At 70.0% G+C, this 229008-nt stretch carries 222 protein-coding genes and 1 tRNA gene (1 of these 223 only partly in view); 165 read left to right on the top strand and 58 right to left on the bottom strand.

Going from position 1 to position 229008, the window contains the following annotated elements; translation table 11 throughout:
• The 3 genes in view from AW271_RS17075 to AW271_RS17065 are tightly spaced (each overlapping or abutting the next) and all read left to right on the top strand, a layout consistent with a single transcriptional unit that may run on beyond the window.
• Nucleotides 1-65, top strand: the 3' portion of a protein-coding gene (locus tag AW271_RS17075) for an energy-coupling factor ABC transporter permease (RefSeq protein ID WP_062337888.1). It extends 934 nt beyond the left edge of the window; the window shows 65 of its 999 coding nt (coding positions 935-999); its start codon lies off the left edge, out of view; the stop codon is at nt 63-65.
• On the top strand, nt 62-799 hold the full coding sequence (cbiQ, locus tag AW271_RS17070) for a cobalt ECF transporter T component CbiQ (RefSeq protein ID WP_062337886.1): 738 nt from the start codon (nt 62-64) through the stop codon (nt 797-799). The genes AW271_RS17075 and cbiQ overlap by 4 nt, the downstream gene beginning before the upstream one ends.
• A complete protein-coding gene (locus AW271_RS17065; protein ID WP_062337884.1) occupies nt 796-1539 on the top strand; it encodes an energy-coupling factor ABC transporter ATP-binding protein in 744 nt (247 codons plus the stop codon). Before cbiQ ends, AW271_RS17065 begins: the two co-directional genes overlap by 4 nt.
• Here AW271_RS17065 and AW271_RS17060 read toward each other — a convergent pair.
• Nucleotides 1517-2515 carry a potassium channel family protein gene (locus AW271_RS17060; protein ID WP_062337882.1) on the bottom strand — a complete coding sequence of 333 codons (999 nt, stop codon included), beginning with the start codon at nt 2513-2515 and terminating at the stop codon, nt 1517-1519. The two genes, AW271_RS17065 and AW271_RS17060, sit on opposite strands and share 23 nt — an antisense overlap.
• 76 nt (nt 2516-2591) lie before the next feature.
• On the opposite strand from AW271_RS17060, the gene AW271_RS17055 reads away from it, so the two are divergent.
• The 5 genes from AW271_RS17055 to AW271_RS17035 are packed head-to-tail and all read left to right on the top strand — an operon-like array spanning nt 2592 to nt 5678.
• Nucleotides 2592-2936, top strand: a complete 345-nt coding sequence (locus AW271_RS17055) for an STAS domain-containing protein (RefSeq protein ID WP_030451563.1) — start codon at nt 2592-2594, stop codon at nt 2934-2936.
• Nucleotides 2937-2969: 33 nt separating this feature from the next.
• A complete protein-coding gene (locus AW271_RS17050) occupies nt 2970-3743 on the top strand; it encodes an SDR family NAD(P)-dependent oxidoreductase (protein WP_062337880.1) in 774 nt (257 codons plus the stop codon).
• Nucleotides 3744-3754: 11 nt separating this feature from the next.
• Nucleotides 3755-4519, top strand: coding sequence for a crotonase/enoyl-CoA hydratase family protein (locus tag AW271_RS17045; RefSeq protein WP_062337878.1), 765 nt, complete (start codon nt 3755-3757; stop codon nt 4517-4519).
• A 55-nt stretch (nt 4520-4574) separates the two neighbouring features.
• Nucleotides 4575-5207, top strand: coding sequence for a rhomboid family protein (locus AW271_RS17040; RefSeq protein ID WP_083976755.1), 633 nt, complete (start codon nt 4575-4577; stop codon nt 5205-5207).
• A gap of 60 nt (nt 5208-5267) precedes the next feature.
• A complete protein-coding gene (locus AW271_RS17035; RefSeq protein WP_062337876.1) occupies nt 5268-5678 on the top strand; it encodes a BlaI/MecI/CopY family transcriptional regulator in 411 nt (136 codons plus the stop codon).
• Nucleotides 5679-5683: 5 nt separating this feature from the next.
• Here the strand turns inward: AW271_RS17035 and AW271_RS17030 are convergent, their stop codons facing one another.
• Nucleotides 5684-6529, bottom strand: coding sequence for an SDR family NAD(P)-dependent oxidoreductase (locus AW271_RS17030; RefSeq protein WP_062337874.1), 846 nt, complete (start codon nt 6527-6529; stop codon nt 5684-5686).
• Between the two features lie 83 nt (nt 6530-6612).
• On the opposite strand from AW271_RS17030, the gene AW271_RS17025 reads away from it, so the two are divergent.
• Nucleotides 6613-7194, top strand: a complete 582-nt coding sequence (locus AW271_RS17025; protein WP_062337872.1) for a TetR/AcrR family transcriptional regulator — start codon at nt 6613-6615, stop codon at nt 7192-7194.
• Nucleotides 7195-7196: 2 nt separating this feature from the next.
• Here AW271_RS17025 and serC read toward each other — a convergent pair whose 3' ends face one another.
• Complete coding sequence (gene serC / locus AW271_RS17020) at nt 7197-8309, bottom strand: phosphoserine transaminase (RefSeq protein WP_062337870.1); 1113 nt, start codon at nt 8307-8309, stop codon at nt 7197-7199.
• 165 nt (nt 8310-8474) lie between these two features.
• Entirely contained in the window at nt 8475-9578 is a 1104-nt protein-coding gene (locus AW271_RS17015; RefSeq protein WP_062337868.1) for a citrate synthase 2, read from the bottom strand.
• Between the two features lie 171 nt (nt 9579-9749).
• Between AW271_RS17015 and pdxH the strand changes: the two genes are divergently transcribed.
• From pdxH to AW271_RS16990, 5 genes are all read left to right on the top strand, one after another.
• Nucleotides 9750-10388 carry a pyridoxamine 5'-phosphate oxidase gene (gene pdxH, locus AW271_RS17010; protein WP_062337866.1) on the top strand — a complete coding sequence of 213 codons (639 nt, stop codon included), beginning with the start codon at nt 9750-9752 and terminating at the stop codon, nt 10386-10388.
• Between the two features lie 201 nt (nt 10389-10589).
• A complete protein-coding gene (locus AW271_RS17005) occupies nt 10590-11828 on the top strand; it encodes an MFS transporter (protein ID WP_062337865.1) in 1239 nt (412 codons plus the stop codon).
• Between the two features lie 113 nt (nt 11829-11941).
• Complete coding sequence (locus tag AW271_RS17000) at nt 11942-12640, top strand: iron-dependent transcriptional repressor DtxR (protein ID WP_062337863.1); 699 nt, start codon at nt 11942-11944, stop codon at nt 12638-12640.
• A gap of 42 nt (nt 12641-12682) precedes the next feature.
• Entirely contained in the window at nt 12683-14956 is a 2274-nt protein-coding gene (locus tag AW271_RS16995) for an ATP-binding SpoIIE family protein phosphatase (RefSeq protein WP_062337861.1), read from the top strand.
• A 38-nt stretch (nt 14957-14994) separates the two neighbouring features.
• Nucleotides 14995-15729 carry an alpha/beta fold hydrolase gene (locus AW271_RS16990; RefSeq protein ID WP_062337859.1) on the top strand — a complete coding sequence of 245 codons (735 nt, stop codon included), beginning with the start codon at nt 14995-14997 and terminating at the stop codon, nt 15727-15729.
• Here AW271_RS16990 and AW271_RS16985 read toward each other — a convergent pair.
• From AW271_RS16985 to AW271_RS16975, 4 genes are read right to left on the bottom strand one after another with little or no spacing between them, the layout of a single operon-like run.
• Nucleotides 15704-16546, bottom strand: a complete 843-nt coding sequence (locus AW271_RS16985; protein WP_062337857.1) for a hypothetical protein — start codon at nt 16544-16546, stop codon at nt 15704-15706. The genes AW271_RS16990 and AW271_RS16985 overlap by 26 nt on opposite strands.
• A 1-nt stretch (nt 16547) precedes the next feature.
• Complete coding sequence (locus AW271_RS16980) at nt 16548-17462, bottom strand: hypothetical protein (RefSeq protein WP_062337855.1); 915 nt, start codon at nt 17460-17462, stop codon at nt 16548-16550.
• Nucleotides 17459-17623: a hypothetical protein gene (locus AW271_RS40735; RefSeq protein WP_169806356.1), complete on the bottom strand. Its 165-nt coding sequence runs from the start codon at nt 17621-17623 to the stop codon at nt 17459-17461. Before AW271_RS40735 ends, AW271_RS16980 begins: the two co-directional genes overlap by 4 nt.
• 39 nt (nt 17624-17662) lie before the next feature.
• A complete protein-coding gene (locus AW271_RS16975; RefSeq protein ID WP_062337853.1) occupies nt 17663-18808 on the bottom strand; it encodes an acyl-CoA dehydrogenase family protein in 1146 nt (381 codons plus the stop codon).
• A 156-nt stretch (nt 18809-18964) separates the two neighbouring features.
• On the opposite strand from AW271_RS16975, the gene AW271_RS16970 reads away from it, so the two are divergent.
• The 7 genes from AW271_RS16970 (at nt 18965) to AW271_RS16940 (ending at nt 27219) form a co-directional block, all read left to right on the top strand.
• Nucleotides 18965-20392, top strand: a complete 1428-nt coding sequence (locus AW271_RS16970; RefSeq protein WP_157554257.1) for a hypothetical protein — start codon at nt 18965-18967, stop codon at nt 20390-20392.
• Nucleotides 20392-21891 (top strand): class F sortase, encoded by a 1500-nt coding sequence (locus AW271_RS39750; protein ID WP_157554255.1) that lies wholly within the window; start codon nt 20392-20394, stop codon nt 21889-21891. Before AW271_RS16970 ends, AW271_RS39750 begins: the two co-directional genes overlap by 1 nt.
• Before the next feature lie 29 nt (nt 21892-21920).
• The gene (locus AW271_RS39745; RefSeq protein ID WP_062337846.1) at nt 21921-23045 is read left to right on the top strand and encodes a hypothetical protein; all 1125 of its coding nucleotides are present in this window, start codon (nt 21921-21923) and stop codon (nt 23043-23045) included.
• A gap of 208 nt (nt 23046-23253) precedes the next feature.
• On the top strand, nt 23254-24072 hold the full coding sequence (locus AW271_RS16955; RefSeq protein ID WP_062337845.1) for a hypothetical protein: 819 nt from the start codon (nt 23254-23256) through the stop codon (nt 24070-24072).
• 7 nt (nt 24073-24079) lie between these two features.
• Nucleotides 24080-24889, top strand: a complete 810-nt coding sequence (locus tag AW271_RS16950; RefSeq protein ID WP_245653079.1) for a class F sortase — start codon at nt 24080-24082, stop codon at nt 24887-24889.
• A gap of 22 nt (nt 24890-24911) precedes the next feature.
• Nucleotides 24912-26003, top strand: coding sequence for a hypothetical protein (locus tag AW271_RS16945; RefSeq protein WP_062337843.1), 1092 nt, complete (start codon nt 24912-24914; stop codon nt 26001-26003).
• Nucleotides 26004-26073: 70 nt separating this feature from the next.
• Nucleotides 26074-27219 carry an acetyl-CoA C-acetyltransferase gene (locus AW271_RS16940; protein ID WP_062338566.1) on the top strand — a complete coding sequence of 382 codons (1146 nt, stop codon included), beginning with the start codon at nt 26074-26076 and terminating at the stop codon, nt 27217-27219.
• On the opposite strand, the gene AW271_RS16935 is transcribed toward AW271_RS16940, so the two are convergent.
• Both AW271_RS16935 and AW271_RS16930 read right to left on the bottom strand, forming a co-directional pair.
• Complete coding sequence (locus AW271_RS16935) at nt 27216-27575, bottom strand: VOC family protein (protein WP_062337841.1); 360 nt, start codon at nt 27573-27575, stop codon at nt 27216-27218. The genes AW271_RS16940 and AW271_RS16935 overlap by 4 nt on opposite strands.
• Nucleotides 27572-28621 carry a LacI family DNA-binding transcriptional regulator gene (locus AW271_RS16930; protein ID WP_062337838.1) on the bottom strand — a complete coding sequence of 350 codons (1050 nt, stop codon included), beginning with the start codon at nt 28619-28621 and terminating at the stop codon, nt 27572-27574. Before AW271_RS16930 ends, AW271_RS16935 begins: the two co-directional genes overlap by 4 nt.
• Before the next feature lie 148 nt (nt 28622-28769).
• Here AW271_RS16930 and AW271_RS16925 point away from each other — a divergent pair, with 148 nt between their 5' ends.
• From AW271_RS16925 to AW271_RS16890, 8 genes are all read left to right on the top strand, one after another.
• A complete protein-coding gene (locus tag AW271_RS16925) occupies nt 28770-30056 on the top strand; it encodes an ABC transporter substrate-binding protein (protein WP_062337836.1) in 1287 nt (428 codons plus the stop codon).
• Entirely contained in the window at nt 30053-30991 is a 939-nt protein-coding gene (locus AW271_RS16920) for a carbohydrate ABC transporter permease (protein WP_062337834.1), read from the top strand. The genes AW271_RS16925 and AW271_RS16920 overlap by 4 nt, the downstream gene beginning before the upstream one ends.
• Entirely contained in the window at nt 30988-31752 is a 765-nt protein-coding gene (locus AW271_RS16915; protein ID WP_218008076.1) for a carbohydrate ABC transporter permease, read from the top strand. The genes AW271_RS16920 and AW271_RS16915 overlap by 4 nt, the downstream gene beginning before the upstream one ends.
• The gene (locus AW271_RS16910; RefSeq protein ID WP_062337831.1) at nt 31745-33577 is read left to right on the top strand and encodes a glycoside hydrolase family 127 protein; all 1833 of its coding nucleotides are present in this window, start codon (nt 31745-31747) and stop codon (nt 33575-33577) included. The genes AW271_RS16915 and AW271_RS16910 overlap by 8 nt, the downstream gene beginning before the upstream one ends.
• Complete coding sequence (locus tag AW271_RS16905; protein ID WP_218008075.1) at nt 33578-38311, top strand: discoidin domain-containing protein; 4734 nt, start codon at nt 33578-33580, stop codon at nt 38309-38311.
• A gap of 65 nt (nt 38312-38376) precedes the next feature.
• Nucleotides 38377-41436 carry a family 43 glycosylhydrolase gene (locus tag AW271_RS16900; protein WP_063818011.1) on the top strand — a complete coding sequence of 1020 codons (3060 nt, stop codon included), beginning with the start codon at nt 38377-38379 and terminating at the stop codon, nt 41434-41436.
• A 32-nt stretch (nt 41437-41468) separates the two neighbouring features.
• Nucleotides 41469-42089, top strand: a complete 621-nt coding sequence (locus AW271_RS16895; RefSeq protein WP_062337829.1) for a hypothetical protein — start codon at nt 41469-41471, stop codon at nt 42087-42089.
• A 52-nt stretch (nt 42090-42141) separates the two neighbouring features.
• Nucleotides 42142-43119, top strand: a complete 978-nt coding sequence (locus AW271_RS16890; RefSeq protein WP_062337828.1) for a WxL protein peptidoglycan domain-containing protein — start codon at nt 42142-42144, stop codon at nt 43117-43119.
• Here AW271_RS16890 and AW271_RS16885 read toward each other — a convergent pair.
• From AW271_RS16885 to AW271_RS16875, 3 genes are all read right to left on the bottom strand, one after another.
• Nucleotides 43116-44498: a sensor histidine kinase gene (locus AW271_RS16885; protein ID WP_063818022.1), complete on the bottom strand. Its 1383-nt coding sequence runs from the start codon at nt 44496-44498 to the stop codon at nt 43116-43118. The two genes, AW271_RS16890 and AW271_RS16885, sit on opposite strands and share 4 nt — an antisense overlap.
• Nucleotides 44499-44529: 31 nt before the next feature.
• Nucleotides 44530-45216, bottom strand: a complete 687-nt coding sequence (locus AW271_RS16880; protein WP_062337823.1) for a response regulator transcription factor — start codon at nt 45214-45216, stop codon at nt 44530-44532.
• A 128-nt stretch (nt 45217-45344) separates the two neighbouring features.
• On the bottom strand, nt 45345-46073 hold the full coding sequence (locus AW271_RS16875) for a class I SAM-dependent methyltransferase (RefSeq protein WP_062337820.1): 729 nt from the start codon (nt 46071-46073) through the stop codon (nt 45345-45347).
• Between the two features lie 128 nt (nt 46074-46201).
• Between AW271_RS16875 and AW271_RS43135 the strand changes: the two genes are divergently transcribed.
• Genes AW271_RS43135 through AW271_RS16855 form a run of 5 tightly spaced genes read left to right on the top strand, consistent with a single transcriptional unit; the run spans nt 46202 to nt 51822 of the window.
• Nucleotides 46202-46522 (top strand): helix-turn-helix domain-containing protein, encoded by a 321-nt coding sequence (locus tag AW271_RS43135; RefSeq protein WP_369408419.1) that lies wholly within the window; start codon nt 46202-46204, stop codon nt 46520-46522.
• Nucleotides 46523-46555: 33 nt separating this feature from the next.
• A complete protein-coding gene (locus tag AW271_RS16870; RefSeq protein WP_062337818.1) occupies nt 46556-48523 on the top strand; it encodes an ATP-binding protein in 1968 nt (655 codons plus the stop codon).
• 24 nt (nt 48524-48547) lie between these two features.
• Nucleotides 48548-50578: an ATP-binding protein gene (locus AW271_RS16865; RefSeq protein ID WP_169806355.1), complete on the top strand. Its 2031-nt coding sequence runs from the start codon at nt 48548-48550 to the stop codon at nt 50576-50578.
• Nucleotides 50565-51128: an RNA polymerase sigma factor gene (locus AW271_RS16860; RefSeq protein ID WP_062337814.1), complete on the top strand. Its 564-nt coding sequence runs from the start codon at nt 50565-50567 to the stop codon at nt 51126-51128. The genes AW271_RS16865 and AW271_RS16860 overlap by 14 nt, the downstream gene beginning before the upstream one ends.
• Complete coding sequence (locus AW271_RS16855; protein ID WP_062337812.1) at nt 51115-51822, top strand: hypothetical protein; 708 nt, start codon at nt 51115-51117, stop codon at nt 51820-51822. Before AW271_RS16860 ends, AW271_RS16855 begins: the two co-directional genes overlap by 14 nt.
• Nucleotides 51823-51835: 13 nt before the next feature.
• On the opposite strand, the gene AW271_RS16850 is transcribed toward AW271_RS16855, so the two are convergent.
• Entirely contained in the window at nt 51836-52861 is a 1026-nt protein-coding gene (locus tag AW271_RS16850; RefSeq protein WP_062338558.1) for an adenosine deaminase, read from the bottom strand.
• A 73-nt stretch (nt 52862-52934) separates the two neighbouring features.
• On the opposite strand from AW271_RS16850, the gene AW271_RS16845 reads away from it, so the two are divergent.
• From AW271_RS16845 to AW271_RS16830, 4 genes are read left to right on the top strand one after another with little or no spacing between them, the layout of a single operon-like run.
• Entirely contained in the window at nt 52935-53429 is a 495-nt protein-coding gene (locus AW271_RS16845) for a SigE family RNA polymerase sigma factor (protein WP_062337810.1), read from the top strand.
• The gene (locus AW271_RS16840) at nt 53426-54352 is read left to right on the top strand and encodes a PASTA domain-containing protein (protein ID WP_062337808.1); all 927 of its coding nucleotides are present in this window, start codon (nt 53426-53428) and stop codon (nt 54350-54352) included. The genes AW271_RS16845 and AW271_RS16840 overlap by 4 nt, the downstream gene beginning before the upstream one ends.
• Nucleotides 54353-54388: 36 nt before the next feature.
• On the top strand, nt 54389-54874 hold the full coding sequence (locus AW271_RS16835) for a SigE family RNA polymerase sigma factor (RefSeq protein WP_062337806.1): 486 nt from the start codon (nt 54389-54391) through the stop codon (nt 54872-54874).
• Nucleotides 54861-55439, top strand: coding sequence for a hypothetical protein (locus tag AW271_RS16830; RefSeq protein ID WP_062337804.1), 579 nt, complete (start codon nt 54861-54863; stop codon nt 55437-55439). Before AW271_RS16835 ends, AW271_RS16830 begins: the two co-directional genes overlap by 14 nt.
• Here AW271_RS16830 and AW271_RS16825 read toward each other — a convergent pair.
• Nucleotides 55436-56635 (bottom strand): pyridoxal phosphate-dependent aminotransferase, encoded by a 1200-nt coding sequence (locus AW271_RS16825; RefSeq protein WP_062337802.1) that lies wholly within the window; start codon nt 56633-56635, stop codon nt 55436-55438. The two genes, AW271_RS16830 and AW271_RS16825, sit on opposite strands and share 4 nt — an antisense overlap.
• Nucleotides 56636-56817: 182 nt before the next feature.
• Between AW271_RS16825 and AW271_RS16820 the strand changes: the two genes are divergently transcribed.
• From AW271_RS16820 to truA, 50 genes are all read left to right on the top strand, one after another.
• Nucleotides 56818-56890 (top strand) — tRNA-Trp (locus AW271_RS16820).
• Between the two features lie 72 nt (nt 56891-56962).
• Nucleotides 56963-57217, top strand: coding sequence for a preprotein translocase subunit SecE (gene secE, locus AW271_RS16815; protein WP_030451517.1), 255 nt, complete (start codon nt 56963-56965; stop codon nt 57215-57217).
• Nucleotides 57218-57261: 44 nt separating this feature from the next.
• Nucleotides 57262-58035: a transcription termination/antitermination protein NusG gene (nusG, locus tag AW271_RS16810; protein ID WP_062337800.1), complete on the top strand. Its 774-nt coding sequence runs from the start codon at nt 57262-57264 to the stop codon at nt 58033-58035.
• A gap of 180 nt (nt 58036-58215) precedes the next feature.
• A complete protein-coding gene (gene rplK / locus AW271_RS16805; RefSeq protein WP_030451515.1) occupies nt 58216-58647 on the top strand; it encodes a 50S ribosomal protein L11 in 432 nt (143 codons plus the stop codon).
• A gap of 183 nt (nt 58648-58830) precedes the next feature.
• A complete protein-coding gene (rplA, locus tag AW271_RS16800) occupies nt 58831-59544 on the top strand; it encodes a 50S ribosomal protein L1 (protein ID WP_062337798.1) in 714 nt (237 codons plus the stop codon).
• Between the two features lie 130 nt (nt 59545-59674).
• Nucleotides 59675-60496, top strand: coding sequence for an SCO4651 family lipoprotein (locus AW271_RS16795; RefSeq protein ID WP_062337796.1), 822 nt, complete (start codon nt 59675-59677; stop codon nt 60494-60496).
• A gap of 238 nt (nt 60497-60734) precedes the next feature.
• Nucleotides 60735-61259, top strand: a complete 525-nt coding sequence (rplJ, locus tag AW271_RS16790) for a 50S ribosomal protein L10 (RefSeq protein ID WP_062337793.1) — start codon at nt 60735-60737, stop codon at nt 61257-61259.
• An 81-nt stretch (nt 61260-61340) separates the two neighbouring features.
• Nucleotides 61341-61733 carry a 50S ribosomal protein L7/L12 gene (rplL, locus tag AW271_RS16785; RefSeq protein WP_062337791.1) on the top strand — a complete coding sequence of 131 codons (393 nt, stop codon included), beginning with the start codon at nt 61341-61343 and terminating at the stop codon, nt 61731-61733.
• 119 nt (nt 61734-61852) lie between these two features.
• Nucleotides 61853-62362, top strand: a complete 510-nt coding sequence (locus tag AW271_RS16780; RefSeq protein WP_062337789.1) for an Rv1363c family protein — start codon at nt 61853-61855, stop codon at nt 62360-62362.
• Nucleotides 62362-62868: an Rv1363c family protein gene (locus AW271_RS16775; RefSeq protein ID WP_062338556.1), complete on the top strand. Its 507-nt coding sequence runs from the start codon at nt 62362-62364 to the stop codon at nt 62866-62868. The genes AW271_RS16780 and AW271_RS16775 overlap by 1 nt, the downstream gene beginning before the upstream one ends.
• A 446-nt stretch (nt 62869-63314) precedes the next feature.
• Nucleotides 63315-66779 (top strand): DNA-directed RNA polymerase subunit beta, encoded by a 3465-nt coding sequence (gene rpoB, locus AW271_RS16770; RefSeq protein WP_062337787.1) that lies wholly within the window; start codon nt 63315-63317, stop codon nt 66777-66779.
• Nucleotides 66780-66793: 14 nt separating this feature from the next.
• Complete coding sequence (locus tag AW271_RS16765) at nt 66794-70669, top strand: DNA-directed RNA polymerase subunit beta' (RefSeq protein ID WP_062337785.1); 3876 nt, start codon at nt 66794-66796, stop codon at nt 70667-70669.
• A 430-nt stretch (nt 70670-71099) separates the two neighbouring features.
• Complete coding sequence (gene rpsL, locus AW271_RS16760) at nt 71100-71474, top strand: 30S ribosomal protein S12 (protein WP_030451506.1); 375 nt, start codon at nt 71100-71102, stop codon at nt 71472-71474.
• Complete coding sequence (gene rpsG / locus AW271_RS16755; protein WP_030451505.1) at nt 71474-71944, top strand: 30S ribosomal protein S7; 471 nt, start codon at nt 71474-71476, stop codon at nt 71942-71944. Before rpsL ends, rpsG begins: the two co-directional genes overlap by 1 nt.
• Nucleotides 71945-71983: 39 nt before the next feature.
• Nucleotides 71984-74077: an elongation factor G gene (gene fusA / locus AW271_RS16750; protein WP_218008074.1), complete on the top strand. Its 2094-nt coding sequence runs from the start codon at nt 71984-71986 to the stop codon at nt 74075-74077.
• Between the two features lie 91 nt (nt 74078-74168).
• Nucleotides 74169-75362, top strand: a complete 1194-nt coding sequence (gene tuf / locus AW271_RS16745) for an elongation factor Tu (RefSeq protein WP_062337783.1) — start codon at nt 74169-74171, stop codon at nt 75360-75362.
• A gap of 164 nt (nt 75363-75526) precedes the next feature.
• Nucleotides 75527-75835, top strand: a complete 309-nt coding sequence (gene rpsJ, locus AW271_RS16740) for a 30S ribosomal protein S10 (RefSeq protein WP_012887830.1) — start codon at nt 75527-75529, stop codon at nt 75833-75835.
• A gap of 14 nt (nt 75836-75849) precedes the next feature.
• Nucleotides 75850-76503 (top strand): 50S ribosomal protein L3, encoded by a 654-nt coding sequence (rplC, locus tag AW271_RS16735; protein WP_062337781.1) that lies wholly within the window; start codon nt 75850-75852, stop codon nt 76501-76503.
• Entirely contained in the window at nt 76500-77147 is a 648-nt protein-coding gene (gene rplD, locus AW271_RS16730; protein WP_062337779.1) for a 50S ribosomal protein L4, read from the top strand. The genes rplC and rplD overlap by 4 nt, the downstream gene beginning before the upstream one ends.
• On the top strand, nt 77147-77449 hold the full coding sequence (gene rplW, locus AW271_RS16725) for a 50S ribosomal protein L23 (protein ID WP_062337777.1): 303 nt from the start codon (nt 77147-77149) through the stop codon (nt 77447-77449). Before rplD ends, rplW begins: the two co-directional genes overlap by 1 nt.
• A gap of 184 nt (nt 77450-77633) precedes the next feature.
• Nucleotides 77634-78470 carry a 50S ribosomal protein L2 gene (gene rplB, locus AW271_RS16720; protein WP_030451499.1) on the top strand — a complete coding sequence of 279 codons (837 nt, stop codon included), beginning with the start codon at nt 77634-77636 and terminating at the stop codon, nt 78468-78470.
• An 11-nt stretch (nt 78471-78481) separates the two neighbouring features.
• Nucleotides 78482-78760 carry a 30S ribosomal protein S19 gene (rpsS, locus tag AW271_RS16715; RefSeq protein WP_012887835.1) on the top strand — a complete coding sequence of 93 codons (279 nt, stop codon included), beginning with the start codon at nt 78482-78484 and terminating at the stop codon, nt 78758-78760.
• Nucleotides 78761-78790: 30 nt separating this feature from the next.
• On the top strand, nt 78791-79144 hold the full coding sequence (rplV, locus tag AW271_RS16710; protein ID WP_030451497.1) for a 50S ribosomal protein L22: 354 nt from the start codon (nt 78791-78793) through the stop codon (nt 79142-79144).
• Nucleotides 79144-80001 carry a 30S ribosomal protein S3 gene (gene rpsC, locus AW271_RS16705; protein WP_062337776.1) on the top strand — a complete coding sequence of 286 codons (858 nt, stop codon included), beginning with the start codon at nt 79144-79146 and terminating at the stop codon, nt 79999-80001. Before rplV ends, rpsC begins: the two co-directional genes overlap by 1 nt.
• A 2-nt stretch (nt 80002-80003) precedes the next feature.
• A complete protein-coding gene (rplP, locus tag AW271_RS16700; RefSeq protein WP_030451495.1) occupies nt 80004-80423 on the top strand; it encodes a 50S ribosomal protein L16 in 420 nt (139 codons plus the stop codon).
• Complete coding sequence (gene rpmC, locus AW271_RS16695) at nt 80423-80659, top strand: 50S ribosomal protein L29 (protein ID WP_030451494.1); 237 nt, start codon at nt 80423-80425, stop codon at nt 80657-80659. Before rplP ends, rpmC begins: the two co-directional genes overlap by 1 nt.
• Nucleotides 80652-80945 (top strand): 30S ribosomal protein S17, encoded by a 294-nt coding sequence (gene rpsQ, locus AW271_RS16690; RefSeq protein ID WP_030451493.1) that lies wholly within the window; start codon nt 80652-80654, stop codon nt 80943-80945. Before rpmC ends, rpsQ begins: the two co-directional genes overlap by 8 nt.
• A 189-nt stretch (nt 80946-81134) precedes the next feature.
• The gene (gene rplN, locus AW271_RS16685) at nt 81135-81503 is read left to right on the top strand and encodes a 50S ribosomal protein L14 (RefSeq protein WP_030451492.1); all 369 of its coding nucleotides are present in this window, start codon (nt 81135-81137) and stop codon (nt 81501-81503) included.
• Between the two features lie 9 nt (nt 81504-81512).
• Entirely contained in the window at nt 81513-81776 is a 264-nt protein-coding gene (gene rplX, locus AW271_RS16680) for a 50S ribosomal protein L24 (RefSeq protein WP_202610623.1), read from the top strand.
• Entirely contained in the window at nt 81773-82342 is a 570-nt protein-coding gene (gene rplE / locus AW271_RS16675) for a 50S ribosomal protein L5 (RefSeq protein WP_030451490.1), read from the top strand. Before rplX ends, rplE begins: the two co-directional genes overlap by 4 nt.
• A gap of 5 nt (nt 82343-82347) precedes the next feature.
• Entirely contained in the window at nt 82348-82533 is a 186-nt protein-coding gene (locus tag AW271_RS16670; protein WP_030451489.1) for a type Z 30S ribosomal protein S14, read from the top strand.
• 69 nt (nt 82534-82602) lie between these two features.
• Nucleotides 82603-83001: a 30S ribosomal protein S8 gene (gene rpsH / locus AW271_RS16665; protein WP_030451488.1), complete on the top strand. Its 399-nt coding sequence runs from the start codon at nt 82603-82605 to the stop codon at nt 82999-83001.
• Between the two features lie 18 nt (nt 83002-83019).
• Nucleotides 83020-83562 (top strand): 50S ribosomal protein L6, encoded by a 543-nt coding sequence (gene rplF, locus AW271_RS16660; protein WP_062337775.1) that lies wholly within the window; start codon nt 83020-83022, stop codon nt 83560-83562.
• Nucleotides 83563-83564: 2 nt separating this feature from the next.
• A complete protein-coding gene (gene rplR / locus AW271_RS16655) occupies nt 83565-83942 on the top strand; it encodes a 50S ribosomal protein L18 (RefSeq protein WP_062337774.1) in 378 nt (125 codons plus the stop codon).
• 37 nt (nt 83943-83979) lie between these two features.
• Entirely contained in the window at nt 83980-84612 is a 633-nt protein-coding gene (rpsE, locus tag AW271_RS16650) for a 30S ribosomal protein S5 (RefSeq protein WP_030451485.1), read from the top strand.
• Between the two features lie 2 nt (nt 84613-84614).
• A complete protein-coding gene (gene rpmD, locus AW271_RS16645) occupies nt 84615-84797 on the top strand; it encodes a 50S ribosomal protein L30 (protein ID WP_030451484.1) in 183 nt (60 codons plus the stop codon).
• Between the two features lie 2 nt (nt 84798-84799).
• Nucleotides 84800-85255 carry a 50S ribosomal protein L15 gene (gene rplO / locus AW271_RS16640; protein WP_030451483.1) on the top strand — a complete coding sequence of 152 codons (456 nt, stop codon included), beginning with the start codon at nt 84800-84802 and terminating at the stop codon, nt 85253-85255.
• A 215-nt stretch (nt 85256-85470) separates the two neighbouring features.
• A complete protein-coding gene (gene secY / locus AW271_RS16635) occupies nt 85471-86787 on the top strand; it encodes a preprotein translocase subunit SecY (protein ID WP_062337772.1) in 1317 nt (438 codons plus the stop codon).
• The gene (locus AW271_RS16630) at nt 86787-87473 is read left to right on the top strand and encodes an adenylate kinase (protein ID WP_062337771.1); all 687 of its coding nucleotides are present in this window, start codon (nt 86787-86789) and stop codon (nt 87471-87473) included. The genes secY and AW271_RS16630 overlap by 1 nt, the downstream gene beginning before the upstream one ends.
• A gap of 125 nt (nt 87474-87598) precedes the next feature.
• The gene (gene map, locus AW271_RS16625) at nt 87599-88402 is read left to right on the top strand and encodes a type I methionyl aminopeptidase (RefSeq protein WP_062337769.1); all 804 of its coding nucleotides are present in this window, start codon (nt 87599-87601) and stop codon (nt 88400-88402) included.
• Between the two features lie 31 nt (nt 88403-88433).
• Nucleotides 88434-88877 (top strand): DUF1707 SHOCT-like domain-containing protein, encoded by a 444-nt coding sequence (locus tag AW271_RS16620; RefSeq protein ID WP_062337767.1) that lies wholly within the window; start codon nt 88434-88436, stop codon nt 88875-88877.
• Nucleotides 88878-89005: 128 nt separating this feature from the next.
• A complete protein-coding gene (locus AW271_RS16615) occupies nt 89006-89473 on the top strand; it encodes a hypothetical protein (protein WP_062337765.1) in 468 nt (155 codons plus the stop codon).
• Nucleotides 89474-89920: 447 nt separating this feature from the next.
• Nucleotides 89921-90142, top strand: coding sequence for a translation initiation factor IF-1 (gene infA, locus AW271_RS16610; protein ID WP_030451477.1), 222 nt, complete (start codon nt 89921-89923; stop codon nt 90140-90142).
• A gap of 15 nt (nt 90143-90157) precedes the next feature.
• The gene (gene rpmJ, locus AW271_RS16605) at nt 90158-90271 is read left to right on the top strand and encodes a 50S ribosomal protein L36 (RefSeq protein WP_003956441.1); all 114 of its coding nucleotides are present in this window, start codon (nt 90158-90160) and stop codon (nt 90269-90271) included.
• Nucleotides 90272-90484: 213 nt separating this feature from the next.
• Nucleotides 90485-90865 (top strand): 30S ribosomal protein S13, encoded by a 381-nt coding sequence (rpsM, locus tag AW271_RS16600; protein ID WP_030451476.1) that lies wholly within the window; start codon nt 90485-90487, stop codon nt 90863-90865.
• Between the two features lie 37 nt (nt 90866-90902).
• On the top strand, nt 90903-91307 hold the full coding sequence (gene rpsK / locus AW271_RS16595; RefSeq protein WP_020542285.1) for a 30S ribosomal protein S11: 405 nt from the start codon (nt 90903-90905) through the stop codon (nt 91305-91307).
• Between the two features lie 20 nt (nt 91308-91327).
• The gene (gene rpsD, locus AW271_RS16590) at nt 91328-91954 is read left to right on the top strand and encodes a 30S ribosomal protein S4 (protein ID WP_030451475.1); all 627 of its coding nucleotides are present in this window, start codon (nt 91328-91330) and stop codon (nt 91952-91954) included.
• A gap of 110 nt (nt 91955-92064) precedes the next feature.
• Nucleotides 92065-93081: a DNA-directed RNA polymerase subunit alpha gene (locus AW271_RS16585; RefSeq protein WP_030451474.1), complete on the top strand. Its 1017-nt coding sequence runs from the start codon at nt 92065-92067 to the stop codon at nt 93079-93081.
• 83 nt (nt 93082-93164) lie between these two features.
• Nucleotides 93165-93686, top strand: coding sequence for a 50S ribosomal protein L17 (rplQ, locus tag AW271_RS16580; protein WP_062337763.1), 522 nt, complete (start codon nt 93165-93167; stop codon nt 93684-93686).
• Nucleotides 93687-93758: 72 nt separating this feature from the next.
• Entirely contained in the window at nt 93759-94562 is an 804-nt protein-coding gene (truA, locus tag AW271_RS16575) for a tRNA pseudouridine(38-40) synthase TruA (RefSeq protein ID WP_062337761.1), read from the top strand.
• Here the strand turns inward: truA and AW271_RS16570 are convergent.
• From AW271_RS16570 to AW271_RS16560, 3 genes are all read right to left on the bottom strand, one after another.
• The gene (locus AW271_RS16570; RefSeq protein WP_062337759.1) at nt 94552-96789 is read right to left on the bottom strand and encodes a hypothetical protein; all 2238 of its coding nucleotides are present in this window, start codon (nt 96787-96789) and stop codon (nt 94552-94554) included. The genes truA and AW271_RS16570 overlap by 11 nt on opposite strands.
• Nucleotides 96790-96850: 61 nt before the next feature.
• Nucleotides 96851-97570, bottom strand: coding sequence for a hypothetical protein (locus AW271_RS16565; protein ID WP_062337757.1), 720 nt, complete (start codon nt 97568-97570; stop codon nt 96851-96853).
• Nucleotides 97571-97596: 26 nt separating this feature from the next.
• Nucleotides 97597-98181, bottom strand: a complete 585-nt coding sequence (locus AW271_RS16560) for a CAP domain-containing protein (protein ID WP_169806354.1) — start codon at nt 98179-98181, stop codon at nt 97597-97599.
• A 394-nt stretch (nt 98182-98575) separates the two neighbouring features.
• On the opposite strand from AW271_RS16560, the gene rplM reads away from it, so the two are divergent.
• The 3 genes from rplM to glmM are packed head-to-tail and all read left to right on the top strand — an operon-like array spanning nt 98576 to nt 100904.
• Entirely contained in the window at nt 98576-99019 is a 444-nt protein-coding gene (gene rplM, locus AW271_RS16555; protein WP_030451467.1) for a 50S ribosomal protein L13, read from the top strand.
• A 30-nt stretch (nt 99020-99049) separates the two neighbouring features.
• Complete coding sequence (rpsI, locus tag AW271_RS16550) at nt 99050-99571, top strand: 30S ribosomal protein S9 (RefSeq protein ID WP_062337753.1); 522 nt, start codon at nt 99050-99052, stop codon at nt 99569-99571.
• 1 nt (nt 99572) lies between these two features.
• Nucleotides 99573-100904: a phosphoglucosamine mutase gene (glmM, locus tag AW271_RS16545; RefSeq protein WP_062337751.1), complete on the top strand. Its 1332-nt coding sequence runs from the start codon at nt 99573-99575 to the stop codon at nt 100902-100904.
• 23 nt (nt 100905-100927) lie between these two features.
• On the opposite strand, the gene AW271_RS16540 is transcribed toward glmM, so the two are convergent.
• Together AW271_RS16540 and glmS are read right to left on the bottom strand one after the other, a co-directional pair.
• On the bottom strand, nt 100928-102334 hold the full coding sequence (locus AW271_RS16540; protein WP_062337749.1) for a PhoX family protein: 1407 nt from the start codon (nt 102332-102334) through the stop codon (nt 100928-100930).
• A gap of 41 nt (nt 102335-102375) precedes the next feature.
• Nucleotides 102376-104211 (bottom strand): glutamine--fructose-6-phosphate transaminase (isomerizing), encoded by a 1836-nt coding sequence (gene glmS / locus AW271_RS16535; RefSeq protein WP_062337747.1) that lies wholly within the window; start codon nt 104209-104211, stop codon nt 102376-102378.
• Between the two features lie 93 nt (nt 104212-104304).
• Here glmS and coaA point away from each other — a divergent pair, with 93 nt between their 5' ends.
• The 16 genes from coaA (at nt 104305) to tsaD (ending at nt 117698) form a co-directional block, all read left to right on the top strand.
• Nucleotides 104305-105228, top strand: coding sequence for a type I pantothenate kinase (coaA, locus tag AW271_RS16530; RefSeq protein ID WP_083976833.1), 924 nt, complete (start codon nt 104305-104307; stop codon nt 105226-105228).
• A gap of 16 nt (nt 105229-105244) precedes the next feature.
• A complete protein-coding gene (locus AW271_RS16525) occupies nt 105245-106201 on the top strand; it encodes a DUF389 domain-containing protein (protein WP_062337746.1) in 957 nt (318 codons plus the stop codon).
• 53 nt (nt 106202-106254) lie between these two features.
• Complete coding sequence (locus AW271_RS16520) at nt 106255-107145, top strand: ABC transporter ATP-binding protein (RefSeq protein WP_062337745.1); 891 nt, start codon at nt 106255-106257, stop codon at nt 107143-107145.
• On the top strand, nt 107142-108008 hold the full coding sequence (locus AW271_RS16515) for an ABC transporter permease (RefSeq protein WP_062337744.1): 867 nt from the start codon (nt 107142-107144) through the stop codon (nt 108006-108008). The genes AW271_RS16520 and AW271_RS16515 overlap by 4 nt, the downstream gene beginning before the upstream one ends.
• Nucleotides 108005-108913: an ABC transporter ATP-binding protein gene (locus tag AW271_RS16510; protein WP_062337743.1), complete on the top strand. Its 909-nt coding sequence runs from the start codon at nt 108005-108007 to the stop codon at nt 108911-108913. Before AW271_RS16515 ends, AW271_RS16510 begins: the two co-directional genes overlap by 4 nt.
• Nucleotides 108910-109626, top strand: coding sequence for an ABC transporter permease subunit (locus AW271_RS16505; protein WP_062337742.1), 717 nt, complete (start codon nt 108910-108912; stop codon nt 109624-109626). The genes AW271_RS16510 and AW271_RS16505 overlap by 4 nt, the downstream gene beginning before the upstream one ends.
• Nucleotides 109623-110081 carry a holo-ACP synthase gene (locus AW271_RS16500; protein WP_062337741.1) on the top strand — a complete coding sequence of 153 codons (459 nt, stop codon included), beginning with the start codon at nt 109623-109625 and terminating at the stop codon, nt 110079-110081. Before AW271_RS16505 ends, AW271_RS16500 begins: the two co-directional genes overlap by 4 nt.
• A 30-nt stretch (nt 110082-110111) precedes the next feature.
• Nucleotides 110112-111572: a bifunctional ADP-dependent NAD(P)H-hydrate dehydratase/NAD(P)H-hydrate epimerase gene (locus AW271_RS16495; RefSeq protein ID WP_062337740.1), complete on the top strand. Its 1461-nt coding sequence runs from the start codon at nt 110112-110114 to the stop codon at nt 111570-111572.
• Nucleotides 111569-112696, top strand: a complete 1128-nt coding sequence (alr, locus tag AW271_RS16490; protein WP_062337738.1) for an alanine racemase — start codon at nt 111569-111571, stop codon at nt 112694-112696. Before AW271_RS16495 ends, alr begins: the two co-directional genes overlap by 4 nt.
• Nucleotides 112693-113745, top strand: a complete 1053-nt coding sequence (locus AW271_RS16485) for an alpha/beta fold hydrolase (protein WP_062337736.1) — start codon at nt 112693-112695, stop codon at nt 113743-113745. The genes alr and AW271_RS16485 overlap by 4 nt, the downstream gene beginning before the upstream one ends.
• A gap of 26 nt (nt 113746-113771) precedes the next feature.
• Nucleotides 113772-114200, top strand: a complete 429-nt coding sequence (tsaE, locus tag AW271_RS16480) for a tRNA (adenosine(37)-N6)-threonylcarbamoyltransferase complex ATPase subunit type 1 TsaE (protein ID WP_083976831.1) — start codon at nt 113772-113774, stop codon at nt 114198-114200.
• 117 nt (nt 114201-114317) lie between these two features.
• On the top strand, nt 114318-114953 hold the full coding sequence (locus AW271_RS16475) for a hypothetical protein (protein ID WP_062337732.1): 636 nt from the start codon (nt 114318-114320) through the stop codon (nt 114951-114953).
• A gap of 4 nt (nt 114954-114957) precedes the next feature.
• Nucleotides 114958-115497, top strand: a complete 540-nt coding sequence (locus tag AW271_RS16470) for a class F sortase (protein WP_062337730.1) — start codon at nt 114958-114960, stop codon at nt 115495-115497.
• 32 nt (nt 115498-115529) lie between these two features.
• Nucleotides 115530-116231, top strand: a complete 702-nt coding sequence (gene tsaB, locus AW271_RS16465; protein WP_062337727.1) for a tRNA (adenosine(37)-N6)-threonylcarbamoyltransferase complex dimerization subunit type 1 TsaB — start codon at nt 115530-115532, stop codon at nt 116229-116231.
• 20 nt (nt 116232-116251) lie between these two features.
• Nucleotides 116252-116683 (top strand): ribosomal protein S18-alanine N-acetyltransferase, encoded by a 432-nt coding sequence (rimI, locus tag AW271_RS16460; RefSeq protein ID WP_083976827.1) that lies wholly within the window; start codon nt 116252-116254, stop codon nt 116681-116683.
• Entirely contained in the window at nt 116676-117698 is a 1023-nt protein-coding gene (gene tsaD, locus AW271_RS16455; RefSeq protein ID WP_062337723.1) for a tRNA (adenosine(37)-N6)-threonylcarbamoyltransferase complex transferase subunit TsaD, read from the top strand. The genes rimI and tsaD overlap by 8 nt, the downstream gene beginning before the upstream one ends.
• Before the next feature lie 120 nt (nt 117699-117818).
• On the opposite strand, the gene AW271_RS16450 is transcribed toward tsaD, so the two are convergent.
• The 3 genes from AW271_RS16450 to AW271_RS16440 form a co-directional block, all read right to left on the bottom strand.
• Nucleotides 117819-118994, bottom strand: a complete 1176-nt coding sequence (locus AW271_RS16450; protein ID WP_157554253.1) for a coiled-coil domain-containing protein — start codon at nt 118992-118994, stop codon at nt 117819-117821.
• Between the two features lie 181 nt (nt 118995-119175).
• Nucleotides 119176-120327, bottom strand: a complete 1152-nt coding sequence (locus AW271_RS16445; protein ID WP_062337719.1) for a class I SAM-dependent methyltransferase — start codon at nt 120325-120327, stop codon at nt 119176-119178.
• A gap of 34 nt (nt 120328-120361) precedes the next feature.
• Entirely contained in the window at nt 120362-121426 is a 1065-nt protein-coding gene (locus AW271_RS16440) for a ricin-type beta-trefoil lectin domain protein (protein WP_062337718.1), read from the bottom strand.
• A gap of 233 nt (nt 121427-121659) precedes the next feature.
• Between AW271_RS16440 and groES the strand changes: the two genes are divergently transcribed.
• The 4 genes from groES to AW271_RS39740 all read left to right on the top strand — a co-directional run bounded on the left by groES (nt 121660) and on the right by AW271_RS39740 (nt 124702).
• A complete protein-coding gene (groES, locus tag AW271_RS16435) occupies nt 121660-121971 on the top strand; it encodes a co-chaperone GroES (protein ID WP_062337716.1) in 312 nt (103 codons plus the stop codon).
• A 62-nt stretch (nt 121972-122033) separates the two neighbouring features.
• A complete protein-coding gene (groL, locus tag AW271_RS16430; RefSeq protein ID WP_062337714.1) occupies nt 122034-123656 on the top strand; it encodes a chaperonin GroEL in 1623 nt (540 codons plus the stop codon).
• Between the two features lie 243 nt (nt 123657-123899).
• Complete coding sequence (locus AW271_RS16425) at nt 123900-124544, top strand: sigma-70 family RNA polymerase sigma factor (protein ID WP_083976824.1); 645 nt, start codon at nt 123900-123902, stop codon at nt 124542-124544.
• The gene (locus AW271_RS39740; RefSeq protein WP_157554251.1) at nt 124541-124702 is read left to right on the top strand and encodes a hypothetical protein; all 162 of its coding nucleotides are present in this window, start codon (nt 124541-124543) and stop codon (nt 124700-124702) included. Before AW271_RS16425 ends, AW271_RS39740 begins: the two co-directional genes overlap by 4 nt.
• On the opposite strand, the gene AW271_RS16420 is transcribed toward AW271_RS39740, so the two are convergent.
• Together AW271_RS16420 and AW271_RS16415 are read right to left on the bottom strand one after the other, a co-directional pair.
• Entirely contained in the window at nt 124663-125040 is a 378-nt protein-coding gene (locus AW271_RS16420; protein ID WP_062337713.1) for a DUF5319 domain-containing protein, read from the bottom strand. The genes AW271_RS39740 and AW271_RS16420 overlap by 40 nt on opposite strands.
• 48 nt (nt 125041-125088) lie before the next feature.
• A complete protein-coding gene (locus AW271_RS16415) occupies nt 125089-126078 on the bottom strand; it encodes a helix-turn-helix transcriptional regulator (protein WP_062337710.1) in 990 nt (329 codons plus the stop codon).
• Nucleotides 126079-126598: 520 nt separating this feature from the next.
• On the opposite strand from AW271_RS16415, the gene guaB reads away from it, so the two are divergent.
• From guaB to AW271_RS16400, 3 genes are all read left to right on the top strand, one after another.
• Nucleotides 126599-128080: an IMP dehydrogenase gene (guaB, locus tag AW271_RS16410; RefSeq protein ID WP_062337708.1), complete on the top strand. Its 1482-nt coding sequence runs from the start codon at nt 126599-126601 to the stop codon at nt 128078-128080.
• 26 nt (nt 128081-128106) lie between these two features.
• Nucleotides 128107-129225 carry a GuaB3 family IMP dehydrogenase-related protein gene (locus AW271_RS16405; protein ID WP_174553099.1) on the top strand — a complete coding sequence of 373 codons (1119 nt, stop codon included), beginning with the start codon at nt 128107-128109 and terminating at the stop codon, nt 129223-129225.
• Nucleotides 129226-129425: 200 nt separating this feature from the next.
• A complete protein-coding gene (locus AW271_RS16400; RefSeq protein WP_062337704.1) occupies nt 129426-130418 on the top strand; it encodes a Fic family protein in 993 nt (330 codons plus the stop codon).
• A 33-nt stretch (nt 130419-130451) separates the two neighbouring features.
• Here AW271_RS16400 and nagA read toward each other — a convergent pair whose 3' ends face one another.
• The 3 genes from nagA to AW271_RS16385 are packed head-to-tail and all read right to left on the bottom strand — an operon-like array spanning nt 130452 to nt 133024.
• Entirely contained in the window at nt 130452-131573 is a 1122-nt protein-coding gene (gene nagA, locus AW271_RS16395; RefSeq protein ID WP_083976747.1) for an N-acetylglucosamine-6-phosphate deacetylase, read from the bottom strand.
• Nucleotides 131570-132433 (bottom strand): SIS domain-containing protein, encoded by an 864-nt coding sequence (locus AW271_RS16390; protein ID WP_062337702.1) that lies wholly within the window; start codon nt 132431-132433, stop codon nt 131570-131572. The genes nagA and AW271_RS16390 overlap by 4 nt, the downstream gene beginning before the upstream one ends.
• 27 nt (nt 132434-132460) lie before the next feature.
• On the bottom strand, nt 132461-133024 hold the full coding sequence (locus tag AW271_RS16385) for a dihydrofolate reductase family protein (RefSeq protein ID WP_062337700.1): 564 nt from the start codon (nt 133022-133024) through the stop codon (nt 132461-132463).
• A 131-nt stretch (nt 133025-133155) separates the two neighbouring features.
• Here AW271_RS16385 and AW271_RS16380 point away from each other — a divergent pair, with 131 nt between their 5' ends.
• Complete coding sequence (locus tag AW271_RS16380; RefSeq protein ID WP_062337698.1) at nt 133156-134565, top strand: WGR domain-containing protein; 1410 nt, start codon at nt 133156-133158, stop codon at nt 134563-134565.
• Here the strand turns inward: AW271_RS16380 and AW271_RS16375 are convergent.
• Entirely contained in the window at nt 134529-134981 is a 453-nt protein-coding gene (locus tag AW271_RS16375; RefSeq protein WP_062337697.1) for a DUF6194 family protein, read from the bottom strand. The genes AW271_RS16380 and AW271_RS16375 overlap by 37 nt on opposite strands.
• Nucleotides 134982-135038: 57 nt before the next feature.
• Here AW271_RS16375 and AW271_RS16370 point away from each other — a divergent pair, with 57 nt between their 5' ends.
• Complete coding sequence (locus AW271_RS16370; protein ID WP_062337695.1) at nt 135039-135794, top strand: MerR family transcriptional regulator; 756 nt, start codon at nt 135039-135041, stop codon at nt 135792-135794.
• Nucleotides 135795-135852: 58 nt separating this feature from the next.
• Nucleotides 135853-137595, top strand: coding sequence for a glycerol-3-phosphate dehydrogenase/oxidase (locus AW271_RS16365; protein ID WP_083976745.1), 1743 nt, complete (start codon nt 135853-135855; stop codon nt 137593-137595).
• On the opposite strand, the gene AW271_RS16360 is transcribed toward AW271_RS16365, so the two are convergent.
• Together AW271_RS16360 and AW271_RS16355 are read right to left on the bottom strand one after the other, a co-directional pair.
• Nucleotides 137592-139691, bottom strand: coding sequence for a beta-propeller domain-containing protein (locus tag AW271_RS16360; RefSeq protein ID WP_062338549.1), 2100 nt, complete (start codon nt 139689-139691; stop codon nt 137592-137594). The genes AW271_RS16365 and AW271_RS16360 overlap by 4 nt on opposite strands.
• 38 nt (nt 139692-139729) lie before the next feature.
• Complete coding sequence (locus AW271_RS16355) at nt 139730-141622, bottom strand: serine/threonine-protein kinase (protein WP_169806353.1); 1893 nt, start codon at nt 141620-141622, stop codon at nt 139730-139732.
• Nucleotides 141623-141720: 98 nt separating this feature from the next.
• Here AW271_RS16355 and AW271_RS16350 point away from each other — a divergent pair, with 98 nt between their 5' ends.
• Genes AW271_RS16350 through AW271_RS16340 form a run of 3 tightly spaced genes read left to right on the top strand, consistent with a single transcriptional unit; the run spans nt 141721 to nt 146131 of the window.
• Complete coding sequence (locus AW271_RS16350; RefSeq protein WP_062337689.1) at nt 141721-143277, top strand: succinic semialdehyde dehydrogenase; 1557 nt, start codon at nt 141721-141723, stop codon at nt 143275-143277.
• A 39-nt stretch (nt 143278-143316) separates the two neighbouring features.
• Entirely contained in the window at nt 143317-144864 is a 1548-nt protein-coding gene (gene guaA / locus AW271_RS16345; protein WP_062337687.1) for a glutamine-hydrolyzing GMP synthase, read from the top strand.
• 25 nt (nt 144865-144889) lie between these two features.
• Nucleotides 144890-146131, top strand: a complete 1242-nt coding sequence (locus AW271_RS16340; RefSeq protein WP_245653078.1) for an acyltransferase family protein — start codon at nt 144890-144892, stop codon at nt 146129-146131.
• Here the strand turns inward: AW271_RS16340 and AW271_RS16335 are convergent.
• The 3 genes from AW271_RS16335 to dprE1 form a co-directional block, all read right to left on the bottom strand.
• Nucleotides 146029-146829: a polysaccharide deacetylase family protein gene (locus tag AW271_RS16335; RefSeq protein ID WP_062337685.1), complete on the bottom strand. Its 801-nt coding sequence runs from the start codon at nt 146827-146829 to the stop codon at nt 146029-146031. The two genes, AW271_RS16340 and AW271_RS16335, sit on opposite strands and share 103 nt — an antisense overlap.
• A gap of 69 nt (nt 146830-146898) precedes the next feature.
• On the bottom strand, nt 146899-147633 hold the full coding sequence (gene dprE2, locus AW271_RS16330) for a decaprenylphospho-beta-D-erythro-pentofuranosid-2-ulose 2-reductase (RefSeq protein ID WP_062337683.1): 735 nt from the start codon (nt 147631-147633) through the stop codon (nt 146899-146901).
• Nucleotides 147630-148934, bottom strand: coding sequence for an FAD-binding protein (gene dprE1 / locus AW271_RS16325; RefSeq protein WP_062337682.1), 1305 nt, complete (start codon nt 148932-148934; stop codon nt 147630-147632). The genes dprE2 and dprE1 overlap by 4 nt, the downstream gene beginning before the upstream one ends.
• A gap of 195 nt (nt 148935-149129) precedes the next feature.
• Here dprE1 and AW271_RS16320 point away from each other — a divergent pair, with 195 nt between their 5' ends.
• The 3 genes from AW271_RS16320 to AW271_RS16310 are packed head-to-tail and all read left to right on the top strand — an operon-like array spanning nt 149130 to nt 154287.
• Nucleotides 149130-150077, top strand: a complete 948-nt coding sequence (locus tag AW271_RS16320; RefSeq protein WP_062337680.1) for a glycosyltransferase family 2 protein — start codon at nt 149130-149132, stop codon at nt 150075-150077.
• Entirely contained in the window at nt 150074-151366 is a 1293-nt protein-coding gene (locus AW271_RS40730) for a polysialyltransferase family glycosyltransferase (RefSeq protein WP_169806352.1), read from the top strand. Before AW271_RS16320 ends, AW271_RS40730 begins: the two co-directional genes overlap by 4 nt.
• The gene (locus AW271_RS16310) at nt 151363-154287 is read left to right on the top strand and encodes a bifunctional glycosyltransferase/CDP-glycerol:glycerophosphate glycerophosphotransferase (protein ID WP_062337677.1); all 2925 of its coding nucleotides are present in this window, start codon (nt 151363-151365) and stop codon (nt 154285-154287) included. The genes AW271_RS40730 and AW271_RS16310 overlap by 4 nt, the downstream gene beginning before the upstream one ends.
• Here AW271_RS16310 and AW271_RS16305 read toward each other — a convergent pair.
• Nucleotides 154265-155722, bottom strand: a complete 1458-nt coding sequence (locus AW271_RS16305; RefSeq protein ID WP_169806351.1) for a stealth family protein — start codon at nt 155720-155722, stop codon at nt 154265-154267. The two genes, AW271_RS16310 and AW271_RS16305, sit on opposite strands and share 23 nt — an antisense overlap.
• Nucleotides 155723-155951: 229 nt before the next feature.
• Between AW271_RS16305 and AW271_RS16300 the strand changes: the two genes are divergently transcribed.
• The 4 genes from AW271_RS16300 to AW271_RS16285 all read left to right on the top strand — a co-directional run bounded on the left by AW271_RS16300 (nt 155952) and on the right by AW271_RS16285 (nt 159289).
• Nucleotides 155952-156791: a CDP-alcohol phosphatidyltransferase family protein gene (locus AW271_RS16300; protein ID WP_062337673.1), complete on the top strand. Its 840-nt coding sequence runs from the start codon at nt 155952-155954 to the stop codon at nt 156789-156791.
• Entirely contained in the window at nt 156784-157785 is a 1002-nt protein-coding gene (locus tag AW271_RS16295) for a sulfotransferase family protein (protein ID WP_062337670.1), read from the top strand. The genes AW271_RS16300 and AW271_RS16295 overlap by 8 nt, the downstream gene beginning before the upstream one ends.
• A gap of 4 nt (nt 157786-157789) precedes the next feature.
• Complete coding sequence (locus tag AW271_RS16290) at nt 157790-158836, top strand: sulfotransferase family protein (protein ID WP_062337668.1); 1047 nt, start codon at nt 157790-157792, stop codon at nt 158834-158836.
• Between the two features lie 126 nt (nt 158837-158962).
• Nucleotides 158963-159289 carry a helix-turn-helix domain-containing protein gene (locus tag AW271_RS16285; RefSeq protein ID WP_062337666.1) on the top strand — a complete coding sequence of 109 codons (327 nt, stop codon included), beginning with the start codon at nt 158963-158965 and terminating at the stop codon, nt 159287-159289.
• Here AW271_RS16285 and AW271_RS16280 read toward each other — a convergent pair.
• The 5 genes from AW271_RS16280 to AW271_RS16260 all read right to left on the bottom strand — a co-directional run bounded on the left by AW271_RS16280 (nt 159286) and on the right by AW271_RS16260 (nt 165563).
• Nucleotides 159286-160344, bottom strand: a complete 1059-nt coding sequence (locus AW271_RS16280; RefSeq protein ID WP_062337664.1) for a glycosyltransferase — start codon at nt 160342-160344, stop codon at nt 159286-159288. The two genes, AW271_RS16285 and AW271_RS16280, sit on opposite strands and share 4 nt — an antisense overlap.
• On the bottom strand, nt 160341-163073 hold the full coding sequence (locus AW271_RS16275) for a CDP-glycerol:glycerophosphate glycerophosphotransferase (RefSeq protein WP_063818009.1): 2733 nt from the start codon (nt 163071-163073) through the stop codon (nt 160341-160343). The genes AW271_RS16280 and AW271_RS16275 overlap by 4 nt, the downstream gene beginning before the upstream one ends.
• A gap of 92 nt (nt 163074-163165) precedes the next feature.
• Nucleotides 163166-163780, bottom strand: a complete 615-nt coding sequence (locus AW271_RS16270) for an SRPBCC domain-containing protein (protein WP_062337662.1) — start codon at nt 163778-163780, stop codon at nt 163166-163168.
• A gap of 90 nt (nt 163781-163870) precedes the next feature.
• Entirely contained in the window at nt 163871-164083 is a 213-nt protein-coding gene (locus tag AW271_RS16265) for a hypothetical protein (protein WP_062337660.1), read from the bottom strand.
• Entirely contained in the window at nt 164073-165563 is a 1491-nt protein-coding gene (locus AW271_RS16260) for a PspC domain-containing protein (RefSeq protein ID WP_169806350.1), read from the bottom strand. Before AW271_RS16260 ends, AW271_RS16265 begins: the two co-directional genes overlap by 11 nt.
• A 116-nt stretch (nt 165564-165679) precedes the next feature.
• On the opposite strand from AW271_RS16260, the gene AW271_RS16255 reads away from it, so the two are divergent.
• Genes AW271_RS16255 through AW271_RS16235 form a run of 5 tightly spaced genes read left to right on the top strand, consistent with a single transcriptional unit; the run spans nt 165680 to nt 170522 of the window.
• Entirely contained in the window at nt 165680-166867 is a 1188-nt protein-coding gene (locus AW271_RS16255) for an ATP-binding protein (protein ID WP_062337657.1), read from the top strand.
• Entirely contained in the window at nt 166864-167502 is a 639-nt protein-coding gene (locus tag AW271_RS16250) for a response regulator (protein WP_030451408.1), read from the top strand. Before AW271_RS16255 ends, AW271_RS16250 begins: the two co-directional genes overlap by 4 nt.
• Before the next feature lie 27 nt (nt 167503-167529).
• Entirely contained in the window at nt 167530-168987 is a 1458-nt protein-coding gene (locus tag AW271_RS16245; protein ID WP_062337655.1) for a glutamate-cysteine ligase family protein, read from the top strand.
• Between the two features lie 51 nt (nt 168988-169038).
• Nucleotides 169039-169761 carry a neutral zinc metallopeptidase gene (locus AW271_RS16240; RefSeq protein ID WP_062337653.1) on the top strand — a complete coding sequence of 241 codons (723 nt, stop codon included), beginning with the start codon at nt 169039-169041 and terminating at the stop codon, nt 169759-169761.
• 17 nt (nt 169762-169778) lie between these two features.
• Nucleotides 169779-170522 (top strand): CPBP family intramembrane glutamic endopeptidase, encoded by a 744-nt coding sequence (locus AW271_RS16235; protein ID WP_245653076.1) that lies wholly within the window; start codon nt 169779-169781, stop codon nt 170520-170522.
• On the opposite strand, the gene AW271_RS16230 is transcribed toward AW271_RS16235, so the two are convergent.
• Nucleotides 170511-171230: a PIG-L deacetylase family protein gene (locus tag AW271_RS16230; RefSeq protein WP_062337649.1), complete on the bottom strand. Its 720-nt coding sequence runs from the start codon at nt 171228-171230 to the stop codon at nt 170511-170513. The genes AW271_RS16235 and AW271_RS16230 overlap by 12 nt on opposite strands.
• 74 nt (nt 171231-171304) lie before the next feature.
• Here AW271_RS16230 and pcrA point away from each other — a divergent pair, with 74 nt between their 5' ends.
• Nucleotides 171305-173491: a DNA helicase PcrA gene (gene pcrA / locus AW271_RS16225; protein WP_245653075.1), complete on the top strand. Its 2187-nt coding sequence runs from the start codon at nt 171305-171307 to the stop codon at nt 173489-173491.
• Between the two features lie 186 nt (nt 173492-173677).
• Complete coding sequence (locus AW271_RS16220; RefSeq protein ID WP_062337644.1) at nt 173678-174607, top strand: amidohydrolase family protein; 930 nt, start codon at nt 173678-173680, stop codon at nt 174605-174607.
• Between the two features lie 5 nt (nt 174608-174612).
• On the opposite strand, the gene AW271_RS16215 is transcribed toward AW271_RS16220, so the two are convergent.
• Complete coding sequence (locus AW271_RS16215) at nt 174613-175452, bottom strand: hypothetical protein (protein ID WP_062337642.1); 840 nt, start codon at nt 175450-175452, stop codon at nt 174613-174615.
• 186 nt (nt 175453-175638) lie between these two features.
• On the opposite strand from AW271_RS16215, the gene icmB reads away from it, so the two are divergent.
• The 4 genes from icmB to AW271_RS16195 all read left to right on the top strand — a co-directional run bounded on the left by icmB (nt 175639) and on the right by AW271_RS16195 (nt 179967).
• On the top strand, nt 175639-176040 hold the full coding sequence (icmB, locus tag AW271_RS16210; RefSeq protein WP_062337640.1) for a coenzyme B12-dependent isobutyryl CoA mutase small subunit: 402 nt from the start codon (nt 175639-175641) through the stop codon (nt 176038-176040).
• A gap of 214 nt (nt 176041-176254) precedes the next feature.
• Nucleotides 176255-177436 (top strand): ADP-forming succinate--CoA ligase subunit beta, encoded by a 1182-nt coding sequence (sucC, locus tag AW271_RS16205; protein WP_062337638.1) that lies wholly within the window; start codon nt 176255-176257, stop codon nt 177434-177436.
• Nucleotides 177436-178311 carry a succinate--CoA ligase subunit alpha gene (gene sucD / locus AW271_RS16200; RefSeq protein WP_062337636.1) on the top strand — a complete coding sequence of 292 codons (876 nt, stop codon included), beginning with the start codon at nt 177436-177438 and terminating at the stop codon, nt 178309-178311. Before sucC ends, sucD begins: the two co-directional genes overlap by 1 nt.
• Nucleotides 178312-178431: 120 nt before the next feature.
• Nucleotides 178432-179967 (top strand): cell division protein PerM, encoded by a 1536-nt coding sequence (locus AW271_RS16195; RefSeq protein ID WP_062337634.1) that lies wholly within the window; start codon nt 178432-178434, stop codon nt 179965-179967.
• Here the strand turns inward: AW271_RS16195 and AW271_RS16190 are convergent.
• Nucleotides 179964-181271 (bottom strand): hypothetical protein, encoded by a 1308-nt coding sequence (locus AW271_RS16190; RefSeq protein WP_157554245.1) that lies wholly within the window; start codon nt 181269-181271, stop codon nt 179964-179966. The genes AW271_RS16195 and AW271_RS16190 overlap by 4 nt on opposite strands.
• A 113-nt stretch (nt 181272-181384) precedes the next feature.
• Entirely contained in the window at nt 181385-181786 is a 402-nt protein-coding gene (locus AW271_RS16185; protein ID WP_063818007.1) for a hypothetical protein, read from the bottom strand.
• Between the two features lie 95 nt (nt 181787-181881).
• Between AW271_RS16185 and purN the strand changes: the two genes are divergently transcribed.
• The 3 genes from purN to AW271_RS16170 are packed head-to-tail and all read left to right on the top strand — an operon-like array spanning nt 181882 to nt 184923.
• On the top strand, nt 181882-182490 hold the full coding sequence (gene purN, locus AW271_RS16180; RefSeq protein ID WP_062337619.1) for a phosphoribosylglycinamide formyltransferase: 609 nt from the start codon (nt 181882-181884) through the stop codon (nt 182488-182490).
• A gap of 22 nt (nt 182491-182512) precedes the next feature.
• Complete coding sequence (gene purH, locus AW271_RS16175; RefSeq protein WP_062337617.1) at nt 182513-184054, top strand: bifunctional phosphoribosylaminoimidazolecarboxamide formyltransferase/IMP cyclohydrolase; 1542 nt, start codon at nt 182513-182515, stop codon at nt 184052-184054.
• 8 nt (nt 184055-184062) lie between these two features.
• The gene (locus AW271_RS16170; protein WP_062337616.1) at nt 184063-184923 is read left to right on the top strand and encodes a bifunctional methylenetetrahydrofolate dehydrogenase/methenyltetrahydrofolate cyclohydrolase; all 861 of its coding nucleotides are present in this window, start codon (nt 184063-184065) and stop codon (nt 184921-184923) included.
• Between the two features lie 56 nt (nt 184924-184979).
• Here AW271_RS16170 and AW271_RS16165 read toward each other — a convergent pair whose 3' ends face one another.
• Nucleotides 184980-185642 carry an FHA domain-containing protein gene (locus tag AW271_RS16165; protein WP_034383225.1) on the bottom strand — a complete coding sequence of 221 codons (663 nt, stop codon included), beginning with the start codon at nt 185640-185642 and terminating at the stop codon, nt 184980-184982.
• A 181-nt stretch (nt 185643-185823) separates the two neighbouring features.
• Here AW271_RS16165 and AW271_RS16160 point away from each other — a divergent pair, with 181 nt between their 5' ends.
• From AW271_RS16160 to AW271_RS16145, 4 genes are all read left to right on the top strand, one after another.
• The gene (locus AW271_RS16160; protein ID WP_062337614.1) at nt 185824-186945 is read left to right on the top strand and encodes a citrate/2-methylcitrate synthase; all 1122 of its coding nucleotides are present in this window, start codon (nt 185824-185826) and stop codon (nt 186943-186945) included.
• 56 nt (nt 186946-187001) lie between these two features.
• Nucleotides 187002-187316 carry a DUF3017 domain-containing protein gene (locus AW271_RS16155; protein WP_062337612.1) on the top strand — a complete coding sequence of 105 codons (315 nt, stop codon included), beginning with the start codon at nt 187002-187004 and terminating at the stop codon, nt 187314-187316.
• A gap of 49 nt (nt 187317-187365) precedes the next feature.
• Nucleotides 187366-188580, top strand: a complete 1215-nt coding sequence (locus AW271_RS16150) for an NADP-dependent isocitrate dehydrogenase (protein ID WP_062337609.1) — start codon at nt 187366-187368, stop codon at nt 188578-188580.
• 102 nt (nt 188581-188682) lie between these two features.
• Nucleotides 188683-190554: a serine/threonine-protein kinase gene (locus AW271_RS16145; protein ID WP_062337607.1), complete on the top strand. Its 1872-nt coding sequence runs from the start codon at nt 188683-188685 to the stop codon at nt 190552-190554.
• Here AW271_RS16145 and AW271_RS16140 read toward each other — a convergent pair.
• On the bottom strand, nt 190551-190922 hold the full coding sequence (locus tag AW271_RS16140; protein WP_062337605.1) for a hypothetical protein: 372 nt from the start codon (nt 190920-190922) through the stop codon (nt 190551-190553). The genes AW271_RS16145 and AW271_RS16140 overlap by 4 nt on opposite strands.
• A 60-nt stretch (nt 190923-190982) precedes the next feature.
• Here AW271_RS16140 and AW271_RS16135 point away from each other — a divergent pair, with 60 nt between their 5' ends.
• Complete coding sequence (locus tag AW271_RS16135; RefSeq protein WP_157554243.1) at nt 190983-191774, top strand: DUF11 domain-containing protein; 792 nt, start codon at nt 190983-190985, stop codon at nt 191772-191774.
• Here the strand turns inward: AW271_RS16135 and AW271_RS42865 are convergent.
• Together AW271_RS42865 and galE are read right to left on the bottom strand one after the other, a co-directional pair.
• Nucleotides 191749-191877, bottom strand: a complete 129-nt coding sequence (locus AW271_RS42865) for a hypothetical protein (RefSeq protein WP_275935762.1) — start codon at nt 191875-191877, stop codon at nt 191749-191751. The two genes, AW271_RS16135 and AW271_RS42865, sit on opposite strands and share 26 nt — an antisense overlap.
• A 42-nt stretch (nt 191878-191919) precedes the next feature.
• Complete coding sequence (gene galE, locus AW271_RS16130) at nt 191920-192858, bottom strand: UDP-glucose 4-epimerase GalE (RefSeq protein WP_062337600.1); 939 nt, start codon at nt 192856-192858, stop codon at nt 191920-191922.
• A gap of 111 nt (nt 192859-192969) precedes the next feature.
• On the opposite strand from galE, the gene AW271_RS16125 reads away from it, so the two are divergent.
• From AW271_RS16125 to AW271_RS16115, 3 genes are read left to right on the top strand one after another with little or no spacing between them, the layout of a single operon-like run.
• Nucleotides 192970-194259, top strand: coding sequence for a hemolysin family protein (locus tag AW271_RS16125; protein WP_062337598.1), 1290 nt, complete (start codon nt 192970-192972; stop codon nt 194257-194259).
• Between the two features lie 40 nt (nt 194260-194299).
• Nucleotides 194300-195307: a tryptophan--tRNA ligase gene (gene trpS, locus AW271_RS16120; protein WP_062337596.1), complete on the top strand. Its 1008-nt coding sequence runs from the start codon at nt 194300-194302 to the stop codon at nt 195305-195307.
• Between the two features lie 25 nt (nt 195308-195332).
• A complete protein-coding gene (locus AW271_RS16115; protein WP_245653074.1) occupies nt 195333-196277 on the top strand; it encodes a YihY/virulence factor BrkB family protein in 945 nt (314 codons plus the stop codon).
• Here the strand turns inward: AW271_RS16115 and AW271_RS16110 are convergent.
• Complete coding sequence (locus AW271_RS16110; RefSeq protein ID WP_062337594.1) at nt 196265-197365, bottom strand: D-alanyl-D-alanine carboxypeptidase family protein; 1101 nt, start codon at nt 197363-197365, stop codon at nt 196265-196267. The genes AW271_RS16115 and AW271_RS16110 overlap by 13 nt on opposite strands.
• A gap of 197 nt (nt 197366-197562) precedes the next feature.
• Between AW271_RS16110 and AW271_RS16105 the strand changes: the two genes are divergently transcribed.
• The 8 genes from AW271_RS16105 (at nt 197563) to AW271_RS16070 (ending at nt 206901) form a co-directional block, all read left to right on the top strand.
• A complete protein-coding gene (locus AW271_RS16105) occupies nt 197563-198735 on the top strand; it encodes a glutamate--cysteine ligase (protein WP_062338543.1) in 1173 nt (390 codons plus the stop codon).
• Complete coding sequence (locus AW271_RS16100; RefSeq protein ID WP_439648986.1) at nt 198710-199993, top strand: amidohydrolase; 1284 nt, start codon at nt 198710-198712, stop codon at nt 199991-199993. The genes AW271_RS16105 and AW271_RS16100 overlap by 26 nt, the downstream gene beginning before the upstream one ends.
• Nucleotides 199994-200149: 156 nt before the next feature.
• Entirely contained in the window at nt 200150-201220 is a 1071-nt protein-coding gene (locus AW271_RS16095; protein ID WP_218008072.1) for a BMP family lipoprotein, read from the top strand.
• Between the two features lie 72 nt (nt 201221-201292).
• Nucleotides 201293-202828 (top strand): ABC transporter ATP-binding protein, encoded by a 1536-nt coding sequence (locus AW271_RS16090; RefSeq protein ID WP_062338539.1) that lies wholly within the window; start codon nt 201293-201295, stop codon nt 202826-202828.
• Nucleotides 202825-203964: an ABC transporter permease gene (locus AW271_RS16085; RefSeq protein ID WP_062337590.1), complete on the top strand. Its 1140-nt coding sequence runs from the start codon at nt 202825-202827 to the stop codon at nt 203962-203964. Before AW271_RS16090 ends, AW271_RS16085 begins: the two co-directional genes overlap by 4 nt.
• Nucleotides 203961-205226, top strand: coding sequence for an ABC transporter permease (locus AW271_RS16080; protein WP_062337588.1), 1266 nt, complete (start codon nt 203961-203963; stop codon nt 205224-205226). Before AW271_RS16085 ends, AW271_RS16080 begins: the two co-directional genes overlap by 4 nt.
• On the top strand, nt 205223-205618 hold the full coding sequence (locus AW271_RS16075) for a cytidine deaminase (protein ID WP_062337586.1): 396 nt from the start codon (nt 205223-205225) through the stop codon (nt 205616-205618). The genes AW271_RS16080 and AW271_RS16075 overlap by 4 nt, the downstream gene beginning before the upstream one ends.
• Complete coding sequence (locus tag AW271_RS16070) at nt 205618-206901, top strand: thymidine phosphorylase (RefSeq protein ID WP_062337584.1); 1284 nt, start codon at nt 205618-205620, stop codon at nt 206899-206901. The genes AW271_RS16075 and AW271_RS16070 overlap by 1 nt, the downstream gene beginning before the upstream one ends.
• Nucleotides 206902-207065: 164 nt before the next feature.
• On the opposite strand, the gene AW271_RS38525 is transcribed toward AW271_RS16070, so the two are convergent.
• From AW271_RS38525 to AW271_RS39735, 3 genes are all read right to left on the bottom strand, one after another.
• Nucleotides 207066-207752, bottom strand: coding sequence for a DUF4240 domain-containing protein (locus AW271_RS38525; RefSeq protein WP_062337582.1), 687 nt, complete (start codon nt 207750-207752; stop codon nt 207066-207068).
• A 74-nt stretch (nt 207753-207826) separates the two neighbouring features.
• Nucleotides 207827-209596, bottom strand: a complete 1770-nt coding sequence (locus AW271_RS16060) for an MFS transporter (protein WP_169806349.1) — start codon at nt 209594-209596, stop codon at nt 207827-207829.
• A complete protein-coding gene (locus AW271_RS39735; RefSeq protein WP_062337577.1) occupies nt 209593-210237 on the bottom strand; it encodes a chorismate pyruvate-lyase family protein in 645 nt (214 codons plus the stop codon). The genes AW271_RS16060 and AW271_RS39735 overlap by 4 nt, the downstream gene beginning before the upstream one ends.
• A 392-nt stretch (nt 210238-210629) precedes the next feature.
• Between AW271_RS39735 and AW271_RS16050 the strand changes: the two genes are divergently transcribed.
• Genes AW271_RS16050 through AW271_RS39730 form a run of 3 tightly spaced genes read left to right on the top strand, consistent with a single transcriptional unit; the run spans nt 210630 to nt 214137 of the window.
• Nucleotides 210630-212660: an ATP-grasp domain-containing protein gene (locus tag AW271_RS16050; RefSeq protein ID WP_157554239.1), complete on the top strand. Its 2031-nt coding sequence runs from the start codon at nt 210630-210632 to the stop codon at nt 212658-212660.
• Nucleotides 212657-213877 (top strand): GNAT family N-acetyltransferase, encoded by a 1221-nt coding sequence (locus tag AW271_RS16045; RefSeq protein WP_062337574.1) that lies wholly within the window; start codon nt 212657-212659, stop codon nt 213875-213877. Before AW271_RS16050 ends, AW271_RS16045 begins: the two co-directional genes overlap by 4 nt.
• A gap of 8 nt (nt 213878-213885) precedes the next feature.
• Entirely contained in the window at nt 213886-214137 is a 252-nt protein-coding gene (locus AW271_RS39730; RefSeq protein ID WP_157554237.1) for a hypothetical protein, read from the top strand.
• On the opposite strand, the gene AW271_RS16040 is transcribed toward AW271_RS39730, so the two are convergent.
• Nucleotides 214070-217255 carry a helix-turn-helix domain-containing protein gene (locus tag AW271_RS16040; protein ID WP_062337572.1) on the bottom strand — a complete coding sequence of 1062 codons (3186 nt, stop codon included), beginning with the start codon at nt 217253-217255 and terminating at the stop codon, nt 214070-214072. The two genes, AW271_RS39730 and AW271_RS16040, sit on opposite strands and share 68 nt — an antisense overlap.
• Before the next feature lie 543 nt (nt 217256-217798).
• On the opposite strand from AW271_RS16040, the gene AW271_RS16035 reads away from it, so the two are divergent.
• Nucleotides 217799-218983, top strand: coding sequence for a hypothetical protein (locus tag AW271_RS16035; protein ID WP_157554235.1), 1185 nt, complete (start codon nt 217799-217801; stop codon nt 218981-218983).
• On the opposite strand, the gene AW271_RS16030 is transcribed toward AW271_RS16035, so the two are convergent.
• Together AW271_RS16030 and AW271_RS16025 are read right to left on the bottom strand one after the other, a co-directional pair.
• Complete coding sequence (locus tag AW271_RS16030) at nt 218910-219851, bottom strand: hypothetical protein (protein ID WP_157554233.1); 942 nt, start codon at nt 219849-219851, stop codon at nt 218910-218912. The two genes, AW271_RS16035 and AW271_RS16030, sit on opposite strands and share 74 nt — an antisense overlap.
• Before the next feature lie 427 nt (nt 219852-220278).
• Entirely contained in the window at nt 220279-220674 is a 396-nt protein-coding gene (locus AW271_RS16025; RefSeq protein ID WP_062337565.1) for a MarR family winged helix-turn-helix transcriptional regulator, read from the bottom strand.
• A gap of 107 nt (nt 220675-220781) precedes the next feature.
• On the opposite strand from AW271_RS16025, the gene AW271_RS16020 reads away from it, so the two are divergent.
• Genes AW271_RS16020 through AW271_RS16010 form a run of 3 tightly spaced genes read left to right on the top strand, consistent with a single transcriptional unit; the run spans nt 220782 to nt 223901 of the window.
• Nucleotides 220782-222194: an MFS transporter gene (locus tag AW271_RS16020; protein WP_245653073.1), complete on the top strand. Its 1413-nt coding sequence runs from the start codon at nt 220782-220784 to the stop codon at nt 222192-222194.
• A 37-nt stretch (nt 222195-222231) separates the two neighbouring features.
• Nucleotides 222232-223305, top strand: a complete 1074-nt coding sequence (locus AW271_RS16015) for an adenosine deaminase (RefSeq protein WP_062337562.1) — start codon at nt 222232-222234, stop codon at nt 223303-223305.
• Nucleotides 223302-223901 (top strand): PH domain-containing protein, encoded by a 600-nt coding sequence (locus AW271_RS16010; protein ID WP_157554231.1) that lies wholly within the window; start codon nt 223302-223304, stop codon nt 223899-223901. Before AW271_RS16015 ends, AW271_RS16010 begins: the two co-directional genes overlap by 4 nt.
• Before the next feature lie 4 nt (nt 223902-223905).
• Here the strand turns inward: AW271_RS16010 and AW271_RS16005 are convergent, their stop codons facing one another.
• The 3 genes from AW271_RS16005 to AW271_RS15995 are packed head-to-tail and all read right to left on the bottom strand — an operon-like array spanning nt 223906 to nt 226825.
• Nucleotides 223906-225540, bottom strand: a complete 1635-nt coding sequence (locus AW271_RS16005) for a phospho-sugar mutase (RefSeq protein ID WP_062337558.1) — start codon at nt 225538-225540, stop codon at nt 223906-223908.
• Between the two features lie 14 nt (nt 225541-225554).
• Nucleotides 225555-226355: a purine-nucleoside phosphorylase gene (locus tag AW271_RS16000; RefSeq protein ID WP_062337557.1), complete on the bottom strand. Its 801-nt coding sequence runs from the start codon at nt 226353-226355 to the stop codon at nt 225555-225557.
• Nucleotides 226356-226372: 17 nt separating this feature from the next.
• Nucleotides 226373-226825 carry a gamma-glutamylcyclotransferase family protein gene (locus tag AW271_RS15995; RefSeq protein ID WP_083976717.1) on the bottom strand — a complete coding sequence of 151 codons (453 nt, stop codon included), beginning with the start codon at nt 226823-226825 and terminating at the stop codon, nt 226373-226375.
• Nucleotides 226826-226921: 96 nt separating this feature from the next.
• Here AW271_RS15995 and AW271_RS15990 point away from each other — a divergent pair, with 96 nt between their 5' ends.
• The gene (locus tag AW271_RS15990) at nt 226922-228313 is read left to right on the top strand and encodes an NAD(P)H-quinone dehydrogenase (RefSeq protein WP_062337554.1); all 1392 of its coding nucleotides are present in this window, start codon (nt 226922-226924) and stop codon (nt 228311-228313) included.
• The last annotated feature ends 695 nt before the right edge of the window (nt 228314-229008 follow it).

Genomic DNA, 229008 nt, shown 5'->3' with positions numbered 1-229008 from the left:
TCGTGATCACCCTGCTGGTCGGCGGGGCCATCCTCTGGTCGGTCCGCCAGAAGACCGCGGCGTGAAGGGCCTCTACCGGCCGGGCGACTCGCCGATCCACCGGCTCGCGCCGCAGTGCAAGCTGCTCGCCGTCGTGCTCTTCGCCGTCGTGGTGGTGGCCACGCCGCGGGAGAGGTTCCCGGCCTTCCTCCTGTACGCCCTGAGCCTCGCGGTCGTCGTCCTGATCGCCCGGATCCCGCCGGGACACGTGCTCAAGCGCCTGGCGGTGGAACTGCCGTTCGTGCTGTTCGCCGTGGCCATCCCGTTCATCGGGATGGGGGAGCGGGTCGAGGTGCTGGGGGTGCCGCTCAGCGTCGCCGGGCTCTGGGCCAGCTGGAACATCCTGGCCAAGGCCACCCTGGGGGTGGCCGCCTCGATCCTGCTGGCCGCCACCACCGAGCCGCGCGCCCTGCTGCTGGGCGCGCAGCGCCTGCGGGTGCCCCAGCTGCTCATCCAGATCGCCACGTTCATGCTGCGCTACCTGGAGGTCATCCTCGACGAGATGCGCCGCATGCGGGTCGCCCGCGAGTCCCGGGGCTTCGCCGCTCGCGACTTCCGGCAGGCCCCCGTGCTGGCCAAGTCGGCGGGGGCGATGTTCATCCGGTCGTACGAACGCGGCGAGCGGGTGCACCTGGCCATGCTCAGCCGGGGGTACACGGGCGTCATGCCCACGCTGGCCGACGGCCGGGCGCCGAAGGCGCAGTGGGCCATGGCCGCCGTGCTGCCCGTGGTGGCCTCGGCCGTACTGTTCGTGTCATGACCCTCGACGTCCGCGACCTGGCCTACGCCTACCCCGACGGCACGCAGGCCCTCTTCGGGGTCACCCTCTCGATCGCCAGGGGCGAGCGGGTGGCCCTGCTGGGGCCCAACGGGGCCGGCAAGACCACGCTGGTCATGCACCTGAACGGGATCCTGACCGCCGGGCACGGCGAGGTGAGCGTGGCCGGGCTGCCGGTCCGCAAGGAGAACCTCAAGGAGGTGCGCAGGCGGGTCGGCCTGGTCTTCCAGGACCCCGACGACCAGCTCTTCATGCCCACCGTGCGCGAGGACGTCGCCTTCGGCCCGGCCAACATGGGCCTGCGCGGCGCCGAGCTGGAGAAGGCGGTCGTCACGGCTCTGGAGAAGGTCGGCATGGCCGAGGTGATCGACCGGCCGCCGCACCACCTGTCGTTCGGCCAGCGCCGCCGGGTCGCGGTGGCGACCGTGCTGGCCATGGACCCCGAGATCCTGGTCCTGGACGAACCCTCCTCAAACCTCGACCCGGCCAGCCGCCGCGAGCTCGCCGAGATCCTGCGCGGCCTCGACGTGACCGTCCTGATGGTCACCCACGACCTGCCCTACGCCCTGGAGCTCTGCGACCGCTCGGTGATCCTCAGCGGCGGCGTGATCGCGGCCGACGGGCCGACCCGCGACATCCTGGCCGACGGCGGCCTGCTCGCCGAGCACCGCTTGGAGCTGCCCTACGGCTTCGCCGTGCCTAGTCCTCCGGCACGTGGATGACGACCAGCCGGTCGGTGGCCTGCAGCGAGGGCACCTTCGCGTAGGGGATGACCCTGCCGTCGCGCACGACCGCCACGACCATGCCCTCGGCCTGGTCGCAGGTGCCGCCGACCTCGCCCGGCTTGACCGGGCGCTCGTAGAGGTCGAGGCCGGTGCCGTACATGAGGAAGTCGTCGATGATCGTGCTGACGGCGGGGCTCTGGGTGGCCACGCCGAGCATGCGCCCGGCCGCCTCCGACGAGGTGATCACGACGTCGGCGCCGCTGCTGCGCACGAGCGGGTCGTTCTCCGACTCCCTGACGGCCGCCACGATCGTGGCCTTCGGGTTGAGGCTGCGGGCGGTCAGCACGACCAGGGCGGTGGTGTCGTCGCGCTGGGTCGAGATGATCACCTCGCTGGCGGTCTCGATCCGGGCCCGCCGGAGCACGCTGCTGCGGGTGCCGTCGCCGACCACGCCGACGAAACCGTCCTCGTTGGCCTCGTGGACGACGCCGCCGTTGGGGTCGATCACCACGATCGAGTCGCGGGTGCGGTCGTTGTCGAGGAGGGTGCGCACGGCGGCCCGGCCCTTGGTGCCGTAGCCGACCACGACGGTGTGCCCGGTCAACTTGGACCTCCAGCGGTTGGTGAGGAAATCTTCCCTGGTCCGCCGGGTGAGCACTTCCAGTGTGGTCCCCACCAGGATGACCAGGAACACGATCCGGAGCGGGGTCACCAGCACGATGTTGATCAACCGCGCCAGATCGGAGGTCGGGGTGATGTCGCCGTATCCGGTCGTCGAGACGGTGACCGTGGCGTAGTAGAGCGCGTCGAGCAGGGACACCTTGCCGTCGTAGCTGTCCTTGTATCCGTCGAGGTCGGACGCGACCAGCAGAAACACGGCGCCGAGGGCGGCCAGGGCGTACCAGAGCCGGCGCAGGACGGCCCTCAGCGGGCTGACCTGTTCCTGGGGGAGCCGAATCCCGGCATCTGTCACAAGGCGATCTTACGGTTCAAGGACCTCACTCACGGTGATGCACCAGTAAAGTGGGCCTCGCGGAGGAGGTTCGACAATGAAACTGCGGCTTGCCCGGAGATCACTCTCCGGTGCCGTGGTGGTGGCCGTCGAGGGCGAGCTCGACTTGTTCACCGCCCCCTTCCTGCGCGACGAGGTGCGCGACGCGATCAAACAGGACGGCGCCGTGCTGGTGCTCGACCTCACGTCGCTCTCGTTCATGGACTCCAGCGGCCTCAGCGTGCTGATCGAGGCGTGGCGGCTGGCCACCAGCGAGGGCGGCGGCGTGACGCTCGCCGCGCCGCAGGCGCCCGTGGCGCGAATTCTGCGCACGACCGGGCTCGACCGGCGGATCAAGGTCTATCCCGACGTCGACACCGCGATTTTGGGCCACCCCGAGTAGAACTTCATTCGGTTCTTTGGTTATGGTCCGCGTATGGACCTGAGGAACTGTGTAGCGATCATCTCCGGCGGGGCGAGCGGGCTCGGTGAGGGCACCGCCCGTGAGCTGGCCGGAATCGGCGCGACCGTCGTCATCGCCGACCTCAACGAAGAGCGCGGCAAGGCCCTGGCCGACGAACTGGGCGGGCTGTTCGTCCGCACCGACGTCGCCGACGAGGCCTCCGTGCAGGCCGCCGTCGACGCCGCCGTCGCGGTGGGCAAGCCGCTGCGGGCGGTGGTCAACAGCGCCGGCATCGGATGGGCCTCCCGCACGGTCAACCGTGACGGCTCGCCGCACGACCTGGCGGCGTACCGGAAGGTGATCGACGTCAACCTGATCGGCACCTTCAACCTCATGCGCATCGGCGCCGCCGCGATGGCCAAGACCGAGCCCGCCGACGCCGACAACGCACGCGGCGTGGTGATCAACACCGCGTCGGTGGCGGGCATCGAGGGGCAGACCGGTCAGGTGGCCTACTCGGCGTCCAAGGGCGGCATCATCGGCATGACCCTCCCGGCGGCCCGCGACCTGGCCGCCATCGGGGTGCGGGTGCTGACGATCTGCCCCGGCATCATCGACACCCCGATCTACGGCTCCGGCCCCGAGTCCGAGGCGTTCAAGGCCCACCTGGCCGCGCCGGTGCCGTTCCCGAAGCGCATGGGCACCGCCGCCGAGTTCGCCCACCTGGTCCGCTCGCTGATCGAGAACGACTACATGAACGGCGAGGTCATCCGCTTCGACGGCGGCATCCGCTTCCAGCCCAAGTAAGGAGACTCGCCATGTCCGATGAAGTACTGGTCGAGGTCGACGGCAACGTGGCCGTCCTGACGATCAACCGGCCGAAGGCCAAGAACGCGGTCAACGGCGCGGTCGCCCAGGGCATCGCGGCGGCCGTCGACGAGCTCGACGCCCGCCCCGACGTGTCGGTCCTGGTCCTGGCCGGCGCGGGCGGCACCTTCTGCGCCGGCATGGACCTGAAGGGCTTCCTGACCGGCGACATGCCGTTCGTGCCCGACCGCGGGTTCGGCGGCCTGGCCGAGTCGCCGCCGAAGAAGCCGCTGATCGCGGCCGTCGAGGGCTACGCCCTGGCGGGCGGGTTCGAGCTGGCCCTGTCGTGCGACCTGATCGTGGCCGCCGAGTCGGCCAAGTTCGGGCTGCCCGAGCCCAAGCGCGGCCTGATCGCCGGCGCGGGCGGCGTGATGCGGCTGCCCCGCCGCATCCCCTACCACGTGGCCATGGAGATCGCCCTGACCGGCGACTTCTACCCGGCGCAGCGCCTCTACGAGCTGGGCCTGGTCAACCGGGTCGTGGCCGAGGGCGAGGCGGTCGCGGCGGCCAAGGAGCTGGCCGGGAAGATCGCCCAGAACGCGCCGCTGTCGCTCGCGGGCACCAAGAGGATCGTCGTCGAGTCGGTCGACTGGCCGCTCGACGAGATGTTCGCCCGCCAATCGGAGATCATGAACCCGATCTTCGGCTCCAAGGACGCCATGGAGGGCGCCGCCGCCTTCGCCGAGAAGAGGACGCCGGTATGGCGGGGTGAATGATCGACCGGCTGGGGGGAACTCCGCGTTCATGACGAGAACTGCGTACCGTTATGGCATGAGCGACGAGACTCCCCCCACGACCGCCCAGAAGGTGCATGGCCTGCTGGCCGGAGTCTTCGGCGCCGTGTTGCTGATGGTGCTGCTGGTGGGCCTGATGTGGGTGCTGGAGGTCGTCGACTACGTCGGCGACGGCTTCCTCGACGACTACGGCATCGAGGCGCACCAGCCCGAAGGGCTGGCCCACATCTTCACCGCGCCGTTCCTGCACGTCGGATTCCCCCACCTGATGGCCAACTCGTTGCCGCTGCTGATCCTGGGCTCGCTGGCGGCCATGCGCGGGTTCGGCCGGTTCCTCGGGGCCAGCCTGATCATCATCCTGGTCAGCGGCCTCGGGGTCTGGGTGGTGAGCGCGGCCGGCTCGACCACGCTGGGCGCCAGCGGCCTGGTCTTCGGCTACTTCGGCTACGTCGTGGCGCGCGGCCTGTTCGACTTCCGGCTGCTCGACATCGTCCTCGGCGTGATCGTCGCCGCGCTCTACTGGTCGATCCTGCTGGGCGTGCTGCCGGGCGAGACGGGCATCTCGTGGCAGGGCCACCTGTTCGGGTTGATCGGCGGCGTGTTGGCGGCGTGGGTGCTGCGGCGCAGGAAGCCGCCCGTTACGCGAGTCTCGACCGCGAGCATCGAATGAGCACGATCGCATCACTGTTCGCATGGCGCGACCTGCGAAGAGCCTGACAGAATCGATTTCGTGAACCTGGGGCCCCTGGAGCGCGCGATCATGGACGTTCTGTGGGACGCCAAGGAGTCGCTGCTCATCCGCGAAATACAGGCGCTGCTGAACCAGCGGGCCGAGAAACCGTGGGCGTACACGACCATCCAGACCGTCGCCGAGCGGCTGGTGCGAAAACGGCTGCTGTTCCGGACCGCCGAACGCAAGGCGTTCCGCTACGGCGCCACGAAGTCGCGTGAGGAACACCTGACCGAGCTGATGCTGACGGCCCTCGCGGAGAGCCCTGACCGCTCTCCGGTGCTGTCCAGGTTCGCGCAGAGTGTCGACCTCGACGACGCCCTGCGGCTGCTCGACGAACTGGCCCGGCGGGCCGGACGGGCTCCCGCGGAGCAGCCGCCCGGCTGGGTTCCGCCGCCCTCCCTCGACTAGGTGTACTAGGCCGCCAGCATCCGGCCGGTCACCTCCCAGAGCCGGTCGGCCAGTGCGGGGTCGGCCGCGTAGGCCGCCAATTCGGGCCCGACCGGCACCTCCCGGTCGTCGGCGAAGTAGCGCCCGGTCACGTCGACCGGGCCGGTGGCCACCAGCAGAGACGTCGAGGCGCCCTGCTGCGGCGTCTTCCAGCCCGGCGGCACGGCGAGGGTGTTCCCGTGTTCGTCCTTGGCGCCGACGAACGCCAGGGCGGCCTCGTCGAGGTGCCGCTGGAGATTGGTCATGATGCCGCCGGGGTGCACCGCGTTGACGGTGATCCCGTCGCCCTTCCACCGCTCGGCCGCTCCCACGGCGAACAGGATGTTGGCCGTCTTCGACTGGGCGTAGGCCTCCCAGGGGTCGTACGGCCGCCGCTCGAAGTGGATGTCGTCGAAGTGCACGGGCGACATCAGGTGGGCGGCCGAGGCGACCACGACGACCCGCGCGGCGCCGGCGGCGGCCAGGGCGTCGTGCAGGCCCAGGGTCAGCGCGGCGTGGCCGACGTGGTTGGTGGCGAACTGCAGCTCCCAGCCGTCGCCGGTGCGCGTCAGCTCCGGCAGCGCCATGATCCCGGCGTTGTCGACCAGGATGTCGAGCGGCCGGTCCCACTTCGCGGCGAACGCGCGGACCGTTGCGAGGTCGGCCAGGTCGAGCCGGGCCACCTCGACGCCGCCGCCCAGCTCGGCGGCGGCGCGCCGCCCGCTGTCCAGGTCGCGGACCGCGAGGGTCACGTCGATCCCGGCGGCGACCAGGCCGCGTGCGGTCTCGAACCCGATGCCGGAGGCCCCGCCGGTCACGATCGCAGACGTCATGGACGATCTCCTTCTGAGCAATAAATCCAACCGGATGGTTTATTTATAGCAAACCAAACAGTTGGTTTAGACTCAAGCACGTGATGGTCTACGACTCCGCCGCCACCCGTGCCCGTTTGCTCGACGCCGCCTACGACGAGTTCGTCGAACGCGGCCTCGCCGGGGCCCGCGTGGAGCGCATCGCCTCGGCCGCCTCGGCCAACAAGCAGGCCATCTACGCCTACTTCGGCTCGAAGGACGCGCTCTTCGACGCGGTCATCGACGCCCGCTACCGCGTGCTGGCCGACCTGATCCCGTTCACCCCCGGCGACCTGCCGGGATACGCCGGCCGGCTGTTCGACCGGTTCGCCGAGGACCCGGGCCTGCTGCGGCTGACCCAGTGGAAGACCCTGGAGAAGCCCGACGCCTCCGCGGCCGAACTGGCCGCCCACCTCGACAAGTCGGGGGAGCTCGCGGCCGCCCTCGGGGTCGACGCCGAACGCGGCATGGACGTCCTGATGATCGCGCTGGCCGTGGCCCAGGCGTGGAGCCTCACCCCGCCCGCGATCCGCGCCCTGGGCGGCCCCCACGACGAGGCGAGGCGGGAGCGCCACCGCGCGGCGGTCGTGGCGGCGGTCGACGGAATGACGAAGGCCGCGAGGGCGTCCTCGCGGCCTTCGGATTAGAACTAGAGACGCTCGACGACGTAGTCGACGCAGACCGTCAGGGCCTCGACGTCGGCCGGGTCGATCGCCGGGAACATCGCGATGCGCAGCTGGTTGCGGCCCAGCTTGCGGTAGGGCTCGGTGTCGACGATGCCGTTGGCGCGCAGGGTCGCGGCGACCTTGGCGGCGTCGACCGAGTCGTCGAAGTCGATCGTGCCGACGACGCTGGAGCGCTGCGCCGGGTCGGCCACGAACGGGCTCGTGTAGGACGTCTTCTCGGCCCACTGGTAGAGCCGGGCGGCCGAGTCGGCGGTGCGGGCGGTCGTCCAGGCGAGGCCGCCGTTGCCGTTCATCCAGTCGAGCTGGTCGGCCAGCAGGAACAGCGTCGCAACCGCGGGGGTGTTGTACGTCTGGTCCTTGGACGAGTTGTCGATCGCCACCGGCAGGCTGAAGAACTCCGGCACGAACCGGTCGGTCGCCGCGATCTCCTCGACCCGGGCCAGCGCGGCCGGGGAGAACAGGCCGATCCACAGGCCGCCGTCGGAGGCGAAGCTCTTCTGCGGCGCGAAGTAGTAGACGTCGGTCTGCGACACGTCGACCGGCAGGCCGCCCGCGCCCGAGGTGGCGTCGACCAGCACGAGCTGGCCGTCGGAGCCCACCCGCTCGATCGGCATCGCGACGCCGGTCGAGGTCTCGTTGTGGGTGAGCGCGTAGACGTCGACGCCCTCCTCGGCGACCGGCAGCGGGTGGGTGCCGGGGTCGGACTTGATCACCGACGGGTCGGCCAGCCACGGGGCCTTCTTGACGACGGCGCCGAACTTCGAGGAGAACTCACCGAAGTGCAGGTGCTGCGACTTCTCGCGGATCAGGCCGAAGGACGCGATGTCCCAGAACGCGGTGGTGCCGCCGTTGCCCAGGACGACCTGGTAGCCCTCCGGCAGGGAGAACAGCTCCGACAGGCCCGCGCGGACCCGGCCGACGAGGTTCTTGACCGGCTTCTGCCGGTGGGAGGTGCCCATGAGGCTCGCTCCGGAGGCCGCCAGGGCGGCCAGCTGCTCGGTGCGGACCTTGGAGGGCCCGCAGCCGAAGCGGCCGTCGGCGGGCTTGATGTCATTGGGGATCACGATGTCAGCCACGTGTCCCACATTAGTGAGGTCACGAAACGGTGTACGCGCCGGTCCAGCCTTTGAGATGGAAAATGAGACGCGAAACACCCTCTCCCGCCGGGGCTCCGGGCCTCCGGCAAAGAAACGAAAAGGCCCGCGTCCCGGAGCGGGACGCGAGCCTCACGAAAAGAAGGGTCAGACCGGGGTGATCCCGGAGGCGCCCGGCACCTCGTTGATCGAGCGGGAGGCCGGCCCGGTGTAGGTCGCGCTGGGGCGGACGAGCCTGCCCGTGCGCTTCTGCTCCAGGATGTGCGCCGCCCACCCGGCGGTGCGGGCGCAGGTGAACATCGAGGTGAACATCGAGGCGGGCACCTCGGCGAAGTCGAGGATCACCGCGGCCCAGTATTCGACGTTGGTGGCGAGCACCCGGTCGGGCTTGCGGGCGTGCAGCTCCTCGAGCGCGGCCGTCTCAAGTGCGGCCGCGACCTCGTAGCGGGGCGCGCCCAGCTCCTTGGCGGTCCGGCGGAGCACCCGCGCGCGCGGGTCTTCCGCCCGGTAGACACGGTGGCCGAAGCCCATCAGGCGCTGACCCGAGTCGAGCTCGTTCTGCACCCACTTGCGTGCGTCGCCGAGCTTCTCCACGCCTTCGATCATGTGCAGCACACGGGCCGGGGCGCCGCCGTGCAGCGGACCCGACATGGCGCCGACGGCGCCCGACAGCGAGGCGGCCACGTCGGCGCCCGTGGAGGCGATGACGCGGGCGGTGAACGTCGAGGCGTTCATGCCGTGCTCGGCGGCCGAGGTCCAGTAGGCGTCGATGGCCTTGACGTGCTTCGGATCGGGCTCACCGCGCCAACGGATCATGAACCGTTCGACGATGCTCTCGGCCTGGTCGACCTGTGCCTGCGGCACCATCGGCTTGCCGAGGCCGCGGGCCGACTGGGCCACGAACGACAGTGCGGTCACCGACGCGCGCGCGAGGTCGTCGCGGGCCTGCGTGTCGGAGATGTCGAGCAGCGGGCGGAAGCCGAGAGCCGGGGCCAGCATGGCCAGCGCGCTCTGGACGTCGACCCGGATGTCACCGCTGTGGACTGGAACGGGGTACGGCTCAGCCGGGGGCAGCCCCGGCAAAAACTCGTTGTCGACCAGCAGGCCCCACACGTTCCCAAAGGGGACGCGGCCCACGAGTTCTTCGATGTCGACGCCCCGATACCGCAGGGCGCCCCCTTCTTTGTCCGGTTCCGCGATCTCCGTCTCGAAAGCTACGACGCCTTCGAGCCCGGGTTTGAAGTCGGACATTCCCGGCCGCCTCCCTCTCTTGTGAAGTCCAAAGCCTTGATGTCGAGATACCGGCGGGTCAATTTAACCCCCAGGGTTGTGGCGGGTCGCCTCCGGTCCCTCCCAAACGCCGTCGTCCCTGGTTAGGGCTGGTGTGTCCGACGTCTGTCAAGCGCGCAAGAATACCGTTCCGTGGACAGCGCATCGCACCTCGCCGGGCTCCGGCGCAACTACCAGGGCGAACCTCTGCTCGACGTGGCCGACGATCCGATGACGCAGTTCGCCGTCTGGTTCGACGACGCGGTGAGCGCCGAAGTTCCGGAGCCCAATGCCATGGTGCTCGCCACGGCGTCGGCCGGGGGAAGACCCTCGGCGCGGACAGTTCTGCTGAAAGGCGCCGACGAGCAAGGTTTCACGTTCTTCACCAACTACGAGTCCCGCAAGGGCCGCGACCTGGCCGAGAACCCTCGTGCTGCCCTGGTGTTCCCGTGGCATGCCATGAGCCGCCAGGTTCGCGTGGAGGGCCGCGTCCGGCGCCTCTCCCGCGAGGACACCGCGGCCTATTTCCAGTCGCGTCCCTACGGCTCCCGCATCGGCGCGTGGGCCTCCCGGCAGTCGGCCGTCGTGCGCGACCGGGAGGACCTGGAAAACCGCTACAACGAACTCGCGGAGAGATGGCCGGAAGATCCTCCGGTACCCGATTTCTGGGGCGGTTTCGTGGTGATGCCGAGCGAGATCGAGTTCTGGCAGGGCCGGGGCGACCGCATGCACGACCGGCTGCGCTACCGCCGCACGGGCGACGGCTGGACGGTCGACCGCCTGGCGCCGTGAGGCGGGGTCGGTTCGGCTGGGGTGGGCCCCAGGCGGTCGGCGACGGCGGGGTTTCATCGGCCGGGTTGTCCACAGGGTGGGGGCGGCGGCGGTGAGACCGTCGGTCCCGGGCGGGAGGATCGGCCCGCCCTCGTGGGTGGGCTCGTCACGGGACGAACCCGGAAATAGGTGATATTTCTCCCATGAGTAGGGTGTCCCCCCGTGAGCAAGGTGAGGGCGGCACTCGGACGGCACTTCGCGGACACCCGGCCGGTGGCCATCCCCGCGTACCGCAGGCTCCTGGCCGGTCAGGCCGTCGGGTTCATCGGGTTCCAGCTCACCGGGGTCGCCGTCGCGGCCGAGATCTACTCGATCACCAAGTCGTCGTTCTGGGTCGGCATGATGGGGCCGGTCGCCCTCGTCCCGCTGGTCGTCTTCGGGCTGTGGGGCGGCGCGGTCGCCGACGCCATGGACCGGCGCAGACTGCTGCTGATCAGCTCCGTGTTCACCTGGGTGGCCACGATCGCGCTGCTGGTCAACGCGCTCACCGCCAAGAGCGTGTGGGTGATCATGGCGGCGGTGTTCGTGCAGTCGAGCGGCTTCGCGGTCAGCTCGCCCACCCGGCAGGCCATCGTGCCCAGGCTGGTGCCGACCGACCTGGTGCCGGCCGCCAACACGCTGAGCTTCCTGTTCTCCAGCCTCGGCTCGGTGCTCGGCCCGCTCCTCGGCGGCGTGATCCTGGCCACCACCGACTTCTCGGTCGCCTACGCCATCGACGCCGTCCTGTTCACCGCCACCCTGTACGCCTCCTACCGGCTCCCCGCCCTGGCCCCCCTCGGCGAGGTGACCGCGCCCGGCCCGAAGGCCGTGGTCGAGGGGCTGCGCTACATCATGACCAGCCCGATCGTCCTGATGAGCTTCGCCGTCGACATCGTGGCGATGGCCTTCGCCCTGCCGAGGGCGCTGTTCCCCCAGATGGCCGCCGAACGCTTCGACGGCTCGGAGTTCGCCTTCGGCGCGCTGTCGGCCTCGATCGCCCTCGGCTCGGTCATCGGCGGCGTCTTCTCCGGCTGGGTGGGGCGCGTACGCCGCCAGGGGGTGGCCCTCACCGTCGTGATCGCCCTGTGGGGCCTCAGCGTGGCCCTGGCGGGCCTGGCCGAGCCCCTGTGGCTGTGCGTGGCCCTGCTGGCCGTCGGTGGGTTCGCCGACCTGGTCTCGGCGGTCTGGCGGCAGACCATCCTGCAGACGTACGCGCCGGACGAGATGCGCGGACGTCTCCAGGGCGTGTTCTTCGTCGTGGTGGCCGGCGGGCCGCGCCTCGGTGACCTGAGGGCGGGAGCCACCGCCTCGGCGTTCGGGCTGGTCCCGGCCTGGGTCGGGGGCGGTCTGCTGTGCGCGGTGAGCGTGTTCGCCGTGGGGCTGTCGGTGAAGTCGTTCCGCCACTACCGGGTCGGTTCCTAGCGTGGAAGCTTTTCGGTCGTCCGGCTGTTGCCCAAGGTGCTGTTCTGGACCAGTAAGGTCGGCGGGAACGCGCTTGCGGGTCGTAGCATCGAACAGGACCGGGAGGATGACCGTTGACCGCACACGGCCTGATCGACACCACGGAGATGTATCTCCGCACGATCTTCGAGCTCGAAGAGGAAGGGATCGTCCCGCTGCGCGCCCGGATCGCCGAGAGGCTGCAGCAGAGCGGTCCCACCGTGAGCCAGACCGTCGCCCGCATGGAGCGCGACGGGCTCGTCAAGGTGGAGGGCGACCGCCACCTGACCCTGAGCGAGGCGGGGCGCAAGCAGGCGATCCGCGTCATGCGCAAGCACCGTCTCGCCGAGTGCCTGCTTACCCAGGTGATCGGCATGCCCTGGGAAGACGTCCACGTCGAGGCGTGCCGCTGGGAACACGTCATGTCGGAACAGGTCGAGGTGCGCCTGGTGGCCCTCCTCGGCAACCCGACCGTCTGCCCCCATGGGAACCCCATCCCGGGGCTCGAAGAACTGGGCGCGTCCGGTTTGACGGAAATTGAGCAGGTCTCGCCTATGGCCGACGTCGCGGGGCCCAGAGATATACCCGTTGTCGTGCGCCGAATTAGCGAACAAGTGCAAAGCGATCCCGCTGTGATGCTTAAACTCAAGCAAGTTGGGATACAACCCGGACGCGAGGTGACGCTCGCGGCGAGCGACGACGGTGTGCGGGTGACTGGTGACGAACAGGCTGACAACAACCTCGCGGAGCTTCCGCGCGATGTCGCAGCACACGTTTTCGTCTCCAAGCGCTGATCCCCACGGGTCCAGCTCTGTTCTCCTAGGAGTGGTCGTCGGATGAAGCGTTGGGGGGACCTGTCGCAGGACACGACCGACCACCTCTCCGCGGGCGCGGTGCTCGACCAGGCGGAGTTGGCCGTCGTCGTCACCGACAGGTTCAGCAACGTCCTTTACTGGAACCCCTTCGCCGAGCAGCTGTTCGGCCGGCCGGGCTATGCCCACGGGCGTGATGACACGATCTCCATCAGCATCATGGAGCGTGACCACCCGCTGGGCGTCGAGCTCGCCAAACACGTGCTCAAGGGCAACGTGTGGGAGGGCACCTTCGACGTCGTACGCCACGACGGCACGCTGATCTACGTGCGGGCCCAGGCGGTGCCCATGCGGCACACCTCGGGCTCGGTCACCGGCATCGTGATCACCGCGCGCGAGGCGATGAAGAGCAACGAGCGGGAGAAAGACCGCTTCGGCCTGCTCGAGCGCATCGGCGAGCGGCTGGCCGGCTCGCTCTACGTCGAGGAGACCCTCAACCGGGTCGCAGAGATGCTCGTCCCGCAGTTCGCCGACCACTGCTTCATCGAGCTGATGGAGGGCGAGCGGCTGGTCCGCAAGGTCTCCACCCACGTCGGCGGCTGGCAGCCCCCGGCCGACACCTGGAAGCCCGTCGGCGCCGAGATCCGCTATCCCATCGGCCACTACGCCGACAGCGCGATGCGCCGCCAGGAGACCATCCTGGTCGAAGACTTCTCCCAGGTCAGCTACCCCTCCATCAGCGAGGGCGCGGCCCGGGTCGACGGCGAGGTCGGGGTCACCTCGGCGATCGTGGCGCCGCTGTGCGCCCGCGGCGAGTCCCTCGGGCTGATGTACCTGACGATGTCCAACCTGACCGACCGGCGCTCGCCCCACTACGACGCCTTCGACCGCGACTTCGTGGGGGCCATCGCCACCCGGGTCGCCATCGCCGTCGACAACGCCCTCCTGTTCGAGGAGGAGCGCCACACCGCCGAGTCGTTCCAGAAGCACCTGCTGCCGCGCGAGCTGCCCAAGCTCGACGGGCTCGAGATCGCCGTCCGCTACCTGCCGGCCGCCCCGCTGTCGAGCCACGGCCAGGGCATCCAGACCCAGGTCGGCGGCGACTGGTACGACGTGATCCCGCTCTCGGCCGGCCGGGTCGGCATCGTGATCGGCGACGTCGAGGGCCGCGGCGCCAAGGCCGCCGCCGTGATGGGCCAGCTCCGCGCCGCCCTGCGGGCCTTCGCGCAGGACGACAAGCCTCCGGCCGACATCCTGGCCCGCCTCGACGAGTGGACCCGCATACTGGCCTCTCCGGAGGAAGACGACTTCGGCGCCGACGTCACCAGCCCGCCGATCGTCACCTGCCAGTACATGGTCTACGACGCCTGGTCGCGCGAGTTGTCGTTCGCCAACGCCGGCCACTCGCCGCCCCTGCTGATCGTCGACGGCTCGGTCACCGAGCTCGACATCGGCGACGTCGGCAAGCCGCTGGGCGTACGGGCCACCGGCGTCCACGCCGACCTGGTCTACAAGGAGGAGACGCGGGTGCTGCCCCCGGGCGCCACCCTGCTGCTCTACACCGACGGCCTGGTCGACCGGCGCCCCCACCGCGAGTCGGGCACCCCGTCGCGCGACCTCGAAGAGGCCGTGCGGGTGCTCTGCGACGAGATCTCCAAGATCACCGACGAGCCGGTCGAGCGCATCGCCGACGCCGCGACCAGCGCGGTGCCCGGTGAGATCGACGACGACATGGCGATCCTGGTCGTCCGGTCGGGCGGCGGCGAGCTGGAGTTCGAGGAGTCCGACTACCCCGCCCAGCCGATCATGGTCGGTGAGGCGCGGCGCATGGCCCGCAACGCCTTCGAGCGCTGGAACATCCCCGAGGAGAAGGGCGAGCTGGCCTGCCTGCTCGTCTCCGAGGTGGTCACCAACGTCGTGCTGCACGCCGCGTCGGCCAGCGCGCCGCGCCGCGAGCTCGTGCTCGACGGGCCGCCGCTGCCGTTCGACGAGTCATGGGATTTCCCGGAGCTCGAAGTCGACCTCGATCTCGACCTCGGCCGCGAGGGCATCGCCGCCCTCAACGCCGCGGCCGACCCCGAGAAGAAGTTCACGCTCCGGCTGCGCCGCGGCGGGGAGTCGATCTGGGTCGAGGTGTTCGACCAGGATCTCCGGCTGCCCCGCATCCGCAGCGCCGGGGAGAACGACGAAGGCGGGCGAGGGCTTTACCTGGTCGACCAGCTGGCCCGGCGCTGGGGTTCCCGGCCCACCCCCGACGGGAAGGCCGTCTGGTTCGAGATTCCGGTCGGCGGTCGCTGAGCTGGCTTTCCCATGGTTTCGGTGTTTGACTCGAAGCCATGGAGCTGGTCTACCGCCGCACCGGAGCCGGCCCGCCCCTCGTGCTGATGCACGGGATCGGGCACCACTGGCAAGCCTGGCAGCCGGTCATCGGCCTGCTCGCGCGGCACCACGACGTGATCGCCGTCGACCTGCCCGGGTTCGGCGCCTCCCCGCCCCTGCCGCCGGGCACGATCTCCACCGCCGAGTCGCTGGCCTACGCCGTCGAGGCCTTCTGGCACGACCTCGGCATCGAGGAACCCCACGTCGCGGGCAACTCCCTCGGCGGCTACCTCGCCCTCGACATGGCCTCGCGCGGGGTCTGCCGTACGGCCACCGCGATCTCCCCGGCCGGATTCTGGTCACGGACCGAGCTGCTCTGGCTCCGCAGTGTGCTCAAGACGATGCGGATGGGGCCGATCACCCGGAAGGGCCTGGGCCTGGTCGTCGCCCATCCCGAACGGGTGTCCGACGAGGTGCTGCACGCCGGGTGGCTGGCACTCAAGGAGGCCCCCGGCTTCTTCGAGACGCTCGACGCGTTCTACTGGATGCCGCCGCCCGCGCCGCCGAAGGCGCCGGTCACGATCGCCTGGGGCGAGAAAGACCGGTTGTTGCCCAAACGGCAGGCGGTCAGGGCCGGGAGGTGGGCGCAGAAGCGGGTGCACCTGCTGTCCGACTGCGGGCACGTGCCGATGACCGACGACCCCGAGCTGGTGGCGCAGATGCTGCTCATGGGAGCACGCGCAGCGAACTGACGACCGTGGTGATGTCGGGCCACAGGCGTTTGTGGGTCTCCGGGATGGTGATCCAGAGGACCGACGGGCGGTCGGCCCCGGTCTCCACCGCGACGGCGACGGCCAGCTCCAGCTCCGCCTTGCGCCCCAGCTCGCTGGGCGGCATGCGCATCTCGCGGGCCACCAGCCAGCCGCGGGGCACCCGCTGCGAGGCGATGTCCTTGCCCTTGGTGCCGCGCGGGAAGTTGTTCTCCTGCTTGTAGTCGAGCATCGCGACGGCCGCGTCGTAGGGGCTGTCGCCTCCGTCGACGTCGCTCCACAGGCGCTGGGCGTCGATGTCGGCGAACCACTCGCTGTCGAGGTCGGGGCCGTACTCCTCGGTGACGAAGGTCTGGCGGGTGGAGTAGCGGCCCTCGGAGAACAGGCCCTCCGGCTGGCCCTTGGCGGGGTTCCAGGGTTTGCCGAGCTCGGCGTAGCGGAGGCGGGCCTTGCGGTCGCGGACCTCGCCGATCACCGGGGACGGGGTGCCGGAGTACTTCTTGAGGCGGACGACGGCGCCTTCGGGGATGCGGTCGACCGCCAGGGCGGGCGAGGGCGACGGGGTCGGCTTCGGGGTCGGCGTGGGGGTGGTCGCCTCTGGCGTGGGGGTGGCCATGGCGACCGGGGTCGGCGGCGTGACCGGGTCGGGGTCGGGCAGCGCGGACCGGGTCTCGCCCGAGTTCGCGGCCAGCGAGATGCCGGCGATCACCTGGGTGACCAGGAGAGCGCCGCCGAGCAGGTTGGCCCACACCGGAACGCGGACGTAGAGGCGGCGGGCCCTGGGGGAGACCATCGGCATGTCAGCCCGCCTTCGGCAGCAGGACCAGGCCCGCCTTGCGGGCGTCGCGCACGCTCTGGCGCAGCGCGGCCTCGACCCGGGCGGCCTTCTCGGTCAACGCGTCGATCTCCTCGGTGGCCAGGCGGTCGCGGACGGTCCGGGCCAGCAGCTCGGTGTAGGCGTCGCCGTCGTCGGCCAGGTCCTGCAGGGTCTGCCACTCCTGGTAGGCGTCGTCGGCGGCCATCACCCGCAGGGCGTAGTCCTCCAGCGCCTCGATGCGCTCGGTCAGCGAGTCGGTGGCGACCTTCATGGCGTTCTGGTGGGTGGCGAGCATCTCGCTGATGCGGTCGGTGACCTTGCCCTTGCGGGCGGCCCGCTGTTCGCGGCGCAGCCGGGTCATCTCGGCGAGGGTCTCGGCGATCTCCCACTCCTGGCGGGGGAGGGTGACGGTGTTGGCGATGTCGTCGAGCAGGCCGGCCCGGTTGACGCTCGATTCGAGCACGGCGGCGACCGCCTTCTGGGTGCGCTCCAGCAACTCGGCGTCGCGGAGGTGCAGGTCGGCGATGTAGCGGCCCTGGTGTTCGCGGGCCAGCTTGGCGACGGGCGATTCGCCGGACAGGGCGAGTAATACGAGGAATGCCACCGCCTCGACCGCGAGGCTCATGGCGAAGGCGGGGGCGAAGCCGTAAAAGAACCAGATCATCAGCTGGACGACCTGGAGAGTCGCGCCGAGAGGGAACCACCACCGGCCGTGGAGGCGGCCGATCACGACGGGCAGGAACCCCCACAACGAAGCCGACAGCAGCGCCTTCCAGGCGTCGGCGCCGATCCGGCCGCCCCAGCGGGGGCGGCCGGGCACCGGGTGCAGGTATTCGGGCGAGGCGGCCATGAGCGCCCTGTCGGCGGGGGGCAGGGCCGGATCGAACGCGGGTTTCATCGGATGGTCTGGCCCCAGATCAAGAGCATGGCGATGATGAAGACGATCATGACGCCGCCGTAGGCGACGGCGCCCAGCCGGAAGAACCGGCGCACCTTGTTCAGCAGCCAGGCCGCCAGGAACGCCAGGAAGACCAGCAGGATCAGCCCGGTGATTTCCATGGGGCCAGTATGAAGCTTTACCGCCGCTTTTGGATCGGTTCAGAACCCGAATGATCTGCCGATGATCTCCTTCATGATCTCGGTGGTGCCGCCGTAGATGGTCTGGACGCGGGCGTCGAGCCACGCCTTGGCCACCGGGTACTCGGTCATGTAGCCGTAGCCGCCGTGCAGCTGCAGGCAGCGGTCGATGACCTTGTTCTGCAGTTCGGTGGTCCACCACTTGGCCTTGGCGGCGTCGACCGGGGTCAGGGTGCCGGCGTTGAGGGCGGTCACGCAGGTGTCGACGTAGAGGCGGGCGATCTCGACCTCGGTGGTCAGCTCCGCGAGCACGAACCGGGTGTTCTGGAAGCTGCCCAGGTTCCGGCCGAACGCCTGGCGGTCGCGGCAGTAGTCGATCGTGGTGGCCAGCACGGCCTCGGCGGCGGCGACCGCGACCACCGCGATCGACAGGCGCTCCTGCGGCAGGTTGCCCATCAGCTGGAAGAAGCCCTGGCCGTCGTCGGGCCCGAGACGGTTGGCGGCCGGGACGCGGACGTTCTCGAAGAACAACTCGGCGGTGTCCTGCGCCTTGAGGCCGACCTTGTCGAGGTTGCGGCCCCGCTGGAAACCGGGCATGCCGCGCTCGACCACGAACAGGGTGGTGCCGCGCGCCCCCGCCGCCGGGTCGGTCTTGGCCACCACGACCACCAGGTCGGAGTTGATGCCGTTGGTGATGAAGGTCTTCTGGCCGTTCAGGACGTAGTCGTCGCCGTCCTTCTCGGCGGTGGTCCGGATGCCCTGGAGGTCGCTGCCGGCCCCCGGCTCGGTCATCGCGATGGCGGTGATCAGCTCGCCGCTCACGAAGCCCGGCAACCAGCGGGCCTTCTGCTCGTCATTGGTCAGGTCGACGAAGTAGGGGGCCATCACGTCGTTGTGCAGGCCGAAGCCCAGGCCGCTGGCGCCCGCCCGGATGATCTCCTCGATGACGACGACGTTGAACCGGAAGTCGGTGATCCCGATGCCGCCGTGTTCCTCGGGGACCGACATGGCGAACATGCCCAGGTCGCCGGCCTTCTTCCAGATCTCGCGGGGGACGATGCCGTCCTTCTCCCACTGCGCGTGGTTCGGGATGACTTCGCGACTCATGAAATCGCGCACGGTCTCACGGAAGAGCTCGTGCTCCTCCTCGAAGAGGGTTCGCTCCATGACAAGCAGAATACGATTCTGTTACCCCTCGGAACATGCTGGGGAGCGCATCACAAGTGCGCCACGTTCCCACCAATCCTCTTCCTTAACCCCATAAGATCTACCTTCGGTTTGGTATGCCGCGATATCGGAGTGTGGGCAATGCGGTGGGAACGGATGCGTCGGCGGTGGGCCGCCCTGGGAGCGGTGGGTATTGCCACTGCTGGCGCACTGATCGTCTTCCCCGGCACCAGCCAGGGTTCGGCAGAAGGTCCCTACTACTTCAAGTGCGTCGGCCCGCTGGCCGACGGGCAGACGATCGCGGCGTCGATCTCTCTGTCGTCCAAGGAACTGACGGTCGGTCAGCAGCTGGTCATCAACTGGCAGCTCGGTGACGCGCAGCGCAGCGTGAAGGTCCCCGACCCGTTGAACCCCAACCACGACAAGGGTGGTCACCTGGCGGTCACCGCCCGGGTGACGGCCCACGGCGTGTGGACCGGCCAGGGTGCGATCGACTCGACCGGCACCCGCCTGGTCCCGGCCGACGACCTGCGCACGGGCAAGCCGTTGTCGCTGGGGCTGGTCTCGCCGGGTCTGGCGACCGCCGAGCGGGCGGGCTCCGGGTCGATCGAGGTCGGGCCGATCATCCTCGACCTCGCCGACGTCGAGTCGACGTGGAACAACGACTTCACCCCGGTCGGCGACTTCTCGTACTGGTACGGCCCGGGCTGGAACAAGATCCCCGACCCGAACGCCTACTTCGGCAAGACCCACTACGAGCAGGACCTCCGCGAGGCCAAGGACGAGGGCGACGAGGCGACCTTCACCTTCGTCGGCACCGGCGTCGACCTCTTCGGCGACAAGAAGAACGACATGAGCGAGTTCACGCTCGTCACCGACCAGGGCAACCCGCCCGACGAGGCCTCCGAGCGCTACAACGCCTACTGGCAGGTGGCCGGCGAGCGCCGCGTGCTGGAGAAGTTCACCGCGGCCACCGACCTGCCCTACGGCAAGTACACCGTGAAGATCAAGAACCAGACCCAGGACAAGTTCGCCCGCGTGGACGCCTGGAAGGTGTACGCCAACACGGCCGACAACCTGAACGCCTCGCCCTACCGCACGGTCTGCAGCCCCGAGCCGAAGTTCCCGCTCATCCCGCTGACGGTCACCGAGGGCGGCAGCACGACGCAGTCCCCGTCGCCCGACCCCTCCGGCGACCCGTCGCAGACCCCCTCCGGGAACCCGTCGGTCACGCCGTCGACCACCCCGTCGACGACCCCCTCGACCCCGCCGACCGGCTCGCCGACGCCCACCGGCAACCAGAGCCGGCCGCCGGCGCCGCAGGAGAACTTCACGCCGCTGGTGTCGGTGATCGTGCAGGGCACCCCGACCCCCACGGCGACCACGACCGTGACCCTGACCTCGACCCCGACCGTGGCGCAGGTGGCGATCACGCCGCTGGGCGGCGCGCAGACCGGTGAGGCGCCCGAACGGTCGAACCCCGGCGCCGCGGTGCTGGTGGCCGGAGCGTTGCTGCTGATGGGCGGCATGCTGAGCGGATTCAAGCTGCTGCGCAGGCGCGCGGCCCACGCCGGGGAGCGGTGATGACGGACAAGCGCAACCCCTATCCGACGCCCGACCCCGAGCCGGAGGAGGAGCAGCCGAAGCCGGCCTCTCCCGGGGCGATCGTGCAGCACCCCTACGACCGGCTGCTCAAGGCGACCGGGCACAAGCTGGTGAAGGGCGACAGCGGCGACAAGCCGGCCATGCCCATCAACCCCACGGCCGACGAGGCCGCCGACGCGACGGACACCGCGGACACCGCGGACACCACGGCGATTCCGGCGGCTTCCGCAGGTGACGCGCCCGGCGCGGTCGCGCCGGGTGGTGTGGTCATGGTCCCGAGCGGGTCCGTGCCGCCGGGCATGGTGCCCGTCGTGATGGTGCCGGTGAACCAGGTCCCGGGTGCTCCCGTCGCGGGTGTTCCGGGCGTGCCCGGTGCTCAGGTGCCCGGTGCTCAGGTTCCGGGGGCCGCCGTTCCCGGCGCGGGTGTTCCCGCTGCGGGTGTCCAGGGCGCGGTGCCCGGGGCGCAGGCCGGTGCGGCGGGCGTTCCCGGTGCTCAGGTTCCCGGTGCTCAGGTTCCCGGTGCTCAGGTTCCCGGTGCTCAGGTTCCGGGTGCGGGTGTTCCGGTGGGGGCGGTTCCGGTTGCCGGTACGCCGGCCGGGCAGGTCGTGCCCGTCATCCAGGTCCCGGCGCAGGCGCCGCCGCCCGGTGGCATGTCCAAGCGCACCCTCACGGCGCTGCTGGTCGGCGGCTCCTTCAGCGGCATCGCGGCGATCATGGCCGGGCTGCTGATGGTGCTCTCGCCGACGGCGCCGATCGAGGAACCGGCCGACGAGGTCAACATCCAGGCTGCCGGCAACTCCTACGTCATCCCGCCGACCGTGGGCCCCGGCGGCCCCGGGGTGCCGCTGACCGCGGCCGACCCGACCGCGCCGCCGCCGCAGCCGGCCACCCAGCCGGTCGCCCCGCTGACCCTGTCGCCGCAGGTCGTGGCGCAGGCGAACGGGGTGGGGCTCAACGTCGAGGTGCCGAAGCCGGCCGAGAAGGCGAGTCCCGGGCCGAAGGTGACCGCGCCCAAGTCGTCGAAGCCGCTGAAGATCAGCATTCCGGCCGTCGGCGTGAACCGGGCCAAGATCGGCACGGTGGGCGTGACCAAGAAGGGCGAGATCGCGACCCCGTCGATGGCCAAGCCCAAGGAGACCGCCTGGTACAAGTTCGGGCCCGCCCCCGGCGACCAGGGTCCGGCCGTCATCCTCGGGCACGTCAACACCCGCTCGGGCGCGGCCGTGTTCAGCCGGCTGCGGGACATCAAGCGCGGCAACAAGATCAGCATCCTGCGCGCTGACGGTAAACTGGCGGTCTTCACCGTCGACGGCGTCGAGCAGGTCAGCAAGAAGGCCTTCCCGACCAAGCGTGTCTACGGGAACACCATCACTTCGAGCCTTCGGTTGATCACGTGTGGTGGTGCCTACAATGCGAAGACCCATCACTACACCGACAACATCGTCGTCTACGCGACCCTGACCGAGGTCCGCGGGTAGACGGCGTTATCCGGGGGCAAGCGATGAGGATGCTGAAGACTCGCGCCCGTTTCGCCGTGCGCGGAGCGGGCGCCGGGGCCGCCGCCGCCCTGCTGTTACTCGGCCTCCCCGCGCTGGCCGGGAACAGCGACGGCACGACGACCTACTCCTGCGTCAAGGGCGCCGAGACGTCGTCGACGCCCTACCAGGTGCGGGTGATTTTAGGCGGGCCCGACCAGCCGACCCCGAGCGCGCCCGTGTCGGTGCTGTGGAGCCTGCTCCCCGCGACGCCGACGGCCAGCGGCGGGCCCGTCCTGAGCCTGCCGACCCCGCTGGCCGTGGGCGACCAGGTCGCCGCCTTCGGCGTGCTGCGGGCCACCGGCCCGGCCATCGACGGCTCGACCCCCACCCCGACCCCCACTCCCAGCCAGACCCCGAGCACGACGCCCAGCGGCTCGGGCAGCCAGACCCCCAGCCAGACGCCCAGCACCACCCCCAGTTCGACGCCGAGCCAGACGCCGAGCCGGACGCCCAGCACGACCCCCAGCCAGACCGCGAGCCGGACCCCCAGCACCACTCCCAGCCAGGACCCCGACGAGTCCGGCGACGACCCGGTGTACGCCGGTGCGACCGCCAACGCCACGGTGACGGTGGCCACCCCGGTCACGCAGGGCGCCACCGTGTGGCCGATCCCGCCGCTCGTCGGCGTCGTCACCCCCGAGGCGACCGGGGTGTTCGAGGTGTCCGCCCGTGAGTTCACGGTGCGGGTCAAGCCCTCGGGGGCCTCGACCGAGAGCGTGCTCTACAACTGCTCCCTGCCCGACACCGCCACCCCGGTCGCGTTGAAGATCACCGTGGTGGCGTCGCCGACTCCGACGTCGTCCACGACCCCCAGCTCGACCCCGACCCCCACGCCGACCGGCAGCGGCACGCCGACCCCCAGGGGCACGGTGACCGCCACCGCCACGGTGACCGCGCCCACGCCCGTCGACCGCTCCACCCGGACCGCGACGGCGACCGTCACGGCTCAGGTCGAGACCCCCGACGGAGGCGTCGCGACCGGTGGGGGAGGCTCTCTCGGGCCCGACGGGCGGGTGCTCGTGCTGGCCGGAGGCACCGTCACGCTGGCCGCGATGGTGGGAGGGCTGATGCTCAGGAGACGTGTGGTTTCTTGACGAAATCTTGACTGATTGTCGTCAGAGTGGGGGTTATCCCTGCCTTCTCCCAGGCTTTGTCCCTAGGATCTCCCCATCCGCCATGAAACGGTCATCGAATCTGAAACGGAGAGAGTCAGTGCTGAAGTGCAAGGCACGGCGACGCATCGCTACCAAGGCCGCCGCCGCCGGTGTGGTCAGTGCTGGTCTTCTTCTTGGTCTCGGTCCCATGCTCAGCAGCGCCACCGCCGACACGAAGACGGTGACCTACAGCTGCGCCGCCTCGCTCGGCGGCGCCGCGATCGGAACCGGCGTCGACTATGACGTGATCGTCAACCTGACCGCCGCGACGGCCGCGACCATCGGAACCGGATTCCCGGCGACCGTGGCGTTGAGCGGCGACGACCGACCGGCCGCCCCGGTCGCGATCCCGACGACGGTGCAGATCCAGGTGATCACCGAGATCGAGGTCAAGGGCAACGGCGGCGCGGCCGCGGTCGCCGCGACGGTGACCCCGACGGCCACGCTGATCCCGACGGCGGAGATCTCCTCGGGTGCGACGCTCCCGCCGCTGCCGACCACCACGGCCACCATCACCCCCTCGACCGGTACGACCCAGCTCACCCTCACGGCGAAGAACTTCACCATCCGCCTGGTGGGCACCGGCAACACCGAACTCGGCAAGTACGTCTGCAGCCTCCCCGCGGCGGGTGGGGCCGTCACCCCGACCCCGGCCAGCGCGACCCTGAGCGTCACGACGGCCGGCACCAGCCAGACCCCGACGCCGACTCCCACTCCCACGCCGACCCCCACGCCGTCCACGTCGAACACTCCGACGCCCCGGGCCACCCGGACGGTGACCGAGACGGCCACGGCTCCCGCGCCCGACGACCAGGTCGAGACGCCCGACGGCGGCGTGGCCACCGGCGGCGGCGGCATGCTCGGCCCCGACGGCCGGGTGTTCGTGCTGACCGGCTCGGCGATCGTGCTGGCGGCCGGCATCGGCGGACTGATGCTGCGTTCCCGGCGACGGCCGCAGCAGGGATGAGGCGCCGGTGACCGGCTATTACCCGCAGGATCCGAATCAGCCGCAGGGCTACGTCTACTACCAGCAGGTGCCGGCGCCGCAGCCGGAGCCTGAGGGGAAGAACGGCACTCAGCTCGTCCGGTTGGTGCTGATCATCGCCGCGGTGGCCGGTCTCCTGACGGTCGGGCTCGGTCTGGTGTTCATCCTGGGCAACCCGGAGGAGTACAACGAGCCCGATCGGGTCAATCTCAAGGTCGCCGGCGGCATGCTGCCCGAGGTGGGCCGCGGCGGGGGTCCCGAGCTGCCGCAGGCCGTGCCCGAGGCACCGGCCCCGCTGCCCCCGCTGACGCCGGTCGCCCCCATGAGCCAGCCGTCGTCGCCGAAGCGCCTGATCGTCAAGCGGCTGAACATCGACGCGCCGGTGCGCTCGGTAGGCCTCGACAAGACCGGCGCGATCGAGCCGCCGCCGCTGGCCAACACCAACCTCGTCGGCTGGTACCGGAACGGGCCGACCCCGGGCTCGGCCGGTCCGGCCACGCTGGTGGGTCACCGGGACACCGCGACCGCGCCGGCGGTGTTCAACCGGTTGGACGAGCTGAAGTACGGCGACACCATCGAAGTGGTCCGGCAGGACGGGACCGTCGCGATCTACACCGTCGGCGGCATCGAGCAGGCCGACAAGACGACGTTCCCGACCGAGCGGGTCTACGGCGACAGCGACATGGCCGAGCTCAGATTGATCACATGTGCCGGAACATTCAACCGCACCACCCGTCACTACGTGGACAATGTCATCGTTTACGCGACGATGACAGGGACCGGCCTAGCCTCGTCCTGACTTCTACGTAAGTGAGGGGCACATGGGTCTTCTCTCCAATCTGCTGCTGCCCGGCCGTCTCCGCACCGGCCCCACGGTCGTGGTGCCGGCCAAGACCAAGCCCGAGGCGATCCTGGAGATCGTCCGGCTGGCCGACCCGCAGGCGGAACTCGACGGCGCCGACGTGCTGGCCGCCGCGACCCGCATCCACGACGGCGTCGAGCTCACTCCCGACCTGCAGAAGAAGCTCGGCCTCGACGGCGAGGAGAAGCTCTGGGCCCACCGCGTGGTGGCCGAGCGCCCGCTGCCGGTCGACTATTACGACAAGCTGCTGGCGGCGGGCCTGGCCTACCGCCTGGGCGGCTACTGCCTGTGCGAGGGCTCGGCCGACGACCCGGCCGAGGACGTCGAGCTGGAGTACGTGGTCTACCTCCCGGCCGTCGAGGAGTCGGACCTGACCCCGGCCCTGGAGAAGATCCTCGGCACCGAGGAGGACGCCGCAGAGGTCCCCGAAGGCGACACTCTTGACGACACCTCCGCGAACGCCGCAGAAGCCCCCGAAGGCGACACTCTCTCCGAGGCCCCCTCGAACGCCGCAGACGCCGCCGACGGCGCGGACAGCGCCATCGAGGGCGCTTCCCCGGAAGCCGCCGCGACCGAGCCGGAGGGCGCCGTCACGGAAGCCGGAGATGAATCCAGCGCCGTCAAGGCCGACGCCGGAGACGAGACCGATGACGCCTCCAAGGCCGCTTCCGTGGACGATGCCGGTGACTCCGCCGATGCCGATGCCGATGCCGATGACGACGCCGGCGAAGTAGACCAGGACCAGGCCGCCCCCGCCGCGGCGCGCACATCGCGCTGGTCCTCCGACGGCGTCTACGAGGCCGCGGGTTTCCGCGTCTCGGTGACGCCCGTGCACCGGTTCCCCGCCGCCGTCGCCGGGCTCATGCCCTACGCCACCGAGGTCGTCAGGATCGCCGTCAGCGCCACCGACGAGCTCGACGGTGACGCGCGGATGCTCGAACCCGGCAACGTCGCCCTGGCCCTCGGGACCGCCCTTGACGGTCCCGTGGTCGACCATTGGGGATTCCAGGTCTTCGAACCGGCCGATCTGCTGCCGCCCAGGAGCGTCTAGGAAGCGACTGTTGTAGCCTCCGAAGTAACGACCGAATGTTGCTCGGTTTCGTGAACAGGTGGAGGCCATCGTGGCAGAGGCGTACATCGTCGGTGCGGTTCGTACTCCCGTCGGCAGGAAGAAGGGCGGGTTGTCGGCCGTCCATCCGGTCGACCTGGCCGCGTATCCGCTGAAGGAGCTCGTCGACCGGACGGGGGTCGACCCGTCCGCCGTCGACGACGTGATCATGGGCTGCGTCATGCAGTTCGGGCCGCAGTCCATGGACATCGCGCGGAACGCGTGGCTGAGCGCGGGCCTGCCCGAGAGCGTGGCGGGCGTCACGATCGACCGGCAGTGCGGGTCGTCGCAGCAGTCGATCCACTTCGCCGCCCAGGGCGTCATGTCGGGTACGCAGGACCTGGTGGTGGCGGCCGGGGTCGAGTCGATGTCGATCGTCCCGATGGGCTCCAGCATCACGGCGGCCCTGGAGAAGGGCATGCCGTTCCCGTTCGGCGAGAAGTGGGTCGAGCGCTACGGCATGCAGGAGATCTCCCAGTTCCGGGGCGCCGAGCTGATGGCCGAGAAGTGGGGCTTCTCCCGCGAGGACATGGACCGCTACGCCTACGAGAGCCACCAGCGCGCCGCCAAGGCCGTCGCGAACGGCTACTTCCGCGACCAGATCGTCCCGGTCAACGGCGTCGAGGACGACGAGGGCCCCCGCCCCGACACGACGCTGGAGAAGATGGGCTCGCTGAAGCTGCTGCGCGAGGGCGGCCGGATCACGGCCGCGACCTCCTCGCAGATCTCCGACGGCGCCGGCGCGATCCTGGTGGCCTCGGAGCAGGCCGTACGCGACCACAACCTGACCCCCAGGGCCCGGATCGTCACCCTGGCGCTCACCGGCGACGACCCGGTCTACATGCTGACCGCGCCGATCCCGGCGACGAAGAAGGCGCTGAAGCGGGCCGGGCTGAGCATCGGCGACATCGACGTGGTCGAGATCAACGAGGCGTTCGCGCCGGTCCCGATGGCGTGGACGAAGGAGCTCGGCGCCGACCCCGACAAGACCAACCCGAACGGCGGCGCGATCGCGCTGGGTCACCCGCTGGGCGGCACCGGCGCGATCCTGATGGCCAAGCTGCTGCACGAGCTGGAGCGCACCGGCGGCCGCTACGGCCTGCAGACGATGTGCGAGGGCGGCGGTCAGGCCAACGTGACGATCATCGAGCGGCTCTAGCGCTCGGGGCAGACGTCGATCAGGTGCCCTTCCGGGTCGGCGATCACCGTCCAGTGGTCGCCGCCCGGCTGGAACTCGGGCTTGGTGGCGCCCAGCGCGAGATACTCCTCCACCGCCTTGGCGACGTCGGGCACCCGGACGTCGAAGTGGAACTGCTTGCCCGGCCCCGGCCACGCGGCCGCGGTGCGCTCGGGGACCTGCTGGAAGTAGAGGGTCGTGGTGCCGTCGCCGATGGCGCTGTACTCGTCCTGGGAGTGCTGGACCTCGAAACCGAGGATGGTGGCGTAGAACTCGGCGAGGGTCTTCGGTTCGGCGCAGTCGATGTTCACTGCGATCAGTTTCGCGATCGTGGTCATGCGCCAGATCCTCCTCGCGATACCTGCCAGGGCGTGTCAGGAATTCCGGGCGCGGTCGAATCGCGGATGACCAGCCGGGTCGGCATGCTGTGCACGCCCGGCGTGGCCCTGCCGTCGATGGCGGCGAACAGGTGCTGGGCGGCCGTGTGGCCGAGGCGCTCCAGGTCGGGGTCGATCGTGGTGAGGGTGGGCCGGGTCTCCTCCGACAGCACCTCCCAGTTGTCGTAGCCGACGACCGCGATGTCGTCGGGCACCCGCCGGCCGCGTTCCCTGGCGGCCTCGATGAAGCCGGCGGCGATCTGGTCGTTGCCGCAGAACACCGCGTCGATCGCGGGGTCGTTCAGCAGCAGCATGTCGGCCGCGAGCCGGCCCCAGCGTTGTGACCACGCGCCGTAGAGGGTCTCGCCGGCCTGTGCCAGGCCGGCCTCCTCCAACGTCTCCTGTACGCCCTCCGCCCGGTCGGTGGCCGCCTTGTAGGTGACGGGCCCGGTGATGTGGGCGATGCGGGTGCGCCCGGTCGCGATCAGGTGGCGGACGGCCAGCCGCGCGCCGCCTTCGTCGTCGGGCACGAACGACACGTCGGCGGGATCGTCGGAGGGCGCGTAGGCGTACACGACCGGAACCGGCACGTCCTTGGTGATGGACGGGCGGGGGTTGGTGCTCTCGCCGACGACGATGAGGCCGTCGACGCGGCGGGACAGCAGGGTGCGGATGTAGTGCTGCTCGCGGATGGCGTCGCCCCGGGCGTCGCAGAGGAGCACCGCCATCTCCCCGGCTCCGAAAGCGTTTTCCGCACCAAGGAGGACCGGGATGCCGAACCGGCCGACCATGTCGCTGGTGAGCAGCCCGACGGTGCGCGTCTGCCCGCTGAGCAGGCCCTGAGCCAGCAGATTGGGCTGGAAGCTGAGCTGGGCCGCCGCGTCGAGAACCAGTTGCCTGGTGGTGGCCCTGACGTCGTCGCGGCCGTTGAGCGCCTTGGACGCCGTGGCGACGGAGACGCCCGCCAGGGCGGCCACGTCGGTTATGGTCGCACGTCTCGTCGTCACTCCCGAAAACCCTTTCGCCTGACACTTGCTGGTCAAACGGCATCATACCCGGCAAACCGTTGACAGTGATGCAGGTTTCTTCTACGTTACGAAAACCTTTTAGGTGATTTCGGTCGTTCGTTCGGGGGGTATCGGAAGGAGCAGGGCCATGAGGTCACGTGTGCTGGTCAGCGCTGCCGTGGTCGCGTTGGTGTCGTTGGTGTCGGCGTGCGGCGGTTCGGGTGGTGGCGAACAGCAGCAGGCCGCCGGGCAGTCCGCCGCCCCCGACGCGGGCGTCGAGGTGACGATGTGGACGCGGGCGGCCACCCAGGCCCAGAGCGAGCGGTTGGTCCAGGCCTACAACGCGAGCCACAAGAACCAGGTGAAACTGACCGTCATCCCGACGGACAACTACCAGCCGAGGGTCGCCGCGGCGGCCGGCGCGGGCCAGTTACCCGACATCTTCGCCTCCGACGTGGTGTTCGTGCCCAACTACACCTCGCAGGGCCTGTTCATGGACATCACCGACCGGGTCGCGGCGCTGCCGTTCAAGGACAGCCTGGCCCCCTCGCACATGAAGCTCGGCACCATGGAGGGGAAGAACTACACCCTCCCGCACACGCTCGACCTGTCGGTCTGGTTCTGGAACAAGGACCTCTACGAGAAGGCCGGGCTCGACCCGGAGAAGGGCCCGACCTCCCTCAAGGAGTTCGCCGAGCAGGCCACCGCCGTCGACGAAAAGCTCGGCAAGGACGGCAAGGTCAGCGGCACCTTCTTCGGCGGCAACTGTGGCGGCTGCTACGTCTTCACCTTCTGGCCCTCGGTGTGGGCCGCCGGCGGCCAGACGCTCAACCCGGAGGGCACCGAGTCCCTCAACGACAAGTCGCCGATGACCGACGTGTTCGCGATCTACCGCGGCCTGTTCGAGAAGGGCGTCACCGGCGCGACCACCAAGGAGGAGCAGGGCCCGACCTGGACCGGCTTCTTCCCCAAGGGTGAGATCGGCGTCATGCCGATGCCGTCGACGACGCTCGGCTCGATGCCGGCCGACATGAAGATCGGCGTCGCGCCCATCGCCGGCCCCGACGGCGGCGAGTCGACCTTCGTGGGCGGCGACTCCGTCGGCATCTCGTCCACCAGCAAGAACGCCGACGCCGCGTGGGACTTCCTGTCCTGGTCGGTCTCGGACGAGGCCCAGGTCGAGGTCATGGCCAAGAACAAGGACGTGCTCGCCCGGGTCGACCTGGCCAACAACAAGTACTCCGCCGAGGACCCCCGGGTGGTCCTGATCAACTCGCTGGTCGGCAAGGGCCAGACCCCGATGGCGCTGAAGTTCGGCGAGAGCTTCAACGACCCGCAGGGGCCCTTCCTCCGCCTCGCCCGTGAGGCGATCTTCGGCGACGCCGCCAAGGTGACCGAGCTCAACGCTGCGATCAACGCCTCCCTGCAGTCATGACGACCCTGACACGTCCCCGTGGGCGTGCGGCGCGCGGCGGTTCCTCCGCCGCCGCTGCGCCGCCGCCCTGGTGGCGCCGTCAAGGAGCACAGGGCTGGTTGTACGCCGGCCCGACCGCCCTCATCGTGGTCGTGCTCTTCCTGGCGCCGCTCGTCCTCGTCGGCTGGATGTCACTGAACCGGTGGCCCCTGCTGGGCGAGGCCAAGCTCAACGTCCCGGCCAACTACACCAAGATCGCCGACAACCCGCTCTTCGCCGACGCCGTGTGGTTCACGCTCAAGTACACCGTGATCATCACGGTCGTGCTCTCGCTGTTCGCGCTGGGCCTGGCTCTGCTCGTCCAGGAGCGCAGGCCCGGCGTGGGGTTCTTCCGCACCGCGTTCTTCCTGCCCGGGGCGGTCGGCTTCGCGGCGGCGGCGCTGCTCTTCTACGGCATGCTCAACAGCGACTTCGGCCCGATCGACCCGATCCTGCGGACCCTGGGGATCATCGACGAACCGGTGAGCTGGATCGGCACGCCGAACATGGCGCTGTTCTCCACGATCACGCTCGTGCTCTGGCGCTTCGCCGGGTTCAACATGCTCATCCTGCTCACCGGCCTGCAGGCCATCCCGGTCGCGGTGTACGAAGCGGCCAGGACCGACGGCGCGAGCCGCTGGGTGATCTTCCGCCGGATCACGCTGCCGCTGCTGCGCCCCACGATCGCGCTGATGCTGATCATGAGCATCACCGGCTCGCTGCTGGCCTTCGACCAGTTCTTCATCTTCACCAACGGCGGCCCGGACAACAGCACCGTCTCGATGGTCATGGTCATCTATCGCGACGCCTTCCTCCGGTTCGACCTCGGCGGCGCGGCCGCCCTGTCGGTCGTGCTGCTCATCGCCCTCGTCGCGCTCAACGCCCTGCAGATGCGGGTGCTCAGGAGGCCGGAGTGAGGTACTACACCACCATGTCGGCCCTGGCCGTGCTGTTCCTGTTCCCCCTGGTGTGGAGCGGGTGGGCGTCCATGGAGGAGCCGGGCAACTACGTCGAGATGGCCCGGTTCGGCGAAGGGCTCGGCACCTACCTGAGCAACAGCGTGCTGGTCTCGGTGATGACCGTCGCGGGCACCCTGGTCGTCTCGGCGCTCGGCGGCTACGCCTTCGCCCGGTTCGCCTTCCCCGGCAAGAACCTGCTGTTCCTGGCCACCCTGGCGATCCTGATGGTGCCGTACGCGACCGTGCTGATCCCGCTGTACGTGCTGCTCGGCTACATCGGGCTGCAGAACTCCCTGGTCGGCGTGGCCCTGGTGTTCGTCATGTTCCAGTTGCCGTTCGCGCTGTTCATGATGCGCAACGCCTTCGAGGCGCTGCCGAAGGAACTGGAGGAGGCGGCGCTGGTCGACGGCTGCACCACCTTCCGGGCGTTCGTCCGCATCCTGCTCCGGGCGGTGCGGCCGGCCATGGTCACCGTCGGGCTGTTCGCGTTCCTGGCGTCCTGGAACGACTTCTTCGCCCCGCTGATCCTGCTCAACGACGGCGCCAGCTTCACGCTGCCGGTCGCGGTGGTCAGCATGACGCAGAACACGTTCGGCGCCATCGACTACGGCATGTTGCAGGCCGGCGTCATGGTCATGGCGATCCCCTGTCTGCTGCTCTTCCTCGTCCTCCAGCGCCACTACGTGCGCGGATTCATGTCAGGAGCTCTGCGTGGCTAGTCCTGTGCTGCCCTCCTCCGGCGTGCTGTCCCCCCTCGGCCTGGACGCCGTGCGCCTCGCGCCCGGCTTCTGGGGCGACCGGGTCGTGCTGAACCGCGAGGTCACCATGGCCCACTGCCAGGAATGGATGGAGAAGGAGGGCTGGATCGCCAACTTCCGGGGCGAGTTGCCACGTCGCGGCCGGGAGTTCAGCGACTCGGAGATCTACAAGCTGCTGGAGGGCCTGGCCTGGGCCGACCACCCGGCGCTGCCGGAACTGGCCGGGATCGTGGCCCGCGCCCAGGAGGCCGACGGCTACCTCAACACCCGCTGGAGGCACGCCCGCTACACCGACTTCGAGTGGGGCCACGAGCTCTACTGCTACGGCCACCTCATCCAGGCCGGGGTCGCCCGCCTGCGCACGCACGGCGAGGACGAACTCACCCAGGTCGTGCGCCGGGTCGCCGACCACGTGTGCGACCGGTTCATGGAGACCACCGAGACCTGCGGGCACCCGGTGGTCGAGATGGCCCTGGTCGAGCTCTTTCGGGCGACCGGTGTGGAACGTTACCTGGAGATGGCCCGCCGGTTCGTCGACCGCCGGGGGCTGCCCGCGCTGGCCGACATCGAGTTCGGCCGGAGCTACTTCCAGGACGACGTCCCGGTCCGGCGGGCCAGGGTGTTCCACGGCCACGCCGTGCGGGCGCTCTACCTGGCCTCCGGGGTCGTCGACGTCGCGGTCGAGACCGGCGACCTCGACCTGCTGAAGACCGTCGAGGCGCAGTGGGAGTCGACGATCGCCCGGCGCACCTACCTCACCGGCGGGATGGGCTCGCGCCACTTCGGCGAGTCGTTCGGGGAGGACTTCGAGCTGCCGTCCGACCGGGCCTACTCGGAGACCTGCGCGGGCGTCGCCTCGTTCATGCTCGCCCACCGGCTGCTGCTGGCCACCGGCGACGTGCGCTACGCCGACCTGGCCGAACGCACGCTCTACAACGTGCTGGCCACCTCGCCGGCGCTCGACGGCAAGTCGTTCTTCTACGCCAACCCCCTCCAGGTCCGGGTGCCGGCCGAGCCGCTCGACGGGATCAACCTGGCGGCCGAGGGCGGGCTGCGCTCGCCGTGGTTCACGGTGTCCTGCTGCCCGAGCAACATCGCCCGGACGTTCGCCTCGTTGCCCGCCTACGTCGCGGCGGCCGACGGGGCGGGCGTGCGCGTCCACCACCACACGCCCGCGGAGATCCGGCACGACGGGCTCGTGCTCAACGTGGAAACCGACTACCCGTGGTCGGGCCGGGTCGCCGTCACGGTGGCCGAGGGCGGGACCGGGCCGATCTCCTTACGGGTGCCCGCGTGGGCCGAAGGCGCGACCCTCTCCTACGGCGAGACGCGGCGGGCGGTCCCGCCCGGCTACGCCGTCGCCGAGGTCGACGGCGGGTGGCGTCCGGGCGACGTCATCACCCTCGACCTGCCCGTCGTCTCCCGATGGACGGTGCCGGACGCCCGGATCGACGCGCTCAGGGGCAGCGTCGCGATCGAGCGCGGCCCGCTGGTCTACTGCGCCGAATCGGCGGGGGACGTCCCTCCGCTGGCCGAGGTCGTGGTCCGGCCCGACGCGGCCGTGGAGCACGTGGTCGACGGCGCCGTCGAACTGGACGTCAAAGCGGCGCTCATCTCAGGGGCGCCGACCGGCTGGCCGTACACGGCCGAGAAGGAAACCCCGGACGAGGAGCCGATCACCCTGCGGCTGGTGGCCTACCACCGCTGGGGCAACCACGGGCCCGCGACCATGCGGGTCTGGCTTCCCGTCGACACCGCCCGATCCCGGTACCTGGAGGAAGTCTAAATGAGCACCAGACGCACAGGCAGGGCGCCCACGTGGCTCGCCCTGGCTGCGCTCACTGTGGCGGGCCTGGTCAGCCTGCCTCCCGCCGCCTATGCCGCGTCGCCGATTCTCCCCGGAAACGAAGGCGACGTCGGCGTCTACACCAACGGCCAGAACCACGCGATGGAGATCGGCGACCCGGTCTACGCCAACGTCGGCGACGTCGCCAACCAGGTGAAGCCCGGCGTCCCGTTCACCGCGTCGAGCATGCACCAGTCGATCTTCGACAAGGACCTCGCCGCGGGCGGGACCGACTACTACCTCGACCGCGTCCTGGGCGTGAAGGGTCCCCTCGGGGCGGCCGTGCTGATGACCCGGGGCCGCTCGCTCTACATGCGCGGCGCGAGCAACGCCAACTTCACCACCATGGGCTTCGCCGGCAGCGCGTTCGTCGGCGGCCCGAACAGCCTCGGCAACTTCTACACGGTCACCGTGCCCGGCCAGACCGTGACCGAGGTCAACGCCAACCGGTTCAACGCGCCCTCCCACGCCAAGAGCCAGTACACGGTCGGCAGCACCGGCGTCACCGCCGATCTGACGAAGTTCATCACGTACGAGAACGTCGCGGTCACCGCGATCACCTTCAACAACCCCGGCGAGTCGGCGGCCACGTTCACCGTCCGCGCGGCCTCCCCGCTCGCGACCCAGGCGGGCGGCGGCAACGCCGAACTGACCGGCACGCGGACCATCATGAGTGGTTCGAACAACGGCACCATCGACTCCCCGTGGAACCAGATCAGGGTCAACCTGACCGGAAACGGGTTCACCCGGACCGGCGCCAACCTCGACCGTGAGGTCACCGTCCCGGCGGGCGGCTCCATCTCGCTGTCGGTCGTCGGCGCGGTCACGCAGGACTCGCTGCCGCAGGCGACGACCGAATACAACGCCTACGCCCAGAAGAGCCCGGCCGAAGCGGTCAAGGACGGCATCACCGCCTTCAACCGCCAGTGGGCCAAGGACGTGCCCTACATCGACGTGCCCGACCCGGCGCTCGAAAAGGCCATCGTCTACCGCTGGTGGGGCGAGCGCTACAACAGCCTCGACGCCAACGCGACCGGCTACGTCTACCAGTACCCCACGACGATCGAGGGCGTGAACCTCTACCAGAACGCCGTGGCCCTGACGCAGCCGATGCACCTGCAGGACACCAAGTGGCTGCGGACGCCCTACCTGCCCTATGGCCAGATCCTCAACATCGGTGAGCTCTCGGGCTCCTCGGCGTTCCTGGACAGCCCGGGTCACACCAGCTGGAACAACCACTACTCGCAGTACATCGGCACCGCGGGCCTGGAGGCCTACGGGGTGCACGGTGGCGGCAAGGAGATCGCCCAGAAGTTCGCCCACTACTTCGAGGGCGACGGCAAGGGCCAGCTCGAGCACTACGACGGCAACAACGACAAGCTGATCGCGTACGACACCAACTACATGCCGGGCAACGACTCCGACGCCATCTCCTTCGGGTTCCCGAAGAGCGGCGGCGGCGCGCCGGGCGCCCGGACCATCGAGCGTCCGGAGTCGGCGTACGTGTGGGGCGCCTTCGACGCCGCCCGGCAGCTCTACACGATCGCCGGCGCCGACCAGGCCAAGGTCGACGAGATGTCGACCAACGCCGACGCCATCAAGAACGCGATCCTGACCAAGTTGTGGAGCCCGGACATGAAGATGTTCCTGGCCGCCACCTCACACGGCGCCACCAGCGCCGCCAGCTCCAACGGGACCGCCAACCCGCTGCCGGCCGCCTCGCGCGGGCTGATCCCGGCCAAGGAGTCGAACCTCTACGACGTCTACTCCGAGAACCTGATCCCCTTCGACCAGGCCTCCAAGTACGTCGACGGCTACCGCTTCCTGACCTACGGCGACAACTTCCCGATCTTCCCGTTCTACACCGCCAACCAGTACGACAAGACGGCCTACGGCGTCGGCGGCTCGAACAACTTCTCCAACATCAACTTCACCGTGCAGTACCGCGCGGTGCGGTCGGCCCTGCGGCACTACGACCCGGCGGGCAAGTACATCACCCCGGCCTACGCCAAGCGCCTGCTCGACTGGATGGCGTGGAGCATCTACCCGGCCGGTGACATGCGGGCGCCGAACCAGTCGGAGTACTACTCCAACTGGAACCCGACCACCAAGACGTACAACCGCAACAACCCGAACCACGTGATGCTCGGGAACATGAACTACATCTTCGTCGAGGACATGGGCGGCATCCAGCCGCGCACCGACGACAAGATCGAGCTGTGGCCGATCAACCTGGGCTACGAGCACTTCATGGTCAACAACCTGAAGTACCACGGCCAGGACGTCACCCTCGTCTGGGACCCCGACGGCACCGCCTACGGCCTGGGCTCGGGCTACAGCCTGTTCCTCAACGGTGAGCGCAAGTTCGCCGTCGACAAGCTGGGCCAGGTGACCTACGACCCCAAGACCAACACGGTCACCCCCGGGGCCGGCGTCACCGTCACCTTCACGGCCACCGAGGGCGACGACTTCCCGTCGTCGCTGAACACCCCCATCGAGGACGAGCGCGTCGTCTCCTACCTCAAGACGGCCGGCATCGACCTCACCGAGGACTCGCCGAACCTGGCGAAGGGCGCGAGCCTGACCTCGTCGTACACCCAGCAGGGCGCGCGCCCGGCTTCGTGGCGGCAGTTCCACACGCCCGGTTACAGCTCCACCCAGATGAACTACACCCCCGGCGCCATCAAGGAGCTGGAGCGTCCCGTGGCGCTGGCGGCCGTCAACGACGGGGTGACCGCCAACGAGCCCTACTGGGGCAACTACGGCACCACCGACAAGAACGGCTACGTCGAGCTGAACCTGGGCTCGGCCAAGTCGTTCGACAACGTCAAGGCGTTCTTCGTCAGCGACCGCCAGGCCGGCGGCTACCACGAGCCCGCCCGCTGGTGGGTCCAGGTGCCCGACGGCAACGGCGGCTGGAAGGAGGTGCCGGGTCAGTTCAAGAACCCGGCCGTCTCCACCGCGAAGTTCAACGAGGCGCTGTTCGACTCGGTGACCACCGACAAGGTGCGCATCGCCTTCACCAACAACCCGAGCTACTACACCGCGATCGCCGAGATCCAGGTCTTCGACTCCGGCCGTGAGGTCCCGGACGTCACCAACCAGGCCCCGTCCGTCACCGCCACCCGGGACGCCTCGCAGGACGGCAACCTGTCGACCCGGATCGTCGGCACCGCCTCCGACGACGGCGTGCCCTACGACAACGAGCTCGCCTACGGCTGGGAGACCGTCTCGGCGCCGGCCGGCGCGGGCGTCATCTTCACCGACTCCAAGGCGCTGGCCACCCGCGTGACCGGCACCGTCGAGGGCGACTACGTCTTCCGGTTCTTCGCCGACGACGGCGCGAAGCGCACGACCACGACCGTCGCGGTGACCCTCGCCAAGAAGGCCGTCAGCGCCGAGTTCGGCTCCACGGCCACGATCTCCTCCAGCGGCTCCGCGTCGTGGGAGAACCAGAGCCGCGTCAACGAGGCCACCACGCCGAGCAGCTCCAACCCGGGCTCCGGCAACGGCTGGGGCAACTGGGGCCAGCCGCGCAACGGCACCTCCGTCGCCAACGAGGCCTACCTCCAGTACACCTGGACGGCGCCGGTCCGGCTCTCCTCGACCGACATCTACTGGTACGACGACAACGGCGGCACCCGCCGCCCGACGGCCACCACGTACGCCATCGAGACCTCCAACGACGGCACCACCTGGACGCCCGTCACCCTCACCGGAGGCTCCACGTACGCGGCCGGCCTGAACACCAACGCCTACAACAAGTTCAACTTCACCCCGGTCAGCACGAGCCGCATCCGCATCCGGATCTGGGGCCTGATGACCGGCGGCGCCGGCACCGGCGTGCTGCGCTGGCGCGCCAACGGCGAGACCATCGACTCGGTGGCCTCCCCGGTGCTCATCCGGACCGGCGTCGGCATGATCCCGACCCTGCCCGCGACGCTGGACGCCAAGTACACGAGCGGCGACCCCGCCCAGGTGGCCTTCAACTGGCAGCCCATCACCGCCGACATGGTCGCCGAGACCAACGTCGACCCGTTCGTGGTGTACGGCACCAACGACGCCTACGGCCTGATCGCCGAGGCGCGGGTCTACGTGCGTCCCGAGATGTCGGAGGGCGGCATCTCGATCCAGGGCGCCGAGTCGTTCGAGCAGCACGTCGACGTCGGTGAGCAGCCGGTCCTGCCCACCAAGGTCTCGGTGTCCTACAACGACGGCTCGCGCGACAACCAGGCCATCGGCGTGAACTGGCGGTACAACCCCGCGGTGGTGAACACCGACGGGACGTACACCATCATCGGCGACCTGGTCCTGCCGTCCTACGTCAGCCAGGCGGGCACCACCCAGACCACGCTGAAGCTGGTCGTCGGTGAGGGCGGTCCGCAGTTCGCGACCACCGCCACGCCGAAGACCCAGTGCACGGGCACGAACGCCTACGTCTCGCTCAACGTCCGCAACGACGGCGATGGGCCGCTCACGATCGAGCTCATCACGCCGTACGGATCGAAGACCGTGGCCAACGTGGCGCCGGGCAAGAACGCCTTCCAGTCGTTCAACACCCGCGCCAAGTCGATCCCGGCAGGCACCGCGACCGTGAAGGTCACCGGAACCGTGGGTGGCCAGTCGGTCACCGAGACGGCGACGGTGCCCTACAGCGCGCACAACTGCGGCTAGCACCCCCCGGTGGCGGCGCTCCCCACGGGGCGCCGCCACTCGTGCCGACGGTAAGGAAGAGCACCTTGAAGATCGCCATAAGGGCGGCGGCCGCCGCCTCACTCGTGGCCGCCTGCCTGGTCGGGCTCCCCGGCCCGGCCCATGCCGCCGACTCGTACACCTTCACCAGCACCGTCAACCCGATCCTGAAGGACGGCAGCTACTACTCCGCCGACCCGGCCCCCCTGGTCGTCGACGACCAGCTGTTCATCTACACCGGCCACGACCAGGCCGGGCCCACCACCAACGACTTCATCATGAACGAGTGGGGCGCGTTCGCGACCTCCGACGTGGAGTCGGGCCAGTGGACCCACCACCCCTCGCTGATGCGCCCAGAAGCGGTGTTCTCCTGGGCCACCCCCGGCCGCGCCTACGCGGGCCAGGTCGTCAAGGGCCTCGACGGCCGTTACTACTGGTACGTCCCGATCAACGAGCGCGACAGCCCGGCCTCCGACAAGTTCGCCATCGGGGTCGCCGTCTCGGCCTCGCCGACCGGCCCGTGGACCGACCACGTGGGCGGGCCGCTGGTCTCCCAGCGGGTGCCCACGGCCAACACCATCCACAACATCGACCCGACGATCCTGGTCGACGGTCAGCGGGTCTTCCTCTGGTGGGGATCGTTCAGCAACCTGAGAATGCTGGAACTCGCCGCCGACATGAAGACCCCCGTCACCACCCAGCGCACCGTCACCGGCCTGACCGGCTTCTTCGAGGCGGCCTGGGCGTTCAAGCGGGGCAGCACCTACTACATGGCGTACGCCGGCAACAACGCCGGCCCGACCTCGCAGTGCACCCCGGCGAACTACCACGCCTGCATCGCCTACGCGACCGCCACGGCCCCCGAGGGCCCCTGGACCTACCGGGGCACCATGCTCCGGCCGGTCTCCTCGACCACCAGCCACCCGGGCATCCTGGAGTTCGACGGCAAGTGGTACATCGCCTACCACACGGCCGACGCCGTCGGCGGCAACCACTTCCGCCGGTCGGTCGCCATCGACCCGGTCGAGTGGGACGACACCCAGAACCCGCCGCGCATGAAGCTCGTCACACCGACGCCGGTCAAGGGACGCGACCTCACCCCGCGCGCGAACATCGCGCAGGAGGCGAAGGCCGCGGTCTCCAACGAGCCCGTCCCCACCCAGTACTGGATCAAGTCGCTCAACGACGAGATCGTGCGGCCCAACCCGCTGCCGCCGGACATGTGGGGCACCTGGACCGGCAGCAACCCGCCGCAGCAGTGGGCCCAGTACACCTGGGACCAGCCGATGCGGATCTCCGGTTCGCAGATCGACTTCTGGAACGACTCGGCGCAGGGCACCGGCGTGGGCGTCGCGGCCCCCGCCAGCTGGAAGATCCAGTACTGGAACCTCGCCACCGGCCAGTGGGCCGACCTGCCCGGCGCGAGCGGCTACCCGACCGGCACGCAGGGCTTCCAGAACACCAACTTCGACCCCGTCACGACCACGCAGGTGCGGGCGACCTTCAACGCCTCCACCAACGGCAGCACCTACTCGGCCGTGGCGGTGGAGGAGTGGAAGATCCTGGCCGCCCAGCCCGCTGACGTCACCCCGCCCGCCATCAGGGTCGAGGTCGGCGAGCGCGACCTGCCCGGCACCGTCCCGGTCGTCTTCGGCGGCGAGACGTTGCGGATCCCGGTCTTCTGGGACGCCGTGACCGCCGGACAGGTCGCCGCGCCCGGCACGTTCCCGGTCGGTGGGACCGTGCTCGGGTACGCGGCGGGACGGGTGACCGCCCAGGTCACCGTCCTGTCGCCGGAGGGCACCGAAGGCGACGTGACCAAGCCCGCGCTGACGCTCACCCCGAGCGGCAGCGCCGGGAACAACGGCTGGTGGCGGTCGCCGGTCAGGGTCAGGGTCGACGGCGTCGACGACAGCGGCGGCCGGATGACCATCGAGACCAGGGTCGGCGACGCGGCTCCCGTCGTGACCACCGACACCCGCGTGGCCGACGCCACCGTGACCGGCGAGGGCGAGCACACCGTCACCGCCAAGGCGACCGACCGCGCGGGCAACGTCTCCGACCCGGCCTCGCTGGCGGTGAAGATCGACTCGGTCGCACCGGTCTCCGTCGCGACCCTGAACGCCAACCGGACGGTCAAGGTCCTGGCGGCCGACGTCACCTCGGGCGTCGCGGCCATCGAGTACGCGATCGGCACCGGCCCGTGGACCCCGCTCGCCGGGGGCGTCGTCTCGGTGCCCGACGCGGCCAAGTACACGGTGTCGTACCGGTCGGCCGACCGGGCGGGCAACGTCGAAACGGCCAAGACGATCGTCGTCCCGGCCGACCTGTCGGCGCCGCTCAACGGCAACGTCGCCCCGATCGCGACGCCGACCGCGTCGTACACGGCGGGCTGGAACGCGGTCACCGCCCTGAACGACAACGCCGACCCGGCCAGCCCGAGCCAGGCGCAGCTCTGGGGCACCTGGTCGGGCACCCGCCCGGCCACCCAGTGGACGCAGTACGAATGGTCCCGCCCGGTCAGGATCGTCAGCTCGGAGCTGAAGTTCTGGCGCGACTCCAACCAGGGCACCGGCGAGGGCGTCGCCCAGCCCGACGGCTGGCTGCTCCAGTACTGGGACGAGGCCGCCTCGGAATGGAAGGACGTGCCGAACCCGTCCGGCTACGGCACCAGCACGACCGCGTTCAACTCCGTCTCCTTCACCCCCGTCACCACCTCCCGCGTGCGGGCCACGATCCGGGCCAACGGCAACGGCGCCACCTACTCCGCGGTCGCGATCACGGAGTGGCGGGTCTTCGCCCAGGAACCGGCTCCCGAGGAGCCCGCCGAGCTCGCCGTGAGCGTCACGGTCACCCCGCGCTGCCTGGCCGGCAAGGCGTACGTCGCCGTGCAGGCGCGCAACGACCACGACGCCGCGGTGGACCTCACCGTCGCGACCGCCTTCGGCACGAAGTCGTTCACCGGCGTCGCGCCGGGCGCCAACGCCTACCAGTCCTTCACCACCCGCGTGGCCTCGATCGCGGCCGGCTCGGTCACCGTCACCGCCACCGACGGGGAGACGACCTCCGCACACGCGGAGGACTACACCGCTCTCTCCTGCACCTGAAGTTCCAGCAACCCCCCAAAGTGGAGCAACACATGAAGATCCAGCACAAATGGCTGCTCGCGGCCGCCGTCGCCATGACCACCGCCGTCGCCTTCCCCGGCTCGGCCGCGGCCGACCCCGGTGACAGCACCGACGTCGCGGTGACCGTCGAGATCGCCCCGATCGAGGAGCCGGGCGTCCTGGCCATGTCCATCGCCGCCAACTCGGTCGCCCTGGCCGAGGAGGGCTCGACCCTGGAGGAGCGCCAGTTCACCGGCACCCTCCCGACCGTGACGGTCACCGACACCCGTACCGGCGACGAGATCCCCGAAGGCGCGGCGTGGGCCGTGCTCGGCAACGCGTCCGACTTCACCGGCGACGCCGGTCAGGCGGCCATCAGCGCCGGGCACCTCGGCTGGAAGCCGAACCTGATCGACGGCGGCGAGACCGGCCTGGTCGCCGAGGGCGAGGAGGTCGTGACCGTCCTCGACGAGCCGACCCAGCCGGGCAACAACGTCGGCCTGGTCGACCAGGAGCTGCTCGTCTCGACCTTCGACTCCGGCGAGGTCACCGAGGGCGCCTACACCGTCAACGCCGACCTGTTCCTGAAGACCCCGGCCGACGTCGCCGCCGGTTCCTACAGCTCCACCCTGACCCTGTCCCTGTTCGAGTAAGTCCCCTGGACGGGGGGCCGCCCGGCCCCCCGTCCCATCCGAGGAGGCCGCCATGACCCGATTCCTCGCCGTCCTCGTGGCGGTGCTGTTCACCGTGCCGCTCACGCCCGCCGCCGCCCACGCCGAACCCGCGACGCTGACCTGGTCGGTCCAGCCCGCGTCCGCGGCCGGCCCCGACGGTCGCCGCTGGATCGAGCTGTCCCTCGACCCCGGCCAGACCGTGACCGAGCACCTGGCGGTGCGCAACTTCAGCGACGGCGAGGCGGTCTTCGCCCTCAAGGCAGCCGACGGCTACCTGACCGACAAGGGCCGCTTCAACATGCTCCAGTCCGACCAGACCTCGAAGGACGGCGGCACCTGGATCGACGTCCAGGACGAGGTCAAGGTGGGGGCCAACGCGACCGCGGTGGTGCCGTTCACCGTCACCGTGCCGAAGGACGCCGCCCCCGGCGACCACCCCGCCGGCATCGCCGCCACCGTCACCAGCGCCAGCGGGACCGTCGCCGTGGAGAGCCGGGTGGGCTTCCGCGTCATGATGCGCGCCACGGGCACGATCAGGGCCGAAGTGGGCGTCACCGGCCTGTCGGCCGCCTACGAGCAGCCGTGGAACCCCTTCTCGGCCGGCACCGTCACGGTGAAGTACACCGCGACCAACAAGGGCAACGTCGCGGCGAGCGGCGCGGGCGCGGTGGCGGTCAGCGACCTGACCGGGCTGGCCGGCCGCGACGGCCGGGCCGACGTGGCGGAGATCTTCCCCGGCGACAGCCGGACCGTGGAGACCAGGATCGGCGGCGTCTGGGCCCTCGGCCCGATGTCCGCGAACGTCACCGTGACCCCCTCGGTCGAGGGCGGCGTCCCGATGAGCGCCGACGTGACCCTCTGGACGGTCCCGTGGCCGCAGCTGGCCCTGATCGCGCTGGTCGTGGCCCTCTTCTTCGCCTACCGGGCGATCACCCGGCGCCGCCGCAGGCATCTGGAGGACCTGCTGGCCCGCGCCCGCGACGAGGGCCGCGCCGAGGCCCGGGGTTAGACCTCGCTCAGCACGACCGCCCGCGCGGTGGGCAGCGCCACGTGCACGGTCGTCCCGTTCCCCGGGGCCGAGGTGATCCAGCAGCGCCCGCCGTGCGCGTCGGTGATGGCCTTCACGATGGCCAGGCCGAGGCCCGCGCCGCCGGTGGCGCGTTCCGAGGAGCCCTGGGTGAACCGGTCGAAGGCGCGGGCGACCTGCTCCGGCGGCATCCCCGGGCCCTGGTCGGTGATCTCCAGGAGCACCCGGGCGTCGTCCTGCGCCAGGTGGATCAGCGCGGGGGTGCCTTCGGGGGTGTGGGCGCGTACGTTGGCCAGCAGGTTCACCATGATCTGCCGGATCCTGGCCTCGTCGACCACCGCGACCAGCGAGTCGGGGGCGTTCACGACGATGGGGGAGCCGGGGTTCAGCGCGCCCGCGTCGGCGGCGGCCTCCCTGACCACCTCCGCCAGGTCGGTGGCGGCCAGGCTGAGGGTGGCGCCCTTGTCGAGGCGGGCCAGCTCCAGCATCTCGGTGACCAGGTTGCCCATGCGGGTGGCCTCGTCCTCGATGCGGCCCATGATCTTGGGCAGCTCCTCGGGCGGGATCGCGCCCGCGCGGTAGAGCTCGGCGTAGCCGCGCACCGTCGACAGCGGGGTGCGCAGCTCGTGGGAGGCGTCGGCGGCGAACCGGCGCACCCGCTCCTCGCTGGTCCACCGGTCGCGGAACGCCCCGGAGATGCGGTCGAGCATCAGGTTGATGGCGCTGCCGAGCCGGCCGACCTCGGTGGCGCCCTCGGGCATCCGGGCCGACAGGTCGCCGCCCTGGGCGATGCGCAGGGCCGTGCGCGACATGCGGTCGAGCGGCGACAGGCCCGACACGATCAGCAGCCGCCCGCCCAGCGCCAGCAGCGCGATCAGCAGCCCGCCGGTGACGAGCTCGGCCAGCAGCAGGTGGCGGACCGGGTCGCCGACGGCGTCGAGCGGCACCGCCACGACCACGATGCTGGTTCCGGTACGGTCCTTGGCCGCGCTCGCGAGCAGGTCGTCGCCCAGCTGGAAGGTGCGCCCGGCGGCGGCGTGCCCGCCGAGCCGGTCGGCGCCGAGGTCGGCGAGCATGCCCGGCACCTTCGCCGACTGCGGGAAGTCGCCGTTGACCAGCGCGGGCCTGCCGGTTTCGAGGTTGACCTGCGCGACCGCGAACGGCGAGCCGGCCAGCGCCTGGGTGACCGACTCGACGGCGTCGACCCGACGGGTGGCGGTGGCGGTGGCGGCCAGCAGCTGGCTCTCCAGCCGGCTCGTGAGGTGCTGTTCGAGCACCACCGCGCTCGTGACCGACAAGACGACCAGCAGGATCGTGCTCACCACGAGCAGCCCGGCCAGCAGCCGGGAGCGGAGCGACATCGTCAACGCCATTTCGTCTGGCCCCGATTCGTCAGGGCCGCAGAGCGTATCCCACGCCACGTTGCGTGTGGATCAGGGGTGGTCCGAGCGGGTCCAGCTTCCGCCGCAGATAGGAGATGTACGTCTCCAGCACCTGCGACGAACCGCCGTACCCCCAGACCTGGTCGAGCAGCTGCCGTTTGGTCAGCACCAGCCCGGGATGTTCCATCAGGAAGGCGAGCAGCCGGAACTCGGTCGGCGACAACTCCACCCTGACCCCGCCGCGGCGCACCTCCCACCGGGCCTCGTCGAGTTCGAGGTCGGCCACCCGCAGCACGTCGCGGCTGGGACGCTCCGCGACGTCGGGCACGGTCGTCCGGCGCAGCACCGCCCGCACGCGCGCGACCAGCGCCTCCACCGAGAACGGTTTGGTGACGTAGTCGTCGCCCCCCATGGTGAGCCCGCGCACGGTGTCGGAGACGGTGTCGCGCGCGGTCAGGAAGATGACGGGCGTGGTCGCGCCCTCGGCCCTGACCCGGCGGCAGATCTCGAACCCGTCGATGTCGGGGAGCATCACGTCGAGCACGATGAGGTCGGGCCTGCGGTCGGCGAACTCGCGCAGCGCGTCGCGCCCGTTGGCCACGGCCCTGACGGTGAACCCGTGGAAGCGGAGGGCCACCTCGATGATGTCGCGGATGTTCGGGTCGTCTTCGACGACGAGGATCCTGGTCTCACTCATGGCGAGCTCAAGTATGGTGCTTTTCTCCCACCAAAAGCCCCATATCGGTCACATAGTGGCGTCTCATGCGCCACACCTTCTCCTCCGTGCCTGTGGCGCCCGGAGGAGAAGGGTGGGAAAAGCCTGAGTTATTTGACGGTCGCGACGCAGAACACGGTCTGGCCGAACGGCGGCGTGACGAACCGCTCGATGAACCGGGTGGCCGGCACGACCGTCCGGTCGTAGATCTTGACCAGGCGCGGGTCGGGGTAGCCGACGCCGCCGCGGCGCACGGCCGCCCACCAGGCGATGCCGCCCAGGAAGTTGATCGGCTTCAGCGTGTGAACACCCAGCCCCGCCGCCTTCACCGTGGCGCCGAGCGTCTTGGGGGTGTAGCGGGTGACGTGGCCGACCTTCTTGTCGAAGTCGCCGTAGAGCTGCATGTAGCCGGGCACCCAGATGATGATCTTCCCGCCGGGCTGGGTGACGCGGGCCAGCGACCGCAGCGCCTCGACGTCCTCCTCGATGTGCTCCAGCACGTTCATCAGCACGACCGTGTCGACCTTGTCCTCAAGCGGGATGTCGGTCGGCAGCCCGAACTGCAGCACGCCCACGTCGGGGTTGTCGGCGAACCGCTTCTCCAGCTGCTCGACGCAGTAGGGGTCGAAGTCGCTCGTCACGAGACGGTCGAGACGGGGCAGGAACTGCTCGGCGAAGTGACCGAGACCGGAACCGATCTCCAGCATCGACCGGCCGACGTGCGGGGCAACCATGTCGAACTCGTATTGCCGGTAGTTGCGCGCCTCGTCGCCGCCCAGATGGTTCTCCAGGGCTTCGTCTCCGGCCGCGGGTTGTACTACACGGTCGTACCCAGACATGGCTCCTCATTCAATGAAGCTAGTGGCGGTTCGAGCGAGTCTAGTGCCCAGGAGAATGACGCCGATGCTCTTCTGCGGCTCTGATATCGCACGTCCCCCGTTCCGGCTACGCGGGTAATCTCGCCGCCGTGCGGCTTCGATACGGCTTCCGCCCGCACCCGACCCCAGGTCAGCGTGATGCGCCGGCGAGGGCGTTCGGGTGTGCTCGCACCGTCTTCGACGACGGGCTGCGCGCCCGTGAGGAGGCCCGCGCCGAAGGACGGTACTTCGTATCCTTCGTCGTCCTCTCCACTGATCTGATCCGCGAGAACCAAGCGGTCGCGGTGGAGGACCTGGCGGTGACAGGCTGTGGAGCGCAGGTCAGACCGGTACTCGTACCGGCGCGGCGTCCTATAGCAGGAACCCGTCGAGACTCGTCCATGCGGGTGGCGGGAATTCGGTCCCTCTAGGGCCGGAGGAAGGCAAAGAGTTACGATTCGTCAATGCGTGCCGAGGTGACCAGTTTCATCGGCCGGGAGCCGGAGATCACCGAGATCGCGCGCCTGCTCGAGGTCTCCCGCCTGGTGACGCTCACCGGTGTGGGCGGCGTCGGCAAGTCCCGGCTCGCGGGCCGGGTCGCGGCCGTGGCGCAGGCCGGTTTCCCCGACGGCGTGTTCGTCGCCGACCTCGCCAAAGTGGGCGAGCCCGATCTGCTCAGCCACGCCGTCGCCGACGCGATGCGGCTGACCGACCGCACCACCCGGCCGGCCGACGAGGTGCTGACCGCCCATCTGGCCGAGCGGCGGGCGCTGCTGGTGCTCGACGGCGCCGACCGGCTCGTCGACGCCTGCGCCAAGCTGGCCGAGCTGCTGCTGCGCGGCGCTCCCGGGTTGCGGGTGCTGGTCACCAGCAGGCAGCCGCTCGACGTGGCCGGAGAACACCTGTTCGCGGTGGCGCCGATGAACCGTACAGAGGCGCTGGAACTGCTGTCCGACCGGGCCGGGCGGGTGGTTGGCGACGACGCCGGGCTCTGCGACCGGCTCGACGGCATTCCGCTGGCGATCGAGCTGGCCGCCGTGCGGCTGGCCGAGTTCCCGGTCGAGGAACTGGTGCGCCGGCTCGACGACCGGTTCCGGCTGCTCGACGGGCTGCGCGCCGCGATCGGGCTGAGCCACGAGTTGTGCTCCCCGGCCGAGCGGCTGCTGTGGGCGCGCCTGTCGGTGTTCGCCGGGTCGTTCGGGCTGGCCGCCGCCGAGGAGGTGTGCGCCGACCGCACGCTGCCCGCCCACGCCCTGCTCGGCCTGATCAGCAGTCTGGTCGACCGGTCGATCGTGGTCCGCGCCGGCGGGCAGTACCGGCTGCTCGACACCGTGCGCGACTACGGCGAGGAATGGCTGCACCGGCTCGGCCCCGACGAGACCGACCGGTTGCGCCGCAAGCACAAGAACCACTACCTGCGGCTGGCCCGGCGTGGCGAGTCGCAGTGGTTCGGGCCCGGCCAGCAGAAGATCTACGCCCGCACCAACGCCGAGCACGGCAACTTCCGGGCCGCCCTGGAGTTCTGCGTCTCCACCCCCGGCGAGGAGCGCGACGGCCTCGACCTGGCCGCCACCCTCTGGTTCTACTGGGTCTGCTGCGGCCATCTCGGCGAGGGCCGCCACTGGCTGGAGCAGGTGCTCGACTCCGACCCCTCGCCCACGCCCGAGCGGGCCAAGGCGTTGTGGGTGGCCGGCTATGTAGCGATCATGATGGGCGACACCGCCAGGGCCACCACCCTGCTGGCCGAGTGCCGCGAGCGCGGTGACGACCGGTCGCGGGCCCGCGCGGTGCAGCGGCTGGGCGCGCTGGCGATGCTCGCCGACGAGCTCGACCGGGCGATCCCGCTGCTGCTGCACGCCCTGGCCGAGTACGAGGACATGGGGCTGCTCGACACCCACGTGCTGATGGGCAAGATCGAGCTGGCCATGGCCCAGGCGTTCACCGGGCGGCTCGAACCGGCCGGGGTGATCTGCCGCGACGTGCGGCGGTTGTGCGAAGACCACGGCGAGCGGTGGGTGCTCGCCTACGTTTGCTACGTCGAGGCCCATCTCGCGTGGGGGTCGGGCGACCACGCCGGGGCCGAGCGGCTGGTGCGCGAGTCGCTGACGTACAGCAGGATCTTCAACGATCTGATCGGCACGGTGCTCGACGTCGAACTGCTCGCGCTGGTGCTCGTGGGCACCGGCGACGCCGCCGGCGGCGCGCTCCTGCAGGGCGCGGCGGCGGTCGTCTGGGAGTCGGTCGGCTCTCCTCTGTACGGCTCCCGCCACTTCACCGCCGCCCACGACGAATGCGCCAGAAGAGCGGTGCTCGAACTGGGCGAAGAGGCATATCAGACCGAGCTGGCACGCGGCCGGAGGATGGGACTCGACCGGGCGTTAGAAATTTCCACCCGAGGTAGAGAATTATCCACCACCGCCCCGCAAACGTGATTGCGCCGTGAAACCCTGACGGCCGTGAACCTTCCGGCGGAAACCAGTACCTTCGTCGGGCGAGACGCGGAGTTGTCCGAGGTCGGCCGACTGATCACCGAGTCGTCCGTGGTGACGCTCACCGGTCCGGGCGGCGTGGGGAAGACGCGTCTGGCATTCCGTGCGGCGGCACACCACGCCGGGGTTCACCTGGAGCCGGTCCGGGTGGCCGAATTGGCCGCCGAGCGCAACGGCGATCTGCTCGCCCACGCGGTCTCCGCTGCGCTCGGCCTTCCGGAACAGTCGGTCCGTCCCCAGGGCGAGGTGCTGGCCGCGCACCTCGCCGACAGCCGCCTGCTGATCGTGCTCGACACGGTCGAACATCTCGTCGGGCCCGCCCGCGCCCTGGTCGGCCAGGTGCTGGCGAAGGCGCCCGGCGTCCGGTTCCTGGTGACCAGCCGCCAGCCGCTCGGTCATCCGGCCGAGCGTGTCTTCCGGGTGCGCCCGCTCGTCGAGACCGACGCGCTGCGCCTGTTCGCCGAACGTGCCGCGGCCGTCGTCCCCGGCTTCACCTCCACCGAGGAGGTCGCCGACCTCTGCCACCGGATGGAGGGCCTGCCGCTGGCCATCGAACTGGCCGCCCGGCGGTTGCGCTCGATGACCCCCAAGGAACTGGCCGACCGGCTCGACGACCGGTTCGCGCTGCTGTCGGGCCACCGGGGCCGCACCGGCCGGCACGCCGCGCTGCGGACGTCGGTCGGCTGGAGCCACGAACTGTGCACTCCCGAGGAGAGATTGTTGTGGGCCCGGTTGTCGGTGTTCGCCGGGTCGTTCGAGACCGAGGCGGCCCAGTACGTCTGCGGCGACGACCGGCTGCCCAACGTGCCCGGCACCCTGGCGAAACTGGCCGACAAGTCGGTCGTGTGCGTCGTCGGCGAACGGTTCCACATGCTCGAGACGGTCCGCGTCTACGGCCGCGAGTGGCTGCGCGAACTCGGCGAGGAGGAGCACCTGATGCTCCGCCACCGCGACCACTACGTCGCGCTGGCCCGCCGCGCCGAGGCCGACTGGTGCGGCCCCAACCAGGCGGCGTGGTCAGACTGGGCGCGCGGCGAGATGCCGAACCTGCGCCTGGCCCTCGACCGGAGCATCGCCAGCCCGATCGGCCTCGACCTGGTGGGCCGCCTGTGGTTCGTCTGGTACTGCCTCGGCCACGCCCGCGAGGGCCGCCACTACCTCGACCGGGCGTTGGAACGTAACACCGCGGGCAGCCCCCAGCGCACCCGCGCCCTGTGGGCCGCCGCCTTCGTCGCCTTCGCCCTGGGCGACCACGACCAGATGGCCATCCGCCTCACCCAGGCCCGCGAGGCCGCCCTCGCCCAGGACGACCCGGCCGCCATCGGCCACGCCTGCACCGGCGCCGCGAGCCTGGCCCTGTTCCAGGGCGACTTCGACGCCGTACGCCTGCTCGCCGAGGAGGCCATCGACCACCTCGACCGCGTCGGCGGCCGCTACGTCGCCCGCCTGTCGGCCCTGGCGCTGCTCGCGCTGGCCCTGATCGGCCGGGGCGACCCCGACGAGGCGGTGATCGTCCTGGAGGGTCAGCGGGCCGCGTGCGAGGCGCTCGGCGAGGAGTGGTCCCGCTCGATGGGCGACCAGATCAGGGCCGCCGCCGAACTCGGCCGGGGCGACGCCGTCACCGCCGACCGCTACGCCCGCGCCTCCCTGCGCACGATCTGGCGCCTGGGCGACGTGATGGGCGGCGCGATGGCGGTCGAACGCCTGGCCGCCTGCGCCGTCGCGATGGGCGACGCCGTGCGCGCGGCCCGGCTGCTGGGCGTGGGGGAGCGGTTGTGGGCCGAATTCGGGCCGACCCACTTCGCCCCGCCCGGCTTCGTCGAGTCGCGCGGCCGCACCGACCGGCGCACCCGCCGCGTCCTCGGCGAACACGATTTCCTGGAGGCGTACGCCGAGGGCCGCCGCATGTCCCTCGACGGCGGCGTCGGATACGCCCTGGGCGGTCTTCCCAATTCCGGAGCGATGCGGTGGAATCATCCCGCCGATGAATGCCGATGACCCTCCCCCTCTGACCGACGACGAAGCGGTCGGCCGTTCGCTCGCCGGTGACCTGACCGCCTACGAGGCGCTGGTCACCCGCTACACCGCGATCGCCCACCGCACGGCGTTCCTGCTCGGCGCGGGCGACGAGGCCGAGGACGTGGTCCAGGAGGCGTTCGTCAAGGCCTATCGTCATCTGAGGTCGTTCCGGCGCGACTCGGCCTTCCGGCCGTGGTTGCTGCGCATCGTGGCCAACGAGACCCACAACGCGACCCGCTCGCGCGGCCGCCGGGCCGACCTGTCGGTCCGGCTCGAAGCGGTGCGCGACGGCGGCGGCCCGGAAGATCCGCAGGACACGGCGGTGGCGGGCGACCGGTCGGCCCGGCTGCTCGCGGCGGTCCGGGCCCTGCCTGATCGGGAACGCGAAGCGGTGGTCTGCCGGTATTTCCTGCAGTTGTCCGAAGCGGAGACGGCGGAGGTCCTCGACTGCCCGATCGGGTCGGTGAAGAGCCGCACCCACCGGGGCCTGCGACGCCTGAGGGAGGAGGTGGACCGTGAACTCCTCTGACGACCCCTTCGAGGCCGAACTCCGTGCCCTGGGCGAGTCCCTCCACGTGCCGCCGCCGCCCGAGGCGATGGCCGACCGGGTGCTGACCGCCCTGCGGGAACCCGCGCCCAAGCGCCGTCTCACTGCCAAACGGCTGGTCGCCGCCGTGGCCGCCGTCTTGGTCGTGCTGGTCGCCGCCACCCCGCAGGGCCGCGCGGCGGTCGCCGGGGTGTTGCGGTTCGCCGGGGTGGAGATCGAGGTCGGCGGCTCCGCGCCGCTGCCCTCGGGTTCCCCCTCCCCGCTGCCCTCCGAGACGAGCGCCGCGCTGGCCGACGCCCGTGCGGCGGTGGCGTTCCCGCTGGTCGTCCCGGCCGCGCTCGGCGAACCCGACGAGGTCACGGTGGCCGACGGGGGTCAGGTCGTCAGCATGTACTGGGACGGCGTGCGCCTCGACCAGTACGACGGCACCCTGCGTGAGGTCTGGCACAAGGAACTCGGCGAACCCTTCCCTCAGCAGACCTGGCTGGGCACGACGTCGGGCGTCTGGATCCCGCAGCAGCACGGCATCGAGTACCTGCCCGGCACCGGCGGGCCGCCGGTCTCGCTCCGGCTGGCCGGTCCGACCCTGATCTGGCAGCTCGGCCGCGTCGGTCTCAGGCTGGAGGGCGTCCCGACCCTGCAGGAGGCTGGCCGAATCGCCGAGTCGGTCCGCTGACCTGGTGCGGTCCTCAGCCCGCGAGGGGCGTCGCCAGCCAGGCGTCGATGTCGGCGATGATCTCCTTGCGGACCGGCTCGGGGGCCGTCGACGACCTGATCGACTGGCGGGCCAGCTCCGCCAGCTCGGCGTCGGAGAAGCCGTACACATCCCTGGCCAGCTCGTACTGCGGCAGCAGCCGGGCCCCGAACAGCAGCGGGTCGTCGGCGCCCAGCGCGATCGGCACCCCGGCCTCGAAAAGCCTTCTGAGCGGTACGTCCTCCGGACCCCGCGCCACCCCCAGGCCCACGTTCGACAACGGGCAGACCTCGCAGGTGATCTGCCGGTCGGCCAGCCGCTCCATCAGCCGGGGGCTCTCCGCCGCCCGTACGCCGTGACCGACCCGGTCGGCCCCCAGGTCGTCGACGCACTCGGCGACCGAGGCCGCGCCCAGCAGTTCGCCGCCGTGGGGCACCGCCAGCAGCCCGGCCCGCTTCGCGATCCGGAACGCCGCGTCGAAGTCGCGGGCCCGGCCGCGCCGCTCGTCGTTGGACAACCCGAACCCGACGACGCCCTTGTCGGCGTACTGCGCGGCCAGCCGGGCGAGGGTGCGGGCGTCGAGCGGATGGCGGGTGCGGTTGGCCGCCACGATCACCGCGACCCCGACCCCCGTCGCCGCAGACGCCAACCGGGCCGCGTCGAGCGCCAGCTCCAGCGTCTCGGTCAGGCCGCCGAACCTCGAGGCGTAGCCCGACGGGTCGACCTGGATCTCCAGCCACCGCGACCCCTCGCGGGCTTCGTCCTCGGCCGCCTCGCGGACCAGCCGGTAGACGTCGGCGGGCCGCCGCAGCACCGACCGGGCGATGTCGTAGAGCCGCTGGAACCGGAACCAGCCGCGTTCGTCGGTGGCGTGCAGTTGCGGCGGCCAGTCCTGCACCAGCGCGTCGGGCAGGTGGACCCCCTGCTCGCGGGCGAGCTCGATGAGGGTTGAATGGCGCATCGAGCCGGTGAAGTGCAGGTGGAGATGTGCCTTGGGGAGTCTGTCGAGTGGGCGCCGCATCTCCATATCCTGCCGCAACGGCACTCAACCCTTCACCCGCTTCGCGCGTTGTGGACGAGCGAAAGGGGAGCCCATGACCGATGAAGACGAAGCGGCCTTCGACGAGTTCGTGGCCGCGCGCAGCACGGCGCTGCTCCGCACCGCGATCCTCGTCTGCGGGGCCAGCGCCCACGACGCCGAGGATCTGGTCCAGGGCGCGCTCGAAAAGGTCTACCGCCACTGGTCCCGCATCCGGGCCGACAACCCGGAGGCCTACGCCAGGAAAGTGGTGGTCAACAGCGCCATCACCCGCTCGCGTCGCCGGCGCGTGATCCAGGAGATCACCTTCGCCGCGCCGCCCGACACCCCCGTCGAGGGTCCCGACCTCGGTCTTCGCGAAGCGATGCTGACCGAGCTGCGCAAACTGCCGGCCCGCATGCGGGCCGTCCTGGTGCTGCGCTACTGGGAGGACCAGTCGGAGGCCGAGACGGCCGTCCTGCTGGGGTGTTCGGTCGGCACGGTGAAGAGCCAGGCGGCGCGGGGGCTCGCCAGGATCCGTGAAGCGATGGTTGAAGGAGTGCCCGCATGAACGTCGAGGAAGCACTGAAAGAGGCGATGCGCGCCAAGGTCGGCGAGGTCTACGCCCCGCCGTCGATGGGCAGCGCCGTCCGGCGCCGCCGGCGCCGTTCGCTCGTCCGGTTCCGTACGGCCGGAGCCGTCCTGGTGACCGCCGCCGTCGCGGTCACCGTGCCCGTCGTGCTGACGAACACCACCCCGCAGGCCGGACCGGCGGCCGGCGCCTCGGCGCCCGCCATCGCGGTGCCCGGCATCGTGGTGCCCGACGTGGTCGGCATGAACGCCAAGCAGGCGTATCTGCTGCTGGAGCAGGCCGGCCTGACCCCGATGCTCATGACGCCGGGAGAGAACGACAAGGGCCTGGTGGCGGGCGAGAAGGTGATCCAGACCAACCCGGAGGCCGGCGCCGTCGCCGACCCGAAGGCGCTCGTCCAGATCAAGACCCCGTGGGTGCCCGGCCCGACCGCCTCCCCCGAGTCCGAGCCCCAGGACGGCAAGCCCGTCAACCCGAACCTGGGCGACCTCGGCGACGGCCTGACCTGGATGGGCATCCACGTCGGCTACCTCCCCGAGGGCGTCAAGTGGGGCGGCGACTCCTACGTCGGCGGCTTCGGCCCGAAGTCCGCCACCGTGCCCTACGTCACCGCGGGCCTGGAGGAGGGCATGTACTCCATCCAGGTGATCGTCGGCGTCGACAAGAGCCTGCTGCGCCGCGACGGCGAGCAGGTCGCCCCCGGCACCTGGGTCTCCAACTACGGCGAGGGTGGCGAGAAGCTCGACTTCGGCGCCGGCTCGACCCTGACCGCCAGCCGCGACCTGCCCGGCGACCAGGTGGTCCAGGTCCTGTTCAGCCCCGACTACAGCGCCTCGCTCGGCGAGGAGCGCGCCCGCACCGAGATCGCCAAGGTGATCGAGCACATCCGCCTGGAGAAGTAGGGCAACCTCCCCGCCCGGTCAGGCGTATGTGAGGGCATGACGGGATTCGCGGACTTCGTCGCCGCCCGGGGCACCGCCCTGCTGCGGACGGCGTACCTCACCTGCGGGTCCGTCCACGAGGCCGAAGACGTGCTGCAGGCCGCACTGGAGAAGGCCTGCCGCAACTGGTCCCGGATCGACGATCGCGATCCGGAGCCCTACGTGCGGCGCATCATCGTCAACACCGTCATCAGCCGGGCCAGACGCCGGGCGATCCTGCGGATCATCCCCACGGGATCGCCCCCCGACCGTCCGGCCCCCGCCGACGACGTGGTGCTGCGCCACGTGCTCATGGACGGCCTGCGCGCCCTGCCGCCCCGCCAGCGCGCGGTGATCGTGCTGCGCTACTGGGAGGACCTGACCGAGAGCCAGACCGCCGAGATCCTCGGCTGTTCCACCGGCACGGTGAAGAGCCAGACGGCCAAGGCCATGGCCCGCCTGCGCACCCTGCTGGGTGAGGAGGTGAGCAGTGCTGGAACATGACCTCAAGGCGGCCATGACCGCCGAGACGGCCGATCTGATGATCGCTCCCGACCTGGCCGAACGCGTCGAACAACGGGCCCGCCGCACCAGATGGCGAACCCGCCTCGCCGCGCTCCTGGCCACGGTGCTGGCCGCCGCCGGCTGGTGGCTCGTGCCCCAGGTGGCGGGCATGGGCGCCGTGCCGGCCGACCAGATCATCGACGGCGTGCAGGTCACCCACCTGCCGCCCGGACTGATCAGAGCGCCGGACGAACCCCCGGACGAGGACGACTTCCCGGGTGTGTCCGCCCTCTGGTCCACCGGTGGAGGGAAACCGTTCGTGGACGGCGGCGACGGAATCTCGGTCTCCGTCTACCGGAGCGCCGACATCGAGAACACCCCGGCCTCGCTGGACGAGTTCGGCGCGGGAGAGCCCCGGGAGATCGCCGGGAAATGGGGCCGCCACGGCATGATGATGGGCATCGAGGTCTTCTACTGGGTGCCCCGTCCCGGCATGATCGTCATGGTCATGGCGGTCGGCTCCGAACTGGAGCCGGTCGTCGAGGGGATCGTGGTCCCCGGCTAGCGGGCCTCGCCGAAGAGCTTGCCCAGCCGGGTGACCCCTTCGGCGAGGTCGTCGTCGCCCAGGGCGTAGGAGAGCCGGAAGTAGCCCGGCGTGCCGAACGCCTCGCCCGGCACCACCGCGACCTCGGCCTCCTCCAGCACCAGCTCGGCCAGCTCGACCGACGACGCCGCCCGGCGGCCCCGGATCTCCTTGCCGATCAGCTCCTTGACCGACGGGTAGACGTAGAAGGCCCCGAACGGCTCGGGGCAGACCACGCCCGGGATCTCGTTCAGCATCCGGACGATCGTCTGCCTCCGCCGGTCGAAGGCGATCCGCATCTCGGCCACCGCCGACAGGTCGCCCGAGACGGCCGCCAGCGCCGCCGCCTGGGCCACGTTCGACACGTTCGACGTCGAGTGGGACTGCAGGTTGGTGGCCGCCTTCACCACGTCGGAGGGCCCGATGAGCCAGCCGACCCGCCAGCCCGTCATCGCGTACGTCTTGGCCACGCCGTTGAGCACCACGACCTTGTCGGCCAGCTCGGGGACGGCGGTCGCGATGCTGGTGAACTTCGCGGAGCCGTACACGAGATGCTCGTAGATCTCGTCGGTGACGACCCACAGGTCGTGCTCGACCGCCCAGCGGCCGATCGCCTCGACCTGTTCGGGGGAGTAGACCGCCCCGGTCGGGTTCGACGGCGACACGAACAGCAGCGCCTTGGTCCGCTCGGTCCGGGCCGCCTCCAGCTGCTCCACCGACGCCAGGTAGCCGCTGCCCTCGTCGGTGACCACGTCGACCTGGACGCCCCCGGCCAGCTTGATCGCCTCGGGGTAGGTGGTCCAGTAGGGCGCCACGACCAGCACCTCGTCACCGGGGTCGAGCAGGGTCGCGAAGACCGCGTAGACGGCGTGCTTGCCGCCGTTGGTGACCAGCACCCGGCCCGCGTCGACCTCGAAACCGGAGTCGCGCAGCGTCTTGGCCGCGATGGCCTGCTTCAGCTCCGGCAGGCCGCCCGGCGGCGTGTACTTGTGGAACCGGTCTTCCGCGCAGGCCGCCACGGCCGCCTCGACGATGTAGCCGGGCGTCGGGAAGTCGGGCTCGCCGGCGCCGAAGCCGATCACGGGCCGGCCGGCGGCCTTCATCGCCTTCGCCCGGGCGTCGACGGCGAGGGTGGCTGACTCGGAGATGGCCGCGACACGCGCGGAGATTCGGCTCATGCGCACATGTTTTCAGACCGGTATCCGGCCGCCCCGCCATTTCCACGATGCGGACGGTACCGTTGACCTGCGCGGCCGTACTGGTTCGACGAAGTGACCGATCCTGCGTACACTTCCACGTCTAGTGGCCCACAACGGCGGGAACGGAAGCCTCCGTTCTCCTGTAGTGTGGTGCACGGCTTAGGGCACTAGCGCAATTGGTAGCGCACCGGTCTCCAAAACCGGCGGTTGGGGGTTCGAGTCCCTCGTGCCCTGCGGAGTGCGGTCCGCGCACTAAGGGCGTATGAGCCGCCGGTTGCGATGGACACGACGGATCAGGTGAGGACTGTGGCGATCGACACGCGCGGCGAGGCCGCGGCTCAGCCGGAAAAGCCGAGTGGCGAGAAGAAGGCCAAGCGCACCACCCCTGCCCTTTTCTATCGGCAGGCAGTAGCGGAGCTCCGCAAGGTCATCTGGCCGACGCGCAAAGAGCTGATCAACTACACCATCGTGGTCCTCGTTTTCTGCCTGATCATGGTCGGAATCGTGTCCGCACTAGACTTCCTTTTGACGCAGGGTGTGCTGGCGGTCTTCGGTTCCTGACCCGCCCAGCACAGTAAAACCCGACGGAAAGAGGAATAGCCATCGTGTCCGAGTCACCGCAGCAGGCCGACGACTCCCGCGACGAGTGGGACGACGAGGCCGTTGAAGAGGTCGACGAGGCCGCTGACGACGCTGCGGAAGCCGACGAGGCCACCGAGGCTGAGGCTTCCGACGTCGCCGACTCCGAGGTCGACGAGAACGTCGACGAAGACGGCGACATCCTCCCCGACGTCGACCCCGTCGAGGAGTTCAAGCGCCAGCTCCGCGGTCAGCTCGGCGAGTGGTATGTGATCCACTCCTACGCCGGCTACGAGAACCGCGTGAAGCAGAACATCGAGAGCCGCACCGGCAGCCTCAACATGGAGGACTACATCTTCCAGGTCGAGGTGCCGACCCACACGGTGACCGAGTTCAAGGGCGGCAAGAAGACCCCGATCAAGGAGCGCGTGCTGCCGGGCTACGTCCTGGTCCGCATGGAGCTCACCGACGAGTCGTGGGCCGCGGTCCGCAACACCCCGGGCGTCACCGGGTTCGTCGGCCTGTCGAACAAGCCCAGCCCGCTGAACCTCGACGAGGTCGCCAAGCTGCTGGCTCCCGAGCCGACCGAAGAGGTCAAGAAGGCCGCCACCAAGTCGGCCGCCTCGACCGTCGAGTTCGAGATCGGCGAGTCGGTCACCGTCATGGACGGCCCGTTCGCCACGCTCCCGGCCTCGGTGAGCGAGATCAGCCCCGAGTCGCAGAAGCTCAAGGTGCTGGTGTCGATCTTCGGTCGCGAGACCCCCGTTGAGCTGTCGTTCAACCAGGTCTCGAAGATCTGAGGCGGTCCCTTACAATTAGACGTTCGGCTAGAGCCGCTCCTTCGCGAAGGGCGGCTCGCCGACATGTTCCCCCTCCGATCTGCCGGGGGAACGCAAAGCGAGACGCGGACGGCCGAAGGCCGGCCGTGGCTCGCGTCATGAATCTGCCTCAAAGTTAAGAAACAGGACCCGGAGAGAGTCATGCCTCCCAAGAAGAAGATCGCGGCGTTGGTGAAGGTCCAGCTTCCCGCTGGCCAGGCCACCCCCGCCCCGCCGGTCGGTACCGCCCTCGGTCCCCACGGCGTCAACATCATGGAGTTCGTCAAGCAGTACAACGCTGCGACGGAGTCCCAGCGGGGCAACATCATCCCCGTCGAGATCACCATCTTCGAAGACCGCACCTTCCAGTTCGTCACCAAGACGCCTCCGGCGCCCGAACTGATCAAGAAGGCCCTCGGTCTGAAGAGCGGCTCGAACAACCCGCTGAAGACCAAGGTCGGCCAGCTCTCCAAGGAGCAGCTGCGCGCCATCGCCGAGCAGAAGATGCCCGACCTGAACGCCAACGACATCGAGATGGCCGAGCGCATCATCGCCGGCACCGCCCGTTCGATGGGCATCACGATCGCCGAGTAGTCCCCGCGAGGGAGCGCCGGTTTCTGGACTGAGGAGCGCAGGGGAGCGTAGCGACCCGGAGCGACGAGGGAAGAAGCCGGATCAAAAGCGACCGAGCCGCCGTGCCGAAGGCACGGCAAATCAACCACAGTGGAAGGGTCGAGCGCGGCCCGTACCACGAACTCCCTCTCAGGAGAGATCGCAGTGAAGCGCAGCAAGAGCTGGAAGAACGCGGCCGCTCAGGTCGACCGCGACGCCCTGCTGGCCCCCCTCGAAGGGGTCCGCCTGGCGAAGAAGACCGCGTCCACGAAGTTCGACGCCACCGTCGAGGTCGCCCTGCGTCTGGGTGTCGACCCGCGCAAGGCCGACCAGATGGTCCGCGGCACCGTCAACCTCCCGCACGGCACCGGTAAGACCGCCCGGGTCCTGGTCTTCGCGACCGGTGACCGTGCCGAGGAGGCGCGCGCCGCGGGCGCCGACATCGTCGGCGCCGACGAGCTGATCGACGAGGTCGCCAAGGGCCGCCTCGACTTCGACGCCGTCGTGGCCACCCCCGACCTCATGGGCAAGGTCGGCCGCCTGGGCCGCGTGCTCGGTCCGCGTGGCCTCATGCCCAACCCGAAGACCGGCACCGTCACGCCGGCCGTCGGCAAGGCCGTCACCGACATCAAGGGCGGCAAGATCGAGTTCCGCGTGGACCGTCACGCGAACCTCCACTTCATCATCGGCAAGGCGTCCTTCGACGAGCGTCAGCTCCTCGAGAACTACGCCGCCGCCCTCGACGAGGTGCTGCGTCTCAAGCCGTCGGCCGCCAAGGGCCGCTACCTCAAGAAGGTCACCTTCGCGACGTCGATGGGCCCCGGCATCCCGGTCGACCCCAACGTCACCCGCGGGATGACCACCGAGATCGACGCCTAAAGATTCGCGCCTACACGACCCCCGTCCGGGTACCGGACGGGGGTTGTGTCTTTTCTGTGCGAATCCTGAGGACAGGACCGCGCTCCAGAACGGCCCAACGTAGGCTCGGGCCGACGAAGGGATTGACAAGATGCGCAGATTCTTAGTGGCCGCCGGGGTCGTCGCCGCCCTGGCGGTGGCCGGTTGCGGGACCACGACTGCCCAGCCGCTGGGGGACGTCAAGCTCTCCGCCGCCGAGGCCATCCAGCAGACGGCGCAGAAGGCCGACTCGATCGACTCCTACAGCGCCGACATCGTGCTCGACTTCGCCGACCCCAAGGGTCAGAAGGGCACCGTCCAGGGCAGCATGCTGTTCCAGCAGAAGCCCACCCTCGCCTCCGACGTGACCCTCAGCCAGGTGTCCTTCGGCGGTCAGACCGTGCCCGGCGGGCTGCGCGTGGTGCTGGCCGACGAGGTCGCCTACGTGAAGATGGACCTGCTGAAGACCCTGATCGGCACCGACAAGCCGTGGGTGAAGATCGACCTGAAGCAGCTCGGCGACGCCCAGGCCGCGGGCCAGTTCCTCGACCAGGCCCAGCAGATCGACCTGAAGACCAGCGTCACCCTGCTGACCGCGTCCAAGGACGTCAAGGCCGTCGGCACCGAGTCGGTCAACGGCGTCGACACGACCCACTACGCCGGCACCTTCCCGGTCGAGGCGGCCGTGCTGCTGCTGCCGAAGGAGACGCAGGAGCGGGTCAAGGGCCAGCTCTCCCAGCTGAAGAACGTGAAGTTCGACGCCTGGATCGACGGTGAGGGCCTGCCCCGCAAGATCGGCATCAATGGCGCCGAGCAGGGCGCCAGCTTCTCCGCCACCCTGCTGTTCAAGTCGTTCAACGAGCAGCTCAGCATCGCCGCGCCGCCCGCCGACCAGGTCGGCGACCTGCCCAAGAACATGCCCGTGGGCGGCTGATTTGGTGTTGCGGGCTTGACACCGTACTCTGGTCCTGCCAAAGACCGCCGGTTGTCTCCGGGTGCCTATCCCGGTGACCGAAGGTCCCACGTTTGTGGGCGACCCGCGCAGGTGTGACTGAGAGCCTCTGCCAAGCCTTTCTGGAGCTTGCTGAGAGCCCCGTGCGCCCTGCGCCCGGGGCTCGTCCGTTTTCTTGGGGCCTTCATCCCTTCCGGCGGCGACATCTGGAAGGAGGCCCATGGCGAAGACGGAGAAGGCCGGCGCGGTCGACGAACTCAAGGCTGAGTTCGATGGCAGCAGCGCCGCCGTTCTGACCGAATACCGCGGGCTCACCGTCGCTCAGCTCAAGCAGCTGCGCGTCTCTCTCGGTGGGCATGCGAAGTTCGCCGTGGCGAAGAACACGCTGGCCAAGATCGCGGCGAACAACGCCGGGATCACGGCCCTCGACGACCTGCTCTACGGCCCGACCGCGATCGCGTTCGTCAAGGGCGACGTGGTGGAGGCCGCCAAGGGTCTGCGTGAGTTCGCCAAGGCCAACCCCCTTCTGGTGATCAAGGGCGGTGTCGTCGACGGCAAGTCGATGACCCCCGCCGAGATCTCCAAGCTCGCTGACCTCGAGTCCCGTGAGGTTCTCCTCGCGAAGCTGGCCGGCGCCATGAAGGCCAAGCAGTCGACGGCTGCCGCCACCTTCGCCGCGCTGCCCACGCAGATGGCTCGTCTGGCCGAGGCTCTGCGCGCGAAGCGCGAGGAGTCCGGAGAGTAAGCAGGTCCGCGCGAGCGGGGGGAAGCGCAAACCGCGGTCCCTTTTCACGTTATTCAGCACGATCCTTATGGAGGAACCATCATGGCGAAGCTCAGCACCGACGAGCTGCTCGACGCTTTCAAGGAGATGACCCTCCTTGAGCTGTCCGACTTCGTGAAGCTGTTCGAGGAGACCTTCGACGTCAAGGCCGCCGCCCCGGTCGCGGCCGTGGCCGTCGCCGGCCCCGGCGGCGCCGCTCCGGCCGAAGAGGCCGAGGAGCAGGACGAGTTCGACGTCATCCTCGAGGCTGCCGGCGACAAGAAGATCCAGGTCATCAAGGAGATCCGCGCGCTCACCAGCCTGGGCCTGAAGGAGGCCAAGGACCTGGTCGACGGCGCTCCGAAGCCGGTCTTCGACGGCAAGGTCAACAAGGAGCAGGCGGAGAAGGCCAAGGCTGCCCTCGAGGGCGCCGGCGCCAAGGTCACCGTCAAGTAGTCTGCACAACCCGCGAAGCGGTCCGCTCCAGGTGCCTGGGCGGGCCGCTTTCGGCATTTCCGCAACCGAGTTGATCCGTTAGAGCCGCCGGTGCGGTAAGCCCACATAGAATCCGCCCCGTGGCCAGGATCCGCCGTGAGGCACCCCGTCGCCTCAACCTGGCCCTGCTGGCCGCCGTCCTCGTGCTGGGGGCCGCCGCCGGGTGGGTCTGGACGCTCAGAGCCGACGCCCTGGCCCGCCAGGCCGACGAGGCCGCCGCCGTGTCGGCCGCCTCCACCCACGCCGTCAGCCTGATGTCGCTCGACCACCGCACCTTCGACACCGCCTTCCGGGGTGTGTTGTCGACCTCGACGGGGGAGACCCGGGCCCGCTACGAACGCGAGCAGGCCGCGGCCCGCGCGACGGTGATGAAGGAGAAGGTGCTCCAGACGGGGGTGCTCCGGGGCGCCGGGCTGGTGTCGATGAACCCCGAGGGGAACCGCGCCCAGGTGCTCGTGGTCGCCGACGTCCTCGTCGACTTCACCGGGCGCGAGAAGGACGAGCCCGAGGACCGCTACTACCGCTGGCGCATGGATCTGGCGAAGGAGAACGGCCGCTGGCTGGTCGCCGACGCGGAGCTGGTGCCGTGATGGCCGTCGTGCAGCGCGCGCTGCGGCTGACCACCCTGCTCGTCGTGCTGGCCGTGGCGGCGCTGGGCGGGCTCGGCTGGTTGTATCTGGACCTGAAACGCACCCAGGACACCTCGGCCGCGGCCGCGGAGGCCGCGCAGGCCGCGCGGGCGTACGCCGCCGACATGCTCTCCTACGACCACCGCACCATCGAGGCCGATCTGGCGCGGGCCCGCAGCCACGCCACCGGCCCGCTGGCCGAGCACTACGCCAACCTGGCGGGCACCTTCATCCCGCAGGTGCGCCGGCAGTCGAAGGTCCAGCAGGCCACCGTGGCCGCCGTGGCGGTCGAGGAGGCCACCCCGGAGCGGGTCAAAGTGCTGGTTTTCCTGAACACCTCGACAAGCCAGACAGGGGGGCCGGCGAGGCTCGTACAGAACAGAGCGCGCCTGGTCATGGTGGTTACGGACGGTCGCTGGCTCGTGTCGGGGCTCTCGACGTTGATCGGCAACACGCCCATCCGCTGAGCCGCGAGACCCAATTGTTAGTCACGTTTGGGTTTTGCTTTGAGTGGCCTAGGGAATGTCCAGGGCGTTGGAAGGTCGATCAACGGTCATCGTTGGGGCTTCCGTGTGACAGAGCGTTAGCGGACTCGGGTCCAGGGTATCGACTGGGCTCGGCGGGTTGTCGATAGGGCTTCGCAACCGGCGGTCGTCTCACGGAAGGGAAAAACCCAGCGTGCTGGCCATTGGTTAGCCGAAATGTCGTCTCTCGGGCTTGACGTTTGAGCCCAGACGGGTGATGCTGCCAGCAACGTGGAGCGCAGAGCGAGAGCGGAGTGGACAGGTGTATGCCCATCGGCTACACTGCCCCTTTGCGCTGCCCTTTGACGACCGTTTCTCTGAGTAACCTCGCTTTCCTTGGTCGTCTGGCGTGCGTGTAGTCAGTCCGCGAGCCCTCGGAAGGACATCTGTTGGCAGCCTCGCGCAACGCCTCCGCCGTACCCGCCGGTCCCCGCACCGTGTCGTTCGCACGTATCCAGGAGCCTCTGGAAGTTCCTGATCTACTAGCTCTGCAGACCGAGTCCTTCGACTGGTTGCTCGGCAACGAGAAGTGGAAGGCCCGGGTCGAGGCGGCCCGCCAGGCGGGCCGCCGCGATGTGCCGGCCCAGTCGGGTCTCGAGGAGATCTTCGAGGAGATCAGTCCCATCGAGGACTTCTCCGGCACCATGTCCCTCTCGTTCCGCGATCACCGGTTCGAGCCGCCCAAGTACTCGGTCGACGAGTGCAAGGACAAGGACATGACCTACTCCGCCCCGATGTTCGTCACGGCGGAGTTCATCAACAACACCACCGGTGAGATCAAGAGCCAGACCGTGTTCATGGGCGACTTCCCGCTCATGACCTCGAAGGGCACCTTCATCATCAACGGCACCGAGCGTGTCGTGGTGTCCCAGCTGGTCCGTTCGCCCGGTGTCTACTTCGAGCGCACCGTCGACAAGACGTCCGACAAGGACCTCTACGGCGCCAAGGTCATCCCCTCCCGGGGCGCCTGGCTCGAGTTCGAGATCGACAAGCGCGACAGCGTCGGCGTCCGCATCGACCGCAAGCGCAAGCAGGCCGTCACGGTCCTGCTCAAGGCGCTCGGCTGGACGACCGACCAGATCCTGGAGCGCTTCGGCCAGTACGAGTCGATGCGCGCCACCCTGGAGAAGGACCACACCTCCGGCCAGGACGACGCGCTGCTCGACATCTACCGCAAGCTGCGCCCGGGCGAGCCCCCGACCAAGGAGTCCGCGCAGGCGCTGCTCGAGAACCTCTACTTCAACCCCAAGCGGTACGACCTCGCGAAGGTCGGCCGTTACAAGATCAATAAGAAGCTCGGCTGCGACTCCGAGATCACGCAGGGCACCCTCACCGAAGACGACGTCGTCGCCGCCATCGAGTACATCGTCCGGCTCCACGCCGGCGAGGAGTCGATGGGCGAGAACGGCTCGGTCATCGTCGAGATCGACGACATCGACCACTTCGGCAACCGCCGCCTGCGCACCGTCGGCGAGCTGATCCAGAACCAGGTCCGCCTGGGCCTGGCCCGCATGGAGCGCGTCGTGCGCGAGCGCATGACGACCCAGGACGTCGAGGCGATCACGCCGCAGACCCTGATCAACATCCGCCCGGTCGTGGCGTCGATCAAGGAGTTCTTCGGCACCTCGCAGCTGTCGCAGTTCATGGACCAGACCAACCCCCTCGCGGGCCTGACCCACAAGCGCCGTCTGTCGGCGCTCGGTCCCGGTGGTCTGTCGCGTGAGCGGGCCGGCTTCGAGGTCCGTGACGTGCACCCGTCCCACTACGGCCGCATGTGCCCGATCGAGACGCCCGAAGGCCCGAACATCGGCCTGATCGGCTCGCTCGCGTCGTTCGGCCGGATCAACTCCTTCGGGTTCGTCGAGACGCCCTACCGCAAGGTCGTCGACGGCAAGGTCTCCGACCAGGTCGACTACCTGACGGCAGACGTCGAGGACCGCCACGTCGTGGCCCAGGCCAACACGCGCCTGAACACCGACGGCAGCTTCGCCGAAGACCGCGTGCTCGCCCGCCGCAAGGGCGGCGAGTTCGAGGCCGTGCACCCGTCCGAGGTCGACTACATGGACGTCTCGCCGCGCCAGATGGTGTCGGTCGCGACCGCCATGATCCCCTTCCTCGAGCACGACGACGCCAACCGCGCGCTCATGGGTTCGAACATGCAGCGCCAGTCGGTGCCCCTGCTCAAGAGCGAGGCTCCGCTCGTCGGCACCGGCATGGAATACCGTGCGGCGACCGACGCCGGCGACGTCATCAGCGCCGAGAAGGCCGGTGTCGTCGAGGAGGTCTCGGCCGACTACGTCACCGTGATGAACGACGACGGCACCCGCACCACCTACCGGGTCGCCAAGTTCAAGCGGTCCAACCAGGGCACCTGCTTCAACCAGAAGCCCATCGTCGCCGAGGGCGACCGGGTGGAGTCGGGTCAGGTCATCGCCGACGGCCCCTGCACCGACACCGGTGAGATGGCGCTCGGGAAGAACCTGCTCGTGGCGTTCATGCCGTGGGAGGGCCACAACTACGAGGACGCGATCATCCTGTCGCAGCGCCTCGTGCAGGACGACGTCCTGTCCTCGATCCACATCGAGGAGCACGAGGTCGACGCCCGCGACACCAAGCTCGGCCCGGAGGAGATCACTCGGGACATCCCGAACGTCTCCGAGGAGGTCCTGGCCGACCTCGACGAGCGGGGCATCATCCGGATCGGCGCCGAAGTGGTCACGGGTGACATCCTCGTCGGAAAGGTCACCCCCAAGGGTGAGACCGAGCTGACCCCCGAGGAGCGCCTGCTCCGCGCGATCTTCGGTGAGAAGGCGCGCGAGGTCCGCGACACCTCGCTGAAGGTTCCCCACGGCGAGTCGGGCAAGGTCATCGGCGTCCGCGTGTTCAGCCGCGAGGAGGGCGACGAGCTTCCCCCCGGCGTCAACGAGCTGGTCCGCGTCTACGTGGCCCAGAAGCGTAAGATCACCGACGGCGACAAGCTGGCCGGCCGCCACGGCAACAAGGGCGTCATCTCCAAGATCCTTCCGGTCGAGGACATGCCGTTCCTGGAAGACGGCACCCCGGTCGACATCGTCCTCAACCCGCTGGGCGTGCCCGGCCGAATGAACGTCGGCCAGGTGCTGGAGACACACCTCGGGTGGATCGCCGCCAGAGGCTGGGACGTCTCCGGCATCGAGGAGGCGTGGGCCGAGCGGCTGCGCGAGAAGGAAATGGGCGAGATCAAGCCCTGGACCAAGGTCGCGACGCCGGTGTTCGACGGCGCCCACGAGGAGGAGATCGTCGGCCTCCTCAACAGCACCCTGAAGAACCGTGACGGTTCGCGGATGGTCCAGGAGAACGGCAAGGCCCGCCTCTTCGACGGCCGCTCCGGCGAGCCGTTCCCGCACCCGATCTCGGTCGGCTACATCTACATCCTGAAGCTGCTCCACCTGGTCGACGACAAGATCCACGCTCGGTCGACCGGCCCCTACTCCATGATCACGCAGCAGCCGCTGGGTGGTAAGGCGCAGTTCGGTGGCCAGCGCTTCGGCGAGATGGAGGTGTGGGCGCTGGAGGCGTACGGCGCCGCCTACGCCCTCCAGGAACTGCTGACCATCAAGTCCGACGACGTCCTCGGCCGAGTCAAGGTCTACGAGGCCATCGTCAAGGGCGAGAACATCCCCGAGCCCGGCATCCCCGAGTCCTTCAAGGTCCTCATCAAGGAAATGCAGTCGCTGTGCCTGAACGTCGAGGTGCTCTCCAGCGACGGCATGTCCATCGAGATGCGGGACACCGACGAGGACGTCTTCCGCGCGGCGGAGGAGCTCGGTATCGATCTGTCCCGGCGCGAGCCGAGCAGCGTGGAAGAAGTCTGAGGGGGAGATAGCACATGCTGGACGTCAACTTCTTCGACGAGCTCCGAATCGGCCTCGCGACCGCGGACGACATCCGTCAGTGGTCTCACGGTGAGGTCAAGAAGCCGGAGACGATCAACTACCGGACCCTCAAGCCCGAAAAGGACGGACTCTTCTGCGAGAAGATCTTCGGTCCGACCCGGGACTGGGAGTGCTACTGCGGCAAGTACAAGCGCGTGCGCTTCAAGGGCATCATCTGTGAGCGCTGCGGCGTCGAGGTGACCCGTGCCAAGGTGCGTCGTGAGCGGATGGGCCACATCGAGCTGGCCGCCCCGGTCACCCACATCTGGTACTTCAAGGGTGTTCCCTCGCGTCTGGGCTACCTGCTCGACCTCGCCCCGAAGGACCTGGAGAAGGTCATCTACTTCGCGGCGTACATGATCACGCATGTCGACACCGAGATGCGCGACCGCGACCTGTCCTCCCTCGAGGCCAAGATCTCGGTCGAGCGTCAGCACGTCGAGCAGCGCCGTGACGCCGACATCGAGGCCCGGCAGAAGAAGCTCGAAGCCGACCTGGCCGAGCTCGAGGCCGCCGGCGCCAAGGGCGACCAGCGCCGCAAGGTGCGCGAGGGCGCCGACCGCGAGATGCGTCAGCTCCGTGACCGGGCGCAGCGTGAGCTCGACCGGCTTGAGGAGGTCTGGAGCCGCTTCAAGAACCTCAAGGTCCAGGACCTCGAGGGCGACGAGCTGCTCTACCGCGAGATGCGCGACCGGTTCGGCCGCTACTTCCGCGGCGGCATGGGCGCACAGGCGATCCAGGAGCGGCTGCAGAGCTTCGACCTCGACCAGGAGGCGGAGAACCTCCGCGAGACGATCCGCAGCGGCAAGGGCCAGAAGAAGGCCCGCGCCCTCAAGCGGCTCAAGGTCGTGGCGGCGTTCCTGAACACCCGCAACTCGCCCGCGGGCATGGTGCTCGACTGCATCCCGGTGATCCCGCCGGACCTACGGCCGATGGTCCAGCTCGACGGTGGCCGCTTCGCCACCTCCGACCTGAACGACCTCTACCGGCGAGTGATCAACCGGAACAACCGCCTCAAGCGGCTTCTCGACCTCGGCGCGCCCGAGATCATCGTCAACAACGAGAAGCGCATGCTCCAGGAGGCCGTCGACGCGCTGTTCGACAACGGCCGCCGCGGCCGCCCGGTCACGGGCCCCGGCAACCGTCCCCTGAAGTCCCTCAGCGACATGCTGAAGGGCAAGCAGGGCCGGTTCCGTCAGAACCTGCTGGGCAAGCGAGTCGACTACTCCGGCCGTTCGGTCATCGTCGTCGGCCCGCAGCTGAAGCTGCACCAGTGCGGTCTGCCCAAGCAGATGGCGCTGGAGCTGTTCAAGCCGTTCGTGATGAAGCGCCTGGTCGACCTGAACCACGCGCAGAACATCAAGAGCGCCAAGCGCATGGTCGAGCGGGCCCGCCCGGTCGTGTGGGACGTGCTCGAAGAGGTCATCACCGAGCACCCGGTGCTGCTGAACCGCGCGCCGACCCTGCACCGCCTGGGCATCCAGGCCTTCGAGCCGCAGCTGGTCGAGGGCAAGGCCATCCAGATCCACCCGCTCGTCTGCACGGCGTTCAACGCCGACTTCGACGGCGACCAGATGGCCGTGCACCTGCCGCTGTCGGCCGAGGCCCAGGCCGAGGCGCGCATCCTGATGTTGTCGACCAACAACATCCTGAAGCCCGCCGACGGCAAGCCCGTGACGATGCCCACCCAGGACATGGTCATCGGCCTCTACTCGCTCACCACCCAGGCCGACGAGGCCGAGGGTGAGGGCCGGGTGTTCGCGTCGGTCTCCGAGGCCCTCATGGCCTTCGACCGCCACGAGCTCAACCTGCAGGCCAAGATCCAGGTCCGGCTCAAGGACGTCGCCCCGCCGCGCGGCTGGGAGGCGCCCGAGGGCTGGGAGGTCGGCGACCCGCTGCGCCTGGAGACCACGCTCGGCCGCTGCCTGTTCAACAACACGCTGCCCGCGAACTACCCGTTCGTGAACTACCAGGTCGGCAAGAAGCAGCTGTCCGCGATCGTGAACGAGCTGGCCGAGACCTACCCCAAGGTCGAGGTCGCCAACGCGCTCGACGCGCTCAAGGACGCCGGCTTCTACTGGGCCACCCGCGCCGGTGTGACCATCTCGATCGACGACGTCATCGCGCCCCCGAACAAGGGCACGATCATGGAGTCGTACGAGAAGCAGGCCGACAAGGTCCAGCGCGAGTACGACCGCGGTCTGATCACCGACGAGGAGCGCCGTCAGGAGCTCATCGAGATCTGGACCAAGGCCACGAGCGACGTGACCCAGGACATGCAGGACGCCTTCGGCAAGACCAACCCCATCTGGATGATGGTCCAGTCGGGCGCCCGAGGAAACCTCATGCAGGTCCGTCAGATCGCCGGCATCCGCGGCCTGGTGTCCAACACCAAGGGTGAGACGATCCCGCGTCCGATCAAGTCCTCCTTCCGCGAGGGCCTGTCGGTGCTGGAGTACTTCATCTCCACCCACGGTCAGCGGAAGGGTCTGGCCGACACCGCGCTGCGTACCGCCGACTCGGGTTACCTGACCCGTCGTCTGGTCGACGTCGCGCAGGACGTCATCGTGCGCGAGATCGACTGCGGCACCGACCGCGCGGTCCCGCTGCACACCGGTGAGCGCGACTCGACCGGCACGCTGGTCAAGGCGGAGAACGCCGAGTCCAACATCCACGGCCGCATCCTGGCCGAGGACGTCGAGGTCGACGGCAAGCTCATCGCCGCGGTCGGCACCGACATCAACGACATCACCGTCACCGCGCTGGTCGAGGCCGGCATCGAGACGGTCCGCACCCGCAGCACGCTGGTGTGCGAGGCCAAGATCGGTGTCTGCGCGACCTGCTACGGCCGGTCGCTGGCCACCGGCAAGCTCGTCGACGTCGGCGAGGCGGTCGGCATCATCGCCGCCCAGTCGATCGGTGAGCCCGGCACCCAGCTGACGATGCGGACCTTCCACACCGGTGGTGTGGCGGGCGCCGACATCACCCACGGTCTGCCGCGTGTCCAGGAGCTCTTCGAGGCCCGCATCCCCAAGGGTGTGGCCCCGATCTCCGAGGTCACCGGCCGGGTCCGGATCGACGAGACCGACAAGACCCGCAAGATCGTCATCACCCCCGACGACGGCAGCGACGAGATCGCCTACCCGGTCTCGATGCGGTCGCGGCTGCAGGTCTCCGAGGGGCAGCACATCGACGTGGGCCACCAGCTCATCGCCGGTGCCCGCAACCCCAACGAGGTGCTGCGCATCCTCGGCCCGCGTCAGGTCCAGCTGCACCTCGTCGAAGAGGTCCAGCAGGTCTACCGCTCGCAGGGTGTGTCGATCCACGACAAGCACATCGAGGTCATCGTCCGGCAGATGCTCAAGCGCGTGAACGTGCTGGAGTCGGGCGACACCGAGATGCTGCCCGGTGAGCTGGTCGAGCGTCCGCGGTTCGAGCGCATCAACCGTGAGTGCGTCGCCGAGGGCGGGCAGCCGGCCTCCGGCCGTCCGGTCCTGATGGGCATCACCAAGGCCTCGCTCGCCACCGAGTCGTGGTTGTCGGCGGCGTCCTTCCAGGAGACCACCCGGGTCCTGACCGACGCGGCGATCCACGCCAAGTCGGACAGCCTGCTCGGCCTCAAGGAGAACGTCATCATCGGTAAGCTCATCCCGGCCGGTACGGGCATGCCCCAGTACCGCAACATCCGGGTCGAGCCGACCGAGGAGGCCAAGGCCGCGATGTACACGGTCGGCGGCTACGACGGCTCCGCGGCCGACTACACCTTCGGTTCGGGCAGCGGCGAGGCCGTCCCGCTGGAGGAGTACGACTTCGGCCAGTACGGTCGCTAGTCACCCAAGGTTCATCACCCGGAAGCCCGGCCTCGGCCGGGCTTCCGGCTTTTTCACGTGTATTCGCGCGGTATAGTTGACACGGACTCAATCACGGCCTGCGTTCGAAGGCGGGCCGAGGGACTCAAGGTACGAATCCCGACGACCCGTACTCGCGATCGTTTTGACGTGTCGCTACCGGCTGGGTAGTCTTCTCTTTCGTGCCCATGGGTTCATGGGCCCAACACGCGTGCGCGCAGCTTGCCAGCGAAGCGCGCCGTGTGCCCCTGGTTCCCGATTTCCAGGTCCGGGGTGTTGCGCCACCAGTGCGCGACACGCCCGACCGCGTGGGTCGGCGGAGAGGGAAAACCAGCAGGTCATGACACCGGCAGTACCTGCGAATACGCATGTTCACGATTCACCGGCCAAGGCACGAAACGGAGTTGTCGTAGTGCCCACGATTCAGCAGTTGGTCCGAAAGGGCCGGCAGGACAAGGTCTCCAAGACCAAGACTCCTGCGCTCAAGGGCAGCCCTCAGCGACGCGGCGTCTGCACCCGCGTCTACACCACCACCCCGAAGAAGCCGAACTCGGCGCTTCGTAAGGTCGCGCGTGTTCGCCTGACCAACGGCATCGAGGTCACCGCATACATCCCCGGCGTCGGCCACAACCTCCAGGAGCACAGCATCGTGCTGGTTCGTGGTGGTCGTGTGAAGGACCTCCCCGGCGTTCGCTACAAGATCATCCGCGGCTCGCTCGACACCCAGGGCGTCCGCAACCGCAAGCAGGCTCGTTCCCGCTACGGCGCCAAGAAGGAGAAGAAGTAATGCCTCGCAAGGGTTCTCCTGGCCGCCGCCAGCTCATGGCCGACCCGGTGTACAACTCGCCGCTGGTCACCGCCCTGATCAACAAGGTTCTCCTCGACGGCAAGCGCTCGATCGCCCAGTCGATCGTGTACGGCGCCCTCGAGGGCTGCAAGGACAAGACCGGCAACGACCCGGTCGTCACGCTGAAGCGCGCCCTGGACAACGTGAAGCCGACCCTCGAGGTCCGCAGCCGCCGTGTCGGTGGCGCGACCTACCAGGTCCCGGTCGAGGTCCGCGCCGCGCGCAGCACCACGCTGGCCCTCCGCTGGCTGGTGCAGTACTCGCGTGCACGCCGCGAGAAGACCATGACCGAGCGCCTCATGAACGAGCTCCTCGACGCCAGCAACGGCCTCGGGGCGAGCGTGAAGAAGCGCGAGGACACCCACAAGATGGCCGAGTCCAACAAGGCCTTCGCCCACTACCGCTGGTAGTCGGCGGATTTTCGACGAGACGACGAGGACGCGAGAGAAGTGGCGACCACGCTTGACCTGGCCAAGGTCCGCAACATCGGGATCATGGCCCACATCGACGCGGGCAAGACCACCACGACCGAACGCATCCTGTTCTACACCGGTATCAACTACAAGATCGGTGAAGTCCACGAGGGCGCTGCCACGATGGACTGGATGGAGCAGGAGCAGGAGCGCGGCATCACGATCACGTCCGCCGCGACGACCTGTGAGTGGATCGGCCACACCATCAACATCATCGACACGCCCGGCCACGTCGACTTCACCATCGAGGTGGAGCGCTCGCTGCGCGTCCTCGACGGTGCCGTCGCGGTGTTCGACGGTGTCGCCGGGGTGGAGCCGCAGTCGGAGACGGTGTGGCGTCAGGCCGACCGCTACGACGTCCCGCGCATCTGCTTCGTCAACAAGATGGACCGCGTCGGCGCGGAGTTCCACCGCTGCGTCGACATGATGATCAGCCGGCTGGGCGCGACCCCCGCTGTCATCCAGCTTCCCTGGGGCGTCGAGGCCGACTTCAAGGGCGTCATCGACCTGGTGAAGATGAAGGGCCTGATCTGGTCCGCCGAGGCCGCCAAGGGCGAGATGTACGACACCGTCGACATCCCCGCCGACCACGCCGAGATCGCCCGTGAGTGGCGCGACAAGCTGGTCGAGACCGTGGCCGAGAACGACGACGAGCTGATGGAGCTCTTCCTCGAGGGCGTCGAGCCCACCGAGGAGCAGCTGGTCGCGGCCATCCGCCGCGCCACGCTGACGAGCTCGATCAACCCGGTCCTGTGTGGCACCGCGTTCAAGAACAAGGGCGTGCAGCCCCTGCTCGACGCGATCGTCGCCTACCTCCCCGCGCCGACCGACATCCCGGCCTTCAAGGGCCACGCGGTCAACGACGAGGAGAAGGTCATCGAGCGTCGCCCCGACGTCACCGAGCCGTTCTCCGCCCTGGCCTTCAAGATCATGAGCGACCCCCACCTGGGCAAGCTCACCTACATCCGCCTCTACTCCGGCACCCTTGAATCCGGCACGACCGTGATCAACTCGGTGAAGGGGAAGAAGGAGCGGATCGGCAAGATCTACCAGATGCACGCCAACAAGCGTGAGGAGCGGCCGTCCGCGGTCGCCGGTCAGATCGTCGCCGTCATGGGACTGAAGGACACCACCACCGGTGACACCCTGTCCGACATCCAGAACCAGGTCGTCCTCGAGTCGATGACGTTCCCGGCGCCGGTCATCAGCGTCGCGATCGAGCCCAAGACCAAGGGCGACCAGGAGAAGCTCGGCACCGCGATCCAGCGTCTGGCGGAGGAGGACCCGTCCTTCCAGGTCCGCCGCGACGAGGAGACCGGCCAGACCGTCATCCACGGCATGGGCGAGCTTCACCTCGAAATCCTGGTCGACCGCATGCGCCGCGAGTTCAAGGTCGAGGCGAACGTCGGTCGTCCCCAGGTCGCGTACCGCGAGACGATCCGCCGCAAGGTGGAGAAGATCGACTACACGCACAAGAAGCAGACCGGTGGTTCCGGCCAGTTCGCCAAGGTCCTCATCGACCTTGAGCCGCTGGGCGAGGGCAACGACGGTTACGAGTTCGAGAACAAGGTCACCGGTGGCCGCATCCCGCGGGAGTACATCCCGTCGGTCGACGCGGGCGCCCAGCAGGCCGCCGAGTTCGGCGTGCTGGCCGGTTACCCGATGGTGGGCGTCAAGGTCACCCTGCAGGACGGCGCGTACCATGAGGTCGACTCGTCCGAAATGGCCTTCAAGATGGCCGGCTCGATGGTCTTCAAGGAGGCCGCGCGCAGGGCCGACCCCGTTCTCCTCGAACCGATGATGGCCGTCGAGGTCACCACTCCCGAGGACTACATGGGTGACGTCATCGGCGACCTCAACGGTCGTCGCGGGCAGATCCAGGCCATGGACGAGCGGGCCGGCGCCCGTGTCGTCAAGGCCCTTGTTCCGCTCTCCGAGATGTTCGGCTACGTGGGCGACCTCCGTAGCAAGACGCAGGGGCGCGCGAGCTACAGCATGCAGTTCGACTCCTACGCGGAAGTGCCCCCGGGCATCGCCAAGGAGATCGTCGCGAAGGTCCGCGGCGAGTAACACCTCGCCAGCGTCCGGCCGCCACGTCAGTGACGGCCGGACGGGACCGGGCGATTGAAGTCAAGTCAGAAATCTCTAAGGAGACAGAGCAGTGGCCAAGGCCAAGTTCGAGCGGAACAAGCCGCACGTGAACATCGGCACCATTGGGCACATCGACCACGGCAAGACGACTCTGACCGCGGCGATCACCAAGGTGCTTCACGACCGTTTCCCGCAGATCAACGAGGCGACCCCGTTCGACAAGATCGACAAGGCGCCCGAGGAGAAGGCCCGCGGGATCACCATCTCGATCGCCCACGTCGAGTACCAGACGGAGAAGCGCCACTACGCGCACGTCGACTGCCCTGGTCACGCCGACTACGTCAAGAACATGATCACCGGTGCGGCGCAGATGGACGGCGCCATCCTGGTGGTCGCCGCGACTGACGGCCCCATGCCGCAGACGAAGGAGCACGTCCTCCTGGCCCGCCAGGTCGGCGTCCCCTACATCGTCGTCGCCCTGAACAAGGCCGACATGGTGGACGACGAGGAGATCCTGGAGCTCGTCGAGCTCGAGGTTCGCGAGCTCCTCTCGGCTCAGGAGTTCCCCGGTGACGACCTGCCCGTCGTCCGCGTCTCGGCGCTCAAGGCGCTCGAGGGCGACGAGAAGTGGGGCGACTCGATCATCGAGCTCATGACCGCCGTCGACGAGAACGTGCCGGAGCCCACCCGCGCGATCGACAAGCCGTTCCTGATGCCGATCGAGGACGTCTTCTCGATCACCGGTCGCGGTACGGTCGTCACCGGCCGTATCGAGCGTGGTGTCGTCAAGGTCAACGAGACCGTCGACATCATCGGCATCAAGGAGAAGAGCACCACGACCACCGTCACCGGTGTCGAGATGTTCCGCAAGCTCCTCGACGAGGGCCAGGCCGGTGACAACGTCGGTCTGCTCCTCCGCGGCATCAAGCGCGAGGACGTCGAGCGCGGCCAGTGCATCATCAAGCCGGGCACGACCACCCCGCACACCGAGTTCGAGGCCCAGGTCTACATCCTGAGCAAGGACGAGGGCGGCCGCCACACGCCGTTCTTCAACAACTACCGTCCGCAGTTCTACTTCCGTACGACTGACGTGACCGGTGTTGTGAACCTGCCCGAGGGCACTGAGATGGTCATGCCCGGTGACAACACCGAGATGAACGTCCAGCTGATCCAGCCCATCGCCATGGAGGACGGCCTCAAGTTCGCCATCCGTGAGGGTGGCCGTACGGTCGGCGCCGGCAACGTGGTCAAGATCATCAAGTAGTACCCGATGGCCGGGTCCCTGCGGACCCGGCCATCACATTGCTCCACCCGCCGTGATCCCGCAGCCGCTTCGGGGCTCCGAAGTGACTGCCGGATCACGGACACATAGCGGCAACCTGCCGCACGTTACTTGTTCAGACGACAGCGAAGGACACCGAGGCCATTATGGCGGGACAGAAGATCCGCATTCGGCTCAAGGCCTATGACCACGAGGTCATCGACAGCTCGGCCAAGAAGATCGTCGAGACGGTGACGCGTACGGGCGCCAAGGTCGCGGGCCCGGTGCCCCTGCCGACCGAGAAGAACGTGTACTGCGTGATCCGTTCGCCGCACAAGTACAAGGACAGCCGCGAGCACTTTGAGATGCGTACGCACAAGCGGCTGATTGACATCATCGACCCGACGCCCAAGACCGTCGACTCGCTCATGCGTCTCGACCTGCCTGCCGGCGTCGACATCTCGATCAAGCTCTGAGGGAACGCACTGACATGGCTAACCAGATCAAGGGCGTCCTGGGCAAGAAGCTCGGCATGACCCAGGTCTTCGACGACGGCAACCGGATCGTTCCGGTCACCGTCGTGGAGGCCGGTCCGTGCGTGGTGACCCGGGTCCGCACTCCCGAGCGCGACGGCTACTCGGCCATCCAGCTCGGCTTCGGTCAGATCGACCCGCGCAAGGTGAACAAGCCGCTGGGCGACTACCTGCGCAAGCACGACATCACCCCGCGCCGCTACTTCGTCGAGGTCCGCACCGACGACGCCTCCGAGTACACGCTCGGCCAGGAAGTCACCGCCGGCACCTTCGAGGCCGGCCAGTTCGTGGACGTCACGGGCAAGAGCAAGGGCAAGGGCTTCGCGGGTGTCATGAAGCGTCACGGCTTCAAGGGCCTGGGCGCCTCGCACGGCACCCAGCGCAAGCACCGTTCGCCCGGCTCCATCGGTGGCTGCGCCACCCCGGGCCGCGTCTTCAAGGGCCTGCGCATGGCCGGTCGGATGGGCAACGTCCGCACCACCATCCAGAGCCTGAAGGTGCACGCCGTCGACGCCGAGAAGGGCCTCATCCTGATCAAGGGTGCGATCCCCGGCGCCAACGGCAGCCTGGTCCTCATCCGCACCGCTGCCAAGAAGGGGGCTGCCAAGTGAGCACCATTGACGTCCTCGACGCGAGCGGCGCCAAGACCGGCGACTCGGTCGACCTGCCCGAGAGCATCTTCGGCGCCAAGGTCAACGTGCCGCTGATCCACCAGGTCGTCGTGGCCCAGCTGGCGGCTCGCCGCCAGGGCACCCACGCCACCAAGACCCGCGGCGAGGTGTCCGGCGGCGGCAAGAAGCCGTACCGCCAGAAGGGCACCGGCCGGGCTCGTCAGGGTTCGACCCGCGCGCCGCAGTTCACCGGCGGTGGCACCGTCCACGGTCCGCAGCCGCGCTCGTACGTGCAGCGCACGCCCAAGAAGATGAAGGCCGCGGCCCTGCGCCAGGCCCTGTCCGACCGGGCCGGCGGCAACCTCGTGCACGTCGTGAGCTCCCTGGTCAGCGGCGAGACGCCGAAGACCAAGGCCGCTCTCGAGGCGCTCCGTAAGATCACCGGCTCGCGCAGCGTGCTCGTGGTCGTCACCGAGCACGACGAGCTGACCTGGCTGAGCCTGCGCAACGCCCCGGAGGTCCACCTCCTGGACGCCGGCCAGCTGAACACGTACGACGTGCTCTGCAGCGACGCCGTCGTCTTCACCAAGGAGGCCTACGACCAGGTCGTGGCCCGCCTGGAGAGCGGTAAGGAAGACGCCTGATGGACAAGATCACCGACCCGCGCGACATCATCATCAAGCCGATCGTCTCTGAGAAGAGCTACGGCCTGATCGACGAGCACAACAAGTACACGTTCCTGGTCAAGCAGGGTGTGAACAAGACGCAGGTGAAGATCGCCATCGAGCAGATCTTCGGTGTGAAGGTCACCGGCGTCAACACCATCAACCGCCAGGGCAAGCGCAAGCGGACCCGCTTCGGCTACGGCCAGCGTCCCGGTACCAAGCGAGCGATCGTGAGCTTGGCCGAGGGCGAGCGCATCGACATCTTCGGCCAGATCGGCTGATAGGGGCTTCACCGCGATCGTTGCGGTAGGCCAAAGACGAGTAGGTGGTTTGGCCGCGTCCGCGTCTGGACTGAGGAGCGCAGGGGAGCGTAGCGACCCGGAGCGACGAGGGAAGACGTGGACTGTAGGCGGCCAAACCCGCCGCGCCGTAGGCGCGGCAATTAGACAGGGATGAACGAAAAAGATGGGCATCCGTAAATACAAGCCGACGACCCCGGGTCGCCGCGGCGCGAGCGTCTCGGACTTCTCCGAGATCACGCGCAGCACGCCCGAGAAGTCGCTGCTTGCCCCCCTGCACAGCAAGGGCGGCCGTAACGTCCACGGGCGGGTCACCGCCCGGCACCAGGGTGGCGGCCACAAGCGGGCGTACCGGATCATCGACTTCCGACGCCACGACAAGGACGGGATCCCGGCCAAGGTCGCTCACATCGAGTACGACCCGAACCGCACCTCCCGCATCGCTCTGCTGCACTACGCCGACGGCGAGAAGCGCTACATCCTCGCGCCGACCGGCATCAAGCAGGGGGACCGCATCGAGAACGGCCCCGGCGCCGACATCAAGCCGGGCAACTGCCTGCCGCTCCGCAACATCCCGACCGGTACCTTCATCCACGCGGTGGAGCTCCGTCCGGGTGGTGGCGCCAAGCTCGGCCGCAGCGCCGGCGCGCAGATCCAGCTCCTCGCCAAGGAGGGCATGTACGCCACGCTGCGTATGCCGTCCGGTGAGATGCGCCAGGTCGACATCCGCTGCCGGGCGTCGATCGGCCAGGTCGGCAACGCCGAGCAGGCCAACATCAACTGGGGCAAGGCCGGCCGTATGCGGTGGAAGGGCAAGCGCCCGACCGTCCGTGGTGTCGCCATGAACCCGGTCGACCACCCGCACGGCGGTGGTGAGGGCAAGACCTCCGGTGGTCGCCACCCGGTGAACCCGAAGGGCAAGCCCGAGGGCCGCACCCGCCAGGCCAACAAGGCCAGCGACCGCCTGATCATCCGGCGTCGGAGCAAGAGGAAGAAGCGGTAGGAGCAGCCGAAATGCCACGTAGCCTTAAGAAGGGTCCCTTCGTGGACGACCACCTTCAGAAGAAGGTCGACGTCCAGAACGAGAAGGGCACCAAGAACGTCATCAAGACGTGGTCGCGGCGCTCCATGATCGTGCCCGACATGCTCGGCCACACGATCGCCGTCCACGACGGCCGCAAGCACGTCCCGGTGTTCGTCACCGAGTCGATGATCGGCCACAAGCTCGGCGAGTTCGCGCCCACGCGGACCTTCCGCAGCCACGTCAAGGAAGACCGCCGCAGCCGGCGGTAAGCGTCCTTCGAAAAGCAATAGGAGACAGCGATGGAAGCCAGGGCACAGGCGCGGTACGCGCGCCACACGCCCCGGAAGGCCCGCCGCGTGGTGGACCTCATTCGCGGCCTGGGCGCTTCGGAGGCGCAGGCCGTGCTGCAGTTCGCGCCGCAGGCGGCGAGCGAGACCGTTTACAAGGTCCTCTCGTCCGCGATCGCGAACGCGGAGCACAACTTCAAGCTCGACCGCGAGACGCTGGTCGTGAGCCGCGCGTGGGTCGACGAGGGCCCGACGCTCAAGCGGTTCCGCCCCCGCGCTCAGGGTCGCGCCTATCGGATCAACAAGCGGACCAGCCACATCACCGTGATCGTGGAGTCCCGCGAGCCGAAGGGGAGGGCCCGCTAGTGGGTCAGAAGGTTAACCCGCACGGGTTCCGCCTCGGCATCACGACCGACTTCAAGAGCCGGTGGTACGCCGACAAGCTCTACAAGTCGTACGTCGCCGAGGACGTGGCGATCCGCCGCATGCTGCAGAAGGGCATGGAGCGGGCCGGCATTTCCAAGGTCGAGATCGAGCGCACGACCGACCGCGTCCAGGTCGACATCCACACCGCCCGGCCGGGCATCGTCATCGGCCGTCGTGGTGCGGAGGCCGACCGCATCCGCGGCGACCTGGAGAAGCTGACCAAGAAGCAGGTTCAGCTCAACATCCTCGAGGTGAAGAACCCCGAGATCGACGCGCAGCTCGTCGCGCAGGGCGTGGCCGAGCAGCTCTCCAGCCGTGTCTCGTTCCGTCGTGCCATGCGCAAGGCGATGCAGTCGGCGATGAAGAGCGGCGCCAAGGGCATCCGGGTCGCGTGCTCGGGTCGTCTGGGCGGCGCGGAGATGTCGCGCTCGGAGTTCTACCGCGAGGGCCGCGTGCCCCTGCACACGCTCCGCGCCGACATCGACTACGGCTTCTACGAGGCCAAGACGACCTTCGGCCGCATCGGCGTGAAGGTCTGGATCTACAAGGGCGAGGCCCCGACCAGCCGCGCCGAGCGTGAGGCCGCCGCTGCCGGCGCCCGCGCCGGTGGCCAGCGTCGGGACAACGACCGTCGTGGTGGCGGCGGCGCCGAGCGTCCCCGTCGCGGTGGCGGCGACCGTCCGCGCCGTGGTGGCGCCGGTGCCGGTCGTGGCGACCGCGCCCCCCGTAACGAGGCGGCCGCCCAGGCCGCCCCCGAGACCGGCCCGGCGGAGCAGCCGGGTGCTGAAGGGAGCTGACCATGCTGATCCCGCGCAGGGTCAAGCACCGCAAGCAGCACCGGCCTGACCGCAGCGGCGCCGCCAAGGGCGGCACGCGGGTCGTGTTCGGCGAGTTCGGCATTCAGGCGCTTGAGCACTCCTACGTGACCAACCGCCAGATCGAGTCGGCTCGTATCGCCATGACCCGGCACATCCGCCGTGGCGGCAAGGTGTGGATCAACATCTACCCCGACCGTCCCCTCACCAAGAAGCCCGCGGAAACGCGAATGGGTTCCGGTAAGGGTTCGCCCGAGTGGTGGATCGCCAACGTCAAGCCCGGTCGCGTCATGTTCGAGCTGTCGGGTGTCGCCGAGCCCATCGCCCGTGAGGCGATGCGCCGCGCGATGCACAAGCTGCCCATGAAGTGCCGGTTCGTCAAGCGTGAAGTGGGTGAGGCGTGATGGCTAAGGGCCTGACCGCCGGTGAGCTGCGCGTGGAGGACGGGGAGGTGCTCGTCCAGAAGCTCAAGGAGGCCAAGGAGGAGCTGTTCAACCTCCGCTTCCAGGCTGCGACCGGTCAGTTGGAGAGCCACGGACGGCTGCGCGCCGTCCGCCGCGAGATCGCCCGTATCTACACCGTGATGCGCGAGCGCGAGCTTGGAATCGTCACGGTCGAGAAGGAGCCGAGCGATGGCTGAAACAACTGAGAACGTCGAGACCACCGAGAAGACCGCGCGGAACTACCGCAAGACCCGTGAGGGCCTGGTCGTCAGCGACAAGATGGACAAGACCGTCGTCGTCGCCGTCGAGGACCGCGTGAAGCACCCGCTGTACGGCAAGGTCATCCGCCGTACGACCAAGTACAAGGCCCACGACGAGGAGAACACCGCCGGCGTCGGCGACCGCGTTCTCCTCATGGAGACCCGGCCGCTGTCGGCGACGAAGCGCTGGCGCGTGGTCGAGATCCTCGAGCGGGCCAAGTAACATAACGCGATCGCGCCTCGTGGGGGCCGTGCTTCGGCCCGGCCCCCATGACGGTGTCCAAGGAGCCTCTCGTGTACGGGAGGTTCGCCCGCGGCGGCGGTTCGTCTGGCGCCGAGGGACAAGACATGTAGGTTCGGCCAGGCTCAGGGCCCGCCCTGAGAACCGGCACGACACATCAGGAGTTCAGCTGTGATTCAGCAGGAGTCGCGACTCAAGGTCGCCGACAACACGGGTGCCAAGGAGATCCTCTGCATCCGCGTTCTCGGTGGCTCTGGGCGTCGCTACGCCGGGATCGGCGACATCATCGTCGCCACCGTCAAGGACGCGATCCCCGGCGGCGGTGTGAAGAAGGGTGACGTCGTCAAGGCCGTCATCGTCCGCACCGTCAAGGAGCGCCGCCGTCAGGACGGGTCGTACATCAAGTTCGACGAGAACGCCGCGGTCATCATCAAGGACAGCGGCGACCCCCGGGGCACGCGTATTTTCGGCCCGGTCGGCCGCGAGCTGCGTGACAAGAAGTTCATGCGCATCATCTCGCTGGCGCCGGAGGTGCTCTAAATGGGGAAGCTGCACGTGAAGAAGGGTGACCTGGTTCAGGTCATCGCGGGCAAGGACAAGGGCGCCAAGGGCCGGGTCATCGCCGCGCTGCCGACCGAGGATCGTGTGATCGTCGCCGGCGTGAACATGATCAAGAAGCACTCGAAGGAGACCAACCAGGGTCCCCGCGGCGCCAAGGAAGGCGGCGTCACCACCCTGGAGGCCCCCATCCACGTGAGCAACGTCAAGAAGCTCAAGGATGACGAGAAGCCGAAGGACGAGGACGCCAAGTGACTGCCCAGACCGCTGAGCGGGTGACCCCCCGTCTCAAGCAGAAGTACCGCGAGGAGATCGCGGCCCAGCTGCGCGAGCAGTTCGGCATCGAGAACGTCATGCTGACCCCCGGTCTCACCAAGATCAAGGTGAACATGGGCGTCGGCGAGGCCGCTCGCGACTCCAAGCTGATCGAGGGCGCGGTTCGCGACCTCACCGCCATCACCGGCCAGAAGCCGGCCGTCGTCCGCGCCCGCAAGTCCATCGCGCAGTTCAAGCTGCGTGAGGGCATGCCGATCGGCGCGCACGTCACGCTGCGCGGCGACCGCATGTGGGAGTTCCTCGACCGCCTGCTGTCGCTGGCCCTGCCGCGTATCCGCGACTTCCGCGGTCTGTCGCCCAAGCAGTTCGACGGGCACGGGAACTACACCTTCGGTCTCACCGAGCAGGTCATGTTCCACGAGATCGACCAGGACAAGGTCGACCGGCAGCGCGGTATGGACATCACGGTCGTCACGACCGCCCGCACAGACGACGAGGGCCGCGCGCTGCTGAAGCTGCTCGGGTTCCCGTTCAAGGAGGCCTGATCCACATGGCGAAGACGTCACTGAAGGTCAAGGCGGCCCGCAAGCAGAAGTTCGAGGTCCGGGCGTACACTCGGTGTTCGCGCTGCGGCCGTCCGCGCGCCGTCTACCGCAAGTTCGGCCTGTGCCGCGTGTGCTTCCGTGAGATGGCGCACCGGGGCGAGCTGCCCGGCATCACCAAGTCCAGCTGGTAATTCCAGAGCATCACTACGCCGTAGGTCCCCTTCATTCTTGGGAAACCGCGGCGAGGAGGGCCATCGATCATGACGATGACCGACCCGATCGCAGACATGCTGACGCGTCTGCGTAACGCGAACTCGGCGTATCACGACACCGTGACCATGCCGTACTCGAAGATCAAGGCGCACATCGCCGAGATCCTCCAGCAGGAGGGTTACATCCAGTCCTGGAGCGTCGAAGACGCCAAGGTTGGCAAGAACCTCGTGGTGGAGCTGAAGTTCGGCCCGAGCCGTGAGCGTTCGCTCGCCGGCATCCGCCGGGTTTCCAAGCCCGGTCTGCGGGTTTACGCCAAGAAGGACAACCTGCCCCGAGTCCTGGGCGGGCTGGGCGTCGCGATCATCTCGACGTCCGGCGGCCTGATGACCGACAAGCAGGCCGGCAAGCGCGGAGTGGGCGGGGAAGTCCTCGCCTACGTCTGGTAAGAGGGGAGGAACCACAGCATGTCGCGAATCGGACGGCTGCCCATCCCTGTACCGAGCGGTGTCGACATCACGATCGACGGCCGGAGTGTCCAGGTCAAGGGCCCGAAGGGCACGCTTTCTCACACCGTCGCCGAGCCCATCGAGGTTTCGCGCGGTGACGACGGCCAGCTGGCCGTCACCCGTCCCAACGACGAGAACAAGGTCCGTGCGCTGCACGGCCTGTCCCGCACCCTGATCGCCAACATGGTGACCGGTGTGACCGCGGGTTACTCGAAGACGTTGGAGATCGTCGGCGTCGGCTACCGCGTTCAGGCCAAGGGCCCGACGCAGCTCGAGTTCTCGCTCGGGTTCAGCCACCCGGTGATCGTCGACGCGCCGGAGGGCATCTCCTTCCGCGTCGAGAAGCCGACCCTGTTCCACGTGGACGGGATCGACAAGCAGAAGGTCGGCGAGGTCTCGGCCAACATCCGCAAGCTGCGCAAGCCCGACCCGTACAAGGGCAAGGGCGTGCGCTACCAGGGCGAAGTCGTCCGCAAGAAGGTCGGAAAGGCTGGTAAGTAGTAATGGCTGCGAAGTACGGCAAGCACAGCGCCGCTCGCGCCATTTCGCGAGCCCGCCGCCACCGCCGCGTGCGGAAGAACGTCGTGGGCACGGTCGAGCGTCCGCGTCTGGTCGTCAACCGGTCCGCGCGGCACCTGTTCGTGCAGATCGTCGACGACGGCAAGGGTCACACGATCGTGAGCGCGTCCACCATGGACTCCTCGCTGCGTTCCCTCGAGGCCGACAAGACCGAGAAGGCGAAGAAGGTCGGCGAGCTTCTCGCTCAGCGGGCCAAGGACGCCGGGATCACTTCGGTCGTCTTCGACCGCGGTGGCAACCGCTACGCGGGTCGCATCGCGGCCCTGGCGGACAGCGCCCGTGAAGGCGGGTTGAGTTTCTGATGACCCGTCCTATGAGCAATGAGAAGAGGAACCACTGATGGCTGGAGCTCCGCGTCGGGGTGCCGGCGGCGGTGGCGAGCGGCGGGAACGTCGTGACGATCGCCGCGGTGGCGCCCAGGAGAAGGGCGTCTCGTACATCGAGCGCGTCGTGAAGATCAACCGCGTGGCCAAGGTCGTCAAGGGTGGTCGGCGCTTCAGCTTCACCGCGCTGGTCATCGTCGGCGACGGCAACGGCCTCGTCGGGGTCGGCTACGGCAAGGCCAAGGAGGTGCCCGCGGCGATCGCCAAGGGTGTCGAAGAGGCCAAGAAGCACTTCTTCAAGGTGCCGCGCATCCAGGGCACCATCCCGCACACCGTGCAGGGCGAGGACGCCGCCGGCGTCGTCCTCCTGCGTCCGGCCTCGCCCGGTACCGGTGTCATCGCGGGTGGCCCGGTGCGCGCGGTCCTGGAGTGCGCCGGGATCCACGACGTGCTGTCCAAGTCGCTCGGCTCGGACAACCCGATCAACATCGTGCACGCCACCGTGGCGGCTCTGAAGGGCCTCTCGCGCCCCGAGGAGATCGCCGCCCGTCGTGGTCTGCCGATCGAGGACGTCGCCCCCAAGGCGATGCTCAAGGCGCGCGCCGAGGGTCTCGCCGAGGCTGCGGCCGCTGCGAAGGCGGGGAGCTGACCATGGCCCGCCTGAAGATCACGCAGACCCGGTCCAAGATCGGCGGCAAGCAGAACCAGCGTGACTCGCTGCGTTCGCTTGGCCTGAAGCGAATCGGCGACGTCGTCGTGAAGGAGGACCGTCCCGAGATCCGCGGGATGGTCGCCGTCGTGACGCACCTCGTCGAGGTTGAAGAGGTCGACTAGTCATGACTGAGAACGCACCGCTGAAGATTCATGACCTGCGTCCCGCCCCGGGTGCCAACAAGGCCAAGGTCCGCAAGGGCCGTGGCGAGGGCTCCAAGGGCAAGACGTCCGGTCGTGGTACGAAGGGTTCCCACTCGCGTACCACCGTGCCTCTCGGCTTCGAAGGTGGCCAGGTTCCGCTCCAGCGGCGGCTGCCGAAGCTGAAGGGCTTCTCCAACTCCCTGTTCAAGACGACCTACCAGGTCGTCAACCTTGACAAGCTGGGCGAGGTCTTCTCCTCCGGTGGCGACGTGACCGTCGCCGACCTGGTGGCGAACGGTCTGGTCCGGAAGAACGAACTGGTCAAGGTTCTCGGAACCGGCGAGATCTCCGTGGCGTTGAACGTGCAGGCGCACGCCTTCTCCGCCAGCGCCAAGGAGAAGATCGCCGCAGCCGGCGGCTCCACCACGGAGCTGTAGGCCGCACGCATCACGAGGCGCGGGGGCTCGTTATGAGCCTCCGCGCCCGTAGTGCGTTAGAGTTCGCTGGACAGTGAGCCGAGTCTCCCTGTCAAACTGCTCGTTTGTTATATGTAAGACCCTTTGTTTTGGTAAGACCCGCAAGAAGACCTGCCGATGGACGACCCCCGCACCATCGCTCACCGTTACCGCGTCTCTGGCGCGCAGGAGGGACCGTGCTAACCGCTCTTACCCGGGCATTCCGGACGCCGGACCTGCGCAAGAAGCTGCTTTTCACCCTGGGTATCATTGTGATCTTCCGCCTGGGCTCGGTGCTGCCGACGCCCGGTGTGAACACGGAGAACGCCCGCAAGGCCCTGGAAGCAGCTCAATCTAGCGAGCTCAGCAGCATCTACGGGATGGTCCAGCTCTTCAGTGGCGGCGCGTTGCTGAAGCTTTCAGTGTTCGCGCTGGGCATCATGCCCTACATCACGGCCAGCATCATCCTGCAGCTGCTGACTGTCGTGATCCCCCGCCTCGAAGCCCTCAAGAAGGAGGGCCAGGCGGGCACTGCGAAGATCACACAGTACACCCGGTATCTCACCATCGGCCTGGCGGTTCTCCAGTCGACGGCGTTCGTCGCGCTGGCCCGGTCCGGACAGTTGTTCGGCACCTCCGCCAACGATCTCCCGATCCTGCTCAACGACGACATCTTCACCGTCGTCGTGATGGTCATCACGATGACCGCGGGTACGGCCGTCATCATGTGGCTCGGTGAGCTCATCACCGACCGCGGCGTCGGCAACGGCATGTCGATCCTGATCTTCACTCAGATCATCGCGGTCTTCCCGTCGGAACTGATGAACATCTTCCGGCAGAAGGGCGCCTTCACCTTCACGATCGTCATGATCGTCGGCATCTTCATGATCGCCGCGGTCGTCTTCGTGGAGCAGGCCCAGCGCCGCATCCCGGTGCAGTACGCCAAGCGCATGGTCGGCCGCCGGATGTACGGCGGCACCTCGACCTACATCCCGCTGAAGGTCAACCAGGCCGGCATCATCCCGGTCATCTTCGCCTCCTCGCTGCTCTACCTGCCTCAGCTGCTGGTGACGCTGTTCGCCAACAGCCAGGAGAGCAACGCCGTGGTCGAGTGGATCGCGCAGAACTTCGGTTCCGGCGACACCCCGATCTACATGGCGACCTTCTTCCTCCTGATCGTGTTCTTCACGTACTTCTACGTGTCCATCACCTTCAACCCCGTTGAAGTCGCCGACAACATGAAGAAGTACGGTGGGTTCATTCCGGGCATCCGTCCGGGCCGGCCGACCGCCGAGTACCTGAACTACGTGCTCACCCGGTTGACCGCGCCGGGGTCGCTGTATCTGGGCCTGATCTCCATGGTTCCGATCTTCGCCCTCACGCTGGCCGGCGCGACCCAGAACTTCCCGTTCGGAGGAACGAGCATTCTGATCATGGTGGGTGTCGGTCTCGACACGGTGAAGCAGATCGAGAGCCAGCTGCAGCAGCGTAACTACGAGGGCTTCCTGAGATAGTGCGTCTCGTCCTGGTCGGGCCCCCCGGAGCGGGCAAGGGGACGCAGGCCCAGTTCATCGCATCACATCTGTCGATCCCGAAAATCTCGACAGGTGACATTTTCCGCGCCAACGTGTCGGGTGGCACGGAGCTCGGAAAGCTGGCCAAGACCTACATGGACCGCGGGGACCTGGTTCCCGACGAGGTCACGATCGCGATGGTCCGCGGTCGCCTCGCGGAAGACGACGCGCAGGACGGTTTCCTGCTCGACGGGTTCCCGCGGAACGTGGCGCAGGCCGAGGTCCTCAAGAAGATGCTGGCTGACCTGGGCTCCGGGCTCGACCTGGTGCTGGAACTCGTGGTCGACGACGACGAGGTGGTCCGCCGCCTCGCCGGACGTCGCACCTGCCGCTCGTGTGGCAAGGTCTGGCACGTCGACTTCGACCCGCCCAAGAAGGACGGCGTCTGCGACGCCTGCGGCGGCGAGTTGTTCCAGCGTGACGACGACCGTGAGGAGACCATCAGGCACCGCCTGGAGGTCTACCAGGAGCAGACGTCGCCGCTGATCAACTTCTACGCCGACGAGGGCATCCTGCGGGGCGTCGACGCGACCGGCCCGGTCGAAGAGGTCACCGGCCGCGCGATGGGCGAACTGCGCAAGTTCACCCGCGAGCACGTCGAAGGCGAAGACGACGACAAGAGCTAGACCATAAGACCCACCCGGAACGCCACCTCACGGAATAAGTGGGGTGGCGTTCCGCATGTAGTAGACAATGTATTGAATCGGGCATATGCCCCTGAAAGATGATCCACCCAAGGGGTGCCTACGGGATGTTTCGGAAGAACAAGCACGGGATCCAGATCAAGTCGCCCGAGCAGATCACCAAGATGCGCGCGGCCGGTCTCGTCGTCGGGCGCACGCTCGACCTGCTGAAGCGCTCCGTCGAGCCGGGCCTGACGCCGCTCGACCTCGACGCCATCGCCGAGAAGGCGATCAGGGACGAGGGCGCGATCCCGTCGTTCAAGGGCTACCAGGGCTTCCCGGCGACGATCTGCGCGTCGGTGAACCAGGAGGTCGTCCACGGCATCCCCACCGACACCCGGCCGCTGCGCGAGGGCGACATCATCTCGATCGACTGCGGGGCCATCCTCGACGGCTGGCACGGCGACTCGGCCGTCACCGTCCCGGTGGGGGAGGTCGACCCGAAGCTGCTGGAGCTGATCCGGGTCACCGAGGAGTCGATGTGGGCCGGCATCCGGGCCCTGAAGGTCGGCGCCCACCTGTCGGACATCGGGCACCAGGTCGAGCGCTACGTGCGCTCCCAGGGCCGCTACGGCATCCCCCAGGAGTACGGCGGCCACGGCATCGGCACCGAGATGCACATGGACCCGTGGGTGGCCAACCACGGCAAGCCCGGCCGCGGCCCGAAGCTGGAGGCCGGCATGTGCCTGGCGATCGAGCCGATGGTCAACCTCGGCACCGACCAGACCCGCGTGCTGGCCGACGACTGGACGGTCGTCACCCAGGACGGCAAGGCGTCGGCGCATTTCGAGCACAGCGTGGCGGTCACCCCGGAAGGCCCGCTCGTTCTGACGGCTCTCGACGGCGGCAAAGAACGGCTCACCACTACATAATTGGTGAAAAGACGCATTGGGAGGTTCGGCCATGGCATTCAGTCCGGAGATGCGCGCCTCCGACGCCGACCGCGAGAAGGTCGCGGCCGCGCTTCGGGAGCACATGGTCGTCGGCCGCCTGAACGCCGAGGAGTTCAACGAGCGGCTGGAGGCGGCCTACGCCGCCAAGACGTTCGGGGAGCTGCGGGTGCTCACGCGCGACCTGCCGGACATCGACCTGAAGAACCTCCCCGCGCGTCCCGAGCCGATGAAGCCGCAGGCCAAGCCGGTGTCGGAGAACCTGAAGGGGGCCTGGGCGGGCTGGGCCTTCGTCTCCCTGGTCAACTGGGGCGTGTGGATCGTCATCGCGATGACGAGCGGGGAGCTGGTCTATCCCTGGCCGTTGTGGGTGATGGGGCCGTGGGGGATCGGCCTGCTGATCGCCACCCTCGCGCAAAGTCAGAACAACGATAAAAAGCGCGAATTGGGCTCCTGAATGTGCCGTTGTGCACGCTCGGCATTGAGTGTGCATTCGTCCACAGAACTGCAGGTCGCGTCTTCCTAATGTGAGCGGTGTCCGGAGATGAGCAGCATCCCCGGAAGGTCTCACTGGAGGACAGACAAATGCGCAAGCTCCCCCGCGTTCTCGCCGGCACCGCCCTCGCCGCCGGTCTCATGGCCGGCGCCATGGCCGCCCCGGCGACCGCCGGCGCCACCGCGTCGACGGGCTCCGCCGCGGCCGCCTCGTCCAAGCACTTCTTCGGCCCCTACTTCTCGCACTGGGGCGACAAGTTCGAGAAGAGCCACCGGTCCTACTTCAAGGGCTACTGGACCAAGACCGGCAACCAGTACTGGTTCTACGGCGACCTGTTCGACACCGACCGCGACCGCCAGTGGTCGTACGTCTGGTACCGGTACACCGACCGCTTCGGCAAGAGCCACACGAAGTTCTTCAAGAACCGCTCGTTCGGCCACGGCGACTTCGACAAGTTCTTCGGCTTCAAGAAGGGCTTCGTGAAGGACGTGGACTTCCGGGTCTGCGAGGGCACCAGCCGGTTCGACGACTGCGGTGGCTGGAACGACGCCTTCTAAGTCGTGCGGCAGCTGAAAAGGGGCCCGTCCTGACAAGGACGGGCCCTGACCACGTTATATCCACTCTTTGCCGTACGGGCTCGTTGACCGGGTTGCCACCGGGTAGGTGATCTTTGTCGGCCGGGTGGGAGTCCCTCGGCCACCGGGCGTCCCGGCTGAGCGGGCCGCCCGGGCGCGAAGCCACCGGGCCCACCCGATCCGGCATGTCGGCGGTGCCGGACGGGTGGGCCCGGTTTTGCGCTATCCTGGAATGCGGTTGTGTACGAGGGCCCGTTCTGTGTGATCGTTTCGCGTTCCGCACCGGGTTGCCGTACACTCCTTTGTCGGTTCACTATGACCTTTTGCGTGGCGGCCTTGCCGCCGCCGCTCTCTGAACGCCTGAAGGTCGCGGCTGATTAGTGTTCCGAAGCCTCAGACGACCGAGCATCAGTGAAACGTGAGGATCTTTTGGCCAAGAAAGACGGCGCCATCGAGATCGAGGGCACTGTGGTCGAGTCGCTCCCGAACGCCATGTTCCGGGTGCAGCTTGACAACGGCCATAAGGTCCTGGCCCACATCAGCGGCAGGATGCGCATGCACTACATCCGCATCCTTCCGGACGACCGGGTCGTCGTGGAGCTGAGCCCCTACGACCTCACCCGCGGTCGGATCGTCTACCGGTACAAGTAGGAACGATTAAGGACTATGAAGGTCAAGCCGAGCGTCAAGAAGATCTGTGACAAGTGCAAGGTGATCCGCCGGCACGGTCGAGTCATGGTGATCTGCGACAACCTGCGCCACAAGCAGCGCCAGGGCTAGTCGCCGCCGGCCCCTGCTGAGTCCGTCCACGGTGACGGACTCGACGCATGTGCGGGGCCGGACCTGTAATCGCGCGCCACACTCGCGAAGGCGCCCCTTTTCCGGGGTGAACCACGCGGGAGACCCCCGGTCGGAGGCCGGGGCCCTCACCCCGGGCATTGGGGAGGGGCGTGGGGCGCAGGACCTCCGCGAAACGAAGGAGAATGCCCGACCATGGCTCGCCTGGTTGGCGTCGACCTCCCCCGCGACAAGCGGCTGGAGATCGCTCTCACCTACATTTACGGCATCGGCCGTACCCGCGCGCTCGAGATCCTCGAGGCCACCGGCGTCTCCGGTGACCTGCGGGTGCACCAGCTCAGCGACACCGAGCTCGTGCCCATGCGTGACTACATCGAGGCCAACTTCAAGATCGAGGGTGACCTCCGCCGCGAAGTTCAGGCCGACATTCGTCGCAAGATCGAAATTGGCTGCTACCAGGGCATCCGGCACCGCAAGGGCCTGCCCGTCCACGGTCAGCGGACGCAGACGAACGCGCGTACCCGCAAGGGCAAGAAGAAGACCGTGGCCGGCAAGAAGAAGCCCGGCAAGAAGTAGTCCTTAGCTGCAGCCCATTTCAGGAGATAGCGCTTAAATGCCGCCGAAGAGCCGCCAGGGCGCACCGAAGAAGGTGCGCCGCAAGGAAAAGAAGAACGTCGCTCACGGGCACGCCCACATCAAGAGCACGTTCAACAACACGATCGTCTCGATCACCGACCCGAACGGGAACGTGATCTCCTGGGCCAGCGCCGGCCACGTCGGGTTCAAGGGCTCCCGTAAGTCCACCCCGTTCGCCGCCCAGATGGCCGCCGAGAACGCCGCGCGCCGCGCCATGGAGCACGGCATGCGCAAGGTCGACGTCTTCGTCAAGGGCCCCGGTTCCGGCCGGGAGACCGCGATCCGTTCGCTGCAGGCGACCGGGCTCGAGGTCGGGTCCATCCAGGACGTGACGCCGGTCCCGCACAACGGTTGCCGTCCGCCGAAGCGCCGCCGCGTCTGACGTCCAGGAGATAAGAAAAAATGGCTCGTTACACGGGTGCGGACTGCAAGCTCTGCCGCCGCGAGAAGACCAAGCTCTTCCTCAAGGGCAAGAAGTGTGAGTCCGCGAAGTGCCCCATCGAGATCCGTCCTTACCCCCCGGGTGAGCACGGTCGCGGTCGGCCGAAGGAGTCTGAGTACCAGCTCCAGCTTCGTGAGAAGCAGAAGACCCGCCGCATCTACGGCATCCTCGAGAAGCAGTTCCGGAACTACTACGAGGAAGCCAACCGCAAGTCCGGCAAGACCGGCGAGAACCTCCTCCAGATCCTGGAGAGCCGTCTCGACAACGTGGTCTACCGCGCCGGTTTCGCGGAGTCGCGCGACGCCGCCCGCCAGCAGGTCCGCCACGGTCACGTGACCGTGAACGGCAAGAAGGTGGACATCCCGTCCTACCGCGTCCGCGAGCACGACATCGTGGAGATCCGCGAGAAGTCGCGCAACCTCATGCCCTACGAGGTGGCCCGCGCCACCGCCGGTGACAAGACCGTCCCGGCGTGGCTGGGTGTCGCCCCCGAGGCTATGCGGGTGCTCGTCCACCAGCTCCCGGTCCGCCAGCAGATCGACACGCTGGTCCAGGAGCAGCTCATCGTCGAGCTCTACTCCAAGTAAGTAGTGCTCCTTGATGCCGCATGGTCCGGTTTGACCGGATCGTGCGGCATCATGGTTGTTGTCGAGTGGCGTCAAATAGCGGGCGCCGCCGTCTGTGAAGGGAATCACGCATGCTCATCGCACAGCGTCCCAGTCTCGTCGAGGAGTCCCTCGAGGAGCACCGGTCCAAGTTCGTCATCGAGCCGCTGGAGCCGGGCTTCGGTTACACCATCGGCAACTCCGTGCGGCGCACGCTGCTGTCGTCCATTCCGGGCGCGGCCGTGACCTCCATCCGCATCGAGGGTGTGCTCCACGAGTTCTCGACCGTTCCTGGGGTCAAGGAAGACGTCACCGACATCATCCTGAACCTGAAGAACCTGGTCGTCTCCTCCGAGCACGACGAGCCGGTGGTCATGTACCTGCGCAAGCAGGGCCCCGGTGAGGTCACCGCCGCCGACATCGCGCCCCCGGCCGGTGTCGAGGTGCACAACCCCGACCTCCACATCGCCACGCTGAACGGCAAGGCGAAGCTGGAGATGGAGCTGACCGTCGAGCGCGGTCGCGGCTACGTCTCCGCCGCCCAGAACAAGCAGCCCGGCCAGGAGATCGGCCGCATTCCGATCGACTCGATCTACTCGCCGGTGCTCAAGGTCACCTACAAGGTCGAGGCGACGCGTGTCGAGCAGCGCACCGACTTCGACCGGCTGATCCTCGACGTCGAGACCAAGCCGTGCATGAAGCCCCGCGACGCGGTGGCCTCGGCCGGCAAGACCCTCGTCGAGCTCTTCGGCCTGGCCCGTGAGCTCAACGTCGAGGCCGAGGGCATCGACATCGGCCCGTCGCCGACCGACGCCGCCCTGGCGGCCGACCTGGCGCTGCCGATCGAGGAGCTCAACCTCACGGTCCGGTCGTACAACTGCCTCAAGCGCGAGGGCATCCACACCGTGGGCGAGCTCGTCGCGCGTTCGGAGCAGGACCTGCTGGACATCCGCAACTTCGGCGCCAAGTCGATCGAAGAGGTCAAGCAGAAGCTGCACGAGATGGGTCTCGCGCTCAAGGACAGCCCGCCCGGATTCGACCCGTCCGCTGTCGCCGGTGGCGGCTACGACGACGAGGACGGCGGCTTCATCGAGACCGAGCAGTACTGAGTTTTCCCAGATAGAACGATCATCCGATCGGCCCGACCCCGGTACCTGATACGGCCGGGGCGGGTTATCCAAAGGAGCATGTCATGCCCAAGCCCGCCAAGGGTGCACGTCTCGGTGGTTCCGCGGCGCACGAGAAGCTGATCCTGTCGAACCTGGCGACGCAGCTGTTCCAGCACGGCAAGATCAAGACCACTGAGGCCAAGGCCAAGCGCCTGCGCCCGGTGGCCGAGCGCCTGATCACCAAGGCGAAGAAGGGCGACATCCACAACCGTCGCCAGGTGCTGACCGTCGTTCGCGACAAGAGCGTCGTCCACCACCTCTTCACCGAGATCGCGGTGACCTTCGCCGAGCGTCCGGGTGGCTACACCCGGATCACCAAGATCGGCCAGCGTAAGGGTGACGCCGCTCCCATGGCCGTCATCGAGCTCGTCACCGAGCCGCTGAACGCCGTCACCACGACCCGTCAGGCCCCCGAGCCCGCCGCCGCCCCGGCGCCGGAGCCCAAGGCTGCGGAGCTCGATGAGGTCGAGGAGACCAAGGCGGAGGCGTCCGCCGACGAGGCCGAGGTCACCGAGACCGAGGCCAAGAAGGACGACGAGGCCTGATCCTTCAGGGTTCGCGGGTCCGGTGTCCCCAGGGCACCGGACCTGTTTCTTTTTCACCGAAAGGGTGTGCCGATGCGGCTGCGGCTCGATCTGGGCTATGACGGGACCGACTTCTCGGGATGGGCCAAGCAGCCCGGCAGGCGTACCGTCCAGGGAGAGCTGGAAGCCGCGCTGGGCCGCATCCTGCGGCTGCCCGAGCCACCGTCCCTGACCGTGGCGGGCCGCACCGACGCGGGTGTGCACGCGCGGGGTCAGGTCGCCCACGTCGACCTGGCCGACGACGTCGAGGAACCGGCCATGCTGCTGCGGCGGCTCGCCGGGGTGCTGCCGCCCGATGTGCGGGTGAACCGCGTCAGCGTCGCCCCGCCCGGCTTCGACGCCCGCTTCTCCGCGCTCTCCCGCCGGTACGGCTACCGCGTGAGCGACAACGCCGGGGGAGTCGACCCGCTGCGGCGCAAGGACGTGCTCTGGTACAACCGGCGCCTCGACGTCGGGCTGCTCAACGCCGGCTCGGCGGCCCTGCTGGGCGAACACGACTTCGCGGCCTTCTGCAAGAAGCGCGAGGGCGCGACGACGATCCGCGAACTCCAGCGGTTGTCGTGGGAGCAGGGCGAGACGTTCCTGACGGCGACGGTGGTCGCCGACGCCTTCTGCCACTCGATGGTCAGGGCGCTGGTGGGCTCGCTGCTGATGGTCGGCGACGGACGCCAGCCCGTCGAGTGGCCGGGCGAGGTGCTCCGCCGCGCGGTGCGCGACTCGGGCGTGCACGTCGCGCCGGCGGTCGGGCTGACCCTGGAGGAGGTGCGCTATCCGGCCGACGCCGAGCTGGCGGGCCGCGCGGAGATGACCCGCCGGGTGCGCACGCTCAGCTCGTGACGCGCTTTTCGATGATCTCGGCCGTCTGGTCGCGGAAGGCGCCGCTGACCGGGCCGAGGTCCTTCTCCTTCTCGGCCGGGGTGTGCCCGTCGGCGTAGGTGGCGTAGCTGAAGACGATGTAGCGGCCCCAGACCATGCCCGCCGCGTAGCCCCCGCTGATGGCCACCCGGTCGGCCCCCGAGTCGGGATCGCCGTTGAGGCCGCGGAACCACAGGTTGCTGCCGAGGTTCTTGGTCTGGTCGACGGCCAGGGCGGCGTCCTTGGTGGGCAGCACGGCGATGCCGGTGGTGACGGCGTACTGCTTCTTGCCGTCGACGTAGGTCGCGCGGAGCACCCGGCGGCAGTCGTTCTCCGACAACGACTGGGCGAACGCGCCGGCGGCGGCCGAGGCGCAGTCGTCGGTGATGTTGACCTTGACGCGCTTGAAGGTGCGGCCGTTCACGCTGATCTTCGCGTCGGGGAACGCCTCGGTGAGGGTCAGCTTGCGGGGGTCGGTCGTCTCCGAGTCGAGCATCGCCGCCTCGACCGTCGGGGCGGGGTCGGCCTCGCCGCCGGGCGCGGCGGGGGCGTCGGTCACCGGGGGAGCCGCGACCTCCTCGGACGGGCTCTCCTCACCGGAGTAGGCCAGATAGGCCGACGCGCCGATGGCCGCGATCACCACGAGCGCGCCGCCGGCCATCAGGACCTTCTTGGCGCCGCCGCCCTTCTTCTTGGCGGGCGCCTCGGTGATCGGGGCGGCCTCGGCCGGGCGGTAGCCCTTGGGCAGCGGCGGATGGACGATCCCCTCGGTGACCGGCGCGGCGCCCAGGCTCTCGAACCCTCGCCCGGGTGACGCCGGGGCGGCCGGCGGCACGGGGGGAGTGAACAGGTTCTCCTGCGTCTGGTCGGGCGTGGGGTCGACCTTCTGCAACGGCATCTCCGGGTCGGTGGGGACGTCGGCGGCGGTCCCGTTCACCGCGCCGAACGCTTGCTGGGTCTCCTGGGCGGCCGGGTCGAACGCCTGGAAGGCCGGTTGCTCCTCGCGGGGGATCGTCGTCTCGGCGGGCTCCTCGTCGGGGATCGCGGCCGAGGGCCACGGGGTGCCGGTGTCGCTGGCCCACTGCTGCGCGGGCGGCCACGGCGTCGCCTCCGGACGGTCGCCCGGGACGGTGGCCACCCCCGTGTCGGGTTCGACCGGCGCCTCGGCGGCGTGGGCGGCCGCGGGCCAGTGGCGCGGGTAGACGGGCGGGTCGTCGTGGGACTCGACCGGCGCGCCGGACGCGGCCGGCTCCTCGCCGGGCAGGCGCGGCGGCCAGACGGCGATGTCGCCCGGCTCGCCGGGGCGCTCGCTCTCGCCGGCGGGCCACTCGGGAAGCGGGGGGAGGCCGGAGGTGGTGGCGTCGGCGACCGGGGGCTCCTCGACGGGGGCCGGCGGCTCCGCGGTGGGCGCGGCGGGCCAGCCGGGCCACTCCTGCGCCGGCGCGGGCGGCCACGACCCGGCCTTGCCGTGGTCGCGGGTCTCCTCGGTCTCGGGATCGTAGGCCGCGTCGGGCGTGTAGACGGGCGGCGGCCAGGCGTTCCGCGTGTCCTGGGTGTCGATGTCGGCTTCGGGCACGGGCGCCCAGGCTGCGCCGGTGTCGCGGGTGTCGTCTTCCTGCGGCGGCGGCCAGGCGGCCCGGGTCCGGGAGTCGAGCGTGTCCTCGGTTCCCGGATCGTAGACGGGGGCGGGCCAGGCGGGCGGGGGGTCAGAGGGCGTCTCGGGCTCGGCGGCGCTCGGGATCGGCCACGGGGACCTCGGGTCGCGGGTCTCCTCGGTCTGCGGGTCGTAGGCCGGAGGAGGCCACGCGGACTCGGGGGCGGGCGTCGCCTTCGGGAAGCCGAAGTGGCCCGTCGGGGGAGCCTCGGGGGTGTGCTCGGTCACCGGCGCGGGCGGCTGCCACGAGCGAGACGTCGGCCAGGTCGAGCCGGGGTCGCCGGGGCGGTCGGCGTCTTCGGGGGCGAACCAGCCGCCGGACTCGGCGGGCTCGCGGGCGGGCGCCGGCGGCCACGTCGGGGGCTCGGCGGGCCGGGCCTCGGGCGCGGGCGGCCACTCCGGCTGGGCAGGGCGGGCCGTCGGTACGGCGAACCAGCCGTTGCCGGAGCCCTCTCCGGGCTGCGGGTAGTTCTCGTCACGAGCCGACTGCCCGAAACTGGGCGGGGGCACCTTGCCCTCGTGGTCGTGCTCGGAGGCGGAATCCTGGCCACGCATACCCGGAAGCGTATCGGCGCACGCGAGATCGTCGTGCCGCTATGGGCGTTTCCGCATCGGGCTAGCCGGGCCGCCCCCGCACTGACCTGGTGTCGAGCGCGGGGAACACGGTGGCGTCGGTGATGTCGACGGCTGCCTGGTATAGCTGCTTGAGCTCGGCTTTCTTCGGTTCGTGGCCGTCTTTGAACTGGAACCAGAGCAGAATCGCATAATGCCCCTGGGTCCAGCCGCCGGCGTAGGCCTCGCCGTCGCCGAGCTCCTTGGTGTGGTCGTCGTCGCCGGCGAGGGGCTTCAGGTAGTCCTTGCGCTCCTTGCCCGCCCCGGCCCCGGCGACGGTCTTGGCGGCCTTGCTGGTCTTCAGGTTGGCGACGCCGACGGTGCCGATCACGGTGCCCTTGGCGTCGTGGAAGCTGGCGCGGGCGAGCTGGTTGCAGCCGGCCGCCTTCAGGGCCTTCTGCAGCTTCTCTCCGGTGACCGCGTCTTTGCAGTCTTTCTTCTCCATCTCGCGGACGGTCATCTTGTACGACCGGCCCTTGATCTTGAAGCGGCTGCGCCCGAAGATCTCGTTCAGGGTGAGCGGCTCGGGGTCGGTCTCGCGCGAGGCGGCGTAGCCGAACGCGCCTCCGGGGGCGACCGGGAGGCTGGGCTTGGGCGCGGCCGACGTGTCGGCGGCGGGCGGGGCGGCGCCCTCGGAGCAGCCGGTGACCAGGACGGCGACCAGGGTGGCGACCAGACCGGCGGGGACGGCGCCGGCGAACCGGCGTCTGGCGGGGGAACCCATGACCTCGAGATTAACCGCAGACCGGGTCAGGAATACCCGAAGTCCTGCGTCCACCACGGCCCGCCGGGCTCGAGGGTGACGCCGACGCCGGTCACGGTCAGCTGGCAGTTGAGGATGTTGCGCCGGTGGGAGGGGCTGTTCAGCCAGCTCTTCACCGCGTCGGCGGCGCTCCGGTAGCCCTTGGCGATGTTCTCGGCGCCGCCCAGCCGATATCCGGCGCGGGTCATGCGGTCCCAGGGGCTCGCGCCGTCGGGCGACTCGTGGACGAACTTCCCGGTCGCCGCCATCTCGGCCGAGTGCTGCCGGGCCGAGGCCACCAGCCGGTGGTCGATCCGCAATTTGGGGCAGCCCGCCTTGGCGCGGGCCTCGTTGACGAAGAAGACCACGTTCTCCTCGAGTTCGGCCACGTGGCTGCTGACCCGGGGCCGCCCGGTGTCGGCCGGGCCGCCGGTGGAGGAGGCCACCGACTCCTCGCCGCCCACGGGCGCGACCGGGACCAGCCCGGGACGGTGCCGGGGCGGCGGCGAGGGGGTCGCCTTGGCGGCCGGCTGGTTGTCGCGCAGGTAGACCTCACTGGAGCCGTTGCCCAGCACGGTGATGCGGCCGATCACGATGCCGAGGACCAGGACCGCCAGGACGCATGCCAGAACGCCCAGCAGCGTCCCGCGTCGGGCGCTTGGCTGGGAATGCCGGTTGTGAGGGTTCTGCCACATACCGCAGCCAAATATAGGGATCCGAGAGCCTGTTGAAAATGAGAATGGAGAGACCGGATGGGTCCCGGACCCGCAGATCAGGGCAGCGGAGTAAGCGCTCCGTTTTGGACCGTTGCGTTTTGCTCAAGTCGGCGGCTGCGGGTATGATGGTGGATCGTTGTGTGTGCTTCAGTCCTTCGCTGACTGAACACGGCGCGTCCGGCGTCATCTCCCGTATGTGTGGAGACGGATGGTTGTGCGTCGTGGGCCCGCGCGACCTCCGACTGTTCACCATCCGACAGAAGGCACTGCCGTGAGCACGTTCACCCCGAAGCCCAACGACGTCGAACGTCAGTGGTACGTCATCGACGCCACCGACGTCGTGCTCGGCCGGCTGGCCAGCCACGTCGCGGTCCTGCTCCGTGGCAAGCACAAGCCGATCTTCGCGAACCACGTCGACACCGGCGACTTCGTGATCATCGTCAACGCCGACAAGATCGCTCTGTCCGGCAACAAGCTGGAGCAGAAGAAGGCCTACCGCCACTCCGGTTACCCGGGCGGTCTGCGTTCGGTCACCTATGGCGAGCTGATGGAGAAGCGTCCCGACCGGGCCGTCGAGAAGGCCGTCAAGGGCATGCTGCCCAAGAACGCCCTCGGCCGGAAGATGGCCAAGAAGCTCAAGGTCTACGCAGGTCCGGAGCACCCGCACCAGGCGCAGAGCCCGGTGCCCTTCGAGATCACTCAGATCGCCCAGTAACGCCGAGCCAGGAAAGTTAAGAGGAGAACCGTGGCTGAGACCACCGGTACCGAGACGCTCGTCGAGGGCGACGTCGAGGACTTCGCGGGCGAGGAATTCCCGTCCGAGTACACCACCGAGTCGGCTCCCGCCGCCGACGCCCCCGTGCGCAAGCCCGTCACCACGGGCAACTCGTACGGCACCGGCCGCCGCAAGGAGGCCGTCGCCCGTGTCCGCATCGTTCCGGGCACCGGCAAGTGGACCATCAACGGTCGTAGCATCGACGTCTACTTCCCGAACAAGGTCCACCAGCAGATCGTCAACGAGCCCTTCGTGGTGCTCGGCGCCGAGGAGCAGTTCGACGTCATCGCCCGCATCGACGGCGGCGGCGTGACCGGCCAGGCCGGCGCCCTGCGCATGGGCCTGTCCCGCGCGCTGGCGATCCTCGACGCGGAGACCAACCGGCCGCCGCTGAAGAAGGCCGGCTTCCTCACCCGTGACGCCCGCGCCACGGAGCGGAAGAAGTACGGCCTCAAGAAGGCCCGTAAGGCTCCGCAGTACAGCAAGCGTTAAGTTGGGCCGCCTCTTCGGCACCGACGGGGTACGTGGGGTCGCGGGTCGCGACCTCACCGCCGAGCTGGCCATGGACCTGTCCGTGGCCGCCGCGCACGTCCTGCGCGATGCCGGGAGGAGCCGCCCGCTCGCCGTCGTAGGCCGGGACCCGCGCGCTTCGGGGGAGTTCCTCGAAGCCGCTGTGGTCGCCGGCCTCGCGTCGTCCGGCATGGACGTGCTCCGTCTCGGCGTGCTGCCCACCCCGGCGGTGGCCTATCTGACCCCTGAGCTGGGAGCCGACCTCGGTGTCATGCTCTCGGCCTCGCACAACCCGGCGCCCGACAACGGCATCAAGTTCCTCAACCGCCACGGCTTCAAGCTGCCCGACGCGGTGGAGAACGAGATCGAACGGCGTCTCGGGGAGAAATGGGAACGTCCCGTCGGCGCGGCCGTGGGCCGGGTCCGGGAGGCGTACGGCGAGACCGAACGCTATGTCTCCCACGTCCTGAGTTCCCTCCCACACCGTCTCGACGGTCTGCGGGTCGTCGTCGACTGCGCCCACGGCGCCGCCCACATGGTGGCACCCGAGGCGCTGCTGCGCGCCGGGGCCGAGGTCGAGACGATCGGCACCGCCCCCGACGGCCTCAACATCAACGACGGCGTGGGCTCCACCCACCTGGGCCCGCTGCGTGAGGCGGTGCTGGCGCGCGGGGCCGACGTGGGCATCGCCTACGACGGCGACGCCGACCGCTGCCTCGCGGTGACCGCCGACGGCGCCGAGATCGACGGCGACCAGATCATGGCGATCCTCGCCATGCAGATGCGCGCCGAAGGCCGCCTGGCCAAGGACACGGTCGTCGCCACGGTGATGTCGAACCTGGGCTTCAAGCTGGCCATGCGCGAGGCGGGGGTGACGGTCGTCGAGACGGCCGTCGGCGACCGCTACGTGCTGGAGCGCATGCGCCAGGACGGCTTCACCTTCGGCGGCGAGCAGTCGGGGCACGTCATCATGCTCGACCACGCCACCACCGGCGACGGCCTGCTGACCTCGCTCCACCTGCTCGCCGCGGTGGCCGGGTCGGGCAAGCCGCTGGCCGAGCTGGCCTCGGTGATGACGAAGCTGCCGCAGGTCCTCGTCAACGTGAAGAACGTCGACAAGAACCGCGCGGGCGACGCCGGCCTGCTGGCGGCGGTCGCGCAGGCCGAGCTGGAACTCGGCGACACCGGCCGGGTGCTGATCCGGCCGAGCGGAACCGAGCCGATGATCCGCGTCATGGTCGAGGCGGCGTCCCACGACCAGGCGACGGAGATGGCCGATCGGCTGGCCGAGGTCGTCCGAGTCACCTGCGGATGAACTCGAGGGCGGTTTCTGCGTTGTCAGAAGCCGCCCTTCTGCCATGGTCCCCAGATGGCGAACGACAGGCCCTGTGACGACTGGACGTTGACGTACAGGGTGTGACCGCCCGGCCCGAACGAGGCCCCGGCGAACTCCGCGCCCCCGTCGGTGCTGATCAGCCGGGAGAAGTCGAAGATCTGGCCGCGCCGGGTGAGGCCGCGCAGGTAGTTGCCGCCCTCGCCGTCCTCGCACAGGACCAGCGTGCCGTGCCTGCTGGTGGTGATGTTGTCGGGCAGGTCGAGCGCCAGCGACGAGGGCGACTCGTAGATCAGGCGCAGCCGGCCCGAGCGGGTGTCGTAGGCGAAGACCTGGCCCCGGCCCTTGCCGAACCCCGACGGGGGCGTCTCGCCGGGTGCGGTCGCGCCGCCCTGGGTGGAGACGAAGTAGACCGTGTGGTCGTCGTACACGGCGCCTTCGAGGCGGGAGAACAGCGCCGCACCCTGCTCGCGGCCCTGGTTGCCGACGTACTGGATGGCCTGGTCGTTGGTGGGTTTCGTGGTGAAGGTCGGATCGGGGTCGTCGATGTCGACCCAGATGGTCTCCCAGGTCGAGCCGGGCGTGAGACCTGCCGACAGGTCGGCGCGCGGGCGGCGCTTCACGGCGAGCATCTGGAGCCGGCCGCCGTCGAGGATCCGGCCGGCCCGGACCGGGTGCCGCGGCGGCAGGTAGCGGTAGAAGCCCGAGGGGAAGCCGAAGTTGTCCTCGGTCAGGTAGATCGCGCCGCTGTGGGGGTCGCAGGCGGCCGACTCGTGGGCGAACCGGCCCGCCTTCCTGATGGGGGTACGCGACGCGGCCCGCTTCAGCGGCACCTCGAAGATGTAGCCGTGCCGCTGCTTCAGCAGCGTGTTGTCGGCGCCGGTGAAGTCGTTGCCGACGTCGGGCCCGTTGACGGTCTCCTCGCAGGTCACCCAGGCGCCCCACGGCATCGGGCCGCCGGAGCAGTTCATCTGGGTGCCGTTGAGCGACACGCCCGAGCTGACGACCTCGCCGAACCTGGTGACGGTGAGCGTGGCGCACCCGCCGCCGGCCGCCGGGTCGTAGGCGGCGGCGACGTCGCCGAAGGCCCCCACCGGGCCGTTGACCTCGTGGTTGCGCACCAGGACCGCGGTGCCGCGCGGCCCCGCGAAGGCGGCCATGCCGTCGTGGCGGCCGGGCGTGACGCCGCCCTGGGTGAAGTCGCTGCCCGCCGGGTTGAACGACCGGTAGGCGAACCCCTTCGGCAGTTCGAGGCGGACCACGCCGTCGCGCAGGTCGGCGACGGGGGCCAGCGGGCCGTAGTCGGCTCCGTGGACGCGGGCGGGGCGGGCGCCGGCCGCGGCGACTCCGGCGAAGGGGCCGCCTAAGAGGGCGATCCCGGCGCTGCCGGCGATGAACGAACGTCGATCCATGAGGGTCTCCCTGGTCACTCGTCGTTCATGTCACATTAATCTCATTCCACCGTCACGGACTTGGCGAGATTGCGGGGCTGGTCGACGTCCAGGCCCTTGGCGCTGGCCAGTTCGCAGGCGAAGACCTGCAGCGGGACCGTCGTGACCAGCGGCTGGAGCAGCGTCGGCACGGCCGGGACGCGGATCAGGGCGTCGGCGTAGGGTTCGACGGCGGTGTCGCCGTCCTCGCAGACGACGACGGTCATCGCGCCGCGGGCGCGGATCTCCTGGATGTTGGAGACGATCTTGCCGTGCAGGGTCGGCTCGCCTTTCGGCGACGGGACCACCACGACGACCGGCAGGCCCTGCTCGATCAGGGCGATCGGGCCGTGCTTCAGCTCCCCGGCGGCGAAGCCCTCGGCGTGCATGTACGCCAGCTCCTTGAGCTTCAGCGCGCCCTCCATGGCCACCGGGTAGCCGACGTGGCGTCCCAGGAACAGGACGCAACGCTGGTTCTTGAGGGTGCGGGCGAGTTCGCGTACCGGCTCGACGGTGGTCAGCACCGCCTCGACGTCGGCGGGGGCCTTCGCGAGGCGCGCGAGGATGCCGGCGATCTCTTCGTCGGGGAGGGTGCGGCGGCGCTGCGCCAGGTAGAGGGCCATCAGGTAGCAGGCGACGAGCTGGGTCAGGAACGCCTTCGTCGAGGCGACCGCGATCTCCGGCCCGGCGTGGGTGTAGATCACCGCGTCGGCTTCGCGCGGGATGGTCGAGCCGTTGACGTTGCAGATCGCCAGCACGGCCGAGCCCTGTTCGCGGGCGTGCCGCAGCGCCATCAGGGTGTCCATCGTCTCGCCCGACTGGGAGATCACCACGATCAGGGTGCCCGACGAGAGGATGGGGTCGCGGTAGCGGAACTCGCTGGCCAGCTCGACCTCGCAGGGCAACCCGGCCCAGCGTTCGACGGCGTGCTTGGCGATCAGCCCGGCGTGGTAGCTGGTGCCGCAGGCCACGATGATCATCTTGTCGACCGTGCCGAGCGGGAGCCGGACCTCGTCGAGCCGCAGCCGCCCCTGCTCGTCGACCCGGCCCAGCAGCGTGTCGGCGACCGCGCGGGGCTGTTCGGCGATCTCCTTGAGCATGAAGTGGTCGTGGCCGCCCTTCTCGGCGGCGGTCGCGTCCCAGTCGACGACGAACTCGCGGCAGGAGACCGGGATGCCGTCGAAGTCGGTGATCGTCACGTCGTGGGCGCGCAGCTCGACGACCTGGTCCTGGCCCAGTTCGATGGCGCGGCGGGTGTGCGCGATGAAGGCGGACACGTCGGAGCCCAGGAAGTTCTCGCCGACGCCCCGGCCGACGACCAGCGGCGAGTTGCGGCGGGCCCCCACGACCAGGTCGGGCTCGGCGGTGTCCACCGCGAGCAGGGTGAACGCGCCCTCCAGCCGCCGGCAGACGCGCCGCATCGCCTCGGCCAGGCCCGCGCCGGTGGCCCGTTCGTCCTCGATGAGGTGGGCGACGACCTCCGTGTCGGTGTCGGAGGCCAGGATGTGGCCCTTCTCGGCCAGGCCGGCCCGCAGGGCGGCGAAGTTCTCGATGATCCCGTTGTGGATGACCGCGACCTGGGCGGGACAGTCGGTGTGCGGGTGGGCGTTCTGGTCGGTCGGGGCCCCGTGGGTGGCCCAGCGGGTGTGGCCGATGCCGACGGTGGCCTCGACGAGCGGGGTCTCGGCCAGCGCGGCGCGGAGGTTGGCGAGCTTCCCGGCCCTCTTCTGTACGCTCAGCTTCCCGTTGACCAGGGCGATGCCCGCCGAATCGTAGCCCCGGTACTCCAGCCGGGCCAGGCCGTCGACGACGACGTCGATGGCGAGACGGGAACCTACGTATCCGACAATCCCGCACATAGTTCGCCCCCAATCACGTATGGGACAGAACATTCCATTTCACCAGTCCTGGAAACTCCACCGGCGGTCAAGATCGGGGTAGGGTTGGGCGTCGTGGCGGATCGGGACGCGTACGTCGAGCTGAGCCGGGCCCAGTGGGGTGAGCTGCGGCGCAATACGCCGATGACGCTCACCGAGGCCGAGCTCGAAGAGCTCAGGGGGGTCGACGACCCCATCGATCTCGCCGAAGTGACCGATATCTACCTGCCGCTGACCCGGCTTCTGAACCTCCACTTCACCGGCGCCCGGCAGCGCGGGGCCGCCGTCAGCACCTTCCTCGGCGACGACGCCGCGCCGCCGCCCTACATCCTGGGCATCGCCGGCAGCGTCGCGGTCGGCAAGTCGACGACGGCGCGTCTGCTGCACACCCTGCTGGCCCGCTGGCCCGAGCACCCGCGCGTCGATCTGATCACCACCGACAGCTTCCTCCACCCCAACGCGGTCCTCGCCGAGCGCGACATCATGCACCGCAAGGGTTTCCCCGAGAGCTACGACCGGCGGGCCCTGGTGAAGTTCGTGGCCGACGTGAAGCGCGGCCGGCCCGAGGTGCACGCGCCGGTCTACTCCCACCTCGAATACGACGTCGTGCCCGGGGCGCGGCAGGTGGTGAAGCGGCCCGACATCCTGATCGTCGAGGGCCTGAACGTCCTGCAGCCCGCGCCGCCGACGGCGCTGGCGGTGAACGACTACTTCGACTTCTCGATCTACGTGGACGCCCGGGTGGAGGACATCCGCGGCTGGTACGTCGACCGGTTCCACAAACTCCGGCGGACCGCGTTCGCCGACCCCAAGTCGTATTTCAAGCACATCGCCGAGCTTTCCGAGGACGAGGCGACCGTGTTCGCGCGGAACGTGTGGCGCGACATCAACGAGCGCAACCTGGTGGAGAACATCGCCCCGACGCGGGGGCGGGCGGGGCTCATCCTGCAGAAGGGGCCCGACCACTCGATCAGGCGGATCCGGCTGCGCCGCGTCTGAGGCCATAATCGGTCGGGTGCTGCACATCCGGGTGATCAGTCCTCTATCGGCCACCGACGCCGTCGTGGGGTGTCTGCGTGAGGCGACAGGGGTCACCAACCTGGTGGTCTTCTCCGGGGTGGCGCGGTCTCCCGAGGGTGATCTCGTCGAGTTCGACGTCGCCCGCGAGGCCGCCAACGGGGTCATCGAGAGCCTGCGCGGGCTCGGCATCGAGACCAGCGGGTCGATCGCGGTCGAGAAGATCGACCTGGCCATCTCCGAGGCTGCCGACCGGGCCCGCGAGGAGGCGCCCGGTGAGGGCGACGACGCGGTGGTCTGGGAGGAGCTCGCCGCACGGGTGGCCGACGACAGCCGCATGACCTGGGCGTTCATCGTCTTCCTCACGATCGCCACCCAGCTCGCCGCCATCGGGGTGCTGCTCAACTCGCCGATCCTGATCGTCGGGGCGATGGTGCTCGGGCCCGAGTTCGGGCCGATCGCGGCCGTCTGCTTCGGGCTGCTACAGCGGGAACCCCGGCTCATCGGGGGCGCGGTCCGCAACCTGGTCATCGGGTTCGCCGCGGCCATCGTGGTCACCCTGGCCTGCGCGCTGGTGGCCCGGGGGCTCGGCTGGATCGAACCGGCCATGATCGCCGAGGGCAACACCGAAGAGGTCAACTTCATCGTCAAGCCCGACCGGTGGTCGTTCATCGTCGCCCTGCTGGCCGGGGTCGCGGGGGTGTTGTCGGTCACGGCCGGGAAGTCGTCGTCGCTGGTCGGGGTGTTCATCTCGGTCACGACCGTGCCGGCCGCCGGGTACGCCGCCGTCGCGGTCGCCCTCGGCGATTGGGCCGAGGTCGGCCACGCGGCGCTGCAGCTCGGGGTGAACATCCTCGGCATGGTCATCGCGGGCACGCTCACCCTGCTGGCCCAGCGGCTCCTCTGGGGGAAGTACGGCGAACGCGTCGGCCCGCGACCACGGTCTGACCGATGACTCGTTCTTATGGGCGACGACCCGTCGACAGGTGAAGGAGTACTGTCCCGATCATGACCATCCTCGCCACCGAGGCGCTCACCAAGCGATATCCCCGGGTCACCGCGCTCGACGGGCTCACCGTCTCCGTCGGCGCCGGGGTGACCGGGCTGGTGGGCGCCAACGGCGCGGGCAAGTCCACACTGATCAAGATCCTTCTCGGGCTGGTCCCGGCGAGCGAGGGCTCGGCCCGGGTGCTCGGCCTCGACCCGGCCACGCAGGGGCAGGAGATCAGGCGCTCCGTCGGCTACATGCCGGAGCACGACTGCCTGCCGCCCGACCAGTCCGCCACCGAGTTCGTCGTCCACATGGCCCGGATGTCCGGCCTGCCGCGCACCACCGCCCGTGAACGGGCCGCCGACACGCTGCGCCACGTCGGCCTCCAGGAGGAGCGCTACCGGCCGATCGGGGGCTACTCGACCGGCATGAAGCAGCGGGTCAAGCTGGCCCAGGCGCTCGTCCACGACCCCAAGGTGATCTTCCTCGACGAGCCGACCAACGGCCTCGACCCGCAGGGCCGCGACGAGATGTTGCGGCTGGTCCACCGGATCGGCACCGAGTTCGGCATCAGCGTCCTGGTCTGCTCCCACCTGTTGGGCGAGCTCGAACGCATCTGCGACCACGTGATCGTCATCGACGCCGGGCGGCTGCTGCGCTCCTCGGCGATCGGCGAGCTCACCCAGGCGTCCCAGGTGATCTCGGTGGAGGTCGAGGAGGGGCTGGAGAAGCTGGCCGCCCGGCTGACCGAGACGGGCGAGACCGTCGCCGTCGAGGGCCGCGCCCTGACGGTGCAGGTGCGCGCCGACGAGACCTACGACCTGCTCAGAGACGCGGTCGTCGACCTCGACCTCAACCTGGTCCGCCTGGAGCAGCGCCACGCCCGCATTGAGGATGTGTTCCGATGAGCCAGCCCACCGGCGTCATCCACGACATCGGTTACCGCCACTACGACGGGCCCCGGCTCGGGCGGGGCGGCGCGGCCGTCGCGCTGTGGGTCTACAGCCTGCGCGGCACCTTCGGGCTCGGCCGCACGTTCAAGTCGAAGATCATGCCGTTCCTGCTGTTCGGGGCCATGATGTTGCCGGCCGTGGTGTCGATCGCGATCATGGCGCTGCTGAAGCAGGCGCCGTTGAGTTACACCGACTACGCGGTCTTCATGCAGGCGGTCATCGCGATCTTCCTGGCCGCGCAGGCGCCCGTGCTCGTGGCGCCCGACCTGCGCCACCGGGTGATCCCGCTCTACCTGTCGCGGCCCGTCACGATCATCGACTACATCGGGGCCAAGCTCGCGGCGATGATCGCGGCGCTGCTGATCCTGATGGTCGTGCCGCTCACCCTGCAGTTCGTCGGCGAGATGCTGATCGACCTGCCGATGCCGCTGCACACCCACGAATACCTGGCCGGGCTCGCCGGTTCGCTGATCAACGCGGTGCTGCTGGCCTCGATCGGGCTGACGCTGGCGTCGTTCACGCCGCGCCGGGGACTGGGGGTGGCGTCGGTGATCGCGTTCTACATGTTCACGCTGGCCGCCTCCACGGTGCTCTTCGGGGTGTTCACGAGCGAGGGTCACACCGAGGCCGCCGGCTGGGGCTTCATGCTCAATCCGTTCTTCCTGGTCAACGCCGTACAGGTCAATCTGTTCGGGACCCCGTCGACCAGCGGCGAGCCCGTCCCGGGCGGGGCCGGCCCGGCGCTGGTCGTCGTCGCGGTGGTGCTCCTGGCGCTGGCCGCCCTCTACGCCCGTTACCGGAAGGCGCTGGCCGCATGAGCGTGATCGAGATCCGGCAGGTCAGCCGCTGGTACGGCAACGTCGTCGCCGTCAACGACGTGACGATGACGATCGGTCCCGGCGTGACCGGCCTGCTCGGCCCCAACGGCGCCGGGAAGTCGACCCTGCTCCACCTGATGGCGGGCTTCCTGCAGCCCTCCGGCGGCACGGCGACCCTCGACGCCAAGCCGATCTGGAAGAATCACGACGTCTACCGCACGATCGGCCTGGTGCCCGAGAAGGAGGGCGTCTACGGCTTCCTCACCGGGTGGCAGTTCGTGCAGTCGGCCGCCCGCCTCCACGGCCTCGGCGACGACGCCGCCGAACGGGCCATCGCCCAGGTCGACATGGCCGCCGCGAAGGACCGGCGGATCGAGACCTACTCCAAGGGCATGCGGCAGCGCATCAAGGTGGCCGGGGCGCTCGTCCACGAACCCTCGGTGCTGCTGCTCGACGAGCCGTTCAACGGCATGGACCCGCGCCAGCGGCTCCACCTGATGGACCTGGTCCGCGACCTCGGCGCGGCCGGCAAGACCATCGTGTTCAGCTCCCACATCCTCGAAGAGGTCGAACGGGTCGCCCAGCAGATCGAGGTCATGGTCGCCGGGCGGCACGCCGCCTCCGGCGACTACCGGGAGATCCGGCGGCGGATGACCGACCGGCCCCACCTGTTCCGGGTGCGCTCCTCCGACGACCGGCGGCTGGCGGCCGCGCTGATCGCCGACACGGCGTCGGGCGGGGTGTCGTTCACGCCGCAGGGCCTGGAGGTCCGCACCGTCGACTTCCGGCGCTTCACCCACCAGCTCCCGAGGCTCGCGCGCGACCTGGGCGTGCGCCTGTGGCAGGTGTCCCCGACCGACGAAGACCTGGAAAGCGTCTTCTCCTACCTGAGCGGCCGATCATGAACACCGTCGTCGCGTCCATCACCTACCGCGCCATGCTGGGCCGCAAGCGGGTCTGGCTGCTGGCCCTGCTGCCCATCGCGCTGATCGGGTTCGCCCTGCTGTTCCGCTTCATCGGCGGCGGCGACGAGAGCGTCGCCGTGGATCTCATGAAGATCTTCGCGATCGGCACCGTGCTGCCCCTGCTGGGGCTCATCGCCGGGACCGGGGTGATCGCGCCGGAGATCGAGGACGGCACGATCATGCACCTGATGTCCAAGCCGATCTCCCGCCCGGTGATCGCGTTCACCAAGTTCGTCGTCGCGGCCTCGCTGATGGTGGCCTTCTCGGTGATCCCGACCTACGTGGCGGCCTACATCCTGATCGGCACCGAATCGGGCATCGCCAGCGGGTTCGCGCTGGGCGCCCTGTTCGCCGGCATCGCCTACGCCGCCGTGTTCCTGCTGCTCGGCGTCGTCTCCCGGCACGCCGTCACCATCGGCGTGATCTACGCGCTGGTGTGGGAAGGGCTCATCGGCGGGTATGTGCCCGGAGCCCGGCGTTTCTCCATCCAGCAGTGGGCCCAGTCGATCGCCGACCAGGTGACGACCTCGGCCTTCCTGAAGTCGGAGGTGGCGCTGAGCTTCGCCGTCCCGGCCATGATCATCGTCGTGGCAGGATCGGTGGTGTGGGCCGGTCAACGGCTGCGGGTGCTCTCACTCACGGGGGACGAGTGATCGTCGGTATCGGGGTCGATCTGGTGGACGTCGCGCGCTTCGCGGCCACGCTGGAACGCCGGCCCGCCCTGCGCGAACGCCTCTTCACCGAGGTCGAACTCCAGGGCCGCTCGGTCTCCACCGGGCTGGTCTCCGGCCCGTCCGGCGCCATGTGCACCGGCCACGCCGGAGACGAACTCTGCGGCGAGACCTTCGCCGACGCGGGCCGCGAGGTCCCGGTGGCCTCCCTGGCGGCCCGCTTCGCCGCCAAGGAGGCCGTGGCCAAGTCGCTGGGCGGCCCGCCGGGCCTGGCCCACCGCGAGGCCGAGGTCGTCGTCGGCGACCACGGCCGCCCGATGCTGACGGTCAGCGGCCGGGCCGAGGAGATCGCGGCCGATCTCGGGGTCCGCCGCTGGCACCTGTCCCTGAGCCACGACGGCGGCTTCGCGGTCGCCTACGTGATCGCCGAAGGCTGATCACCTAGGCCTCGGGATAGCGTCGTCACCATGTGGACCGCTTTCACCAGTGATCAGGTCAGGCAGGCCGAGCACACGCTGATGGCCCTGGTGCCCGACGGCGAGCTCATGCAACGGGCGGCCGCCGGGCTGGCCGCCGTCTGCGCACGCCTGCTGCCGGGCGTCTACGGCTCCCGGGTCGTCCTGCTCGTCGGGGGCGGGGACAACGGCGGCGACACCCTCTACGCCGGGGCGCGGCTGGCCGCCCGGGGGGCCCGGGTCGAGGCGGTGCTCGCGGGCAGCAGTGCCCACGAGGGCGGGCTCGCCGCGCTCAGGAGGGCCGGCGGCCGGGTGATCGAGGCCGGCGAGATCGGCGGGCCCGACCTGATCCTCGACGGGCTGCTCGGCATCGGCGGCAAGGGCGGCCTGCGGGAGCCCTACGCCACGCTCGCCCGGATCGCCGCCGAATCGGGGGCCCTGGTGGTGGCGGTCGACGTACCGAGCGGGGTCGACTCCGGCACCGGCGAGGTCGCGGGAGAGGCCGTGAAGGCCCAGGTCACCGTCACGTTCGGGGCCCGGAAGGCCGGTTTGCTCGTCGACCCGGGGGCCGAGCGGGCCGGCATCGTCGAGCTGGTCGACATCGGCCTGACCGGCCACCTGCCCGAGCCGGAGCTCACCGCCCTGACCGCCGCCGACGTCGCGGCGATGTTGCCGGTGCCGGGGATCGAGTCGGACAAGTACCGCCGGGGCGTCGTCGGGGTGCTGGCCGGGAGCGACCGGTTCGCGGGGGCGGCCGTGCTGGCCGTGGGCGGGGCCGTCAGGTCGGGGGCGGGCATGGTCCGGTTCGCCGGGCCGGGCGACGCCGTCCACCAGGTCAGGGCCCGGTGGCCCGAGGCCGTCACGACCCTGCTGGAGGAGAACCCCGTCGAGGAGGTCGGGCGGGTGCAGGCGTGGGTGCTCGGCCCCGGCATGGGCACCGACGAGCGCGCCCGGCGGATCGCCGCCGAGGTGCTCGGCACCGACCTGCCGGTGATCGTGGACGCCGACGCGCTCACCATCGTCTCGAAGGACCCCAAGCTGCTGCACCGCCAGGCCCCCACACTGATCACCCCGCACGCCGGTGAGCTGGGCAGACTCCTGGGCGTCGACCCCGCCGACGTCGAGGCCCGGCGGATCGAGCACGTCCGCAGGGCGGTCGAGGAGCTCCGGGTGACGGTGCTGCTCAAGGGGTCGTCCACGGTGGTGGCCGAACAGGGCCGCCCGGTCAGGGTGAACACGACCGGCACCTCCTGGCTGGCCACGGCGGGCACCGGCGACGTGCTCTCGGGCATCTCCGGGACGCTGCTGGCCGCCGGTCTGCCCCCCTACGACGCCGGAAGCGTGGCGGCTTTCCTGCACGGCCTGGCCGCCCGGAAGGCCGCCGAGGGCGCGCCTATCGCCGCACTCGATGTGGCCATCTCGTTGCCGGATGTGATCCGGCACCTCCGGACGGCTGCAAATATGGAGGCATGAGCAGCAGCTTCGTCACTCCTGCCGAGGCCAGGGTCGATCTGTCGGCCATCCGCCACAACGCCGCCCTCCTCAAAGAGGCCGCCGGCGGGGCCGAGATGATGGCGGCCGTCAAGGCCGACGCCTACGGCCACGGCCTGGTGCCGTGCGCGAAGGCGGCCCTTGAGGGCGGGGCGTCCGGGCTGGGGGTCGCCACTGTGCGCGAGGCCGTCGCGCTCAGAGACGCGGGCATCACCGCGCCGGTGCTGGCCTGGCTGATCCCGCCGGGGGAGCCGCTCGACGAGGCCGTGGCCAAGGGCGTCGACCTCTCGGCCGGGGCGCCGTGGCTGATCGACGAGATCGCGGCCGCCGCGCGGCGTACCGGGCGAACGGTGAACGTCCACCTCAAGGTCGACACCGGCATCTCCCGGGGCGGGGCGACCGCCGAGGCGTGGCCCGACCTGGTCGACGCCGCGCTGAAGGCCCAGGCCGAGGGCGTGATCGTGGTCGACGGGGTCTGGTCGCACTTCGCCTGCGCCGACATCCCCGGCCACCCGTCCATCGACAAACAACTGGCCGCCTTCGACGAGGCGGCCGAGAGCCTGCCCGGCGTGCGGCGCCACATCGCCAACTCGGCGGCCATCGTCACGCTGCCGCGGGCCCGCTACGACCTGGTCAGGCCCGGCATCGCCCTCTACGGGCTGAGCCCGATCCCCGAGCTGGGCGACTTCGGCCTGCGGCCCGCCATGACGCTCACCGCCCGTCTCGCCCTCGTCAAGAGGGTCCCGAAGGGCACGGGCGTCTCCTACGGCCACCTCTACATCACCGACAGGGACACGACGCTTGGCCTGGTTCCGCTCGGGTACGCGGACGGAATCATGCGAAACGCCACCAACCGTGCCGAAGTCCTCGTCAACGACCAACGTTTCACCATCGCCGGACGCGTCTGCATGGATCAGTTCAGCCTCGACCTGGGCGACCACCCCGTCACCGAAGGGGACGAAGTTGTCCTTTTCGGCCCAGGCGATAGAAATGAACCCACATGTCAGGAATGGGCTGATTCCCTCGGCACGATCACTCATGAGATCGTGACCAGGATCGGCACCCGGGTGCCACGTGTGCACGTGCGGCAAGGAGATCGGGAATGACAGTACGGCGCACAGCCGGCATCGCGGGGATCGTGGTCGGCGCGGCCTCCGCGGGGGTGGCGGTGGCCGCCCTGGCCAAGCGCTACGCCGTGGGCCGCATCCGGTTGCGGCCCGACCTGGAGGCCAGCGAACCCTTCGGCGAACTCCACGGCACCACCGCCCAGGTCGTCACCTCCGACAACCTCACCCTCGCCGCCGAGGTCGACGGCCCGCCCGACGCCCCCCTGACCATCGTGCTCTGCCACGGCTACTGCCTGACCTCCGACTCCTGGCACTACCAGTGGCGGCTGCTGCGCGAGAAGTACCGCGTGGTCGTCTGGGACCAGCGCTGCCACGGCCGGTCCGAGCGGGCCCTCGACGTCGACCAGTCGATCGACCGGCTGGGCGAAGACCTCGCCCAGGTGATCGACGACCTGGTGCCGGGGCCGTGCGTGCTGGTCGGCCACTCGATGGGCGGCATGACGATCATGGCGCTGGCCGACCGGCGGCCCGAGTTGTTCGGCGACAAGATCAAGGGGGTCGCGCTCATCTCGACCTCCGCGGGCAAGCTGGCCGAGCTCAGCCTCGGCATGCCCGCCCTGGTGGCGAAACTGGTCCACAAGGCCACGCCCACCGCCGTCGCCGTGATGAAGAAGAAGGCGGCGCTGGTCGACCGGGGGCGGCAGGCCGGGAACGACATCTCGTTCCTGCTGCTGCGCCACCTCGGGTTCGGCGACTCCGGCCGGGTCAGCCCGACCCTGGTCGACTTCGCCGAGTCGATGATCCGGGCCACGCCCGCCGACGTGATCGCCGGTTTCTACCCGGCGCTCATGTCTCATGACAAGCTGAAGGCGCTCGACGTGCTGAACAAGGTGCCCACGTCGATCATCGTCGGCGACCGCGACTGGCTGACCCCGCCCGAGCACAGCAGGGCGATCGCGGCGGCCGTGCCGACGGCGACGCTGACCATGGTGACCGACAGTTCCCACCTGGTGCAGCTCGAGTGTCCGGGAATCGTGAACGATGCCCTGATCGACCTGATCGAACGGGCGGAACAGGGGGACAGGTGAAGGAGCCTGCGGCCACGGCCGAGGACATGCGCGCACTCGGCGTGAAGATCGCCGGGCTGCTGCGGGCGGGCGATCTGGTCGTGCTGACCGGCCCGCTGGGAGCCGGGAAGACGACTCTCACCCAGGGGATAGGCGAGGGCCTGAAGGTACGCGGCCCGATCACCTCCCCGACCTTCGTGATCGCCCGGGTGCATCCGTCGTTGTCCGGGGGCCCGGCCCTCGTCCACGCCGACGCCTACCGCCTGGGCGGCACGCTGGAGGTCGACGACCTCGACCTCGACGCCTCGCTCGCCGACTCGGTCACCGTGGTCGAGTGGGGCGAGGGCCTCGTCGAGGGTCTGTCGGACGAACGGCTCGAGATCGTGATTGACCGGGACGACACCGACGAGAGTAGGTATGTCCTGCTTCGGGGTGTTGGAAGTCGTTGGTCCCAAATTCCCGCAGGATCGATCTAGTACGGTCCCGCTTGGAGCCTTCCACACCGCCGCCGATTCGTTAGAAAATGAAGATCTTTACTAATGGATTGGCCTAGATTTTCTGGGTAATGGTCGGCGGTGGGAGGGGTGGGGCCGATGAACGCGTTATCGAAGGCCGCGTTGGCCGGGGTGGTGCTGCTCGGAGTCGCCGGCTGCTCGGCGGAGGCGGGCATCGTCCCGGAGGCGTCCATCACAGTGACGCCGCCGGTGCCGACGGTCACCGCGAGCATCCCGCCCCGTCAGGAGGTGCGGGTCACGCTCAACCCCGACGAGATCCAGGGTGGGCAGTCCCGGAACATCCGGATCACCGCCTACTGCCCGCCCGCGCAGCCGGGCACCAGCTACCAGGCCAGCGCCCACTCCGACGCGTTCACCGGCATCGTGAGCCTGCTGGCCCCCGCGGCCGAGACGCCTCCGCCGTCCCCGGCCCCCGCGCCCCGGCTGACCGGCGTGGCCGTGCTCAGGGCCGGCGCGAAGGCCGGCGGCTACCGCGTCGAGGTGCGCTGCTCGGCCACCAACGACATCGGCAACGCCCGCCTGCAGGTGCTCCGCAGCGGCACCACCGCCGACGAGACCCGCTTCCCGACCAAGGCGCCCGGCGCGGGCGGCGGCGGCACGGCCGCCGGCGGTCCCTCCGACGAGTCGGGCATCCCGGTCACGCCGTTCGCCGTCGGGCTGCTGGCCGCGGCCGGCCTCGGCATCGCGGTCGCCCGCAGGCGCGCCCGGGGCTGACGCCTTGGCCGTCTCCACCCGGATGGTCGTCGCGGCGATCGTCTCGGGGTTCGTCCTGTTCGCGATGACCAAGCCCGACACGGCCGAGGTCGAGGGCGCGCGCAGCAGCGCCGTGCCCGAACGCATCGACATCCCCGTGCTGCAGATGAAGGCGCCGCTGATCAAGCTCGGCCTCACCGGGAACGGGGAGGTCGAGCTGCCGCCGTACGAGAAGCCGAAGATCGCCGGGTGGTACGAGGGCAGCTCCGTCCCCGGCGACAAGGGCGCGGCCGTGATCATCGGCCACGTCGACACCAAGACCGCGCCCGCCGTCTTCTACCGGCTTAGGGAGCTGAAGAAGGGCGCGGCCGTCAAGGTCGTCAGGTCAGACGGGAAGACCGTCGCCTACAAGGTCGACGCGATCGAGCAGATCCCCAAGGAGTCGTTCCCCGCCGAGAAGGTCTACCTGGGCGAGGGCCTGCGCCTGATCACCTGCGGGGGCCAGTTCGACTGGGACGCCCACGAGTACAAGGACAACGTCATCGTGTACGCTTCCCGCGCCTGAGCACACGCCCTGTAGGGCTAGGCTTGCTTTTTGTGCTGGTCCTGGCCTTCGACACGGCGACCCCTGCCGTGACCGCCGCGGTGCACGACGGAACACGCGTGCTGGCGGAATCCACCACCATCGACGCCCGGCGCCACGGGGAATTGCTCGCGCCGGCGATCGAGACCGTCCTGCGTGAGGCGGGCGTGACCGTCCACGACGTCACCGCCGTCGTCGCCGGAGCGGGCCCCGGGCCCTACACCGGGCTGCGGGTCGGCCTGATCACGGCGCGGGCGTTGTCGACGACGCTCGGGGTGCCCGCCTACGGCATCTGCACCCTCGACGCCATCGCCTACGCCGCCGGCGTGCCCGGCCCGTTCACGGTGATCACCGACGCGCGGCGCAAGGAGCTCTTCTGGGCGACCTACGCCGACGGAGTCACCCGTCTCGACGGTCCCCGGGTCGACAAGCCCGCCGACGTGCCCGCGCACGGCACGGTCGTGGGCGCCCGGCTCTACCTCGACGGCGTGACCGGTCCCGAACACCCGTCGGCCGGGGCGCTGGCCGCGCTGGCCGCCGTCGAGCTGGGGCGGTTGTCGCCCGAGGAGGCCGCCGCGGCGGCCAAGCTGCCCGAGGGGCGCATCGACTCGGTCGAGGCCGCCCAGAACCGGGCGATCCTCGGCCCGCCCGTGCCGATCTACCTGCGACGGCCCGACGCGCAGATCCCGGGGGCGCCCAAGAGGGTGACGGCGTGAGCGTGGTGACGCTGCGCGGCATGGGCGTCGACGACCTGCCGGCCGTCATGGCGCTCGAACGCGCCACCTTCCCCTCCGACGCGTGGAGCGAGCGCATGATGCTCGGCGAGCTCGCCGACCAGCCCCGCACCCGCCACTACATCGTGGCCGAGCGCGACGGCCTGATCGTCGGTTACGCCGGCCTGGCCGTGGCGGGCGACCAGGGCGACGTGCAGACCATCGCCGTCCTGGCCGAGCACCGGCGGGCCGGGGTCGGCGCCCTGATGCTCAACGCCCTGCTCGACGAGGCCGGCCGCCGGGGGGCCTCGGCGGTCTTCCTCGAGGTCCGCGCCGACAACGCGCCCGCCCAGGCCATGTACGAACGGTTCGGCTTCCACCAGCTCGGCCTCCGGCGGGGCTACTACGACGACGGAACCGACGCGATCACGATGGTGAGGAAACTCGATGGCTGACGAGCCGATCGTCCTGGGGATCGAGACGTCCTGCGATGAGACGGGCGTCGGCATCGTGCGGGGCCACACCCTGCTGGCCGACACGATCGCCTCCAGCATGGACGAACACGCCCGCTTCGGCGGGGTCGTGCCCGAGGTGGCCTCCCGCGCCCACCTCGACGCGATGGCCCCCACGGTCGACAGCGCCCTGGCCAAGGCCGGGCTGAAGTTCTCCGACATCGACGCCATCGCCGTGACGGCGGGCCCCGGCCTGGCCGGCGCGCTGCTGGTCGGCGTCGCCGCCGCCAAGGCCTACTCGGTCGGCCTCGGTGTGCCCCTCTACGGGGTCAACCATCTCGCCGCCCACGTGGCCGTCGACCAGCTCGAACACGGGCCGCTGCCCGAGCCGTGCATGGCCCTGCTGGTCTCCGGCGGCCACTCGTCGCTGCTGCTGGTGCCCGACGTGACCCGCGAGGTGATCTCGCTCGGGTCGACCGTCGACGACGCCGCCGGCGAGGCGTTCGACAAGGTCGCCCGGGTGCTGGGCCTGCCGTTCCCGGGCGGCCCCCACATCGACCGGGCCGCCCGCGAGGGGCGCGGCGACGCGATCCCGTTCCCGCGCGGCAAGGTCGACGACGGAACGCTCGACTTCTCGTTCTCCGGCCTGAAGACCGCCGTGGCCCGCTACGTGGAGAAGCAGGGCGACTCCGTGTCGGTGCCCGACGTGTCGGCCTCGTTCCAGGAGGCCGTGGTCGACGTGCTGACCCGCAAGGCGCTCCAGGCGTGCCGCGCCCATGGCGTGGAAGACCTGCTGATCGGCGGCGGCGTGGCGGCCAACTCGCGGTTGCGGGCGCTGGCGCAGGAGCGGTGCGACGCGGCCGGGGTCCGGCTGCGGGTGCCCCGGCCGGGTCTGTGCACCGACAACGGGGCGATGGTCGCGGCGCTGGGGTCCAACCTGGTGGCGGCCGGGGCGACGCCCTCGCTGCTCGACATCCCGGCCGACTCGTCGATGCCGATCACGACCGTGAGCGTCTGAACCTGAGGCGATAAGCCGAAATTTCGGGCACGAAGTGCCCGATCTTCTGCCGTCGGGATACTCGGATGTAAGAAGGGCCGGGCCATCTTCGCGGCCCGGCCCTTCTGCGTGTGCGGAGGTTCAGTCCTTGGAGCCCCTGGTGGGCCGCAGGAGGGCCTCAGCCAGCGCCAGCATCGTTTCCTCCAGCGCCCCCAGCCTCCGGGTCAGGTCGGTGTGGGCGGGCTCCACCGTGGTCGACAGGGCCTCGCGGACCGCGTCGCGGTCGGGGCGGGTCTCGACCAGGGGGCCGATCTCGCCGACGAGGCGGTGCAGTTCGCCGATCTCCAGGGTCGCAGGGAGCTGGCCGAGCCGCTGGTTGATCGACTCGACGCGGTCGTCGACGCCGTCGAACCGCTCGCCGAGCTGCTCTTCCAGGGCCTCGACCTTGGAGGCCAGGCGGCTCTCCGAGTCGCCCACGCAGGCGCCCAGGCGCTCGTCGAGGGCGCTGACGGCGCGGTCGGTGCCGTCGAGCTTCTCGCCGTTCTCGGTGAGCTTGGCCTCGACGCCCGTGACGCGGGTGTCGATGTCGGCCAGGCACTCGTCGGCCGTCTCGATGCGGGCGTCGATGCGGTCGAGGCGGGCGGTCACGCCGGCGACCTGGCCCTCCAGGGCGTGGACCTGGGCCTTGGCGCCCGACTGGGCCTCGCTGATGGCGCTCAGGCGGGCGTTGCTGGCCGACTGCTGGCCCTCGACGCCGGAGATGCGGGTGGCGATCTGGTCGAGGGTCGCGGTCAGCCGGGTGACCACCGTGTCGAGGCCCGTGGTGAGGGACTCGGTGAAGTCGAGCTCCAGCCGGTCGAGGCGCTCGGTGAGGTCGGTGACGGCCTTGTCGATGCGGCTGAAGCGGGCGGCGGCCGCCTCCATGTTCGTGTGCATCTGGGTGAGGCGGTCGGTGATCGAGGCCAGCCGGGTGAGGGACTCGTCGACGTTCTCGCCCATGGTGCCGACGTCGGCCCACAGGCTGGGGAGTTCGCCGATGGGGGTGACCTTCTCGCCGACGACGTCGACGTGGTCACGGACCATCTCGATGTGCTGGGCGAGGCTTTCCGCCCAGGCGGGCGGGCGGCCCGTCAGGTCGTCGAGACGGCCGCCGACCGCCTCCATGGTCGCGCTGATGCCCCCGAGCTCGCGCTCGCGGACCTCGCGGAGCAGCCATTCCATGCCCTCCATGCGCTGGCGGATCTCGTCGAGCACCGCCCCTTGGGTGCGCTGCTCGTAGACATGGTCCTGGGCCGCGCGGGCCAGCAGCTCGCGCATCCGGTCGGACACTGCGGCCTGACCGCCCGCTTGAAGGAGGGTGTGGTTTTCCACCGAGGAGCTCCGGATCAAGAGGAAGACGTGAACACGTAATGTCACCGAACGATAACCCTCGGCGCGGCCACTTTCCCGGGGACAGGGAAACATCGGGGTTCCCGATGGATTGCCCGAACTGGCGGCTTTACCTGCCCATTTCCGTGGCCAGCACGGCCACCGGACGGGTGCCGAGACGGGTCAGCAGCACCACCATGGATCCCTCTCCCGACAGTCGCAGATCGTGACGGAGCCTCTCGACGTCGACCGCCGATCCTCTTTTCTTGATCGTGACGACGCCCACGTTCCGCTCCCGCAGAGCGGACCTGAGCCTCTTCAGGGAGAAGGGCATGACCTCCTCGACCAGGTAGCCCGCCGCCCACGGGGTGGCCACGGGGGAGTCGGCGGTCAGGTAGGCGATCTGGGGGTCGATCAGGCGGCCGCCGACGATCTCGGCGACCTCGCCGACCACGTGGGCGCGGACCGCCGCGCCGTCGGGCTCGTAGAGGTAGTGGCCGATGGGGGCGACGTCGGCTTCGACGCCGCGCGCCGTCATGGTCTCGCCGGACGGCAGCAGCGTCGCCCTGCGCCCCTCGGCGCCCGACCAGAGGACCGCCTCCTTCACCTCGCCCCGGAACGAGACCCACTCGGCCTCCATGCCGGGCGGGATGTACTCGTAGGGGATGCCGGGGGCGACCTTGAGGCAGGCCCGGCGCGCCTTCGCGACGAGTTCGAGGATCACGTCCCAGTTCGGCGAGTAGGCGGCGGGGTCGAAGACGCGGCCCTTGGTGGTCCGGCGGGCGGGGTCGGCGAACAGCGCGTCGTAGGCCGACGGGTCGAGGGTGGTCGCGTCGGCCAGGCGGACGGTCGCCCGTACACCCAGAGCCCGGGCGTTCGCCGTCGCCACGGCGACCGTCAGGGGGTCGAGGTCGACCGCGTCGACCTCGCAGCCGGCGCGGGCCTGGGCGATCAGGTCGCCGCCGATGCCGCAGCAGGCGTCGGCGACCGACAACCCGGCCAGCCGCTTCGCGCGGTGTGCGGCCACCTCGGGGCGGGTGGCCTGTTCGAGGCCGTTCGGGGTGAAATACATCACGTCGGCGTCGGGGCCGAACTTCGCCGCCGCCCTGCGGCGCAGGCCCGCCTGGGTGAGCGCGGCGGCGGCCAGGTCGGCGTCGAAGCGCCTGCGCAGCGTGGTCACCGCCGCGATCTGGGTCGCGCCCGAGGCCAGCACCGCGCACGCCTCGTCGAGAGCCGTCTGGCCGTCGGGCGTGAGCAGGCGGGCGAAGCTCTCCGGATCCACACCGAGACGCTAGCGCCCGCCGCTCACTGGTCGGCTACCGCGTGGTCCAGCGCTGGGCCGTGGAGCCGTTGCAGTCGCGCAGCTCCACCAGGGCGCCGTTGGCGGTGCCGGTGGCGTGGAGGCACTTGCCGGAGCCCGTGCCCGTGATCGAGCCGTTGGCGTTGTGGGTGAAGCGCTGGGCGGCGGTGCCGTTGCAGGCCCAGATCTGGATCTTGGTGCCGTTGGCGGTGCCGTTGCCGTTCACGTCGAGGCAGCGGGTGCCGTTGTAGACGCGGTATTCACCGGCCGCCGTGCGGGTCCAGCGCTGGTTGGCCTGCGTGTGGCAGTCCCACACGTGGATCTGGGCGCCCTGGGCCTGGGAGACGCCGCTGACGTCGAGGCAGCGGTTCGACGCGGTGTTCACCAGGTTGACCGCGGCGGGGGTGAGGCTGCCCGGGACCGACTGGAGGGCGGTCATCCAGCGGGCGGCCATCTTGTCGTAGCCGGTCTGGTTGGGGTGGAGGCCGTCGGCCAGGTCGGCGGTGGTGAACCCGGTGTTCATGTCGACGAGGTGGGTCATCGAGCCCTTCTGGGCCACGATCCCGGGGATCGCGGCGTTGAAGGTCTGGATCCGGGCGTTGAAGGCGGGATCGGCGGACGGCGTGATCCGTGCGACGAACAGCTCGACCTGGGGCGCGGTGGCCCGGATCTTGTCGATCAGGGCCGACAACCGCGCGGGCGCCGTGGAGACCTGGAACTGCTGGCCCATGTCGTTGGTGCCGATGTGCAGCAGGATCGTGCGGGGGGTGTACGCCTGCAGCCAGCCCACGATCTGGGCGTCGATCTGGTCGATCCGCCAGCCCGAGTGGCCTTCGTGGTCGTGGTCGCCCAGGCTCGCCGGGCCGTTGAACCCCGAGCCGACGAAGTCGGCCGTGTGGCCTGCCTGGACCAGTCGCTGCCATAGGTTGATCCGGTAGCCTCCGGGCACGTTGAACCCGTCGGTGATGCTGTCGCCCAGCGGCATGATCCGCACGCCGCCGTTCGACTCCGCGGCGGCGGGTGCGGTCAGGAGACCCGCCGTGAGCAGGAGGCCCATGAGGGCCGTCGACCATCTGCGCATTGCCCATCCCTTCGATTGGTGGCACAAGCGAGGGCGTGATCAATGAACGACTCCGGCCGCCGGGTGTCAACACTCGATCGTGTTGACGTGCCCGGGGAAGGTGCATACTGTGTCGTGTTGGCACTCGCCTAGTGAGAGTGCCAATGCGACGCAGATAGGTCTGACACCCGCGACGGCAGGCCGCTGGTCGCCTCTTCAGCTCATTCATCGCAATCTGAAGGGGAGGTCCGATCGTGACGACCGCCACCAAGGTTCCCGTTAAGCCGCTCGGCGACCGCATCGTGGTCCAGCCGCTTGAGGCCGAGCAGACCACCGCCTCCGGCCTGGTCATCCCGGACACCGCGAAGGAGAAGCCCCAGGAGGGCAAGGTCCTCGCGGTGGGCCCCGGCAACTGGGACGAGTCCGGCAGCAAGCGGGTTCCGCTCGACGTCAGTGAGGGCGACGTCGTCCTCTACAGCAAGTACGGCGGCACCGAGGTCAAGTACGGCGGCGAGGAGTACCTCGTGCTCTCCGCCCGTGACGTGCTCGCCATCATCGAGAAGTAAGCCGTGAGAAGACCCCGGGCGCGACGAGCGCCCGGGGTCTTCGACGCTGAGAGGACTGGTAAATGCCCAAGACCCTGTCGTTCGACGAGGACGCCCGCCGCGCTCTTGAGCGTGGCGTGAACGCCCTCGCCGACGCGGTCAAGGTGACCCTCGGCCCGCGTGGCCGCAACGTGGTCATCGACAAGAAGTTCGGCGCGCCGACGATCACCAACGACGGCGTGACCATCGCTCGCGAGGTCGAGCTCGACAAGCCGTACGAGAACCTGGGCGCCCAGCTCGCCAAGGAAGTCGCCACCAAGACCAACGACGTCGCGGGCGACGGCACCACCACGGCGACCGTGCTGGCTCAGGCCATGGTCCGCGAGGGCCTGCGCAACGTGGCCGCCGGCGCCCAGCCGCTGTCGCTCAAGCGCGGCATCGACCTGGCCGCCAAGGCGATCAGCGAGAAGCTGCTGTCCTCCGCGCGTCACGTCGAGGACAAGAAGGAGATCGCCCACGTCGCGACGATCTCCGCGCAGGACGCCAAGATCGGCGAGCTGATCGCCGAGGCGTTCGACAAGGTCGGCAAGGACGGTGTCATCACCGTCGAGGAGAGCAACGCGCTCGGCCTGGAGCTCGAGTTCACCGAGGGCCTCCAGTTCGACAAGGGCTACCTGTCGGCCTACATGGTCACCGACCAGGAGCGCATGGAGGCCGTCCTCGACGACCCCTACATCCTCCTGACCCAGGGCAAGATCGCCTCCCTGGCCGACTTCCTCCCGCTGCTGGAGAAGGTCGCCCAGACGAAGAAGGCCCTGTTCGTGATCGCCGAAGACGTCGAGGGCGAAGCCCTGGCCGTCCTGGTCACCAACAAGATCCGCGGCACCTTCACCTCGGTCGCCGTCAAGGCCCCCGGCTTCGGCGACCGCCGCAAGGCCATGCTGCAGGACATCGCGATCCTGACCGGCGCGCAGGTCGTCTCCGAGGAGATCGGCCTCAAGCTGGAGCACGTCGGCCTCGAGGTGCTCGGCACGGCCCGCCGCGTCGTCATCACCAAGGACGCCACGACGATCGTCGACGGCGCCGGTGAGGGCTCGGCCATCGCCGACCGCGTCAAGGAGATCAAGCTCGCCATCGAGCAGTCCGACTCCGACTGGGACCGCGAGAAGCTCCAGGAGCGCCTCGCGAAGCTGTCGGGCGGCGTGTGCGTGCTCAAGGTCGGCGCGGCCACCGAGGTCGAGCTGAAGGAGAAGAAGCACCGCCTGGAGGACGCGATCTCGGCCACCCGCGCCGCGATCGAAGAGGGCATCGTCTCCGGCGGCGGCTCGGCGCTGGTCCACGTGGCCGCCGAGCTCGACAACCTCGGCCTGTCGGGCGACGAGGCGACCGGTGTCGCCGTCGTCCGCAAGGCGCTGGTCGAGCCGGCTCGCTGGATCGCCGAGAACGCCGGCCTCGAGGGCTACGTCGTGACCTCCAAGGTCACCGAGCTCCCCGTGGGCCACGGCCTCAACGCCGCCACCGGCGAGTACGGCGACCTGGTCGCCCAGGGCGTCATCGACCCGGTCAAGGTCACCCGGTCGGCCGTGCAGAACGCCGCGTCCATCGCCGGCATGCTGCTGACCACCGAGGCGCTCGTCGTCGACAAGCCCGAGGAGGAGGCCCCCGCCGCCGCCGGCGCGGGTCACGGCCACGGGCACGGTCACTAATAACGGTTGCCGTTCTACGGCCCTCACCCCATTCCCGGGGTGGGGGCCGTAGTTCTATATAGAAGCCGAAGTCCAATGGGTCTGAGCTGTCAGAACATCTGACAGAAATACAGCAATTTCCACATATTAGTGAAATGTCCAAAACCGTCGAGTGTTCGTGCGATTACTTGCGGTTATCGCCGCCCCAATGTGACCAATCCGTATCCGTTCACCATGACGACAGTTCTCTGTGTGGCGGGCATCATGCCTAACGTGACCGAGGGATGCGTCGCCGACGCCGCAACTGGGGTAAGGCTTGCGATTGGGTCCAGAGTCGACGTGAGGCCGGAGGAGTCCGACCTCAGGGAGCTGACCAGTCTGGCCGTGACAGGGGACCGCACCGCCATCGAGAGGCTGCTGACGCAGCTGCGGCCGATGGTCGTGCGCTATTGCCGAGCCAGGCTTGGCCGGGTTTCTGGGCATTATCACAACGCCGACGACGTGGCCCAGGAGGTCTGCATCGCGGTGCTGTCGGCGCTCCCGCGTTATCGGGACATGGGCCGCCCGTTCGCGTCGTTCGTCTTCGGCATCGCCTCTCACAAGGTGGCCGACTCGCTGCGCAGTTCGGTGCGTTCGGCCGTGCCGACCCAGGATCTCCCCGACGGGCCCGACGAGGGTCCCGGGCCCGAGGAGACCGTCGTGCGCTACATCGAGGCCGAACACGCCCGCGCGTTGTTGTCGCGGCTGCCGGAGAACCAGCGCGAGCTGCTGATCCTGCGGGTGGTCTCGGGGTTGTCGGCGGAGGAGACGGGCAACGTCCTGGGCATGTCACCGGGCGCGGTCAGAGTGGCCCAGCATCGTGCTCTTGCCCGGCTCCGTCAGATGGCGGAGCTAGAGTCGATTGCGTGACAATCGACGTTGACGCCGTGCTCGACGCGTTGGCCCGGCGCGAGGCGGTGCGGTCAGCCGATCCGGCGATCTTGGTGTTGAAGACCCTGATCGCCGATGTTGACAGCATTCAGGAAGCTCAGCGGCTCTCTTCGGTGTCGATGACGCCGTCGACGTAGCCTCGGGCGTACTCCCAGCTGACGTAGTCGGCGGGGTCGGGTTGGAAGGCGGGCTCGTGGACTTGGGGTCGGCCGTTGTCGATCATCTGGCGTAGGTTGCCCCGGAGCAGGTCCCAGTCGAAGTAGTGCTGTTCGCCACATTCCGGGCAGTCGAGCACCAGACCGAGCACCCCTTGCGGTTCGAGCAGGGAGCGGAACACCTCCACGTCGGCGAGGTCGGTCAGGGCCTCGTCGCGCTCGGCCATCGTGAGCGGCTCGGGGTCGTCGAGCTCGCCCAGCTCCACGGCGGGGTCGTTGGGGTCGTCCGCGAACGGGTCGCGGGGGACGTCTTCCAGCACGTAACCACCATATGACTCCCATCGCCCCCGGTGTGCTCAAAGGCCGGGTCAGGACAACCAGCCCCGCCGGGCGGCCTCCACCCCCGCCTGGAAGCGGGTCTGCGCGCCGAGCTCCGCCATGGCGTCGGCGAAGCGGGCCCGGACGGTCCGGACCGACAACCCCAGCCGCCGGGCGATGGTGTCGTCGGAGATCCCCTGGGACGCCAGCCTGAGCACCTGAACGGCGCCCGGCGAGTGGCGGACCGGCACCGCCCGCCGCCACATCTCGTCGAACAGCGCCCGCAGCGCGCCCACCACGATCGGGGCCCTGACCAGGTAACAGTTGTATGCGCTGCCGGGTAACGACACCCCCCAGTCGGCCGGCAGCCCGGCGGCGTCGTGGCCGAGCGCGAAGAACCAGCTGGGCACCCGGTCGAGGGCCCGGATGCCCGCCCCGGCGGCGGCCAGCCGGTCGAGCGAGTCGCGCATCCCGGGGATCGCGAGGGCGGACGCGGGGACCACCGCGCGGGCGGAAAGGAGATCGCTTTTGAGCGCCTCGATCCACGTGTCGGCATATTTGCGGATGAAATCCGTCAAACTGCGTTCATCCGGGATCGCGGTCACGAGATCCGACGGCGGTGATTGGAGCGCCAGCCCGATGACGCTCTCGTAGAGTTCGTCGGCGCCGTTCACCAGTTCCACCGGGAACCGGCGGTCCTGATAATCGCGCCCGGCGTCGTAGGTCAGGGTCAGCCCGCCCACCGAGGCCAGCACCTCGTCGATCTGGCGGCTCTCCTCGGCCAGGCGGTCGAGGCGGGCGGCGATCAGGCGGCCGATCGCGGCGGCGGGGTGACGGGCCAGGTATTCGCCGGCCTGCTCGTCGACCGCGCCCAGCCGGACCAGGCCGGCCAGCCGGGCGGCCACGTCGTCGGCGGGCTCGTCGGCGGCCTCGGCGATCTCGGGGAGGGTGGCCCGGTGCAGGCGCAGGACGGTTTCGTACACCGCCGTCTGGGCCCTGGTGAGGCCCAGGCGTTCCAAAGGGTCGGCAGAGGTGGTCATTGGTCGGTCCAGTTTCAGGTCGTGGTCGCGCCCAGATGTCTGCTCCCTCGCCCGGAGCCGCCCCGGCTGGGCCACCGAGCGACTTCGCGAGAATAACGCGCTATTGCGTTTCGGGCGGAGAAAACCGCGAGAGGTGCAGCTTCGTGTAGTTGCAGGTTCGGACATTGTGTCGAGACCCTGGGTGACGCACTCTTGACCCTGCGTCGGCACGGGTGGGACGCCGTGACCGACCGGGCGCGGAGGGGGGCTCGGCGGTCACCGTGGGGGTCCCATCAACCGGCGCGTCAGGGGGGTCCGTCCTACGACGGTCCCCCCTTTCCCGTTTCTCTTTTCTCCGTTACGGCTCCGCCGGGCCGGCCCCGACCCCCGCCTCCGGCCCGCCCCGCATCCGGCGCCGACCGGCCGCGTCCGCACCGGCGCCCGACGAGGGCGCGTGGCGGTCGCCTCTTTGCGCGAGCCCTAGACTGGCCCAGAGGCCTGACGAGGTCTTCTTTGCCGCACGAGGGGGTTCGCGGACACCATGGCCAGATTCACCGAACAAGGGCTCACGTACGACGACGTACTGCTGGTGCCCGCATTTTCGGACATGCAGCCGGGTGACGCCGACACCACGACCCGGCTCACCCGCACGATCACGCTGCGCATCCCGCTGATCAGCGCGGCGATGGACACGGTCACCGAGGCGCGCATGGCGGTGGCGATGGCCCGCCAGGGCGGCGTCGGCATCCTCCACCGCAACCTGTCGATCGACGACCAGGCCCGCCAGGTCGACCTCGTCAAGCGGTCCGAGGCCGGCATGGTCACCAACCCGGTCACCTGCTCGCCCGACGACACCCTGGCCGACGTCGAGGCGCTCTGCGCCACCTACCGCATCTCCGGCGCCCCGGTCACCGACGCCGAGGGCGTGCTGGTCGGCATCGTCACCAACCGCGACATGCGCTACGAGACCGACCACTCCCAGCGCGTCAGCGACGTCATGACCAAGATGCCGCTGGTCACCGCGCCGGTCGGGGTCTCCCGCGAGGAGGCCTTCCGGCTGCTGCGCACCCACAAGGTAGAGAAGCTGCCGCTCGTCGACGACCGCGGCCGCCTCCAGGGCCTGATCACGGTCAAAGACTTCACCAAGAGCGAGCAATATCCGCTGGCCACCAAGGACGCCGACGGCCGCCTCATGGTGGGCGCCGCCATCGGCGTCGCCGGCGACGCCGAGGAACGGGCCCGCGCCCTCCTCGACGCCGGCGTCGACGTGATCGTGGTCGACACCGCCCATGGTCACTCCAAGGGCGTCTGCGACATGATCGCCAAGATCAAGGCCAACACCGCGGTCCAGGTCATCGGCGGCAACATCGCCACCCGCGCGGGCGCCCAGGCGCTCATCGACGCGGGCGTCGACGCCGTCAAGGTCGGCGTCGGGCCCGGCTCCATCTGCACCACCCGCGTGGTCGCCGGCGTCGGCGCCCCGCAGGTCACCGCCATCCACGAGGCGTCGCTCGCGGCCGGTCCCGCCGGGGTGCCGGTGATCGGCGACGGCGGCCTCCAGTACAGCGGCGACATCGCCAAGGCCATCGCGGCCGGCGCCGACGCGGTCATGCTCGGCTCCCTGCTCGCGGGCTGCGAGGAGTCGCCCGGCGAGCTGATCTTCATCAACGGCAAGCAGTTCAAGTCCTACCGGGGCATGGGCTCGCTGGGCGCCGTCCGCAACCGCGAGCGCGGGGGCGTGTCCTTCTCCAAGGACCGCTACGCCCAGGACGCCGTCTCCGGCGACGACAAGTACATCCCCGAGGGCATCGAGGGCCAGGTTCCCTACCGAGGTCCGGTCGCCGCCGTCGCCCACCAGTTGGTCGGAGGGGTCAGACAGGGTATGTGGTACACCGGCTCCCGCACCATCGCGGAGCTGCGTGAGAACGGCGAACTGATGCCGATCACCGCCGCCGGGCTGAAGGAGAGCCACCCCCACGACATCCAGATGACGGTGGAGGCTCCGAACTACCACCGTCGCTGACCTCTATCGACCAACAGGAAACACACATGACTCAGGTGGAGATCGGGCGCGGTAAGACCGGGCGGCGCGCCTACGCCCTCGACGAGATCGGCATCGTTCCCTCGCGGCGCACCCGCGATCCCGAGGAGGTGTCGATCTCCTGGCAGATCGACGCCTACCGCTTCGACCTGCCGGTCGTGGTCAGCCCGATGGACAGCGTGGTCTCACCCCGCACGGCGATCGAGATCGGCCGGCTCGGCGGCCTCGGCGTCCTCGACCTCGAAGGTCTCTGGACCCGCTACGACGACCCGCAGCCGCTGCTCGACGAGGTGGCCGAGCTCGGCACCGCCGCGGCGACCCGCCGGCTCCAGGAGATCTACACCGCGCCGATCCAAGACGAGCTGATCGGCCGCCGCATCGAGGAGATCCGCGCGGCCGGGGTGACCACGGCGGTGCGGTTGTCGCCGCAGCGCACGGTCCAGCACCACAAGGCCGTCATCGACGCGGGCGTCGACATCTTCGTGATCCGCGGCACCACCGTCTCGGCCGAGCACGTCTCGGGCCGGGCCGAGCCGCTGAACCTGAAGCAGTTCATCTACGAACTCGACGTCCCGGTGATCGTCGGCGGCTGCGCCACCTACACGGCGGCCCTCCACCTGATGCGGACCGGCGCGGCGGGCGTCCTGGTCGGCTTCGGCGGCGGCGCGTCCCACACGACCCGCAACGTGCTGGGCGTCGTGGTCCCGATGGCGACCGCGATCTCCGACGTGGCGGCGGCCCGCCGCGACTACATGGACGAATCGGGCGGCCGCTACGTCCACGTCATCGCCGACGGCGGCATGGGCGGCTCGGGCGACATCGCCAAGGCCATCGCCTGCGGCGCCGACGCGGTCATGGTCGGCTCCCCGCTGGCCCGCGCGGCCGAGGCCCCCGGCCGGGGCTTCCACTGGGGCTCCGAGGCCCACCACCCCGACCTGCCTCGCGGCCGCCGAGTGGAGTTCGGCACCATCGGCACCCTGGCCGAGATCCTCCACGGCCCGTCGTCGGTGGCCGACGGCTCGATGAACCTGATGGGCGCCCTGAAGCGCACGATGGCGACCTCGGGCTACAGCGACATCAAGGAGTTCCAGCGCGTCGAGGTCGTGGTGGCCCCGCCGACACCGTAGGACGTCGACCCGCGCGCGCCACGGGGCGCGCGCGGGTCATTCTCCGTTGTGTTCTCAAGCGGATACGCCAACGAAGTTGATTAGTACAATTGAGTGCTCGACAGGTGTATCAACTTTGTGACTCCTGAGGCGGCGGAGGCCTGGTGGCAAGCAGAGGGCGTCCCAGCAGAGCGACGGTCTATGAGCGGTTGGACCGTGCCATGGTCGAACTGAACCAACGGCTCGGCGGGCTGCCCAACCCGGTTGAGGCTCGTGACATCTGGGATGACATCTGGCATCTGGAAGCCCATCACTCCACTGCGCTTGAAGGCAACACCCTCGTTCTGCGCGAGGTCCAGGTGCTGCTCGACCAGGGCCGTGCCGTGGGAGCCAAGCCGCTGAAGGAGTACAACGAGGTCAAGGGTTACGGCGACGCCGCCCGGTGGGTTTACGGCCAGGCGCTCGAACCCGACGCTTGGCACGACGGGCGCCTCATCACTCTCCACGAGCTGCGCCACATCCACGCCATGGCGATGACCCCTGTCTGGGATGTGGCTCCTCATCCGGAGGCGACCGACCGTGAGGGGCCGGGAAACTTCCGGGAACACGATCTTCACCCGTTCAAGGAGGGCATGACCCCGCCGTCATGGCCCCTCGTTCCCGCCATGATCGGTGAGTGGGTCGAGGGTGTCTGCGCGGTCACCGAGAAGCTCGAGAACCGCGAAGACCTGGGACATCCCATTCCCGAAGAGCTGGCGCGAATCCACAATGACTTCGAGCGCGTCCACCCGTTCATCGACGGCAACGGCCGAACGGGTCGCCTTGTCCTGAATCTCTTACTCGTACGTCTCGGCTACCCGCCGATCATCGTGCTGAAGAAGCAGCGCGACGTGTATCTGAGCGCCATGCGGCGAGCAGACGACGGCGACTACGGTTCGCTCGGTGAACTGATCGCCAGAGCCATGGAAGAGAACCTCAACAGGTTCATCCTTCCGAACGTCGCCGGGCCGGCCAGATTGGTTCCCCTGGCGGCATTGGCTGACGACGAGTTCACCGTGAACGCTCTCCGGCAGGCGGCGCAGCGTGGGCGCTTGGCGGCGGTTCAGGGCTCCGATGGAACCTGGCGGGCCAACCGCAAAGCCATCGAGGCCTACCGCAAGTCGAAGAACAAGCGCCGGAGAGGCGAGGGACGAAGTAGGACCAGTGATCTTTAGGTCCTGCCTTCCTCCGCTCGCGCCACCGATTCTCTAGATCCACTCGCCGTGGCGCATCACCCGGTGGACCTGCAGGTCGTCGTCCAGGACGACCAAATCGGCGCGTTTGCCCACCGCGATCGAGCCGACCTCCTCGTCCAGGCCCAGGGCCTTGGCCGGGTTCAGGGAGGTGACCTCGGTCGCCTGGGGCAGGGTCAGGCCGTTCAGCTGGACGCCCCTTCTGAAGGCCTTGTCCATGGTCAGGGTGCTGCCGGCGATCGAGCCGCCGCCTTCCAGGCGGGCTTCGCCGCCCCGCACCTCCACGCGCATCGGGCCGAGGTCGTAGTCGCCGTCGGGCATGCCGGCGGCGTCCATCGCGTCGGTGATGAAGGCGACGCCGCCCTTCGCGGAGCGGAGGGCCAGGTCGATGACGGCCTCGTGCAGGTGGAAGCCGTCGTTGATCAGCTCCACGGTCACCCGCTCGTCGGCCAGGGCCGCGGTGATCGGGCCGGGGTCGCGGTGGCCCAGCGGGCGCATGGCGTTGAACAGGTGGGTGGCCACCGTGGCGCCCGCGTCGATGGCGGCCTGCGCCTCGTCGTAGGTCGCGTCGGTGTGGCCGATCGCGGCGATCACGCCGTTGGCGACGCAGGCCGCGATGGCGTCGAGGGCGTTCGGGAGTTCCGGGGCGACGGTGAACATGCGGGCGTGGCCGTGGGCCGCCTTGATCAGGTCGAGGAACTCCGGCACCGACGGGTCGCGCAGGAGGGCCGGGCGGTGGGCGCCGCACTTCGCGGCGGAGATGTAGGGGCCCTCGAAGTGGATGCCGGCCAGCAGGCCCTCGCGGCAGAGTTCCACCAGTTCGCCGACCGCCCGGTGCAGGTGGTCGAGCGGGGCGGTGACCAGGCTGGCCACGGCCGTGGTGGTGCCCTTCGACAGGTGGAAGGCGAAGGCGCGGCGGGCCTCGGTCGCCAGGCCGGTGGGGTAGCCCGCGCCGCCGCCGCCGTGGACGTGCATGTCGACGAAGCCCGGGACCACGAACCGGTGGCCCAGCGACTCGCCGTCGCGGGGGGCGGCGCCGTGGCCGATGTGGGTGATGCGGCCCTCCTCGATGGCCAGCCAGCCGTCGGTGACCGCGTAGCCGGTGACGATCCGGGCGTTGACGAGGGTCGTGCTCAAGGCAGGATCACCGATCTCGTGAGGTGGAGCGGTTCGTCGGGGTTCAGGCCGTGGGCCAGCGCGCGGGCGACGGCCACCCGCTGGATCTTCACCAGTTCGGCCATCGGGTCGCGGGCCGACTCGACGAACGTGCCGCCGCAGTCGAGGACCTGCGCCGCCAGGCTCTCGGGGGCGTCGCCGAGCATCCACGTCACCCGGCCGGGCCCGGCGATCGAGATCGGGCCGTGGCGGTATTCCATCGCCGGGTAGCTCTCGGTCCAGGCGCGGGCCGCCTCGCGCATCTTCAGGGCCGCCTCGGCGGCCAGGCCGGTGGTCCAGCCCCGGCCGAGGAAGGTGTACTGCCCTGCCTCGGGCAGGTCGCCGAGGTCGTCGGAGAGGGCGAGTTCCGCGTCGGCGATCGCGCCGGTCAGGTCCTCGCCCAGGTGGGCGCGGAGCAGGGCCAATTGGGTGGTCGCGAAGCGGGTCTGGACGACCGACCGCTCGTCGGCGAAGTCGAGCACGATCACCTCGCCCGCCGCCGTCATCACCGGCGTGGCCGGGTCGGCGGTGATCGCCACGGTCGGGGTCTCGACGGCGGACAGCAGGGCCAGCACCTCGGTCGTCGTGCCCGACCGGGTCAGCGCCAGGACCCGGTCGTAGGCGCGGCCCAGCGGGAACTCCGAGGCGGCGAAGGCGTCGGTCTCGCCCTGGCCGGCGGACTCCCGCAGGGCCGCGTACGCCTGGGCGACGAACCAGGACGTGCCGCAGCCGACCACGGCGACCCGTTCCCCGGGCCGGGGGAGCGGGACGGTCGCGGCCAGTTCGGCGGCCCTGGCCCAGAGAGCCGGTTGTGAGGCGATTTCCGATTCGGTGTGCGTCACAACCGGCACTTTATCCAGGCACGCCCCTCAGGAACCGGCGGGGGCGTAGCGGTTCACCGTCACGCCGCCGCAGGTGAGGGACTCGATCAGGCGCAGCCGCAGGCGGTCCTTGACCCCGCTGAGCAGGGGGGTGCCGCCGGTGAGGATCACCGGGTGGACGGCGGTGACGATCTCGTCCAGCAGGCCCAGGCCGGCCAGCGTGGAGGCCAGCGCGTTGCCGCCGGTCAGCATGATGTTCCCGGCGCCCTCGCCCTTCAGGGCGGTCAGTTCTGCGGCCAGATCGGCGCCCCGGATGATCCGGGTGTCGTCCGGGACCTCGGTCAGCGTGTCGGAGACGACGACCTTGGGCTTGGCCCGCCACTTGGGGGCGTAGGCGATGTCGTGGGGGTGGTCGCTGACCTGGTCGGCGGTGGGCCAGTAGGAGGCCATCCAGCCGTAGACGACCCGGCCGTAGAGCAGGACGTCGGTGGCGTCGGTCTGCGCCTCGGAGAATGCCGACAGTTCGGGGCCCATCTCGGCCCAGTCGAAGGCGCCGGGGCCGTCGATGTAGCCGTCGGCCGACGTGTTGACGTAGTAAACGATCTTGCGCATGTCTGCTCCTCGGTTCGTCGTTTCGCCAGTGGGTCGGAGCCGGGCGCGGGTTCTCTACATCCGTACCAACAAAAAATGTCCGTCACTTCCCCTACGCTCGCGATCACTGATCAAAGGGAGGAAATGGGGATATGACGTACCTGGAGCTGTCCGAGGAAGGCGGCGGGGCGCACAAGTTCTACGAGGCCGTGGTCTCGGGGACGCGGGTGACCATCACGTACGGCCGGATCGGGGAGAACGGGCAGGTCAAGGTCACCGACTTCCCCAACGAGGAGAAGGCGCGGGCGGCGGCGGCCAAGAAGATCGCGGAGAAGACCAAGAAGGGCTACGCCCCGGCGGTCAGGGGGGTGCGGCAGCGCCGCTCGATCACCCGGCGGGCCATCGCCAGCACCCGCTCCACCGCCAAGCAGGCGCCGGTGCTCTGGCGGTTCGCCAGCGGCTCGGCGGCCTTCGGCATCTTCGTCGACCGGGAGCGCTGCTGGGTCGGCAACCAGGCCGGGCACGTCTACACGCTGACCCCCGAAGGCGAGATGACCGGGCGCTACAAGCTGCCCGACGGGGTCAAGTGCATCGTCGCCGACGACTTCTGGATCTACGCGGGCTGCGACGACGGCAAGGTCTACGACCTGAGCGGGAAGGTGCCGAGGGCGGCGTACGAGATCGCCTCCGACGTGGACATCTACTGGCTCGACATCGCCGACGGCGTGCTGGGCGTCTCCGACGACTCCGGGCGCATCACCACGATCGACTACGAGGACGAGTTCCTCTGGGCCCGCACCGGCGGCGGCAGCTCCGGGTGGATGGTGCGCAACGACGCCGACGCGGTCTACCACGGGCACTCCGGCGGCGTGGCCCGCTACGACCTCCAGGGCAACCAGGCGTGGTACCAGACCGCCGCCTCCGGCGTGCTGTTCGGCTGGCAGGAGGAGAAGTCGGTGTACGCCGGCACCGCCAGCCGGACCGTGCACAAGCTGGCCAAGGCCGACGGCGCGGTCGAGGCGGTCTACCGGTGCGACGCGGCGATCTACTCGTGCGCGACCTCGCCCGGCGGCCAGTACGTCTTCGCCGGCGACTCCTCCTCGTCGGTCTACTGCTTCTCCGCCGACGGAACGCGGTTGTGGAAGCTGGCGACCGGCTGCGGGTCGGCGTTCTCCATGCAGTACCTCGACGAGCGCCTCTACATCGTGACCACCGACGGCTCGCTGGCCTGCGTCGACGCCACCGAGCAGGCCATCGCGGCGGCCCGCGAGGGCACCGTCCCGCAGGCCCGCGACGTCAAGATCGCCGCCTCCCTGCCGGTCGTCGAGCCCTCGATCACCGTGGAGACCACGACCGACACGGGCGACGGCGTGCTCGTCGAGTGCTTCAGCGAGGGCGGCCGCCTGCGGATCCGGGTGCTCAGCCCCGGCTACGAGGCGTGGAACGTCCAGTTCCCGCGCGAGATCCGCGAGCCGGGCGCCCGGTACGTGGTCGAGGGCATCCGGCCGTCGGGCAACGGCGGCTTCTACCGCGCCTTCGGCGACATCCGCCGCCTGGTCTGACGGTTCCGGGCGGCCGCGTGCGCGGCGTCGAGCAGGCGCAGCGCCTCCATGAACTGGGTGTCGGGGTTGACGACCGACACCCAGCCCGCCGCGCCGTAGACCGGATGGGGGAACCACGCGTCGCGGGCATGGGCGTCGTGGGGCGGTGCGCCGATGACACGCGCGAATTCGGCCTTGGGCGCGGCGATGTTGAGCCGGAAGGCGCCCGGCTGGTCGAGGCCGGAGCCGGGTTCGTCGGGGTAGTCCTTCGTCACGATCGTGGCGAAGGGCTGCGTCGCCGGGATCACCCCGCCGGGCGCGTAGTAGATGAACGCGTCGCCCCAGCTGACTTCGGGCGACCCGTCGCCGGGTTCCGGCCGCAGGATGAGTACGGCGTCGAGCGTCTTCGCGTGATCGATGAGGTCGTCCATGTTCATGTGTTCTAGCGTCACATTGAACTGCTTGTGGAGACTTTCGATCGTGAGGCCTCGACGATGACGACGGCAACCCTCCATCGCCCGTTGCGGACCGCCGATGTGGCCCGGCGGGCCGGCTGCTCCGTGCAGCAGGTGCGCAACCTCGAACGTGACGGGGTGCTGGAACCGCCCGCGCGTACTCCCTCGGGGTATCGCGTGTGGACCGAGAGCCACGCGCTGGCGGCGGCGACCTACGTCGTCCTCGCCGCGGGCGTCGGGCCGGCGGAGGCCAGGAAGCTCGTCCGCGTCGCCCGCACCGGCGCGGAGAGCGACCTGCTCGCGCTCGTCGACCGGGCCCACGCCCGCCTGCACACCGAGCGGCGGGACGTCGGGCTGGCCAGGGCCGCGATCGTCGCCATCGGGGCCGAACCCCTTGACGACGCCCGGCCCCACGACGCCATGACCGTCTCCGAACTGGCCGCCGCGCTGGCGGTGCCCGCCTCGACGCTGCGGTATTGGGAACGTCAAGGACTGCTCACCCCCACGAGAGCGGGTCGCGGACGAGCCCGGGTCTACACCCCGGCCGACGTCCGGGACGCGCGGATCGTGCACCAGCTGCGCCTGGCCGGCTATCGCATCCCGCCGCTGCGAGCCCTCATGCCGGCCCTGCGCGGGCACGGCCGCGTCTCCGACGTCGCAGCGGCTCTGCGAGCCCGGGACGAGAACATCGACGCGCGGTCGCGCGCCCTGCTCCAGGCGGCCTCCGGACTGCTGGCACTCACGGCGTCCGGGTGCTCGGCGCCATGCGGTCGTCGGTCGTGCTGCCGATCCTGACAGGATGGGTAGGACGACAGGGGTAGGCGCAAAGCCGTACAAAGGGAGAATTGAACCCATGACCGCGCTTATGGGGACGGGGCGGCTCGGCCCGGCGGAACGCCACGCGGCCCTCTCGCAGATGGCGGCGCAGGAACTCGACGTCGTGGTGGTCGGGGGCGGCGTGGTGGGCGCGGGGGTCGCGCTCGACGCCGCCACGCGAGGGCTGACGGTGGGGCTCGTGGAGGCGCGCGACTACGCCTCGGGCACCTCGTCGCGCTCGTCCAAGCTGATCCACGGCGGGCTGCGCTATCTCGAGCAGCTCAACTTCGACCTGGTCAGAGAGGCGCTGCAGGAGCGGGCGCTGCTGCTCCAGCGCATCGCCCCCCATCTGGTGCGGCCGGTGCCCTTCCTGTTCCCGCTCACCCACGCGGGCTGGGAGCGGCCCTATGTCGGCGCGGGCCTGGTGCTCTACGACTCCCTCGGCTTCTCGTTCGGCTTCACCCGGGGGGTGCCGGGGCACCGGCACCTGTCGCGCACCCGCGCGTTGCGGCTGGCCCCGGCGCTGCGGAAGACCGCGTTCAAGGGGGCCGTCCAGTACTGGGACGCCCAGGTCGACGACGCCCGCTACGTCATGACCCTGCTGCGCACCGCCGCCACCTACGGCGCCCACGTCGCCTCCCGCACCCAGGTCGTGGGCTTCCTGCGCGAGGGCGAGCGGGTCACCGGGGTCCGGGTGCGCGACCTGGAGACCGGCGAGGAGATCGACATCCGGGCCCGGCAGGTCGTCAACGCCACCGGGGTGTGGACCGACGACATCCAGGAGCTCGTGGGCGGGCGGGGGCAGATCCACGTCAAGGCGTCCAAGGGCGTGCATCTCCTGGTGCCGCGCGACCGCATCCACTCGCTGACCGGCATCATCCTGCGTACCGAGAAGTCCGTGCTCTTCGTGATCCCGTGGGGGCGCCACTGGATCATCGGCACCACCGACACGGCCTGGACCCTCGACCTGGCCCACCCGGCCGCCTCCCGGACCGACATCGACTACGTGCTCGACCACGTCAACGAGGTGCTGGCGGTCCCGCTGACCAGAGACGACGTCGAGGGGGTGTACGCCGGCCTGCGGCCCCTGCTGCGGGGCGAGTCGGAGCAGACGTCCAAGTTGTCGCGCGAGCACGTGGTCGCCCACCCGGTGCCGGGGCTGGTGCTGGTCGCGGGCGGCAAGTTCACCACCTACCGCAAGATGGCCGCCGACGCCGTCGACGCGGTCGTCCACGGCCTGGCCACCCGGGTGCCGCCCTCGTGCACCGACACCGTCCCGCTCGTGGGGGCCGAGGGCTACCAGGCCCGCTGGAACTCCCGCTACCGGCTGGCCCAGCAGTCGGGCCTGCACGTCGCCCGCATCGAGCACCTGCTCCAGCGCTACGGCTCCATGATGGACGAGGTGCTGGCCCTCATCGAAGACGACCCGAGCCTGGCCCGCCCGCTGACCGGCGCCGACGACCACCTGCGGGCCGAGATCGTCTACGCCGCCACCCACGAGGGCGCCCGCCACCTCAACGACGTGCTGAGCCGGCGCACCCACATCTCGATCGAGACCTTCCACCGCGGCCTGGCCGTCGCCGAGGAGGTCGCCCAGCTCCTCGCGGGGCCGCTGGGCTGGGACGACGACCAGGTCAAACGTGAGGTGGAGTACTACACCAAGCGGATCGAGGCCGAGCGCGCCGCCCAGGAGACCGACACCGACCAGGAGGCCGACGCGATCACCATCGGCGCTCCCGAGATCGTCCCGGTGGCCGCGCCCGACCGCAAACCCGTCTAGAACTTCACCCAGGCCCGGTCGGCGAGGCTCGCCTTGTCGCTGATCTTGATGCCGAGGTCGGAGAAGGTCCACACCGTGTCGCCGATGATCGCGCTGCGCCTGATCGACGGGTCGAGCGGCAGGTTCGGGTCGCCCGGCCTCGGGTGGGTGATCACGCCGGCCTTCTCGATCGTGTCGCCGATCTTCAGCACGAGCGCCTGCGAGCCGTCGTAGTAGTCGGCCCCCCAGGTGGCCAGCGGGATCAGGGCCAGCCCGTCCTGCGGCCAGTAGAGGAAGGCGTGCGGGTCCCATTCGGCCTGGGTGGCCGAGTCCTCCTGGTGGTAGCGCGACAACACCGCCGGGGCGCCCGGGTCGCGGACGTCGAACAACGAGACCTGGGTGCCCTGGGTCTGGCCCTTGGTGTTGGCCTCCTGGCCGACGCCGATCAGCTTGCCCTCGCCCGCCGGGTGCAGGTACGCCGAGAAGCCGGTGATCTTCAGCTCGCCGGTGACCTTCGGGGTCTGCGGGTCGCGCAGGTCGAGGGTGTAGAGCGGGTCGACCTGGCGGAAGGTGACCATGTAGCCGACCGGGCCGATGAACCGCACCGAGTAGATGCGCTCGCCCTTGCCCAGCCCGGTCACCTGACCGGCCTCGGCGAGGGTGTCGGCCTTCAGGACGTAGACGCCGCTCTCCGACTTCTGGTCCTGGTTGCGGGGGGTCGTGGTGGTGGCGATGCGCAGGTGGTCCTCGTACTCCGACATCGAGTACTGGTTGAGCAGCCGCCCGGGGACCGAGCCGGAGGCGACGTAGCGGGGCGCGCCGGTGCCGGTGACGTCGAAGCGGTGGATCTCGGTGCGCTCGGGCCGGACGACCTCCTGCACCGTGTCGTCAGCTTCGGAGGGCGACGGGCTGACGACCTCGGCGGTCGGGGTCGGCACCACCTTCTCGGCGTCGCTCGGCGTCGGCTGCGCCTCGGGGGCGACCTTGCCCGGGTCGGGGATCTGGGTGGGCATGTCGGGGTCGGGCGACGGGGCCACGGGGCTCGCCGGGGCCGCCTCGGGGATGGGCGCCGGGTCGACGTCCACGGCGATCGGCATCGGGAAGAAGCCGCCCCACCACAGCGGGTTGCTCGTCACGTAGAGGCTGCCCGGGGTGCCGTAGACGGTGTCGCCGTCGGCCGCGACGCTGATCGGCTCGGTGGTGCCGAAGGAGCCGTTCAGGTCGAGGGTGTGGACGGTCACCAGCGACCGGCCCGTGAACTCGGCCGGGTGGCTGACGTTCTCGCACTTGACCGCGCCCTGCGAGGTCTGGCCGTTCGACTCGATCTCGAACTTCGGCAACCAGGCGTCGAGGGGGGCCGTGCGGTACGTCTCCTTGACCGCCTCCAGCATCTCCTTCTGGGTGGCCGAGCCGTCGTACTCGGGCAGCGGCACCTTCGGCTCGCTGCGCACCACGATCCGGACCGTGGTGCCGACCATGCGCGCGTCGACGTGGATCGCGTTGGCCGGGGACATGCTGCCCAGCACCTTCGGCTCACCGGCCAGGTCGACCATGACGTAGCGCGGCGCGGCCAGCATCTCGGGCCGGATCGCCGCGCGGGCGGTGGCGGCCGGGACGTACCCGCCGTTGTTGAACAGCACCAGCGCGCGGTCGCCGGCCACCAGCAGGTTCGCCTCGGCCCACGACTGGTCTTCGGCGACCAGCCGCAACGTGCCGGTCACCTTGCCGGAGGCGGCGTCGAGCACCCGCAGCACGCCGCGGTTGACCGTGATGACCCGCTCGCCGTCGGTCTTGACCAGGTCGGGCTCGTCGACCCCGGCCTCGTGGACGTTGGTCGTCGAATGGGTCTGTGGCGCGCCGGCGGCCGCGGTGGACCTGGCGCCGTCGGCCGCCTCGGCCATCGCCATGGGCAGCACCTGGAAGGCCTGGGCGTGCTCGACCGCGGCGGCGCGCAGCCCTTCGAGCATGCTGTCGCAGTCGTCGAACGCGACCAGCTTGATGTTCGACGTCAGGTTGATCGGCGTCACCGGATCGGGTGACGGGGCGGCGCCCGGCGTGCAGGCCGTCGCCAGCAGGGCAATCGCGATGGCGCCCGCCACGCGAATCGAGGTGGTCATGCCCACAAGACGGATCGCGGGCCGCCTCGGTTCGGGCGCTAATCGCGCCGCAGGTAGGCGCTGCGGAAGTAGAGCTTGTCCATCGCCGCGTCGGTCGCCCGGATCAGCGTCTGGGTCTCGGCGCCCTCCAGGTCGGTGACCACCACGGCGTCCTCGTCGTCGTCTCCGGTGGCCGTGCAGAAGACGTGGGTGGTGTCCCACCAGCCCAGCACGGTGTCGCAGCCCGACTCGAACTCCTCCAGCACCGCCCCGGTCGCGGTGTCCCAGACGCACAGGGTCACCGTCTTGCCGGCGCAGGTGGCCACGAACGCGCCGCCTCCGGCGGTGAACAGGTCACGCGGGTCGGTGAGGCTGCCGCCGATCTCCGGCAGGGTCTTCAGCTCCTTGCCCGCCAGGTCGTAGACGTGAGGCACGCGGGTGGTCTTGTCGGCGACGATCGCGGCCACCGTGTCGCCGTCGCCGGTCCAGGCGAACGCGGCGTCCTCGGTCAGGCCGGGCACCTCGACGATCCGGGCGGTCTCGGCCGGCACGTCGACCAGGACGAAGCCCTTGGTCGTGGTCTTGTCGCCGACCTTCTTGCGCATGGTGAGCAGGATCCGGTCGCCTTCGGGCGACCAGTGGACGTAGTTGGTGGTGAGCGGCTTGGCGACGGTCTGCACGGTCAGGGTGGCACCGCTCGACACGGTGGTGATCTTGAGCGAGTCGCGGTCGTCGGAGTCGTACTCCCACGGGATGCCGGCCAGCCGGTCGGCGGTGGGGCTGGGCGCGGCGTCGACGTAGGAGTGGCGGGTGAAGGTGGCCTTGCCGGGTTCGCGGACGTAGGCGTCCCACTTCTCCCGGTCGACCCAGAAGATCGACAGGTACGCCGGGTCGTCGGGCCGCTCCAGCGCCACCGCCGTGGTGTCGTCCATGTCGATGGTGACCGGCGACGGAGGGCTGGGGGATCTCGGGGGCGGCGCCGCCGAGGTCGTGGCGGGGGACGGGGGCGGGGCGTCGTTCGTGGTCGCCGCCCACACGCCGCCGATCGCCGCGATCACCGTCAGCGCGGTCGCGGTCGTGACCACGGCGAGGGTGGGGAACCTGCGCTTCTCGCGGTGGATCTGGGGGACCGTGGCCCGCGCCGCCGCCGGGTCGCTGACCAGCAATCGGTCGATCACCTGGCGGGCGGCCGGGCGCAGCGCCGGGTTCTTGTTCAGGCAGTCGAGCAGGATGCCCCGCAACGGCTGCGGAACGTCGCCCAGGTCGGGCGGCATGCGCAGGACCCGGTTGATCACGGCCGGCATGGTGTCGTTGCCGAACGGCGCCCGCCCGGTCGCGGCGTAGGCGATCGTGCCCGCCCACGAGAACAGGTCGGCGGCCGGCCCGATGGGCCCCCCGGCGAGCTGCTCGGGGGCCATGTAGGCGGGGGTGCCGATCATCGTCGAGGTGAGCGCCGTGTGGCTGCCCAGGGCCTTGCTGATGCCGAAGTCGATCACCCGGGGGCCGTCGGACCCGAGGATCACGTTGGGCGGCTTGAAGTCGCGGTGCACGATGCCGGCCTGGTGGATCGCCGCCAGCGCCGTCGCGGTGCCGATCGCCAGCCGGTGCAGCGAACTGCCCGTACGCGGCCCGCTCCGCGGGATCGCCTGGGCCAGCGACTCGCCCTCGATGTACTCGCTCACGATGTAGGGCCGCTGGTCTTCGGCGCCCACGTCGATCACCTGGGCGGTGCAGAACGGCGCCACCCGCTTGGCGGTGCTGACCTCCTGGAGGAACCGCCGGACCATGGCCTGGTCCTGCGCGAGGTCGGGCCGCAGCCACTTGATCGCCACGCGTTCGCCGCCGGAGCCGGCCCCCAGGTAGACGATGCCCTGACCGCCTTCTCCGAGGACCGCCTCCAGCCGGTAGCCGCCGAGCACCGGGGGATCGGACGGGCGTAAGGGAGTCGCCATGAATCGAATTGTGGCCCATGACCTGGGTCGGGCGGGCATTGCGAATTGACCGTACCCGCCGGTAGTCATGAGCTTCGCTCCGGAATAGTCTCGCGAGTATGGCTGGTGAACTCCGGGTCCCCGACCCCGCGCTCCTCGACCGTCTCCTGCGTCACGTCACGTCGGAGGGCAAGACGCGGACCGTGGTCGCGCCCTTCACCGGGGCGCCGCTGGCCGAGGTGCCGATCTCGTCGGCCGACGACGTGCGCCGGGCCTACCGGCAGGCGCGCGAGGCCCAGGAGGCGTGGGCCGAGCTGCCCGTCAAAGACCGCATCAGGCCCTTCGAGCGGCTGCACGACGCGATCCTCGACCGCCGCGCCGACCTGCTCGACGTCATCCAGTGGGAGACCGGCAAGGCCCGCCGGCACGCCTACGAGGAGGTCCTCGACGTCGCCGCGAGCAGCCTCCACTACGTGCGCAAGGCCCCCGGCCTGCTCGCGCCGCGCGCCCGCCGGGGCCCGTTCCCGCTGGCCACCCGGACCGTCGAGGTACGCCACCCGCGCGGCGTCGTGGCGTTCATCAGTCCGTGGAACTACCCCCTGTCGCTGGGGGTGAGCGACGTCGTTCCGGCGCTGATCGCCGGGAACGCGGTCGTCCACAAGCCCGACACCCAGACCCCGCTGTCGACCCTGTGGACCATCGACCTGCTCACCGAGCTCGGCATGCCGCCCGAGATCTGGCAGGTCGTCGTCGGCGACCCCGCCGACATCGGCGAACCCCTGATCGACGACGCCGACTACGTCGCCTTCACCGGCTCGACCCGGGCCGGCCGGGGCGTCGCCGAGGCCGCCGCCAAGCGGCTCATCGGCTGCTCGCTGGAGCTCGGCGGCAAGAACCCAATGATCGTTTTGGACGACGCCGACGTCGACCGCGCCGCCGCAGGCGCGATCAGGGCCTGTTTCACCAACGCCGGCCAGCTGTGCGTCTCGATCGAGCGCCTCTACGTCCACGACGCCGTCTACGACGCCTTCACCGAGCGGTTCGCCCGCGCGGTCCGGAACATGAACATCGGCCCCGGCCACGACTGGGCCACCCAGATGGGCTCGCTGACCTCCCAGCGCCAGCTCGACGCCGTCACCGCCCACGTCGACGAGGCCGTCGAGAAGGGCGCCACGGTGGTCACCGGCGGCAAGGCCCGGCCCGACCTGGGCCCGTTCTTCTACGAGCCGACCATCCTCGAGAACGTCACCGACGACATGGCCCTGTGCCGGGCCGAGACCTTCGGCCCGGTCGTCGCCCTCTACCGCTTCCGCCACATGGCCGAGGCGCTGGAGCTGGCCAACGACACCCTCTACGGCCTGAACGCCTCCGTCTGGACCGGCGACCCGGCCAAGGGCCGCGCCCTGGCCTCCCGGATCAAGGCCGGCACGGTCAACGTCAACGAGGGGTACGCCTCGGCGTACGGGTCGTTCGACTCCCCGATGGGCGGGATGAAGAACTCCGGGCTGGGCCGGCGGCACGGCAACGAGGGGCTGACCAAGTTCACCGAGAGCCAGACGATCTCCTCCCAGGCGGCCTGGCTCGGCTTCGACCCCATCCTCGGCCTGCCCTATGAGACATATGCGGACACCCTGGTCACCCTGCTCAAGGCGATGAAGCGGTTGCACCTTAAGTAGACTGGCGCTACCGCCGGTTCATCTTCAGGGAGTCCTCCTGTGTCAGAGTTCGACACGGTCCTGGTCGTCGACTTCGGGGCGCAATACGCCCAGCTGATCGCGCGCCGGGTACGTGAATGCCAGGTCTACTCCGAGATCGTCCCCTCGACGATGCCGGTGGCGGAAATGCTGGCCAAGAAGCCCAAGGCGATCATCCTGTCGGGCGGGCCCTCCTCGGTCTACGCCGAAGGCGCCCCGGCCGCCCCCGCCGGGCTGTTCGAGACCGGCGTGCCGACGTTCGGCATCTGCTACGGCTTCCAGGTCATGGCCCAGGCCCTCGGTGGCACGGTCGCCAAGACCGGCATCGCCGAGTTCGGCCGCACCGACCTGACCGTCGTCGAGCCGGGCCGCCTGTTCGGCGCGCTGCCGGTCTCCCAGCAGGTCTGGATGTCCCACGGCGACGCCGTCAGCCAGGCCCCCGAGGGCTTCACGGTCACCGCGTCGACCAACGAGACCCCGGTCGCCGGGTTCGAAGACCCCGCCCGGGGCTTCTACGGCGTGCAGTTCCACCCCGAGGTCATGCACACCGACCACGGGCAGAAGGTGCTGAAGGCGTTCCTCGACGCGGCCGGCTGCCGCCCGAGCTGGACGATGCTGAACATCGTCGAAGACGCCGTCGACGCCGTGAAGGCGAAGATCGGCGACGGCCGGGCGATCTGCGCCCTGTCGGGCGGGGTCGACTCCGCGGTGGCCGCCGCGATCGTGCAGCGGGCCATCGGAGACCGGCTGACCTGCGTTTTCGTCGACCACGGGCTGTTGCGCAAGGGCGAGGCCGAGCAGGTCGAGCGCGACTTCGTCGAGATCACCGGGGTCAAGCTGCGGGTCGTCGACGCCGCCGAGCGGTTCCTCAAGGCGCTGTCGGGCGTGACCGACCCCGAGGAGAAGCGCAAGATCATCGGCCGGGAGTTCATCCGGGTCTTCGAAGACGAGCAGCGCGCGATCCTGGCCGACGGTCCGGTCGACTTCCTGGTGCAGGGCACCCTCTACCCCGACGTCGTCGAGTCGGGCGGCGGCACCGGCACCGCCAACATCAAGAGCCACCACAACGTCGGCGGCCTGCCCGACGACCTCCAGTTCGACCTGGTCGAGCCGCTGCGCGCGCTGTTCAAGGACGAGGTGCGCCGCGCGGGCGAGCAGCTCGGGCTGCCCGCCGCGATGGTGTGGCGGCAGCCGTTCCCCGGCCCGGGGCTCGGCATCCGCATCATCGGCGAGGTCACCCACGACCGGCTCGAGATCCTGCGCGAGGCCGACGCCATCGCCCGCGAGGAGCTGACCCGCGCCGGGCTCGACCGCGACATCTGGCAGTGCCCGGTGGTGCTGCTGGCCGACGTGCGGTCGGTGGGCGTGCAGGGCGACGGCCGCACCTACGGCCACCCGATCGTGTTGCGGCCGGTGAGCTCGGAGGACGCCATGACCGCCGACTGGTCGCGGGTGCCCTACGACGTGCTGGCCCGCATCTCCACGCGGATCACCAACGAGGTCCGCGAGATCAACCGGGTCACCCTCGACGTCACGAGCAAGCCGCCGGGCACCATCGAGTGGGAATAGTCGTGGTCGGGGTAGATTGGCCCCGGTGACCACGTCTAACCGCCTGGCCTGGCTTGACGCGTTGCGCGGCATTGGCGCGCTCGCAGTGGTGGCCGAACACCTGCTTCCGTGGGTCTATCCGCCGCTCCGGCCGACCTTCATGAACATCGGCATGTACGGCGTGGTCGTGTTCTTCCTGGTCAGCGGCTACATCATCCCCGCCTCGCTCGAGGGGCGGGGAGACGTGCGGGCGTTCTGGACCAGCCGGTTGTTCCGGCTCTACCCGCTCTTCCTCCTGGTGTGCGCCATCGCGCTGCTGATCGGGTTGTGGGTGCCGGTCCGCGAGCAGGTGCCGCGCGACGCCTCCGGGGTGTTCGCGCACCTGTCGATGCTGCTCGACGTCGTGCACGTGGGCGGGCTGGCCGACCCGATGTGGACGTTGTCGTACGAGATGGTGTTCTACCTCGTCGTGACGGCCCTGTTCGTGAAGGGCGTGCACCGGTTCAGCGGGTGGTACGCCGTCGCCTTCGGCGCGCTCGCGGTGGTCGCCGGGCTCGTGATCGGCGCGCCGTGGTTGCCCGGGCCGTGGCCCGCCGTCGTGTCGGGGATCGTGTTCGCGATCGGCATGGCCGGGTTGTTCAGCGGGCGGTTCCAGACGGCCGCCGCGCTGGTCCTCGGCGTCATGGCGCTGGTGCTGCTGGTCGGGTCGTCCTATGTGCCGTGGTTCGGGGCGGCGATCCTCGCGATGATGTTCACCGGGACCGCCATCTACCGCTGGGAGAAGGGCGCCGGGCCGCTCTGGCCGGTGTTCGCCGCCGGCGCGCTGGTCGCGATCAGCCCGGCGTGGGCCATCGCGGCGGGCTGGTGGTGGGTGCAGCCGCCGGTGTGGATCACCACGCTGGTGCTGGCCGGGGCCACCTTCTGGGCCGGGCGGGCGCTGCGCCACCGCACGCTGCCGAGGGTGTTCGTGTGGCTCGGGCTGATCAGCTACTCGGTCTACCTCGTCCACCACCCGATCCTGCGGATGGTGCCGATCCTGTTCGGCCACATGATGTCGAAGCCGGTGTGGGAACGCGCGCTGCTGGCCGCCGGCTACCTCGCCGTGCTGCTGCTGGTCAGCTGGGCGACCTACACATGGGTCGAGGCGCCCGCCCAGCGACTGGGCAGGCGCCTCGTGAAGAAGCGTCAGACCTCGCCGGCGGGCTGGCCGCCGAACGGGTCGTCCTCGTCCTCGAGCAACTGGCCGTCGTCGTCGCTGCCCTCGGGCGCGTCCGGCGGCTCGGGGTAGGACTGGCCGGGCGTCAGCTTGACCCCTTCGAGCAGGGTCGACGCCGTGACGAAGTGGTAGCCCTGCTTCTTCAGCGTGGCCAGCACCTTCGGCATCGAGTCGACCGTCTGCTTGACGGTCTCGTGCATCAGGATCACCTCGCCGCGGCCGGCCACTTCCAGGGCCTTGGCGGTCAGCAGGCCGACCTCGCGGTTGTCCGCGACCCAGTCGCCGGTCGAGGCGGTGCCGGGGATCAGCACCATGCCGAACTTGGCGGCGATCTCGCGCACCGTGTCGTCGGTGAGGCCGCCGGGGGCCCGCATCACGGTCGGGGCCTTGCCGGTGACCTTCTTGATCAGCTTGTGGGTCTCGTTGACCTGGTCGTAGACCTCGGTGCGGGTCAGCTCGGTCAGCCACGGGTGCGACCACGTGTGGTTGCCGATCTGGTGGCCGGCCTTCGCGATGTTCTTCAGCAGTGTCTGGTGCTTGTTCACCTCGCGGCCGATCACGAAGAACGTGGCTTTGGCGTCGTACTTCTTGAGAGTCGCCAGCAACCTGGTCGTATAGGGCCCCGGGCCGTCGTCGAAGGTCAGCGCCAGGCACTTGTGCGTGGCGCAGAACGGCTTCTTGGGGGCCTTCTCAGGCTTCGCCGCGGCGGGTGCGGCGGGCAGGGTCACCACCAACGCTAAGGCGGCGAGGGTGGGGATCAGACGGCGCATCACAAACTCCTCGGGGATCACTCAAGCCCGAAGCGTAACGCCTGTTATTGAGAGTTTTCTGAGCTCGGCTCATCCGGTTATGCGGCGGACGACCGATCCGGGCAGCCGGGTCAGCTGGCCCAGGATGCCCGGCACCCAGACGATCTCCGACTTGGCGCGCAGCCCGTCGAGCACCGCGCCGGCCACCGTCTCGGGGCTCGTCGCGATGGCCGGCGGGGTGACGCCCCTGGTCAGGCGGCTGCGTACGAAACCGGGCCGGACCACCATCACGTGCACCCCGGAACCGCGCAGCGCCTCTGTCAGGCCGCGGGCGAAGGCGTCGAGGCCCGACTTGGCGGAGGCGTACAGGAAATCGGACCCGGACGGGCGGCCCGCCGAGACCGACGAGAAGACCACGAGCGCGCCGTGGGTCTGCCGGCGCATCGCGTCGGCGCACACGATCGCGGCGGTCATCGCCCCGACGTAGTTGACCATCGCCACGTCGGCCGCCTTCAGCGGGTCGAGGTCGGCGTCGCCGAGCAGGCCGCACGCCACCAGCGCGACGTCGACGTCGCCCTCGGCGAACACGTCGCCGATCACCTTGGCGTGCTCCTCGACCCGGAACGCGTCGAAGTCGGCCGTCTCCACGGTCGCGCCCGCCTCGGCCAGCCGCGCCGCCGCCGCGTCGCGGGCCGGCGAGGGCCGCCCGGCCAGGATCACCCGGCGGACCCGGCGGCGGACCAGGCGCATCGCGGTCGCCATCGCGATGTCGGACGCCCCGCCGACGAGCAGCAGGCTCTGCGGTTCGCCGAACGCGTTCTTCACAACGACAACCTCCTGGCGAGATCTGACTGGAAGACCAGGCGCGGGTCGAGCTCGCGCCGGCGCTCCCGGAAGGCGGCCAGCGCCGGATACATCACCGGCAGCAGCTCGGGCCGCAGCCGCGAGTCCTTGGCCAGGTAGACCCGCCCGCCCGCCTCGGCCACCAGCTCGTCGAGCCGGTCGAGCAGCCAGGCCAGCCCCTTGGTGGTGGTCGGGAAGTCGAGCGACAACGACCACCCCGGCGTCGGGAACGACAACCAGCCGCCGCTGCCCGGCCCGAACCGCTTGAGCACGGTCTGGAACGACGCGGCGTGGCTGCGCCTGATCCGCTCGACGATCTTCATGAGGGTCTGCTCGGCGCCCATCGGCACCACGAACTGGTACTGCACCAGCCCGCGCGGCCCGTAGAGGCGGTTCCAGTGGCCCACCCTGTCGAGCGGGTGGAAGAACGACGCCAGCGGCCTGACCTGCACCGATTCGCGTTTCGTGGTGGCGTAGAGGCCCCGGTTGACCAGGCCCATGGTGTGCCGGTTCAGCAGCCCGACCGGCAGGAAGCCGGGGCCGGCCTCGAACCCGCGGGCCCGGAACGAGCGGGCCGCGCCCTGGCGCGCGTGGTCGGCGCCCTCGACGACGCCCCGGCCCTGCCGCGACAGGCAGTCGACCCAGGCGGCGGTGTAGCGGTGGGCGAGGTCGGCCTGCGTCAGCCGCGTCATCACCGATTCGAGGTCGGGGCACTTCCAGGTGTTCACGATCATGCGGGAGGTCTCGATCGGGGTGAGCCGGATCGTCGCCTTGGTGATCACCCCGGTCAGGCCCATGCCGCCGACGGTCGCCCAGAAGTCGGGGTCGCCGGGCGTGAGCGTACGGGTCACGCCGTCGGCGCCGAGCAGGTCGAGGGCGGTGACGTGGTTGCCGAAGGAGCCGTCGGCGTGGTGGTTGCGGCCGTGGATGTCGGCCGCGACGGCCCCGCCCACGGTGACCTGCCGGGTCGCCGGGGTGACCGGCGGGAACCACCCCTCGGGCACCAGTTCGCGCATCAGCCGGTGGAGGCTCACCCCCGCCTCGACCGTGACGTAGCCGTCGCGGACCGGCCCGATCGCGGCCAGGCCGGTCATGTCGAGCACCAGCCCGCCCGCGTTCTGCGCCGGATCGCCGTAGCTGCGGCCCAGGCCGCGCGCGATCACCCCGCGCCCGCCCGGGGCCAGCACCAGCGGGGTCAGCTCCGCCTCGGCGCCGGGCCGCAGCAACTCGGCGACGCTCGGGGAGGTACGGCCCCAGCCGGTGAGGATCGTCTTGTTCGCCATCGACTCTCTCCGTGATTGACCGATCGCGTCACGTTATCCCGGCATTCGGGGGATCGCGAGCACGCACCCGCCACGGGCGGGTGACCTGCGCCTCAAGGATGGGTCAAGAGATCGGTCGTGACTCACCGTGACCGGCAGGGTTACGGGGTAACCGCCCTGTAATCCTCACCGTTCCGCCCGTTGGAGTTGCCCCGGATGGCCGCCACCCTCTCGGTGATCGTTCCCGTCAGGGACGGCGAACGCCACATCGCCGACGCCCTGACCTCCCTGCGCGCCAACGCGCGGGACGACTTCGAGTTCATCGTCGTCGACGACGGCTCGGCCGACGCGACCCGGGAGATCGCCGAGAGCTTCAAGGGCGACCTGCCGGGGCTGACCGTCATCGGCCGGGACGCCTCCTCCGGCGTCTCCGCGGCCCGCAACCTGGGCCTCTCGGCGGCGGGCGGGACGTACGTCACCTATCTCGACGGCGACGACTGGTACGCCCCCGGCTACCTTCCCCAGCTCGTCACCGCCATCGAACGGCTCGGCTGCGACTTCGTCCGGGTCGACCACGTACGGGTGACCGGCACCACCCGAGAGGTGCGCCGGGCGCCCGAACAGCGGCGCGGGGTCGTCTTCCCGGGCCGCGAGGGCATCACCGGCATGGGCCGCCTCGGCATGGTCGACTACCCGGTCCCGTGGGCCGGGATCTACCGGCGTTCCCTCGCCGACCAGGGGCTCCTCACGTTCGACCCCGCCCTGGCCACGGCCGAGGACCGGGCCTGGGTGTGGCGTCTCCACCTCCACGCCGCCACCTACGCCGTCGCCTCGCTGACCGGCGTGTTCTACCGGCGCGGCCTCAAGGCCTCGCTCACCCAGGTCGGCGACGAACGGCAACTGCACTTCATGGACGCCTACCTCGGCGTCATCCACGACCTCGACGGAGACGACCCGGAGTTCGTCCGCAAGGCGACGCACAACCTGTGCGCGCTGATCGCCTACCACCACAAGCTGCGCGGGCGGCTGCGCCCCGACGTCGCGGCCACCTTCGACACCCGGGCCACCGCCGCCCTGCGGGAAGTCCCGCCGGACGCCCTCGCGGTGGTCCTGCCGACGCTGGGCCACGCCCGCGAGAAGCTGCTCAGGAGGTTCCTGCCTTGAAAACCCAGCTCTTCTACTGTTCGACGTTGTTCGGGGCGATGACGCTGGCCGCGGCCATCGACGCCGGTCTGTTCGGCCCGGCCGGGCGGCGCGTGCTGCTCGTGTCGAGCAACGTGGCCGTACCCGAGCTGATCTCCCCCCTGCACCGGACGCCCGCCTTCGAGGCGATCGGCGACCGGTTCGACCACGTGCACTTCTGGAACGAGCTGATCGCCCCCTACCACCCCGTCCGCGTCCGGGTCAGGCCCGAGCAGGGGCCGCTGCTGCGGCGGCTGCTCACCCAGCGGCTGCTCGACGGGAACGCCCCCGACGAGCTGATCGTCGAGTCGATCGGCGCCTACCCGGCGCGCGGGCTGGTGGAGATCTTCTCCGGCTGCCCGATCACGGTCTACTCCGAGGGCCTGATGAGCTACGGCCCGACCCGCGACGCGATCCCCGGCGACCTGGGGGCGCGGGTGGAGCGGCTGCTCTACCTCGACCTGATCGAGGGCATGCGGCCGCTGATGCTGGCGGAGCACAAGGTCCCGGCGGTCGCGGTGCCCGACGTGGCCTTCCGCGACATCGTCGGCAAGGTCAGCGCGGTCACGCCGGTCGGCGGGCGCGGCGGGGCGCTGCTGCTCAGCCAGTACATGTCCGACGCCGGGCTCATCTCGTGGGACGACGAGCAGGCCATCCACGAGTCGATGCTGCACGGCGTCGTGGCGCGCGGCTTCACCACCGTCCGGTTCAAGCCGCACCCCTCGGCCGGCCGCCGCCAGGTGCGCGGCCTGAAGGCGCTGGCCGAGGAGCTGGGCGTGCAGCTCACCGTGGTGCCCGAGTCGGTGCCGGCCGAGACGTGCTTCGCCGCCTACCGGCCCGACCTGGTCGTCGGCACCTTCTCGACCGGCCTGATCACCGCCCGGCACTACTTCGGCATCCCGGTCGCGACGGTCGGCTGCCCGCGTGTGCTGGAGCGGATGAGGCCCTACGAGAACAGCAACCGGGTCGCGGTGACGATCGTCGACGCGAGCGTGCCCGAGCTGACGCGGACCGGCGCGCTGGTGCCGGCCCCGGTCGAGCCCGACCTGCTGCCCCGGCTCGTCGAGGCCGTCGTCTACTGCGCCCAGCGCAAGCGCATGCCGCACCTGCGGGCCAGCGCCGAGGCGGTCGTCAGGGAACTGCGCAAGGACGTGCGCCGGCGCTACTTCCCGCGCCGTCTCCTGGCCCAGTACGGCCTGGTCAAGAAGGCCCAGGAGCCATCGCTCTGGCGGCGGGCGCTGCGCTTCGCGCGCCGGCTGGTGGCCAAGTGAACCGGCCGGTCCTCTCGGTCGTGGTGCCCTTCCACAACGTGGCCGAATTCCTGCCGCGCTGCCTCAACTCGCTGGCCAAGCAGCGGTTCAAGAGCATCGAGTACGTCCTGGTCGACGACGGCTCCACCGACGGCAGCGCCGTCGTCGCCAAGGAGAAGGTCGCCGCCGATCCCCGGTTCACGCTCATCGAGCAGGAGAACCGGGGCCTCGGGCCGGCCCGCAACGCGGGGGCGCGGGCGGCCCGGGGCGCCTACCTGGCCTTCGCCGACGGCGACGACACCCTGCCGCGCACCGCCTACGCCTCGCTGGTCGGCAGCCTGGAGGCCACCGGCTCCGACCTGGCCTGCGGGAACGTCAAGAGGATCGTCGGCGGCAAGTTGCGGCCCTCGGCCGGGCACGCCGAGGCGTTCGCCGAAGCGGCCGCCGGCACCCACATCCGCCGCCGCCACGCCCTGCTCGCCGACCGGACCATCTGGAACAAGGTCTTCCGGCGCGAGTTCTGGGACCGGCACGGCTTCGAGTTCCCCGCCCGGAACTACGAGGACTCGCCGGTCACCCTCCCGGCCCACGTCTTGTCGGGCTCGACCGACGTGCTCGACGAGGTCGTCTACCACTGGCGGGTGCGCTCGGGCTCGATCTCGCAGCGGCGCACCGAGCCGGCCAACGTGCTCGACCGGCTGGCCTCGATGCGGGAGGTGTCGGAGTTCCTGAACGAGCACGCGCCCCGCCTGTGGGCCAAGCACGACCTGCTGGTCACCGAGTTCGACCTGTCGTTCCTGCTGGAGTCGCTGGAGACGGCCGAGGGCGCGGAGCAGGAGGCGCTGCTCGACTCGCTGGCCGAGACGCTGGGCGTGCTGCACCCGAAGGCCGTCGCCCGCCAGCCGTCGATCCGGCGGCTGGAACTGCACCTGGCCGCCAACCGGATGGTGCCCGAACTGCGCGAGGTCCGGATGTTCCGCCGCGCGTCGCTGAGCGACGCCGGGGCGGTCCGGCACGGCTGGTTCAAGCGGCGGCGCTGGCTGATGGACTACCCCTTCATGCGGGACCCCGCGAAGGGCATCCCCGACTCCGTCTACGACCCCGGCGTCGACTTCCGGCTCAAGGCCGTCGTCGACGGCGTGGACATGGACGGCGCCCGGATGACCGCCCGCGGCTACGCGTACATCACCCACCTCGACAGCGCGCCCACCACGATCGACGTGTGGTTCCAGCGCGAGGGCGTCCGGCTGCCGCTGGAGGTGAAGCGGGTGACCCGGATGGACGCCACCGCCGACTCCGGCCAGTCGGCCACCTGCCACGACGCCGCCGGGTTCGAGGCGTCGATCGACCTGGCCGACGTGCCGCCCGGCCGCTGGAACCTGCACTGCTCGGTGCGCGACGGCGAGGTCGTCAGGAAGGGCGTGCCGGAGGCCCACCCCGACACCGGGCACCGGCGTTATCCGCCGGGGGGAGCGCATCAGCCGAGCCTCACCGAAGAGGGGCTGGTGCTGCGGCGGCCGGTCAAGGACCGGGGCCACGCCTGGGTGGAGTGGAGCGGCGACCGGATCGCGGTGACGACGCGCAAGAAGCAGCGGCTCGTGTTCCAGAAGACGGTCCACCGGCCCGGCGACGACGGCCGGGTCCTCATCACCCCGCCCGCCCGGGTGGGCGTCTGGCGCATCAGGAAGACCGACGGCACACCCCTTCGCCTGCGCGTGGGGGTGTCGCCGTCTCCGCGCCGGATCGGCGTGCACCTGGTGTCGTTCCGTACCGAACTCGAAGGGGAGGTCCTGGTGGTGGTGCAGCCCGCGCTGGAAGCCGACGAACGGGGCCGGTTCGCCGAACGCCGCCTGCGGGGGACCGTGCGGCACTTCAAGCGGAGCCCCATCAGGGAGACCGTCGTCTTCGACGCCTACGGCGGCCGGCTGGCCTCCTGCAACCCGCGCGCGATCTTCGAGGAGATGCGGTCGCGGGACCTGCCGCTGGAGTACGTCTGGGTCACCCGCGACGGCTCGTTCGAGACGCCGGAGGACTCCCGGGTCGTCCTGCACGGCTCCAAGGAGCACGAGCACGCGCTGGCGACGGCGCGTTACCTGGTCGGCAACCGCACCCAGCCGAACTGGTACACCAAGCCGCCCGGTCAGACCTACCTGCAGACCTGGCACGGCACGCCGCTCAAGAAGCTCGGCCACGACCTGCGCGACCTGCCGTTCCGGCGCACCGAGCTGCTCGACTGGATGGCCCGCGACGTGCCGCAGTGGGACCTGCTGATCTCCCCGAACCCGTTCTCGACGCCCATCATGCGGCGCGCGTTCGGCTACCGGGGCGTGGTGCTCTCGACCGGCTACCCGCGCAACGACCTGCTGTTCGCCGACCGCTCGGCGGCCATCAAGAGGCGGCTGGGCGTGCCGCCGGGCAAGAAGGTGGTCCTGTACGCCCCCACGTGGCGCGACGACCTGCACCGGGGCAAGAAGCGCCGCCTGTCGATGGAGCTCGACCTGGCCCGCATGCGGTTCGCGCTGAAGGACCACGTGGTGCTGGTCAGGGCGCACCACCTGATCACCGACCGGCCGAAGATCAAGGCCCCGGCGATCGACGTGACCGGCTACCCCGAGATCGCCGACCTCTACCTGGCGGCCGACGTGCTGGTCACCGACTACTCCTCGGCCATGTTCGACTTCGCCTGCACCGGCAAGCCGATGGTGTTCTTCACCTACGACCTGGAGCGCTACCGCGACACGCTGCGCGGCTTCTACTTCGACTTCACCGCCGAGGCGCCGGGGCCGCTGACCAGGACCACCGACGAGACCATCGACGCCATCAGGGAGGCCGCGGTGCCCGCGGCCTACGGCACGTTCCGGCAGAAGTTCTGCCCGTGGGACGACGGGAGGGCGTCGTCCCGGGTCGTCGACCTGCTGCTCAGTGGCTCTCGAATGGCGTAGGGGTCGGGTAGTAGGCGTCGAGGAAGCGGGCCAGGGCGTTGTCCTGGTCCGCTGTCGTCGGCGCCGTGTCGTTCAGGCAGAACGCGTCGTGCTCGCGGTTGGCCAGCATGCGGCGCAGCTTGGCCGGGGTCTTCGGCATCGCCAGGTCGACGTAGGTGTAGTCGATCTGGCCCGGCAGCGCCCGGCCCGTCAGGTAGGCGTAGTAGTGCGCCAGCGACGACGCCGTCGAGATGTCGCTGGAGCGGCGGAACCGGCTGGCCGAGACCGTCTTGAACTCGGCCGGGAACCGCTCCTCCAGCTCGAACAGCAACGACCGGCGCAGCGCGTAGGGCACGTGCTTCATCTTCTGCGTCAGCGTGCGCCCGCACAGCTCCTCCAGCATCCGGCGGTTGTTCATGCCGGCCTGGTGGACGGGGTTGTCCTCGTTCAGGGTGAACGGGACCTGGGCGATCGACGGGAAGAACCGGGTGATGCCGTTGCCCTCGAAGAACGTCTCCGGGTAGAGCACCTTGCCCAGGAAGAAGTCGTCGTTCAGGTAGAGGAAGTGCTCCGACAGGCCCTCGATGTGGTGCAGCCGCGACTCGATCGCGTGGCTGTTGAACACCGGCAGCACCGACTGGTCGGCGAAGATCTCCCGGTGGTCGACGATCCTGATCCGGTCGTCCTCGACCAGCCACGACGGCTTCTGCCGGTCGGTGACGATGAAGACGTTCCTGATCCACGGCGCGTACGTCAGCAGCGAGCGCAGCGAGTAACGCAGCTCGTCGCGGCTGACGAACCGCGCGTCGGAGGTGGCCAGGTCGCTCAGGCCGCCCGTCAGCGCCAGCTCCTTGCGGGCCCGCCACTCGGGGTCGTTGCCGTCGACCCAGGTGTAGACCGCGTCGATCGGGAAGTCGACGTCGTCGACCAGCCGCCGCGCGAACTCCGGGCGTGTCGGATAGACCCGCGCCGACTCCGACACCAGCCGGTTGAACAGCGACTCGGGCGCGTCGACGGTCTCCTCGTGGACGGGCACCGCCTCGCACACCCGGTTGGGCCGCGGCGCCACCAGCAGCTCGCCCTCGCGCTGCCAGAACTCCAGGTCGACGCCCGACTCGGGGCCGAGCGTGAGCGTGCGCGACGGGCTCGCGTAGTAGAGCCACAGCCGGACCGCCTTGGCGTCGGCCATGTCGTTGCGGCGCAACTGCCGGATCTTGCCCAGCTCGTTGACCTTGTGCCGGCCTCCCGGCAATCGCGCGCCGTAGAGCCCGTGGCGGGCCAGCGCCGTGATGGCCCTCTGCCGGTACGTCGTGCGCACCGCGATGACCGGTGGACGGCCGCGCATGGGCCGTACACAGAAGAACGGAATCGCCGACCCGGACAGTGATCGGCAGATCAGGTCGAACGTCTCCCGCGAAGCCTGCGCGGGACTGGCGTCCTGCCTGATCAGAGCCACCCTTGGCGGCATCGGCTCGCGCGCTGTCAGGCGGCTGTGAAGCTGTCGGTACAACGTAGACACCGGCATGGCTCTCCCCCCGAAGAATGCGGCGACCCTACCGGACGCCTGACGGCGTTGGCGGGGGCTTTGCCCACGTCAGGGCAATGGTCAAGAAGTGGCAACGAGATGCTCTGGGGAGCCCAGAAGAAGCCGTTGACGACTACCGAACGTAGTCATTCTTACGTTCATGGGGGGCTTCACGCTCGACGACATACTGGCGACGCGCAAGCCACGGGACTCCTGGTGGACCGTCTTCGCGGTCGACCCGGTCGCGTGCCGGCTCGCGCTCCTGACCGCCAACCACACCTCGATCACGCCCAACGGGCTGACCGGCCTGTCGATGCTGCTCGGCGTCGCCTCGGCCGCCTGCTTCGCGGCCGGCTCGCTGGCCGCCGGGGCGGTGCTGTTCTTCGTGAGCTTCACCGTCGACTGCATGGACGGCAAGATCGCCCGGCTCAAGGGGACCGGATCCCCGTTCGGCCTCTGGCTCGACTACGTCGGCGACCGGCTGCGCGTGGGGGCGTGCGCGTTCGGCTTCGCCCTGGGCCAGGGCACACTCGGCGCGTTGTGGATGGCCGCCGGGATCGTGGTCCTGGACCTGTTCCGATACGTCAACGGGCCCCAGCTCCTCAACGTGCGGGAGGCCGCCCGGAACCGGGTGCGCGCCGCGACCGGCGGCGACCCCGTGTTCGTCGAGGACGTCCTGCTGGCGAATCCCTTGGCCGACCCTCGCGACGGCTCCGTCGTCGATCTCCAGTCGGCCTTCCGCCGCAGATTCCCCTGGTTCGACCGGTTCCGCCTGTTCCTCGGGCGGCGCCGCGTCCGGACCCATCTCATGAGCGGCATCGAGTTCCACGCGGCGGTCTTCGTCGTCGCGCCCCTGTTCGGGGCGGCCGCGATGCTCTGGACCGCGCTCGCCACGGGCGCGCTGCTGGCCGCGTTCGAGGCCGCTCTCGTCTACCGCACCTGGCTGGCGGCCCGTGAGGCCGACCGGGTCGTACCGGAAAGGGTGAAAGTGCTTGTCTGATCGGCCGATCTTCATCGTCGCGTGCCCCCGCTCGGGAACCACGCTCCTCCAGCTCATGCTGCACGCCCACCCGCGCATCGCGATCCCGCCGGAGACGCGCATCCTCGTGCAGGCCTACCTCAAGCGCCGCCGCTTCGGCGACCTGCGCAACCCCGAGCGCCGCCGCGAGATGGCGCAGTGGGTCACCGGCGGCCACCGCACCCAGTTCGGCGACCTGGGCATCGACAAGCACGAGTTCATCGAGCGCGCCGTGGCCGGGCCCGGCTCGCTGGGCTCGGTCGTCGGCCTGGTCTACAAGATGTTCGGCGAGCAGCACGGCAAGCCGCGGTGGGGCGACAAGCGGCCGCCGTACATCAAGCACATGGACGCGCTCATCGCGATGTTCCCCGACTGCCAGATCATCCACATCGTCAGGGACGGCCGCGACTGCGTCTCGTCGCTGAAGGAGATGCCCTGGTTCAAGGAGGACATCTACCAGGCGGTCAACCGCTGGTGCGAGGCCATCGACTTCGGCCGCAAGTGCGGCCTGGGCCCCGACAGCTACTACGAGATGCGGTACGAGGACCTGACGGCCGAGCCCGAGCTCGAACTGAAGAAGTTGTGCGCCTTCCTGGGCGAGGAGTTCCACCCGGCGATGACCGAGCCGTCGAAGGTCGCCGACACGATCCCGTCGCACAAGTCGTGGCACGAGAACACCCGCGGCGAGGTCACCACCGCCCGCACCGGCACCTGGGCGACCCGCCTGGAGCCGTGGGAGCTCTCGCTCTGCGAGACCGTGATGGGCGAGCGCCTCACGGCGTACGGCTACGAGTTGTCGGGCGCCCCCAAGGCCGAGCGCAAGCACGTGGCCCAGTACGAGAAGACGGCCGCCTACTGGAAGCGCCGCTACCGCAAGCGGGCCGTGACGGAGTGGTTCAACCGCTTCCGCGAGGCCGGCCCGGTGGCCGCGCAGCTCACCGACGGTCAGCGAGAGCTGTCCGGGCTGGGTTCCTGACCGCATGGAGACCCTGGACAGGCCGGTCTTCGTCATCGGCTGCCCCCGCTCGGGCACCACGATGCTGCAGCTCATGCTGCACAGCCACCCGCGGATCGCGGTCCCGCCGGAGACCCGCTTCATGATCCAGGCATACCACGCGCGTCGGACGCACGGCGACATGCGGCGCCCGGACAACCGGCGCCGCCTGGCCGAATGGGTGGCCGGCGGCAAGGACACCAAGTTCCGCGAACTGGGCCTCGACCGCGCCGAGTACGTCGACCACGCGGTGGCGGCCCCCGGCTCGCTCGGCTCGGTCCTGGGCACGGTGTTCCGCGACTACGCGGCCCGCTTCGGCAAGCCGAGGTGGGGCGACAAACGCCCCAGCTACTTCAAGCACGTCGGCATGCTGCTGCGCCTGTTCCCCGACGCCCAGTTCATCCACCTGGTCCGCGACGGCCGCGACTGCGTGGCCTCGCTGATGGAGATGCCCTGGTACAAACTGGACGTCTACCACGCCATCGCGAACTGGGCCGAGGCGATCGACTTCGGCCGCCACCACGCCGCCCACCTCCCGGCGGGTTCCTACTACGAGCTCCGGTACGAAGACCTGACGGCCGACCCGGAACTGTCCCTGAAGCGCCTGTGCGGCTTCATCGGCGAGGACTACGACCCGGCGATGTGCGAACCCCGGCACGTCGCCCAGGTGGCCGTGCCGGCCCACAAGGTCTGGCACGCCAACACCCACACGGCCGTGACGACGGCCCGCAGCGGCAGCTGGGCCAGCCGCCTGGAACCCTGGCAGATCTCGTTGTGCGAGACGGTGCTGGGCTCCCGCCTGGAAGCCCACGGCTACGAGCTGAGCGGGGCCGCGCGAGCGACCCGCGACCACCGCCTGACCTACCGCACCACAGCGGCGAAACGACGCGGCGCCCGCCTGAAGCGCACCAGCCGCGAACGCCTGATCCGCCTGTGGGAACCGGGCCCGCTCCCGGCGCTGCTGACCTCGGGCCAACGGGAGCTTGCGGGCCTGCCCCCGCTGCCACGCCAGCAACTGGTCGAATCGTCCTGACGAGGGGGATTTCCTGGAGCTCCGACCTGGGAAATCCCCCTCCGACGTATCAGCCCAAAGTTATGTTGCCCGTAAGTCCTGGGAGCCGTCCTTCTACCTGGCGAAGCTGGAAATGGAGGCCGATCGATGCGAGCCCGCAAGTGGGAAGACGTCAAGGCCGAGGCGCGTCGCCTCAACCCTGAGATGGACAATCCAGAACACAAGGCGAAGGCGCGCGCCGCACTCGACGCGTATGTCGCCGGCTACCAGCTCGGGGAACTTCGCAAAGCCCTCGGCAAGACGCAGGCGGAGATCGCGAAGATCCTCGGCGTCTCCCAGTCCCGGATCTCTCAGATCGAGAACGGCAACCTCGAGGTCATGGAGTTGGAGACGCTGCGCGCCTACGCCGCCGCGCTCGGCGGGCACCTCGACGTCACGATCAATGTCGGCTCGCACTCCGTAAAGGTCGCCTAGCGGCTGAGGTGGGTGAAGAGGTTCTCCCACTGGTCGAGGACGGGTTCCAGGCGGAAGGCGTCCGCGTGGGCGCGGGCGGCGGCGCCCATCTCGGCCCTTCTCGGTTCGTCGTCCATCAGTTCCGTCAGGGCCGTCGCCAGGGCCGTCACGTCGCCCGGCGGGACCAGGACGCCTGTCACGCCGTCGTCGATCAGCGTTCTGACCCCGCCCGACACGTCGAAGGCGATGGACGGGATGCCGAAGGCGGCCGCCTCGCCCAGGACCAGGGGGAAGCCCTCGTGGTCGCTCGACAGGGCCACCAGGGAGGCCGCGCGGTATTCGGTCGGCATCTCGCCCGCCGGGATCCGGCCGCGGAAGACGACCTGCTGCGAGACGCCCTCGGTCACCGCGTGGAACATCAGGCGGTCGGTGTCGGGGCCGTCGCCGATCAGGTGGAGTTCCCAGTCGGGGCGGCCCGCTCGGGCGAAGGCCGAGATCAGGCGGTCGAAGCGTTTCACGCCGGTCAGGCGGCCGACGCCCAGGATCCGGGTCCGCCGCAGGGGCGAGGGGCGGTGCGGCCAGCCGGGCAGCGGGTTCGGGATGTGCCAGGTGTTGGGCAGCAGCGCCTCCTCCGAGAAGCGCCACGCGTCGTCCTCGCTCAGGAAGACGGCCTGGTCGAGGTCGCCGTAGTGGGCCCTGACCGCGCCGAGGTGCCAGGTGCCGCGGGCGTGCGCGAACGAGCCGTGGTACTGGCCGATGCCGCGGTGGCCGCCCAGGTGGCCCGACAGGCGGGCGACCACTCCCGGTGAGGTCATCACCAGCAGGCCGGGCGCGATGTCGTCCAGGAGCCGGCGGGCGCGTTTGCCCGCGCCGAGGCCCCAGCGCGGGCCCGGGTTGAGCTCGTGGTGGCCGTAGGCCGGGTCCTCGATGTACGTCACCGGGTCGGGCGACGGGTGCAGGCCGATCACGTGGACGTCGTAGCCGCGCCGGGCCAGGCCCTGGGCCAGCGTGTGGGTGACGCGCTGCAGGCCGCCGAGCGCGTCGGCGTCCAGGCAGGCGAACGAGACGGTGTTCACAGGGCGGCCTCCGTCGGCTGCGGGATCACGGCGACCGGCGTCTCGGGCGTGCGGCCCTCGAAGAACGCGTCCACGACCCGGGCCGCCGCGTGGCCGCGCTCCTCGGCGCACCACGTCCGGCGGAAGGCCGCGTAGCGTTCGGGGCTCCACGGGTCGCGGACGGCGGCGGCCAGCTCCCGCGTCGTGGTGACGCAGGGGCCGGGGGCGATCTCGGGCAGGTCGTACTGGCTGCCGCGTTCGGTCCTGCGGTAGGTCTCCCAGTCGTCGATGAGGAAGACCATCGGCTTGCCCGTCACGGCGAAGTCGCACATCAGCGACGAGTAGTCGGTCACCAGCACGTCGGCGGCCAGCAGCAGGTCGTTGACCTCGGGATAGCCGCCCGCCTGGCGGGCGAACCAGCGCAGGTCCTGCGGGATCACGTGTTTCTCGATCGGGTGGGTGCGCAGCACCAGGACCCACTCGTCGCCCAGTTCCGCCGCCAGCTCGCGCAGGTCGGCCCGCACCGAGGCGCCCCGGGACAGGTCGCGGTAGGTGGGCGCGTACACGACGATCTTCTTGCCGGCGGGGATCTCCAGGGCCCGGCGCACCCGCGCCGCCGCCTCGGGGTCGCCGTGGAACAGCACGTCGCAGCGGGGCGAGCCGTGGCGCAGCACCGGGCCGATGTACTCGTTCGAGGGCACGAAGGTGCGTTCGAACTCGGCGCCGGGGGAGACCAGGGCGTCCCAGCGGGCGACGTTGGCACGCCACTCCTCGCGCGGGCCCGGGAAGTCGCCGCGCAGGTCGGGGGCGTCCAGGCCGGTCGACTTGATGCCCTGGCCGTGCCAGGTCTGCAGGTAGCGGGTGCCGCGCGGCTTCGGGAAGCCGAGCGGCATGCCGTGGCTGTCGACCCACCAGCCGGCGCGGGCCATGGTCCAGATGTGCCGCCAGCTCATCCGGCGCACGGTCGTCAGGTGGGCGGGGAACTCGCCCGACGAGCGCGACCAGACGGCGCGCAGGCGCGACCCCCGGCGCACGAGCTCCTCGTGCACGTAACGCGGGTGGCCGGTGTAGCCCCGGCCGCAGTCGGCCTCGAACAGGACCAGGTCCTTCTTGCGCGGCACGACGCGGATCAGCACCTTGTAGACGGCCAGCTTCACGCCCCGGACCGACAACCGCCCGCGCAGCCGCTTCGGCAGCCCGGCCACGCGAAGGGCGTGCGGCCGGATCGACGGCCGCCGCGCGACGGCCCTGACCAGGCCCGTTTTGCGCCAGTGCAGCCGCAACGTCGCGGTGTCGCCGTGGGGGCGGGCGGTGATCTCGTACCCCTTGGTCTTCAGCGTCAGCGGTGCCAGGCCCGCGCCGACCAGCAGCGGGTCGCCGGTGGTGTGGCCGTCGAGCGGGCGGGTGAAGCCCAGGCGCGGTTCGTCGGCGAGGCTGCGGCCCGGCGCGACGGCGGCCAGGTCGAGGGCGACCTCGGTCTCGATCGTCCCGTCGGGACGGCGGCGCGGGATCAGCCGGATCCGGTGCTTCTTCGCGATGAGGTCGGCCACCGTGTCGAGCCCGACGACGCCGAAGGGGTCGTAGGTGGTGATCGACATCGACAGGACCGATCCGCTCGCGGAGATCTCGGTGACCTCGTGGCGCAGCCGCGACTCCGAGAAGGGCAACTCGGCCAGCCGCATCGAGGTGATCTCGAAGGCCGGGTCGGGTTCGGCGCCCCAGTAGGTCAGGCCGTCGACCCTGATCGCCTGCCGGGGCGGCGCCTTGGGGCCGGTCAGGCTGCGGGCGGCCACGCACAGGTCGTCGATCCGGTCGCGCAGCAGCAACTCGCCGCAGACCCGCGTCATCGGGTCGGTTCCCTCCAGCACGCCCTCCTCCAGGCGCTCCAGGTAGGGCCGCACGACGGCGGCCAGCTCCTTGGCCCACATCGCGTCGAACCTCGGCAGCGCGTTCAGGTAGACCCGCAAGTCCTGCTGGACGAACCGGGCCTGGCGGCGGGCGACCAGGTCGCCCATCCCGGCGTCGCGCAGCGCCTGGTCGGCGCTCTCGGCGGCGGCGACCCGGGCCCGCGCGTTGGCGACGTCGCGCAGGCTCAGCGAGATCGACTGCTTCTCGCCGGTCGCCCGGTGCCACCGGTAGACGGGCCACGGCACCACCGCGAACCGCCGCGCGCGGGCGTAGAGGCGGGCGGTGAAGACGTGGTCCTCGTAGAGGAGGTCCTCGCGGAAGCGCAGGTCGTGGCCGCGCAGGAACTCCACGTCGTAGATCTTGTTGGTGGAGAAGCCGTCGAGGAACAGTTCGGGCTCGGCCCGGATGCCCTCGACCGTGCGGCGCGGGGTGAACAGCTCCGGGTAGTAGGGCGCGTGCTTGCCGCTGTCGTCGTAGTGGCGCACGATCTGGCCCGCGACGAAGTCGGCGCCGGTGCGCTCGATCTCGGTGAGCAGCGCCTTGCAGGCGTGCCGGGGCAGCTCGTCGTCGCTGTCGAGGAACATGACGTAGGGCGCCCGCGCCGCGTCGAGCCCCGCGTTTCGCGGCGCGCCGCAACCGCCGGAGTTCTGCACGCGCCGGATGTAGCGCACACCGGGGAAACGGCCGGCGACGTCGGCGGTGTCGTCGGTGCTGGCGTCGTCGACGACGATGATCTCGAGGTCGCGGAGGGTCTGGGCGTAGAGGGAGTGCACGGCCCTGGGGAGGCGGGCCGCGTCGTTGTAGGTGATCACGACCACAGTCACAGCCGGTCGGGCCGCCATACCCACCCCCATATCAGACGAAAATCACTGATATGGGATGTTCCCTCACGAAATCGGACGATTGCCCTCTGTAGTCATCTTTTGCCGACGACTTACCGGCGGCCCCATCGCCGGACGACGTAAACGATCAGCCCGATCGCGCCGAGCCCGCCCACCACCGGGGCCAGCCGCTTGACCAGCGAGGCCCCGGCGGCCTCCCGCAGGTCGAACGCCTCCTCCTCGGCGGTCCGGGAGGTGCGCAGCGTGCCCGACGGGTGGGACTCGTGGATGGGGTCGGGCACGACCGTCAGGTGCCGCCGCCCCTCGATCAGGGCGGCCAGGTTGGCCGCGAACCGGGCGCCGACCTCGTCGAGCACCACCTGCGGCAGGTCGGTCGCGCACGTCGTGACGAGCGTGACCCGCGTGCCCGCGACGTCTTCCAGCAGCCGGGCCGTCATGGCCGCCTCGGTGGCCCCGGTCGCGTGCACACCCTCGACGACCACCTCGACGGTCCGCAGGTCCTTGTCGGCGTTGGCGATCCGGGCGGTGCCCCGGTGGTCGACCGTGAGGGGGCCGACCCTGACCCGCATCCTCCCGGTGGCCGTGTCGCCCTCGACGGAGTCGAGTGTGGCGCCGGGGAGGCAGGGGGCCAGCCGTTCAACGTCGAGGAGGACCGACCACGCCTGGTCGACCGGGACCGGCACGGTGAACTCGTGCTCGAATCGCATGGCTCGACTCCGTTCTCTCAAAGCCGCTCCGGAGACAACTACCGCCAGACTCCGAACGTACGCCTGCGAAGTCCCAGATCAACCCTCGGGTCACCGCTTCCGGATCACCTTGGCCAGGATGCCCGCGATGCCCGCCATCCCCAGACCTCCGATGAGGATAGGCCCGATGATCGCCGGGTCGGGCGTCGGGTCGGTCAGATAGCGCACCCCGACCCCCACGAACAGCAGGCCGCACAGCAGCGCCATCCAGTCGGTCCGGTGGCCTCTCTTGCGGTCGTTGCGCTCCGGCACGTCAGGCGCCACGGCGCACCTCCACGTCGCCGACGCCGGCCGAGACGTACAGCTCGATCGTGGGCGCGAGGCCGTCGGGGCTGGTCACCGGGTTGAGCACCCGGCTGATCTGGACGTCGGTGCCGTCGCTCACGTGATGTTCGATCTTGACGTCGCCCAGGCGGGTGGTGCCGTGCACCTCGATCACGGCATCGGGCGGCACCACCACCGTGAGCTGGCCCAGCGAGACCGAGGCGTCGAACCTGATCCGGGAGCCGGGCGCGAGGTCGAGGTCGGTCAGGTCGAGCTCGCCCGCCCCGACGCCCACGGCGTAGGTGCGCTGGGCGGTCGCGACGGTCGTCGGATGCCACGTATAGCTGCCGACCCTCTTCGGTATGCCGGTGACCGACGTGCCGACCACCAGGGCCACCGCGACGATCACGCCGAGCGCGATCAGCCCGGCCCCCCGGCCGAACCAGGCGGCGACGAGCAGGCCGCCTCCGATGACGGCCAGCACCGCCCCGCCGACCATCGGCAGACTCACCGAATCGGTCCCGGGCTGCTGCACGGCGACCATGACCCCTCCAACGATCATTGCGAGCACGAATGTCAGGCCGCCGACGAAGGACCTGCGTTTCTTGACCTTCGGCGCCTTGGGCGCCTTGGGCGCCTTGAAGGGCGGTGGCGGCGGTGGCGTCGGCGCCCTCTTGGCGTAGGGACCATGCGGCGCGAACGCGTCGCCGGCCGCGTAGGCCGCCTGCCTGGCCTCATAGGCCAGATCGGACAACCGCCGGTAGCCGTCGGGGGCCTTCGGCCCGGGCGGAGGGGGCTTCGGGTACTCCCGGGTGGGCCGCTGCGCCTCCTGCGGCCCCTGCGGCTCCGGTGGCTTCTCGGCCGCCGGCTCGCCGTCGGCCGAGCTCGCCGACGGGTAGCGGCCGAAGGACGTGTGGTAGGACTCGCGGAACGACTCCCGCACCGTCTCCCGGAGGTTCCCGCCCGTCGCCCCCGTGGTGAAGGCCCCCAGCGTGAACGTCGAGGCGGTCGCGGGCGGCGGCTCCATCTTGGTGGTGCCCCGCCGCCCCGAGAGGCGTTCGGGGATCGACGTGATCAGCCCGAGCACGTCGACGCCCCGCGCGTGGGCCGCCAGCAGCGTGATGGCCAGCAGCACCCCCACCACGATGGTGCCCCGGTCGATGCCGCCCGAGGCCAAATTGATCACCAGGCCGAGCGTGAAGACCGCCACGAGCAGGGCCATCACGGTCTCGGGTTCGAATATCCTGCGCGTCCACTGCTCCACGTGGCCGGGGCCCCCGCCCGGCTCGCGCATCAGCAGGAAGGCCGCGATGTAGAGGAACAAGCCGATGCCCGACCCCAGCAGCAGCACCGCGAACCCGACGCGGAACAGCACCGGGTCCATGCCCGTGAAGCGGCCCATCCCGGCGCAGACGCCCATGAGCATGCGCCCGTCGGACGAACGGGCCAGCTGGATCTCCTCGGGTGGTGCCTCGGTCATGGTGCCCATCCTGTCCGTTTTCCCGGGATGACCGCCATCGGGGACGTCCCTGAAAGCCTTCTCAGGGACTCGCCCTGATGCGGACGCGCGAGACGACATGTGACGATGCAGGAGCAATGTCGGATAACCCTGGCGCCGTTGAGGCGTCCCCCAGATTGATGAGGCCCCGGGCGGGGCGCGTGGTCGCCGGAGTCGCCCAAGGGGCCGCCGCCCAGCTGCGCCTCGACCCGGTCGTGCTGCGGCTGGCGTTCGTGCTGCTCACGATCCTCGACGGGGTCGGGGTGGTGGCGTACGCCGCCCTGTGGATGTTCACCGCGACCGAGCAGACCGAACACCCCCACGGCAGCCGCGACTGGGGCCAGGTGGCCGCCTACGGCCTCCTCGGGTTCGCCTTCGGGGCGCTCGCCCTGGTCAGCGGGGCGGCGGCCGGGGGCCTGGCCATGTGGCCGATCGCCGTCGGCGGGATCGGCTCCCTCATCCTGTGGCAGCAGGCCGAGCCGGGCCGGCGGCAGAAGTGGATGACCTCGACCGTCGGCCGGGTGCGCGCCACCTGGGTGCGCTCGGGCATCGGCCTGCTGCTCGTCGGCGTCGGCGTCATCGGCTTCCTGGCCGCCCAGGACCAGCTCGCGCAGGCCAGCACCGGCCTGGTGTTCACCGCGGTCGTGCTCGGCGGGGTCGCGCTGATCGCCGCCCCGTGGCTGGCCGGGTTGTGGCGGGAGCTGCAGAAGGAACGTACCGAGAGGATCCGGCAGGAGGAGCGCGCCGAGGTCGCCGCGCACGTGCACGACTCGGTGCTGCACACCCTGACATTGATCCAGCGCGCCGCCCACGACCCCCGCGAGGTCACCCGCCTGGCCCGCAGCCAGGAACGCGACCTGCGCAACTGGCTCTACATGCCCAAACAGGACGCCGACGCCACCCTCGCCGCCGCCGTCCGGCGGGCCGCGGCCGAGGAGGAGGACGCCCACGGCGTCCCGATCGAGATCGTCTGCGTGGGCGACTGCGACCTCGACGACGGCCTGCGGGCGATGGTGCACGCGACCCGGCAGTCGATGGTCAACGCGGCGAAGTATTCCGAATCGCCCGTGGTATCGGTTTACCTTGAGGTCGAACCCGGCGAGGCCACCGTTTTCGTCCGGGATCGCGGGAAGGGGTTCGTGCTTGACGACGTACCGGACGACCGCATGGGCATCCGCCAGTCGATCATCGGCCGGATGGAGCGCTTCGGCGGCACGGCCCGCGTCAAGACGGCCCCCGGCGAGGGCACCGAGATCACGCTGACGATGAAGAGGACCACCCCATGAAGACGGTAAGAGTGCTGATCGTGGACGACCACCGGCTGTTCCGGTCGGGGGTGCGGGCCGAGCTCGGCCCCTCCATCCAGGTGGTCGGCGAGGCCGAGGACGTCGAGTCGGCCGTGGCCACGATCGCCGAGCTCGAACCCGACGTGGTCCTGCTCGACGTGCACATGCCCGGTGGCGGCGGGGTCGAGGTGCTGCGCCGGGTGCTGGGCTCCGGGGCGCAGGTCCGGTTCCTGGCCCTGTCGGTCTCCGACGCCGCCGAAGACGTCATCGGCGTCATCCGGGGCGGCGCGCGGGGCTACGTGACCAAGACGATCAGCGGCGCCGAGCTGACCGACGCGATCACCCGCGTGGCCGACGGCGACGCGGTCTTCTCGCCCCGCCTGGCCGGTTTCGTGCTCGACGCGTTCGCCTCGACCGAGGCCCCGCCCATCGACCCCGAACTCGACTCCCTGACGCAGCGCGAGCGGGAGGTGCTGCGGCTGATCGCCCGCGGGTACGCGTACAAGGAGATCGCCAAGGAGCTCTTCATCAGCGTGAAGACCGTCGAGACCCACGTCTCCTCGGTGCTCAGGAAGCTCCAGCTGTCCAACCGCCACGAGTTGTCCCGCTGGGCCACCGCACGCCGACTGGTCTGAGACCCCCGGGTGTGACAGGCTTCACAAATGGGGCGTGACGTACCCGCTACGCAGTTCAGCCGCGACGACCGGCGACGCTACCGCGACAAGCTGAAGCGCTCGCTCGACGTGCTCGCCCGCATGCTCGGCGAGGCGCGGTTCGACTCCGAGCGGCCGCTGGCTGGGCTGGAGATCGAGCTCAACCTGGTCGACGACCGGGGCGAGCCGGCGATGAAGAACGCCGAGGTCCTCGACGCGATCTCGGCGCCCGACTGGGCCACCGAGCTGGGCCAGTTCAACGTCGAGATCAACGTCGAACCCCGGGAGCTGGGCGGGCCCGGCCTCGTGGAGCTGGAGCAGACGGTCCGCAACAGCCTGAACCACGCCGAGGAACAGGCCCGGACGGTCGGCGGCCACATGGTCCTGGTCGGCATCCTGCCGACGCTGAAGGAGAGCGACCTCTCCGAGGCCACGTTGTCGGCCAACCCCCGCTACAAGCTGCTCAACGAGCAGATCTTCGCCGCCCGGGGCGAAGACCTGCGCATCGCGATCGACGGCGTCGAGCGCCTGCACACCTACGCCGACAGCATCACCCCCGAGGCCGCCTGCACCAGCGTCCAGCTGCACCTGCAGGTCAGCCCGCGCAACTTCGCCGCCCACTGGAACGCCGCCCAGGCCATCGCCGGGCCCCAGGTGGCCGTGGCCGCCAACTCGCCCTACCTGTTCGGCAAGGAGCTCTGGCGCGAGACCCGGCTGAGCCTGTTCGAGCAGGCCACCGACACCCGTCCCGACGAGCTCAAGGCCCAGGGTGTGCGGCCCCGCGTCTGGTTCGGCGACCGGTGGATCACCTCGGTCTTCGACCTGTTCGAGGAGAACAACCGCTACTTCCCGGCGCTGCTGCCCATCTGCGACGACGAAGACCCGGCGATGGTCCTTGAGGCCGGGGGAGTGCCCACGCTCAGCGAGCTGACCCTGCACAACGGCACGGTCTACCGCTGGAACCGCCCCGTGTACGACATCTCCGGCGGCCTCCCCCACCTGCGCGTCGAGAACCGGGTCCTGCCGGCCGGCCCGTCAGTGGCCGACATCCTGGCGAACGCGGCCTTCTACTACGGCCTGATGCGGGTGCTGCCCTTCGCCGAACGCCCGGTCTGGACGCAGATGTCGTTCTCGGCCGCCGCCGACAACCTGCGGGCCGCCGCCCGGCACGGCATCGACGCCCGGCTCTACTGGCCCGGCCTGGGCGAGGTCACCGCCTCCGAGCTGATCCTGCGCCGCCTGCTGCCGCTGGCCCACGACGGCCTGAACCTGTGGGGCTGCGACCCCAAGTGCCGCGACCGCCTGCTCGGCATCATCGAGCAGCGCTGCCTGACCGGGGTGACCGGCGCGACCTGGCAGGTCACGAAGGTGCGTGAACACGGCGGCGGCCACGAGGGGCTGCGGCGGATGACGGTGGAGTACATGGCCAACATGCACACCAACGAACCCGTCCACCTGTGGGGCTAGAACTCCGGTCTTCTCAAGAAATATCCGCCTTTCGGCGGGCAGGATGAGGGCGTGCAATTACGCGCGCTCCTGGCGTTCTCCCTCTTGGCCCTGACCATGTCGTGCGGTTCCGTGACCGCCCCCGATCCCGGCGCCCAACCGGCTCCCGAGGTGACCACGCCCGACTCGATCGAGACCGAGCTCGACCCGTCCACCGATCCTCCGGGCGACTGCGAGGTCGCGGGCGAGACCTTCTCCGAGGACGTCCGCCTGGCCCGGTGCCTGACCGAGGAGTTCTGGACCCAGCAGTTCACCGCCTCCGGCGGCACCTACCAGCCGATCAGCCGGTTCGTCGAGTACAACGGCGACGACGGCCCCGACTGCGGCGGGCAGCCCTCCGTGCCGAACAACGCCTTCTACTGCCCCGACGGCCACTTCATCGCCTACGACGCGACCTGGTTGCAGAGCCTCTACGACCAGCTCGGCGACGCCGCCGTCTACATCGTGATCCCGCACGAGTTCGGGCACTCGGTGCAGAACCAGCTGATGTCGAACTTCGAGTTCTCCGTCCAGTCCGAGCTCCAGGCCGACTGCTACGCCGGCGGCACCCTCAAGGGCCTGATCGACGGCCGGCGGCTGCAGGCGCAGGAGGGCGACGACGCCGAGCTGATGGCGAACCTGGAGAACGCCGGCGACCCGACCGACGCGTGGTGGGAGCCGGGGGCGCACGGGACCGCGCAGCAGCGGCAGCTCAACTTCGCGCGGGGCTTCGAACAGGGCGTCGGGGCCTGCTGAGAGGGCAGACCTACCTGATGGCTCACGCGATGGCGAGTGGACAGGCCCGGCGGCGACGGGCGCGGCGACCGGGCGCGGCTCTCGGGGCGGCGGTGGGCGTGCTGGCCGCGGCCAACGTCCTCAACAACACGGTGGCCCGCCGCTACGCGCCGCTGACCTCGGCGGTGGCGACGGGCGCGCTGCTGCTGATCGCCCGCGGGGCCGGGGCGGGCGCCCGCGACCTCGGCTTCGCCTCACCCGCCAGGGGCGCGCTGATCGGCGGCGGCCTGGCCGCCGCGGTGGCGGCCGGCTACACCGGCGGCGTGCTGCTGCCCCCGACCCGCCGCCTGTTCATGGACGAACGGGCCCTGGCGCTGACCCGGGCCCGGCTGTTCGAGGAGGCGCTGCTGCAGGTGCCGGTCGGGACGGTGCTGCTGGAGGAGGTCGCCTTCCGTGGTGTGCTGCCGGAGTTGTTCGGCCACTCCTTCAAGCCCCGCACCGCCTCGGTCGCCTCGAACCTGCTGTTCGGGTTGTGGCACGTGCTGCCGGCCCTCGACATGGCCCGCGCCAACCCGGCCGCCGCCAGGGCGGGCACCCCCCGCCTGGTCGCCGGGACCGTCGCCACCACGACCCTGGCCGGCCTGGGCTTCCACGAACTGCGCCGGCGCGGGGGCCTGCTCGCCCCCGCTCTGCTCCACCTGGCGACCAACTCGCTGGGCTTCGTCGCGGCCCGGGGGGCCCGCCGCATGGACGCCAGGAGGACGCGCCGCTCAGCCGGTTGACATCACGTGGAACGACTCCGCGTACGTCCCCTCCGGCAGCCCCCCGGCCTTGGCGTTGGCCGCCAGGAAGCCCGAGACGAAGCCCTCCAGGTCGTCCATGTGGCCGGTCTGCGACACGTGGGCGCGCAGGGCGGCGAGCTTGCGGTCGAGCGTGGCGGTCACGTCGACCCAATGGTTCGGGGTGGGGGAGCCGATCATCCAGACCTCCCGGACCGTCCACGCCTCCAGGCCCTCGTCGGTGAGCAGGTCGGGGAAGGCGTAGGGGTTGCGGGCGTCGGGGTAGACCGCGTCGAGCGTGGCCGAGCCGACCGCCCGGTGGTCGGGATGGGTGGGGCCCAGCCGCACGTAGTTGCGCTCCGGCGTCGAGGTGATCACCAGGTCGGGCCTGACCTGGCGGATCACCCGGGCGATGTCCTTGCGCAGCGCCAGGGTCGCCTCGACGGCCCCGTCGGGGTAGCCGAGGTGGCGGATGTCGGTCACCCCGACGACCTTCGCGGCGGCCGCCTGCTCGGCCCGCCGGAGCTCGGCCATGCCGACGCCGTCGACGGCCCGGTCGAAGCCACCGGCGTCGCCCGAGGTGGCCAGGAGGTAGACGACCTCGACGCCCCGGTCGGTCAGCGAGGCGACGGCGCCCGCGCCCCCGAAGTCGATGTCGTCGGGGTGGGCGGTCACCACCAGCACGGTCCGGATGTCCGCGGCGTCCAACATGTGTCCTCCCAGAAGTAGGCGCGGATGTTCGTTCACTTGAGCGAACTGTCACCGCGCGGCCCTACGCTAGACGGGTGACCCATCCCTTGCTTGACGGCCTCAACCCCCAGCAGCAGGAGGCCGTCGTCCACCAGGGCGGCCCCCTCCTCATCGTCGCGGGAGCCGGTTCCGGCAAGACCAGGGTCCTGACCCATCGCATCGCCTACCTGCTGGCCGAGCGCGACGTCCACCCGGGCGAGATCCTGGCGATCACCTTCACCAACAAGGCCGCCCGCGAGATGAAAGACCGGGTCGACAAGCTGATCGGCCCGCGCTCCAAGGCCATGTGGGTGATGACCTTCCACAGCGCCTGCGTCCGCATCCTGCGCCGCGAGGCCAAGCGGCTGGGCTTCACCACCAGCTTCTCCATCTACGACCAGGCCGACTCCCAGCGGCTGATGGCCCTGGTCTGCCGCGAGATGGACCTCGACCCCAAGCGCTACCCGCCGCGGTCGTTCTCCGCCCAGGTCAGCAACATGAAGAACGAGCTGATCGACTACGAGACCGCCGCCGACAAGGCGCAGACCCATCTTGAGAAGACCCTCGCCGAGGCCTACCGCACCTACCAGCGCCGCCTCACCGAGGCCGGCGCGATGGACTTCGACGACCTGATCATGCTGACGGTCACGTTGTTCCAGCTGTTCCCCGACGTCGCCGAGCACTACCGGCGGCGCTTCCGCCACGTCATGGTCGACGAATACCAGGACACCAACCACGCGCAGTACATGCTGATCAAGGAGCTCGTCGGCGTCGACGACCCCGCCGAACTGGTCGTCGTGGGCGACGCCGACCAGTCGATCTACGCCTTCCGGGGCGCGTCGATCCGCAACATCCTGGAGTTCGAGCGCGACTACCCGTCGGCCAAGACGATCCTGCTGGAGCAGAACTACCGCTCCACCCAGACGATCCTCAACGCCGCCAACGCGGTCATCTCCCGCAACGAGAGCCGCAAGCCCAAGAACCTCTGGTCCGACCAGGGCGCCGGCCCGAAGATCATCGGCTACGTCGCCGACAACGAGCACGACGAGGCCACCTTCGTCGCCCAGGAGGTCGACCGCCTGTCCGACGACGAGGGCGTCACCCCCGGCCAGGTGGCGGTCTTCTACCGCACCAACTCGGCCTCCCGCGTCTTCGAAGAGATCTTCATCCGCACCGGCCTGCCCTACCGGGTCGTCGGCGGCGTGCGCTTCTACGAGCGCAAAGAGGTCAAAGACCTGCTCGCCTACCTGCGGGTGCTGGCCAACCCCAGCGACACGGTGTCGCTGCGCCGCATCCTCAACGTGCCCAAGCGCGGCATCGGCGACCGCGCCGAGGCGATGGTCGAGGCGTTCGCCTCCCGCGAGCGCGTCTCCTTCTGGGAGGGCCTGCGCCGCGCCGAGGAGGCCCATGGCATCGCGACCCGCTCGCTCAACCAGATCCGCGAGTTCGTCACCCTGCTCGACGACCTGCGGGCCAAGGAGCTGCCGATCTCCGACCTGGCCGAGGAGATCCTCACCTCGACCGGCTACCGCACCGAGCTGGAGACCTCCGGCGACCCGCAGGACGAGAGCCGCATCGAGAACCTCAACGAGCTGATCTCGGTCGCCTCCGAGTTCGAGGCGGCCAACCCCGAGGGCACCCTCGTCGACTTCCTGGAGCAGGTCTCCCTGGTCGCCGACGCCGACTCGATCCCCGACCCTGAGGGCGAGAGCGGCGGCGTGGTGACCCTGATGACCCTCCACACCGCCAAGGGCCTGGAGTTCCCCGTGGTCTTCCTGACCGCGATGGAAGACGGCGTCTTCCCCCACATGCGCTCGCTGAGCGACCCGAAGGAGCTCGAAGAGGAGCGCCGCCTCGCCTACGTGGGCATCACTCGCGCCGAGAAGCGCCTCTACCTGTCCCGCGCCGCCGTCCGCACCGCCTGGGGCGCCCCCTCCTTCAACCCGGCCTCCCGCTTCCTCGCCGAGGTCCCCCACGACCTGGTCGAGTGGCGCACCGACCCGAAGAAGAACGCCTGGGGCGCCGCCACCAAACGCGAGACCCGCCCGCTCCCGGGCCGGGGCGGCGGCAAGCCCGCCGTCCACTACGCCACCGGCGACCGGGTGACCCACGACCAGTTCGGCCTGGGCACGGTGCTCGAGGTCGAGGGCGAGGGCGAGAAGACCCGCGCGAAGATCGACTTCGGCAGCGCGGGCGTGAAGACCCTCATGACCCACTACGCGAAGACCCTCGAAAAGCTCTGATCCCGTTACGGCTCCGCCTGCCCCGGCACCGCCCGGCCGCGCCCGGCCCGCGCCGCATCCGGCGCCGACGCCCGCTCCCGGCCGCGCGCGTGAAACGGCCCTCGGGAACCAAGATCCGGGAATGGGGGACGTATGGGTCTGGAATGCGATATTTCCTGACGCGTACACCCGAGAGACGAGGATCACATGGCCGGCGAACTGATCGACGTGCACGCCCACTTCGTGACCGGCGACTACGCCGCCGCCGCCACCGAGGCGGGTCACGTCACCCCTGACGGCATGCCCCGCTGGCCCTCCTGGACGCCCGGCGACCACCTGAACCTGATGGACGCCAACGGCATCCGGAAGTCGTTCCTGTCGGTCTCCTCGCCCGGCACCCACTTCGGCGACGACGCGGCGGCCCGGAAGCTCTCGCGGCAGGTCAACGACTACGCCGCCGACCTGGTGCGCGGGCATCCCGACCGGTTCGGCCACTTCGCCTCGTTGCCCCTCCCCGACGTCGAGGGGGCCCTGGCCGAGGTCGCGCACGCCCTCGACGAGCTGGGCAGCGACGGGGTGGCCCTGATGAGCAACGCCCACGGCCGTTACCTGGGCGACGCCGCCTACGAGCCGCTGTGGGAGGAGCTCGACCGGCGGCGGGCGGTGGTGTTCGTCCACCCGACCTCGCCGGTGAACCACGAGCAGGTCGCGATCGGGCGGCCGAGGCCGATGCTGGAGTTCATCTTCGACACCACCCGGACCGTCTCCGACCTGGTGTTCACGGGGGTGCTGACCCGGCATCCGGGCATCAGGTGGATCTTCACTCACGGCGGCGGCGCGCTGCCGCTGCTGTCCGACCGCATGGAGCTGTTCCGGACCGCCTTCTTCGGCGGCTCGCCCGATGATCCGTCGGTGCTCGACCAGGTCGGGCGGTTGTGGTTCGACCTCGCCGGCACGCCGTTCCCCCGGCAGGCGCCCGCCCTGGAGAAGGCGGTCGGCACCGATCAGATCCTCTACGGCAGCGACTACTGCTTCACGCCACCCCCGGCGGTGGCCGCCCAGGTGGCGTCGGTCGACGCGGCCTGGCGGGCGCTGACCACGGCCAACGCCCGCCGGTTGTTGTCACGCGCGACCTGAGACGGTCAGGCCGCCTCGCCCACCACGCGGGCGAGCGGAGCGCTGAACTCGTCGAGGCCCTCGAGTTCGTCCACGTCGGCGATGCCCTCGGTGGGGGCCTTGATGGAGACCTTCGTGCCCCAGGACACGTAACGGCTGTCGACCGAGATCGTCGAGGCGTCGAAGCCCAGCGCGGAGCCCTTGGCGCTGGTCACGAGCCGGGTGACCAGGCCCTTGCCGTTGACGTAGAGCTTGTAGGAGACGACGGACTTCTTCTGGGAAGCCGATCCCCCGGACGGCAGGATCGCCTTGAGCCACTTCGAGGTCGTGAGGATCTCGCCGATGGTGATCTTGCCGGTGTACACGGAGCCGGTCCGCTTGCTCTTCTTGACGAGCTTCTGCAGGGTCATCGGCTCGGTGATGTTGATGTACTGGCCGAAGATGCCGGTCAGGCCGGTGGCGGGGGCTCCGGGGCCACGCAGCCAGGTCGCGCCCTCCGGCAGGAAGCTGGCGAACATGCCGCCCTTGATGTACGCCGTCGAGCCGATCTTGATGGTCTGCTCGGGGCGGAGCAGCGGCTGGATGTCCTCCGGCATCTCCGCGATCTCGGCCGCCTTGAGGTTGAACTTCGTGGTGAGGTCCGACGCGGCCACGCCGGCGCGCCCGAACTGGAACGTTCCGGTCCGGCGGCTGAAGATCTTGTTCTCGAGGCTGAACTTGTCGCTGAACTTCACGCCGAGCCCGGTCTTGAACTGTGCCTTGAGCGCGGCGACGGGGTTCGGGGCGGCCTGCGCGGGCGCCGCGCCGACTGCGGTGGCTGCCGCGACGGCGGTGGCGCATGCCGCGATGGCGAGGATTCGCCTCATAGTGGGGTTCCTCCGGGATGAGTCCCTGAATGGGAGAGGTGGGACGGGAGGATTCTGCCGGAACATCTATCTCAAAACGATCACTTATCGCTTATTTTCACAATCTTCACACTTGAATCACCAACAAAGTCCGTCAAGCCGAGGCTTCACCGAGACCTTCAGGGCCGCCGGGTTACAGTGCGAACCATGGAATCCAGGATCAGGATCGTCGTCGCCAAACCCGGGCTCGACGGTCACGACCGCGGCGTGAAGGTCGTCGCCCGCGCCCTGCGTGACGCGGGCATGGAAGTCGTCTACACAGGTCTGCACCAGACCCCGGAGCAGATCGTCCGCACCGCCATCCAGGAGGACGCCGCCGCGATCGGGCTGTCGATCCTCTCCGGCGCCCACATGACCCTGTTCGCGAAGGTGATGGAACTGCTCCGCGAGCAGGACGCCACCGACATCGTCGTCTTCGGCGGCGGCATCATCCCCGAGGAGGACATCCCCGAGCTCCGCGCCATGGGCGTCAAGGGCATCTTCACCCCCGGCGCGACCACCGACGAGATCGTCGACTGGGTGAAGACGACCATCCCCGCCGCCGTCTGAGCGGGTCCCGACTCGCCCATTCGGTACGTATCCGGGAGCCCTCTCACCCCCATCCCGGACGTCTAGTACATAACGGGAAAGTCGGCAACCCCCAAACGCCCCCCTATGACCGCGCCACGCACGGCCTGGGGCTAGGCTTTCTGCGCGGAAATGCCAGGCAGGACGACGGCGCCCTGTCCAGTGGCGCCCTCGACATTCAAAGGGACGGACCCTCGTGGACCTGTTCGAACATCAGGCGAAGGAGCTCTTCGCCGCGTACGGCATCCCGGTGCCGCGCGGAATCGTCGCGCACACCGTGGCTGAGGCACGGGCGGCGGCCGACCAACTGACCGGGCGGGTCGTGGTCAAGGCCCAGGTCAAGACCGGTGGCCGGGGCAAGGCCGGCGGCGTGAAGGTGGCCGACGACGCCACCGACGCCGAGGCCAAGGCCAAGGCGATCCTCGGCATGGACATCAAGGGCCACACGGTCCACAAGGTCCTGGTCGAGGAGGCGAGCAACATCGCGGAGGAGTACTACTTCTCCTTCCTGCTCGACCGTGCGAACCGTACCTTCCTCGCGATCTGCTCCGCCGCCGGCGGCATGGACATCGAAGAGGTCGCGCACACCGCCCCCGAGAAGGTGGCGAAGGTCCCGGTCAACCCGATCGACGGGATCGACCGGGCGAGGGCGCGCGAGATCGCGCAGGCCGGCGGGCTGCCCGAGAAGTCGCTCGACGGGGCCGCCGAGCTCATCGAGCGCCTGTGGGCCGTCTTCGTCGACGAAGATGCCTCGCTCGTCGAGGTCAACCCGCTGATCCTCACGGCCGACGGCCAGGTGAAGGCGCTCGACGGCAAGGTCACCCTCGACGCCAACGCCGACTTCCGCCAGAAGGACCACGAGGTCTTCGTCGACAAGGCGGCCGAAGACCCGCTTGAGGCGGCGGCCAAGGAGAAGCACCTCAACTACGTGAAGCTCGACGGCAACGTCGGCATCATCGGCAACGGCGCCGGTCTGGTCATGTCCACCCTCGACGTGGTGGCCTACGCCGGCGAGCAGTTCCCGGGCTCGCCCAAGCCGGCCAACTTCCTCGACATCGGCGGCGGCGCCTCGGCCGAGGTGATGGCCAACGGGCTGGAGATCATCCTGTCCGACCCGGCCGTGAAGTCGGTGTTCGTGAACGTCTTCGGCGGCATCACCGCCTGCGACGCGGTCGCCGACGGCATCGTCAGCGCCTTCAAGCTGCTGGGCGACCGGGGCGAGGCGGTCACCCGCCCGCTCGTGGTCCGCCTCGACGGCAACAACGCGGCGCTGGGCCGCGAGATCCTGCAGAACGCCGCCCTCCCGGGCGTCGAACTGGTCGACACCATGGACGACGCGGCCAAGCGCGCCGCCGAACTCGCCGCGGTAGGTGCGTAATGGCCATCTGGCTCACTGAGAAAAGCCGAATCATCGTCCAGGGCATCACGGGGTCCGAGGGCACCAAGCACACCCTGCGCATGCTGGCCTCCGGCGCCCAGGTCGTCGGCGGGGTGAACCCGCGCAAGGCGGGCACCGTTCACGAGGGCCTGCCGGTGTTCGCGACCGTCGCCGAGGCGATGGAGAAGACCAAGGCCGACGTCAGCGTCATCTTCGTGCCGCCGGCCTTCACCGCGAGCGCGGTCAAGGAGGCGATCGACGCCGAGATCCCCCTCGCGGTCGTCATCACCGAGGGCGTGCCGATCCACGACACGACCGAGTTCTGGGCCTACGCCACCGCCAAGGGCAACAAGACCCGGATCATCGGCCCGAACTGCCCCGGCATCGCCTCGCCCGGCGCCTCCAACGCCGGCATCATCCCCGCCGACATCACCACCCCGGGCCGCATCGGCCTGGTCTCGAAGTCGGGCACGCTGACCTACCAGCTCATGTACGAGCTGCGTGACTTCGGCTTCTCGACGGCGGTCGGCATCGGCGGCGACCCGGTCATCGGCACCACCCACATCGACGCCCTCCAGGCGTTCCAGGACGACCCGGGCACCGACGCCATCGTCATGATCGGCGAGATCGGCGGCGACGCCGAGGAGCGCGCGGCGGCCTACATCGAGAAGAACGTGACCAAGCCCGTCGTGGCCTACGTCGCGGGCTTCACCGCCCCCGAGGGCAAGACGATGGGCCACGCCGGCGCCATCGTGTCGGGTTCGGCCGGCACCGCCCAGGCGAAGAAGGAAGCGCTGGAGAAGGTCGGCGTGCGCGTCGGCAAGACCCCCAGCGAGACCGCCCGCCTGATGCGGGAGATCATGCAGAACCGCTAAGGGATTCCCCGTGAACCCCGGCGCCGAGCGCCGGGGTTCACGTTTTCCCAAGGACAAACGGGACGGCCCATCGGCGCGGCGTGACCGAGATACGGCCCTCCCTTGAGAGCATCGGCTACTGTGACGGCGCTTCTCGACCAGATTCGGACAGTCCCCCGGGCCGTCTTCGGCGACGACGACCGGCGTCCGCTGCCGGTCTCGGGCATGCTGGCCGCGGCGGGCACGCTCGGCATCGGCCTGGCGGTGCTCACCACGCTGACGCTGATCGGCTGGATCGCGGCGCCCCGCGGCACGTTCGGCTCGGGCCTGCCGGGGGTGTTCCGGACCGCCTGCCAGTTGTGGCTGGCCGCCCACCACGCCGGGTTCGAGATCCCGGGCGGCGGCCGGGTGGGGCTGCTCCCGCTGGGCCTGATGATCCTGCCGGGCACCCTGCTCTACCGGGCCGGGTTGTGGATGGCCCGCGACGCCGACCTGCGGCTGCGGCTGCCCGCGCGGTTGCCGAAGGGCTCGTCCAAGGACCTGGCGAACGCCCGCCGCAAGGCCCAGCTGATCCTGATCGCCCGCGCCGGCATCTCGCTGGCCGCGCCCTACGCCCTGCTGGCCGGGGTGATCGCCCTGGTGGGTGCCAACGAGGTGACCCAGCCGTCCGTGGCCGAGGCCCTGATCAGCCACCTGCTGCTGGCGTTCCTGGCCGGTTCGGTGGCGGTGGCCCGGACGATCGGGCCGTGGCGGGCGATGGTCCGGCTGCTGCCCGAACGGCCGCGCTCGGTCGTGGTCGGCACGTTCGTGGCCGTGTCGCTGATGCTGGGAGCCGGGCTGCTGCTGGTGCTCGGCATGATCGCGGTCAAGTTCGGCGAGATCAGGGCCCTCACCGACGCGCTCAACCCCGGTCTGGTGGGCGGCGCGCTGCTGGCGCTGGTCGAGGTGCTCTACCTGTTCAACGCGGGGATCTGGGGGATGGCGTACATCGCCGGACCCGGGTTCGCCATCGGGGCCGGCACGCTGGTCGCGCCGACCGGGGTGAAACTGGGCACGATCCCGTCGTTGCCGCTGCTGGGCGCGCTGCCCGAGTCGGGCCCGGTGCCGCCGTGGCTGATGGCCGTGGTGGCGCTGCCGTTCGCGGCCGGGGCGGTGGCCGGGGTGGTGGTCGCCCGCATCGCGCCCACGCCGTCACTGGAGGCGGCGCCGTTGTGGGGGTTCGTCTGCGGGCTGAGCTCGGGCGCGGTGGCCGGGCTGCTGGCGGCGTTGTCGGGCGGCCCGCTGGGCGGCGCCCGCATGGCCGCCGTCGGCCCCTCGGCCTGGGAGGTGGCCTTCTCGGTCACCCTCGAAGTGGGCGTGGCGGCCGGCATCTCGGCCGGGCTGGCCAACTGGTGGCTGATCTCCCACACGCCCGCGCAGCAGCCGATCGCCGAGGTCGTGACCAAGGTCAAGAAGAAGCGCAAGGCCAAGAAGGAGCCCCTGCCCGGTCACTGGATGGACGCCACCGAGGCCGACACCATCCCGATCCCGGTGATCCGCGACGTCGAGCCCGACGACCACGCCGTCGAGACCTTCGCCCGCAAACGCTCGACCCCGATCAGGCCCGACGACGACGAGGAGCCGATCGACGAGCCGACCGGCGCCCACGTCACCTATCTGAACAGCAAAACCGACTAACCGACCGCCACCGCTGGTGAGACGGCGTCACGGTAGGTCTCGCCTCCCTCGAACGTGGCCCGCCAGTGGCCCGGCCGGGTCTCGGCGATCGTGCTCGTGAAGAGGAAGTCCCCTGCCCTCTGCACGCCCGGGACGAGCGCCCGCCTGGTCCACCGCCGGCCGTCGGGTGAGAACTCGATCGCGATCTGGGCGGTGGCGGCGCTGCGGTTGCCGGGGAAGCCGAGCAGGCCCGAGACGGTCACGTCGCCGCCCGCCCGGGTCGCGGTGAACTCGGTGAAGGCCGCCGGATGAAACACGGTGAACTCGGCCGTGTCCGACGAGGGCGCTTTGAACGGGTCGTTGTCGTCGCGGAACCCTACGGTGATCGTGTCCGACCCGTAGGCGGTGTGCGTGAAGGAGTAGCGCCCCTCGGCGTCGGTGGTGACCTGCTGCCAGTCATACCGGGTGTAGTAGACGAGGGTCGCCCCGGCCAGCGGCGACCAACCGTCGCGGGACCGCCAGCGGGCCACACCCGACACCACCAGCGGCTCGCCCTCGTCGACCACCTTGGCGCCGAGCTGGATCCTCACCTGGGTGGGCTGCTCCTTGGTGCCCACCACGAGGTGGTCCGACTGGACGGGGAGGTGGTTCGGGAGGATGTCGTACCAGTAGTCGGCCCAGAACTCGGCGCCGTGGGGGAGGGTCTTGGCGAGCTCGAACCGGCCCCTGGCGTCGGTGGTGAGACTGACCGCCTCCAGGTCGGTGACCTGCTCCTTGAACCGGTACAGGATGTTGAGCTGGATGGGCTGGCCGGGCAGCGGGCCGAGCTCTCCCGAGCCGGGATGACGGCCCATCAGGCGGCCCCTGACGGTGACGTCCCGGCGGTCGTAGGAGACGTTCTCGCGGCTCGGCCGCAGCGGTTCGATGACCGACTGCACCTGGTAGTCGAGCCAGCCGGCCTGGTCGGCCCTGACGTGCGTGCCGGCGGAATCGGTCGCCTCGACGGCGACGCGGTAGCGGCCCAGCTCGGCGAGCTGGATCCGGCTCGCGGTCGTCCAGAAGCCCTCGGTGGCGCTGCCCGAGGAGAGGACGAAGTCGTCGGCCGTGGCGAGCTCACCGCCGTCGTCGGCCAGGACGTGTGCTTTGAGCGTGACGACGGGCAGGTCGGACGTGGCGTAGACGGTCAGCCTGCCCACGTCGCCCGTGGTGCTGGCCGCCCATCGGACGGTGATCTGGCCTTCTGCTGAGGCGGTCGCCGGAAGGGCCCCCGCCCCCAGCGACATTGCGGTGAGCACGCCTAAGAAGACGGCGAAAACACGGCGCATGATGTGACTCCCCGTTGGTGGTGTACCTCGAAGAGTGCGTCCGCGTCAGGTGCCGCGCAATTCCAAAACGCCTTATTTGGCGCGATTGGATAAATCGCTCCAAACGGGCCGGCTCAGCCGGGCAGCGGCATGTTCGCCGGCCACGGCATGCCGAGCTTGGCCTCCAGCGCCGTCTTCAGTTCGGTGGAGCACTCGGTCTGCGCCGTGACGGTGCCGGCCCCCTTCAGGCACTCGGTGTACGCCGTCAGCTCGGTCCCGAGGTAGACCTGCACGGCCGTGGTGAGCCCGCCGAGCAGGAACGCCAGCGTGGAGATGACCACCGCGCCGGTCGCCATCCCGGTCGGCTGGCCGCCCTTCTTGAGCGTGCGCAGGTCGCGGACGCCCACGACGAGGCCGAACACCGACAGGGCCAGGCCCATCGTCGGCACGAACAATGTGAAGATCAGCGCCATCAGAGCGAGGGCCAGCGCCCGGCGCCCGCCCATCTCCGCGGCCGTCTGCAGTGGTGTGGTCACGATCTCCCGCCTTGCTGATAGGGCCTTCACGCCGCACGACGGCGTGACCGATACCCTTTGTCACGCACCCGTTCACTTCCCCGAAGGAGACCGCTCTGTCTTCCCGGCTCGTGGTCCTCGTCTCGGGTTCGGGGACCAACCTACAAGCCCTTCTCGACGTCGCGGCAGATCCGGCCTACGGAGCGACCGTCGTGGCCGTCGGGGCCGACCGTCCGGCGATCGAGGGGCTGGCCCGCGCCGAACGCGCCGGCCTGCCCACCTTCGCCGAGCGGGTAAGTGATCATACGGCCCGCGAGGCGTGGGATTCCGCCCTGGCCGAGAAGATCGCCGAGCACAAACCCGATCTGGTGGTGTCGGCCGGGTTCATGAAGATCCTCGGCCCGGCCGTGCTGTCGCGGTTCACGGTGGTCAACACCCACCCGGCGCTCCTCCCGGCCTTTCCCGGCGCCCACGCCGTGCGCGACGCGCTCGCCTACGGTGTGAAGGTCACCGGCTGCACCGTTCACCTGGTCGACGACGGGGTCGACACCGGCCCGGTGATCGCCCAGACGGCGGTGCCCGTCGAAGACGGCGACGACGAGGCGACGCTCCACGAGCGCATCAAGGGCGTCGAGCGCGGGCTGCTGGTCGAGGTGGTCGGGCGGATGGCCCGCGAGGGCTGGCGGGTCTCCGGGCGCACGGTGCGCCTCGGCACGACCCTCTGAACAGAACACAGGAGGCTACACAGTGACTCGGATCGCCATCCGGCGCGCGCTGATCACGGTTTACGACAAGACCGGCCTGGAAGACCTCGCGCGAGGCCTCGAAGCGGCGGGCGTGGAGATCGTCTCGACCGGCGGCACGGCCGCCGCCATCGCCGCCTACGGCATCCCGGTCACGAAGGTCGAGTCGCTGACGGGCTTTCCCGAGTGCCTCGACGGCCGGGTGAAGACCCTCCACCCGCGCGTGCACGCCGGGCTGCTGGCCGACGGCGCCAACCCCGATCACGTCACCCAGCTCGAAGAGCTGGAGATCGAGCCGTTCCAGCTCTGTGTGGTCAACCTCTACCCGTTCCGCGAGACGGTCGCCTCGGGCGCCTCCGACGCCGACTGCGTGGAGAAGATCGACATCGGCGGCCCGGCGATGATCCGCGCCGCCGCCAAGAACCACGGCACGGTCGCCGTGGTCGTCGACCCGCGCGCCTACCCCTCGGTGCTGGCCGCGATCGACGAGGGCGGCTTCACCGTCACCGAGCGCCGCCGCCTGGCCGCCACCGCCTACGCCCACACCGCCGGCTACGACGTGGCCGTGGCCTCGTGGTTCGCCAACGTCTACGCCCCCGAAGGCGAGTGGCCGACCTTCATGGGCGCCGACTGGACCCTCAAAGACGTGCTGCGTTACGGTGAGAATCCCCACCAGCGCGCCGCCCTCTATTCGACGGGCTCCGGCGGCCTGGCGGGCGCGCAGCAGCTGCACGGCAAGGAGATGTCCTACAACAACTACGTCGACGCCGATGCCGCCTGGCGCTCGGCCTGGGACTTCGACGCCCCGGCCGTCGCGATCATCAAGCACGCCAACCCGTGCGGCATCGCGGTGGGCGACGACGTCGTCGAGGCGCACCGCAAGGCCCACGAGTGCGACCCGGTCTCGGCCTACGGCGGTGTCATCGCGGTCAACCGCGAGGTCACCAAGGAACTGGCCGAGCAGATCGCGCCCATCTTCACCGAGGTGGTCGTGGCGCCGTCGTTCGCCGACGAGGCCCTGACCGTGCTCAAGGAGAAGAAGAACCTGCGGCTGCTGGCCTGCCCGCAGGGCCCCCGGAACGCCGCCGAGTTCCGGCGCGTCGACGGCGGCCTGCTGGTGCAGACCGTCGACCGTGTCGACGCGCCCGGCGACGGCGTCGCGGGGTGGGAGCTGAAGGCCGGTCCGGCGGTCTCCGCCGAGACGCTGGCCGATCTCGAGTTCGCCTGGAAGGCCGTTCGCTCGGTCAAGTCGAACGCGATCCTGCTGGCCCGCGACGGCGCCTCGGTCGGCGTCGGCATGGGCCAGGTCAACCGGGTCGACTCGGCGCGCCTGGCGGTCACCCGGGCGGGGGAGCGGGCGGCCGGTTCGGTGGCCGCCTCCGACGCCTTCTTCCCGTTCGCCGACGGCCTGCAGGTGCTGGTCGACGGCGGCGTGACCGCGATCGTGGAGCCGGGCGGCTCGATCCGTGACGACGAGGTCATCGCGGCGGCGCAGGCGGCCGGGGTGAGTCTCTACTTCACCGGCACGCGTCATTTCTTTCACTAGGAGGGGCGATGAGCGCAGGGATTCTCGACGGCAAGGCCACCGCGGCCAAGATCAAGCTCGACCTGGCGCTGCGCGTCGGCAAGCTCGCCGAGACGGGCGTCACGCCGGGCCTGGGCACGGTGCTGGTCGGCGACGACCCGGCCAGCCACATCTACGTCGCGAGCAAGCACCGCGACTGCGCCGAGGTCGGCATCAACTCGATCCAGCGTGAGCTGCCCGCCGACGCCACGCCGGGCCAGGTCGAAGACGTCATCGACGAGCTCAACGCCGACCCGGCCTGCAACGGCTACATCGTGCAGCTGCCGCTGCCCCGGCACCTCGACACGATGGCGCTGCTGGAGCGCATCGACCCGGCCAAGGACGCCGACGGCCTCCACCCGGTCAATTTGGGCAAACTGGTGCACATGGTCGACGCCCCGCTGCCGTGCACCCCGCGCGGCGTGGTGCACCTGCTGCGCGAGTTCGACGTGCCGATCAACGGCGCCGAGGTCGTGGTGATCGGCCGCGGCATCACGGTCGGCCGTCCGCTTGGCCTGCTGCTCACCCGCCGCACCGAGAACGCCACCGTCACCCTGTGCCACACCGGCACGCGTGACCTGGCCGACCACGTCAGGCGGGCCGACATCGTCGTGGCGGCGGCCGGGGTGCCCGGTCTGATCACCGCCGAGATGGTGAAGCCGGGGGCGGCCGTGCTCGACGTCGGTGTGTCACGGGTCGACGGGAAGATCGCCGGCGACGTCGCGCCCGACGTCGCCGAAGTCGCCGGGTGGGTCGCGCCCAATCCCGGCGGTGTCGGACCGATGACCCGCGCCCTGCTGCTGACCAATGTGGTCGAGGCCGCGGAGCGGGACGCGGGTCTGCTGAGCTAGAAAGCGGAGACCCCTCGCCGAGCTCCGCGACCCGTCAGCCGGTCATCGGCTCGCCGTCAACTCGCCCGGCGCCCGGCAGCGGGCGCCGAGGCGGGATGCGCCGGAGTTCCGCTCCCTTCGGTCGCCCGCTGTGGCGGGACGACCGGGGTCGGGCGGACCAGTCCGAGCGCTACCACCTCGTTGGCGAGGCGGGTGCGCCGGTTGGTGCCCTCGGGAATGCGGAACTTCTGGTAGAGCCGCAGCAGGTGCTGCTTCACCGCGGCCTCCGTGACGACCAGGTCGTCGGCGATCTCGCGTGCGGTCGCGGGCGCCACGAACGCTTCGTCCGACAGCGCCGGCCGACAGAGCGACGTCAGCACGTCGACCTCGCGCCGGGTGAGCTCGGGTGCGGCGGCCCGCCGCAACTCGACCTCTGGCGCCAGGTCTTCGCGAGGTATCCCGCCGACGCGCGCGCGGGCGGCGCCGAACGAGACGACGTCGCCGTCGTCGAGGACCCTCCGGGCGATCGGCCTGCCGTTCACCCGTGTGCCGTTGCGGGACAAGCCCAGGTCAACGACATACAGGTAAGGTCCCCGCCTGACGAACTCGGCGTGTAAACGCGACACGCTCGGGTCTGTCAGCCGGATGTCGGCGCCTCGGCCCCGGCCGATCGTGGTGATCTCGGGGCGCAAGGGCACCACCTCGCCGGTGTCCTCAATCCGTATGAACGGCCCCTCCACGGCAGTTCCTCCCCAGGTAGCCCGCCGTTACTTTCACATCAGCTGCGGCTTACCCAAACGTGGGGATCGGGAATCGCCTTTGCCTTGACCAGAATCGGCGCCTAGGTGGTCGGGAACTCCGGAGGGGTGCCTCAGCAGCTCACGGGTAGACTTTCGCGGTAGATAAGCGGAGGAAACACTCATGGCAGACAAGCCCACCAAAGGCCTCGCCGATGTCGTCGCCGCGTCAACAGCGCTCAGCGACATCGACGGCAAGGCCGGTCTGTTGTTCTACCGCGGATACGACATCCACGACCTGGCCGGCCGTACGACATTCGAGGAAACCGCCCACCTTCTCCAGCACGGCACCCTCCCGAACCGCGACCAGCTCGCCGACTACGGCGCGGAACTCGTGCGGGGGCGCGCGCTCGGCAGTCTCGTCGAGCAGAACGTCGTGGAGATCGCCGAGAAGCAGGAGCCCATGGAGGCCCTGCGCACGCTGCTCTCACTGACCAGCGCCGACGATCCCGACAAGGACTCCAACGCCGCCGACGCGAACCTGCGCAAGGCGGCTCGGCTGACGGCGCTGCAGCCGATCCTGGTGGCCCGCTTCCACGCGGCCCGCCGGGGCGTGGAGGCCCCCGAGCCCGATCCCGACAAGTCGATCGCGGCCAACTTCCTGCGCCAGATCACCGGCAAGGAGCCGACGCCCCGGGAAGTCGAGATCTTCGACGAGTGCCTGGTGCTGCACGCCGACCACACGATGAACGCCTCGACGTTCGCCGCCCGGGTCTGCGCGGCCACCCTGTCGGACATGCACTCGGCCGTGGTCGCCGCCATCGGCACCCTCAAGGGGCCGCTGCACGGCGGGGCCAACGAGCAGGTCATGCGCACCCTGGAGATGATCGACCCGGCCGGGGTCGCCGACGCGGTCCGCGCCAAGCTCGCCGGCGGCGAGAAGATCATGGGGTTCGGCCACCGGGTCTACAAGACCGAGGACCCCCGCGCCACCCACCTGCGCCGCCTGTCGGAGGAGCTGGGCGAAGCGTCCGGCGACGACACCTACTATCGGATGTCGAAGGAGATGGAGGAGGTCGTCTTCGCGGAGAAGGGCCTCTACCCCAACGTCGACTTCTACGCCGCGACGGTCTACCACTTCCTCGGCATCCCGACCGACCTGTTCACCCCGGTGTTCTCGGTCAGCCGGATGGCGGGGTGGACCGCCCACGTCATCGAGCAGCACGCCGACAACCGGCTGATCCGCCCGGACAGCGAGTACATCGGCGCGCGCGAGCAGAAGTGGGTCCACATCGACGAGCGGTGACCAACCGCGATTCTGACTAGAGACGGAAACCGACCATCAACACCAACGCGAGGCGCATGGCCTGGGGGGCCTACGTCATGGTGGCCGCGGGAGCGGCCACCGGGCTGATCCTCATCGCCGTGCTCCCGGAACCCTGGTTGGGCGGCGTCGTGCTCGGCGCCGCCTTTCTCGCGGGCGCGGTGCTGCGACTGCTGCTGCCCCGGCGTCACTCCGGCGGCCTGTCGGTGCGGTCGCGCCTCACCGACACCATCACCCTCACCGTGTTCGGGCTGCTGATGGTGGCGGCCGGGGTCCTGCTGGAGGTCGACCTCCATCCCTCCGACCTCATCGTCGACCAGGTACGCCCGTCCGATAGCCTCGTCGGCCAGTGACCTCAAAAAGGACTCCGGCCATAGTTCGTTCAGAAGGGGAACCCCACGCATGCCCAAGATCAAGGTAGCGGGTCCGGTCGTCGAGCTTGACGGCGACGAGATGACCCGGATCATCTGGCAGTTCATCAAGGACCAGCTGATCCTGCCCTACCTCGACGTCGACCTCAAGTACTTCGACCTCGGCATCGAGCACCGTGACGCCACCGACGACCAGGTCACCATCGACGCCGCGAACGCGATCAAGCAGTACGGCGTCGGCGTCAAGTGCGCGACGATCACCCCCGACGAGGCCCGTGTCGAGGAGTTCGGCCTGAAGAAGATGTGGAAGTCCCCGAACGGGACGATCCGCAACATCCTCGGCGGCGTCATCTTCCGTGAGCCGATCATCATGTCGAACGTGCCCCGCCTGGTGCCCGGCTGGACCAAGCCGATCATCGTGGGCCGTCACGCGTTCGGCGACCAGTACCGCGCCACCGACCTCAAGGTCCCCGGCGAGGGCACGCTGACCCTGACCTTCACCCCGAAGGACGGCAGCGAGCCGATCGAGCTCAACGTCTTCGACTTCCCCGGCGGCGGCGTGGCCATGGCCATGTACAACCTCGACGAGTCGATCCGCGACTTCGCCCGTTCGTCGATGCGCTACGGCCTGTCGCGCAACTACCCGGTCTACCTGTCGACGAAGAACACGATCATGAAGGCCTACGACGGCCGCTTCAAGGACATCTTCGCCGAGGTGTTCGAGAGCGAGTTCAAGGCCGACTTCGAGGCGGCCGGCATCACCTACGAGCACCGCCTGATCGACGACATGGTGGCGGCGTCCCTCAAGTGGGAGGGCGGCTACGTCTGGGCGTGCAAGAACTACGACGGCGACGTCCAGTCGGACACGGTGGCGCAGGGCTTCGGCTCGCTCGGCCTGATGACCTCGGTGCTGATGACCCCCGACGGCCAGACCGTCGAGGCCGAGGCCGCCCACGGCACGGTGACCCGCCACTTCCGCCAGCACCAGCAGGGCAAGCCGACGTCGACCAACCCGATCGCGTCGATCTTCGCCTGGACGCGTGGCCTGCAGCACCGCGGCAAGCTCGACAACCAGCCCGAGGTCATCGACTTCGCGACCAAGCTGGAAGAGGTCTGCGTCGAGACCGTCGAGAGCGGCAAGATGACCAAGGACCTGGCCCTGCTGGTCGGCGGCGACGCCGAGTGGCTGACCACCCAGGACTTCCTCGCCACGCTCGACGAGAACCTCCAGAAGAAGATGGCGTAACCCGCTTCCCCCAGAGCCGCTCGCCTTTCCCCGGTGGGCGGCTCTTGTGTTTGCCGTAAAGTCAGCCTCGCCAATTCATGACGAAAACGGTGGGAATTATTCATGATCGAGCCGCTCGGGTCGGGGGACCCGAAACAGCTCGGTCCCTTCACCCTGTCCGGGCGGATCGGCGAGGGCGGCCAGGGGACCGTCTACCTCGGCACCGATGCCTCGGGTGAGCGGGCCGCGGTGAAACTGCTGCACGTCAAGTTCTCCGGCGACGCGATGGCCCGATCCCGCTTCGCGCGGGAGTTACGGGCGGCCGAGCGGGTCGCCAGTTTCTGCACGGCCAGGGTGATCGCCGCCGATCTCGAGGGTGACACCCCGTACATCGCCAGCGAGTACATCGACGGCCCGTCGTTGCGCGAGCAGATCGACCAGGCGGGGCCGATGAGCGGCGACGACCTCGAACGGCTCGCTGTCGGCACGGCGACCGCGCTGACCGCCATCCACCAGGCGGGCATCATCCACCGCGACTTCAAGCCCGACAACGTGCTGCTGGCCACCGACGGGCCCCGGGTGGTCGACTTCGGCATCTCCCGCATCCTCGACTCGACCGGCACGATCACCAGCCGGGCGATCGGCACGCCGGCGTACATGGCGCCCGAACAGGTCTCCGGGGACGACGTCGGAGCCTTCACCGACGTGTTCGCGTGGGGCGCGACGATCGCCTACGCCGCCACCGGGCAGGCCGCGTTCGGGGCGAAGTCGATCGCGGCGGTGCTGAACCGGATCCTCAACCACGACGTCGACCTGACCCCGCTGCCCGAGCCGCTGCGCGGCGTGGTGGCGGCGAGTGTGAGCAAGCGGCCGGCCGACCGGCCGACGGCGGGGCAGATCCTGCTGCGGCTGCTCGGCCATCCCGAGACCGGTGACGCCTCGACCGTGGTGATGACCCAGGGCGCCCTGGTGGCCAACCCCGAGACCGGCCCGTTCCCGGTGGTGAAGGACCTCGTGCAGGACGCCGCGAGCAGGGAGGCCGACGAGGACACCCGGGCGTTCCGGCTGCCCGCGCCGCCGCAGAAGCCGCCGTCGAAGCGGACCAAGTGGTGGTTGCCCGCCTCCATGGCGGCCGCCGCCGCGCTGGTGCTCGGCGGGGTCGCGGTCGTGGTGACGTTGATGGTCAACTCGCCCGACGGCGTCCCGAAGGCCAGCCCGGCGCCGAGCCGGTCCGGTCCCTACACGTCGGTGCTGGAGAAGGCCGAGCGGACCGGGAAGCTCGTGATCGGGGTCAAGGGCGACCTGCCCGGTGTGGGCTTCGGTCCCGGCGACGAGTCGCCGACGGGGTTCGAGGTCGAGGTCGGGCGTTACCTCGCCAAGGAGCTCGGCGCGACGAGCGTGGAGGTCCGGGAGGTGACGGCGTACACCCGGGTGCAGGCGCTGACCAGCGGCGCGGTCGACCTGGTGGTGGCGACCTACGCCTGGGAGACGGCCAAGAACGACTGGGCCACCCTCGCGGGCCCCTACTACCAGGCGCGCAACGACGTGCTGGTGGTCGACGACTCCAATATCAGGTCGGCCGCCGACCTGCGGGGCAAGCGGTTGTGCGTGCGGCCCGGCACCAACGCCGCCGAGATCCAGAAATGGCTCGCCGGCCAGGGGATCGCCATGACCTCGGTCAAGGGCACCGACGCGGGTCAGTGCATGGACATGTTGCGGACCGGCCAGGTCGACGCCTTCCCCGGCGACGACATCATGCTCGCCGGGTTCGCCAACCGGGAGCCGGTGAAGTACCGGGTGCTCGGCCTCGGCGTCGGGTCGGCCCGTTATTCGGTCGGGGTACCGAAGGGCGACTTCGAGACCTGTGAGGCGGTCCGGCACGCCATCGTCAAGCTCTTCGACTCGGGCACCGCGCGCAGCCTGCTGACCAGGTTCTTCGGCAACGCCGTCTTCACCCCCGATCGGAGCATCCCGGTCAAGGTGCCCTGCCGTTAGTCGCGCCGCCGGGGGCGCAGCAGCAGGACGATCATCACCAGGATCTCCAGCGCGAACGCCGCCCCCATCACCGTCGGCGTCAGCCACTCGGCGTGGGCGGGGCAGGTGGTCCGGAACGGGGTGCCGTCGACCACGACCGTCTCGCAGTCGAACAGGACGAGCGGCACGACGTACACCCACAACACGCCCAGCGGCCACACCAGCAGGCCGAGCGCCTTCTCCCACGGACGCCAGCGGCGGGAGGCCAGCAACATGTAGGCGCCCGCGAGCCAGCCGACGACGAACAGCACCCCGCCGAAGGTCAGCAGCAGGATCGTGGTGACGTCGTAGAGCAGGGCGCGGACTTTGCCGTCCCGTGTCCCTTCCATGGGGTCGACGGTAGCGTGTCCGAACGATCATCTCGACGCCCCGCACGTTCAATGGGTGCCATGCGTCGATGGATGGTCGCGGGGGTCGCGTTCCTTGCCTCAGGGACCCTCGCCGGTCCCGCGCTGGCGGCCGGGCCCGGCGGGCACGAGGGCCAGTGGGGCGGAGCCGACCTGTCGGTGTCGATCGAGGCCCACCCGAAGGTCGCCCAGCCGGGGCAGCCGCTGACCTACAGCGTCCAGGTGAAGAACCTCGGTCCGGGCGACGCGGTGCTGCCGACGCTGACGGTCCGCGTCCCGACGGACTTCACGATCGTGACCGTGGACGTCGCCGAGTGCCGGCCCGGACGCGGCCTGTCGGAGGTCGTGTGCCGCTCGCCCAAGGACGTCGCGGCCGGCGAGTCGGGCGGCGTGGTGATCACCGGGGTGGTGCGGCCCAGCGCCCTCGGCCCGCTGCGCGCCCAGGCCCGGCTCACCTCCGAGGTCCTCGACGGCCACGACACCGACAACGAGGCCGAGTCGGTCACCAAGGTCGACGAAGGGGCCGACCTGACCGTGAGACTCTCCGCCGCCCGGCGCGACGGCCACCGCACGACCGTGCACGCGGCGGTCCGCAACAGGGGCCCGCGGGTGGTGCGCGACGCCATGGTCTTCGTCGACGGGGCCCGCTGCGGCGGCCGGACCGGCTGCGTGGTGCCGACGATCCGGCCCGGCGGCACGGCCTGGTTCCGGCTGGCGGTGCGGCGCGGCGAGCGCGCGGTGACGGCGATCGTGCGCTCCCAGGGGCGCGGCGACCGCCATCCCGCCAACAACCAGGCCTCGATGCGGCTCAGGGACAGGGCGGCGTCCCGATGATCATGTGCGCGCCGCCGGTGGCGAACACCACCCCCGCGGCGGAGGCGAGGCTGCCCAGCAGGACGAGCAGCGTGATTCCCGCATATGCCAGCACTCGCCTCATAGTCGAGACCTAATCACATTTTCACGCTGTGAATCCGGACAATTACCGAACTGCTCGCCAGGCGTCCTGGACGATCGAGGTCAGCCCGCTGTGCTCGGGCTGCCAGCCCAGCTCCTTCTGGATCAGGTCGGACGACGCGACCAGCACCGCCGGGTCGCCCGCCCGCCGGGGGGCGATGGACGAGGGGATCGGGTGGCCGGTGACCTCGCGGCAGACGTCGACGACCTGCTGGTTGGAGAAGCCCGCCCCGTTGCCGAGGTTGTAGATCTTGTGGACGCCCCTCTCGCAGGCCGCCAGCGCCAGGAGATGGGCGTTGGCGACGTCGGAGACGTGCACGTAGTCGCGCACGCATGTGCCGTCGGGCGTGGGGTAGTCGCCGCCGAACAGACTGATCGACTCGCGCTCGCCGAGCGCGACCTTGAGCACGTTGGGGATCAGGTGGGTCTCGATCACGTGGCGCTCGCGGTAGCGGCCGTAGGCGCCGGCCACGTTGAAGTAGCGCAGGCTGACGGCGCCGATGCCGTACATCGCGGCGAAGGCGGTCAGGGTGGTGTCGACGGCCAGCTTCGAGGCCCCGTAGGGGTTGGTGGGCCGGGTCGGGTCGGTCTCCCTGATCGGCGTGTTCTCGGGCTCGCCGTAGGTCGCGGCGGTGGAGGAGAAGACGATGTGGCCGACGCCGCCCTTGCGCATGGCCTCCAGGAGCCGCAGCGTGCCCCCGAGGTTGTGCGACCAGTAGAGTGCGGGTTTCTCGACGGACTCGCCGACCAGGCTCCTGGCCGCGAAGTGGAGCACCGCGTCGAACCCAGAGAGGTCGCCCGGCTCCATGAAGGAACCCTCGACGAACCGCGCGCCGTCGGGCACCGCGTCGGCGTGGCCGGTCGACAGGTCGTCGAGCACGGTGACCTCGTGCCCCGCCTCGACGAGCTGCGCCGCGGTCACGCTGCCGATGTAGCCCGCGCCTCCGGTAACCAGTAGCTTCACGTTGGATTCCGTTCGACTATGTTCGTTTTTGTACGACGCCCAGCCTAGCCGCGCACTGAGTACGCTTTCAGGTCTCTCGTCATCGGAAGTCGCCAAGGCGGAAACATTCCAGTGAACAGTCTCGCGGCCAACATCGCCCTCGTCTTGGTGTTCATCCTGATCGGAGGCTACTTCGCGGCAGCCGAGATGGCCCTCGTCTCGCTGCGCGAGAGCCAGGTGCGCCGGCTGGAGAAGCTCGGCCGCCGCGGCGCCCGGGTGGCCAAGCTCGCCCGCGACCCCAACAGGTTCCTGTCGGCGGTCCAGATCGGCGTCACCGTGGCGAGCATGCTCTCGGCCGCCTTCGGCGCCGACAAGCTCGCGGGGGAGCTGAGCCCCGCCCTGGAGGGCTGGGGGCTGCCCGCGTCGGCGGCGCCCCTGGTCGCGCTGCTGGTGGTGACGCTCGCCATCTCGTACGTCTCCCTCGTGCTCGGCGAGCTGGTGCCCAAGCGCCTGGCACTCCAGCGGGCCGAGGGCCTGGCGCTGCTGGTCGCGCCGTTCGTCGACCGGATCGCGGCGTTGTCGCGCCCGGTCATCTGGGGCCTGTCGAAGTCGACCGACGGCGTGGTGCGGCTGCTCGGCGGCAACCCCAAGGCCGACCGCGAGGCGATGACGATAGAGGAACTGCGCGACATGGTGGCCGGGCACGCCGAGCTGACCGCCGACGAGCGGCACCTGATCGCCGAGGTCTTCGCGGCCGGCAAGCGGCAGTTGCGCGAGGTGATGCTGCCGCGTACCGAGGTCGAGTTCATGGCGGCCGACACCACGCTGGCCGAGGCGGCGGTGCTGGTCGCCTCGTTGCCGCACTCGCGCTTCCCCGTCTACCGCAACTCCTACGACGAGGTCGTCGGGTTCGTGCACGTGCGCGACCTGCTCGACCCGGTGCTCACCGGCCGGATCGACCCGATCTCCGAGGTGGTGCCGATCCGCCCGGTCAAGCAGGTGCCCGGCACCAAACGGGTGCTGGCCACCCTGTCGGAGATGCGCGACGAGGGCCACCACCTGGCCATCGTGGTCGACGAGTACGGCGGCACGGCCGGCATCGTCACCCTGGAGGACCTGGTCGAGGAGCTGATCGGCGACATCCGCGACGAGTACGACCACGAGGAGCCCGGCATCCGCCGCATCGCGGGCGACGTCGAGGTCGAGGGCCTGCTCCGGCTCGTCGACGCCCACTCGGAGATCGGCGTCCGGTTCCCCGAGGGGCCCTACGAGACCATCGGCGGTTTCCTGATGGCCCGGCTGGGCCACCTGCCGGAGGTGGGGGAGACCGTGGAGGTGCCCGGAGCCCGCCTGACGGTGACGGAGATGGACGGACGGCGGGTCTCCAGGGTCCGGGTGACCCCCGCCACCCCGGAGGCGTAAATCGTCGCGACCAGGCCGGGGTTGCTGGAAGAATGACGTCATGGCTCGCCCTCGTGTTCTTTCCGGCATCCAGCCCACGTCGGACTCGTTCCACCTCGGCAACTACCTGGGCGCGGTCCGCCAGTGGGTCCCGCTGCAGGAGACCCACGACGCGTTCTACATGGTCGTCGACCTCCACGCGATCACGGTCACGCCGACCGCCGCCGAACTGCGCGCCCGCACCCGCGTCGCCGCCGCACAGCTGTTCGCGTGCGGCCTCGACCCCGAGCGGTCGTCGGTCTTCGTGCAGAGCCACGTGCGGGAGCACGCCGAGCTGGCCTGGATGCTCATCTGCATGACCGGCATGGGCGAGGCCGGCCGGATGACCCAGTTCAAGGACAAGTCGGCCAAGTACGGCGAGGGTTCGGCCTCGGTGGGCCTGTTCACCTACCCGATCCTGCAGGCCGCCGACATCCTGCTCTACCAGACCGACCAGGTCCCGGTGGGCGCCGACCAGAAGCAGCACATCGAGCTGACCCGCGACCTCGCCCAGCGCTTCAACACGCGCTACGGGGCGAAGACCTTCACGCTGCCCAACCCGTACATCGTGAAGGAGGTCGAGAAGATCACCGATCTGCAGGATCCGACCGCCAAGATGTCGAAGTCGTCGTCGAGCCCGCAGGGCATCCTCGACGTCCTGGAGGAGCCGGGCACGCTGCGCAAGAAGGTCATGCGGGCGGTCACCGACACCGGCAGCGAGATCGTCGCCGACGACGAGAACAAGCCGGGCGTCACCAACCTGCTGCGCATCCTGTCGGCGCTGACCGGCACGACCATCGCCGACCTCGAGGCGCGCTACGTCGGCGCCGGCTACGGCACCTTCAAGAAGGACGTCGCCGAGGCCGTCATCGAGACCTTCGCCCCGATCCGCGAGCGGGCCGAGAAGCTGCTCGCCAACGAGGCCGAGCTCGACCGCATGCTGGCGGTCGGCGCGGCCAAGGCCCGCGCGGTGGCCCAGGAGACCATGGAGAAGGCGCGCGACGCGATGGGCTTCCTGCCGACTCACTGAGCCTCCCCGGGGTAGTACCCCCGGCGTGATCAGCTCGTTGACCAGGCGGGTCGAGGCCGTCAAGGCGTGGACCCGCGACCAGACCGAGCGCGCCCGCATCCGCTGGCGGTGGGTCGACCATCTCATCCGGACGGTCCACCGCTACCAGATCATGCACGGCGACCGGCTGGCCGGCGCGGTGACCTACTTCGCGTTCCTGTCGTTCTTCCCGATCATCGCGCTGGCCTTCGCGGTGTTCGGCTACGTCGTCACCTTCCGGCCCGACGCGCTGACCACCCTGAACCAGGCGATCAACGAGCAGCTTCCGGGCCTGGCCGACAAGCTCAACCTGAGCTATCTGGCCGAGGCCCGCAGCGCCGCCACGATCATCGGCCTCATCGGCCTGCTCTACTCCGGCCTCGGCGCGGTCGACACGCTGCGCACGGCCCTGCGTGACATCTGGATGAACCGCGAACCTCCGGTCAACTTCTTCCTCGCCAAGCTCTACGACCTGATCGCGCTGATCCTCATCGGCCTGGCGATGATCCTGTCGACCGTCGTCAGCGGCGCGGCGGGCGGCGCGGCCGGTCTGATCGCCGGCTGGCTCGGGGTGGGGGAGTCGTGGCTCGGCTCGGCCGGGCTGGCGGCGGCCGGCATCGCGGCCTCGCTGGCCGCCGACACCCTGGTCTTCCTCGTGATGTTCGGCTGGCTGGCCCGGCCCGCCCAGCCGTTCCGGGTGATCCTGCGCGGCGCGCTGCTCGGCGCGGTGCTGTTCGGCGTGCTCAAGCAGTTCGCGACGCTGATCCTGGCGCACACCCTGTCGAACAACACGCTCTACGGCACCTTCACCGTCATGGTCGGCCTGCTGTTGTGGATCAACCTGTCGGCCCGGGTGATCTTCTACAGCGCCGCCTGGACGGCCACCGCCACCCTGGGCCCGCCCCCCGAGCCGTCACCGGTCCCGGCCACCCACGACGGCTACGACGTCTGACGCCGCTTGCGGCGGATGCCCCAGCCGAGCAGGCCCACCCCGGCTACCACGCCGCCGCCCAGCACGATCGTGGCCAGCAGGCCCGAGTTCCCGCTCTCCGGCCGGGCCGGCTCGGACACGGCGGCGTTGCCCTCGGGCACCGGCGCGGCCAGGGCCGAGGGCGCGGGCGACGGCTGGACCTCGGGCAGCGGCTCGACCAGGGCGCCCACGGCGGCGTTCTTGCCCCGGTTGGCGAAGCCCCAGTTCATGAGCTGCTCGACGTCCTTCCAGAACGACTCCTCGTGGCGCATGACCGACACGATGATCGTGTGGCCGTCGCGCTTGGCCGCGCCGACGAAGCTGCCGAAGGCCTTGGACGTCCAGCCGTTCTTGACGCCGAGCATGCCGTCGTAGGTCCACAACATCTTGTTGTGGTTGCCGATCTCGTAGTGGCCCTTGGGCGCCGGGAACTTGGCGGTCTTGGTGGAGATGTACTCGCGGAAGTCCTTGAGCTTCAGGCCGGCGCGGGCGATCAGCGCCAGGTCGTACGCCGAGCTGCTCTGCCCCGGCTTGTCGAGGCCGCTGGGGGTCTTGGCGACCGTGTCGTTGGCCTGGAGCTTCCTGGCGACCTCGTTCATGTCGGCGAGGGTGGCCGGGATGCCGCCGTTGGCCTCGGCCAGGGCGTTGGCGCAGTCGTTGCCGCTGACCATCATCAGCGCCCTGAGCAGGTCGTGCACCTTGTAGATCGGCTTGGGCACGAGGCCGACCGCGCTGCCCTCCTCGTTGACGGCGGCGTGGCTGGGCTTGACCGTCTTGTTCTTGTCGAGCCTCGGGATCAGCGTGAGGGCCGTCAGCGCCTTCAGCGTGCTGGCCGGGAGGAACCGGCCGTGGGGGTTCTTGGCCGCCAGCACCTCGCCGGTGTCGGCGTCGGCGATCACGTACGAGCTCGCCTTGGTCTTGGGCGGCGCCTGCACGCCCGCCGGGACGATGATCCCGGAACCGGCCAGCTGAGGGCCGCCGATGGTGTCGGCCGCCAGTGCCGGGACCGCCGGGGTCACCAGGGCGACCGTGAGAACGGCGAGGCCGAGGGCACTCGTACATCTACGCATGTCGCGAAAGATCCCCCAAAGATCGCAGGCGTACGCATTGGACCCTACTGGTTGAAAGACCGTTTGGGGGCAGTTGGCCGATTCGGGATGAGAGGTCACGATGCACAAGGGGCCTTGATCAGATGTGGGCTTTCGGTTTGGCCGATTAACGCCACGTCGGGTGACAGTGCCTGAGACGATGGACTATGGAGGTTGTTGTGCCGATCGAGTTCAATCCGTCCCGCGGTGCGACTCTGGGCGTCGAGTGGGAGCTACAGCTCATCGACACGCACACGCGCAGACTCCGGCAGGACGCGCGCGAGATCCTCGCCGCGGTGCCCGATCTGAGCGAGAACGCCCGGCCCAAGGCCATGCACGAACTCATGCAGTCGCAGATCGAGATCGTGACCGACATCTGCCACACCGCGGCGGAGGCCGTCCAGGATCTGGAGCGGAGCCTGAACCGGCTCCGGGAGGTCGCCGAACCGCGCGGCATCGCGCTGGCCTGCACCGGAACCCATGCGATCAGCGACTGGCGGGACGCGGAGTACTCGCCGAACCAGCGCTACCTCGAACTCGTGGAGGAGATGCAGTGGCTGGCATGGCGCATCCAAACATTCGGCGTACATGTTCACGTCGGAGTGCGGGAACGAGATAAAGTCATTCCCATAGTCAACGCACTTGCGGCCTACCTGCCGCATTTCCTGGCGTTGACGACCTCCAGCCCGTTCTGGGGCGGCCAAGACACCGGGCTCGCCTCCAGTCGGGCAATCGTCTTTGGGGCACTGCCCACGGCCGGGCCGCCGCATTTACTGGCGGACTGGTCGGGGTTCGAGGAATACATGGAGACCCTGATACGTGCCGGCACGATCAAGAGCATCAAGGAAGTGTGGTGGGACATCCGGCCCCACCCCGACTTCGGCACGATCGAGATCCGCATGTTCGACGGCATCCCGACCCTCCGCGAGGTCGGCATGGTGACCGCCCTGTCACAGTGCCTCGTGACACAGTTCGACCAGCAGCTCGACCGGGGCTACAAGCTTCCGAGCCCGGCGGCCTGGGTCGTGCGCGACAACAAGTGGCGGGCCACCCGCTACGGGCTGGACGCCGTCGTCGTCACCGACGACAAGGGCTCGACCGCCCCGCTGCGCGACATGTTGTACGAACTCCAGCGTGAACTCGAACCGGTGGCCGAGCGGCTCGGCTGCGCCGACGAGCTGGCCGTTCTGGGCGACGTGCTCGACCAGGGCAGCTCGTGCGAGCGGCAGCGGGGAATTCTCGCCGCCGGTGGAACTCTTGAAGACGTTGTCGACGCGACCATAACCGAGCTGGCCCAAGACCGGTTCGTCACTGCAAGGAAGGCAGATGGAGCAGATCATGCAGGGACATGATCAGGAGACGGAGTCTCCCGAGGGACATGGTCTGACGGGGGAGCTCGACGCCTTCCTCGCCGCTCACGAGAGTGAGCTGGTCGCGCTGCGCCGCGACATTCACATGCACCCCGAGCTCGCGTTCAACGAGCACCGCACCACCGGCAAGGTCGTCGACCTGCTGAAGGGGGCAGGTCTGGAGCCCCAGATCCTGCCCCGGGGCACCGGCATCCTGTGCGACATCGGTTCGGGCGGCGGCCCCACGATCGGCCTGCGCGCCGACATGGACGCCCTCGCCATGCCCGACGAGAAGGACGTGCCCTACCGGTCCCTCCAGCCCGGCCGCTGCCACGCGTGCGGCCACGACGTGCACACCGCGATCCTCGCGGGCACCGGCGTCTTCCTGGCCCGCCAGGCCGCCGCCGGGTTGCTGCCGGGCCGGGTCCGGCTGATCTTCCAGCCCGCCGAGGAGATCGTCGAGGGCGCCCTCGAGGTCATGGCGGCCGGCGGCATCAGCGGCCTCGACCGGGTGTTCGCGCTGCACTGCGACCCGCGCCTGGAGGTCGGCCAGCTCGGCCTGCGCTCCGGCGGCATCACCGCGGCGTGCGACCGGCTCACCGTCCGCCTGCGCGGGCCGGGCGGCCACACGGCCCGTCCCCACCTCACCGCCGACCTGGTGTACGCCCTCGCGAAGATCGTCACCGAACTCCCCGCGGCGTTGTCCCGCCGGGTCGACCCGCGTTCGTCGTTGTCCCTGGTCTGGGGCCGCGTCCAGGCGGGGTCGGTCGGCAACGTGATCCCCGAGGACGGGGTGATCGAGGGCACCGTCCGGTGCCTGGAGGACGAGGCGTGGCACGCCGCCCCCGACCTGATCAAGGCGCTGCTCGACGGGGTCGCGGGCGCCTACGGCGTGGAGGCCGAGCTCGACTACCGGCGCGGCGTGCCGCCGACGGTCAACGACGCCGCCAGCGTGCAGATGTTCCGCGACGCCGCGATCCAGGTCCTCGGGCCCGACTCGCCCGCCCCGACGTCGCAGTCGCTCGGCGGCGAGGACTTCGCGTGGTACCTGGAGTCGATCCCCGGCGCGCTGGCGCGGCTGGGCGTGAAGACCCCCGGCGACCACCGCGACCTCGACATCCACCAGGCGACCTTCGACGTCGACGAGCGCTGCGTGGGCGTCGGCGTCCGGGTGCTCGCCGCGACGGCCCTGACCGCCCTCTGGGACGGCCAGCGCACGGCGGTCCGCCGGGGCTCCGAGTCGGAGGCCCTACTGGCCTAATCGGTCACAAGGTGGACTGAGCTGCATAACAGGCTGATTGCGGAGCTGTGCTGGCGTTTTGAGCATCCTTCCGGAACAACTATCTTCCGTGCAGGTTGCCGTGCGTTCTGTTCGCGCGTGCGACGGAAGTGAACGTCACGGAAGGGGAGTCCCACCTTGCTCCGCAATCGATTTGGCAAGGTCGTCGCCGGTGCCGCCGCCGGTGCGATGCTGCTTGCCGCCGCCGCCTGTGGCGGCGGCGACACCACCGAGGGCGCCCCCAGCGCCGCGCCGACCGACGGCGCGTCGGCCCCCGCGGCCTCGGGCGTCAAGGTCGGGCTCGCGTACGACATCGGCGGCCGTGGCGACCAGTCCTTCAACGACTCCGCCGCGGCCGGCCTCGACAAGGCCGTGGCCGAGCTCGGCGTCGAGATCAACGAGCTGGAGGCCGGCAACGGCGAGGCCGAGTCGGCCAAGGAGGAGCGCCTGCGGCTGCTCGCCTCGGGCGGCTTCAACCCGGTCATCGCGGTCGGCTTCGCCTACTCCGGGTCGGTCGCCAAGGTCGCGGCCGAGTTCCCCGACACCAAGTTCGCCATCGTCGACGACGAGGCCAACAAGCTCCCCAACGTCTCCAACCTGGTCTTCGCCGAGGAGCAGGGCTCGTTCCTGGTCGGCGCGGCGGCGGCGCTGAAGTCGACCAAGGGCAGCATCGGGTTCGTCGGCGGCGTCGAGGTCCCCCTGATCAAGAAGTTCCAGGCCGGTTACGAGGCGGGCGCCAAGGCCGTCAAGCCGGACATCAAGATCCAGGCCAAGTACCTGACCCAGCCGCCGGACTTCTCCGGCTTCGGCGACCCCGCCAAGGGCAAGACCGCCGCCGAGGGCATGTTCGACGCCGGCGCCGACGTGGTCTACCAGGCCGCCGGCGGTTCGGGCGCGGGCGTCTTCGAGGCCGCCAAGGCCGCGGGCGGCATGGCGATCGGCGTCGACTCCGACCAGGCCAAGACCGCCGACCCGACCGTCGCCGACGTCATCATCACCTCGATGCTGAAGAAGGTCGACGTCGCGGTGTTCGACTTCATCAAGAGCTACACCACCAACTCCGTGGTGGCCGGCTCCAAGGTGTACGACCTCAAGGCGGGCGGCGTCGACTACTCGACGACCGGCGGCAAGGTCGACGACATCAAGACGCAGCTCGACGACTTCAAGGCCAAGATCTCGAGCGGTGAGATCACCGTTCCCAAGGAATAACACGGCGACGTGACGTCGAGAGGCCCGGTGATCACCACCGGGCCTCTTGGCACGCTTACGCAGGAGGCCAGCATCAGCACCGAGACCACCGTCTCCGAGGTCGCCGTCCAGCTTGAGGGGATCACCAAGAGGTTCCCCGGCGTCGTCGCCAACCGCGACATCAGCCTGACGGTCCAAAAGGGGCACATCCACGCCATCGTGGGGGAGAACGGCGCCGGCAAGTCGACCCTCATGAAGATCCTCTACGGCATGCAGCGCCCCGACGAGGGCGAGATCCGCGTCAACGGTTCGCCGGTGACCTTTCACACCCCGGGTGACGCGATCTCCGCCGGAATCGGCATGGTGCACCAGCACTTCATGCTGGCCGACAACCTCACGGTGCTGGAGAACGTGATCCTCGGCAGCGAGCCGAGGAAGGGCGGCCTGGCCCTCGACTTCGCCGCCGCCCGCAAGAAGATCAAAGACCTCTCCGAAGCGTACGGCCTGGGCATCGACCCCGACGTCCTGGTCGAGGACATCGGCGTCGGCACCCGCCAGCGGGTGGAGATCCTCAAGGTGCTCTACCGGGGCGCCCGCATCCTGATCCTCGACGAGCCGACCGCCGTGCTCGTGCCCCACGAGGTCGACGAGCTCTTCGAGAACCTCCACGGACTGGTCCGCGAGGGCATCACCATCATCTTCATCTCCCACCACCTCGACGAGGTGCTGAAGGTCGCCGACGCCATCACGGTCATCCGGCGCGGCACCACCGTCGCCGAGGTCTCCCCCGAGGGCGTGACCGCCCGCCAGCTGGCCGAGCTGATGGTCGGCAGCGAGCTGCCCAGCCCCGAGACCCGCGAGTCGACCGTCACCGACGTGGTCGCGCTCCAGGTCACCGGCCTGACGATCGGCGGCGAGGGCGAGCGCAAGGTGCTCGACGACGTGACGCTGACCATCCACAAAGGCGAGGTCCTGGGCATCGCCGGCGTCGAGGGCAACGGCCAGGCCGAACTGGTCGAGGCCGTCATGGGCATCCGGCCGTCCACCGGCACGATCACGCTGGCCGGCGAGGAGATCACCTCCTGGACGACCCTGCGCCGCCGCGAGGCGGGCATCGGCTACATCCCCGAAGACCGCCACCGCCACGGCCTGCTCCTGGAAGCCCCTCTCTGGGAGAACCGGATCCTCGGCCACATGAAGGAGAAGGTCAACGTCCGGGGCTGGTGGATCAACCGCAAGGGCGCCCGCGCCGACACCGAGCGCATCGTGCGTGACTACGACGTGCGCACCCCCGGGATCGACGTCGACGCCGCCGCCCTGTCGGGCGGCAACCAGCAGAAGCTCATCGTCGGCCGGGAGATGAGCGGCGAGCCCAAGCTGCTCATCGCCGCCCACCCCACCCGGGGCGTCGACGTCGGCGCGCAGGCGGCCATCTGGGACCACCTGCGGACCGCCCGCGCGGCCGGGCTCGCGGTGCTGCTCATCTCGGCCGACCTCGACGAGCTGATCGGCCTGTCCGACTGGCTCAAGGTCATCCACCGCGGGGCGATCGTCGCCGAGTTCGACCCCGCGACCGTCACCCCCGAACAACTCGGCTCGGCCATGACGGGCGCCGGGGAGGAAGCATGACCTCGTCATTCACCGACCGTCTGCTCGGGCGGGTGAAGCTGAGCGGCTGGGTGTCGCTGGCCGCGCCGGTCCTGGCGATCGTGTTCGCCGGGGTCGTCACCTCGATCGTGCTGGCCCTCACCGGCAACCCGGTGTTCGACACGCTCACCACGATGGTCGACTACGGCTCCCAGCCCCGGTCGCTCGTGCTGATCCTGAACAACGCCACGACCTACTACCTGTCGGCGCTCGCGGTGGCCCTCGGGTTCCGGATGAACCTGTTCAACATCGGCGTCGACGGCCAGTACCGCCTCGCGGCGCTGGTCGCGGCGGCGGTCGGCGGCGCGGTGACGCTCCCGGCGCCGTTCCACCCGATCCTGATCATCCTGGTCTCGATGCTGGTCGGCGCGGCCTGGGCGGGCATCGCGGGCGTGCTGAAGGCGACGCGGGGCGTCAGCGAGGTCATCTCGACCATCATGCTGAACACCATCGCGACCGGTCTGGGCGCCTACCTGCTGGCCCAGTGGGCGGTCCCGGTCGCCGGCAGCAACAACATCGGCACCCCGCCGATCGCCGAATCGGCCCGCATCGACGGCTTCGCATTCGTCCCCGGTTCCTCGCTCAAGGTGTTCGGCCTCATCTTCCTGGCCGTCGCCGTCGGCATCGGCTTCCATCTGCTGCTGAACAAGACCCGCTTCGGGTTCGACCTGCGCGCCACCGGCCGCTCCGAGCAGGCCGCCGTGGCCAGCGGGGTCAACGTCAAACGTATGGTCGTGTACGCCATGCTGATCTCGGGCGGCATGGCCGGGCTCATCGGCATGCCCCAGTTGCTCGGGGCGTCGTACAGCTACAGCCTGGACTTCCAGCCCGGTCTCGGCTTCACCGGCATCGCCATCGCGCTGCTGGGCCGCAACAATCCGGTGGGCATCGCGTTCGGCGCGTTGTTGTGGGCGTTCCTGGACGTCTCGGCCAACATCCTCGGCCTCCACAAGATCTCGCCGGAGATCGTCACGATCATGCAGGGCGTCATCGTGTTGTCGGTGGTCATCGCGTACGAGCTCGCGCACCGCTACCGCGGCGTCGCCGAGCAGAAGCGGGTCAGCCGGGAGCTGGCCGGCGCCGCGTCCACCCCGCAGAAGGAAGGAGCGTCGGCGTGACCACCACCGCAACGGCCGCCCCCGCCGCCGCGCCCCCTGCGCGGAAGTTCAAGCTGACCTGGCAGGTGCTGCTCCTCGGCCTGCTGGCGCTGCTGTTCCTGCTGTCGGTCGCCCGGGTGCTGACCGGCGCCAACGACATCACCTCGGGCGGCGCGATCGGCGCGGCCCTGATGGCGGCCGTCCCGATCGGTCTGGCGGGCCTCGGCGGCCTGTGGTCGGAGCGGGCGGGCGTGGTCAACATCGGCCTCGAGGGCATCATGATCCTCGGCACCTGGTTCGGCGCGTGGGGCGCGATCGTGACCGGGAACGCCTGGGTCGGCGTGCTGGCGGGCGCGATCGGCGGGGCGCTGGGCGCGGCCCTGCACGCCGTCGCGACCGTGACCTTCGGCGTCGACCACGTCGTGTCGGGCGTGGCGCTGAACATCCTGGGCCTGGGCGTCACCAAGTACCTGTCGACGCTGGTCTTCGCCGACATGGCGGGCGGCGGCGACACCCAGTCGCCGCGCATCCCGGCCCTGCAGACGGTGAGCATCCCGGGCATCGGCGACCCGCTGCGCGACCTGGAGGGCAGGCACTGGTTCTTCCTGTCCGACCTGGCCGGGGTGCTGCGCGGGCTCACCCAGAACGTGTCGCTGTTCACGCTGCTGGGCGTGCTGCTCGTACCGCTGACCTTCTGGCTGCTCTGGCGCACCGCCTTCGGACTGCGCCTGCGGTCGGTCGGCGAGCGGCCGGTCGCGGCCGAGTCGCTCGGCGTGAACGTCTACTTCTACAAGTACGTCGCGGTACTGGCCTCGGGCGTCTTCGCCGGCCTCGGCGGGGCGTTCCTCGCGATCGTCGCCGCGGGCACCTACCGTGAGGGTCAGACCGGTGGACGCGGCTTCATCGGCCTGGCGACGGTCATCTTCGGCAACTGGCGTCCGGGCGGCCTGGCGGCCGGCGCGGGGCTGTTCGGCTACACCGACGCGCTCCAGCTGCGGCAGGGCGGCACCTCGGTGCACGCGCTGCTGCTGGTCGTGGCGCTGCTGCTGGTGGCGGTGGCGATCTGGCAGTTCGTGAAGCAGCAGCGGTCGCGGGCCGCCCTGCTGACGGGTGTCGCGGCCATCGCGGTCCTGGTGGTCTTCGCGGTCACCGACACGATCCCCGAGCAGTTCACGTCGTTCACGCCGCACCTGACGACGCTGCTGGTGTTGTCGCTGGCCTCGCAACGGCTGCGGATGCCGGCCGCCGACGGGCTGCCTTATCGGAGGGGACAGGCGAAATGACGCGAATCGACTGGGACGCCTTGCGCGCCGCGGCGGGGGAGGCCATGCGGAACGCGTACGCGCCGTACAGCCACTTCCCCGTGGGCGCGGCGGCGCTGGTGGACGACGGCCGGATCGTGACCGGCTGCAACGTGGAGAACGCCTCCTACGGCATCGGCCTGTGCGCCGAGTGCGGCCTGGTGTCGGCTCTGCACGCCTCGGGCGGCGGCCGGCTGGTGGCGTTCACCTGCGTCGACGGGCACGAGGAACTGCTGATGCCGTGCGGGCGCTGCCGTCAGCTGCTGTTCGAGCACGGCGGCCCCGAACTGCTGGTGGAGACGCCGGAGGGGCCGTGGCCGATGGCGAAGTTCCTGCCGTTCGCCTTCGGGCCTGACGATCTTTCGGGGAAGTAATGGCATTCGACGCGATCGACATCATCGTCACCAAACGTGACAGGGGCGAGCTTTCGGCCGCCCAGATCGACTGGGTGATCGACGCCTACACGTCCGGTTCGATCGCCGACGAGCAGATGTCGTCCCTGGCGATGGCCATCCTGCTGAACGGGATGAACCGCCGCGAGATCGCCGACTGGACCGCCGCGATGATCCGCTCGGGCGAGCGCATGGACTGGTCGATGCTCGACCGCCCGACGGCCGACAAGCACTCGACCGGCGGCGTCGGCGACAAGATCACCCTGCCGCTGGCTCCGCTGGTGGCGGCGTGCGGCGCGTACGTCCCGCAGTTGTCGGGCCGGGGCCTGGGCCACACCGGCGGCACGCTCGACAAGCTGGAGTCGATCCCCGGCTGGCGGGCGTCGCTCTCGAACGAGGAGATGCTCGCCGTCATCCGTTCGGCGGGCGCGGTCGTCTGCGCGGCCGGTTCGGGCCTGGCCCCCGCCGACAAGAAGTTGTACGCCCTGCGCGACGTGACCGGCACGGTCGAGTCGATCCCGCTGATCGCCTCCTCGATCATGTCCAAGAAGATCGCCGAAGGCACCGGCTCGCTGGTCCTGGACGTCAAGGTCGGCTCCGGCGCGTTCATGAAGAACGTGGCCGACGCCCGCGAACTGGCCCGCACGATGGTCGAACTGGGCACCGACGCCGGCGTGCGCACCGTGGCCCTGCTGACGGCCATGGACCGCCCGCTGGGCCTGAAGATCGGCAACGCCCTGGAGGTCGAGGAGTCGATCGAGGTGCTGTCCGGCGGCGGCCCGTCCGACGTGGTCGACCTGACGCTGACGCTGGCCAGGGAGATGCTGGAGGCGGCCGGGGTGTCGGGCAAGGACCCGGCCGACGCGCTGAAGGACGGCTCGGCCATGGACGCCTGGCGGCGCATGATCACCGCCCAGGGCGGCGACCCCGACGCCCTGCTGCCCCGCGCCGCCGAGACGATGGAGATCACCGCCCCGGCCTCGGGCGTGCTGACCACCCTCGACGCCCTGGGCGTCGGCGTGGCCGCGTGGCGTCTGGGCGCGGGCCGCGCCCGCAAGGAGGACCCGGTGTCGTTCGGCGCGGGGATCGTCCTGCACGCGAAGCCGGGCGACATCGTCCGGCAGGGCCAGCCGCTGATGACCCTGCACGCCGACGAGACGTCCCGGTTCGAGCGGGCGCTGGAGTCGCTGGACGGCGCTTACGAGGTGACCGAGAACACCGACCCGGGTCTGCTGCCCCTGGTCGTGGAGCGCATCACCGCCTGAAGCACGTGGAACAGGGCGCCCTGCGGCCGATGGCCGGGGGCGCCCTTTTTGTGGGGGCTCGATATGCCGAAATTTCGGGCGGCGAGAGCCGCCCGGGTGTGTGCGCCACCTGAGCACGAGACGCGCCCGACAGCTTGAGTCAGTCGGCTGCCGCAGCGACGCGGTCAGTACGAGGTTGCGTAGTAGTGGGCCGTTCGCGGGAGGCGGCGGGCGAACTCCGCTTCGTCGTCGAAGTCCCAGTCGTCGCCGTGGGGCTGCCCAGGGTGCCTCGTCTCGGTCGTCCACATCAGCGGGAACCTGCTACGCACGCCCCGATGGTCGAGGGCGTCGAAAAGGTCGTCGGCATCCGGCCCGGTCACCCGTTGGTAGGCGGCGTGGGGGGCGTACTGCAGGGCCTCGAAAACGGGCCAGTCTTCGTCGGTCCAGGGGAAGCCGTCCGTCTTCGTGACGCTGGTCAGCCGGAACCTGCCGTCACCCGACCGTGACGTGCGTCGGCGGATGCGGAAGAACGAGCGGGTCAGCGTCAGCAGGCGGCGTACCTCCGGCAGGTCGACGACGGCGTCGGGGTGGTCGGCCACCGATTCGAAGGCGTCGCGGCCCAGACCGATCAGCCAGCTGACGAAGTATTCGAACCCGTCGGGCGAACCGGTGTGCATGATCTTCCGTGCCGTCGCCCACATGTCCCATGAGCAGGCCCGGTTCGCGGCGAGCGTCCACCAGGAGGCGAAGTCGGCGATCTCTTCGGGGGTGAGGGCGGCCAGCCGGTCTTCCAGCCACGTCGCCCGTTCCTCTTTGGCCGTGGTTTCGCGGGCCGAGGTCTCGATCAGGGTCCAGAAGGCGTCGACGTCCACGACCTGATCTTGGCAGTGAAAGAGCCTGCCCGGTGTCCCGAGCAGCGGGTCACCGGGCAGGCTGGTTTCGCGGCTCACCGCGTCGGTCGCTGCTGGTCCAGCAGGACGTCGGCGATGAGGTTGATGCGGTTGGTCGTCTCCTTGAGGGTGCGCAGCATCTCGGCGGCGACCTCGTCGCCCACCGGCGCGGACATGGGGGTCGACATGGGGGCCGACATGGGGACGGCCCGCCGCGGCAGGGGGATCGGCGGGTGGACGGGCGTGCGGGCGACCGGACGGTCGGGGCGGGGGGCGGGGCGTGGTGTGGGGCGTGGGGTCGGGCGGGGTTCCGGGTGGTCCGGGGCGCGTTTGGCGGAGCGGGCCGGGGCCGGGGGTTTGGCGGCGCCGAAGAACAGGCCCAGGCAGCCCGCGAAGACCGCGAGGGCCAGTGACCCGAGGATGACGCTCGTGTAGCCCGGCATCGGCGCCTCCACCAGGGGGCGTTCGAGCAGGACCACCGTGACGGCGATGCCGATCGTGCCGCCCACCTGGCGGACGGACATGGTCGCGCCGACCGCGGTGGCGTAACGCTCCGGGCCGGCGGTCAGCGCGGCGGCGGCCGACGAGCCCGCGTTGAGCAGGCCGAAGCCCAGGCCCAGCGCGGCGTTCAGCGGCAACCACACCTGCAGGACGTCGAGCGGCCTGCCGGTGCCGATGACCAGTTGCAGGAGGCCGATGCAGCTTCCGGCGATGATGACCGCGCCCAGGTAGATGACCACGCGCGGGCCCCGGCGCTTGATCAGCCCGCCGGCGATGACGCTGCCGACGAGGACACCGGCCGCGTTGGGCGCGATGGCGGCGCCGATCAGCTCCGGCGAGCGGAACATCGCCTGGCCCAGGAACAGCGGCATGATCACCAGGATCGGGAGGGAGACCAGGCCGTACAGGGCCGAGAGGGTTCCGGCGAGGGCGAAGCGGCCCTTGCGCCACAGACCGAGGTCGATGGCGGGGGCCTTGTGGTGGGCCGAGCGGGCCATCGTCGCCAGCAGCATCAGCGTCCCCCCGGACACCGCGCCGATGACGTACGGGTCCCAGCCCCGGCGGGGGAACTGGACGATCGCCCAGGTGAGCATCGCCAGGGCGGCGCCCAGCAGGAGGCAGCCGATGATGTCGGGCACCGCGCCACGGGTGTGGGGCGGCCGGGGGAGCGTCATCGACAACGTCAGCAGGAGCAGGGTGAGGAACGCGCTGGGCACGAACAGCACGCGCCAGCCGATCTCCATGTTCTGGCTGAACCAGCCGCCGAGGGCGTACATGAGCGTGCCGGCGACGCCGGTCGACGCGCTCCAGACGCCGATGGCGGCGGCTCTGCGGGTGGTGGGCACCGTCGCCAGCAGCATCGCCAGCGAGGCGGGCACCATCAGGGCCGCGCCGAGCCCCTGCGCGGCCCGTGCGGCGAGCAGCAGGCTCCACAGGGGCGTGATGACGGTGCAGAACGCCGCGAGGGAGAACAGGGACAGTCCGATGGTGAGCAGCCGCCGCGGGCCGAACACGTCGGCGAGCCGCCCCCCGACGGGCAGCAGCGCCGCGTACGGGAGGGCGAAGGCGGTCAGCAGCCACTGGGTGTCGATCGGTGACTTGGGCCCGAAGCCGCTCTCGGCGAGCTGCGGCACGCCGAGGGTGGCGGCGAGCGTGTCGGCCATGGTGATGCCCATGATGCCGGCGCACACGACGACGGGCAGGTAGGTGGTCTTGCGCTTGTGCGAGGTGGGCGCCGGTCGTCCGCGCCCCTGAAGGCGGCGGGGCGGGTCGGTGAGCAACGGGGGAAGGCCGTCGTCACCGCGCCGCTGGGTGAGAACGCTCATTCGGCCGGCTTGCGGGCGGGTGTGGGTTGGGGGAGGGAGACCAGGGTGTCGCTGATGTACGTCTGCATCGCGGGTCCTCGGCGGGGGTGCGCTGGACGTTTCTTCGTGGGCCACGGGCGGGGGTCCTCCTCCAGGAGGGGGAGGTCCCTGATGGGCGTCACGATCGCGGGGTGGAACTGCTCTTCGACGTGGAGGAATGGCCTGCCTCCAGCGAAGACGAGATACGAGCGGTAGACGCTGGGCCGGCCGACACCGCCCCATTCGCTCATCCGGCAGCCGGTCTCGGTGATCACCCGTCGCTGTTCGACGGCCCCCTGCAGCACCCGGCCGAGGGGGGTGCCCCCGCCGTCGACGATGCTGCGGGCGACCAGATGACTCGACGTCATGATCACCGTGTTGACCGAGATGGCCCTGCCGTCCGGGCGGACGAGTTGCGATCTACGGACGACGAGCGGTGCGTCGCCCTCGCCGGCCACGAGTGCCTTGACGGCCGCGCGGGGCCGCACTTGCGAGGACGGCAGCCCCCGCTGGTCGAGCACACGGACGCGCAGCGGTACGCCGAGTAACGCGGAAAGCAATTGCGTCGTCGATCCGTCGTTGGTGAGGACCATTCGGGTCACGGCGTCGGCCGGGATGCTCATATGACCCTCCTTTCGCGTTCTGACAAACTATCTGACACAAGTTGAGATCTTAATTACTTTCTCCACTTTCGCAATAGGGTCGGATTTCGGTCACTCTTGTGCTGTTGCGTTCCAGCACGTCGTCAGTGCAGGTCGGGGTATCGGTCGTGCTGTAAGACTTCTTGTCAAATTCCTTTACAGAAATGCGAGTGACCGGTGTTACCTGAGTCTGATTTGTCCTGGTATGTGGTGCGGCATCCCGTAAAAGGATCACGGCAGATATGCATTTCCCCCTCCGTCACAATTCTTCTTGACATCCGCTTGTCAATGCTTCCAACATCATTTGCATCAAGTCCGCGCGAACCCTCCTTCGTAAAGGCGGCAGTCAAGTGAACGTGCAATACCTGTTCGTTATGAACGGCGAAAGGGACGGACTGACCAGGCGTCGCGTCGTGACCGGCCGGGCGCTCGCCCGCCGGGTTCCCTGGCCGCACCGCGGCGGCGCGCGCATCCCCACCCCCCACCGCGGCACCGTGGCCCTGGTGGGTTCCGGCGGCTCCGAGGACGCCGCGTCGCTGCTGGCCCAGGTCCGTCAGGGCGGCTTCGACGTCGTGCTCGTCGACACCGACGACGTCTCCGCCGGCCGCTCCGGCCACACCGACCGGCTCAGGGTCCCGGCCATGACCCCGTCCGCGGTCGCCGCCGCCGTCGAGGGCTTCTCCCGCCGCGTCGACGGCGTCATCTGCTGGGAGCCGCGCTACCAGGAGGTCGCCGCGGCGGCCGCCGTGCGGCTCGGACTGCCGTCGTTCGGGGAGACCGCCGCCATCGGCAGCGCCGACCCCGTCAGCACCCAGGTCCTGCTCGCCGCCGGGGGCATGCGCACCCCGCGCTCGATCCTCGCCGTCTCACCCGAAGAGGCCGACCGGGCCGCCCAGCTCATCGGCTGCCCCGTCCTGTTCGTCGCCCGGACCCCCGGAGGGAACCTGTCCCGGCGGCGGGTGGACGATCTCGCCGGCATCCCCGCCGGATTCGCCGGCGCCCAGGCCGCCACGGGCGACAGCGGCGCCGTTCTCGTGGAGGAGGTTCCGGTGGGCGCACCGGTGACAGTGGAGTGCTGGGTCCGTTCGGGCGCGCCGATCGCCGTCGCGGTGATCCGCCGCTTCGGCGAGTACGACATCGTCGACGCCGCCGACCCGCTGCTCGACGACGCCGACATGGCGGCGGTCGTCGCGACCGCGGTGTCCTCGGTCGGCGTCCAGGACGGGCACTGCGGCGTCAGCCTGCTGCTGTCCGACGACGCGGCCATCGTGACCGGCCTGCGTCCGGGACCGCCCGACCCGCTGCTGTGCCACGTCGTCGAGCTGGTCACCGGGGTCAACCTGCCCGCCGCCGCCGCGGCCATCAGCTGCGGCCGCGAACCGGAGGCCGCCCGGCACCGCCACCGCCGCGCCGCGATCGTCACCCCGGTCGACATCCGCGCCCCCCGCCTGGCCGACCTCGACGACGACCTGCCGTACGCGGGCTGGCTCGAACGCTACGAGCCCGGCGGCCGGGCCGTGGTCACGGGCCGCAACCCCCGCGAGTGCGCCCTGCGCGCCGCCCACCTGAGGGCCGCCCACATGCGCGCCGCCCATCTGTACATCCCGGCCGAGTGGCCCTTCCTGCCGCCGTCGATCCAGCGAATCCGCGAACCGGAACCGGCCTACGACCTCCAGCCGACCATCCCCCCGGCCCTGACCCAGGAACCGGAGCCGACCCGGCTCTCGGCCCTCCCACCGGTGCAGACCTCGGTTCCGCAACAGGCGCAGATCCCGGCACCCCAGCCGGCGCCTCAGCCCGTGGCCCAGGCGGCGCAGACCCCGGCGCCTCAGCCGGTGGTCCAGCCCGCCCAGACGGCGGCCCCGCAGCCGACCGCGCAGCCCGCCCGGACCGCGATTCCGCAGCCGCGGCCGGCCACGCCGATGCACACGACGCCGCAGCCGTTGCCGGCCTCCGCGCCGCACTCCACGCCCGAGCCGCTGCCCGCGTCGAGGCCCTATTCGACCCCGCTGCCGGTGCAGACCGCCACGCCGCAGTACGTCCCCCCGCTGCCCTCGGTCCCGGGCGCGCACACCCGGCCCGGGCCCCTGCCGAACCCGATGCCGAACCCGACGCCGAACCCGATGCCGGCGCCGCCCGAGACGTCGCAGCCGACCTCGCTGCCCGTGGAGAACGCGGCGCGTCAAGCGGTGCTCCGCCAGGCGGCGAAGGACAAGCAGGAGCCCGTGGAGGACGCCGCGCCGCAGGACCGGTCGGAGCCGTTGCCCGCGCTGACGCCGTTCACCACGCCGCTGCCCCCGCAACCCGCGCCGCAGCCCTCTCCCGAAGCCGAGCCCGACGACGCGCCCGAGAAGGCCGCCGACCGGCCGGTCATGCCGCCCAGCATGGCGAAGGCCGTTCGGTGAGGGCCGGTACGGCGGCCGTCTCCTTCTACGAGGAGGCGCCGAAGAGGACGGGCGTCGAGGAGGTGCGGCTGACCACCGCGCCCCTCCGGTCGGCTCCGGCCCGGTGGGACGAGCTCGCCCCCCGTACCGCGGCGGGGTTCTTCAACGGCCGCGCCTGGCACCAGGCGCACGCCGACCCCGACGCGGCGGCCTGGCACGGGGTGGTCCTCGGCTGGGTCGGCGGCGCGGGGCGGCCGTCGTTGCGGACCGTGGTGCCGGTCAGCCACTACGACCGGGCGCCCGCCCGGCCGATGCTCGACCCGGCCCGGCTGTTCGGGTCGATGTTGCGGGGCGGGCGGTTGCGCACACCCGAGGCGTGGGGGCGGGTGACGCTCATCGGCGCGACGGCCGGATACCGCACGGTCCCGGTCTGCCACCCGGACGACGAGCACCTGTGGGCGCGGGCCGTCCAGTACGCCATGCCCGACGACGGCAGCGCCGCCGTGCTCTACCTCGACGGCCCCACGGCCGGCCGGCTGACCCGCTACTTCCCGCGCGCGCCCCTCATCCTGACCCACGCGCGGACGGTCATGCGGATCCAGGGCGCCACCTTCGAGGAGCACCTGGGCGCGCTGCAGCGGTCGAGCCGGACGCTGGCCCGGCGCGAGGAACGGGTGTTCGCCGACGGCGCGCGGGCCATCAAGGTGCTGCCGCTGACGGCCGCCCTGCTGCCCGACCTGGCCCGCCTGCACCCCACGCCCAAGGAGGCGACGGCGGCCGAGCGCGAGCTGCGCCGCTACCTCGCCTCGCCGCTGGCCTCCTCGGCCCACGTGATCCTCTGCACGCACAACGGCGCCACGATCGGCTACCGGCTGGTCTTCCAGCACGGCGACGGCCTGGTCGCCCACCGCATCACGCTCGACCCCCGGCGCACCGGCCACTTCGCCGAGCAGCCGGTCCTGCAGTCGCACGCCCCGGTCAGGATGGGCCTGGCCCGGCACCTGCAGGAGATCGACTTCGGCGTCGGCGGGTTCACCGACAAGCTGCGGCGCGGCGCGCGGCTGCTCCCGCTGTGGTCGCTGCTGCTGCGCCCGCCGCTCGGCTGGACGGCCCGGCACACCCGCGAGGTCAACCGCAGGCGCGCCGGGGAGTTGTTCGACGCGTACGCGCAGGACATGGACGTCGACGACCTGGCCCTGCTCCGGCTCATCGCACAGACCGGCATGTTCGCCGCCTAGGGGGAACCATGACGCACTCGATCTTCAGCCCGTTCGAGGACGAACGGGCCGAACGCGCCGGCCGTCGTCCCTACGCCGACCCCGACTCCATCACCACCCTGGTCGACTCCTTCCGGCTGACGGCCTCCGACGACGACGTGCGGGAACTGTTCGACCAGCTCAACTTCCATCTGGTCGCGGTGGAGAAGCTGCTCACGTCCTGGTATGCGAAGAAGCACCCGGGACGTCCGCTGCCGCTGCCGCGCCGACCAACGCCGTGACCGTGCGGGAGTCGGTGCCCGCGCAGACGGCCAGCACGGCCGGGTCGCCGACTCCGCCCGCCCAGGCCGCCCGCACGGCCGCGTCGCGGGCGACGGTGGCCAGCGCCTCGGCGTGAGCGGCCTCGGCGACGGCGGCCAGCCTCCCGGCCACCCGGTCCAGCAGCGGACGGCAGGCCCGCGCCAGGCCCGCCGTCCGCCGGTCCAGTTCGGCCCGGCTCGCCGCGAGGGCCGCCAGGGCCGTCTCGCGGGTGGGGTCGGGCCGCAGCCGCCGCACCCGGGCCTGGGTCATCCCGCCGGCCTCCGCGAGCAGGCCGACGACGTTGACCCCGGCGCGGAGCGCCGCGCGGACCTCGTCGTCGCGGGCCGCCCGCGCCTCGCCGAGCCGGACCGCGGCGCGGGCCACCTCGGCCAGCGCGCCCCTGCCGGGGCCGCGCGGCGGCAGCAGCAGGTCGGCGCCGAGCCCTTCGAGGATCCGGGCCAGCGTGTACGGGCTGATCCGCGCCACCTCGCACATCGTCGTCACCGTGCGGTGCCCCTCGCGCCAGGCGCGGCGGACGGCGTCGCCGTGCTCGTCCCGCCGGTCGCGGAGGGCGGCGGCGGAGTCGGCGATCCGCGCCAGCGACGCGGCCTCCTGGGCCCGCGCCCGCAGCCGCACCTCCCGCCGGAGCGCCCTGACCCGCCCTTCGGGCAGCCCGCTCACCCGCACGAGGACGGCCAGGCTGGTCACCCCGGTCCGCACGCACGCGCGCAGCGCCTCCACGTGCTCGCGGTCGAGCGGTTCCGACACGAAGGGGATCTCGTGCTCCGGCAGTCCCGTCCAGGCGGCGACCAGAGCGGCGTCGCGGGCCCCGGCCGCGTGCAGGGCGGTCAGCGCCGCCCGCAACCCCTCCCGGGCCGTCTCGCCCGCCCCGCGGGCGGAGGCGAGGTCGGCCGACGCGGCGCGCACGGCGTCCAGGAGAGGCCCTGAGCGCGCCCCGTGGACGGCCAGCCGCCGCGACCGGCGCGCGTGGGTGCGGCACTGGTCGCCCATGACGGCGCGGTTGCCGCACCCGGTCGGCCAGACGCACAGGTAGGGCACCCCGGCCGCGACGACCAGGACGGGCCGCCGGGCCAGCGCGGCGGCCAGCTCCTTCGACTTCCACCCGCCCTCGTCGGCGGCGACCAGGCAGAGCGGCCCGTTGGCGTCGTCGAGCAGCAGTCCGGCGAAGGAGACGAGCGTGGTCGCGCGCATCCGCCCCCGGTAACGCGCCTGCGGATACCAGGCGAACCGGGTCTCCCCGGCGCGGTCGAGCGCGACCAGGAGGCTCAGGTCGCCCCCGAGGCGCGCCTCGGCGACGAACCGGACGGCCGCGCCGGCGCCCGCGTGCGCGAGGTGGAGGGGCAGCGTCTCGTGCTCCCAGCGGCCGGGCTCGACCGTGGGGAGGTCCTCGGGCCACAACCCTTCGTCGCGCAACACGGCGAGCGCCCGGTCGGCGTCCACGGGGCGGCCGTAGGCGCGGCCCAGCAGGGCGGTGAGGGTCCGCATGGTCAGCAGGGCGGGCGGGCCCGCCAGGACGAGCTCGCGCAACCGGCCTCCCGCCGACAGGGGTCGCTCACGGGCGCGTTCCCGGGCGGCGGCGATCCGCACCTGGCGGTCGGCCGTGCCGATCGGGCCGCGCGGGGGGTGCTCCATCTCCAGTGAGGCGGTCCCGTCGGGGGCGGGCCCTCGGCCCTGGTGGTAGTGGCGGCGGCAGAGCGCCTGGACGGGGTCGCGTTCGGGCACCCGCCAGACGCGTTCGCCGCACCCGTCGGCCCAGGTGCAGTAGAAGGCGTCGCCGACCGTCGTGGCGGTGGCGTCGAGGTCGCGGGAGTGCCAGCCGGAGTCGTCGGTGACGACCAGGCACAACGGCTCTTCGGTGTCCTCGCGGAGCCGCCGGGTGAAGTCGGCCAGCGTCGAGGCGCGCATGCGGCCCTGGTAGCGGGCCTCCTCGTACCAGGCGAAGCGGCGGTCGTGGCCGGGGGAGACGGCGAGCAGGAGGGTGCGGCCGCCGGGCAGCGGCACCTCCTGGACGAAGCGCACGACCGCGCCCGCCCCCGCGTCGGCCTGGAACAGCGGCAGCACGTCGTGGCACCAGCGGCCGACGGCGGGCGACCCCGGCGGCAGCGCGGGCGGCAGCGGCCCCTCGGGCCACAGGTTCTGCGCGGACAACAGGACTTCGACGTCGCCGGTACTGACCGGATGACCGAAAAGCGCGCCCAGCCGGCCGGCCAGGCGCTCCATCGTCCACAGGCCGGTGGACGGCCCGCCGAGCACGGCGGGCCGCAGGTCGGGCGCCGAGGCGGTGGCCGGCGCGGGCCCCGGCCGGATCTCGCGGGCGTCGCCGTCGCCGCGCACCCAGACGGTCAGCGGCAGCCCGGCCAGGCCACGCGCGCACTCTTCGAGGTCGAAGACGGGATGGCCGGCCGTGATGAGGCAGGTGGGACGGCCGGTCTCGGCCACCAGCCCGGCGGCGAAGTCGAGGAACGTCGCCGCGCTCGCGGGCCCGGAATAGGCGCGGAACATCAGCGGCCCGCCGGGGATCAGCGCGTAGGCGAGGTGGAAGCCGAAAGGCGCGGCCGGGGCCGACGATCGGGGGAGGAGCGCGCCGACGTCGACGAGTCCCCCGCGCATCAGAAGCGCGTCCTGTTCCCGTGCTTTCTCTTTTATGTACGCGTAACGCTGTTTCCACAAACGGGCCGAACCGTCGGGCCACGTGACGAGAGAGTGCCGCGGCCATAAACCGAGTGAACGCAGCAGACGCCCGATGCTGGTGAGCGTCAGCGAGACGCCGTGGTCACGCGAGACGAGCTCGTTTACGAGTTCCCGCGTCCACAACCGTCCTGTCAAGCCCGCTGACTCCGGGCCGGCCAGCAGCGCGGCCGCCAGTTCGTGCAGCCCGTCGGGCGACAACGCCGACGGCCGTCCCTGCAGAGGGCTGGCCTGCAGCTTCTCCGGCCCGGAGCGGGCCTGGCGCAGCCATTCGTAGACCGAGGATCGGGACACACCCATGTTCCGGCTCACCTGGGCGACCCGCTCGCCCGCCTCCACGCGGGTCACGGCGGCCGTCCGGAGGGACGCGAGGAACGCCCGTCCGTCCACATCCCGCATTCGATGCGGACGGCTTGTCAAATCTTTGTCAATGACCGTGTAATGATCCACGTGCGACCAAATAACACGAATTCGGCCAGTATGCAAACATTCGTCTCGATAATCGTGTCAGGAAACCTGACACAAATGGGGCCCGTCCCGGGGAGGCGCCCAGATCAGTGCCGCAGTGGGCGGGTATCCGCCGTCCGTAACCAGGCTTTCGGCCCAGACGAGATGGGCATGACCTGAGAAACCTGCACTGATTAGTCCCGTGAACACGTTTGCTGGTGGTCAAGTTGCTCTGTCACGTCTATGCTCCGTTTGACGCACTTGATCGAGGCGTCGATTTACGCACCGTGTTAGGCGAGGAGCACAGTGCCCGAGAAGATCGCTCAACGCGTTCGAGCCGCTCGCCTGCAGAGAGGGTTGTTGCCATTCCAAGTGACGTCCGAACTGGATGCCGACTCGATCGAACGGATTGAAAGCGGAGACCTCGAACCGACCGCGGCCATGATCAGGATCATCGCGCGAGGGCTCCAATGCTCCCCCCTGTGGTTGACCGACGGACTTGACCCGCACACGATCGCGGGCCTGCGGGCCGAAGCGGCCAAGGCGGGCGGCGCACTGGCCGAAGGCCGGTTCCCCGAGGCGAGAGACCGCTACGCGGCGCTGCTCCGGCAGCCGTCGCTGGGCATGGTCCCCGACCTCTGGCGGCAGGCCGAGCTCGGCCAGGCCCAGGCGGCCGAACGCGAGGGCGACCTGCCCCAGGTGATCACCCGCGTGACGCGGCTGCTCGACTCCCACCTCGACGAGCCCTCCGAGTCGCTGGCCCGGTCGAGCGGGCACTGGACGCAGTTCGTCGACTACCGCGTCCGGCTGGCGACCGTGCTCTGCCGCTGCCACCTCGAAGCGGGTGACATTTCGGCCAGCGTGGCCGTCGGCGAGAGCGCGCTCGACCGCGAGATCGGCGCGGCCGGCTGGACCTCCAGCGTGATCGAGCTCGGATGCGCCCTGGTCGCCACGTACGGAGAGCAGGTCGACCTGCACGCTCATCCGGAAGAACACGGACATGGTTCGCATCTGCGATTGCATCTGCTGCTGAGCGAGCTGACGAGTGCCGCAATCGAGCTCGGCGAGCCCCGCGGGCGTATTTCGGTCGCTTGGCAGAACGGAATCGCGGCGGCGAGGTCGGGATTAGCGCCGACCGCCCGGGGCCTTTTCGAGCAGGCCCTATCTCTGTATGGCGCGGGCTACCACGACCCGCTCGGCCTGGCCCGGCTGCGGGCGACCATGGCCGGGGAACTCATCAGGGCCGACGCGGCGACGGTGGAGGAGCTCTTCCCGGTCCTGAGCCGCGCCCAGGCCGAGCTGACCGACGCGGCGGCCGGGATCGTCGACCGGGGGTTCTGCGCCCTCGCGCTGGCCCGCGCCGACATCGTCAGGGGCGATCCGCACCAGGCGATCGACCGCGCCAACGAGGTCGTCAAGGCCGTCGGGGAGACCGCCGCGCTGCTGCACGTCCACGCCTCCGAGGTCATCGCCGAGGCGCACCTGCGGCTCGGCGAGACCTGGGAGGCCGAACAGGCCCTCGTGGCCGCCGCCGAGCGCTGGGAGACGATGACCTCCCGCGAGCGCGCCTCGGCGATGTGGATGCGGGTCGCCGACCTCAGGATCCGGTGCGACGACCCCGAAGGCGGTCGAGCGGCCCTGGACCGGGCGCTCGCAGTGATGGCGGTCTGAGCCCGCGCAGCAGGTCCTCGGGCTCGCGCCCCAGATGCCGCAGCACGCAGCACAGGTGCGCGAAGACGGCCTCGGCGCGCGGATAGCGGTCGGTGGAGGCCGCACGGGCGTGCGCCTCGAACGCGGCGATCAGGGCTTCGGGATAGTCGGCCAGGTAGACGCCCGAGATGCGCGGCGCGAACATCGACAACTCGCGGTCGAGCTGCCAGTAGTAGGACACCAGGTCGGTGAGCGGCTCACACGCCTTGACCAGGTCGTCGTGGTTCTCGAAGCGGGGCACGGGGTGGTCGTGGTCGCAGCCGGGCACGTCGTCGGGCGGGACCGTCTCGGGTCGGGGGGCGTCGAGCGGCACGTCGGGGAACTCGATCTCGTTCTCGCCGCCGCTCTCCAGGAGGATCCGGCGGGCGGTGGCCAGCGGCGGGTAGCCGAGGGTCAGGCCGCGCACGGCCCTGGGGAGCTCGGTGAAGGCGTCCATGCCGGCGAAGGTGTGGTTGGCGGGTGATTCCTTGCGGTGCGACAGCAGGCCCCACGCGGCCGTCTCGGCCGCTTCGGGGGGCAGCACGTCGCGGTAGTAGGCGACGAGCGCGTCGAGTTCGAACAGTTCCCCGTACGTCTCCTCGCGGCCCGCGGTGATGTGCAGGGCGTTGCCGTCGACGCGTTCGCGGTGATACTCCAGCCCCACTCTCCGGGCCCGGATGCACCACGCCTGGGCCTCGTCGAGGGGAAGCGTGAACCGGCCGAACGGCTTGCGCCCGGAGAGCAGGGCGCCGGCGATCCAGCGTTCACTCCATGCGGCTCCGTCGTAAGGAGACGGGTCGGCGAGATCTCTTAGTAACCCCTGTGAAAGGATCTCGTTCCACGGGCTCACTAGAGAACTTCTGAATCCATTCATGGCGGGTCCGGTGAAATCCCAGATCCGGTATCCGTGCCAGACAGCCAGTAACCGGGTCCAGGCGCCGAACTCGCTTTCCGCCCGTTGTCCGGCGTAAAGGCCGTGTAATGGGTTGCCGAAGTCGTCCTGGAAGGGCCCGGGTTGGACCCGTCCTGCGGGGCTCACGGGTGTTCGATCATCAATTAGGGGCGTCCAGCCGCGCACGGGGCCGGGCCTCCTTTCCGCCATAGGGATTGTCAGGCTCCCCACCGGCACCTTCAGAAGCGCGCCGAAACCGAAAAGAATTTTGCCCGATCAACGATCGGTCGCGCAATGCACCGAATTACCCAAGGTGGGCATTTTGCGCTGCACGTGCATCTTCGCGTGCGTTTGAAAGTTACTTTCCCTTATGTGCGGGCCGAATTCACCCGTGGGGGGTGGCGGCCAAGTGGGCGCGCAGCACCCGGCGCTGCGTCGGCAGCGCCTCGGAGTGGCGGACGCGGCCGGCGTCGGTCAGCGTCACGAAGACGCCCCGGCGGTCGTCGGCGCACATCGAGCGGAGCACGAACCCGGCCTTCTCCAAGCGGGCGATCAGGCGGGACAGCGCGCTCTGGCTCAGGTGGACCCCGGCCGCCAGCTCCTGCACCCGGAACTTCCCGTCGGCGCTCAGGCAGACGCCCTCGACCAGACGGTCGAGCACCTCGAACTCGCTGACGCCGAGCTCGTGCCGGTCCTGCAGCTCCCGCTCGAGGTCGGAGACGATCGCGGCGTGCCTGGCGGACAACTCACGCCAGGTGGACAGCACCTCGTTGTCGGTCATCGTGCACCCCTGATCTCCTTGCGCGGCACCATAGCAGCCCGGACAAGCTTATGCAAACGCATTAAATGCTTGTGCATTGAATGCATGTGCATGTAACGTCCCCATCCATGATGTCTACTCGTGAGGGCCGCTGGGGGGCCTCCCTTTGGGGCGTCCTCATCGTGCTCTGCACCGTCGTCTTCCTCGACGGTCTCGACGTTTCGATGGTCGGCGTCGCGCTGCCGTCCATCCAGGCCGAACTCGGCATGTCGACCTCGGCGCTCCAGTGGGTGGTGAGCGGGTACGTCCTCGGTTACGGCGGCCTGCTGCTCCTCGGCGGACGGACCGCCGATCTGCTGGGACGACGCCGGGTCCTGCTTGTCGCGCTGGCCGTGTTCGCCGTCGCCTCACTGCTCGGCGGCGTCGTCGACAACGGGGCCCTGCTGATCGCGGCCCGGTTCGTCAAGGGCATGTCGGCCGCCTTCACCGCGCCGGCCGCACTGTCGATCATCACCACGACCTTCGCCGAAGGGCCCGCGCGCAACAAGGCCCTGAGCATCTTCACCGCCTGCGCGGCCAGCGGCTTCTCCCTCGGCCTGATCCTGTCGGGCCTGCTGACCGAACTCGGCTGGCGGTGGACCTTCCTGATGCCCGTGCCGGTCGCCATCGCGGCCCTGATCGCCGGGGCCCGCCTGCTGCCCCGCTCGGAGGAGCGCGGCCAGGGCGGCTACGACCTCTTCGGCGCGCTCACCATCACCTCGGGCATGCTGCTGCTCGTCTACACCGTCGTCGAGGCCCCCGAAGTGGCCGTCGGACGCACCGTCGCCACCGGGCTCGCCGCCGCGGTGCTGCTGGCCCTGTTCGTCTGGTGGGAGCTGCGCACCAAGCACCCGCTGGTGCGCTTGGGCATCCTGCGCTCGGCGCCGCTGCGCCGGGCCAACCTCGGGCTCGTCATCCTCTTCGGCTCGTACGTCGGCTTCCAGTTCGTCGCCATGCAGTACTTCCAGAACATGCTCGGCTGGTCGGCGCTGGCCACCTCGCTCGCCTTCCTGCCCGCCGGGCTGCTCGTCGCGCTGTTCTCGACCAGGGTCGGGTCGCTGGCCGACCGGTTCGGCACCGAGAAGATCGTGCTGGCCGGGTCGGTGTCGCTGGTGCTCGCCTACCTGGTCTTCCTCAACATCGACCTGAACCCGTCGCTCTGGCTGGTCATCCCGGGGATGCTGCTGCTCGGCGGCGCGTTCGCGCTGGCCTTCCCCTCACTCAACATCCAGGGCACCAACGGGGTCGCCGACGCGGAACAGGGGCTCGCGTCGGGGCTCATCAACACCTCGGGCCAGGTCGGCGGGGCGGTCGTGCTGGCCATCGTGACGGCCACCCTCACCTCGGGCGCCGGGGGCGGCGACCCGCTGGGGTCGACGCGCGCCGCGATCGTCATCTCGGCCGTCTTCGCGCTGATCGGGCTGGGGATCTCGATCACCGGGGTGGTGGCCGGGAGGAGGCGGCGTACACCCGCTGCGGAACAGGTTCTGGAGACCGTGTAGCAGATCATATTTGCGCAGGTGACGCTACTATGCCCCCATGAGCCTGCCCACTTTTGAGCAGATCCGCCAGGCCCCCAAGGTGCTCCTCCACGATCACCTCGACGGGGGCCTGCGCACGGAAACGATCATCGAGCTGGCCCGCGAGACCGGCTACGACAAACTGCCCTCCACCGACCCGGCCGAGCTCGACGCGTGGTTCCGCGCGTCGGCCGACTCCGGGTCGCTGGAGCGCTATCTGGAGACCTTCGCCCACACCGTGGGCGTCATGCAGACCCGTGAGGCGCTCGTCAGGGTGGCCGCGGAGTGCGCGGAGGATCTCGCGAACGACGGAGTGGTCTACGCCGAGGTCCGCTACGCCCCCGAGCAGCACACCGAGCGCGGGTTGTCCCTCGACGAGATCGTCCAGGCGGTCAACGAGGGGTTCAGGATCGGGTCGCGGGGACGGGGCATCCGCGTCGGCGCGCTGCTCACGGCGATGCGCCACCAGGCCCGCTCGATGGAGATCGCCGAGCTGGCGGTGCGCTACCGCGACGTCGGCGTGGTCGGCTTCGACATCGCCGGGGCCGAGGCCGGCTACCCGCCCACGCGGCACATCGACGCCTTCGAGTACCTCCAGCGCGAGAACGCCCACTTCACCATCCACGCCGGTGAGGGCTTCGGGCTGCCGTCGATCTGGCAGGCCATCCAGTGGTGCGGGGCCGACCGGCTCGGCCACGGGGTGCGGATCATCGACGACATCACCGTCTCGGGGGAGGACGCCAAGCTGGGCAGGCTGGCCGCCTACGTCCGCGACAAGCGGATCCCGCTGGAGATGTGCCCGACGTCCAACATCCAGACCGGGGCGGCCGAGTCGATCGCCGACCACCCGATCGGGCTGCTGCGCCGCCTCCAGTTCCGGGTCACCGTCAACACCGACAACCGGCTGATGAGCGGCACCACCGTCAGCAAGGAGTTCGCCCAGCTCGTCGAGGCCTTCGGCTACGGCTGGGACGACCTCCAGTGGTTCACCGTCAACGCGATGAAGTCGGCGTTCATCCCCTTCGACGACCGGCTGGCGCTGATCAACGGCGTCATCAAGCCGGGGTTCGCGCAGTTGAAGTGGCGCGCATGACCTTCCGTTCGAAGACGGCCTGGTTCTTCGGCTGGGCCTGGCTGGTGTTCGTCGCCGCCAACACCGTCGACCTGATCGTGCGGGGGAGGCTGCCGTCGGCGCTGGTGGTGGGGGCCGTCCTCGGTTTCGTCACGTGGATGACCTACTTCCTGGCGCTGCGGCCGGCGACGATCACCGAGCAGGGCGGCGTGCGGATCCGCAACCCCTTCCGCACCGCCTACCTGCCGTGGTCGTCCATCGACGACGTCACCGTGACCGGCGCGATCACCATCACGGCCGGCGAGCTGACCGTGCGCTGCTGGACGCCGATGCCGACCGCGCGCGAGCGCGCCAAGAGCCTGCGGCAGCAGAACCGGCAGGTCAAGCGCGGGCGCTACCCGACGTCCGAGCCGACCCTGACCAAGGGCGAGAGGGCCGCCCGCGAGGCCATGGCCGGCCGCACCCACGCCGACTGGGTGGCCGACGAGATCAAGGAGCTCGCCACCGTCAGGAAACGCGAGTCGACCGGCGAGCCGACCGTGAAATGGGCGGTCGACTCGCTGGCGGCGACGGCGGCGTTCCTCGTGCTGGTCGTGGTGACGCTCGTCGTGGTCTAGAGGTCTAGAGGGCCAGGACCGCGCGCAGGTCGGCCTTGAGCGCCTCGATCTGGCCGGCGGCGGCCGACCGGGTCTCGGCGATCTCGGTGACCGGGAGCACCAGTTCGAGGTAGCACTTCAGCTTCGGTTCGGTGCCGCTCGGCCGGACCACCACCCGGCCGCCGCCCGACAGCCGGTAGCGCAGGCCGTCGGTCGGGGGCAGGTCGGGGGAGCCCTCCGCCAGGTCGTCGATCGACTCGACGGTCCGGCCGCCCAGGCTCGCCGGCGGCTTGGCCCGCAGCCGCGCCATCGCGTCGGTGATCTGGGCCAGGTCGTCGACGCGGAAGGACAACTGGCTGGTGGCGTGCAGGCCGTAGCGGACGGCCTGGTCGTCGAGCAGGTCGATCAGGCTCAGGCCGCGCTGCTTGGCCTCGGCGGCGATGGCCGCGACGGTCAGCGCCGCCCCGATGCCGTCTTTGTCGTGGACGGGCAGGCCCTCGTCGGAGCCGACGCTGTATCCCAGCGCCTCCTCGTAGCCGAAGACCAGCCCGCCGCCCGCCTTCATGATCCACTTGAAGCCGGTGAGGGTCTCGCGGTGCCGTACACCATGGGCCTCGGCGATCCTCCCCAGGAGAGACGACGAGACGATCGTGGTGGCCACCAGCCGGTCGGGAGCGCTCGTCGAGCGCAGCACGTGCTCGGCCAGCAGCCCGCCGACCTCGTCGCCCGTCAGCATCCGGAACACGCCGTCGGCCTGGCGCGCGCCCACGGCGCAGCGGTCGGCGTCGGGGTCGTTGGCGATCACCAGATCGGCGCTGACCGCCGAGGCCGAGGCCAGTTCGAGGGCCAGGTCCATGGCCCCCGGCTCCTCCGGGTTCGGGAACGCCACCGTCGGGAAGTCGGGATCGGGCCTCGACTGGGCCCCCACGCTCATCGGCGAGGTGAACCCGGCCAGCATGAACGCCTGCCCCAGCGTGGTCCCGCCGACCCCGTGCAGCGGCGTGTACGCCACCCGCAGGTCGCGCGCCGCCCCCAGCGGCAGCGCGGTCACCGCCTCGAGATAGGGGGTGAGGATGTCGCGGGCCGACAGGGTCGCCCACCCCTCGCCGAGCGGGAGCTCGTCGACCCGCCCGGCGGCGTCGATCGCCGCGGAGATCTCCGAGTCGACCGGCGGGATGATCTGCGCGCCGTCGCCCCAGTAGACCTTGTAGCCGTTGTCGCGCGGTGGGTTGTGCGAGGCCGTCACCATGACCCCGGCGTCGGCCTTCAGGTGGCGGACCGCGAAGGCCAGCACCGGGGTGGGGAACAGGCCGCCCATCAGGCTCACGGTGAGGCCCGCGCCGGTGAGGACGGCGGCGGTGTCGCGCGCGAACACGTCGGAGTTGTGCCGCGCGTCGTACCCGACGACCACGTGACGCCCCGGGCCCAGCACGGCGGCCAGCCCGGCCGCCGCGCGCATCACGGTCACCCGGTTCATCCGGTTGGGGCCCGCGCCCAGTTCGCCGCGCAGGCCGGCCGTGCCGAACTCCAGCTTGGCGCCGAACCGGTCGGCCAGGCCGTCGTGGTCGCCCGAATCGAGCAGCGACTCCAGTTCCGCCCGGGTCGCCGGGTCGGGGTCCTGGCCGAGCCACTCCCGCGCGCGTGTCGTCAGATCGTTCATCGCCGTCCCCGAACTCAGAGCTTGCCGACGACCTGGCTCAGCAGGCCGCCCATCCGCTGCGCGGTGGCCCGGCCGACCTCGAGGACCTCCTCGTGGTTCAGCGGCTCCCCGACGAGCCCGGCGCCCGGATTGGTGACCAGCGACAGCGCCAGCACCTCGGCGCCGCACTGCCGGGCCGCGATGGCCTCCAGCACAGTCGACATGCCGATCAGATCCCCACCGAGGGTGCGGAGCATGCGGATCTCGGCCGGAGTCTCATAAGTCGGACCGCGGAAGGCGACGTACACCCCCTCGGCGAGCGACGGGTCGGCCTCCCGCGCGAGCGCGCGCAGCCGCTTGGAGTAGACCTCGGTGAGGTCGAGGAAGGTCGCGCCGGTCAGCGGGTTCGCGCCGGTCATGTTGATGTGGTCGCTGATCAGGACCGGGTCGCCCACGTTCTGGGTCTCCGGCCGCAACCCGCCGGCGGCGTTGGTCAGCACGACCACCCGGGCCCCGGCCGCGCAGGCGGTCCGGACCCCGTGGACGACCGGCTCGACGCCCAGCCCTTCGTAGAGGTGAGTGCGGCCGAGGAAGATCAGGACGTGCTGCCCGTTCGGCGCCTTGACGGCCCGGATGCGTCCCGCGTGGCCCTCGACGGCCGGGGGCGCGAAACCGGGCAGGTCGGTCGAGGGGAACTCGGCGAGGGGCGCACCGATGGCGTCGGCCGCCGGCACCCAGCCGGAGCCCATGACGAGAGCCACGTCGAACGCGTCGACTCCCGTTTTCGCGCGCAGCGCGGACGCCGCGTCGGCGGCCAGGGAAAATGCGTTACTCACGCTCCTGAGCGTACAAGTCAGTCACCGAGGGACTTACAGGGACGGGCACGCAGTTCGTGGACGTAGTCATCAGGTGCCCCCGCCTTCTCGGCGGCGTCGGCGATGATGCCGAGATAACGCGCCGCGGGAAGCCCGCCCTCGTAGGAGTCGACCACGTAGAACCAGGCCAGCACGTCGCCGTCGAGCGTGGCCACCCGCAGCCGGATCTTGGTGTAGAGCCCGAGGTCGAGGCCCGTCCAGCGGTCGAGCGAGGGTTCGTCCCACTCGGGCACGTCGTAGAGGACGACGAAGACCTGCGAGCCCTCGTCTTCGACCACGGTGGCCAGCGGGCCCTCCCAGCCGACGTCCTCCCCGCCGAAGGTCAGCCGCCAGCCGGTCAGCCAGCCTGTTCCCCTCATCGGCGAGTGGGGCGCCCGCTCGGCCATCTGCTTCGGGTCCATGTTGCTGCCATAGGCGGCGTATACAGGCACCGCATCAGAGTAAACCAAGATCGCCCGCGGGACCGGCCGTGGCGGTTCCACGTAGTCGTGCCGTTACACCTCTTCGGGTGCGGGAGAATGGGACATGTGACAAGGATCGTGATCATCGGCGGCGGCCCCGGCGGATACGAGGCGGCCCTGGTCGCCGCCCAACTCGGGGCCCGGGTCACCGTGGTCGAAGACGAGGGGCCGGGCGGCGCGTGCGTGCTGACCGACTGCGTCCCGTCCAAGACCATGATCGCGACTTCGGTCCGCAAGCAGGCCCTCGTCGACGGCACCTCGCTCGGCGTCCACTTCACCGGCGGCCCCGACGGCGACGTCGGCGGCGCGGTGGCCGACATGGCCGTCGTGAACCGCCGCGTGAAGGAGCTGGCCCGCGCCCAGTCGGCCGACATCGCGGCCCGCCTGGCCGCCGAGAACGTCGAGGTCGTCCGGGGCCGGGGCCGCCTGCTTGAACCCGGCACCGTCCGGGCCGGCGACCGCACCATCCGCGCCGACGTGGTCATCGTCGCCACCGGCGCCACCCCGCGGGTCCTCCCGGGAGCCGAGCCCGACGGGGAGCGCATCCTCACCTGGCGGCAGATGTACGACATCGACGAGCTGCCCGAGAAGCTGATCGTCGTCGGCTCGGGCGTGACCGGCGCCGAGTTCGCCGGCGCCTACATGTCGCTCGGTTCCGAGGTGACCCTGGTCTCCTCGCGCGACCGCATGATGCCCAACGAAGACGCCGACGCGGCCGAGGTCCTCGAAGAGGTCTACCGGCGGCGCGGCATGAACGTGATGGGCCGCTCGCGCGCCTCCTCGGTCAAGCGCACCGCCGACGGCGTCGTGGTGACCCTCGAAGACGGCCGCACCGCCGAGGGCACCCACTGCCTGATGACGGTCGGCATGGTGCCCAACACGTCGGGCATCGGCCTGGAGGAGAACGGCGTCCGCCTCGACCGCAACGGCTTCATCGAGGTCGACAAGGTCTCCCGCACCTCGGCTCCCGGCGTCTACGCCGCCGGCGACTGCACCGGTGTCCTGATGCTCGCCTCGGTGGCCGCCATGCAGGGCCGCATCGCGGTGTGGCACGCCCTGGGTGAGGCCGTCCAGCCGATCCGGCTCGCGACGGTGGCCTCCAACATCTTCACCGACCCCGAGATCGCGGCGGTGGGGGTGACCCAGAAGCAGGTCGAGAACAAGGAAGTCGACGCCAAGGTCGTGAAGCTGCCGCTGGCGACCAACGCGCGGGCGAAGATGCAGGGCTTCCACGACGGCTTCATCAAGATGTTCTGCCGGCCCAACACGGGGATCATCCTCGGCGCGGTGGTCGTCGCTCCGCGCGCTTCGGAACTGATCCTGGCGCTGTCGGTGGCGGTGCAGCACCGTCTGACGGTCGACCAGCTGGCCCACACGTTCGCGGTCTATCCGTCCCTGTCGGGCTCGATCACCGAGGCGGCCCGACGGCTGATGTCGCCGCTGACGGCGGGGATCTAGTTTCTGCCGGTTTCGCCACGAGTGGTTAATCGGGCTTCGTCGAGATCTACGTGTGGCCTGTTCAGGCTTCAGCGGATGGTCGAGCCTGATCTGCGTAAGCGGCTTCGTGTGCAGCTGCGGAGGGGTGTTCGGGTGGCGAGCCGCCCGAAATTTCGGCACATCGGGGTTACCGCTTCTGTGGGGAGCGGAGAGACCAGGGCTGGGGTCCGGCGGCGCTTGCCGCTTGAGACTCCTTGTATTTACGCCACCGCCTGGGCCGGATGTGCGGGCTGAGTCGGGTGGCCGGCATCGCGCGAGGTCTCGATAGATCCATGCCACCCTTGTGCGGGATGTGGAAGGTTCGGCGTTGTGAGTTGAGCGGCTGGCATGCCCGCGGTGCTGTTTAGACGCCATCTTCTGTGCGGGATGAGCTAAGGGTTCAGCGCGCTGGGGTGCGCGAGAGCCGCCCGATATTTCGTTATATCGACGCCAACTCTTGTGCGAGGTGATCCGAAGGTTCAGCGCGCCGGGTCGGGCGGCCGACCGAAATTTCGGCATATCCACGCCATCGCCGGGCGGGGTGTACAGAAGGTCTAGCTCCTAATCGGGCGGCTCTCGCCGCCCGATATTTCGGCATATGCGTCGTAGTGGGATCGGTGGTTTTTAGCGCCAGCTCAGCGGGACAGCAGCTCTGAGCGGGCCCAGTTGAGCGGCGC

This window comes from Herbidospora sakaeratensis, assembly GCF_001570525.1.
In the GTDB taxonomy this organism is placed as follows: domain Bacteria; phylum Actinomycetota; class Actinomycetes; order Streptosporangiales; family Streptosporangiaceae; genus Herbidospora; species Herbidospora sakaeratensis.
The sequence above is the reverse complement of the archived record's forward strand: the minus strand, read 5'-3'. Positions and strand labels throughout refer to the sequence as shown.

Coding starts and splice junctions, on each gene's coding strand:
- AW271_RS16400 (WP_062337704.1), top strand. CDS start 129,426: ATGGTCGAACTGAACCAACGGCTCGGCGGGCTGCCCAACCCGGTTGAG.
- AW271_RS16015 (WP_062337562.1), top strand. CDS start 222,232: ATGAGCCTGCCCACTTTTGAGCAGATCCGCCAGGCCCCCAAGGTGCTC.
- rplC (WP_062337781.1), top strand. CDS start 75,850: ATGGCTAACCAGATCAAGGGCGTCCTGGGCAAGAAGCTCGGCATGACC.
- AW271_RS16250 (WP_030451408.1), top strand. CDS start 166,864: ATGAAGACGGTAAGAGTGCTGATCGTGGACGACCACCGGCTGTTCCGG.
- AW271_RS16795 (WP_062337796.1), top strand. CDS start 59,675: ATGCGCAGATTCTTAGTGGCCGCCGGGGTCGTCGCCGCCCTGGCGGTG.
- icmB (WP_062337640.1), top strand. CDS start 175,639: ATGGAATCCAGGATCAGGATCGTCGTCGCCAAACCCGGGCTCGACGGT.
- AW271_RS16495 (WP_062337740.1), top strand. CDS start 110,112: ATGTGGACCGCTTTCACCAGTGATCAGGTCAGGCAGGCCGAGCACACG.
- AW271_RS17065 (WP_062337884.1), top strand. CDS start 796: ATGACCCTCGACGTCCGCGACCTGGCCTACGCCTACCCCGACGGCACG.
- AW271_RS16060 (WP_169806349.1), bottom strand. CDS start 209,596: ATGAGCGTTCTCACCCAGCGGCGCGGTGACGACGGCCTTCCCCCGTTG.
- AW271_RS16895 (WP_062337829.1), top strand. CDS start 41,469: ATGAAGATCCAGCACAAATGGCTGCTCGCGGCCGCCGTCGCCATGACC.
- AW271_RS16145 (WP_062337607.1), top strand. CDS start 188,683: ATGATCGAGCCGCTCGGGTCGGGGGACCCGAAACAGCTCGGTCCCTTC.
- AW271_RS16880 (WP_062337823.1), bottom strand. CDS start 45,216: ATGAGTGAGACCAGGATCCTCGTCGTCGAAGACGACCCGAACATCCGC.
- AW271_RS39735 (WP_062337577.1), bottom strand. CDS start 210,237: ATGAGCATCCCGGCCGACGCCGTGACCCGAATGGTCCTCACCAACGAC.
- AW271_RS16085 (WP_062337590.1), top strand. CDS start 202,825: ATGACCTCGTCATTCACCGACCGTCTGCTCGGGCGGGTGAAGCTGAGC.
- AW271_RS16235 (WP_245653076.1), top strand. CDS start 169,779: ATGGCTCACGCGATGGCGAGTGGACAGGCCCGGCGGCGACGGGCGCGG.
- AW271_RS16290 (WP_062337668.1), top strand. CDS start 157,790: ATGGAGACCCTGGACAGGCCGGTCTTCGTCATCGGCTGCCCCCGCTCG.
- AW271_RS16765 (WP_062337785.1), top strand. CDS start 66,794: ATGCTGGACGTCAACTTCTTCGACGAGCTCCGAATCGGCCTCGCGACC.
- AW271_RS16585 (WP_030451474.1), top strand. CDS start 92,065: ATGCTCATCGCACAGCGTCCCAGTCTCGTCGAGGAGTCCCTCGAGGAG.
- tsaD (WP_062337723.1), top strand. CDS start 116,676: ATGGCTGACGAGCCGATCGTCCTGGGGATCGAGACGTCCTGCGATGAG.
- AW271_RS16845 (WP_062337810.1), top strand. CDS start 52,935: ATGACCGATGAAGACGAAGCGGCCTTCGACGAGTTCGTGGCCGCGCGC.
- AW271_RS16875 (WP_062337820.1), bottom strand. CDS start 46,073: ATGTCTGGGTACGACCGTGTAGTACAACCCGCGGCCGGAGACGAAGCC.
- AW271_RS16670 (WP_030451489.1), top strand. CDS start 82,348: ATGGCGAAGACGTCACTGAAGGTCAAGGCGGCCCGCAAGCAGAAGTTC.
- AW271_RS16955 (WP_062337845.1), top strand. CDS start 23,254: ATGCTCAGCAGCGCCACCGCCGACACGAAGACGGTGACCTACAGCTGC.
- rplB (WP_030451499.1), top strand. CDS start 77,634: ATGGGCATCCGTAAATACAAGCCGACGACCCCGGGTCGCCGCGGCGCG.
- AW271_RS16945 (WP_062337843.1), top strand. CDS start 24,912: ATGGGTCTTCTCTCCAATCTGCTGCTGCCCGGCCGTCTCCGCACCGGC.
- AW271_RS16110 (WP_062337594.1), bottom strand. CDS start 197,365: ATGCGTAGATGTACGAGTGCCCTCGGCCTCGCCGTTCTCACGGTCGCC.
- trpS (WP_062337596.1), top strand. CDS start 194,300: ATGGCTCGCCCTCGTGTTCTTTCCGGCATCCAGCCCACGTCGGACTCG.
- rpsK (WP_020542285.1), top strand. CDS start 90,903: ATGCCGCCGAAGAGCCGCCAGGGCGCACCGAAGAAGGTGCGCCGCAAG.
- AW271_RS39750 (WP_157554255.1), top strand. CDS start 20,392: ATGACGGACAAGCGCAACCCCTATCCGACGCCCGACCCCGAGCCGGAG.
- rpsJ (WP_012887830.1), top strand. CDS start 75,527: ATGGCGGGACAGAAGATCCGCATTCGGCTCAAGGCCTATGACCACGAG.
- AW271_RS16440 (WP_062337718.1), bottom strand. CDS start 121,426: ATGCGCAGATGGTCGACGGCCCTCATGGGCCTCCTGCTCACGGCGGGT.
- glmS (WP_062337747.1), bottom strand. CDS start 104,211: ATGTGCGGGATTGTCGGATACGTAGGTTCCCGTCTCGCCATCGACGTC.
- rpsD (WP_030451475.1), top strand. CDS start 91,328: ATGGCTCGTTACACGGGTGCGGACTGCAAGCTCTGCCGCCGCGAGAAG.
- AW271_RS16565 (WP_062337757.1), bottom strand. CDS start 97,570: ATGGGTTCCCCCGCCAGACGCCGGTTCGCCGGCGCCGTCCCCGCCGGT.
- AW271_RS16870 (WP_062337818.1), top strand. CDS start 46,556: ATGCGTGCCGAGGTGACCAGTTTCATCGGCCGGGAGCCGGAGATCACC.
- AW271_RS16135 (WP_157554243.1), top strand. CDS start 190,983: ATGCGTCGATGGATGGTCGCGGGGGTCGCGTTCCTTGCCTCAGGGACC.
- AW271_RS16510 (WP_062337743.1), top strand. CDS start 108,005: ATGAGCGTGATCGAGATCCGGCAGGTCAGCCGCTGGTACGGCAACGTC.
- AW271_RS16350 (WP_062337689.1), top strand. CDS start 141,721: ATGGCTGGTGAACTCCGGGTCCCCGACCCCGCGCTCCTCGACCGTCTC.
- AW271_RS16890 (WP_062337828.1), top strand. CDS start 42,142: ATGACCCGATTCCTCGCCGTCCTCGTGGCGGTGCTGTTCACCGTGCCG.
- AW271_RS17045 (WP_062337878.1), top strand. CDS start 3,755: ATGTCCGATGAAGTACTGGTCGAGGTCGACGGCAACGTGGCCGTCCTG.
- AW271_RS16365 (WP_083976745.1), top strand. CDS start 135,853: ATGACCGCGCTTATGGGGACGGGGCGGCTCGGCCCGGCGGAACGCCAC.
- rplJ (WP_062337793.1), top strand. CDS start 60,735: ATGGCGAAGACGGAGAAGGCCGGCGCGGTCGACGAACTCAAGGCTGAG.
- AW271_RS16220 (WP_062337644.1), top strand. CDS start 173,678: ATGGCCGGCGAACTGATCGACGTGCACGCCCACTTCGTGACCGGCGAC.
- AW271_RS16995 (WP_062337861.1), top strand. CDS start 12,683: ATGAAGCGTTGGGGGGACCTGTCGCAGGACACGACCGACCACCTCTCC.
- AW271_RS16360 (WP_062338549.1), bottom strand. CDS start 139,691: ATGACCACCTCGATTCGCGTGGCGGGCGCCATCGCGATTGCCCTGCTG.
- AW271_RS16985 (WP_062337857.1), bottom strand. CDS start 16,546: ATGCCGATGGTCTCCCCCAGGGCCCGCCGCCTCTACGTCCGCGTTCCG.
- rpsM (WP_030451476.1), top strand. CDS start 90,485: ATGGCTCGCCTGGTTGGCGTCGACCTCCCCCGCGACAAGCGGCTGGAG.
- AW271_RS16980 (WP_062337855.1), bottom strand. CDS start 17,462: ATGAAACCCGCGTTCGATCCGGCCCTGCCCCCCGCCGACAGGGCGCTC.
- rpsG (WP_030451505.1), top strand. CDS start 71,474: ATGCCTCGCAAGGGTTCTCCTGGCCGCCGCCAGCTCATGGCCGACCCG.
- map (WP_062337769.1), top strand. CDS start 87,599: ATGTTTCGGAAGAACAAGCACGGGATCCAGATCAAGTCGCCCGAGCAG.
- AW271_RS16615 (WP_062337765.1), top strand. CDS start 89,006: ATGCGCAAGCTCCCCCGCGTTCTCGCCGGCACCGCCCTCGCCGCCGGT.
- tsaE (WP_083976831.1), top strand. CDS start 113,772: ATGCGCGCACTCGGCGTGAAGATCGCCGGGCTGCTGCGGGCGGGCGAT.
- AW271_RS16160 (WP_062337614.1), top strand. CDS start 185,824: ATGGCAGACAAGCCCACCAAAGGCCTCGCCGATGTCGTCGCCGCGTCA.
- AW271_RS16270 (WP_062337662.1), bottom strand. CDS start 163,780: ATGCGATTCGAGCACGAGTTCACCGTGCCGGTCCCGGTCGACCAGGCG.
- AW271_RS16935 (WP_062337841.1), bottom strand. CDS start 27,575: ATGACCACGATCGCGAAACTGATCGCAGTGAACATCGACTGCGCCGAA.
- rplR (WP_062337774.1), top strand. CDS start 83,565: ATGGCTGCGAAGTACGGCAAGCACAGCGCCGCTCGCGCCATTTCGCGA.
- AW271_RS16320 (WP_062337680.1), top strand. CDS start 149,130: ATGGCCGCCACCCTCTCGGTGATCGTTCCCGTCAGGGACGGCGAACGC.
- AW271_RS16155 (WP_062337612.1), top strand. CDS start 187,002: ATGGCCTGGGGGGCCTACGTCATGGTGGCCGCGGGAGCGGCCACCGGG.
- AW271_RS16050 (WP_157554239.1), top strand. CDS start 210,630: ATGAACGGCGAAAGGGACGGACTGACCAGGCGTCGCGTCGTGACCGGC.
- AW271_RS16990 (WP_062337859.1), top strand. CDS start 14,995: ATGGAGCTGGTCTACCGCCGCACCGGAGCCGGCCCGCCCCTCGTGCTG.
- AW271_RS16835 (WP_062337806.1), top strand. CDS start 54,389: ATGACGGGATTCGCGGACTTCGTCGCCGCCCGGGGCACCGCCCTGCTG.
- AW271_RS16170 (WP_062337616.1), top strand. CDS start 184,063: ATGAGCGCAGGGATTCTCGACGGCAAGGCCACCGCGGCCAAGATCAAG.
- AW271_RS16425 (WP_083976824.1), top strand. CDS start 123,900: ATGCCTAACGTGACCGAGGGATGCGTCGCCGACGCCGCAACTGGGGTA.
- AW271_RS17040 (WP_083976755.1), top strand. CDS start 4,575: ATGAGCGACGAGACTCCCCCCACGACCGCCCAGAAGGTGCATGGCCTG.
- rpsQ (WP_030451493.1), top strand. CDS start 80,652: ATGGCTGAAACAACTGAGAACGTCGAGACCACCGAGAAGACCGCGCGG.
- rpmJ (WP_003956441.1), top strand. CDS start 90,158: ATGAAGGTCAAGCCGAGCGTCAAGAAGATCTGTGACAAGTGCAAGGTG.
- AW271_RS16540 (WP_062337749.1), bottom strand. CDS start 102,334: ATGGATCGACGTTCGTTCATCGCCGGCAGCGCCGGGATCGCCCTCTTA.
- AW271_RS16100 (WP_439648986.1), top strand. CDS start 198,710: ATGGAGCAGATCATGCAGGGACATGATCAGGAGACGGAGTCTCCCGAG.
- AW271_RS16925 (WP_062337836.1), top strand. CDS start 28,770: ATGAGGTCACGTGTGCTGGTCAGCGCTGCCGTGGTCGCGTTGGTGTCG.
- rplP (WP_030451495.1), top strand. CDS start 80,004: ATGCTGATCCCGCGCAGGGTCAAGCACCGCAAGCAGCACCGGCCTGAC.
- rplF (WP_062337775.1), top strand. CDS start 83,020: ATGTCGCGAATCGGACGGCTGCCCATCCCTGTACCGAGCGGTGTCGAC.
- rpmC (WP_030451494.1), top strand. CDS start 80,423: ATGGCTAAGGGCCTGACCGCCGGTGAGCTGCGCGTGGAGGACGGGGAG.
- AW271_RS42865 (WP_275935762.1), bottom strand. CDS start 191,877: ATGAGGCGAGTGCTGGCATATGCGGGAATCACGCTGCTCGTCCTGCTG.
- AW271_RS16620 (WP_062337767.1), top strand. CDS start 88,434: ATGGCATTCAGTCCGGAGATGCGCGCCTCCGACGCCGACCGCGAGAAG.
- AW271_RS16010 (WP_157554231.1), top strand. CDS start 223,302: ATGACCTTCCGTTCGAAGACGGCCTGGTTCTTCGGCTGGGCCTGGCTG.
- AW271_RS17055 (WP_030451563.1), top strand. CDS start 2,592: ATGAAACTGCGGCTTGCCCGGAGATCACTCTCCGGTGCCGTGGTGGTG.
- AW271_RS16335 (WP_062337685.1), bottom strand. CDS start 146,829: ATGCGCCGTCTGATCCCCACCCTCGCCGCCTTAGCGTTGGTGGTGACC.
- AW271_RS16075 (WP_062337586.1), top strand. CDS start 205,223: ATGACGCGAATCGACTGGGACGCCTTGCGCGCCGCGGCGGGGGAGGCC.
- rplK (WP_030451515.1), top strand. CDS start 58,216: ATGCCTCCCAAGAAGAAGATCGCGGCGTTGGTGAAGGTCCAGCTTCCC.
- rplW (WP_062337777.1), top strand. CDS start 77,147: ATGGACAAGATCACCGACCCGCGCGACATCATCATCAAGCCGATCGTC.
- rpmD (WP_030451484.1), top strand. CDS start 84,615: ATGGCCCGCCTGAAGATCACGCAGACCCGGTCCAAGATCGGCGGCAAG.
- AW271_RS16970 (WP_157554257.1), top strand. CDS start 18,965: ATGCGTCGGCGGTGGGCCGCCCTGGGAGCGGTGGGTATTGCCACTGCT.
- AW271_RS16840 (WP_062337808.1), top strand. CDS start 53,426: ATGAACGTCGAGGAAGCACTGAAAGAGGCGATGCGCGCCAAGGTCGGC.
- AW271_RS16140 (WP_062337605.1), bottom strand. CDS start 190,922: ATGGAAGGGACACGGGACGGCAAAGTCCGCGCCCTGCTCTACGACGTC.
- rplO (WP_030451483.1), top strand. CDS start 84,800: ATGACTGAGAACGCACCGCTGAAGATTCATGACCTGCGTCCCGCCCCG.
- AW271_RS16415 (WP_062337710.1), bottom strand. CDS start 126,078: ATGACCACCTCTGCCGACCCTTTGGAACGCCTGGGCCTCACCAGGGCC.
- AW271_RS17050 (WP_062337880.1), top strand. CDS start 2,970: ATGGACCTGAGGAACTGTGTAGCGATCATCTCCGGCGGGGCGAGCGGG.
- AW271_RS16255 (WP_062337657.1), top strand. CDS start 165,680: ATGTCGGATAACCCTGGCGCCGTTGAGGCGTCCCCCAGATTGATGAGG.
- AW271_RS16275 (WP_063818009.1), bottom strand. CDS start 163,073: ATGGCGGCCCGACCGGCTGTGACTGTGGTCGTGATCACCTACAACGAC.
- AW271_RS16380 (WP_062337698.1), top strand. CDS start 133,156: ATGACGTACCTGGAGCTGTCCGAGGAAGGCGGCGGGGCGCACAAGTTC.
- AW271_RS16385 (WP_062337700.1), bottom strand. CDS start 133,024: ATGCGCAAGATCGTTTACTACGTCAACACGTCGGCCGACGGCTACATC.
- rplQ (WP_062337763.1), top strand. CDS start 93,165: ATGCCCAAGCCCGCCAAGGGTGCACGTCTCGGTGGTTCCGCGGCGCAC.
- AW271_RS16450 (WP_157554253.1), bottom strand. CDS start 118,994: ATGCGCGAGCTGCTGGCCCGCGCGGCCCAGGACCATGTCTACGAGCAG.
- AW271_RS16005 (WP_062337558.1), bottom strand. CDS start 225,540: ATGAACGATCTGACGACACGCGCGCGGGAGTGGCTCGGCCAGGACCCC.
- AW271_RS16245 (WP_062337655.1), top strand. CDS start 167,530: ATGGGGCGTGACGTACCCGCTACGCAGTTCAGCCGCGACGACCGGCGA.
- rpsH (WP_030451488.1), top strand. CDS start 82,603: ATGACGATGACCGACCCGATCGCAGACATGCTGACGCGTCTGCGTAAC.
- AW271_RS16020 (WP_245653073.1), top strand. CDS start 220,782: ATGATGTCTACTCGTGAGGGCCGCTGGGGGGCCTCCCTTTGGGGCGTC.
- AW271_RS16485 (WP_062337736.1), top strand. CDS start 112,693: ATGACAGTACGGCGCACAGCCGGCATCGCGGGGATCGTGGTCGGCGCG.
- AW271_RS16520 (WP_062337745.1), top strand. CDS start 106,255: ATGACCATCCTCGCCACCGAGGCGCTCACCAAGCGATATCCCCGGGTC.
- AW271_RS16190 (WP_157554245.1), bottom strand. CDS start 181,271: ATGCGCCGTGTTTTCGCCGTCTTCTTAGGCGTGCTCACCGCAATGTCG.
- alr (WP_062337738.1), top strand. CDS start 111,569: ATGAGCAGCAGCTTCGTCACTCCTGCCGAGGCCAGGGTCGATCTGTCG.
- AW271_RS16300 (WP_062337673.1), top strand. CDS start 155,952: ATGGGGGGCTTCACGCTCGACGACATACTGGCGACGCGCAAGCCACGG.
- AW271_RS40735 (WP_169806356.1), bottom strand. CDS start 17,623: ATGGAAATCACCGGGCTGATCCTGCTGGTCTTCCTGGCGTTCCTGGCG.
- AW271_RS16285 (WP_062337666.1), top strand. CDS start 158,963: ATGCGAGCCCGCAAGTGGGAAGACGTCAAGGCCGAGGCGCGTCGCCTC.
- AW271_RS39745 (WP_062337846.1), top strand. CDS start 21,921: ATGCTGAAGACTCGCGCCCGTTTCGCCGTGCGCGGAGCGGGCGCCGGG.
- sucD (WP_062337636.1), top strand. CDS start 177,436: ATGGCCATCTGGCTCACTGAGAAAAGCCGAATCATCGTCCAGGGCATC.
- AW271_RS17015 (WP_062337868.1), bottom strand. CDS start 9,578: ATGTCCGACTTCAAACCCGGGCTCGAAGGCGTCGTAGCTTTCGAGACG.
- AW271_RS16370 (WP_062337695.1), top strand. CDS start 135,039: ATGACGACGGCAACCCTCCATCGCCCGTTGCGGACCGCCGATGTGGCC.
- rplL (WP_062337791.1), top strand. CDS start 61,341: ATGGCGAAGCTCAGCACCGACGAGCTGCTCGACGCTTTCAAGGAGATG.
- groL (WP_062337714.1), top strand. CDS start 122,034: ATGCCCAAGACCCTGTCGTTCGACGAGGACGCCCGCCGCGCTCTTGAG.
- dprE1 (WP_062337682.1), bottom strand. CDS start 148,934: ATGGCGAACAAGACGATCCTCACCGGCTGGGGCCGTACCTCCCCGAGC.
- AW271_RS16920 (WP_062337834.1), top strand. CDS start 30,053: ATGACGACCCTGACACGTCCCCGTGGGCGTGCGGCGCGCGGCGGTTCC.
- rpsE (WP_030451485.1), top strand. CDS start 83,980: ATGGCTGGAGCTCCGCGTCGGGGTGCCGGCGGCGGTGGCGAGCGGCGG.
- AW271_RS16570 (WP_062337759.1), bottom strand. CDS start 96,789: ATGCGTGGCCAGGATTCCGCCTCCGAGCACGACCACGAGGGCAAGGTG.
- AW271_RS17030 (WP_062337874.1), bottom strand. CDS start 6,529: ATGACGTCTGCGATCGTGACCGGCGGGGCCTCCGGCATCGGGTTCGAG.
- AW271_RS16850 (WP_062338558.1), bottom strand. CDS start 52,861: ATGCGGCGCCCACTCGACAGACTCCCCAAGGCACATCTCCACCTGCAC.
- AW271_RS16355 (WP_169806353.1), bottom strand. CDS start 141,622: ATGGCGACTCCCTTACGCCCGTCCGATCCCCCGGTGCTCGGCGGCTAC.
- AW271_RS16405 (WP_174553099.1), top strand. CDS start 128,107: ATGACTCAGGTGGAGATCGGGCGCGGTAAGACCGGGCGGCGCGCCTAC.
- truA (WP_062337761.1), top strand. CDS start 93,759: ATGCGGCTGCGGCTCGATCTGGGCTATGACGGGACCGACTTCTCGGGA.
- rpsS (WP_012887835.1), top strand. CDS start 78,482: ATGCCACGTAGCCTTAAGAAGGGTCCCTTCGTGGACGACCACCTTCAG.
- AW271_RS17025 (WP_062337872.1), top strand. CDS start 6,613: ATGGTCTACGACTCCGCCGCCACCCGTGCCCGTTTGCTCGACGCCGCC.
- AW271_RS16025 (WP_062337565.1), bottom strand. CDS start 220,674: ATGACCGACAACGAGGTGCTGTCCACCTGGCGTGAGTTGTCCGCCAGG.
- AW271_RS16070 (WP_062337584.1), top strand. CDS start 205,618: ATGGCATTCGACGCGATCGACATCATCGTCACCAAACGTGACAGGGGC.
- AW271_RS16375 (WP_062337697.1), bottom strand. CDS start 134,981: ATGAACATGGACGACCTCATCGATCACGCGAAGACGCTCGACGCCGTA.
- AW271_RS16150 (WP_062337609.1), top strand. CDS start 187,366: ATGCCCAAGATCAAGGTAGCGGGTCCGGTCGTCGAGCTTGACGGCGAC.
- AW271_RS39730 (WP_157554237.1), top strand. CDS start 213,886: ATGACGCACTCGATCTTCAGCCCGTTCGAGGACGAACGGGCCGAACGC.
- AW271_RS16975 (WP_062337853.1), bottom strand. CDS start 18,808: ATGGAGCGAACCCTCTTCGAGGAGGAGCACGAGCTCTTCCGTGAGACC.
- AW271_RS16825 (WP_062337802.1), bottom strand. CDS start 56,635: ATGAGCCGAATCTCCGCGCGTGTCGCGGCCATCTCCGAGTCAGCCACC.
- AW271_RS16885 (WP_063818022.1), bottom strand. CDS start 44,498: ATGTCGCTCCGCTCCCGGCTGCTGGCCGGGCTGCTCGTGGTGAGCACG.
- AW271_RS16775 (WP_062338556.1), top strand. CDS start 62,362: ATGGCCGTCGTGCAGCGCGCGCTGCGGCTGACCACCCTGCTCGTCGTG.
- rplV (WP_030451497.1), top strand. CDS start 78,791: ATGGAAGCCAGGGCACAGGCGCGGTACGCGCGCCACACGCCCCGGAAG.
- AW271_RS16505 (WP_062337742.1), top strand. CDS start 108,910: ATGAACACCGTCGTCGCGTCCATCACCTACCGCGCCATGCTGGGCCGC.
- AW271_RS16260 (WP_169806350.1), bottom strand. CDS start 165,563: ATGACCGAGGCACCACCCGAGGAGATCCAGCTGGCCCGTTCGTCCGAC.
- AW271_RS16905 (WP_218008075.1), top strand. CDS start 33,578: ATGAGCACCAGACGCACAGGCAGGGCGCCCACGTGGCTCGCCCTGGCT.
- AW271_RS16475 (WP_062337732.1), top strand. CDS start 114,318: ATGAACGCGTTATCGAAGGCCGCGTTGGCCGGGGTGGTGCTGCTCGGA.
- AW271_RS16515 (WP_062337744.1), top strand. CDS start 107,142: ATGAGCCAGCCCACCGGCGTCATCCACGACATCGGTTACCGCCACTAC.
- AW271_RS16215 (WP_062337642.1), bottom strand. CDS start 175,452: ATGAGGCGAATCCTCGCCATCGCGGCATGCGCCACCGCCGTCGCGGCA.
- AW271_RS16230 (WP_062337649.1), bottom strand. CDS start 171,230: ATGTTGGACGCCGCGGACATCCGGACCGTGCTGGTGGTGACCGCCCAC.
- rimI (WP_083976827.1), top strand. CDS start 116,252: ATGGGCGTCGACGACCTGCCGGCCGTCATGGCGCTCGAACGCGCCACC.
- guaB (WP_062337708.1), top strand. CDS start 126,599: ATGGCCAGATTCACCGAACAAGGGCTCACGTACGACGACGTACTGCTG.
- AW271_RS16860 (WP_062337814.1), top strand. CDS start 50,565: ATGAATGCCGATGACCCTCCCCCTCTGACCGACGACGAAGCGGTCGGC.